The 227,340-nt window shown below is 71.4% G+C and carries 214 protein-coding genes, 2 tRNA genes, 4 pseudogenes and 1 riboswitch (2 of these 221 only partly in view); of the genes and pseudogenes, 114 read left to right on the top strand and 106 right to left on the bottom strand.

What is annotated here, in order from left to right; all coding sequences use genetic code 11:
• Positions 1-112, bottom strand: partial view of an SIS domain-containing protein gene (locus EDD30_RS25265; RefSeq protein WP_071808681.1) — the 5' end (the start) only. 923 nt of this gene lie to the left of the window's left edge; only the first 112 of its 1,035 coding nucleotides appear in the window; it begins with the start codon at positions 110-112; the stop codon falls past the left edge of the window.
• Between the two features lie 239 nt (positions 113-351).
• Here EDD30_RS25265 and EDD30_RS25260 point away from each other — a divergent pair, with 239 nt between their 5' ends.
• Positions 352-1,977 (top strand): tetratricopeptide repeat protein, encoded by a 1,626-nt coding sequence (locus EDD30_RS25260; protein WP_394328308.1) that lies wholly within the window; start codon positions 352-354, stop codon positions 1,975-1,977.
• A gap of 22 nt (positions 1,978-1,999) precedes the next feature.
• Here EDD30_RS25260 and EDD30_RS25255 read toward each other — a convergent pair whose 3' ends face one another.
• Positions 2,000-2,215 (bottom strand): biotin/lipoyl-binding carrier protein, encoded by a 216-nt coding sequence (locus EDD30_RS25255; RefSeq protein WP_071808679.1) that lies wholly within the window; start codon positions 2,213-2,215, stop codon positions 2,000-2,002.
• Between the two features lie 170 nt (positions 2,216-2,385).
• Here EDD30_RS25255 and EDD30_RS42075 point away from each other — a divergent pair, with 170 nt between their 5' ends.
• Complete coding sequence (locus EDD30_RS42075; RefSeq protein WP_369752275.1) at positions 2,386-2,460, top strand: 50S ribosomal protein bL37; 75 nt, start codon at positions 2,386-2,388, stop codon at positions 2,458-2,460.
• Positions 2,461-2,528: 68 nt separating this feature from the next.
• Here EDD30_RS42075 and rsrA read toward each other — a convergent pair whose 3' ends face one another.
• The 5 genes from rsrA to EDD30_RS25230 all read right to left on the bottom strand — a co-directional run bounded on the left by rsrA (position 2,529) and on the right by EDD30_RS25230 (position 5,623).
• Entirely contained in the window at positions 2,529-2,807 is a 279-nt protein-coding gene (rsrA, locus tag EDD30_RS25250) for a mycothiol system anti-sigma-R factor (RefSeq protein WP_071808701.1), read from the bottom strand.
• Between the two features lie 5 nt (positions 2,808-2,812).
• Positions 2,813-3,643, bottom strand: coding sequence for a sigma-70 family RNA polymerase sigma factor (locus tag EDD30_RS25245; protein WP_071808700.1), 831 nt, complete (start codon positions 3,641-3,643; stop codon positions 2,813-2,815).
• A 71-nt stretch (positions 3,644-3,714) separates the two neighbouring features.
• A complete protein-coding gene (locus tag EDD30_RS25240; RefSeq protein WP_071808678.1) occupies positions 3,715-4,326 on the bottom strand; it encodes an alpha/beta hydrolase family protein in 612 nt (203 codons plus the stop codon).
• Positions 4,327-4,328: 2 nt separating this feature from the next.
• The gene (locus EDD30_RS25235) at positions 4,329-4,724 is read right to left on the bottom strand and encodes a WhiB family transcriptional regulator (protein ID WP_071808677.1); all 396 of its coding nucleotides are present in this window, start codon (positions 4,722-4,724) and stop codon (positions 4,329-4,331) included.
• 212 nt (positions 4,725-4,936) lie between these two features.
• Complete coding sequence (locus tag EDD30_RS25230; protein WP_071808676.1) at positions 4,937-5,623, bottom strand: SOS response-associated peptidase; 687 nt, start codon at positions 5,621-5,623, stop codon at positions 4,937-4,939.
• A gap of 206 nt (positions 5,624-5,829) precedes the next feature.
• On the opposite strand from EDD30_RS25230, the gene aroA reads away from it, so the two are divergent.
• From aroA to EDD30_RS25200, 6 genes are all read left to right on the top strand, one after another.
• Positions 5,830-7,113 carry a 3-phosphoshikimate 1-carboxyvinyltransferase gene (aroA, locus tag EDD30_RS25225; RefSeq protein ID WP_123678509.1) on the top strand — a complete coding sequence of 428 codons (1,284 nt, stop codon included), beginning with the start codon at positions 5,830-5,832 and terminating at the stop codon, positions 7,111-7,113.
• Positions 7,086-8,168, top strand: a complete 1,083-nt coding sequence (rsgA, locus tag EDD30_RS25220) for a ribosome small subunit-dependent GTPase A (protein WP_071808699.1) — start codon at positions 7,086-7,088, stop codon at positions 8,166-8,168. The genes aroA and rsgA overlap by 28 nt, the downstream gene beginning before the upstream one ends.
• Before the next feature lie 38 nt (positions 8,169-8,206).
• Entirely contained in the window at positions 8,207-9,010 is an 804-nt protein-coding gene (hisN, locus tag EDD30_RS25215) for a histidinol-phosphatase (protein WP_071808674.1), read from the top strand.
• 49 nt (positions 9,011-9,059) lie between these two features.
• Positions 9,060-9,959 carry a hypothetical protein gene (locus EDD30_RS25210; RefSeq protein ID WP_123678508.1) on the top strand — a complete coding sequence of 300 codons (900 nt, stop codon included), beginning with the start codon at positions 9,060-9,062 and terminating at the stop codon, positions 9,957-9,959.
• A 140-nt stretch (positions 9,960-10,099) separates the two neighbouring features.
• Positions 10,100-10,891 carry an ATP-binding protein gene (locus tag EDD30_RS25205; RefSeq protein WP_071808673.1) on the top strand — a complete coding sequence of 264 codons (792 nt, stop codon included), beginning with the start codon at positions 10,100-10,102 and terminating at the stop codon, positions 10,889-10,891.
• 9 nt (positions 10,892-10,900) lie between these two features.
• Positions 10,901-11,452: a DUF5709 domain-containing protein gene (locus tag EDD30_RS25200; protein WP_071808672.1), complete on the top strand. Its 552-nt coding sequence runs from the start codon at positions 10,901-10,903 to the stop codon at positions 11,450-11,452.
• Between the two features lie 41 nt (positions 11,453-11,493).
• Here EDD30_RS25200 and EDD30_RS25195 read toward each other — a convergent pair whose 3' ends face one another.
• Positions 11,494-12,123: a response regulator gene (locus EDD30_RS25195; protein ID WP_211277990.1), complete on the bottom strand. Its 630-nt coding sequence runs from the start codon at positions 12,121-12,123 to the stop codon at positions 11,494-11,496.
• A 19-nt stretch (positions 12,124-12,142) separates the two neighbouring features.
• Positions 12,143-13,273 carry a MacS family sensor histidine kinase gene (gene macS / locus EDD30_RS25190; RefSeq protein WP_071808670.1) on the bottom strand — a complete coding sequence of 377 codons (1,131 nt, stop codon included), beginning with the start codon at positions 13,271-13,273 and terminating at the stop codon, positions 12,143-12,145.
• A 274-nt stretch (positions 13,274-13,547) separates the two neighbouring features.
• Here macS and EDD30_RS25185 point away from each other — a divergent pair, with 274 nt between their 5' ends.
• Positions 13,548-14,603 carry a carbohydrate-binding protein gene (locus tag EDD30_RS25185; protein WP_071808669.1) on the top strand — a complete coding sequence of 352 codons (1,056 nt, stop codon included), beginning with the start codon at positions 13,548-13,550 and terminating at the stop codon, positions 14,601-14,603.
• 114 nt (positions 14,604-14,717) lie between these two features.
• Entirely contained in the window at positions 14,718-15,932 is a 1,215-nt protein-coding gene (locus EDD30_RS25180) for a glycoside hydrolase family 16 protein (protein ID WP_071808668.1), read from the top strand.
• Between the two features lie 8 nt (positions 15,933-15,940).
• Here the strand turns inward: EDD30_RS25180 and EDD30_RS25175 are convergent, their stop codons facing one another.
• A complete protein-coding gene (locus tag EDD30_RS25175) occupies positions 15,941-17,170 on the bottom strand; it encodes a chitosanase (RefSeq protein WP_071808667.1) in 1,230 nt (409 codons plus the stop codon).
• A gap of 29 nt (positions 17,171-17,199) precedes the next feature.
• On the bottom strand, positions 17,200-17,451 hold the full coding sequence (locus EDD30_RS25170; protein ID WP_123678507.1) for a hypothetical protein: 252 nt from the start codon (positions 17,449-17,451) through the stop codon (positions 17,200-17,202).
• 97 nt (positions 17,452-17,548) lie between these two features.
• On the opposite strand from EDD30_RS25170, the gene malQ reads away from it, so the two are divergent.
• Together malQ and EDD30_RS25160 are read left to right on the top strand one after the other, a co-directional pair.
• Entirely contained in the window at positions 17,549-19,498 is a 1,950-nt protein-coding gene (malQ, locus tag EDD30_RS25165; protein ID WP_071808184.1) for a 4-alpha-glucanotransferase, read from the top strand.
• Positions 19,495-19,677, top strand: a complete 183-nt coding sequence (locus EDD30_RS25160; protein WP_071808185.1) for an antitoxin — start codon at positions 19,495-19,497, stop codon at positions 19,675-19,677. Before malQ ends, EDD30_RS25160 begins: the two co-directional genes overlap by 4 nt.
• Positions 19,678-19,709: 32 nt before the next feature.
• On the opposite strand, the gene EDD30_RS25155 is transcribed toward EDD30_RS25160, so the two are convergent.
• Positions 19,710-20,096 carry a hypothetical protein gene (locus tag EDD30_RS25155; RefSeq protein WP_071808186.1) on the bottom strand — a complete coding sequence of 129 codons (387 nt, stop codon included), beginning with the start codon at positions 20,094-20,096 and terminating at the stop codon, positions 19,710-19,712.
• Positions 20,097-20,276: 180 nt separating this feature from the next.
• Here EDD30_RS25155 and EDD30_RS25150 point away from each other — a divergent pair, with 180 nt between their 5' ends.
• Positions 20,277-21,191: a sensor histidine kinase gene (locus EDD30_RS25150; protein WP_071808187.1), complete on the top strand. Its 915-nt coding sequence runs from the start codon at positions 20,277-20,279 to the stop codon at positions 21,189-21,191.
• Between the two features lie 3 nt (positions 21,192-21,194).
• On the opposite strand, the gene EDD30_RS25145 is transcribed toward EDD30_RS25150, so the two are convergent.
• Together EDD30_RS25145 and EDD30_RS25140 are read right to left on the bottom strand one after the other, a co-directional pair.
• Positions 21,195-22,436, bottom strand: a complete 1,242-nt coding sequence (locus tag EDD30_RS25145; RefSeq protein ID WP_071808189.1) for a DUF1501 domain-containing protein — start codon at positions 22,434-22,436, stop codon at positions 21,195-21,197.
• 11 nt (positions 22,437-22,447) lie between these two features.
• Positions 22,448-23,890, bottom strand: coding sequence for a DUF1800 domain-containing protein (locus EDD30_RS25140; protein WP_244945395.1), 1,443 nt, complete (start codon positions 23,888-23,890; stop codon positions 22,448-22,450).
• A gap of 84 nt (positions 23,891-23,974) precedes the next feature.
• Between EDD30_RS25140 and EDD30_RS25135 the strand changes: the two genes are divergently transcribed.
• Both EDD30_RS25135 and EDD30_RS25130 read left to right on the top strand, forming a co-directional pair.
• Entirely contained in the window at positions 23,975-24,826 is an 852-nt protein-coding gene (locus tag EDD30_RS25135; protein ID WP_071808188.1) for a spermidine synthase, read from the top strand.
• 129 nt (positions 24,827-24,955) lie between these two features.
• Positions 24,956-26,161, top strand: coding sequence for a translation initiation factor 2 (locus tag EDD30_RS25130; protein WP_123678505.1), 1,206 nt, complete (start codon positions 24,956-24,958; stop codon positions 26,159-26,161).
• Positions 26,162-26,390: 229 nt separating this feature from the next.
• Here EDD30_RS25130 and EDD30_RS25125 read toward each other — a convergent pair.
• A pseudogene (locus EDD30_RS25125) lies at positions 26,391-27,365 on the bottom strand (TerC/Alx family metal homeostasis membrane protein); the annotation flags it as partial.
• A pseudogene (locus EDD30_RS25120) lies at positions 27,316-28,177 on the bottom strand (pentapeptide repeat-containing protein); the annotation flags it as partial. The pseudogenes EDD30_RS25125 and EDD30_RS25120, both read right to left, overlap by 50 nt.
• Before the next feature lie 191 nt (positions 28,178-28,368).
• On the opposite strand from EDD30_RS25120, the gene EDD30_RS25115 reads away from it, so the two are divergent.
• The 8 genes from EDD30_RS25115 to EDD30_RS25080 all read left to right on the top strand — a co-directional run bounded on the left by EDD30_RS25115 (position 28,369) and on the right by EDD30_RS25080 (position 35,685).
• Positions 28,369-29,490, top strand: coding sequence for a lamin tail domain-containing protein (locus EDD30_RS25115; RefSeq protein ID WP_244945394.1), 1,122 nt, complete (start codon positions 28,369-28,371; stop codon positions 29,488-29,490).
• A 90-nt stretch (positions 29,491-29,580) separates the two neighbouring features.
• Positions 29,581-30,333, top strand: a complete 753-nt coding sequence (locus EDD30_RS25110) for an enoyl-CoA hydratase (protein WP_071804128.1) — start codon at positions 29,581-29,583, stop codon at positions 30,331-30,333.
• A gap of 53 nt (positions 30,334-30,386) precedes the next feature.
• A tRNA-Met gene (locus EDD30_RS25105) sits at positions 30,387-30,463 on the top strand.
• Positions 30,464-30,566: 103 nt separating this feature from the next.
• Positions 30,567-30,851: an STAS domain-containing protein gene (locus EDD30_RS25100; RefSeq protein WP_084556219.1), complete on the top strand. Its 285-nt coding sequence runs from the start codon at positions 30,567-30,569 to the stop codon at positions 30,849-30,851.
• 295 nt (positions 30,852-31,146) lie between these two features.
• Positions 31,147-32,712 carry a methyl-accepting chemotaxis protein gene (locus tag EDD30_RS25095; protein ID WP_071804141.1) on the top strand — a complete coding sequence of 522 codons (1,566 nt, stop codon included), beginning with the start codon at positions 31,147-31,149 and terminating at the stop codon, positions 32,710-32,712.
• A gap of 164 nt (positions 32,713-32,876) precedes the next feature.
• Positions 32,877-33,440, top strand: coding sequence for an ATP-binding cassette domain-containing protein (locus tag EDD30_RS25090; RefSeq protein WP_244945393.1), 564 nt, complete (start codon positions 32,877-32,879; stop codon positions 33,438-33,440).
• Complete coding sequence (locus EDD30_RS25085) at positions 33,437-35,035, top strand: hypothetical protein (protein WP_143162600.1); 1,599 nt, start codon at positions 33,437-33,439, stop codon at positions 35,033-35,035. Before EDD30_RS25090 ends, EDD30_RS25085 begins: the two co-directional genes overlap by 4 nt.
• Positions 35,026-35,685 carry a hypothetical protein gene (locus EDD30_RS25080; RefSeq protein ID WP_143162599.1) on the top strand — a complete coding sequence of 220 codons (660 nt, stop codon included), beginning with the start codon at positions 35,026-35,028 and terminating at the stop codon, positions 35,683-35,685. Before EDD30_RS25085 ends, EDD30_RS25080 begins: the two co-directional genes overlap by 10 nt.
• A 704-nt stretch (positions 35,686-36,389) precedes the next feature.
• Here EDD30_RS25080 and EDD30_RS25070 read toward each other — a convergent pair.
• The 4 genes from EDD30_RS25070 to EDD30_RS25055 are packed head-to-tail and all read right to left on the bottom strand — an operon-like array spanning position 36,390 to position 40,414.
• Positions 36,390-37,037, bottom strand: coding sequence for a LuxR C-terminal-related transcriptional regulator (locus tag EDD30_RS25070; RefSeq protein ID WP_071804139.1), 648 nt, complete (start codon positions 37,035-37,037; stop codon positions 36,390-36,392).
• A gap of 5 nt (positions 37,038-37,042) precedes the next feature.
• On the bottom strand, positions 37,043-38,269 hold the full coding sequence (locus tag EDD30_RS25065; RefSeq protein WP_084556216.1) for a sensor histidine kinase: 1,227 nt from the start codon (positions 38,267-38,269) through the stop codon (positions 37,043-37,045).
• 13 nt (positions 38,270-38,282) lie between these two features.
• Positions 38,283-39,638 (bottom strand): ABC transporter permease, encoded by a 1,356-nt coding sequence (locus EDD30_RS25060; RefSeq protein ID WP_071804118.1) that lies wholly within the window; start codon positions 39,636-39,638, stop codon positions 38,283-38,285.
• Positions 39,635-40,414 carry an ABC transporter ATP-binding protein gene (locus tag EDD30_RS25055; RefSeq protein ID WP_071804116.1) on the bottom strand — a complete coding sequence of 260 codons (780 nt, stop codon included), beginning with the start codon at positions 40,412-40,414 and terminating at the stop codon, positions 39,635-39,637. Before EDD30_RS25055 ends, EDD30_RS25060 begins: the two co-directional genes overlap by 4 nt.
• Before the next feature lie 532 nt (positions 40,415-40,946).
• On the opposite strand from EDD30_RS25055, the gene EDD30_RS41555 reads away from it, so the two are divergent.
• Positions 40,947-41,078 carry a hypothetical protein gene (locus EDD30_RS41555; RefSeq protein WP_280526171.1) on the top strand — a complete coding sequence of 44 codons (132 nt, stop codon included), beginning with the start codon at positions 40,947-40,949 and terminating at the stop codon, positions 41,076-41,078.
• A 244-nt stretch (positions 41,079-41,322) separates the two neighbouring features.
• Here the strand turns inward: EDD30_RS41555 and EDD30_RS40890 are convergent, their stop codons facing one another.
• From EDD30_RS40890 to EDD30_RS40875, 5 genes and pseudogenes are all read right to left on the bottom strand, one after another.
• Positions 41,323-41,973, bottom strand: a complete 651-nt coding sequence (locus EDD30_RS40890) for an NAD(P)/FAD-dependent oxidoreductase (protein ID WP_071804111.1) — start codon at positions 41,971-41,973, stop codon at positions 41,323-41,325.
• A gap of 8 nt (positions 41,974-41,981) precedes the next feature.
• Positions 41,982-42,719, bottom strand: a complete 738-nt coding sequence (locus tag EDD30_RS40885) for a class I tRNA ligase family protein (RefSeq protein ID WP_244945392.1) — start codon at positions 42,717-42,719, stop codon at positions 41,982-41,984.
• Positions 42,626-42,958: pseudogene (locus EDD30_RS41550) on the bottom strand (hypothetical protein); the annotation flags it as partial. The pseudogene EDD30_RS41550 and the gene EDD30_RS40885, both read right to left, overlap by 94 nt.
• A gap of 190 nt (positions 42,959-43,148) precedes the next feature.
• Positions 43,149-43,397, bottom strand: a pseudogene (locus EDD30_RS41545) (class I tRNA ligase family protein); the annotation flags it as partial.
• Entirely contained in the window at positions 43,394-43,771 is a 378-nt protein-coding gene (locus tag EDD30_RS40875; RefSeq protein WP_244945391.1) for a cupin domain-containing protein, read from the bottom strand. The gene EDD30_RS40875 and the pseudogene EDD30_RS41545, both read right to left, overlap by 4 nt.
• Positions 43,772-44,124: 353 nt before the next feature.
• On the opposite strand from EDD30_RS40875, the gene EDD30_RS25040 reads away from it, so the two are divergent.
• Complete coding sequence (locus EDD30_RS25040; protein WP_071804109.1) at positions 44,125-44,595, top strand: GNAT family N-acetyltransferase; 471 nt, start codon at positions 44,125-44,127, stop codon at positions 44,593-44,595.
• Between the two features lie 13 nt (positions 44,596-44,608).
• Positions 44,609-44,806 (top strand): hypothetical protein, encoded by a 198-nt coding sequence (locus tag EDD30_RS38425; RefSeq protein WP_143162598.1) that lies wholly within the window; start codon positions 44,609-44,611, stop codon positions 44,804-44,806.
• An 80-nt stretch (positions 44,807-44,886) separates the two neighbouring features.
• Here EDD30_RS38425 and EDD30_RS25035 read toward each other — a convergent pair whose 3' ends face one another.
• The 3 genes from EDD30_RS25035 to EDD30_RS25025 are packed head-to-tail and all read right to left on the bottom strand — an operon-like array spanning position 44,887 to position 47,611.
• Complete coding sequence (locus EDD30_RS25035) at positions 44,887-45,597, bottom strand: SGNH/GDSL hydrolase family protein (protein ID WP_244945390.1); 711 nt, start codon at positions 45,595-45,597, stop codon at positions 44,887-44,889.
• Between the two features lie 5 nt (positions 45,598-45,602).
• Positions 45,603-46,658, bottom strand: a complete 1,056-nt coding sequence (locus EDD30_RS25030) for an alpha/beta hydrolase (protein ID WP_071804106.1) — start codon at positions 46,656-46,658, stop codon at positions 45,603-45,605.
• Complete coding sequence (locus EDD30_RS25025; protein ID WP_123678504.1) at positions 46,655-47,611, bottom strand: hypothetical protein; 957 nt, start codon at positions 47,609-47,611, stop codon at positions 46,655-46,657. The genes EDD30_RS25030 and EDD30_RS25025 overlap by 4 nt, the downstream gene beginning before the upstream one ends.
• Positions 47,612-47,751: 140 nt before the next feature.
• Between EDD30_RS25025 and lysX the strand changes: the two genes are divergently transcribed.
• Positions 47,752-51,177, top strand: a complete 3,426-nt coding sequence (gene lysX, locus EDD30_RS25020) for a bifunctional lysylphosphatidylglycerol synthetase/lysine--tRNA ligase LysX (protein ID WP_244945389.1) — start codon at positions 47,752-47,754, stop codon at positions 51,175-51,177.
• 52 nt (positions 51,178-51,229) lie between these two features.
• Here lysX and EDD30_RS25015 read toward each other — a convergent pair whose 3' ends face one another.
• Together EDD30_RS25015 and EDD30_RS25010 are read right to left on the bottom strand one after the other, a co-directional pair.
• Positions 51,230-51,709 carry a hypothetical protein gene (locus tag EDD30_RS25015; protein ID WP_071804099.1) on the bottom strand — a complete coding sequence of 160 codons (480 nt, stop codon included), beginning with the start codon at positions 51,707-51,709 and terminating at the stop codon, positions 51,230-51,232.
• Positions 51,710-51,809: 100 nt separating this feature from the next.
• Positions 51,810-52,196 (bottom strand): helix-turn-helix domain-containing protein, encoded by a 387-nt coding sequence (locus EDD30_RS25010; RefSeq protein WP_071804097.1) that lies wholly within the window; start codon positions 52,194-52,196, stop codon positions 51,810-51,812.
• A 125-nt stretch (positions 52,197-52,321) separates the two neighbouring features.
• On the opposite strand from EDD30_RS25010, the gene EDD30_RS25005 reads away from it, so the two are divergent.
• A complete protein-coding gene (locus EDD30_RS25005) occupies positions 52,322-52,675 on the top strand; it encodes a hypothetical protein (protein WP_123678503.1) in 354 nt (117 codons plus the stop codon).
• A gap of 119 nt (positions 52,676-52,794) precedes the next feature.
• Entirely contained in the window at positions 52,795-53,343 is a 549-nt protein-coding gene (locus EDD30_RS25000) for a hypothetical protein (protein WP_071804094.1), read from the top strand.
• A gap of 15 nt (positions 53,344-53,358) precedes the next feature.
• Here EDD30_RS25000 and EDD30_RS24995 read toward each other — a convergent pair whose 3' ends face one another.
• Positions 53,359-53,898, bottom strand: a complete 540-nt coding sequence (locus tag EDD30_RS24995) for a DUF3558 family protein (RefSeq protein WP_071804092.1) — start codon at positions 53,896-53,898, stop codon at positions 53,359-53,361.
• 214 nt (positions 53,899-54,112) lie between these two features.
• On the opposite strand from EDD30_RS24995, the gene EDD30_RS24990 reads away from it, so the two are divergent.
• The 3 genes from EDD30_RS24990 to EDD30_RS24980 all read left to right on the top strand — a co-directional run bounded on the left by EDD30_RS24990 (position 54,113) and on the right by EDD30_RS24980 (position 56,321).
• Positions 54,113-54,856, top strand: a complete 744-nt coding sequence (locus tag EDD30_RS24990; RefSeq protein ID WP_143162597.1) for a hypothetical protein — start codon at positions 54,113-54,115, stop codon at positions 54,854-54,856.
• Positions 54,857-55,044: 188 nt separating this feature from the next.
• Positions 55,045-55,902, top strand: a complete 858-nt coding sequence (locus EDD30_RS24985) for an SCO6745 family protein (RefSeq protein ID WP_071804088.1) — start codon at positions 55,045-55,047, stop codon at positions 55,900-55,902.
• 215 nt (positions 55,903-56,117) lie between these two features.
• On the top strand, positions 56,118-56,321 hold the full coding sequence (locus tag EDD30_RS24980) for a hypothetical protein (protein ID WP_071804086.1): 204 nt from the start codon (positions 56,118-56,120) through the stop codon (positions 56,319-56,321).
• Positions 56,322-56,644: 323 nt separating this feature from the next.
• On the opposite strand, the gene EDD30_RS24975 is transcribed toward EDD30_RS24980, so the two are convergent.
• From EDD30_RS24975 to EDD30_RS24945, 7 genes are all read right to left on the bottom strand, one after another.
• Positions 56,645-57,247 carry a DUF6346 domain-containing protein gene (locus tag EDD30_RS24975; RefSeq protein WP_071804084.1) on the bottom strand — a complete coding sequence of 201 codons (603 nt, stop codon included), beginning with the start codon at positions 57,245-57,247 and terminating at the stop codon, positions 56,645-56,647.
• Between the two features lie 16 nt (positions 57,248-57,263).
• Positions 57,264-58,298, bottom strand: coding sequence for a hypothetical protein (locus EDD30_RS24970; RefSeq protein ID WP_071804082.1), 1,035 nt, complete (start codon positions 58,296-58,298; stop codon positions 57,264-57,266).
• Positions 58,298-58,606, bottom strand: coding sequence for a type VII secretion target (locus EDD30_RS24965; protein WP_071804080.1), 309 nt, complete (start codon positions 58,604-58,606; stop codon positions 58,298-58,300). Before EDD30_RS24965 ends, EDD30_RS24970 begins: the two co-directional genes overlap by 1 nt.
• On the bottom strand, positions 58,603-58,986 hold the full coding sequence (locus tag EDD30_RS24960; protein ID WP_071804078.1) for a YbaB/EbfC family nucleoid-associated protein: 384 nt from the start codon (positions 58,984-58,986) through the stop codon (positions 58,603-58,605). The genes EDD30_RS24965 and EDD30_RS24960 overlap by 4 nt, the downstream gene beginning before the upstream one ends.
• A 401-nt stretch (positions 58,987-59,387) precedes the next feature.
• Positions 59,388-59,461, bottom strand: a tRNA-Met gene (locus tag EDD30_RS24955).
• A gap of 228 nt (positions 59,462-59,689) precedes the next feature.
• On the bottom strand, positions 59,690-62,662 hold the full coding sequence (locus tag EDD30_RS24950) for a UPF0182 family membrane protein (protein ID WP_071804076.1): 2,973 nt from the start codon (positions 62,660-62,662) through the stop codon (positions 59,690-59,692).
• 109 nt (positions 62,663-62,771) lie between these two features.
• Positions 62,772-63,800 (bottom strand): YlbL family protein, encoded by a 1,029-nt coding sequence (locus tag EDD30_RS24945; protein ID WP_071804074.1) that lies wholly within the window; start codon positions 63,798-63,800, stop codon positions 62,772-62,774.
• 90 nt (positions 63,801-63,890) lie between these two features.
• Between EDD30_RS24945 and EDD30_RS24940 the strand changes: the two genes are divergently transcribed.
• Positions 63,891-65,135, top strand: coding sequence for a zinc-dependent metalloprotease (locus EDD30_RS24940; protein ID WP_071804133.1), 1,245 nt, complete (start codon positions 63,891-63,893; stop codon positions 65,133-65,135).
• Between the two features lie 317 nt (positions 65,136-65,452).
• Here EDD30_RS24940 and EDD30_RS24935 read toward each other — a convergent pair whose 3' ends face one another.
• Positions 65,453-66,049, bottom strand: a complete 597-nt coding sequence (locus tag EDD30_RS24935; RefSeq protein WP_071804072.1) for a hypothetical protein — start codon at positions 66,047-66,049, stop codon at positions 65,453-65,455.
• Between the two features lie 80 nt (positions 66,050-66,129).
• Positions 66,130-66,663: a M48 metallopeptidase family protein gene (locus EDD30_RS24930; RefSeq protein WP_071804071.1), complete on the bottom strand. Its 534-nt coding sequence runs from the start codon at positions 66,661-66,663 to the stop codon at positions 66,130-66,132.
• Positions 66,664-67,535: 872 nt separating this feature from the next.
• On the opposite strand from EDD30_RS24930, the gene EDD30_RS39320 reads away from it, so the two are divergent.
• The 3 genes from EDD30_RS39320 (at position 67,536) to EDD30_RS24920 (ending at position 70,663) form a co-directional block, all read left to right on the top strand.
• The gene (locus EDD30_RS39320) at positions 67,536-67,697 is read left to right on the top strand and encodes a DUF5679 domain-containing protein (protein ID WP_015625326.1); all 162 of its coding nucleotides are present in this window, start codon (positions 67,536-67,538) and stop codon (positions 67,695-67,697) included.
• A gap of 235 nt (positions 67,698-67,932) precedes the next feature.
• Positions 67,933-69,312, top strand: a complete 1,380-nt coding sequence (locus EDD30_RS24925; RefSeq protein ID WP_071806903.1) for a hypothetical protein — start codon at positions 67,933-67,935, stop codon at positions 69,310-69,312.
• Between the two features lie 4 nt (positions 69,313-69,316).
• Positions 69,317-70,663, top strand: a complete 1,347-nt coding sequence (locus EDD30_RS24920; RefSeq protein ID WP_071806904.1) for an ABC1 kinase family protein — start codon at positions 69,317-69,319, stop codon at positions 70,661-70,663.
• 512 nt (positions 70,664-71,175) lie between these two features.
• On the opposite strand, the gene EDD30_RS24910 is transcribed toward EDD30_RS24920, so the two are convergent.
• From EDD30_RS24910 to EDD30_RS24900, 3 genes are all read right to left on the bottom strand, one after another.
• Positions 71,176-71,538, bottom strand: a complete 363-nt coding sequence (locus tag EDD30_RS24910; RefSeq protein WP_071806905.1) for a WhiB family transcriptional regulator — start codon at positions 71,536-71,538, stop codon at positions 71,176-71,178.
• A gap of 142 nt (positions 71,539-71,680) precedes the next feature.
• A complete protein-coding gene (locus tag EDD30_RS24905) occupies positions 71,681-72,004 on the bottom strand; it encodes a hypothetical protein (RefSeq protein ID WP_084556598.1) in 324 nt (107 codons plus the stop codon).
• 117 nt (positions 72,005-72,121) lie between these two features.
• A complete protein-coding gene (locus tag EDD30_RS24900; protein ID WP_071806906.1) occupies positions 72,122-74,263 on the bottom strand; it encodes an ATP-dependent DNA helicase UvrD2 in 2,142 nt (713 codons plus the stop codon).
• An 82-nt stretch (positions 74,264-74,345) separates the two neighbouring features.
• Between EDD30_RS24900 and EDD30_RS24895 the strand changes: the two genes are divergently transcribed.
• Entirely contained in the window at positions 74,346-74,594 is a 249-nt protein-coding gene (locus EDD30_RS24895; RefSeq protein ID WP_071806907.1) for a mycoredoxin, read from the top strand.
• Positions 74,595-74,602: 8 nt separating this feature from the next.
• Here the strand turns inward: EDD30_RS24895 and mptB are convergent, their stop codons facing one another.
• On the bottom strand, positions 74,603-76,036 hold the full coding sequence (mptB, locus tag EDD30_RS24890) for a polyprenol phosphomannose-dependent alpha 1,6 mannosyltransferase MptB (protein WP_084556601.1): 1,434 nt from the start codon (positions 76,034-76,036) through the stop codon (positions 74,603-74,605).
• Positions 76,037-76,138: 102 nt separating this feature from the next.
• On the opposite strand from mptB, the gene EDD30_RS24885 reads away from it, so the two are divergent.
• On the top strand, positions 76,139-76,924 hold the full coding sequence (locus EDD30_RS24885; protein ID WP_071806923.1) for a DUF2332 domain-containing protein: 786 nt from the start codon (positions 76,139-76,141) through the stop codon (positions 76,922-76,924).
• 3 nt (positions 76,925-76,927) lie between these two features.
• Here the strand turns inward: EDD30_RS24885 and nudC are convergent, their stop codons facing one another.
• From nudC to EDD30_RS24870, 3 genes are all read right to left on the bottom strand, one after another.
• The gene (gene nudC / locus EDD30_RS24880) at positions 76,928-77,842 is read right to left on the bottom strand and encodes an NAD(+) diphosphatase (protein WP_071806924.1); all 915 of its coding nucleotides are present in this window, start codon (positions 77,840-77,842) and stop codon (positions 76,928-76,930) included.
• A gap of 71 nt (positions 77,843-77,913) precedes the next feature.
• On the bottom strand, positions 77,914-79,263 hold the full coding sequence (locus EDD30_RS24875; RefSeq protein WP_071806909.1) for a M16 family metallopeptidase: 1,350 nt from the start codon (positions 79,261-79,263) through the stop codon (positions 77,914-77,916).
• Complete coding sequence (locus EDD30_RS24870) at positions 79,230-80,537, bottom strand: M16 family metallopeptidase (RefSeq protein ID WP_071806910.1); 1,308 nt, start codon at positions 80,535-80,537, stop codon at positions 79,230-79,232. Before EDD30_RS24870 ends, EDD30_RS24875 begins: the two co-directional genes overlap by 34 nt.
• 131 nt (positions 80,538-80,668) lie before the next feature.
• Between EDD30_RS24870 and EDD30_RS24865 the strand changes: the two genes are divergently transcribed.
• The 4 genes from EDD30_RS24865 to EDD30_RS24850 are packed head-to-tail and all read left to right on the top strand — an operon-like array spanning position 80,669 to position 84,809.
• Positions 80,669-81,022 carry an effector-associated constant component EACC1 gene (locus EDD30_RS24865; protein WP_071806911.1) on the top strand — a complete coding sequence of 118 codons (354 nt, stop codon included), beginning with the start codon at positions 80,669-80,671 and terminating at the stop codon, positions 81,020-81,022.
• Between the two features lie 3 nt (positions 81,023-81,025).
• Positions 81,026-82,297: a YqgE/AlgH family protein gene (locus EDD30_RS24860; RefSeq protein ID WP_071806912.1), complete on the top strand. Its 1,272-nt coding sequence runs from the start codon at positions 81,026-81,028 to the stop codon at positions 82,295-82,297.
• Positions 82,294-84,369: an SIR2 family protein gene (locus EDD30_RS24855; RefSeq protein ID WP_071806913.1), complete on the top strand. Its 2,076-nt coding sequence runs from the start codon at positions 82,294-82,296 to the stop codon at positions 84,367-84,369. Before EDD30_RS24860 ends, EDD30_RS24855 begins: the two co-directional genes overlap by 4 nt.
• 59 nt (positions 84,370-84,428) lie before the next feature.
• Positions 84,429-84,809: a hypothetical protein gene (locus EDD30_RS24850; protein ID WP_143162790.1), complete on the top strand. Its 381-nt coding sequence runs from the start codon at positions 84,429-84,431 to the stop codon at positions 84,807-84,809.
• Here the strand turns inward: EDD30_RS24850 and EDD30_RS24845 are convergent.
• The gene (locus EDD30_RS24845) at positions 84,790-86,022 is read right to left on the bottom strand and encodes a radical SAM protein (protein ID WP_071806915.1); all 1,233 of its coding nucleotides are present in this window, start codon (positions 86,020-86,022) and stop codon (positions 84,790-84,792) included. The two genes, EDD30_RS24850 and EDD30_RS24845, sit on opposite strands and share 20 nt — an antisense overlap.
• A 229-nt stretch (positions 86,023-86,251) precedes the next feature.
• On the opposite strand from EDD30_RS24845, the gene EDD30_RS24840 reads away from it, so the two are divergent.
• Genes EDD30_RS24840 through EDD30_RS24825 form a run of 4 tightly spaced genes read left to right on the top strand, consistent with a single transcriptional unit; the run spans position 86,252 to position 89,447 of the window.
• Positions 86,252-86,665 (top strand): RrF2 family transcriptional regulator, encoded by a 414-nt coding sequence (locus tag EDD30_RS24840; RefSeq protein ID WP_071806916.1) that lies wholly within the window; start codon positions 86,252-86,254, stop codon positions 86,663-86,665.
• 8 nt (positions 86,666-86,673) lie between these two features.
• Positions 86,674-87,729: an ABC transporter substrate-binding protein gene (locus EDD30_RS24835; RefSeq protein ID WP_071806925.1), complete on the top strand. Its 1,056-nt coding sequence runs from the start codon at positions 86,674-86,676 to the stop codon at positions 87,727-87,729.
• 24 nt (positions 87,730-87,753) lie between these two features.
• Complete coding sequence (locus EDD30_RS24830) at positions 87,754-88,527, top strand: ABC transporter ATP-binding protein (protein WP_071806917.1); 774 nt, start codon at positions 87,754-87,756, stop codon at positions 88,525-88,527.
• Positions 88,528-88,565: 38 nt separating this feature from the next.
• Positions 88,566-89,447 carry an ABC transporter permease gene (locus tag EDD30_RS24825; protein ID WP_211277867.1) on the top strand — a complete coding sequence of 294 codons (882 nt, stop codon included), beginning with the start codon at positions 88,566-88,568 and terminating at the stop codon, positions 89,445-89,447.
• A gap of 8 nt (positions 89,448-89,455) precedes the next feature.
• Here EDD30_RS24825 and EDD30_RS24820 read toward each other — a convergent pair whose 3' ends face one another.
• Positions 89,456-90,331, bottom strand: coding sequence for a hypothetical protein (locus EDD30_RS24820; protein WP_071806918.1), 876 nt, complete (start codon positions 90,329-90,331; stop codon positions 89,456-89,458).
• A gap of 133 nt (positions 90,332-90,464) precedes the next feature.
• A complete protein-coding gene (locus EDD30_RS24815) occupies positions 90,465-90,656 on the bottom strand; it encodes a hypothetical protein (RefSeq protein WP_071806919.1) in 192 nt (63 codons plus the stop codon).
• A 147-nt stretch (positions 90,657-90,803) separates the two neighbouring features.
• Here EDD30_RS24815 and EDD30_RS24810 point away from each other — a divergent pair, with 147 nt between their 5' ends.
• Positions 90,804-91,535 (top strand): lysophospholipid acyltransferase family protein, encoded by a 732-nt coding sequence (locus tag EDD30_RS24810; protein WP_071806920.1) that lies wholly within the window; start codon positions 90,804-90,806, stop codon positions 91,533-91,535.
• Positions 91,536-91,953: 418 nt separating this feature from the next.
• Here the strand turns inward: EDD30_RS24810 and cspE are convergent, their stop codons facing one another.
• The gene (cspE, locus tag EDD30_RS24805) at positions 91,954-92,157 is read right to left on the bottom strand and encodes a transcription antiterminator/RNA stability regulator CspE (RefSeq protein WP_015625344.1); all 204 of its coding nucleotides are present in this window, start codon (positions 92,155-92,157) and stop codon (positions 91,954-91,956) included.
• A gap of 224 nt (positions 92,158-92,381) precedes the next feature.
• Between cspE and EDD30_RS24800 the strand changes: the two genes are divergently transcribed.
• Positions 92,382-92,786 carry a pilus assembly protein CpaE gene (locus tag EDD30_RS24800; protein ID WP_071806921.1) on the top strand — a complete coding sequence of 135 codons (405 nt, stop codon included), beginning with the start codon at positions 92,382-92,384 and terminating at the stop codon, positions 92,784-92,786.
• An 18-nt stretch (positions 92,787-92,804) separates the two neighbouring features.
• Here EDD30_RS24800 and EDD30_RS24795 read toward each other — a convergent pair whose 3' ends face one another.
• The 3 genes from EDD30_RS24795 to EDD30_RS24785 form a co-directional block, all read right to left on the bottom strand.
• A complete protein-coding gene (locus tag EDD30_RS24795; RefSeq protein ID WP_123678499.1) occupies positions 92,805-96,389 on the bottom strand; it encodes an ATP-dependent helicase in 3,585 nt (1,194 codons plus the stop codon).
• 67 nt (positions 96,390-96,456) lie between these two features.
• Positions 96,457-100,053, bottom strand: coding sequence for an ATP-dependent helicase (locus tag EDD30_RS24790; protein WP_071804471.1), 3,597 nt, complete (start codon positions 100,051-100,053; stop codon positions 96,457-96,459).
• Positions 100,054-100,091: 38 nt separating this feature from the next.
• On the bottom strand, positions 100,092-101,105 hold the full coding sequence (locus EDD30_RS24785) for a LacI family DNA-binding transcriptional regulator (protein WP_071804473.1): 1,014 nt from the start codon (positions 101,103-101,105) through the stop codon (positions 100,092-100,094).
• Between the two features lie 326 nt (positions 101,106-101,431).
• Here EDD30_RS24785 and EDD30_RS24780 point away from each other — a divergent pair, with 326 nt between their 5' ends.
• Positions 101,432-101,839 carry a VOC family protein gene (locus EDD30_RS24780; RefSeq protein WP_071804475.1) on the top strand — a complete coding sequence of 136 codons (408 nt, stop codon included), beginning with the start codon at positions 101,432-101,434 and terminating at the stop codon, positions 101,837-101,839.
• A 3-nt stretch (positions 101,840-101,842) separates the two neighbouring features.
• Here the strand turns inward: EDD30_RS24780 and EDD30_RS24775 are convergent, their stop codons facing one another.
• Positions 101,843-104,554, bottom strand: a complete 2,712-nt coding sequence (locus EDD30_RS24775; protein WP_123678498.1) for a hypothetical protein — start codon at positions 104,552-104,554, stop codon at positions 101,843-101,845.
• 179 nt (positions 104,555-104,733) lie between these two features.
• Between EDD30_RS24775 and EDD30_RS24770 the strand changes: the two genes are divergently transcribed.
• Positions 104,734-106,518 (top strand): DUF1996 domain-containing protein, encoded by a 1,785-nt coding sequence (locus EDD30_RS24770; protein WP_071806016.1) that lies wholly within the window; start codon positions 104,734-104,736, stop codon positions 106,516-106,518.
• Between the two features lie 63 nt (positions 106,519-106,581).
• Here the strand turns inward: EDD30_RS24770 and EDD30_RS24765 are convergent, their stop codons facing one another.
• A complete protein-coding gene (locus EDD30_RS24765; RefSeq protein ID WP_071806015.1) occupies positions 106,582-107,004 on the bottom strand; it encodes a hypothetical protein in 423 nt (140 codons plus the stop codon).
• Between the two features lie 174 nt (positions 107,005-107,178).
• Between EDD30_RS24765 and EDD30_RS24760 the strand changes: the two genes are divergently transcribed.
• Positions 107,179-109,101 (top strand): ATP-binding protein, encoded by a 1,923-nt coding sequence (locus EDD30_RS24760; protein ID WP_071806014.1) that lies wholly within the window; start codon positions 107,179-107,181, stop codon positions 109,099-109,101.
• A gap of 11 nt (positions 109,102-109,112) precedes the next feature.
• Here the strand turns inward: EDD30_RS24760 and EDD30_RS24755 are convergent, their stop codons facing one another.
• Positions 109,113-109,658, bottom strand: coding sequence for an LOG family protein (locus EDD30_RS24755; RefSeq protein ID WP_071806013.1), 546 nt, complete (start codon positions 109,656-109,658; stop codon positions 109,113-109,115).
• A 1-nt stretch (position 109,659) separates the two neighbouring features.
• On the bottom strand, positions 109,660-110,436 hold the full coding sequence (locus EDD30_RS24750; RefSeq protein WP_071806012.1) for an LOG family protein: 777 nt from the start codon (positions 110,434-110,436) through the stop codon (positions 109,660-109,662).
• 211 nt (positions 110,437-110,647) lie between these two features.
• Here EDD30_RS24750 and EDD30_RS39315 point away from each other — a divergent pair, with 211 nt between their 5' ends.
• Complete coding sequence (locus EDD30_RS39315) at positions 110,648-110,809, top strand: hypothetical protein (protein WP_170047297.1); 162 nt, start codon at positions 110,648-110,650, stop codon at positions 110,807-110,809.
• A 3-nt stretch (positions 110,810-110,812) separates the two neighbouring features.
• Here the strand turns inward: EDD30_RS39315 and dapE are convergent, their stop codons facing one another.
• On the bottom strand, positions 110,813-111,886 hold the full coding sequence (dapE, locus tag EDD30_RS24745; protein WP_071806011.1) for a succinyl-diaminopimelate desuccinylase: 1,074 nt from the start codon (positions 111,884-111,886) through the stop codon (positions 110,813-110,815).
• Between the two features lie 54 nt (positions 111,887-111,940).
• Here dapE and dapD point away from each other — a divergent pair, with 54 nt between their 5' ends.
• Positions 111,941-112,888, top strand: coding sequence for a 2,3,4,5-tetrahydropyridine-2,6-dicarboxylate N-succinyltransferase (gene dapD / locus EDD30_RS24740; RefSeq protein WP_211277813.1), 948 nt, complete (start codon positions 111,941-111,943; stop codon positions 112,886-112,888).
• A 54-nt stretch (positions 112,889-112,942) separates the two neighbouring features.
• Positions 112,943-113,977: a DNA polymerase III subunit beta family protein gene (locus EDD30_RS24735; RefSeq protein WP_071806017.1), complete on the top strand. Its 1,035-nt coding sequence runs from the start codon at positions 112,943-112,945 to the stop codon at positions 113,975-113,977.
• 71 nt (positions 113,978-114,048) lie between these two features.
• On the opposite strand, the gene EDD30_RS24730 is transcribed toward EDD30_RS24735, so the two are convergent.
• Positions 114,049-115,647 carry a S8 family serine peptidase gene (locus tag EDD30_RS24730; RefSeq protein WP_084556448.1) on the bottom strand — a complete coding sequence of 533 codons (1,599 nt, stop codon included), beginning with the start codon at positions 115,645-115,647 and terminating at the stop codon, positions 114,049-114,051.
• Positions 115,648-115,869: 222 nt separating this feature from the next.
• On the opposite strand from EDD30_RS24730, the gene EDD30_RS24725 reads away from it, so the two are divergent.
• From EDD30_RS24725 to EDD30_RS24715, 3 genes are all read left to right on the top strand, one after another.
• Positions 115,870-118,425: a putative bifunctional diguanylate cyclase/phosphodiesterase gene (locus tag EDD30_RS24725; protein WP_071806009.1), complete on the top strand. Its 2,556-nt coding sequence runs from the start codon at positions 115,870-115,872 to the stop codon at positions 118,423-118,425.
• A gap of 132 nt (positions 118,426-118,557) precedes the next feature.
• Complete coding sequence (locus tag EDD30_RS24720) at positions 118,558-121,740, top strand: putative bifunctional diguanylate cyclase/phosphodiesterase (protein WP_084556447.1); 3,183 nt, start codon at positions 118,558-118,560, stop codon at positions 121,738-121,740.
• 18 nt (positions 121,741-121,758) lie between these two features.
• A complete protein-coding gene (locus EDD30_RS24715; protein ID WP_084556446.1) occupies positions 121,759-123,000 on the top strand; it encodes an aminotransferase class I/II-fold pyridoxal phosphate-dependent enzyme in 1,242 nt (413 codons plus the stop codon).
• Between the two features lie 73 nt (positions 123,001-123,073).
• On the opposite strand, the gene EDD30_RS24710 is transcribed toward EDD30_RS24715, so the two are convergent.
• On the bottom strand, positions 123,074-123,718 hold the full coding sequence (locus EDD30_RS24710; protein WP_071806008.1) for a DUF4360 domain-containing protein: 645 nt from the start codon (positions 123,716-123,718) through the stop codon (positions 123,074-123,076).
• 471 nt (positions 123,719-124,189) lie between these two features.
• Here EDD30_RS24710 and EDD30_RS24705 point away from each other — a divergent pair, with 471 nt between their 5' ends.
• The gene (locus EDD30_RS24705) at positions 124,190-124,840 is read left to right on the top strand and encodes a DUF4360 domain-containing protein (RefSeq protein ID WP_071806007.1); all 651 of its coding nucleotides are present in this window, start codon (positions 124,190-124,192) and stop codon (positions 124,838-124,840) included.
• A 16-nt stretch (positions 124,841-124,856) separates the two neighbouring features.
• Here EDD30_RS24705 and EDD30_RS24700 read toward each other — a convergent pair whose 3' ends face one another.
• Positions 124,857-125,378 carry a GNAT family N-acetyltransferase gene (locus tag EDD30_RS24700; RefSeq protein WP_170047294.1) on the bottom strand — a complete coding sequence of 174 codons (522 nt, stop codon included), beginning with the start codon at positions 125,376-125,378 and terminating at the stop codon, positions 124,857-124,859.
• A gap of 74 nt (positions 125,379-125,452) precedes the next feature.
• Here EDD30_RS24700 and EDD30_RS24695 point away from each other — a divergent pair, with 74 nt between their 5' ends.
• On the top strand, positions 125,453-126,517 hold the full coding sequence (locus tag EDD30_RS24695) for a threonine aldolase family protein (protein ID WP_071806005.1): 1,065 nt from the start codon (positions 125,453-125,455) through the stop codon (positions 126,515-126,517).
• A 37-nt stretch (positions 126,518-126,554) separates the two neighbouring features.
• On the opposite strand, the gene EDD30_RS24690 is transcribed toward EDD30_RS24695, so the two are convergent.
• From EDD30_RS24690 to EDD30_RS24680, 3 genes are all read right to left on the bottom strand, one after another.
• Positions 126,555-130,739: a HEAT repeat domain-containing protein gene (locus EDD30_RS24690; protein ID WP_123678497.1), complete on the bottom strand. Its 4,185-nt coding sequence runs from the start codon at positions 130,737-130,739 to the stop codon at positions 126,555-126,557.
• Positions 130,740-130,811: 72 nt separating this feature from the next.
• A complete protein-coding gene (locus tag EDD30_RS24685; RefSeq protein ID WP_071807186.1) occupies positions 130,812-131,195 on the bottom strand; it encodes a hypothetical protein in 384 nt (127 codons plus the stop codon).
• Positions 131,196-131,506: 311 nt separating this feature from the next.
• Entirely contained in the window at positions 131,507-132,073 is a 567-nt protein-coding gene (locus tag EDD30_RS24680) for a cysteine hydrolase family protein (protein WP_071807187.1), read from the bottom strand.
• 268 nt (positions 132,074-132,341) lie between these two features.
• Between EDD30_RS24680 and EDD30_RS24675 the strand changes: the two genes are divergently transcribed.
• Complete coding sequence (locus EDD30_RS24675; protein WP_071807188.1) at positions 132,342-133,082, top strand: class I SAM-dependent methyltransferase; 741 nt, start codon at positions 132,342-132,344, stop codon at positions 133,080-133,082.
• Between the two features lie 201 nt (positions 133,083-133,283).
• Here EDD30_RS24675 and EDD30_RS24670 read toward each other — a convergent pair whose 3' ends face one another.
• Positions 133,284-133,718, bottom strand: a complete 435-nt coding sequence (locus EDD30_RS24670) for a glycosyltransferase (protein WP_071807189.1) — start codon at positions 133,716-133,718, stop codon at positions 133,284-133,286.
• Between the two features lie 184 nt (positions 133,719-133,902).
• Between EDD30_RS24670 and EDD30_RS24665 the strand changes: the two genes are divergently transcribed.
• The 5 genes from EDD30_RS24665 to EDD30_RS24645 all read left to right on the top strand — a co-directional run bounded on the left by EDD30_RS24665 (position 133,903) and on the right by EDD30_RS24645 (position 138,568).
• Complete coding sequence (locus EDD30_RS24665; RefSeq protein WP_071807190.1) at positions 133,903-134,124, top strand: hypothetical protein; 222 nt, start codon at positions 133,903-133,905, stop codon at positions 134,122-134,124.
• Positions 134,125-134,180: 56 nt separating this feature from the next.
• Positions 134,181-134,627 (top strand): G5 domain-containing protein, encoded by a 447-nt coding sequence (locus EDD30_RS24660; RefSeq protein WP_071807191.1) that lies wholly within the window; start codon positions 134,181-134,183, stop codon positions 134,625-134,627.
• A gap of 116 nt (positions 134,628-134,743) precedes the next feature.
• Complete coding sequence (locus tag EDD30_RS24655; protein ID WP_123678495.1) at positions 134,744-136,396, top strand: DUF6345 domain-containing protein; 1,653 nt, start codon at positions 134,744-134,746, stop codon at positions 136,394-136,396.
• A 105-nt stretch (positions 136,397-136,501) separates the two neighbouring features.
• Positions 136,502-137,779: an EAL and HDOD domain-containing protein gene (locus EDD30_RS24650; RefSeq protein WP_071807193.1), complete on the top strand. Its 1,278-nt coding sequence runs from the start codon at positions 136,502-136,504 to the stop codon at positions 137,777-137,779.
• A 45-nt stretch (positions 137,780-137,824) separates the two neighbouring features.
• On the top strand, positions 137,825-138,568 hold the full coding sequence (locus EDD30_RS24645) for an EAL domain-containing protein (protein ID WP_071807194.1): 744 nt from the start codon (positions 137,825-137,827) through the stop codon (positions 138,566-138,568).
• Positions 138,569-138,572: 4 nt separating this feature from the next.
• On the opposite strand, the gene EDD30_RS24640 is transcribed toward EDD30_RS24645, so the two are convergent.
• Positions 138,573-141,098 carry a sensor histidine kinase gene (locus EDD30_RS24640; protein WP_170047436.1) on the bottom strand — a complete coding sequence of 842 codons (2,526 nt, stop codon included), beginning with the start codon at positions 141,096-141,098 and terminating at the stop codon, positions 138,573-138,575.
• Positions 141,099-141,159: 61 nt separating this feature from the next.
• Positions 141,160-141,582, bottom strand: coding sequence for a response regulator (locus EDD30_RS24635; protein WP_071807195.1), 423 nt, complete (start codon positions 141,580-141,582; stop codon positions 141,160-141,162).
• Between the two features lie 245 nt (positions 141,583-141,827).
• Between EDD30_RS24635 and EDD30_RS24630 the strand changes: the two genes are divergently transcribed.
• The 3 genes from EDD30_RS24630 to EDD30_RS24620 all read left to right on the top strand — a co-directional run bounded on the left by EDD30_RS24630 (position 141,828) and on the right by EDD30_RS24620 (position 144,313).
• Complete coding sequence (locus EDD30_RS24630; RefSeq protein ID WP_071807196.1) at positions 141,828-142,649, top strand: ATP-binding protein; 822 nt, start codon at positions 141,828-141,830, stop codon at positions 142,647-142,649.
• Positions 142,642-143,007, top strand: a complete 366-nt coding sequence (locus tag EDD30_RS24625) for an STAS domain-containing protein (protein ID WP_084556631.1) — start codon at positions 142,642-142,644, stop codon at positions 143,005-143,007. Before EDD30_RS24630 ends, EDD30_RS24625 begins: the two co-directional genes overlap by 8 nt.
• 259 nt (positions 143,008-143,266) lie before the next feature.
• On the top strand, positions 143,267-144,313 hold the full coding sequence (locus EDD30_RS24620) for a beta-galactosidase (protein WP_071807197.1): 1,047 nt from the start codon (positions 143,267-143,269) through the stop codon (positions 144,311-144,313).
• On the opposite strand, the gene EDD30_RS24615 is transcribed toward EDD30_RS24620, so the two are convergent.
• Genes EDD30_RS24615 through EDD30_RS24590 form a run of 6 tightly spaced genes read right to left on the bottom strand, consistent with a single transcriptional unit; the run spans position 144,289 to position 151,456 of the window.
• Positions 144,289-145,437, bottom strand: a complete 1,149-nt coding sequence (locus EDD30_RS24615; RefSeq protein ID WP_071807198.1) for a glycosyltransferase family 4 protein — start codon at positions 145,435-145,437, stop codon at positions 144,289-144,291. The two genes, EDD30_RS24620 and EDD30_RS24615, sit on opposite strands and share 25 nt — an antisense overlap.
• Positions 145,434-146,822: a lipopolysaccharide biosynthesis protein gene (locus EDD30_RS24610; protein ID WP_143162810.1), complete on the bottom strand. Its 1,389-nt coding sequence runs from the start codon at positions 146,820-146,822 to the stop codon at positions 145,434-145,436. Before EDD30_RS24610 ends, EDD30_RS24615 begins: the two co-directional genes overlap by 4 nt.
• Complete coding sequence (locus tag EDD30_RS24605) at positions 146,819-148,489, bottom strand: phospholipid carrier-dependent glycosyltransferase (RefSeq protein WP_071807200.1); 1,671 nt, start codon at positions 148,487-148,489, stop codon at positions 146,819-146,821. Before EDD30_RS24605 ends, EDD30_RS24610 begins: the two co-directional genes overlap by 4 nt.
• Before the next feature lie 14 nt (positions 148,490-148,503).
• On the bottom strand, positions 148,504-149,244 hold the full coding sequence (locus EDD30_RS24600) for an SGNH/GDSL hydrolase family protein (protein WP_071807201.1): 741 nt from the start codon (positions 149,242-149,244) through the stop codon (positions 148,504-148,506).
• A gap of 8 nt (positions 149,245-149,252) precedes the next feature.
• The gene (locus EDD30_RS24595) at positions 149,253-150,749 is read right to left on the bottom strand and encodes a glycosyltransferase family 4 protein (protein WP_071807202.1); all 1,497 of its coding nucleotides are present in this window, start codon (positions 150,747-150,749) and stop codon (positions 149,253-149,255) included.
• Positions 150,746-151,456, bottom strand: coding sequence for a glycosyltransferase (locus EDD30_RS24590; protein WP_143162811.1), 711 nt, complete (start codon positions 151,454-151,456; stop codon positions 150,746-150,748). Before EDD30_RS24590 ends, EDD30_RS24595 begins: the two co-directional genes overlap by 4 nt.
• Positions 151,457-151,713: 257 nt before the next feature.
• Here EDD30_RS24590 and EDD30_RS39310 point away from each other — a divergent pair, with 257 nt between their 5' ends.
• From EDD30_RS39310 to EDD30_RS24510, 17 genes are all read left to right on the top strand, one after another.
• Complete coding sequence (locus EDD30_RS39310) at positions 151,714-152,136, top strand: hypothetical protein (protein WP_071807204.1); 423 nt, start codon at positions 151,714-151,716, stop codon at positions 152,134-152,136.
• A 112-nt stretch (positions 152,137-152,248) separates the two neighbouring features.
• Entirely contained in the window at positions 152,249-152,986 is a 738-nt protein-coding gene (locus EDD30_RS24585; RefSeq protein WP_170047438.1) for an L-type lectin-domain containing protein, read from the top strand.
• Between the two features lie 166 nt (positions 152,987-153,152).
• Positions 153,153-154,619, top strand: coding sequence for a family 16 glycosylhydrolase (locus tag EDD30_RS24580; RefSeq protein ID WP_071807206.1), 1,467 nt, complete (start codon positions 153,153-153,155; stop codon positions 154,617-154,619).
• Between the two features lie 446 nt (positions 154,620-155,065).
• Positions 155,066-155,914, top strand: coding sequence for a glycosyltransferase family 2 protein (locus EDD30_RS24575; RefSeq protein WP_071807207.1), 849 nt, complete (start codon positions 155,066-155,068; stop codon positions 155,912-155,914).
• 42 nt (positions 155,915-155,956) lie between these two features.
• Complete coding sequence (locus EDD30_RS24570; protein WP_071807208.1) at positions 155,957-156,913, top strand: glycosyltransferase family 2 protein; 957 nt, start codon at positions 155,957-155,959, stop codon at positions 156,911-156,913.
• A complete protein-coding gene (locus tag EDD30_RS24565; RefSeq protein ID WP_071807209.1) occupies positions 156,910-158,235 on the top strand; it encodes a lipopolysaccharide biosynthesis protein in 1,326 nt (441 codons plus the stop codon). The genes EDD30_RS24570 and EDD30_RS24565 overlap by 4 nt, the downstream gene beginning before the upstream one ends.
• The gene (locus EDD30_RS24560; protein WP_071807210.1) at positions 158,232-159,500 is read left to right on the top strand and encodes a glycosyltransferase family 2 protein; all 1,269 of its coding nucleotides are present in this window, start codon (positions 158,232-158,234) and stop codon (positions 159,498-159,500) included. Before EDD30_RS24565 ends, EDD30_RS24560 begins: the two co-directional genes overlap by 4 nt.
• Positions 159,497-159,889 (top strand): hypothetical protein, encoded by a 393-nt coding sequence (locus tag EDD30_RS24555; protein ID WP_071807211.1) that lies wholly within the window; start codon positions 159,497-159,499, stop codon positions 159,887-159,889. Before EDD30_RS24560 ends, EDD30_RS24555 begins: the two co-directional genes overlap by 4 nt.
• Entirely contained in the window at positions 159,886-161,682 is a 1,797-nt protein-coding gene (locus tag EDD30_RS24550) for a hypothetical protein (protein ID WP_071807212.1), read from the top strand. The genes EDD30_RS24555 and EDD30_RS24550 overlap by 4 nt, the downstream gene beginning before the upstream one ends.
• Positions 161,679-162,956: a hypothetical protein gene (locus EDD30_RS24545; RefSeq protein WP_071807213.1), complete on the top strand. Its 1,278-nt coding sequence runs from the start codon at positions 161,679-161,681 to the stop codon at positions 162,954-162,956. Before EDD30_RS24550 ends, EDD30_RS24545 begins: the two co-directional genes overlap by 4 nt.
• 6 nt (positions 162,957-162,962) lie before the next feature.
• Positions 162,963-164,171, top strand: a complete 1,209-nt coding sequence (locus EDD30_RS24540) for a glycosyltransferase family 4 protein (protein ID WP_123678493.1) — start codon at positions 162,963-162,965, stop codon at positions 164,169-164,171.
• Positions 164,172-164,210: 39 nt separating this feature from the next.
• On the top strand, positions 164,211-164,453 hold the full coding sequence (locus EDD30_RS24535) for a hypothetical protein (RefSeq protein ID WP_071807215.1): 243 nt from the start codon (positions 164,211-164,213) through the stop codon (positions 164,451-164,453).
• 624 nt (positions 164,454-165,077) lie between these two features.
• On the top strand, positions 165,078-165,278 hold the full coding sequence (locus EDD30_RS24530; RefSeq protein ID WP_071807216.1) for a hypothetical protein: 201 nt from the start codon (positions 165,078-165,080) through the stop codon (positions 165,276-165,278).
• Positions 165,279-165,286: 8 nt separating this feature from the next.
• Positions 165,287-166,231, top strand: a complete 945-nt coding sequence (locus tag EDD30_RS24525; protein ID WP_211353757.1) for a hypothetical protein — start codon at positions 165,287-165,289, stop codon at positions 166,229-166,231.
• A gap of 91 nt (positions 166,232-166,322) precedes the next feature.
• Positions 166,323-166,676 carry a hypothetical protein gene (locus tag EDD30_RS24520; protein ID WP_071808275.1) on the top strand — a complete coding sequence of 118 codons (354 nt, stop codon included), beginning with the start codon at positions 166,323-166,325 and terminating at the stop codon, positions 166,674-166,676.
• A gap of 28 nt (positions 166,677-166,704) precedes the next feature.
• Complete coding sequence (locus EDD30_RS24515) at positions 166,705-167,007, top strand: hypothetical protein (RefSeq protein ID WP_123678491.1); 303 nt, start codon at positions 166,705-166,707, stop codon at positions 167,005-167,007.
• A 501-nt stretch (positions 167,008-167,508) separates the two neighbouring features.
• On the top strand, positions 167,509-168,123 hold the full coding sequence (locus EDD30_RS24510) for a hypothetical protein (protein WP_244945387.1): 615 nt from the start codon (positions 167,509-167,511) through the stop codon (positions 168,121-168,123).
• A gap of 13 nt (positions 168,124-168,136) precedes the next feature.
• Here EDD30_RS24510 and EDD30_RS24505 read toward each other — a convergent pair whose 3' ends face one another.
• The 6 genes from EDD30_RS24505 to EDD30_RS24480 all read right to left on the bottom strand — a co-directional run bounded on the left by EDD30_RS24505 (position 168,137) and on the right by EDD30_RS24480 (position 174,196).
• Entirely contained in the window at positions 168,137-168,496 is a 360-nt protein-coding gene (locus tag EDD30_RS24505) for a hypothetical protein (protein WP_071810316.1), read from the bottom strand.
• 48 nt (positions 168,497-168,544) lie between these two features.
• Positions 168,545-169,855, bottom strand: a complete 1,311-nt coding sequence (locus tag EDD30_RS24500; RefSeq protein WP_071810315.1) for an L-serine ammonia-lyase — start codon at positions 169,853-169,855, stop codon at positions 168,545-168,547.
• 124 nt (positions 169,856-169,979) lie between these two features.
• Positions 169,980-170,073: riboswitch (glycine riboswitch) on the bottom strand.
• 39 nt (positions 170,074-170,112) lie between these two features.
• Positions 170,113-170,718, bottom strand: coding sequence for a S26 family signal peptidase (locus EDD30_RS24495; protein ID WP_143163085.1), 606 nt, complete (start codon positions 170,716-170,718; stop codon positions 170,113-170,115).
• 2 nt (positions 170,719-170,720) lie between these two features.
• Positions 170,721-171,290 (bottom strand): hypothetical protein, encoded by a 570-nt coding sequence (locus tag EDD30_RS24490; RefSeq protein ID WP_071810313.1) that lies wholly within the window; start codon positions 171,288-171,290, stop codon positions 170,721-170,723.
• 196 nt (positions 171,291-171,486) lie between these two features.
• Positions 171,487-173,358: a S8 family serine peptidase gene (locus EDD30_RS24485; protein WP_071810312.1), complete on the bottom strand. Its 1,872-nt coding sequence runs from the start codon at positions 173,356-173,358 to the stop codon at positions 171,487-171,489.
• 253 nt (positions 173,359-173,611) lie between these two features.
• On the bottom strand, positions 173,612-174,196 hold the full coding sequence (locus EDD30_RS24480) for a hypothetical protein (protein WP_071810311.1): 585 nt from the start codon (positions 174,194-174,196) through the stop codon (positions 173,612-173,614).
• A 175-nt stretch (positions 174,197-174,371) separates the two neighbouring features.
• Here EDD30_RS24480 and EDD30_RS24475 point away from each other — a divergent pair, with 175 nt between their 5' ends.
• Together EDD30_RS24475 and EDD30_RS24470 are read left to right on the top strand one after the other, a co-directional pair.
• Entirely contained in the window at positions 174,372-174,752 is a 381-nt protein-coding gene (locus EDD30_RS24475) for a helix-turn-helix domain-containing protein (protein ID WP_244945386.1), read from the top strand.
• Between the two features lie 167 nt (positions 174,753-174,919).
• The gene (locus EDD30_RS24470; RefSeq protein WP_123678490.1) at positions 174,920-175,222 is read left to right on the top strand and encodes a hypothetical protein; all 303 of its coding nucleotides are present in this window, start codon (positions 174,920-174,922) and stop codon (positions 175,220-175,222) included.
• Positions 175,223-175,470: 248 nt separating this feature from the next.
• Here EDD30_RS24470 and EDD30_RS24465 read toward each other — a convergent pair whose 3' ends face one another.
• The 7 genes from EDD30_RS24465 to EDD30_RS38420 all read right to left on the bottom strand — a co-directional run bounded on the left by EDD30_RS24465 (position 175,471) and on the right by EDD30_RS38420 (position 182,674).
• Entirely contained in the window at positions 175,471-176,781 is a 1,311-nt protein-coding gene (locus EDD30_RS24465; protein ID WP_071804794.1) for a DUF4407 domain-containing protein, read from the bottom strand.
• Between the two features lie 61 nt (positions 176,782-176,842).
• A complete protein-coding gene (locus EDD30_RS24460; protein WP_071804788.1) occupies positions 176,843-178,771 on the bottom strand; it encodes a hybrid sensor histidine kinase/response regulator in 1,929 nt (642 codons plus the stop codon).
• Between the two features lie 7 nt (positions 178,772-178,778).
• Positions 178,779-179,216, bottom strand: coding sequence for a response regulator (locus tag EDD30_RS24455; RefSeq protein ID WP_071804787.1), 438 nt, complete (start codon positions 179,214-179,216; stop codon positions 178,779-178,781).
• A complete protein-coding gene (locus EDD30_RS24450) occupies positions 179,213-180,394 on the bottom strand; it encodes a sensor histidine kinase (protein ID WP_170208286.1) in 1,182 nt (393 codons plus the stop codon). The genes EDD30_RS24455 and EDD30_RS24450 overlap by 4 nt, the downstream gene beginning before the upstream one ends.
• Before the next feature lie 46 nt (positions 180,395-180,440).
• On the bottom strand, positions 180,441-181,760 hold the full coding sequence (locus EDD30_RS24445) for a hypothetical protein (protein ID WP_071804785.1): 1,320 nt from the start codon (positions 181,758-181,760) through the stop codon (positions 180,441-180,443).
• A gap of 68 nt (positions 181,761-181,828) precedes the next feature.
• On the bottom strand, positions 181,829-182,497 hold the full coding sequence (locus tag EDD30_RS24440) for an SIMPL domain-containing protein (RefSeq protein WP_071804784.1): 669 nt from the start codon (positions 182,495-182,497) through the stop codon (positions 181,829-181,831).
• Positions 182,498-182,506: 9 nt separating this feature from the next.
• The gene (locus tag EDD30_RS38420; RefSeq protein WP_143162635.1) at positions 182,507-182,674 is read right to left on the bottom strand and encodes a DUF4352 domain-containing protein; all 168 of its coding nucleotides are present in this window, start codon (positions 182,672-182,674) and stop codon (positions 182,507-182,509) included.
• Between the two features lie 305 nt (positions 182,675-182,979).
• On the opposite strand from EDD30_RS38420, the gene EDD30_RS24435 reads away from it, so the two are divergent.
• The 3 genes from EDD30_RS24435 (at position 182,980) to EDD30_RS24425 (ending at position 185,015) form a co-directional block, all read left to right on the top strand.
• Complete coding sequence (locus EDD30_RS24435; protein ID WP_211277746.1) at positions 182,980-183,669, top strand: hypothetical protein; 690 nt, start codon at positions 182,980-182,982, stop codon at positions 183,667-183,669.
• A gap of 103 nt (positions 183,670-183,772) precedes the next feature.
• On the top strand, positions 183,773-183,976 hold the full coding sequence (locus EDD30_RS24430) for a LamG domain-containing protein (protein ID WP_071804783.1): 204 nt from the start codon (positions 183,773-183,775) through the stop codon (positions 183,974-183,976).
• 109 nt (positions 183,977-184,085) lie between these two features.
• A complete protein-coding gene (locus EDD30_RS24425; RefSeq protein WP_071804782.1) occupies positions 184,086-185,015 on the top strand; it encodes a diacylglycerol/lipid kinase family protein in 930 nt (309 codons plus the stop codon).
• Between the two features lie 63 nt (positions 185,016-185,078).
• On the opposite strand, the gene EDD30_RS24420 is transcribed toward EDD30_RS24425, so the two are convergent.
• Both EDD30_RS24420 and EDD30_RS24415 read right to left on the bottom strand, forming a co-directional pair.
• Positions 185,079-185,885 carry an RNA polymerase sigma factor SigF gene (locus EDD30_RS24420; protein ID WP_071804781.1) on the bottom strand — a complete coding sequence of 269 codons (807 nt, stop codon included), beginning with the start codon at positions 185,883-185,885 and terminating at the stop codon, positions 185,079-185,081.
• A 224-nt stretch (positions 185,886-186,109) separates the two neighbouring features.
• Positions 186,110-188,365: a catalase gene (locus tag EDD30_RS24415; RefSeq protein WP_071804780.1), complete on the bottom strand. Its 2,256-nt coding sequence runs from the start codon at positions 188,363-188,365 to the stop codon at positions 186,110-186,112.
• Between the two features lie 156 nt (positions 188,366-188,521).
• Here EDD30_RS24415 and EDD30_RS24410 point away from each other — a divergent pair, with 156 nt between their 5' ends.
• A complete protein-coding gene (locus EDD30_RS24410) occupies positions 188,522-189,115 on the top strand; it encodes a hypothetical protein (protein WP_084556292.1) in 594 nt (197 codons plus the stop codon).
• 133 nt (positions 189,116-189,248) lie between these two features.
• On the opposite strand, the gene dapC is transcribed toward EDD30_RS24410, so the two are convergent.
• Entirely contained in the window at positions 189,249-190,334 is a 1,086-nt protein-coding gene (gene dapC, locus EDD30_RS24405) for a succinyldiaminopimelate transaminase (protein WP_280526169.1), read from the bottom strand.
• Positions 190,335-190,336: 2 nt separating this feature from the next.
• Positions 190,337-190,663: a ferredoxin gene (gene fdxA / locus EDD30_RS24400; RefSeq protein ID WP_071804777.1), complete on the bottom strand. Its 327-nt coding sequence runs from the start codon at positions 190,661-190,663 to the stop codon at positions 190,337-190,339.
• 80 nt (positions 190,664-190,743) lie between these two features.
• Between fdxA and EDD30_RS24395 the strand changes: the two genes are divergently transcribed.
• Entirely contained in the window at positions 190,744-191,706 is a 963-nt protein-coding gene (locus EDD30_RS24395; RefSeq protein WP_071804776.1) for a GNAT family N-acetyltransferase, read from the top strand.
• Between the two features lies 1 nt (position 191,707).
• On the opposite strand, the gene EDD30_RS38415 is transcribed toward EDD30_RS24395, so the two are convergent.
• The 9 genes from EDD30_RS38415 to mshB all read right to left on the bottom strand — a co-directional run bounded on the left by EDD30_RS38415 (position 191,708) and on the right by mshB (position 199,596).
• Positions 191,708-192,325: a hypothetical protein gene (locus tag EDD30_RS38415; protein WP_071804775.1), complete on the bottom strand. Its 618-nt coding sequence runs from the start codon at positions 192,323-192,325 to the stop codon at positions 191,708-191,710.
• Positions 192,322-193,671: a hypothetical protein gene (locus tag EDD30_RS24385; RefSeq protein ID WP_071804774.1), complete on the bottom strand. Its 1,350-nt coding sequence runs from the start codon at positions 193,669-193,671 to the stop codon at positions 192,322-192,324. Before EDD30_RS24385 ends, EDD30_RS38415 begins: the two co-directional genes overlap by 4 nt.
• A complete protein-coding gene (locus EDD30_RS24380; RefSeq protein ID WP_071804773.1) occupies positions 193,668-194,471 on the bottom strand; it encodes an ABC transporter ATP-binding protein in 804 nt (267 codons plus the stop codon). The genes EDD30_RS24385 and EDD30_RS24380 overlap by 4 nt, the downstream gene beginning before the upstream one ends.
• A gap of 70 nt (positions 194,472-194,541) precedes the next feature.
• Complete coding sequence (locus tag EDD30_RS24375) at positions 194,542-195,339, bottom strand: zf-HC2 domain-containing protein (RefSeq protein WP_071804772.1); 798 nt, start codon at positions 195,337-195,339, stop codon at positions 194,542-194,544.
• Positions 195,336-195,887, bottom strand: coding sequence for an RNA polymerase sigma factor (locus tag EDD30_RS24370; protein WP_071804771.1), 552 nt, complete (start codon positions 195,885-195,887; stop codon positions 195,336-195,338). Before EDD30_RS24370 ends, EDD30_RS24375 begins: the two co-directional genes overlap by 4 nt.
• Positions 195,888-195,958: 71 nt before the next feature.
• A complete protein-coding gene (locus tag EDD30_RS24365) occupies positions 195,959-196,423 on the bottom strand; it encodes a hypothetical protein (RefSeq protein ID WP_071804770.1) in 465 nt (154 codons plus the stop codon).
• 21 nt (positions 196,424-196,444) lie between these two features.
• On the bottom strand, positions 196,445-198,202 hold the full coding sequence (locus EDD30_RS24360; protein WP_394328235.1) for a VanW family protein: 1,758 nt from the start codon (positions 198,200-198,202) through the stop codon (positions 196,445-196,447).
• A gap of 75 nt (positions 198,203-198,277) precedes the next feature.
• The gene (locus tag EDD30_RS24355; protein ID WP_084556291.1) at positions 198,278-198,721 is read right to left on the bottom strand and encodes a hypothetical protein; all 444 of its coding nucleotides are present in this window, start codon (positions 198,719-198,721) and stop codon (positions 198,278-198,280) included.
• Positions 198,718-199,596: an N-acetyl-1-D-myo-inositol-2-amino-2-deoxy-alpha-D-glucopyranoside deacetylase gene (mshB, locus tag EDD30_RS24350; protein ID WP_071804769.1), complete on the bottom strand. Its 879-nt coding sequence runs from the start codon at positions 199,594-199,596 to the stop codon at positions 198,718-198,720. Before mshB ends, EDD30_RS24355 begins: the two co-directional genes overlap by 4 nt.
• Before the next feature lie 75 nt (positions 199,597-199,671).
• Here mshB and EDD30_RS24345 point away from each other — a divergent pair, with 75 nt between their 5' ends.
• From EDD30_RS24345 to EDD30_RS24325, 5 genes are read left to right on the top strand one after another with little or no spacing between them, the layout of a single operon-like run.
• A complete protein-coding gene (locus EDD30_RS24345) occupies positions 199,672-201,417 on the top strand; it encodes a prolyl oligopeptidase family serine peptidase (RefSeq protein WP_071804768.1) in 1,746 nt (581 codons plus the stop codon).
• Positions 201,414-201,932, top strand: coding sequence for a Uma2 family endonuclease (locus EDD30_RS24340; protein WP_071804767.1), 519 nt, complete (start codon positions 201,414-201,416; stop codon positions 201,930-201,932). Before EDD30_RS24345 ends, EDD30_RS24340 begins: the two co-directional genes overlap by 4 nt.
• 38 nt (positions 201,933-201,970) lie before the next feature.
• Positions 201,971-202,318, top strand: coding sequence for a PDDEXK family nuclease (locus EDD30_RS24335; protein ID WP_071804766.1), 348 nt, complete (start codon positions 201,971-201,973; stop codon positions 202,316-202,318).
• Positions 202,319-202,366: 48 nt separating this feature from the next.
• The gene (locus tag EDD30_RS24330; RefSeq protein ID WP_123678486.1) at positions 202,367-203,803 is read left to right on the top strand and encodes a TldD/PmbA family protein; all 1,437 of its coding nucleotides are present in this window, start codon (positions 202,367-202,369) and stop codon (positions 203,801-203,803) included.
• Complete coding sequence (locus EDD30_RS24325; protein WP_071804764.1) at positions 203,800-205,248, top strand: TldD/PmbA family protein; 1,449 nt, start codon at positions 203,800-203,802, stop codon at positions 205,246-205,248. The genes EDD30_RS24330 and EDD30_RS24325 overlap by 4 nt, the downstream gene beginning before the upstream one ends.
• 35 nt (positions 205,249-205,283) lie before the next feature.
• On the opposite strand, the gene EDD30_RS24320 is transcribed toward EDD30_RS24325, so the two are convergent.
• Positions 205,284-205,589, bottom strand: coding sequence for a MerR family transcriptional regulator (locus EDD30_RS24320; protein WP_071804763.1), 306 nt, complete (start codon positions 205,587-205,589; stop codon positions 205,284-205,286).
• A gap of 713 nt (positions 205,590-206,302) precedes the next feature.
• Here EDD30_RS24320 and EDD30_RS24315 point away from each other — a divergent pair.
• The 4 genes from EDD30_RS24315 (at position 206,303) to EDD30_RS24300 (ending at position 210,947) form a co-directional block, all read left to right on the top strand.
• Positions 206,303-207,037: a hypothetical protein gene (locus tag EDD30_RS24315; RefSeq protein ID WP_071804762.1), complete on the top strand. Its 735-nt coding sequence runs from the start codon at positions 206,303-206,305 to the stop codon at positions 207,035-207,037.
• A gap of 151 nt (positions 207,038-207,188) precedes the next feature.
• Positions 207,189-207,995, top strand: coding sequence for a hypothetical protein (locus EDD30_RS24310; protein WP_071804761.1), 807 nt, complete (start codon positions 207,189-207,191; stop codon positions 207,993-207,995).
• Positions 207,996-208,011: 16 nt separating this feature from the next.
• Entirely contained in the window at positions 208,012-209,922 is a 1,911-nt protein-coding gene (locus tag EDD30_RS24305) for a fumarate reductase/succinate dehydrogenase flavoprotein subunit (RefSeq protein WP_071804760.1), read from the top strand.
• Complete coding sequence (locus EDD30_RS24300) at positions 209,922-210,947, top strand: succinate dehydrogenase/fumarate reductase iron-sulfur subunit (protein ID WP_071804759.1); 1,026 nt, start codon at positions 209,922-209,924, stop codon at positions 210,945-210,947. Before EDD30_RS24305 ends, EDD30_RS24300 begins: the two co-directional genes overlap by 1 nt.
• A 99-nt stretch (positions 210,948-211,046) precedes the next feature.
• Here EDD30_RS24300 and EDD30_RS24295 read toward each other — a convergent pair whose 3' ends face one another.
• Positions 211,047-211,619, bottom strand: coding sequence for a hypothetical protein (locus EDD30_RS24295; protein WP_084556290.1), 573 nt, complete (start codon positions 211,617-211,619; stop codon positions 211,047-211,049).
• A 132-nt stretch (positions 211,620-211,751) separates the two neighbouring features.
• Here EDD30_RS24295 and EDD30_RS24290 point away from each other — a divergent pair, with 132 nt between their 5' ends.
• The 12 genes from EDD30_RS24290 (at position 211,752) to EDD30_RS24235 (ending at position 222,462) form a co-directional block, all read left to right on the top strand.
• On the top strand, positions 211,752-212,366 hold the full coding sequence (locus EDD30_RS24290; RefSeq protein WP_071804790.1) for an alpha-ketoglutarate-dependent dioxygenase AlkB: 615 nt from the start codon (positions 211,752-211,754) through the stop codon (positions 212,364-212,366).
• Between the two features lie 585 nt (positions 212,367-212,951).
• On the top strand, positions 212,952-213,656 hold the full coding sequence (locus EDD30_RS24285; protein ID WP_123678485.1) for an ABC transporter ATP-binding protein: 705 nt from the start codon (positions 212,952-212,954) through the stop codon (positions 213,654-213,656).
• Positions 213,653-214,357, top strand: coding sequence for an ABC transporter ATP-binding protein (locus EDD30_RS24280; RefSeq protein ID WP_071804757.1), 705 nt, complete (start codon positions 213,653-213,655; stop codon positions 214,355-214,357). The genes EDD30_RS24285 and EDD30_RS24280 overlap by 4 nt, the downstream gene beginning before the upstream one ends.
• Before the next feature lie 8 nt (positions 214,358-214,365).
• Positions 214,366-215,244, top strand: a complete 879-nt coding sequence (locus EDD30_RS24275) for a branched-chain amino acid ABC transporter permease (protein WP_071804756.1) — start codon at positions 214,366-214,368, stop codon at positions 215,242-215,244.
• On the top strand, positions 215,241-216,329 hold the full coding sequence (locus EDD30_RS24270) for a branched-chain amino acid ABC transporter permease (protein ID WP_071804755.1): 1,089 nt from the start codon (positions 215,241-215,243) through the stop codon (positions 216,327-216,329). The genes EDD30_RS24275 and EDD30_RS24270 overlap by 4 nt, the downstream gene beginning before the upstream one ends.
• A gap of 11 nt (positions 216,330-216,340) precedes the next feature.
• Positions 216,341-217,612, top strand: a complete 1,272-nt coding sequence (locus EDD30_RS24265; RefSeq protein ID WP_071804754.1) for an ABC transporter substrate-binding protein — start codon at positions 216,341-216,343, stop codon at positions 217,610-217,612.
• Between the two features lie 125 nt (positions 217,613-217,737).
• Positions 217,738-218,487, top strand: coding sequence for an SDR family oxidoreductase (locus EDD30_RS24260; RefSeq protein WP_071804753.1), 750 nt, complete (start codon positions 217,738-217,740; stop codon positions 218,485-218,487).
• Complete coding sequence (locus tag EDD30_RS24255; RefSeq protein ID WP_123678484.1) at positions 218,484-219,257, top strand: SDR family oxidoreductase; 774 nt, start codon at positions 218,484-218,486, stop codon at positions 219,255-219,257. Before EDD30_RS24260 ends, EDD30_RS24255 begins: the two co-directional genes overlap by 4 nt.
• Positions 219,254-220,264 (top strand): phosphotransferase family protein, encoded by a 1,011-nt coding sequence (locus EDD30_RS24250; RefSeq protein ID WP_071806464.1) that lies wholly within the window; start codon positions 219,254-219,256, stop codon positions 220,262-220,264. The genes EDD30_RS24255 and EDD30_RS24250 overlap by 4 nt, the downstream gene beginning before the upstream one ends.
• Entirely contained in the window at positions 220,264-221,469 is a 1,206-nt protein-coding gene (locus EDD30_RS24245) for an acyl-CoA dehydrogenase family protein (protein ID WP_071806463.1), read from the top strand. The genes EDD30_RS24250 and EDD30_RS24245 overlap by 1 nt, the downstream gene beginning before the upstream one ends.
• A 53-nt stretch (positions 221,470-221,522) precedes the next feature.
• A complete protein-coding gene (locus EDD30_RS24240; RefSeq protein WP_071806462.1) occupies positions 221,523-222,116 on the top strand; it encodes a TetR/AcrR family transcriptional regulator in 594 nt (197 codons plus the stop codon).
• Between the two features lie 70 nt (positions 222,117-222,186).
• A complete protein-coding gene (locus tag EDD30_RS24235; RefSeq protein ID WP_071806461.1) occupies positions 222,187-222,462 on the top strand; it encodes a hypothetical protein in 276 nt (91 codons plus the stop codon).
• 39 nt (positions 222,463-222,501) lie between these two features.
• On the opposite strand, the gene egtD is transcribed toward EDD30_RS24235, so the two are convergent.
• The 4 genes from egtD to egtA are packed head-to-tail and all read right to left on the bottom strand — an operon-like array spanning position 222,502 to position 226,800.
• Complete coding sequence (gene egtD, locus EDD30_RS24230) at positions 222,502-223,470, bottom strand: L-histidine N(alpha)-methyltransferase (RefSeq protein WP_071806460.1); 969 nt, start codon at positions 223,468-223,470, stop codon at positions 222,502-222,504.
• 2 nt (positions 223,471-223,472) lie between these two features.
• Entirely contained in the window at positions 223,473-224,222 is a 750-nt protein-coding gene (gene egtC / locus EDD30_RS24225) for an ergothioneine biosynthesis protein EgtC (RefSeq protein ID WP_071806459.1), read from the bottom strand.
• Positions 224,222-225,547, bottom strand: coding sequence for an ergothioneine biosynthesis protein EgtB (egtB, locus tag EDD30_RS24220; protein ID WP_071806458.1), 1,326 nt, complete (start codon positions 225,545-225,547; stop codon positions 224,222-224,224). The genes egtC and egtB overlap by 1 nt, the downstream gene beginning before the upstream one ends.
• The gene (egtA, locus tag EDD30_RS24215; RefSeq protein WP_244945385.1) at positions 225,544-226,800 is read right to left on the bottom strand and encodes an ergothioneine biosynthesis glutamate--cysteine ligase EgtA; all 1,257 of its coding nucleotides are present in this window, start codon (positions 226,798-226,800) and stop codon (positions 225,544-225,546) included. The genes egtB and egtA overlap by 4 nt, the downstream gene beginning before the upstream one ends.
• Positions 226,801-226,876: 76 nt before the next feature.
• On the opposite strand from egtA, the gene EDD30_RS24210 reads away from it, so the two are divergent.
• Positions 226,877-227,340, top strand: the beginning of a protein-coding gene (locus tag EDD30_RS24210) for an aminotransferase class V-fold PLP-dependent enzyme (protein WP_071806457.1). Its footprint extends 739 nt past the window's final position; the window shows 464 of its 1,203 coding nt (coding positions 1-464); it begins with the start codon at positions 226,877-226,879; its stop codon lies beyond the right edge, outside the window.

Below are 227,340 nucleotides of genomic sequence, written 5' to 3'. Positions count from 1 at the left end.
GCTTGGGACGCTGCTCGGCGATGCGGGCGGCCACCTCCGCTATCGCCGCGGCCGGTCCGCCCTCGAGCAGCCGGGAGTATCCGGCGGGCTGCTCGGCGATGTCGGCCGCCATCCCCTGACCTCGCTGCGTCACTGAACCTCCCGGAATTGCGCACTCTCGCTCGTACCGTGCGCAGTCTTGCACTTTTCGGCCGCTAAACGCAACGTATTGAGCACTACTACGCAGGCTTGCCGGACTGACATATCGAGCGTCGTCGCCTAGGCTTCGCGTCGGTGGCACACCACGTGCCACCTACGCGCGCGAGGCCCGGCATCGCCGGTGCCTCGGACCGCCCGCGCGATCAGGAAGGCGTGGCCATGGACGACTCAAGGCGCTCCGCCGACGGCGATCTCGAGCGCGCCCGCGCGGCGCTCGATCGCGGAGAGGTGCACCATGCCGCCGACCACCTGGCCGGCGCGATCGCGCACGCGCCGACCCTGCCGGAGATCCACGAGCTGCTCGGCCGCCTCGCGACCCGCGCGGACGGCGGCCTGGAGCTCTTCCCGCTGGAACAGCACGCCTTCGTGGGCACGGTCGTCGCCCGTGCCCACCTGCTCGCCGCGGCAGGCCGGCCCGAGGACGGGCTGCCCCTGCTCGCGGCGGCGAGCGGGCACACCCCCGGGGTCGACTGGGCGGGCGTGCCCTGGGTCAGCGACCCCGGCCTGGGCGAACGGATGGAACCCGGCCTGCTGGCCCGGATCGTCATGCAGTTGTGCACGACGATCGGCGACCCGGCGCCGGAGGCCGGGCGGGCGGCGCTGCGGCCGTACCTGACGCTGGTCGGGCATGCCGTGCGGGCCCACGCCGACCACGCGATGCTGCTCGGCGCCGGCTCGGCGCTGGCGCGCCGGCTCGGAGAGGCGGAGCAGGCGGTGCGGTGGGCGACCCGGGGAGCCCGGTTGCGGCCGTCGAAACTCGCGGAGATCTGGCTCGGGTACGCGTACCGCAGCGCGGGCCGCATCCCGGAGTCCCTGGCGGCCCTGCGCCGCGCGGTGATGTACGACCCGGACGACCTCTCCGTGTACGCCGACATCGCGGGCACCCTTGCCGACCACGGCCGCATGGACGACGCGCTGGACTGGATCGACCGCGCCCTGGCCAAGAACCCCGACGACGACTGCGCGGTGCACACCGGGCACCGCCTGCGCTACCGGGCCGACGGCGACCTGGCCCACCTGGTCCGCCTCGCCGACTTTCAGCGTGATCACTTCGACGACACCCACGAGCACACCGACCTTGCGGAGTGCTGCGCCGATCAGCCGTGGCTGAGCCGGGTGCCGTCGGGCCCCGACTCCCCGCCGGACCCGGCGCGGGAGCCCTTCGTGGCCGGCGCCCCGACGCCCGCCGCCGTGGAGCGGCTCCACCGCGCGGCCCATCCGCTGTGGCCGCATCCTCCGGCCGCCTACGACGCCGCCCTGGGCCTGGTCCTGGTCGAGCCCGAGGATCTGCTGGCGCTGATCGCCCATCCACCGGCGGCCCCGGACGACGAGGTGGGCCGGGCGCTCGCCGCTCACGATCCCGACCTGTGGCGCCGCTGCGCCCAGGTCTGGGCCTGTCTCGGGCTGCTGCACCACCGCACCGAGGAGCCGTGGCCGTTCTCCATCCGGCGCCGGCTGCTGGTGGACCTCGCCAAGGGCGGCGTCGACCGGATCACCGAGGCGGCGCTCTTCGCCCTGATCACCTATGCGTGGGTCGACCCGGCGGCGCGCTCGGACGTGGCGGCGCTGGTGGGCCGCCGCCTCGCCGCCGCGGCGGGCTCACCCACCCTGGCGTGGTCGATCGCCCACCTGGCGCTGGCGACCCCCGACCTGTCGCCGGAGAACCGGGAGCGGGCCGCGGCGATCATCAAGGCGGAGGAACACGCCGCCCTCTTGACGATCCCGCGGCAGCGGAACCGGCGCGCGGGACTCCTGCGGCGGTGGATCTCCGGCCGCTGAGCCCCGGGCGCCCGCCCGCGCACTACTCGATGACGGCGATCAGGTCGCCTTCCTGGACCACGTCGCCCTCGTTGACGGCGAGCTGAGCCACCACGCCGTCGGACTCGGCGAGCACCGGGATCTCCATCTTCATGGATTCGAGGATCACCAGCGTGTCGCCCTCCTCGACCTCGGCGCCGGCCGCGGCCACGACCTTCCACACATTGGCCACCATCTCGGCACGGATCTCGTCGGCCATGGTGCTTGTCCTCTCCTCGGCGCTGTCGCTCGAACGGTATCCAATCATGATTCGCTCGCGGGCACATATGGGGCGCGCGGTCTGGCGTTACGCAGGCGACTACGATCGGCGGGTTGGACGTACCCACGGCCGCCTCGCCGTCGGGAGCCGCACGACGACAGGAGAACGACATGGCCAAGAAGGCTCGCAAGAAGAAGGCCCGGAAGAAGAGCTCCGCCAACCACGGCAAGCGTCCCAACTCCTGAGCCGTGGAGTGACGAAAGGGCCCGTAGCGTTCGAACGCTACGGGCCCTTTTCTCGGGTCAGGACGGGCTCAGGGCAGATACTCGTGGCTCTCCACCTCGACCACGTACTCGCTGAGCTTGCTCTTGAGCCGCTCACGCAGCTCCCGGGGCGCGGTCTCGTCGCCGCAGCAGCGGGCGACCAGCGCCTTCACCTCGTGCTCGATGCCGTATTCGCGCAGGCAGTCGGAGCAGTCGTCCAGATGCTTCTGGATGAGTCGCCGACGTTCGTCGCTGCATTCGAGGTCGAGGTAGAGATAGACCTCGCTGATGACGACGCTGCAGTCGGTCTTCTGGTCCTCGTCGCTCACGTCGCTCACGCCTCCTGTGCGGCGGGCGTGCTGGAGCTGCGGGTGATTCCCCGATCCACGGCGTACCGCTCGAGCAACTTGCGCAGGTTGCGCCGGCCGCGGTGGAGACGGGACATGACCGTGCCGATCGGCGTACCCATGATGTCGGCGATCTCCTTGTACGAGAAACCCTCGACATCGGCGAGGTAGACGGCCAGGCGGAACTCCTCGGGCAACTGCTGCAGCGCGTCCTTGATGTCGCTGTCGGGCAGCCGGTCGAGCGCCTCGGTCTCGGCCGAGCGCAGACCGGCGGACGTGTGCGACTCGCTCGACGCGAGCTGCCAGTCCGAGATCTCCTCGGTCGGGGCCTGCACGGGCTGCCGCTGCTTGCGCCGGTACGAGTTGATGTAGGTGTTGGTCAGAATCCGGTACAGCCAGGCCTTGAGGTTGGTGCCCTCTTCGAACTGGTGGAACGCGGAGAAGGCCTTCAGGAACGTCTCCTGCACCAGATCCTCGGCGTCGGCGGGATTGCGCGTCATGCGCAGGCCCGCGGCATACAACTGGTCGACGAACGGCAGCGCGTCCCGCTCGAAGCGCGCGCGGCGCTCGTCGGTCCGCTCGCCGCGTCCGCTCCGTTCGACCCGCTCTGTGGGCGTCACCCGCATCTCTCCCCTCGACCGTGTCGAGGATACGGGGAGTGCCCCATTTGCAGATTCGAAAACCGCTGGTGTGCTCACGCTCACCGATGGGGGAACGGGCGGCGGCGACACCGCGGGCCACTCCGGCGAGCACAGCAGGTCACGCACCCGGCGGGACTGCTGACCTTCCCGCTCGGCGAACTCGGTTCCGCCTCGCACGTTGCACACCCCTTCCGACGGACAACCCTCGCAGGGGATGCAACGCCCGCGGCGGCTGTCCGCATTCCGACTTACTCGGCCCACCCGTGCCGGCGCAACCACGCCGCCACGATCTCGGCGGTGCCGGGAAGGTCCCGGCGCAGGTCGTGCACGGCTCCGGGGCGTACGGCGACCTCGACGGTGCCGGAGGCCTCGGGCAGGCCGAAGGGGTCACGGTCGCCGTTGACGACCAGCGTCGGCAGTCCGGTGGGCAGTTCATCGGCCCGGCTGCGCTCCGGCCTGCCCGGTGGGTGCAGCGGGAAGGCCAGCGCCAGCACGCCGGCGGCACCGAGCGATGGCGCCGTACGGCAGGCGACCCGCGCCCCGCTGGACCGGCCGCCGGTGATGAGCGGAAGAGCCGGGTCGGCGATCTCGGCCAGCACGGCGCTCCACGCCTCGTCGAGGTGACCTGCGGGCGCGGGCGCGCGGCGACCCGCCACCCGGTAGGGCTGGGTGACCAGGGCGACCCGGACGGCACCGGCGACCGCCGCGTCGTGCACCGCGGTCAGGTCGGGCGCGTCGACGTCCCCACCGGCGCCGTGGCCGAGGACGAGCATACTGAGGGGCGGGCCGGCGGGGTCCGTGAGCCGGACCCGCGCCGGTCCGCGCGGGGTGTCGATCTCGAAGCTGCGCACAGCTCCCATGGTTACCGGCTGACCGGCTCCAGGGTGAGCAGGCGGCGATCTTCCTCGTCCGGGTGGTCGTCGACCGGGTCACCGTTCGGCTGCACGCGTTCCCGCCAGGCGATGAGCATCGCGCGGCGTTCCCGGGCCGTGGTGCCACCCCAGACCCCGTGGCAGTCGCCCACCCGGAGCGCCCAGGCCAGGCAGGGGCCCTGGACGTCGCAGGTGCCGCAGAGCGCCACCGCGCTCTCGGTCGGCTCGTTCGGAGCCGGGAAGAAGGTTTCCGGATCGACCGTCCGGCAGGCGCCCCTGGTCCGCCAGGCCTCGTCGGCCCTGCGTTCCCGGATGGCTCCGAGCAGCCTCGGATCGCGTCGTGCGATGGCGACTTCGTGTGGACGCGGCATTCGAGCGCGTGTCATCAGCCCACCTCCCCCGTGGGTACCGGTAGAGCCGTGGCGACGCGGCCCGCACCATGCGCGCCGTCGCCACACCGGCGCTGGTTTCTATCGCACGGAGGAAGATCAGAACAAGGGTCCTATCAATCTCTGAACAAAACTTGCATTTCGATATGCGACTATTACCGGGCAAATAGGCGGTCACGATTTGCCCACGCCCGTCGAAGACGCCCGCCTCAGAACAGAGTCGACTCCGGGGCCGGAGCCGGCAGCGGCGTCGTCAGCGCCGGACCGTTGTTGCGGACGTTGCCGACGTCCGGGCGGACCGCCCGGACCTCGATCGCCTCCAGGGCCGCCTCGGACGGGGGCCGCAACAGCTCGCCGGGGTCCTCGCCGCCGGTCAGCCACGCCGCCCAGCGCTCGCGCGGCAGGATCAGCGGCATGCGGTCGTGCACCGCCGCGAGCCCGCCGAGCGCCGCGGTGGTGAGCACGCTGCAGGTCAGCGTCTCGGCGCGCCACATCGTCCAGATGCCCGCGAAGGCCAGCACCGAGGAGTCGCGCGGGGTCATGTAGTAGGCCTGGCGCTGCCTGCCGGTGCGCACCCACTCGTACCAGCCGTCGGCCGGCACCAGGCAGCGGCGGCGCTGGAAGGACGCTGCGAACGCCGGGGAGGTGGCCACCGTCTCGGACCGGGCGTTGATCATCCGGGCACCGGCGCGCGGGTCGGTGGCCCACGGCGGCACCAAACCCCAGCGGGCGGTGTCCACCACGCGGCCGCCGTGGCGCTGCGACATGCGGATCAGCGGCACCGGGTCGGTCGGCGCGACGTTCCAGCTCGCCGGGGGTGCCTCGGCCACCGCGACGGCATCGAAGAGCTGGCCGAGGTCGGCCTCGCTCTTCGTGGTCGCATACCGCCCGCACATGCGCCAGACCCTACGCCCGATGCCGCCACGCCCGCTGACCCGCCGAAGCCGCGCGCGACGGCAGCCCTCGTGTCCGGCAGGCCGGGCGAGTCAGCGGGCCGCGTGTCCGGCGGGCCGCGCGCGGCGGCGGGCGGTGACAAGCCGCCCGGCGGCGCAGCGGCGGGCCGCGCGCGGCGGCTGTCATACCCGACCGGCAGAATGGGTCCGTGACCGCAGAAGCCCGACCCTGGACCGCGCCCGTCGCCACGGGGCCCGTCTCCGCGACCGTGCGGCTGCCCGGCTCCAAGTCGATGACCGCGCGGGCCCTCGTGCTCAGCGCCCTCGCCGACGGCCCCGGCGAGATCCATCGCCCGCTGCGGGCCCGCGACACCACGCTGATGGCCGCCGGCCTGCGGGCACTGGGCACCGGGATCGACTCGTCCGGCGCGGAGGTCTGGCCGGTCGAGCCGGGACCGCTGCGCGGGCCCGCCACCATCGACGTCGGCCTGGCCGGCACCGTCATGCGGTTCGCACCGCCGGTGGCCGCGCTGGCCGAGGGCACGGTCACGTTCGACGGCGACCCCCACGCCCGCAACCGCCCGCTGCGGCCGATCGTGGAGGCGTTGCGGTCCCTCGGCGTCGTCATCGACTCGTCGCCCGAGGGCGGCCTGCCGCTCGTCGTGCGCGGCACCGGCGCGGTCGACGGCGGCTCGGCCGTCATCGACGCCTCGGCCTCCAGCCAGTTCGTGTCGGGCCTGCTGCTGTCGGCGCCGCGCTTCGCCAAGGGTCTCGTGCTGCGGCACGAGGGGCCGCCCGTGCCGTCCGCGCCGCATCTGCGGATGACCACCCACATGCTGCGGGCGGCCGGAGCCGTCGTGGACGAGAGCGAGGCGGACGTCTGGGCCGTCGAGCCGGGCGCCCTGAGCGGACGGACCTGGCGGATCGAGCCCGACCTTTCCGGCGCCGCGCCGTTCTTCGGCGCCGCCATGGTCACGGGCGGGTCGGTGACACTGGCCGGCTGGCCCCGCGAGAGCTGGCAGCCGGTCGGCGCCCTCGCGGAGCTGCTCACCGGGCTCGGCGCCGAGGTGAGCCAGGACGACGACGGGCTCACCGTGCGGGGCACGGGCACCCTGCACGGCATCGACGCCGACCTGTCCGAGGTCAGTGAGCTGACCCCGGTCGTCGCCGCCCTCGCCACGCTCGCCTCCTCGCCGTCCTCGCTGCGCGGGGTGGCCCACATCCGCGGCCACGAGACCGACCGCATCGCCGCGCTGGCCCGCGAGCTCACCAAGGCCGGCGCCGGGGTGGTGGAGCACCCCGACGGCCTGGACATCACGCCCCGGCCGCTGCGGGCGACGACCTTCGAGACCTACGCCGACCACCGGATGGCCCACGCCGCGGCCGTGATCGGCCTCGCCGTCGGGGGGATCGACCTCACCGACGTAGCGTGTACGTCCAAGACGCTGCCCGAGTTCCCCGAGCTCTGGGCCGGCCTGGTGACAGGGAGCTGAAGCTGCCGGCACGCAAGCGGGAGTACGACGAGGATGACGTCCGGGTCCGTCCGGGCCGGTCGTCGCGCCCGCGCACCCGGACCCGCCCCAAGCACGAGGACGCCGTCGGCGCGCTGGTGATCACCGTCGACCGGGGCCGCTACGGCTGTGTCCGCGAGGACTCGGACAGCGAGGACGAGATCGTCACCGCGATGCGCGCCCGCGAGCTGGGCCGCAAGTCCGTCGTGGTGGGCGACCGGGTGGCACTGGTCGGCGACGTCTCCGGCACGCCGGGGGCGCTGGCCCGCATCGTGCGCATCGCCGAACGCACCTCCGTGCTGCGCCGCACGGCCGACGACGACGACACCACGCCCGAGGGCCGGCTCGAGCGGGTCGTCGTGGCCAACGCCGACCAGCTCGTGATCGTCAGCGCGCTGGCCGATCCGCCGCCGCGCACGGGGTTCATCGACCGGTGCCTGGTGGCCGCGTACGACGCCGACGTCGAACCGCTGCTGTGCCTGACCAAGGCCGACCTCGCCGGGCCCGCGCCGGTGCTGGACTACTACGCCGAGCTGGATCTGCCGTACGTGCTGGTCGAGCCGGACAGCGACCTGAGCGAGCTGCGCGAGCACCTCGCCGACCGCATCTCGGTGCTGGTCGGTCACTCCGGCGTCGGGAAGTCGACGCTGGTGAACCGCCTGGTCCCGGACGCCCTGCGGGCGGTCGGCGTGGTCAGCGCGGTGGGCAAGGGGCGGCACACCTCGACCAGCGCCGTGGCGCTGCGCCTGCCCCGGGTCAAGAAGAAGGGCGACCCCGGCTGGATCATCGACACGCCCGGGATCCGCAGCTTCGGACTGGCGCACGTGAGCGCGGAGAGCCTGTTGCACGGCTTTCCCGACCTGGTCGAGGGGACGGTCGACTGCCCGCCCAACTGCGGGCACACGGCCGCGGACGTCGACTGCACGCTGGACGCCTGGGTGGCGACCGGCAAGGCGGACGCGCGCCGGCTCGCGTCGTACCGCCGGCTTCTCAGCAGCCGTGCCGGGGAACTGGACGTGCGCGACCAGCCCGAGTGACGCCGCGCCGGCAGCGCGTGATCCGCTAGCGTGCCCGCATGGCTTCGTACGCCGACGACCTCGCCCTGGCCCACCTCCTGGCCGACACCGCCGACTCGATCTCCATGGCCCGGTTTCGGGCCCTCGACCTGCATGTGGAGTCCAAGCCGGACCTTACCCCTGTCTCGGACGCCGACACCGCCGTCGAGCAGGCGATCCGGTCGACGCTGGCGCGGGCCCGGCCGCGCGACGGCGTGATCGGCGAGGAGTTCGGCAGCGGCACCGCGCCGGCCGGCGCGGGCAACCGGCACTGGGTCATCGACCCGATCGACGGCACCAAGAACTTCATCCGCGGCGTCCCGGTCTGGGGCACGCTCATCGCGCTCATGGAGGGCGAGCGGCCGGTCGCGGGGCTCGTGTCCGCGCCCGCGCTGGGCCGCCGCTGGTGGGGCGCGCTCGGCCACGGCGCCTACGCAGGCAAGCACCAGCACGCCGCCACCCGGCTGTCCGTCTCCGCGGTCGGCAAGCTCGGCGACGCCAGCTTCTGCTACTCCAGCCTGCCGAGCTGGGAGGAGGGCGGATACCTCGAGCCGATGCTCGGGCTGATGCGCGACTGCTGGCGCAGCCGGGCGTACGGGGACTTCTACGGCTACATGCTGCTCGCCGAGGGCGCCCTCGACGTCATGGTCGAGCCGGAGCTGTCGCTGTGGGACGTGGCCGCGCTGATACCCATCGTCACCGAGGCCGGGGGCAGCTTCACCGATCTGGCCGGGCACCGCGCGCCCGGCGACGGCAGCTCCATCGCGTCCAACGGCCACCTGCACGAGGAGATCCTCGAGCGGCTGGCTCGCGGCCGGGCCTGACGGACCGTTCGTCCTCCGGGCGCAGGCGTCGCTGGTCTATTCTCGCTCAGTGATGTCCGCCGGCTGGTTCTTCCTCGCAGCGATGATCGCCGCGTACGGCGTGGCGAACATGCTGCAGTCGGTGGCGGCGGCGCGCACGAGCGTGCATCACACTTTCGACCCGCAACTGCTCGTTCGGCTCGCGTGTCACCGTACCTATCTGCTGGGGCTGATCTGTCAGGTCCTGGGGTTCGTCCTCGCCTTCCTGGCGCGCCGCGACCTGCCGCTCTTCCTGGTGCAGGCCAGCGTGGCGGCGGGACTGGGGGTGACGGCGCTGCTCGGCGTCCTGGTGCTGAAGTGGACCCTGCCTGTGGCGGAGGTTGCGCTACTGGCGTTGCTGCTGGGCGGCATCACCGCGCTCGTGCTGTCGGCACAGCCGGCGCATTCGCGCCAGCTCGGCACGTCCGGGGTGATCGGCCTCGCCGTCGCGATCGCGGTGATCGCGGTGCTCGGCTTCTTCGCGGTACGCCTGCACGGCGCGCTCGGTTCCGTCGTGCTGGGCTCCCTCGCCGGCATCGCCTTCTCGGCGGCGGCGATCGCGGCCCGGCCGCTGGCGATGGCGGGTTCCGCCGGGGACTTCGTCTCCGACCCGCTGCTCTATCTGCTGATCGCCCACTCGATCGTGGGTCAGCTCCTGCTCGGCCTCGCCATGCAGCGGGGCTCGACCACCGCCGCGGTCGCCGCGATGGACGCCGCGGGCGCGGTGCCGGCGGCGATCGTCGGCCTGCTGCTGCTCGGCGACCGGATCCACCCGGGCCGGGAGTGGCTGGCCGGCGTCGGCTTCGTGGTGACGCTCGGCGCGGTGATCGCCCTGACCCGGTACGCCGAGCCGCAGCACCACCACGCGACCGTCCGGGCCTCGTCGAAACGTCGGGCCGAGCAAGCGCGTCTGCATCCCGCCGCCCGCTGAGGCGTGCATGAGCGGCGGCACAAGGGGTACAACCAGCGCATGACCATGCCTCGCTTATGCACCAATTCGGGCAAATCCCCCTAAAATTTCGTTCCCGCGGGAATGCGAGTGCCCTACTCGTTATGCACAATGGAGCGATCATGCCGAGCGAGGTCCGACACCTGGTGGACGGCGGGCAGACCTATCCGGTCGTCCGACTGTCCGGGGTGCTCGACGCCGACTCCGCCCCCGCCGTGGGCGAGGCACTGCTCGACGTGCTCGCCGGGCAACCCGAGGCGCTCGTCGTCGACGTGCGCGACCTGACCGTCGGCCAGCCCGAGGCGGTCACCGTGCTGCGCGACGTCGCCCGCATGACGGCCGACTGGCCCGGCGCCCACGTCGTGATCTGCGCGGCCGGCGACACCCGCGACTGGCACGGCTCGGGCCTGCCGATCTGGCCGGACCCCCAGGAGGCGTTCACGGCGCTCGGCCGCCCCGCCCCGGAGAACTTCCTCTCCATCGACCTGGAACCGGTCGTGGGCGCCGCCCGGCGGTCCCGGGAGCTGGTCACCGAGGCGTGCGCCCGCTGGGAGCTGCCCGACCTGGCCGGGGCGGCGTGCATCGTCGTCACCGAGATGGTCAACAACGTGGTGGCGCACGCGCGGACGGATATGACAGTCCTGCTGGCGCTGCAGGGCGACGCCATGAGCGTGGCGGTGCGCGACCGGTCCCCGGTCGTGCCCCGCTTCACCGGCGGCCCGGTCCCGGTGACCTCGTACGGCGGCCGCGGCCTGTTGCTGATCGACTCGATGGCGAGCCGCTGGGGCAGCCTCGCCCTGGCCGGCGGCAAGGTCGTGTGGGCGTCCCTCGACGAGGACGAGTCCCTGGAGTGCGAGGGCCCGCAGGGAGGCGATGTGCAGACCACAGGCATGGCTGGCCACACCCGGGGGTAATCACCGGGTATGCGAGACGACGACTTTCCCACCGCGGTCTCCGACCCGGAGGCTTCCGGCCTGCCCGAGACCGCGGATGACGATTCGAACGCGTACGACGCCGTGGACAGCCCCCGGTGGGCCGACGGACCCGACCCGGCCGCGCTGGCGGGTGTGGGACCGGGCGGCTCCAACCACTTCGGCGAGACGGCGCAGGAGCAGCGCGAGGGCGAGTCGCTCGACCGCCGCCTGCGACAGGAGGAGCCCGACTTCGGCGCGCAGGACCCGCCCCAGCCGGAGTCGTACGCCGAGACCGTCGACGACCCGGAGCAGCGGCGCCTGGCCGCGGACGTCTGGGGCGAGAGCCCGACGTCGGACCCGCACTCCGCGATCTCCCTGTACGACGACGGCCAGCTCGACGACGACGTACCGCGACCGGTGGGCCGCCTCGTGGAACCGGACGCGGGCTCCGGCTTCGACGACGAGCCGGACAGCATCGCCCAGGACGCGGGCATGGCCGGCGGCGGCCCCACGGCGGAGGAAGCCGCCATGCACGAGACGAACGCCCCGACCTACCACTGACGGCTTTTCCACGCCCCCGCGCCTATCCGCGGGGGCGTGCGTTAATCCAGGCCCTTTTCAATGGCATAGCGGGTCAATTCCACCCGATTATGGAGTTGCAGCTTTCCGAGCGTGTTCTGCACATGGTTCTGCACCGTGCGATGGCTGAGCACCAAACGCTCCGCGATCTGCCGATAGGACAGGCCCTTGGCCACCAGCCGCAGCACCTCGGTCTCCCGCTCGGTCAGCTTCGGCGCCATCGCGTCGTCTCCCGCGGGCTCCACCGCCAGCCGCCGGAACTCCCCCAGGACCAGGCCCGCCAGCCCCGGCGTGAAGACGGTGTCCCCGGCCGCCGTCCGCGCCACCGCGTCCAGGAACTCGGCCTGCGCCGCCGACTTCAGCAGATAGCCGGAGGCTCCCGCCTTCACCGCGTCGAGCACGCTCTGCTGCTCCCCGCTGGCCGACAGCATCAGCACCCGGACCCCCGGAACGGCCTCGAGCAGGCCGTTGATGACCTCCACCCCGGAGACGTCCGGGAGCTGAAGGTCGAGGACCACCACGTCCGGACGGGCCGCGCCCGCGATGCGCACGGCCTGGCGTCCCTCGCCGGTGGTCGCGACCACGTCGTAACCCGCCGCCGCGAGGTCGCGGGCCACGCCGTCGCGCCACATCGGGTGGTCGTCCACCACCATCACCCTGACTGCCACGGGGTCAGCCTAGCGATGGCCGGGGCACGGTCAGCTCGACCTCGGTGCCCTGACCCGGCGCGGAGACGATGCGTACGGTCCCGCCGAGGTCGCCGACGCGTCCCCGGATCGACTGGGCGACCCCGAGCCGCCCCTGGGACTCCGCCTCGTCGAGCCGCTCCGGCGCGATGCCGCACCCGTCGTCGCGGACGCTGACGGTCACCGACTCCGGCTCGTCCTCCACCAGGACCCACACCTTCGTCCCGGGCGCGCAGTGCGTCCTCACGTTGTCCAGCGCCGCCGACACGGCGGCCGCGACCTCGGTGGCGGTCCGGGACGGCAGGCGGACCGCGCCGGCGGGCGCGGCCACCGACACCGTGGCCGACGCGTACGGGTCGAGCAACGTCATCAGATCGACGTCGGCGTGGTCGTCGGCGAGGTCGGGGATCCGGCCGGTGACGAGGGTGCGCAGCGCGACCTCCTGCTCGCCGGCGAGCCGGGCCAGCTCGCCGGCCTCCCCGTCGAGGCCCGCGCCGCGCCGCTTGACGAGGGCGAGAACCTGCAGCACCGAGTCGTGGATGTCGCGGGCCAGGCGTTCCCGCTCCCGGGTGGCGGCTTCGAGCTGAATGGCGCGTTCGAGCCGCTGCTGGGAGATCTCGGCGATGCCGACCAGGTAGCCGACGGCGAGGGCGGCGAGCAGCATCAGCACCGTGCCGGTGAACGCTGCCTGGTCGTAGTGGTTGCGCACGACGAGGTCCGTGGCGCCCATCGCGAGCGCCGCGGCGATGCCCCAGCGCCGGCCGCCGGCGACGGCCCAGGCGATGACCGGGGCGACGTGCCAGGCGACCGCCAGGGTGGGGCGGCCGTCCTTGAGCGCCTCCGGTCCGACGATCACGGCGCTGGAGGCCATCACCCCCATGGTGACGACCAGGTCGGCCACGAGCAGCGGCGGCTTGCGGCGGGCCGGCACCGCGTACGCGTACGTGGTGAAGACCGTCCAGGCCGCGGTCAGGGCGAGCACCGGCCAGGCGAAGAGCGGCCGTTCGTACGCGCCGACGTTGCGCACGACGAGGATGCCGACGTAGACCAGGGCGGCGATCCGGTACACGGCGATCGCCCGCCACAGAGGCGTCTGCAGCCCACTGGTCTCCGTCATGGGCAGACCCTACTAATTTCGCAGTCGTGGTGAACGAATTGCCGGTAGGCGCCGTACGACCGGGCAGGAGAAGACCGAGCCGGGCGGCCGGGACCCGGCACCACATTCGAGATCAAATCAGGCACCGAAGGGACGACCTCACACATCTCGAACGCACAGGAATGAGAAAAGCCGAATGTTCTTGTGGATTCGCGGATGAGCACTTGACCTTTCCGCGGGAATCTTCTTAGGTCTCACTGACGCATAAGTACCCCCGCCCACCGGAGGTCCCCCCGTGCCGCGACACAGCGCGCCACTGAAGCATGCCTGGATACGCCCCCGGCTCCTGGTCACCCTGGCCGTGGCGAGCGCCGGCCTGGCCACCGCGATCTGGCTGCCCACCCGCAACGACAGTGCGGACGCGTCGGAGTGGCGCAACAACACCATCCGGACCATCGCCTCCCTCGAGGAGTTCTCGGACGAATTCCGCGGCCGCGAGGGCAGCACCGTCGACCCGCAGAAGTGGTTCCTGAACACCGCCAGCACCGGCAACGGCCTGACGTTCAGCCAGAGCACTCGCAACGCGCGGCTCGACGGCGACGGCAACCTGGTCATCGTGGCCCGCGACAGCGACCGCAACGGCCTCACCTCGGCCCAGCTCGTCAGCCGGAGCCTGTTCCGCCGCGCCTCCGGGCAGATCGAAGCCAAGATCAAGGTTCCGGACGGCGACGGCCTGCGCCCCGCGTTCGCGCTCTTCGGCGCCAATCGCACCAACCCCGCCGCGGTCAACCTGCTCACCGACCCGATCGAGGACGGCGAGTTCCACACCTACGCGCTCGCCTGGACGCCGGATTCGGTCACCCTGTCGCGCGACGGTGAGGTGCTCCAGCAGACGGCGGCGCCGCAGAACGGGACGGACCAGTTGTTCCGGCTGAGCCTGAGCCTGTTCGTCACCGACGCCCGCGAGGCGGACCTACCGGCGCGGATGACCGTGGACTTCGTGCGCCTGGGCGCCTTGCCCGCGACCCCGGAGCCCTCGGCCCCGCCCGCCACGCCGTCTTCTCCCGCTCCGGCGACCACCGCACCGGCGGAGAGCCCGACGACCGTCCCGCCGACCACTCCGCCGGTGGAGGAGTCGACGGCTCCTCCGGCCACGACGGAGCCGCCCGCGGCGCCGCCGACGACGTCCGCTCCCGCCGCCGCGGCCGCGCCGGCATGGAAGGCGTTCACCGACTACAAGGTGGGCGACGTCGTCAAGTTCAAGGGTGCGGACTACCGGGTGCTCGAGGCGCACACCTCGCTGCCGGGTTGGGAGCCGACCACTTTGGTGAGCCTCTTCAAAAAAGTCTGAGTAGAAGGGGGCCTCCGGGGGTTCCGGTACCGGTCTTTCATTGACTGACATGAGTCAATCTGTAAAGACTGCGTAATAAAGTTTTAACGACCTCTTCCCCGGAGGCTCATCCCCATGCGCACCCTGCTCGCCGCGGCCGTGGTCGCGGTCACCATCGCGGGCGGCCTGGCCGCCACCTCCCGCACCGACGCCGCCGATGCCGCCATCGGCGGCATCACCTTCTCCGACGAGTTCAACGGCGCAGCCGGCACCCCGGTCGACCCGGCGAAGTGGAAGTTCGACATCGGCGGCAGCGGCTGGGGCAACAACGAGCAGCAGTACTACACGAACTCGACCAGCAACGTGCGCCAGGACGGCCAGGGCCACCTGGCGATCACCGCCCGCCGCGAGAACCCGGCCGGCTATCTGTGCCACTACGGAGGCTGCCAGTACACCTCCGGCCGGATCCTGACGGCGGACAAGTTCAGCCAGGCGTACGGCCGCTTCGAAGCCTCCGTCAAGGTCCCCAAGGGCCAGGGCATCTGGCCGGCGTTCTGGATGCTCGGCGGCGGCAACTGGCCGGCCACCGGCGAGATCGACATCATGGAGAACGTCGGCAAGGAGCCCCACACGGTCTACGGCACGGTCCACGGCCCGGGCTACTCCGGCGCCGAAGGCATCGGCGCCGGCCGTACCCTGGGCACACCGCTCAGCGACGCCTTCCACAACTACCGCATCGACTGGTCGCCCAACCTGATCGTCTGGTACCTCGACGGCGCGGAGTACTTCCGGGTGACACCCGCCAACCTCGGCGGCGATCCCTGGGTCTTCGACCACGACTTCTTCATGATTCTGAACCTGGCGGTCGGCGGCCACTGGCCCGGCTATCCGGATGCCACCACCCAGTTCCCGCAGACGATGCTCGTCGACTATGTCCGCGTGTCGGCCTGGACCGACGACGGCGGCGGCGCCACCGCCCTGCGGTCGGCCTTCAACGGCCGCTGCATCGACATTCCCTCGGCCAACCCCGCCGACGGTGCCCGGCTGCAGCTCTGGGACTGCAACAACACCAACGCGCAGAAGTGGACGCCGCAGGGCGACGGCACGCTGCGCGCGATGGGCAAGTGCATGGACCCGGCGGGCGGCGCCCTGACCAACGGCACGCCGATCCAGTTGATGAGCTGCAACGGGAACCCGGGACAGAGGTTCACGCTCTCGGCCGCGGGCGACCTGGTGAACGTCTCGGCCGACCGGTGCGTCGACGTCAAGGACTGGAACGCCACCAACGGCGCCCAGCTCCAGCTCTGGGACTGCGCCGGCACCACCAACCAGAAATGGACCCGCGCCTGACGGGAGGACTAGGCGGCGAAGCGGTCGCCGTAGACGCGCCAGGTCAGCGGGGTGTTGAGGTCCAGGTTGCCCGCGCGGAGGAAGGTCCGCTGGGCGGTCTCGACGCGGCTGACGTCGCTGTGGGCTTCTTCCGTACGCATCTCGCGGACCCTGGCGTCGAGGAACCGCTCCAGGAAGACCGTCTCGTCGCCGCCGAGCTTCGGGGTCTTGGCGGCCTGCAGCGCCGCGGCGCGGATCTCCCGCAGGCCCGACATGCCGTGCATGACCGCCGCGTCGTAGTAGGCGAACTGACCCAGCGCCCGCAGCCCGTCCGCGGTGGCCAGCGTGACCGCGGGGTCGAAGTACATGCGGTCCCGCTCGTCCTCCTGGGTCTTGCGGAACACCGGATCGGCCGCGGCCGCCTTCCAGGCCGCGGTGAAGCCCGGGTCCAGGCCCCGGTGCGAGGCGGAGCCGTCGACCGCGCGCAGGGCCGGCAGATACCTCGCGAGCTTGTTCCGCGGTGAGCGCCGGGTGTACTCGGTGACCAGCGCCAGCATGTCCGAGGTGCCGGAGCAGAAGCCGACGATCCCGGCCGTGTAACCGCGGCCGTCGCCGATGTCCTCGATGTAGTCGAACTCCTCGCGCCAGTCGAGGGTGGAGTTCTCCGCACTCGAGACGAGTTGGAGCGCGAGCTCCTTCTTGCGGGAGGTCGCGAGGCCGGCGGCGGCCGCCGGGACCGAGGCCGACGTGGTCACGGGCGTGGCCGCGGTTGCGGGTCCGGGTCCGAACACCTGGAGCTCGCGCAGGGAGAAGCCGGACGCCTGTGCGCGCTGGGTGGCCAGCAGCCGCAGGTAGCGCCCCGATCCGCTGAGCCGTTTGACGTCGTCGATGCCGCCGTCGCCGCCGGTGCGCCGGTGCAGGTCGGTCCAGGTCACGCCGTTGGCCGAGAGCTGCAACCGGTACGTGCGCGCGTGCGGGGCGTCCCAGATCAGCCGGACCCGGGTGACGGCCTGCGCCCGACCGAGGTCGAGACGCAGCCACTGCGATCCGGGGTCGGCGCCGCTCGTCCACCGCGTGGTCGTGTCGCCGTCCACCGCCATGGCGCCGGCGCGTGCGGAGTCCTGCGCGCTCGAGGCGACGACCGCGTGACGGCGGGACAGCAGGACGTCCGCGGACGCGTCCGCAGTCACCGTGATGGCCAGGGGAACCGTGCAGACCGCCGCAACCCCCACGCCCAGCGCGACCATGTTCGCCCGCATCCTCACCCCTCGACGGTAGGGGTGGGGCCTCAGCGTCGCTTGCGGTTCCGCGAAATCAGGACCAGCGCCAGGATGATGCCACCGACGACGACCAGGCAGCAGACACCGCCCAGGATCGGCAGGAAGCCGAGGCCGCCACGCCGGCGGGGAGACTTCACCGCCTCGATGACCAGGCCGTCCACGCCCCTGCTCGCGGCCCAGGCGTGCGCGGGCACCACCAAGGTCAGGGCCACGCCCGTCACTGCCGCGCTCAGCCGGGCCCACCACTTCACCGAAGACATGGCCCCAGTCTGCCGGGTCTCCGCAAGACCCGCCTGTGGAGGGTCTAGAGGTATCAGGGAAGGGTATGGAGCAGGAACCGATGACGAGGGAGCGGTAGTGGACGCTGAGCTGAGCGCGCTGGCGGAGGCCCACGGGGTGGCCACCTGGTACGAGGACTGGCAGCGCAAGCGCCGCGACGTGTCACCCGAGTCGGTCGTCGGCGTGCTCGGGCTGCTCGGGGTGGACGCGAGATCCCCGGCGGCGATCCGGCGCGAGCTGACCGCGATCCGCACCGCGAAGGAGCAGCACCGGCTCCCCGGCACGGTCGTCGTCCGCCAGGGCGAGACGGGCCCGCCGGCCGGTGCCGGCACGATCCAGCTCGAGGACGGTACGACGCGCAAGGTCACCGGAATCCCCGCCGACCTACCGCTGGGATGGCACCGGTTGAGCATCGACGACCAGCACGTCACGCTGGTCGTGGTGCCGCGCCGGCTGAGCGAACCGCCCGAGACCTGGGGCTGGATGGTGCAGCTCTACGCCCTGCACTCGGACGCGTCCTGGGGCATGGGCGACCTCGGCGACCTGCGGAGTCTGGTCGAGGCGGGCCACGGCGCCGGGCTGATCCTGCTCAATCCCCTGCACGCGGTCACGCCGACCCTGCCCGTGCCCGCGTCGCCGTACTCGCCGTCCAGCCGGCGCTTCGCCAACCCGCTGTACCTGCGGGTGGCCGACACCGAGGCGTACCGCGCGGCCGATCCGGCGCTGCGGGCCCGGGTGGGCGCCCTGCGGCCGGACCCGCCCGCGGACGGGCTGATCGACTACAGCGCCGTCTGGGAAGCCAAGCGGGCCGCCCTGGAGCTGCTGTGGCCGCTCGCCGGCGAGGTGGACATCGACGCCGACCCCGGCCTCACCGACTTCGCCGTGTTCTGCGTGCTCGCGGAGGAGCACGGCGCCGACTGGCAGCGGTGGCCCGAGCCGCTGCGCCGGCCCGACACCGCCGAGGTGCGCGCCGCCCGCAAGGGCGACCGGGTCGCGTTCCACGTGTGGCTACAGCACCTTCTCGACGAGCAGCTCGCCGCGGCCAACGAGGCGGCCCGGGCCCGGGGCATGCCGATCGGCATCGTGCACGACCTGGCCGTGGGCATCGACCCGAGCGGTGCGGACGGCTGGCTGCTGCAGGACGTGCTCGCCGCGGGCGTGCACACGGGCGCGCCGCCGGACGCGTTCAACCAGCTCGGCCAGGACTGGGGCCTCGCCGCCTGGCGGCCCGACCGGCTCGTCGACACCGGGTACGCGGCCTATCGCGACATGCTGCGCCGCATCTTCCGGCACGCCGGCGGTCTGCGCGTGGACCACGTGGCCGGGCTGTGGCGGCTCTGGTGGGTGCCGCCGGGGATGGGCCCGGCCGAGGGCACGTACGTGCACTACGACCCGGAGGCGATGCTCGGCATCCTGGCCCTGGAGGCCCACCGGGCCGGAGCCGTGGTGGTCGGTGAGGACCTCGGCACGGTGCTGCCGGTGGTGACCCGGACGCTGGAAGACATGAACATGCTCGGCTCGGCGGTGCTGTGGTTCACCCGCGACTACAAGGACGATCCCGAGGAGGGCTACCTGCCCGCTTCCCGGTATCCGCGCAACGCACTGGCGACCGTGTCGACCCACGATCTGCCGACGGCCGCCGGCTTCCTCGCCGGGGAGCAGGTCAAGGTCCGCGCCGAGCTGGGCCAGCTCGCCGGGCCGGTCGAGCAGGAGCGCGCGTACGCCGACCGCGACCGCGCCCAGCTCCTCGCCCGCCTCGCCGAGGAGGGACTGATCACGGCGTCGAGCACTCCCGAGGAGATCGTCGTCGCGATGCACGAGTTCCTGGCGCGTACCCCGTGCCGGCTCGTCACCGCGTCCCTCTACGACGTGCTGGGCGAGCTCGACCAGCCCAACCTGCCGGGCACGACGGACCAGTATCCGAACTGGCGGCTGCCGTTGCGCACCGCTCTGGAACAGATCGTGGCGGATCCGCGGGTCGCGCGGATCGCCGAAGTGCTGAACGCGAAGAAGGGCGGAACACGATGAGTTTCCTGGACAAGGCGAAGGAGTTCGCCGACAAGCACGACAAGCAGGTGGACCAGGTCCTCGAGAAGATCGGCGACGAGGCCGACAAGCGCACGAACCAGAAGTACAGCTCGCAGATCGACCGGGGCGTCGACGAGGCCCAGAAGCGTACGGGCGAAGGCGACACCTACCAGCCGTGAGGCCCTGACCGCCGCCCGTGCCGCTCCGCCGATCAGACGGCGAGCGGCGGGGGCGGCGGATCGTCGTCCATGGCGAACAGCATCGGATGGACGGCGAGCCGGTGGTCGCGTTCCCGGCAGCGGGCCGGCGGAAGCAGCGACGACCCGTGCTCCGGGTGTTCCGCGCAGTGTCGCATCGCCCGGCTGACCGCGTCCGGGTGGTGCCGTCCGCCGCCGTATTCTCCGCAGCTCGCGCAGTCCCACCGCCAGTACGCCGGACCCTCGTCCGAGTCGTGCCGCCGGATCCTCAGCGGCGGCCCCGCACGGTGCCGGGCGGCGGCGAGAATCGTGGTCATGTCCCCGGCCGCCGGCGGCTCGGACGGCCGCCTCGGCACCTCGCCGATGATCTCGGCCAGCACGCTGGTCCCCGTACCCGACATTGTTCACCCCCGCGTTCGTTGGACCGGCCCAGTGTGGACCGCACGGAGACGGCCTCAGGGCGGAATTCCTGTTTCCGGGTCCTGCTTTCACCCGCAGCGGTGCACCGGGCGTCCTCGGCCGCCGGCTCCGGCGGGTACGGGTGTTACCGTGGTCGATCAGCGGTGCTCGGAGGAGGCGAGGTGGTGTTCACCCACTCGGCGTTCCTCTACGACACCGACGACGCCTACGTCTCCCTGCTGAGCGGCTTCGTCAACGAAGGATTGGAGCGCGGAGAGACGGTGGCGGTCGCCGCCGCACCCGACCGCGTGAGCCTGCTGCGCGACGCCCTCGACGGCGAATCCCGCTCGGTGTCGTTCCTGCCGGCCGACGAGTGGTACGTCCGTCCCGCCCGGACCATCGCGGGCTGGGCACAGATCCTGCGCACCGCGGCCGCCGACGGCAGCCCGTTCGTGCGGTTGGTCGGCCAGATCCCGTACGCCGGGCCGTACGCGCCGTGGCTGCGCTTCGAGGCGGCCCTCAACCGCAGTCTCGCCGAGCTGGACGGGCATCTGCTGTGCCCGTACGACCGCAAAGGCCTGCCCGACTCGCTGCTGCGCGCCGCCGTCCGCACCCATCCCCGGCTGCACGACGGCGACTGGTGCGACAACGCCGGATATGAGAAACCCGAGGAGTTCCTGGCCGCGACGCCGGAGGCGCCGTGGCCGGTCTCCGGCGAGCCGGTGGTCGTCGTGCCGGTCGAGAAGTCCGTGGCCGGCCTGCGCGCCCTGGTCCGGGACCGCGCGACGGCCGAGGCCTGGCTGCCCGCCGACCGGGTGGAGATCCTCGTGCTGGCCGTCAGCGAGATCGGCACGAACAGCATCCGGCACGGCGGCGCCGACCGGGAGCTGCGCGTCTGGTTGACCGCCGACGCCGTGGTGACCGAGGTGACCGACGACGGCACGACCGGCCCGAGCCCGCTGGCCGGCTATCTCCTGCCCCGGCAGGGCGAGATCGGCGGGATGGGGCTGTGGCTGGTCCAGCAGCTCTGCGACGCGCTGTCGATCCGGCAGCACGGCGGCCTGACCCGCGTCCGCTTCGCCGTCCGCCGCGGGTAGGAATCAGCGGGAGCGCACCAGACCCAGGGTGGACGCCGACACTCCCGGGAAGACCCCGGCCACGTTCGTCAGCCCGCAGCGGGCCCGGAGGATCTCGCCGATCACCGCCCGGTAGTCGGTGGTCACCGCCAGGTCACCGTCGACCAGCCTGGAGGCGGCCAGGCCGGGCCAGCGCCCGTACACCTTGCCGCCCTTGACCCCGCCGCCCAGCACGAACATCGCGTTGCCGTAGCCGTGGTCGAGCCCGCCGGAGCCGTTCTGGCCGACGCGGCGGCCGAACTCGCTGATGGTGATCAGCGTGACCCGGCCCAGGCCACCCGGGCCCAGGTCCCGGGCGAACGCGGCGAGAGCGGCGGCGAGGTCGGCGAGGTGGTCGTACATCCGCTTCCCGGGGGCGGCCGTGCCGAGGTTCTCGTGCATGTCCCAGTCGCCGGAGTCGACGCAGGCGGTCATCAGCCCGACGTTCGCCTTGATCAGCCGGGCCACGTCGCGCAGCGCCCGGCCCAGCTCGGTGTCCGGATAGGCGGCCCCGTTCGCGGGCGTGTACCCGGCCGCCTTCAGCGTCGCGGCCGTGGCCAGCGCGGACGTCGTCATCGCGGTGGTCCGGGCGAGGGCCTCGGGAGCGCCCGCGTACAGCGCCGCCATGGTGTCGGCCATCGGTCGGCCGTGGCCCTCGCCGGAGAGCTTGAACCGGTCGATGCCGGTGAGACCGAGGTCCGGCGCGGGCCCGGCGAGCACGCGGGCCGGCATCGCCCCGCCCACGGACACGGCGTCGAAGGCCCCGGCGGCGCCCAGGCCGCCCATCAACCGGTCCAGCCAGCCCGTACGGAGCGAGGTGCCCGGCGCAGCCCGCTCCAGCTCCTCCATCGCGGCGAAGTGAGAGCGGTTCGGCGCCGGCTGCCCGACGGCCTGGACCGCCGCCAGCGACCCGCCCTTCCAGTACGGCAGCAGCGGCGCCAGCGCGGGGTGCAGCCCGAAGTACGAGTCGCCGCCGATGAGCTGTTTCCTGGGCACGGCGATCCCGGGCCGGGCGGCATAGTAGGCGGGGTCGCCGGCGGGCACCACGGCAGACAGCCCGTCGAAGCCGCCCCGGAGCGACAGCAGGACGAAGACGTCCCCGCCGTAGCTCGGCGACGCGAACGCGAGCTGGGTGGCGAGCTGGTCGCCGACCAGGCCGGCGAAGGCGCCCGCGGCGCCGGCCCCGAGCAGCGTGCGCCGGCTGACCCGGCAGCCGCAGTCCGTCATCTCCGTCACGGTCACCTCAGCACGAAGTAGGGCGAGTTGAGCAGCAATGCCAGCAGATACGGGAATGCCCATCCCGCCGCCGCATCGCCGGACCTCAGCGGGCTGGCGAGCGTCTTGCCGTAGAAGGCGGCGAGCGCGGTGGCGTGCGCGGGGGCCACGGTGCGCCCGAGCAACCGGGTCGCCACGGCGTCGATCAGCGCACCGTACGTGGCCGGCAAGGTGCCGCCCGCGTATTCGGTGAGCGGTGACGGCCGCCGCAGCGTGGTCGGCCACCAGCCGGCGGCGATGTTGAGGTGGGCGTTCCAGCGGACGACCTGCCCGGACGGCGAGGCCCAGGCGGTGGCCACGTCCGGGTAGCCGTTCGGCGGCGCCCAGGCCATCGGCGCCTGCCCGGCCGCCTCGCTGGTCCAGTAGAGCGCCTTGATCGCCTCCGTCCCGGACTTCTCCGGCCCGTGATCGAGGATGCGCACGGTCGCGACGAGGTCCTCGTACGGCGTGCGCGTCTTAGCGCCCACCGAGGCGGCGAACTCGGCCGAGGTGAACAATGCCCGCAGCACCGGCACGATCGCGCTCTTGTTGTCGAGGTAGACCTTGGTCAGCCTGGTCACCAGCCTGGCCGGCGGCTCGTCGGCGACGAAGCGTACGCACAGCTTGGTGGCGATCCGCTTGGCCGTGGCCGGATGCAGCGCCAGGTGGTCGAGCAGCGCCATGGCCGCGGCCTCGCCGCCGGTGGCGCTCTTGTTGGCGTGGCGGAAGCCGAGGATCCGCACCGCCCCGGTGGCGTGCCGACCGGCGTCGTAGCGGTAACGGCCGGTTTCCCAGCTCACGGTCAGGCCGGTGAGCAGCCGGGCGGCGTCCTTGACGTCGGACTCGGTGTAGCCCAGCCCGACCGTGTGCAGTTCGAGCAGCTCCCGGCCGTAGTTCTCGTTCGGCGCGGCGCGGGTGGAGTAGCGGTTGTCCAGGTACGAAAGCATCGCCGGGTGCCGCGCGGAGGCCTTGAGCATGTCGGCGAAGCGGCCCAGCGCGTGCTTGCGGATCACGGTGCGGTCGTAGTCGGGCCGGCTGTCCCAGACATCGCTGGAGGGACAGGTGACGTTGAGGTGGTTGGACCAGAAGTCGACCATCACCTCGAAGAGCTGACGCTCACTCCAGACGGCCCTCGCGAGCGCGGCGCCGCCCACCTCGTACATGGGCGCCCAGCCGTAGCGCGGCAGCACGCCGGCGCGGACCTTGGCGTGTATGCCGTCGATCGTCAGGCCGCTCAGCGGGAAGCGGGCGACCAGGCCGTCGGCGACCCGGTCGCCGATCGAGGCCGGCTTGAGCTGCCGCTCCAGCCATGCCTTCGCACCGAGGCGGCGGATCTCGGCGATGGCGGCCGGGGTCGGACCGTACGTGGCGCGGCGCAGCAGGTGCAGCAACGGGTCGTCGGGGAGGAACTCCGCGGATGCCGTCACATCTCCCGTCGTCGGCGGGCGACGCGATCTTCGTCGGGTTCCCGGCCGGGCGCTCCCCAACCGCAACCGACATACTGTGCAGCCGTGGCACAGCGCAGGCGCGGCGAGCGGCGGGTGGAGCAGGTGGGCTCCGGCGTCGCCGAGCTCGTGCCGGATCCCGACCGGCCGGGCGGCTGGACGCTGCTGCTGGACGGCACGCCCCAGTCGCACGTGGATCTCAGCGACCCGGCCCACCTCGAGTTCGAGTACATCCGCCGGATGGCCGCGGCGATCGACCTGCTCGCGCCGGCGGGCGCACCGATGCGGGTGCTGCATCTGGGTGGCGGGGCGCTGACGCTGCCGCGCTACGTCGCGGCCACCCGGCCCGGGTCGCCGCAGCGCGTGGTGGAGATCGATGGACCGCTGGTCGAGCTGGTGCGTACGGCCCTGCCCTGGGACCCCCGCGCCAAGATCCGCGTACGCGTGGCCGACGCGCGCGAGGCGGTCACCGGCATGCGGGACGGCGGCTACGACCTCGTGATCGTCGACGTCTTCGCGGGCGCCCGCACCCCCGCCCACCTGGCGTCGGTGGAGTTCGTCCGGGAGGTGGCGCGGGTGCTCGGCCCGGCGGGACGACTCGTCGCCAACGTGGCCGACGGGCCGCCGCTGACCTACGCGCGTACGCAGGTCGCCACGATCCGCGCGGTGCTGCCGGAGGCCTGCCTGATCGCGGACGCCGCGGTGCTGCGCGGACGCCGCTTCGGCAACCTCGTCGTGGTCGCCGGCCGTACCCCGCTGCCCGTGGCGGCGCTGAGCCGGCGGGCGGCCGGCGATTGGTTTCCGGGCCGGGTCGAGACCGACCTGGCGCGGTTCGCGGGCGGCCGGGCGGCGGTCACGGACGCCGGCGCGGTGCCGTCGCCGTCCCCGCCGGACGGCCTGTTCAGCGCAAGATCGTAGACCCGGGTACCTCGCACTCCGTCCGAAAGGCGCCCGGCATCCGGCCGTGCGGATGATCAATGTGACTCGGCGGTAATTTGACAGCGGGACGACTTGTTTCGGCATTCCGCGGCCGGATCTAATCGAAGAATGCACGACCTGCCCGACGTCTTCGGTCCGTTGCAGGGCGGCGAACGCTCCCTGTGGCGGGGCCGCTGCGCTGTCGCCGAGTACGCGTTCGACCGCGCCGCCTCCCTGCCGCGGTGGACGCTGCCCGAGGCGACCGAGGTGCTCGTCACGGACCGCCGTATCGCCTATGCGCACACGTCCGCCGGCGGTCCCGACGACCTGGAGATCAAGTCCGGGGAGCTGCGCTGGCTGTATCCGCAGTACATCCGCGTCCAGCCGGGTTCCCTCAGGCCGGGGCGCACCGCGGCGGTGACCCAGATCCAGCTCGTCTGCGGTGGCGCCGACGGCTCGTACCCGGCGCTCGTCTTCGCGGGTGGCGACCTGACCGAGGTGCGCGAGGCCGATCGGCTTGCGAACGTCATCCGGCAAGCGATCGCCGGGTTCCGGGTGGACAACGCGAACAAGCTGGGCCTGCCGGAGTCTCAGGCACGGATGCTCTCGAAGATGCTGATCGGCCCGGAGTTCACCAACTTCCAGGGCGGCGAGGGGCAGACGGTGTCCATGCTCGGCGCCCTCCCGGTGCCCCGCCCGGCCCCGGCCGACCCCGAGCCGGAACCGGCGGCACCCGCCAGGCACGCCGGATCCGCAGCGGTTCCGGACGCGCGGCACGCGGCGGTCCCGGACGCCCGACACCCGACGGTTCCGGACGCCCGGCATGCGGCGATTCCGGGCGCCGGCCACGCGGCGATTCCGGGCGCCGGCCACGCGGCGAATTCGGACGCCGGCCAGGCAAGGCACGCGGAGCCTGTGGGCCGGCTGCCGGGCTACCGGCCCGGCCGGGCCGCCGACGAGGCACGGGCCCTGCAGGCCGCGGCCGCCGAGCAGGCCGCACACCAGGCCGAGCCCGACCTCGCCTCCCGCGCCGCGAGCCTCGCCGCCCGGGTGGCAGACCTCGTCTCCGGCATGACGGCGGAGACCGGCGCGGGCCACTCGACCGAGCATCCGCCACCGGCTCAGCAGGCGCACCAGCCGAGCCTGCACCCGCCTACGCCGCACCAGCCGGCCGCGGATCAGCCGGCCACGGATCAGCCGGCCACGGACCTCGCGGATCGGGCCGAGCGCGTCCGGCGGACCGCCGCCCGGTTCGCGGCCAACTCCGCCAAGCTCAAGGCCCCAGCCCACCGCGCCGAGCACGAGAGCGGCACGAGCCCCTGGGGCCAGCGTTGACCAGTGCCGCTCACGGCCGATAACAGGTGCCGGCCGCGACGCGCTCGTCGTGCACCCGGTGTGCTCTGCGCAGCAGCTCGGTCAACTCCTGCTCCTCGCGGATCCGCGCCCGATACTTCTCCGGCAGCTTCTTGAGGTGAGCTTCCTCGTCGAGCAGCTTGTGGTAGATCTCGTCGCAGTACTTCGGGTCCGTCTCGATGTCGAGGAACTGTGCCGCGTGCCGGCGCGCGGCGGCCACGTACGTCTGGGCCCGGCCCTTCGGGCTGAGCAGTGACGCGATCACCGTGACGATCAGCACGCCGACGATGAAGCTCAGCGACATGAGGGTGCTGATCTCGATCACGTACACGTGGTCGCCACCGTTGATGAACGGCACGTTGTTCTCGTGCAGCGCGTGCAGGACGAGCTTCACGCCGATGAAGGCGAGGACCACCGCCAGCCCGTACGACAGGAAGATCAGCCGGTCCAGCAACCCGTCGAGCAGGAAGTAGAGCTGCCGCAGGCCGAGCAGGGAGAACGCGGTGGCGGTGAAGACAAGGTAGACGCTCTGGGTCAGGCCGAAGATGGCCGGGATGGAGTCGAGGGCGAACAGGATGTCGGTGCCGCCGATGGCGACCATGACCAGCAGCATCGGGGTCATGACCCGCTTGCCGCCCTGGACCGTGAAGAGCTTGTCGCCGTCGTACGTGTCCGAGGTGCGCAGATAACGCCGGGCCACCCGGATGATGACGTTGTGCGCCGAGCGCTCGGCCTCGCTCTTGAGCAGGTTGCCGGCCGTGATCAGCAGGATCAGCCCGAAGAGATAGAAGACCCAGGCAAACGAGTTGATCAGCGCGGCGCCCAGGAAGATGAAGCCGGTCCGGGCCACGAGCGAGAAGACGATGCCGAACAGCAGGACCTTCTGCTGGTCGGCCCGTGGCACCTTGAAGCTGCCCAGCAGCACCAGGAAGACGAACAGGTTGTCGACCGAAAGCGCCTTCTCGGTGACCCACCCCGCGAAGTACTCGGCGCCCATGTCCTGACCGCCGAAGATCAGCACGCCGAAGCCGAAGACGATGGCGAGGCCGACGTAGACCCCGGACCAGATCCCGGCCTCCTTCAGCGACGGGATGTGCGCGCGGCGTACGTGGAAGAAGAAGTCGAACAGGACCAGTCCGATGATGCCGGCGACCGTCAGCGTCCAGACGAGGCCGGAAACCTGCATGGCGCCACGCTCCCGCTCTCGATCGATCGACCGGCTTCATCCTAGAGGCCGTCGGTCACCGCGGCCTTGAGTTGGGACTCGGTGAGGAACAGCGCGCCGCGCAGGTCAGCCCCGCGCAGATCCGCGCCGCGCAGGTCGGCGCCGGTGAAGTCGGCCAGCCGCAGATCGGCGTCGCGCAGATCGGCGCCGATCAGCAGCGCGCCGCGCAGGCTGGCGCCGCGCAGCTTGGCGCCCCGCATGCGACGGCCGATGAGGTTGGCGCCCCGATGGTCGGCCCGGCGCCCGCCGGCCTCGGCGCGGGCCAGCTCGCTCGCCTTCTGCAGCAGCGGGTTGACCCTTCTCCGGTGCGCGTCCAGGTCGAGCGCGAGTAGTTCGTCGGGCGTACCGGCGGTGAGGTCGACGGTCTCGTCCCGCGCCGCCTCGAGCCGGGGGTGCAGCCTTCGCGCCGCCGGCAGCTCCAGCGCCTGGGTCACGTACCAGAGCAGTTCGTGAAGCTGGCGCATCACCGGCAGAACCGCGAACATGCCGGCGGCAATGGCGGGCGTGGCCCGCCAGTCGCGGCCTCCGAAGGTCACCTGGGTGACCTGTTGACCGGCGCCGAAGCAGTCGAAGACCACGCAGCCGGGAAAGCCCCGCTGCGGCAGCCGGTCGTGGATTCCGCAACGGAAGTCGTCGCGCAGGTTGGGGCATGCCCGGCCGGCGGGCTTGTCGATCGCGAAGTCCGACGACTTGGCGAAGGCGGGCGCCACACAGCACAGTCCGGCACATCGGCCGCAGTCGGCGCGCAACACCAGGTCGGTCATGGCAGACACCCTAACGCCGTCCGATTCGGGGCATATTACCGTTACGCGGCGTCACCCCCTTCGCTGACCGAAAGTAACTCTGCGTCGTCTCCGCGCTCCACCAACCGGTCAACAACCAGGGCCAACTAGACGGGTGACTACGCTGAGTCATTGTCATTACGCTGCGGTGACCGCCCCACATCGCTCAAGGAGATTCGCTGATGCGTGCCCGCCAGACGGCCATGTTCGCCGCCCTCGGCTGCGTCGCCGCCCTCGGCTTCGCCGCCCCCGCGGCAGCCGCCGACGCGCCCACCATCTCGGCGCCGGCCAGCCGACAGGGCTTCGGACCGATCACCCTCACCGGCACCGCCCCCGCGGGCGCCACCGTGGAGCTGTACGAGTCCGCTTACAAGTTCAACGACTTCTACCCCTCCCCCGACTACGCGCGGGGAGCGGGCACCTACATCACCACCACGGCCAACAGCTCCGGCCGCTGGTCGCTGAGCCGCGACCTGGACTCCGGCTTCCGCTTCTACGTCAGGGCCGGCGGCGCCGAGTCGAACCGCATCTCGGTCGCCGTGGGCATCATCCCGTCGGTGACGATGACCGCCAGCAACGGCACGGTCAACGTCAACGTCGAACCCGACCCGGGCCAGCCCGGTCTGCGCGTGCACGTCCAGCGCAACAACGGCGGCACGTGGAGCGAGGTCGCCGACGGCTACACCGCCGAGTCGGGCTCGACGGCCGTCTACCGGACCACCCTGACCGGCCAGGGCTCGGGCGTCCAGTCCTACCGCGTGGTGGTCGACGCCGACGCGGACAACAACCTGCTCAGGGGCCAGAGCTCGACCATCTCGCTCAACGTCGGCAACGGCAGCGGCAGCGGCGGCGGCGGCACGACCCCCACCACCCCCACCACGCCCACCACGCCCACGGCGCCGAAGCCGACGACCCCGTCGGTCAAGGCGGGCGCCGTCCAGTTCACCAAGATCCAGTACAACTCCAAGGGTACGGACAACGGCAGCAACAGCAGCCTCAACGGCGAGTGGGTCCGCCTGACCAACAAGACCAAGGCGACCATCAACCTCAAGGGCTGGACCGTGCGCGACGCCTCCGGCAAGGTCTACACCTTCTCGAGCGACTTCCGGCTCGGCGCCGGCAAGCACGCGTACGTGCACACCGGCAAGGGCACCAACGGCCGCCCTGACTCGCAGCACCGCTACTGGAACCGGACCGGCTACGTCTGGAACAACTCCGGCGACTCCGCGTACCTGCGCACCAACACCGGCAAGTCGATCGACTCCTGCAGGTGGGGCAAGGGCTCCGGCGTCACGTACTGCTGATCCACCCCTCGAACGCGGCCCCCGGCATCCCCCGCCGGGGGCCGCGTTGTCTTATGGTGGCGCTGACACCAAGATCGTCAGGAGGCCAGCGTGAGCAAGGTACTGCGGGAACGCACCGACGACGGCCGCTGGACCCTGACCCTCAACGATCCCGACCGCCGCAACGCGATCGACGAGAAGCTTCGTGACGACCTGGCCGACGCGATCGCCGCCGTGGCCGCCGACCCTCAAGCCCGCACCCTGGTCGTCACCGGCAACGGTCCGGCCTTCTGCGCCGGCGCCGACCTCCCCGACCTCTTCGGCGACACCAGCAGGTCGGTGGCGGACATCCGTACCGACCTGCACCGCGTCTACGACAGCTTCCTGCGCGTCCTGGCCCTGCCCATCCCCACCATCGCCGCGGTCCACGGCCCCGCGGTCGGCGCGGGTCTCAACCTGGCCATGGCCTGCGACACCCGCATCGTCGGCCCCGACGCCCGCCTCATCGCCTCATTCACCAAGATCGGCCTCCACCCGGGCGGCGGCTGCACCTGGTTCCTGACCCGAGCCCTCGGCCCGGAACGCGCAATGCAGCTCCTCCTCGACGGAGGCAGCGTCGACGGTCCGGAAGCGGTCCGCCTCGGCCTGGCCGGCACCCTCGCCGACGACCCCCTGGCCGCGGCCCAGGAACGCGCCGCCCGCTGGGCGGCCCTGGACCCGGCCCTGGCCCGAGACATCAAGACATCGGTACGCACGGCGACGACGGCGGACTTCGCAGCCAGCCTGGAGTTCGAGTCCTGGGCCCAGGCAGCCTCGGCGACAGGTCCGGCAATCCAGGAGACGGTGGCCCGCTTCCGCCGCTGACGAAAGGCCGGCGCACAACGCCGGCGGAAGCCGTGCTAACGTTGCCAGGCCGACGCGGGGTGGAGCAGCTCGGTAGCTCGCTGGGCTCATAACCCAGAGGTCGCAGGTTCAAATCCTGTCCCCGCTACCAGGACAAACGGCCCTTCGGGATCTTTCCCGGAGGGCCGTTTGCAGTAAGACGTCCCCCTTACGCAGCGAGTGCGTGAGCTGGCCCGTCGTCGGTTTCGCGCCCCCTGGACGATGCCCGAGGTACCCATCCCCGCCGCGACGGAATCGACGACGCTGCCACCTACGCGCAGGTGCAGCAGGCGGTGCTCGACCTCCTACTGGACCAACGCCCCGACGTCGTCCTGCTGGACATGGGTGCGGTGACTTTCCTGGACGCGGCCGGCATCCGTGCCCTGCTCACGTGCCGCTGCGACGCCCAGCAACTCGGGAACCGGCTACAGATCCGCCGTGCGCACGAACGGGTCCGCCGGGTACTGGCCATCTGTGAAGTCGAGCACCTGTTCCATTGATCGGGCCGGCTTACCGGCCGTTGAGTTGCCAGCGCTCCCGCAGCGCGGCTGGAGCGTCTTCGCCACTCTCGACGACGCGGGAGCCTTCCCTCATCGTCCACGGACGTCCGATCGGTGATCCGTCCCCGTCAACGCCGCATCGGGCGTCGGCGGCATCGAGTCGGCCTGCTTCCCGGCCAGCCGGGCGCGTGGAAGAAATTAGAGCGAATCACCCGCAGAGGGCTCCGGCGTCACGCATCCTGAAGACGCGGCTCGCCATCGGACAAGCGGCGTTGATGCCTGATTGGGGATCTTCATGGCGGTGTTGGCTAATCTCGGCATCGCCCGGAAACTGGGCGCGCTCACGGTGGCAGGCGCGCTGTGCGTCGGCATAGTCGGCGGGATCGGGCTGTGGTCCGGGTTCAAGATCAGCGGTCAGGCCAGTTCCCTCCAAGCGCTGGAGGCGGGCAAGGCGGCCATCACGCACCTCGACACCCGCCACGCCGAACTGAAGGTCACCGCGTACCAGTCGATAACCCAGTCGGATCCCAGCGCCCTGGCGCAGGAGGTCAAGGAGGACGTCGCCACCGTCGATGAGGCGGTCGCGACGATCGAGAAGCTCGCGCTGCCGGCGGATCTACGCGCCGAGTTCGCGGCGCTCAAGCCGGACGTCGAGGCGTTCAAGGCCTTCATCCTCGAATTCGTCGGTGCGGCCCAGCAAAGCCAGGCCACCGCGCTGACGCGTGAGCCGGAGATCGACGGGCGCAACACGGCGGACGACAAGCTCGAGGTCCTTCAGGACAAGACGCAGGCCCGGATCGACGCCGCACGCGCCGAGATGACCCGGGTCATCACGACGACCCGCTGGCTCATCGTCGCGGTATTCACCGCCTCGATCGTGCTCTTCGTCGCCCTCGCCGTTCCGGTGAGCCGGTCGATCATCCATCCGGTTCGGCGCGTCCGCTCGGTCCTGGACGGTCTCGCGGCCGGCGACCTTACGCAGCGGACGGGAGCGTCCGGCCGCGACGAGATCGGCGCCATGGCCACATCGCTCGACGCCGCGATGGCCAGCATGCAGCAGTCCATCGAAGCCGTAGCCGAAAGCGCAGACAACCTGGCCACCGCCTCGCAGGATCTGTCCAAGGTCAGCGGCGAGATGGCCCACGCCACCGCAGCCACCGATGCTCAGATGGCCGACGCCTCCGGGGTGGCCGAGGAGGTGTCCCGGCACGTCGACGCGGTCGCGACAGGTGCCGAGCAGATGGGCGCATCGATCCGGGAAATCTCCCGCAGCGCCACCGAGGCCGCACAGGTCGCCTCGGATGCGGTGCGCGGAGCCACCGCCGCGAACGATCGGGTCGAGCAGCTCGCCACCTCGTCGGAGGAGATCGGCAAGGTCCTCAAGCTCATCACGTCGATCGCCGAGCAGACCAACCTCCTCGCGTTGAACGCGACGATCGAGGCGGCACGGGCCGGCGACGCCGGCAAGGGCTTCGCGGTGGTGGCCAGCGAGGTCAAGGACCTGGCACAGGAGACCGCCAAGGCTACCGACGACATCCGCCAGCGCATCGCCGCGATCCAGACCGACACGACCGCCGCCGCCGAGGCGATCCGGGGAATGAGCGCCACCATCGAGGAGATCAACCACCACCAGTCGACTATCGCGAGCGCGGTGGAGGAACAGGCCGCCACGACCACGGACATGGGACGCAACGTCTCCGAGGCTGCCGTCGGGGCACAGAAGATCGCCACCAACGTCAATGCGGTGGCCGACGCGACGAGCGCCACCACCCGCGGCGTGAACACCGCGGACAGCTCGGCGAACGCGCTGGCCACCATGTCGCAGGAGCTGCGTGCGCTGGTCTCGCGGTTCCGTCACTGACTTTCGCCTCAGGGTGAAACACCGGCCAGGGGCTGGGCAGGATGGACGCATTGCCGAAGGCTGCGCCACCGTCGCCACCGCTGCCTCGACCTTCGCAGCGTTGGTGAGCGAGCGGGAGCGGACGCGCTTCGCCCGGGCTGACGCCTTCGCGCTCTTGCCGGGCTTTGAAGGAAATTTCCGGCCGGTCTAATCGCCGGGCTGAGGTACACCGCGTGCTCGAGGCGGTGAGACTCGAGGACCGCATCGGCGACAAAGTCAAGTCGCTCTCCGGGGGGATGCGTCAGCGGCTTGCGCTGGCCTGCGCCATGCTGTCTGACCCGCCGGTACTCATCCTCGATGAACCCACCGTCGGCCTAGACCCTGAACAGCGACTCCGTTTCCGGGAGATCATCGCTGAACTGGGACGTACCCGGACGGTGCTGCTCTCTACTCATCAGACCGATGACGTCGCATCCCTCTGCTCTCGAGTCATAGTGCTAAACCACGGCACCGTGCGCTTGGACGACGCCCCGAGGACACTCGCAGCGTTGGCACAGGGTCGAGTGTGGGAGAGCGATCGGCGCGAGGCCGGCGTGCTCGCCGCATGGGCCACCGGCGAGGGAACGTACCGCAACATCGGCCACGCGCCCGTGGGTGCCTCGTTGGTGCAACCGACGCTGGACGACGGTTACATGCTGTTGATGAATGCTGGAGCGACAGCCACTGCGGGCAAGGACGGCCGCCGATGATCACGACCACATCGCATGAACCCAAGGAATCACGGCGATCCGTCGAACGGGCTGGGCACATCTGGCTCGCCTTAGTAATTCAGCAGACGTGGAGACTGGTCCGCCACCCGGCGAGCGCAATGACGTTCCTCCTGGTTCTGGCCGCCTGGCTTGTGCCGCTCATCACCAACGGGGCGAGTGCGGCCTATCCAGATCTGACCAGTTCTTCCCGAACCGTGCAGTACCCGATGCTCATCTTCGCCGCTGGGATCTTCGCCGCCGCGAATCTCATTGGCTTGCAACCGCACCGACACCACACCCTTGAGTTTGAGCAGGCGCTCAGCCTGCCTCAGTGGCAGCGGGCGGCGGCGCTGTGCCTCGCCACCATAGGGCCGGCGCTGCTCGGCCTGGCCCTGGCCGGCGCCCAAGTGGCCGTACAGACTCGGCAGCGGGGCGCCGCAGGCTCAGTGCAGATGGGGGAACTGCTCACCGTGCCGGCGGTGATCGTGTTGGCCGGCATCCTTGGTCAAACAGTGGCCGACCTTAGTCGCCGCGCAGCGACCGGCTTCGTCACTCTCTCTGTCCTGGCGATCATCAGCTACGTCGGCTTGAGTTCGTCCTCCTCGCTGCGCTGGCTTACGTTTGTAGCCGGCGAGGATCCGTTTGAGACTCCCCCGTTGCCAATCAGCCTGGTCGACCGCTCCGAGTGGTGGCACGGGGCGTGGTTGATCGGGCTCGCCGCCATGGCCGCCACGGTAACGCTTTGGCAGGCAGGCCTGCGGACGAAGCCAACCGCCATGGTGGCGACTGTGCTTCTCGTCGGCGTCGCCTCCATTGGCGTGATGCAGTTGCGAGGGCCGTCCGCCGATGCAACGGCGCGTTTACGTGCCGCCGCCACCGCTCCCGCACGAATGCAGGTGTGCGAGACACACGAAGCCGTCACCTACTGTGCGTTTCCGGAGTTCCGCAGCCGTATTCCGGCCTGGGCAGCCATGGTCGAAGCCCAAGTGCGCACTGTGCCAGCGGGCGTTGCCGTACCGCCTATGAACGTCCGGCAGCACCTGCCGATAAAACTAGGTGAACATGGCGTCACCCAGCCGCTTCCGCTGGCGCAATGGGCTGCCGACGACGCAGTCGCAGGTACTCCGGGCGCCCTGCCGGTGTCTACTCGCTGGGCCGCCGGCGGCGCCGACTCCTTCGACGAAACCGAGGTGCTTGGATTTTCCGTACAGGTGGCGGCCCGGCTCGTCACCGGTGAACCCCTGGCGGCTGGCAGCGTGCGGGTCTGTGGCGGCCGCGGGGCCCTCGTCCTGTGGCTGGCAGCGAGTACCACCTCCGACGCCAGACGAGCGTTGGAGACGGTCCTGTCTCATACCTCTGGCGGCGGCCTGGACTTCTCGATCCTGAATGCGGACTCCGGCGTGTTTCTGGGGCCTGAGGAAGCAGCACTCGGTCTGGCCATGCTCGACGGCGACCGGCCGCAGGTTCGGGCCAAGGTGGTCGAACTTTGGGCGCAGCTCGCCAATCCGAGAACCACGGTAGAGCAGGCGGCGAGTCTGCTGGGACTTTCACCGCGCGGGCCTGCGCTCGCGGAGGACAGCATCACATGCGAGTAAGTTCTGACCTGATCGTTACGGTGCTGCGCAGTACCCGGGTAGCGCCGATGTTCTGCAGTGGTGCCCTAGGTCTGTTGGTGCTATTGGTGCCCATTGCGCTAGGCGCCGGATTTAACTTCCTGGACGCCACCCTCGCTCTGCACCTGGCGATGGTTGTGCTGCTCAGTGGCACGGTCTTCGTCCTTGACGATCCTGCACGCTCACTGATCGAGGTGCTGCCTATCTCGGCTCGCACAACGGCAGCGCTACGGATGGCTCTCGCGCTTATCCCGATTAGCATTTTTTGGGCGTTGATTCTCGGGCTCGCACCCTACACGGTCGCGAGCGGCGCCGCCTATCCCCGCGCCGGGCTGATCATCGAGCTTTATGCCCTGCTGGCATGGTCATGGGCGGCCGGGGCAGTGGCGGCCGAGCGATGGACAGCGGGAGCGGGCGGCCCAGTGGCCGCGCCGTTTCTTCTAGTGCTCGCCGTCGCGTTGGCGCTGCTTCCCGGCCGCCTAGCATTCTTCGTTGCGCCCGGCGCGCCTGAATATTCGGCGTCCCGAACTCGGTGGCTCGTCCTGCTGCTGACCGGGCTGATCGCCTTGGCGGCCGCCAACGCAAGCCACATCTTGCCTCGCGCGTCCGGTCTACGATCTCGGTCGCATTGACTCAGTGCTGAGCGATGTCTCGTAACTCGTTGCGGGCATTGCTCATGAACGGTGCACGGGTCAGCCGGCGAGAGCCATGTTGTGCAGATGTGCGATGCCGGCTCACGCGCGACCCGCGTGGCGCACGGCAGCGGACACCGGCGCTCACGGGACGTCGCCGCGCAGAGATTGCGCGACGAGGACCGCCGACTGTACGGACTGCCCAGACAACGACACTCCGATGTCGCCGCGTACCTTCTGCGATCCAGGTACTGACGTCCGGCCTGAGGTAGAGCGGCTCGCCTGGTACGCGCTGCGCTGTGTCGTGCGAACGGCCGATCGCGACGTTCGAGGTCCAGCACGAGGGACCGTAGGGCGGAAGGCTGAGGACGACTTCGCGCAGATCCACGCCCGCGGCGCGGATGCCGCCGAGGATCTCGGTGCGGTGGTCGGCGTTGATCAGGCTCATCGGGACGACCCAGGTGTGAGCGTGCTCCGTGGCTCCGGGGACGCCCGTGGACGGCCGAGTGGCCTGGTCCTGTCGAGGGGTTCCGTCGAATCCGCCGTAACAGCAGGGCGTCGCACCCATGATCAATCATGCTTCGTGGGCCAGATCGACTAACGACACCAGCGGCTCGCGAGTCTTGGCTCCATTGATCGGTTCCCACCGCGAGCGCGCGACCCGCGGCTTCCCGACGAAGCCTCGAGATCATTTGGCCGGCGAGTCAGCCCTGTTGCAGCCACGCCAGTACGGCCAAGACCCGGCGGTTGTCATCGGCGGCCTGCGGAAGGTCGAGCTTCATGAAGATCGCGTGGGTGTGCTTGCTGATCGCCTTCTCCGAGACGAACAGCCGACCGGCGATGGCCGCGTTGGATCGCCCCTCGGCCATCAGCCCCAACACGTCTCGCTCCCGTTCGGTGAGCCTGGCCAGCGGGCGCCGGCTGGCGGAGCCGCTGACCAGCCCGGCCACCACCTCCGGGTCGAGCGCGGTACCGCCGCCGGCGACCCGTCGCACGGCCGCGACGAACTCGTCCACGTCGGCCACCCGGTCCTTCAGCAGATAACCGACCGATCCGGCCCCGCTGGCCAGCAGCTCACGGGCGGACACCGGTTCCACGTGCTGGCTGAGCACCAACACCGGCAGGCCAGGCCGGGCCTCGCGGGCGGCGATGGCGGCGGACAGCCCCTCGGTAGAGAACGTCGGCGGCAGCCGCACATCCACGATGGCGACGTCAAAGTCGTCGCGGGTGAGCGCGCGTTCCAGCAGCGGACCGTTGTCGACGGCGTCGACGACGGTGATGGCACTGGCCTCGAGGATTCGGGTTATCCCCACCCGCAGCAGCGCCTGGTCCTCGGCGAGGATCGCCCGCAGCGGTGTCACTGGCCGCTCCGGCACGGCAGCGTCATCGTCACCACCGTCGGCCCTCCGGCCGGGCTGTCCACGTCGAGGGCCCCGTCGAACGCCGCGAGCCGTCGGGCCACCCCGGTCAGGCCGGAGCCGTCCGGATCGGCGCCGCCCCGACCGTCGTCGCCGACGACGAGGCGCAGGGCCTGACCGTCATGGTCAACCCGGATCCACGCCCGCGCCGCCTGCGCATGCTTCACCGTGTTGGCGAGGCATTCGGCGACAGCGAAATACGCGGCCGACTCCACCGGCGGCGGCAGTGGCGGGGCGCTGACGCGGACCGCGACGGGCAGCGGGGTGGGTAGCGCCAGCGCCTCGATGCCACCGGCCAGGCCACGGTCGGCGAGCGCCGGCGGATGGATGCCGCGGACGACCGAGCGCAGATCCTCCAAGGCGGACACCGCGCCGTTTCGCGCCTCTCGCAGTAGCGCGGCGGCCGACTCCGGATCGGTCGCGATCAGTTTCTCGGCCAGTCCCACGCTCATTCCCACCGACGCGATCCGGGCTTGGGCGCCGTCGTGCAGGTCACGTTCGATCCGGCGCACCTCGGCGGCGCTGTGGTCGAGCATTTCCGCGCGAGAGGAGGTGACCTCGTCGACCCGCCGCGTCAGCGACTCCACCTGTGCGTCGCCAAAAATGCCGGCCTCCGCGCGGGCACGCGCGTACACGAGTGGCGGCGTTATCAGCCACCAGATGAGCGGGCAGGGCAGGCTCAGCGCGACGAGGAGCAACCAGACGCCGCTGGGGTCGATCGCCAACCCGACAAGGTGGGTGACGGGCGTCGCCAAGACCAGCGGCGGCAGCCCGGACAGCACGGCACCTCCGGTCGCGGAGAAGGCCAGGAACGCGAAGTCGCGCCACCGCCGCGGGTCGCGCAGCCACACCACGGGCTCGCCGACGAAGCCTCGGCCGGTCGTGGCGGCGTACCCGGGCGGCAGCCGCCGCCCCAGCAGGGCACCGCTGACCCGCCGGTGCAGGGCGGTGAGTCGCTCGGTGGCCGGCACCACGACCTGGGCTAGCGGAAAGCCGATCCCCAGGGGACCGAGTACGACCGCGAGCGCACTGAGAATGGCCAGCACCAGCGCCGGAACGAACAGCAGGAAGCTGGCGGCGGCCACAACGGTCAGCCGGAACCGGTCGACGAGGCCTCGCTCGTCGACCGGCATCGGACCCACCGAGCGAATCGGTCGCGTGATCATCGCCGACAGTCTCTCATCGAGAGCTCGGCGCCGGAGTCGCCACCGGCCCGCTCCAGCGCAAACCCAACCGGGCGGCGAGCAGCGTCAGGATGACCGCTCCCACCGCGACCAGCGGCGGCAGCCACAGCTGCCCGTTCGGAATCAGTCCCTCATGCCGGGCGATCCCGAACGGCACCGTGGTCGCGAGCGCCGCGAGCGTGCCGAGCACTACGCCGACCCCGGCGACCAGAGCGGCCTCGGCCACCACCGACGACCTGATCTCGCGTGGGGTGGCACCGATCAGCCAGAGCCGGCGCAGCTCCGCGGTTCGGTGGGCGAGCACGGCGGCGAACGAGTTCACGACGACCACGGCGGCGAACAGTACGATCATCGCGACGACGACGTTGTTGAGCAGGTTGATCTGGTCGGCGACGGCGGGGTCAAATCCGCTGGCGGGTAGGGTTCGGCCGTCGATACCGACCAGGGTGAGCGTCCCCATCGCGGCCGACGTGAGGACGATGACCGGGGCCAGCACACCGCTGAGCAGCGACGCGCGCCGGCGTGCGTTGTCGGCCGCGAGGCGCCCGGCCGGCCCGGCCAACAGCAGCAGCGGTCGGCCGAGTGGTGCCAGCAAGCGCAGCAACCAGGGCGCCAGCGCCGCCAATCCGAGCCCGACCACGATCGAGGCCGGTCCAGAAGTCCCCATGGCGTCGTACGGGTCGGCGGCGTCGGCGGTCACGGTGACGGTGATGACGCCCAGCGCCAGGCCGTACCCGACCAGGATCACGCCGGCGACGGCCCGCCACCAGCGCGGCCGCCGGCCGCCCGGTACGCTCTCGCGCGGCGCGACCGTGGCCGGACCGCGCGCCGCGCGACGCCCGGCGATTTCGGACGCGAGCAGGCTGAGCGTCACGACGATCACCGCTGTCAGGGCGTGCGTGACCAATTCACCGTCGACGCGCACAGAGTCGGCGACCAGACCGCCGGACCGCAGCGCCGCCAACAGCGCCCTGCCACCCAGCGCGGCGAGCAGCGCGCCCGCGCCGGAGGCCACCAGCGCGACCACCAGCGTCTCGGCCCGGATCAACCGCCGGGCCTGCCGAGGTGTGGCGCCGATGGTGCGCAGCACCCCGATCTCGACCTCGCGTTGCGTCGCGGTGATGCCGACGGTCGAGATGACGGCAAAGAGCACGATCAGGCTCCCCCAGCCACCGACCACGGAACCCATGGTGATGAGTGCCTCCCGGTCCGGCTCACTCACCGGACCGGCGGCGGCCGCGAACAACGAGGCGAACGAACCCATCAGCGCGGTGCCGAGCAGGATGGCGAGAAACGTCGCGGTGGAGGCGGTGGCGCGATGCCGCAGCGAGGCGAGCGCGAGCCCGGTCACGACGCCACGACCAGCTCGTCGAGGTGTGCCATCTGGCCGGCGACCGCGTCCGCGGTGGGCCGATCCATGGCACCGGCGACCTGGCCGTCGACCAGGAAGACAACCCGGTCCGCGGCCGCCGCGGCCACCGGGTCGTGGGTCACCATCACCGCGGTCCGGTCCAGTTCGTCGACACAGTCGCGCAGCAGCCGCAACACCTCATGGGCGTTGACCGAGTCCAACGCGCCGGTCGGTTCGTCGGCGAGGATCACGGCCGGCTCGGTGATCAGCGCGCGGGCGACGGCGACGCGCTGTCGCTGGCCGCCGGAGAGCACCGCCGGCAGTGCCCGTGCGCGATCGGCCAGGCCCACCCTGGTCAGCAAGGCGCGTACCTGGTCGTGGTCGACCCGCCGCCCGGCGAGCGTGAGTGGCAGACCGACGTTCTGCGTCGCTGTGAGGTAGGGCATCAGGTGAAATCCCTGGTAGATGAAGCCAATCCGCTCACGACGAAACCGCGCGCGCTGGTCCTCGCCCCAGTCCGTGATGTCCTCGCCAGCGATCAGGACGCGACCGCCGTCGGGACGCTCCAGCCCGGCGGCGCAGCTCAGCAACGTGGATTTGCCGGAGCCCGATGGCCCCATCACCGCGGTGAAGCTGCCGGGGGTGATGGCGAGGCTCACGTTCGCCAACGCCCGTACGGCGCCAGTGCCGAGGCCGTACGTTCGGGTCAGGGCGCGCACCTCGAGGGCGGGTCGCGCGAGTTCGGCGAGGGGCAGTGTTCCAGACGTCGAAATCATACCCTTGACGCTAGGAGCGGCCGGGGCAGCGATCGATGGGCTCAGGGCGCCGTTCGCCGGTGGAGTTTTCCCTACCCCGCGAAGCTATTCTGGCGGGACGGTGAGACCTTCGCGATCACCGGACTGGCCGTTCGAAAGGCCTCCGGTTGTGGAGTCTCGGCGGCGGCGGTAGCGCGCAACAGGCACTGAGCCATACCCGAGACCCTGGGCTCAACCGGTCCAACGAACGACCCCTGCGACCCGCCTCTGCAACGTAGGACAGGTACTGAGTAATGGTCACCGGGCGGCCCGCAGCCCGACGGCCAGGACGTCACGCTCGTACGGGGCGGATCGCCGAGTGGCCGCGCTGTCCCGCCCCGCCGGCCGAGCCGGCCACGCCGCCACGGCTGGCTGGTCCGCGACAGCGCCGACCCCGCCGCGGGAGTGGTGAGCCTGGCCACCGGCGCGGAGTTCGGCTGCGTCTTCCACGGCGGCTGACACGCCGTCTCGGTCTGATCGCACCGACACGTACACCGGGCACGGTGGTGACCCGGTGGTGGACCTCATCGGCGACGGCCCGCGCGATCGCCGGCGCGATGCGGACACCGCCTCCATTGAACGGACGGACGACGATGACGCGGCCGCTGTCATCGACTGCAGCAGCGGTGAGCCGTCGGCGCAATAGCCGTCGAACCCGCACACGACCCGGTCCACCGTCACCTCGGGCAACCAGGGCAGGAGTGGTGTCAGGCGGCTGATGATCAGTCGCTGATGTTCAGGGTCAGGTGGCGCGCCAATGGGTAGCTCCAGGTCCCAGACCGGGTGAGTCGCACCCAGGACGCTCGTGACGGCATCGATGGGACGCAGGTAGGCGCCGGTGCGCAGGTCGAGGATCGTCGGGAGTTGCCGGGCCTGGTGGCGTCCGGCGATCACCTGGATCGACCGCGCCCGCCGTCCCGCGACCAGCATCCGCCGGCCTTCGGCGACGACGGCGGTGGCTGCCACGCCCCGGTGGCCACGACGACGTTGCCTGCCTCGACGGACACCTGGTCGGTGCGTACCGTCGCTGCACCCGGACCGGTCAATAGTTCGGTAACGGTGAGCCCGTGGTGCACTTCGCCACCGTTCTCGCGAACCCGAGTTAGCCACTGCGCGGCCACATCGGCCGGCTCCACGTAACCCGCGCTCGGCTCCACGACGGCTCCCGCTCCGGCGAGCGCGACGCCCAGGGCGTTCGAGTCCCGGACGTGGGTGTCGCGGAAGCCCGCCGCTACCAGGTCCGCTGCCGCGGCCGCCGGATCAGGCTCGTCCCCGGTGGACGGCATCGTGACCGAACCGACGGCCCGAACCTCGGATTCTCCGGACGGCCAACGGCTCGGATCGAGGTACGTGTGCAGGCTCTCGGCCGCCCATGCCCGGATCTTCGGATCGGGGTCGTAGGCGCGGACCATGCCGCCGGACAAGGTGGTGGCTATTCGTGACGTCGGATGCCCGCGGTCGAGGACCACGACCCGCCGGCCTCCTCGCGCCAGTTCGGCGGCGGTGCCGGCGCCCACAATGCCGGCGCCGACGACCACCACGTCGGCTTTCAGTCCTGGTCGTGGTACTCGCACCGCGTCCCGCCGGGAAGGAACGACCAGGAGACCTCGCGGACCGGAACGCCGGACAAACCCAGCCAGCTCCAGATACCAGCCGCGGCGGCTGACATGATCGGCCAGACCAGTGCGGCGACCACCTTGGCGCAGAGGAACTGCAGGGCTTCGCTAGTCCGCGTCTCCTCCGCTTGGTCGGCGTCACCTCGCATCGCGGCATCCGCCGCGGCGAACTCACGCAGACGTTCGACCAGGGTGTCGAGTAGGCGGACATATGCCCGACCGTTGAAGGCGCCGGGAAGGAGAACGCCGTCCGCCTGCTCGGTGACCGAGTTCAGGAATCGGTACACCTCCCGGTGGGTCGGAGTCCACGCACCGGTTCCGGGAACCACGTTGCCGATCGACGCCGCCAGCTTCTCCAGCCCGGCCTGCCACTCCTCGACGGCCACGGCAAGTTGATCGGTGATGCGGCCACGGGCCCGCTCGTCGGAGATCGACGTGACGCGCCCCTCAGGTGCCTCCCGCAGAAGTGCGGCCCGGACCGTGTCCGCGCTGTTCAACGCCAAGGACTCGTCGGCCCAGACGGCGTGGCGGCGGCTGGTGGAAAACTTCGCGGCGTCGAGGTGGAGGAACTGGTTGGTCACCATCGTGTCCGGCAGGAGCTTGTCGTCGCCGAGGAGGATCGCCACGGCCGGAAGCACGACGGTGTAGTAGTACATGTTGTCCAGACCCATGAAAAGTACGGTCTCGGTGCCGGGAGCGTCGGCATCGCGACTGCGGGCGGCATCAAGGCGTGGTGATATTCCCGCAACCGCGGCAGGAGCGACGGAACGTCGAGTTCCAGCGCGGACTCGGTGCGGGCTCCCGCAGGACCACGACACACCGTGCAGAAGGGATCGCGCAGCTCGATCGTCCGGTTGGGGGTTCCGCACGCCTCGCAGATTTCGCCGTCCGCCTCGGCGCCGCATGCCCGGCAACCGCCACCGGCCCAGCCCTGGAAGAGCGAAGCCGAACAGTTCGCGCAGTATGCCGTCGGCCGGAGCCTGGCATATGACCCGCTCCGGTGACCAGCAGCGGTCCACTTCCGACACCTCCGCCATACCGGCCAGGCGACTCAGCAGCGTGTTCGCGCGCTGACCGTGGGCCGGGTCGTGATGAGGGACGGTGAAGAGATCCGGCGTGACGCCGGCGGCGGCGAGCGTCCGTCGTATCTCGGCGGTCCGCTCGTGGTTGACCTGCTCGGGCGTCACCCCGTTGCGTCGGACGGTGACCGCGACGTGGGACTGGTGGTCGTCCGTGCCGGTGATGAGCTCGGCCGGACGGCCAGCCGATCGCATGGCCCGGACGAAGGCGTCGGCACGGACGTACGGACCGGCCAGGTGCCCGAGGTGCAAGCCACCGTTCGGAGTCACCGGCGGGCAGAAGACAACGGCACGCTCGGCCAGCAGCGCCCGGGCGCCTGGTTCGCCAGCTCGGCCACCACCGTGCCGGGGTCTTCCCGGTAGAGCGACACCAGGTCGAACGGCTCGTCGGCCTCGTTGCGGATCCAGTGCATCCGGAAGGGCGTCAGGTAGCAGACGTCACCAACGGTGATCTCGTGCTCCTCGTCGCCGAGGCCGACGAAGGCGCGACCACGCAGGACGATGAAGACCTCACCGTCCTGATGGGTGTGCCGCTTCGACGTCTCGCCCGGGGGGACGCTTCCGAACACCGAACCGAACGGGATTCCGGGAATGTCGGACGAGGGCAGCAGCGACTGCAGCTTCATGTCGTATTCGGCTGACATTCGCGAGCGGTTCAGCGAACGAATAATCACACATACCTCCACGGGCATCAGTGGACGCGTTGATCGAAGAGTCGAATCGCAGCACTGGTGAAGGCCCCGGGCAACCTCGGGGAACGTCGAACAATGACGATATGATCACCGAGAGTCAACGCTTTGCGATACGACCCCTCGTAACGGCTCTGACGGCGTCCTGAATTGGCAATATGCCAAGCGCTGACGATCCATTGGGGAGGTACCGCGCGGTGCGCATGATCATGGTATTGTGCACGACCCGACAGGTGGCAGCGTCGAGTCGCAAACGGTAGGCGACGATGCCAATCTTGACGGGGAATTACCAGATTCAGGAGAGGTCAATGAATTTCACCGATATCGCTGAAGGCCTCACGGTCGTCCAAGTCGACGTCGAGGACATCGATGCGGCTGCCGACCTCTTCACCGGCTATCTCGACTTCTACGGTCGCCAGGCCACACTGGACGAAGCCCGGGAGTTTCTCCGACAGCGCCTGACCCGGAAAGAAAGCATCGTTCTGCTCGCCCGCCGCGCCGGCGAATGGGTCGGTTTCACCCAGGTCTATCCGACCTTCTCCTCCGTCTCGATGGCGCCGGTGTGGGTCCTCAACGACCTCTTCGTCCGTCCGGACGCTCGCCGTGGCGGCGTCGGCCGGACACTGCTCCGGGCGGTCGTGGACCAGGCAGCCGCCGCGGGCGCGGTCCGGGTCACCCTCGACACCGCGGCGGACAACACGTCCGCCCAGGCCCTGTACGAATCCGAGGGCTTCACGACCGACCACCCGGTGAAGTACTACCTCAAGCGCACACGCTAACGATCCTCCTGCCATGTCGTCTGTCGTCGTACTTCAATCCGCCGGTGCACCGGACTATCCCTACGCCGACTGGCTCGCAGATCATCCCGGGCGCACGACCATCGCCCATATGGCCGGCCACAAGACCGCGGGTCGGCCGGACCTGGCCGTCGCCGGCATCGTGGCGGAACATCTTCTTGCATTTGTCGGGCGATCCCCTGCAGGTGGGTGACTGGCTGCTGCCTATGGCTTACCCGAAAAGGGCTTGGGCCCTGGTCCGACGTGCGGGGATTCCGGGTCCCGCCAACGTGGCTAGGAGGTGGCGCCCATCGGCGGGATGAGCTGGGCGATCGCCGTGTGGCCGGCGGCGTCCGGGTGGTCGCCGTCGGCGATCAAGAGGGCGGTCGGGTCCTTCTCTCCGTCGGCCCCGTGAAAAGCCGGGTCCGTGGATACATAGGTGGCACCGCCCGCTTCGGCGGCCGCGGCCAGCTCGTCGTTGATGGCGTCCGTCGTTTCGGCGGAAGCCTTCACCCCGGTCGCGCCGTACTCGGAGACGCCCGCCTCGCCGTCGCGGACGACGTTCCAGTAGCCGAGCACGATCACGGTGGTGGGGTGGATCCTCTGGATGGCGTCGAGCGTCGCTCGGATGTTGGTGTGGAGCTCGGCCGCCGCCGCGGCGACGGCCTGCGGGTCGGTGAATGTGTCGGCCACGTCGTTGGCGCCCACCATGAGCAGCACTTCGCTGGTCTGCCGCAGGGAGTCGCGAACCTGTGGATCCTCGAGCTGGGCGCGGACGTCGGCCGAGGTCAGGCCGGCCTCGGCCAGGTTGACCGAGACGGCGTGCTCGTGCTGGGCGTACAGGTCCGGGAACGCGGTGCAGCCGCATCCGGTTCCGGCCGGCACCGAGTCGCCGAGGGTGACCACCGTCGGCGGCGCCGGCTCGGTGCCCGCCGGGTCCATGCCGATCCGCGCGGCGCGTAGCGGCCCGCATCCGCTCGCGAGCGTCAGCAGTAGGGCCGCCACCGCGGTCAGGACAGCGGCCGGCCGAGATGAGAGGAGAGCCAGTCGAACGCGGGACCCAGCATCTGACGCCAGACCGCGTGGCTGTGGCCGCCGCGTTCCAGCACGGCCGTGGTGACCGTGAGCGGGGGCCGGGCGGCGCGAGCGATCCGCTCCGAGTCGCGGCGGATGGTCGTCTCGTCGTTCGCCCACCCGACCCAGAGTGCCACAGGTGGCTGGGGAAGGTTTTGCAGCCGCCACACCACGTGGTGTTCGGTCTTCTCCAGGCCGTCGCCGACGGTGATTCCCGGTTCGGCCAGGCCGGAAAGGCTGGCGGCGGCCGCGTACTTGGTGGGGTGGCGCAGGGCCAGGCTGGTCGCGCAGTAGGCGCCGGCCGAGTAGCCGATGAGCCCCCATCCGGCGCGGTCGGTGCGGACGCGGAACTTGGACTTCACGTACGCCGGCACGTCGACGGTCAGGAACGTCTCGGTCTGCGGTCCGCCGACGAGGTTCGTGCATTCGGTGTCGAGCGTCGTCGGGTTCGGCGTCTGGAAGGGGAACAGCACCACCGTGGGCGCCATCCGGCCGGCGGCGATCTCGGTGTCCAGGGCCGACTGGACCTGGAGCTTCTTCAGCCACGTACGCGGGGTCCCGGCGAAGCCGTGCTGTGCCTGCACCACGGGGAACCGCTGCTTGCCGGTGCGGTAGGCGGCGGGCAGGTAGACGTACATCACCAGGTCAAGCTTGCTGACCTTGCCGGGGACGGTGACCTTGCGGATCTGACTGCCGGTCTTGGCCTTCCGTGCGTTGTCCGCGTCGGCCTCCACGTCCGGCTCCGCCGCGTCCGGGGAGGAGCCGGCCGGGGGCACGGGCTGCGACGCGGACTCCAGGGTGAACGCCTCGGTCATCCGGTTCACCTGCACCAGCGCCGCCGCGCTGACGCTGAGCAGCGCGGCCAGCACGCCGACACCTCGCAGCACCACGCGCAGCCGGCCACCGCGTTCCCACGACACGGCGATCAGTACGGCCGTCAGCAGCACCGCCACGAGCGTGCCGATCAGCAATGGCGTTCCGGTGAGACTCACTTGATGTTCCCCGTGGGTAGCTGGAGCGGCGGCGCGAGCGGCGGGCTCAGTTGGCGGGTGGTCCAACTGATGGCGGTCGACCAGGCCTTCGGCGCGGCGGCGGTCAGGAAGGTCACGCCGGTCGGCGGCTGCGCAGACCGGTCGGCCGGCGCCGGGAGCACCGCCGCCACGGTGGTCCCGGGTGGAGTAACGCCCAGCGCACCGGGAAATGCCGTCGCGGATGTCTGCACCAGGGCCAGCGCACGGAACTGTGCCGGCAGGGACCGGGCGAGGTCTCCGGCCAGCGCGGCGTCATCCATCCCGGCCGCGAGGGCCCAGCCGCCCGCCGTGACACGGACCGCCCGGCTCAGGTCCGGGACCAGGGAACGCAGGGCCTCGGCGGTCGTCGCCGGGGTGGGCGTCAGCCGCACCGTCACCACGCCCTTCACCGGTTTGGTGACGGACGTGGCCGGGCCGAGAACCACGAGGACCGGGTACGGCGCTTTGCTCGCGGCGGCATAGTCGGGCGGCACCGTCATCGTCGGCGCTCCGGCCAGCTTCCACTGCGGCAGGCTCGCGGGACGCCACGGCTGTGTGGACCTGGACGCGAGGGAGTCGTCAAGCTCGCCGGCCTGTGCCACAGCGGTCGTGGTCTGGGTGCCGGTGTCCCCGGCCAGCGCCGCCCAGGACGGGTAGAACTGCTCCGAGCGGTTCACCGCCAGCCCCACAGAGAGCACCACCGCGACCTCGATCAGGAGCACCCCCAGGGTGCGGACGACCAGGCGCCAGCGACCGCACCGCGACCAGAGCAGGACCGTCGCCGTGACGAACCCGACCAGCGTCAGCCCTGCCAGGGCGAGCAAGGGGATTCCGGTCAGGCTCATGTCGGTGCCGGCCCGTCGGGCGCCCACCTTGCGCCGCAGCTCCACGCCATCGTCTCTCGCCTCCCCGTTGACCCGGCCGCCGGACAGCATCGCCAACCGCGTGTGTGAATGCCGTGAGGTCGCGGACAGCATCACAGACGGATGTGGGGAAGGTACGAGGCGCTTTCCGCCGGAGTGGCGGTCGTCTCGTATCGTCGCGTCCCGTCGGAACCACACGGGCGGAGAAACTGGTGCAAGCGACAGCGGAAAAGGCGAGGGAGCTGGGCAATCGAGTGCCCGACGAGCCGGAGTCCCGGTGCCCGGACTGGCGTGCGGCGGTGCCCAAGGTGGCCTCTCGGGTCCTCTTCGCCGTCGCCGTTCTGTGCGCATTGGCGGCCGTCAGTGCCGCGTTCGGCGCCCGCCTGATGCCGCTGCGCCGGCTGGTCGACGCCCTGCTGATGCCCGCGCCGGCGAACCTCGGTTACGCGGTCTTCCTGGCCATGCTCGCGGTCGGTGTCAACAACCGCAAACGAGTGGCGTATTGGCTGCTCACCGGCTACTTCGGACTGCAGCTCGTCACCGATGCGGTGCTGTTGCTCCTCCGGATCGAGAACTCTCCGCCCGCGTGGGCACACGTACCCATCCGGCTGTGGTGGTTCCTCGCCGGGAACCTGGTGGTAACCGTGGCCGTGCTCGCCGTGCTCGCGTCCGCGCGCCAGCAGTTCTTCGCCCGGGTGCAGCGCGCCAGCCTGCCGAAGGCCCTCGCCACCGTCGTCGCGATGATCACCGCCTTCTCGCTGATCGGCTGGGGACTCGTGGCGATGTTCCCCGGGTCGCTGCGCCGCGACGGCCTCTATGAGCTCGGGTACGCGATCCGTCAGGTCACCGGTGGCGCGCTGGACCTCAACGTGCACCGCGCGGGCATGGCTCCCGGGTGGATCAACCTCCTGCTCGGCTTCTTCGGCGCAGTGACGCTGCTCACTGCTCTCGCGGTGCTGCTGCGGTCCCAGCGGGCCGCCGCGTCGCTGGACGCCGACGAGGAGCACCGGGTCCGGGACCTGCTCGACGCGTACGGTCAGGACGACTCACTCGGCTACTTCGCCACCCGCCGCGACAAGGAGGTCATCTTCGCCCCGTCGGGACGGGCCGCCGTGACGTACCGCGTGGTGGGCGGGGTGAGCCTGGCCAGCGGTGACCCGATCGGGGATCGGACGGCGTGGGGTGCGGCCATCGCCGCCTGGCTCCAGGAGGCCCGGGAGTACGCCTGGACGCCGGCCATCATGGGCGCCGGGGAAGCCGGCGCGACCGCGTACGCCCGGGCCGGGATGCGGGTGCTGAAGCTCGGTGACGAGGCGATCCTGCGAGCGGACGACTTCAGCCTCGAGGGCCGGGAGATGCGCCAGGTGCGCCAGGCGGTGGCCCGGGTCGAGCGGGCCGGCTACACCGTACGCATCCGCCGTCACCGGGACATTCCCGCCGAGGAGATGGACCGCATCGTCTGGCTGGCGGCCCGCTGGCGCGACACCGAGACCGAGCGGGGCTTCTCGATGGCCCTCGGGCGGCTGGGCGATCCTGCCGACGGCGCCTGCGTGCTGGTGGAGGCGATCGACCGCAACGGCGCCGAGGCGGCGCTGCTGTCGTTCGTACCGTGGGGCAACGACGGCCTGTCGCTCGATCTCATGCGCCGTGACCGGGCGCTCGACAACGGCCTCGTGGAGTGCATGGTGGCCACCCTGATGGCGGAGGCGCCGCGGCTCGGCGTGACCCGGGTGTCGCTGAACTTCGCCGTGTTCCGGGCCGTCTTCGAGGAGGGCGCCCGCATCGGTGCCGGACCCGTGCTGCTGGCGTGGCGGCGGCTGCTGCTGTTCCTGTCCCGCTGGTTCCAGCTCGAGTCCCTCTACCGGTCGAACATCAAGTACCAGCCGCAGTGGATTCCGCGCTTCCTCTGCTTCGAGGACGTCAGCGACCTGGCCAAGGTCGGTCTCGCCTCGGCCGTCGCGGAGGGTTTCGTGGAGGTACCCAGCGCGCTGACGCGGTTGCGGCGCGCCAAGGCCGACGCGGTGACGCCGGAGGCCGCCGGACCGCGGATCCCGCTCCCGCGGGTCTCCATCGACGCCGATGCCGAGACCGAGCCGACCAACGCTCCGGTCGTGGCGCAGAGTGAGCAGACTCAGGTCCGGATGGCGAAACTGGCGGTGCTGCGCGCGGAGGGCATCGATCCGTATCCGCCGGGCTTCGCGCGTACCCACGGGTGCGGCGCGGTCCGGGCCGCACACGCGGGCTTGGCGCCCGACACCGCCACGGGACAGAGGGTGTCCGTCGCCGGCCGCCTCGTTCTGCAGCGTGACCATGGCGGCGTGTGCTTCGCCGTGCTGCGCGACGCGAGCGGCGACCTGCAGGTCATGCTGACCGTCGACCAGCTCGGCCGGCAACCGCTGTGGCAGTGGCGCAAGAGTGTGGACCTCGGCGATCACGTCGGGGTCACCGGCGAGGTGGTCACCTCCCGCCTCGGCGAGATCTCCGTGCTGGCCGACGCGTGGACCATCACCGCGAAGTGCCTGCATCCGCTGCCCGACAAGCGTCGCGGGCTCGCGGACCTCGAGATGCTGAGCCGGCGACGCCATCTCGACCTCATCGTGCGCCCCGCCGCCCGCGACATGCTGCGGCTCCGGTCGGCCGCCGTGCACGCGCTGCGAACCACCCTGATCGGGCGGGACTTCCTCGAGGTGGAGACGCCGATCCTGCAACCGGTGCACGGCGGCGCCAACGCCCGCCCGTTCGTCACCCACAGCAATGCGTACGACATGCCGTTGTACCTGCGCATCGCGCCCGAGCTCTACCTCAAGAGGCTGGCCGTGGGCGGCATGGAGAAGGTTTTCGAGCTGGGCCGCGACTTCCGCAACGAGGGCGTGGACGCGACCCACAACCCCGAGTTCAGCATGCTGGAGGCCTACGAGGCGTACGGCGACTACACCTCCATGCGTACGCTCGCTCGCAATCTCATCCTCGCCGCGGCGACGGCCGCGCACGGCGCCCCGGTGGCCCGCCGCGACGGCGTGGAGTTCGACCTGGACACGCCGTGGCCGGTAGTGACCGTCCACGACGCGGTCTCGACCGCCGTCGGGGATGCGATCGGCCCGGACACGGACGTCGCCGAGCTGCGTCGCCTGGCCACGATGGCGGGTGTGGCACTGCAGCCGGGATGGAGCGCCGGTCAGATCGTCTTGGAGATGTACGAGAAGCTCGTGGAGAAGCAGACCCAGACGCCGACCTTCTACACCGACTTCCCGACCGAGGTCTCGCCGCTGACCCGGGCGCACCGCGACGAGCCGCGCCTCGCCGAGCGCTGGGATCTGGTCGCCTTCGGCATGGAGCTGGGGACGGCGTACACCGAGCTGGTCGATCCCGTGGAGCAGCGCCGCCGGCTCACCGCGCAGTCGCTGCGCGCGGCCGGCGGGGACCCGGAGGCCATGCAGCTCGACGAGGACTTCCTGCAGGCGCTGGAGTACGCCATGCCGCCCACCGGCGGTCTCGGGCTGGGCGTCGACCGGCTCATCATGCTGCTCACCGGGCACAGCATCCGCGACACCGTGCCGTTCCCGCTCAACCGCCCGGCGACCCGGAATGATCAGCGGGCACGAGCGAGGACGGCGTCGGTGGCCGCGCCGGAGAGCTGACGGGTGGTCTCGTGCGGCCGGCCCCGTCCGGTCGCCGGCTGACCGGCGTGACCTATCGCGGGGTGGGCGGGCGGCGCAGCGCGCGGACGTTCGCCTCGGTCTGCTGGTCGCCGGAGGCCGCACGCATGGCGTTGAGGTAGCCGTCGGTCTCGCGTTGTTCGCCGTACTCCGCGAGTCGCTCGAGGACGACCTGCCACTCGCGGTCGCGGTCGGCGGCGAGCTGGGCCCGTACCTCGATCAGCATCTCCTTGATCTGCTCCGGTCCGGCGGGAGCTCCGGCGTCGACGCCGAGGCGGCGCAGGATCTGGTCGCGGGTGCAGGCCACCAGGACCGCGAGCCAGGCGAGCACGAAGATGCCCGTGAGGACCACCAGCACGGCGATGCTCCGCACGTTCGGCGGCGGGCCGGGCGGCACCCCGGGGATGCCGGGCGGCGGACCGGGCCGATCGGGGAAGCCCACGATGGACGTGATGACCAGCGCCCCCGTGGAGGCGATCGCCACGATGAGGGACCCGATGAGCAACTTACTCATCTGGAAGTGAAGTCCACTCACGGCTGGTCCGCGATCGGCTCCGACCCTCGTAGTCATGCAGCCGAGATTACGGAGTATTTCGGCGTGACGCTAATTACAGTCACGCCGAGCGCCTGCGCCGGAGCACCTTCCGGTATGGATCGATCATCCGATCGAGGACGGTCTCCAGGGCCCGGCGGTCGGCCGCCGGGATCGGCGAGTCGTCGGCCAGCATCCGGGCCAGCTCGTGCACCAGCGGATGGGTGGGCGACGCCGGCTGGGATGCGGGTCCGGCGAGCCGATCCGGGTACGCCGCCAGCACCAGATCGTTGATGCTCTTGCCCAGCACCGGCGCGATCCGCTCGATAGACCGGATCGTGGGCCGCTGTTCCCCGCTCAGCCAGCGCAGCACGACGGAGGGATCCATGCCGACCGTACGGGCAAAGTGCGTAGGCGTCGGAAACCGGGCGGCGTGGATCGCTTCTTTGAGGTAGCCGCCGAAGCTCATTTGTGAAGCATAGGCCGGGGGAAGGACGACCCGACACATTGGTTGAAGGGCCACTTAATGCTAACGTCATTGGCTGGATAACCAATGGTCGGAAGGGTCGTGGCGCCGTGGAGCAGACAACGATCATGGCAATCCTCCTCGCCCTCGCCGGCGCCCTGGCGGGCCTGTTCCTGCTCTTGCTCCTGCTCGCACGCCTGTTCCGGCGCGCCGGAGCCGAGCCCGTGCGGCCCCACGGTCCCGGCGGCGCTCATCCTGCGGCGCCGCCGGCCCCGGTCCCACACCTGCCGGCGGTGGCGGCCGCCGCAGGTGTGGGACCGCGGTCGTCCCCGCCCGTCCGGCTGGCGCCGCGGCCCATGCGGCAGCCGGCACCGCTCGCAAGTTCACCCGAACGGGTGACCCCCGCCGCCCGGCGGGCGGCGGGAAACAGCGGCGCGTCCCGCTTCTCCCCGGCGAGCCGCCCCGCCCGCGTCCAGGCCTGACCCTGGCGGTGCGAACCTGACAGCTTTCACACATCGGCCCGCGATGCTGCCTGGCGAACACCGGCAGACGAGAGGGCGAGACGATGGCGTGGAGAGTCAGCACAAGGTGGGCGCTGGTCGTGTTGAGCACGGCCGCCGTGATGGCGGGCGGAACGGCATGTGGCGCAAGCGGGCCGGAGAGCGCGGCGGAGGGCGGTGCGCCGAAGGTCGCGACGCTGGCCAGCGGCGGGAGCACCCCGGCGGCGTCGGGCAAGCCGGCAGCGGACACCCGGCCCCGGGAACGGCTGGACACCACCCCGGAGGAGTTCGAGGCGATGCTGGCGCCGTACAACAAGTGCATGCAGGAGCAGGGCGCCGGGATCAAGGCCGGGGCGAGTGCGCGGAAGCCACCGTCGACGGCGGACCTCACCAAGTGGGAGAAGGCGGACAGGATCTGCAAGCCGAAGTTCTTCCCCCTGCCACCGTGGGAGAAGGACCCGGCGAACCCGGAATCCAAGGACTTCACCCGCGACGTCGTCAAGTGCCTCAGGGGCAAGGGCGTCAAGTACGTCGAGGCCGACGAGGACGGATACTCCCTCGGCGGGCCGGACAACGACAGCGAGTCCATCAGGAAGGGCATGGACCTGGCCCCCGAGTGCGAGCGCGAGATCGCCGCCACACGCAAGTGATCGGCCTCAGGCCGTTCAGATCCTGGGCATCAGCGCCTTCGCGATCTTCTTCGCCTTCGCCAGGTTCTCGTCGTCAGCGTCGCCCCGGCAGTAGACGTCGATCGAGACCGTGCCGTAGAGCACGTACAGGTGGCCGGCCAGGGCGAAGGCGTCCTCGCCGACGTCCTCCACCGGATCGGCCTCGGCGGTCTCGACGGCGAAGTCGGACTCGGTCGTCCGCGCCAAGAAGACCGCAAGCTGCCCGCCCGGCTGCTGCCACTGGCAGAACCGGGAGGCGTCCCCGGGCCCGGCGCCGTCCCGATCGATCTGGCCGATGCCGCGACCGGTGAGGCTCTTGACCTCCGCCTCGCTGAGCAGCGTGCACGGGTCGGGGATGTCGCCCGAGTCCTTCACCGAATCGCCCAGCCCGGAGTACGCGGACGGGGTCGGCGAGGGCTTTGCGGGCGTGACCGCGGGAACGGGCGCGGCCCCGGCGTCGGGGTCGGCGAGCGGCCCGCAGCCGGCGAGGGAGGCGGCGACAGCGACGACGACGAGTGCGGCAAGGCGATGCGTCATGGTTCTCCCCTGGATGCGCGGCGTTCGCCCAGGTTGCCGGGCGCCGGGGAGCGACAGGAAGAAACGTCATCCGTTCGAGGCGCCTCACCCACGGTCATGAAGTTCAATTACGTCAATACTTCGCATATATCGCAAGCGCACGCAAGAAGCTACGCTGAGCGCACGCCCGGGCAGGATAGATTTCCATATCTTTATCCCTAATCAGGAGGAATTCGTGAATCGTCGTATGCTCCGTACCGGCCTCCACACAGCGATGGCGCTGTGCGTCGTGGCCGGTGCCGTGGGAACGAGCACGGCTGCCGCCGCCGCTCCTCGGACCCACTCGGAGGCTGCGGCAGCGACCGCCGCCGCGGCCACGACGCTCACCGAGACGAGGCTGTGGAATCTCGCCTGGGCCACCCAGCCCACCTGGCCCAGCGGCACCGTGCGGGTGCTCAAACTCCAGTCGCCGGCCGACAGCGGGACCGGGGAGTATTTCCTGTTCGACCCGCAGACCGGTGAGGTCGTCGACTTCATCTACCAGGGCGACATGGTGATCCACAGCACGCCCGACTGGACCATGATGGAGTTCCCGCCCCGTACCAGCACCACCCAGGTGCGCTTCGGCAACGTCGACGAGCCGGCCACCGCCGGGGTGTACGCCGAGCAGACCGTCACCCGATATCGCGTGACCAACCTCGAGCTCGGCACCCAGCCGTCCATCGGCGGCGGCACCGTGTCCGTGCTCAAGGTGGCCAAGCGGCCCCAGGTCCCGAGCGGTGGCGTGTACTACCGCTACAACCCCGCCACCGGCCAGCAGGAAGGCGGCTTCCTCGTCGGCGGCGACATGCTGTTCGAGACGGTGACGAGCTGGACCCAGGCCCAGTTCCAGTTGAGCTCCGGCAGCACCGAGGTCCGCTACGGCGACCCCCGCCAGGCCCGCCGAGGAAAGGTCGTCGCGACGGCCACCGTCCTCTGACGTACCCCTCGACGGACCCCGGGTCGGTAGCACTCGCCGAGCGCTACGACCCGGGGTCCTGCGTGCCTCACCGTCGACAGTGGGATACGCCACCCGTCCGGCGGCCACCGGCGCCGATCATCTGGTGGCAGGCTTCGATGCGTGGACAGGCGATCAGGCGAGCCGGTCCCGACCCGGAAGGTGAGCTGATGTCGACCGAGCCCCTGGCGCGACGACTGTGGGAATTGTACGAGCCTTTGCACGCGGTCACCTACTTCGCGCCTCAGGCCCGCGCCGCCTTCGAAGGCGCCGGGCTGCGGGGCTTCTGGCGTGGGTACTTCGCCGGGCGAGCCGCTCCCCTCGGCGCGGCGGCGCCCGCGCCGGTCACCGCCCTGTTCTTCTCCTTCGCACCCGCCATGGTGGCGCGCGCCCTGCCCGACGTGTGGCAGCGGCTTTCGCCGGAACAAGCTCTGGCGGCCCGCCTCGACGGCGCCGTGGCAGCACTGCGGTCGGTTCTCCCCCATGAGCCCGCACGCTGGGCGGAGGCCGCCGACCTGCTGGAGATCGCGGCCGGGGCGGCCATGACCGACGGCCGGGCGCTGGGCGGGGCCAATGCCGCCCTGCCCCGCCCGGCCGACCCACTCGCCCGGCTGTGGCACGCCGCCACCGTGCTGCGGGAGCACCGGGGTGACGGACACATCGCCGCGTTGGTCGACGCCGAGCTGAGCGGTTGCCAGGCGCTTGCCCTCCGGGACGCCCTGTACGGCGGCAGAGAGCGGTTGCAGCCCAGCCGGGGCTGGACCGACAGCGAATGGGAGGTCGCGGCCCGGGCCCTGCACACGCGCGGATGGCTGGACGCGGACGGCCGGCCCACCGGCGCGGGCGAGGCCGCGCACCGGGCCGTCGAGGACCGCACCGATCGGCTCGCCGCACAGCCCTGGACCGCATTGAGCGCCGGCGATCAGGCCCGGCTGTCACACGTACTGGCACCGTTGGCCGGCGCTGCCGGCGCATTGCTCCCGTACCCCAACCCGATAGGCGTCCCCCGCGCGGTCGCCGGCGGTTGACCGCCCTCGGCCGTCTCAGCCTCGGGTCACGGACACGACCGGGCCGTCCGGGTGGGCGACGGCCCGGGCCGCGCCCTTCACGGTGCCCTCGTTGCCGCGGTCGTCGTGCGCGGTCACCTTGGTGACGCGCCAGACCGCCGGAGCCGTCGCACTGCGCGCTCATCGTTGCGACCATCGCCCTGCCGCTGGTGACGCGTTCCTGGCGATCCTTTGCGGTGACCAGCCTCATCGTCGCCGCGCTACAGGTCGCCGTGGGTACGGCGGGCATGTTCGGCGGACTCTGGGTTCTCTGGTGCAGCGCCGCGATCCTGGTGCTCGCCGTGACGCCCGTGGCCCGCTGGCGCCCGAGCCACCTGTCCACCGCGCTTGCCGCGCTGGTGGCCATCCCCTGGGCCGTCCTGCTCCGGATCTGGAGCTGAGGCGCCGATCTGCTGACGGCTGGTCGTAGCCGCTGCGGTCGCAGCGGACATCGCCGACCAGCAATCGGGTCACAGCGGCGAACCGATACCGCGGTGACCCGATCGTCGGCCCTCGTCGCACGATCAGGTCCGCACGCCCAGCGCGAGGGACGTGCGACACGGTGAGACGGGGTCGGCGCCGGTTGGCGCGGCTACCTTCGCCGGTCCTGGGCTTGAAGACGAGCCCGTCCACCGGCGTTTCCCTCAGGCGAACCTTGCCCAGCAGGCCGCCGAGAAGGCCGTCAAAGCGGCGCCCGGCACGGCATACGCCGCCAGGTGGCCGACTAGCTCCGGGCCCTCCGAATGCGATTCCGGACGGCGGAGAACGCGGCCGCGAGCAACAGCAGGGCCGGGACGGCGGCGACTATCGCCAGGGAGACGCCGAGGGCCGCAACGAGAGGGCGGTACGGAGCTTCGGGGCGGGAGTATCCGACGGAGGTGCTGCGGGCGCCGCCGTTCTCGCCGATGGTGATGGTGGTGCCGGCCTCGTCGGCGTGGATGAAGTTGCGCCGGTCGAAGGTGTACCGGCCGGAGAATCCGCCATCCCAGACGACGTCTGCGGTGCATCGGTGCCAGTAGCCGATGCCGCGGCCGATGGGGCCTTGCCGCTCGCACGAGACGATTGTTGCCCGGCCGATTCGCCCCGCCTCTCCGAAGTCCGGCGACGACCAGCCTTGGACCGTGAGCGCCAGCTCGGCGAAAACGACCGAGGCCAACAACAATGACGCGATGACCATCCAGCCTCGGCGTCGGCCCGGGCGGTGAACGGGTGCGACCGGAGAGACGGGCTCCGCGTGTGCGGCGTCCGCATCCGCGGCCTGGTTCTCCCGCTGGAGTTCGACGAGGCGTTCCTGGATCTCGCGCATACGGTCGCTGTCGTCGTTCACGGCTGGCGGCCTCTCGTCACAGCGGAAGGTCGATAGGTGTGTCGGAGCTCGCGTCGGGAAGCTTGTCGCCGGTCGCACCGGAGTTTTGGAGACTGTTGTTGACCGACGCCGACCTGAGCGTGTTGCCGACCACCGCGTCCGTGGTTCCGTGCACGGCAGTGTGCCCCTTGCCGATGGTCCGGTAGGCCTCCTTGGTGGCCGTCCACCCATCGCGGATGCCGGTGACCGGGCCCCGTTCCATCATGTCGCCCGCCGCCTGTGCTCGCCAGCCACCGTTGACGAGCGCTCCGTCTGTGCCGCTTTTCAGGGATGTGCCGATGCGGTCAAGCAGTCCGGAAAGTGCCTGGATGTCGCCGGTCAGCCTGGAGACGGCACCGACCAGTCGCTTGAGCAGATTCAGGATCTTGGCGGAACATTCGGCCACCAGCAGGGCCACCTCGGCCAGCACCTTCGGGATCGTGACGACAAGAAGCGCCTGGACCGCTTTCGAGATGGCGGCGCCGACGACCTCGGCGATGATGTCGCGCACGGTGTTGCGGATGACACCGACCATGGCCCCGGCGATCAGCGTCATCTTCGCGATACCTTCACCGATCCCGCTCAGGGCCTGGATGTCCTCGATGTGCCGTCCGGCCCTGCCTCGGTACGCGTCGGCCGCGAGAGTCGTCCAGTCGAGCGTGGAGGTCCGGACCTCGTCGGCGTACGAGGTCGCTGCGAAGTTCACCCGTTCGCCGATGTTGCGCCAGGTGGCGGCGTGACCCTCGATCTCCTTCGGGTCGCCGCACAGCCAGTCGAGCGGCTCGCGCAGCACCGACAGGTTCTCCATCAGCCAGCCTACGCCGGCGGCGAAGACGGCCTGGAACGGATCCATGATCGCGCCGACCAGCGAGAGTGCCCCGGCGGCCATGTTGCCGCCCATGCCCAGGTAGTCACCGTTGGAGTACCCGTCCACGGTGCCCATGACCGACTCGAGGATTCCCGTGCCCTCGTACCAGTTGGTCGAAGACTCCGGGGCGATGACACTGCCGCGCTCGAACGCGTAGTCACCCATCACTTGCCGCCGATCCGACGGGCTGCTTCGGCATCGGTCATGTCGAAGTCGTCGGCCATCGCCCGCAGCGCGTCCGCAAGCCCCTGGGTGGCGGACACCGCATTCTTCATCTCACCGATGGAGCGGTCCTGGAACGGGTTCAGGATGCCGGTGAAGAGACCGCCGACCATCTTTCCGTAGGACTCGGCGCTCGCCTGGACGTACGCGGCTCCGGCGAGCGCTTCGTTGAGCATGTCGGCGACCCCGTCCACGGCGCCGGCATGTTTGCGTACGGCACCGGACGAGAGCTCGATGTCGGGCTGGGTCATGACCGGTCGCCATCCTCGTCCGGCTCTGAAGGGAACCGATCGGCGTATGCGCTGGTGACGAAGCGCGCTGTGTCGGACCCTGCCCCGTACAGCTCGGCCACGACCTTATCCATCGACTTCGCCAACTCGGCCTGCGCGCGACGAGAGGTCGACAACACGAGCTCGGCCAGGCGGTCCTGCGGTAGATTGCGGGCGGACGCATGGAACCGAAGGCCGGCCAGCCCGCCGGTGGAGTCGACGGTCACGCGCACCTCGCCTCCCGCGGATTCGACGGTCATTGACGCCTGTTCGATCCGGTGGCTGAGGGACCGCGCTCGCTCGGCTTGCTCGGCGGCGGCCACCTCGAATGACCGCAGCAGGTCCTCCGGTGACTGACTCATCGGCACTCCTCCCTGGTCGGGGCATGATAGCCAGCGGATCTTCGCGACCGGAAACCCGGCGGATCTTGACTAGCGCGGCCGATTACGGTGCGAGCGGCCAGATGTTCGCACGGTGATCCACGGGATCTGCGGCGCCGGTGGCATCGAGGACGCCTCTCCCCGGACGCCGCCGGAGGGTCATTCCCTGTCTCCGGAGTTCGCGGGGCCGCGCTCTTGCACACCTGGCGTTAAGCGCAGGAAGCGATCACACTGCTCGCAGCGGCCGCCGACGACCTGGCCCACCGCCGTGCAGCGGATCCCGCCAGCCGGCCGCGATCCTGGACGGGGCGAAATGCTCAGGTGAAAATCAAAAACGCGGCTCCCTGAAGTGGGAACCGCGTCCTGACCTGCGATAACGCTAGTAGCGGGGACAGGATTTGAACCTGCGACCTCTGGGTTATGAGCCCAGCGAGCTACCGAGCTGCTCCACCCCGCGTCGGTTTCTCCAGCCTAGCGCGAGCTGCCCCGCACCCGCAAAGCGGCCCCCCGTAATGCTCACCACATCGCGGCCGCCGTCGACGGAGACCGGCACGGAGGCGAATCTCGCCGTCCCTCAGGGGCTCAGCAGGCCAGCAGCCCCTGAACAGCTCATCGCCGCCGGACAGACATACCGCGGCCCGCCCGGAATCCCGGGCGGGCCGCGGTATGTCGTGCGTGCTTGTCGTCAGCCGCCGCTGGGTGTCGGGGCGGGCGCCGAGGCCGGGGGCGCCGAGGCCGGGGCGGACGGCGGTGCCGAGGTGCCCGCCGGTGGGGCTGCCGGGGTGTTCGCCGCCTTCTGCGCGTTCTGGAAGTTGGTCATCGCCGTGTCGAGGGCCTGCAGCGCCTGCCCGTACTTGGCGAAGTCGCCGGACTGCTGGGCCGCCTTCACGTCCGCGATGGCCTTGTCCAGAGCCGCCGCCGCCTGGGCGAGCTGCCCGGTCAACGCCGGCGGCGGGGTGCCGCCGGGCGGCGGGGTGCCGGTGTTGCCCGGGGTGGTGGCCGGGGGCGGCTGGTTCTTGCCCTGAGCCACGAGCTGTTTGAGGCCGGCTTCGAGGTTGTCCGCCAGGACGACGTACGTGCCGCCGTCGCCGTACGACATCAGCACCTTCTGCAGCAGCGGTACGGCGTCCTGCTGCCCGCTCTTCACGTACACCGGTTCGACGTAGAGCATGCCGTCGCCGACCGGTAGCGAGATCAGGTTGCCGTACAGCACCTGGGACTGGTTGCTGTTGGACAACAGGGTGAGCTCGGATCTCACCGTGGCGTTGTTGGTCATGCGCTGGTGGACCTGCACCGGCCCCTGGATGGCCGTCTGGTCCGGCAGCTCGAGCACCTCGAGCTTCGGCTGGCCGTCCACGTACGAGCCCGAGATCAGGGCGGCAAGGTTGTCCCGGCCGTTCGGGGTGACCGCCGAGGTGAGCTGGAAGCGGGATCCCTCCTGCCCCGGTAGCTGCACGTTGAGGTAGTACGGCGGCTGCTTGACCTCGTCGTCCGGGTTGTCCGGCGCGTTCGGCACCTGCCAGAAGTCCTGGCCGGAGAAGTACGTCGCCGGGTCGGTCACGTGGAAGCGGGAGAGCAGGTTGCGCTGCACCTTGAACATGTCCGCGGGGTAGCGGAAGTGCGCCTGCAGCGACGCCGGCGTCTGCGCCTTCGGCGTGATCAGCTTGCCGCCGAACGCCTGGTTCCACGCCTTGAGGATCGGGTCCTTGTCGTCGAACTCGTAGAGCGTGACGGTGCCGTCGTACGCGTCGACGGTCGCCTTCACCGCATTGCGCATGTAGTTGATGTTGTCTCGGGCGAGCGCGAACGTGCCCTGGTTGGTGAGCTCGTCCTGCGTCTCCTCCTGCAGGTTGATCCGCTGGGCGTACGGATACGTCGCCGCGGTCGTGTACCCGTCCAGGATCCACTTGATCCGCCCGTCGACCACGGCCGGGTACGGGTCGCCGTCGATGGTCAGGAACGGCGCGACCTTCTCCACCCGCGAGCGGGGGTCCCGGACGTACATCAGCCGGGACGAGTCGTTCACCGCGTCCGAGAGCAGGAAGTTGCTCTCCGTGTTCTTGATCGCGAAGACGAGCCGGCGGAAGAAGGAGCCGATCGGCACACCGCCCTCACCGGCGTACGTGTACCGCTCCTCGGCGTTCTTGTCGTTCGGCTGCGGCCGGTCGAACTCGACCTTCCTGCTCTCGTCGGTCTGCCCGACGATCGCGTACTCGGTGGACTGCTCGCCGAAGTAGATCCGCGGCTGGTCGACCTTGATCTGCTCGCTGTCCGAGGCGCAGCCGGGCTGCTGGTCGTCGCCGAGGAAGCCGGAGACGAAGTAGGGCAGACCGCCGCAGACGACCCGGTTGGCGGGCGCCGCGACCATCCCGAAGCCGTGGGTGAAGACCGTGTGCCGGTTGAGCCAGTTCTGCTGCTGCTCGGTCAGCGCCTGGTCGTTGATCTCGCGGACGCCGACGACGTAGTCCTGGGTCTTGTCGGCGACGGTGTAGCGGTCGACGTCCAGCTTGGGCCCGAAGTCGTAGAAGCCGCGGACCTGCTGCTGCTGGGTGTACGCCTGGGACACGAGCTGCGGGTCGATGAGCCGCACCGCCTGGGCGCTCGGGTTGTCGGCCAGCGTGGCCGGCGGCACGGTGCTGGCCGCCGCATACGGCCGTACGTCCGTGGCGCTGAGCCCGAACGCGGCCCGGGTGGCCTCGATCGAGCGCTTGATGTACGGCGCTTCCTTGTCCGCCAGGCTCGGCTGGACCTGGAAATTCTGCACCGCCAGCGGATAGATGCCGCCGATCGCCACCGCGGAGATCGCCAGCAGCGCCAGCGAGACGCCGGGCCAGACCAGGTTCCGCATGACGGCGTTGGAGAACACGATGATCGCGATGGCCACCACGATCGAGATGTAGGCCAGGATCTCCTTGGCCGGCAGCAAGGCGTTCACATCGGTGTAGCCGGCGCCGTAGAGGCCGGGCGAAACGTGCTGCTCCAGCAGCAGCGCCCGCCGGTCGAGGATGTAGGCGACCGCCTTGAGCAGCACGAAGATCGCCACCAGGGTGGTCAGGTGGGCCCGCGCCGCCGAGGTCATCCGGTCACCGACGCCCTGCAGCCGCACACCGCCGAAGATGTAGTGCACGGCGAGCGCGCCGATCACCGACAGCACGACCGCGGTGAAGCCCACCCCCAGCAGGTAGCGCATCAGCGGGTAGTCGAAGACGTAGAAGCCCACGTCCACGTTGAACTGCGGATCCCGCACCCCGAACGACTGGGCGTTCTGGAAGAGCATCCAGTCCTTCCAGCGCCCCTGGCCGGAGAGGCCCGCGAAGAAGCCGATGACCACCGCGATCACGGCGATCCAGGTGCCGAGGCGCGGCTGGATCACCATGCGGTAACGCTCGAGCGTGGCCTGCTCGGCCGAGTGCGGGCGCAGCAGCGGACGCAGCCGGTAGGCGAGGTAGAGGTTCGCCGCGAGGATCAGCGCCATGGCGAGACCGATCGCGAGGAAGAGTAGGAGGCGGGTCAGCAGGACGCCGGAGTAGACACCCGTGAAGTCGACCTCGTCGAACCACAGGTAGTCGGTGTAGGCGTCGATGCCCCAGCCCAGCAACGTGAAAAGGAGGAAGACCCCTACGAGGACGCCGACGGTCACGCGACCGCGCCGGCTCATCCTCGGTAGAGGACTATTACGCATGACCAACGTGAACCCCACAAAGTCTCAAGACCGGTTCTTCACTCTAGGGTGTTGCGCCGTTCGGCTCCGGGTGCCTGTGGATATCTCATGACGCCGTGCACGGCCGCGGCGTACTTCCGGAGTTGTAAGCCTGGATCGCGGCCAGCGCGTCGTCGACCGTGGCGACCCGGGCCATCGGCAGGCCCGGCACGGCGTTGCGCAGCGCCTCGGCGCAGTTGTCGGCCGGCACCAGGAAGAGGTGGGCACCCGCGTCCTTGGCGCCGACGAGCTTCTGCGGGATGCCGCCGATCGGTCCCACGCCGCCCTCGTCGTCGATCGTGCCCGTACCCGCAATGATCTTGCCGCCGGTGAGGTCCTCGGGCTTCAGCTTGTCGATGATGCCGAGGGTGAACATCAGCCCGGCGCTGGGTCCGCCGATCTCGTCGAGGTCGATGGCGATCGTGAAGGGATGCGGCTGCTTCTTGTCGATCGACACGCCGATGCGTGGAGTGTCGTCGTCGGCGGCGGCCTTCGTCGTGATCCGGGCGGTGCCGGGCTCGCCCGCCCGGGTGTAGGCGATCGTCAGCGCGGTGCCCGCCGGCTTGGCCTGCACCAGCTCCGTGAGCTTGCCCGGGCTGGTCACCGGGGCACCGTCGACGGCGGTGATCACGTCGTCCTTGCGCAGCAGCCCGGCCGAGGCGCCATCCGCGACCACGTCGGCCACGAAGACCTGCACGGGATAGCCGAGCTTACGCAGCGCGACCGTCTCGGCGCTGCTCTGCGAGGACTTGAACTCCTCGGCGTTCTGCTGCTCGACCTGCTGTTCGCTGCGGTTCGGTGGATAGACGAGGTCACGGGGTACCACGGCCTGCTCGTCGCTGAACCAGCCGCGGATCGCCCAGACCAGCTCGACGCTCGGCTGCACCCCTACGGTGGTCAGCCGGAGCTGACCCGTACTGGCCGAGGTCTGTGCCTTCGTCACCTGGATGACCTCTTTGCCGTTGTCCGAGCCGAGCGTGTTGACGGTCGGGCCGGGCTTGAGCACCACGTATGGCAGGGGAAAGGCCATGACTCCGACTGCCAGCAGTGCGGTGATCAGGGCGCCGAGGATGACCGTGACACCGCGACGTCTCATGCGCGTGACCGTACCAACCGACCCTGAGTTCTCTCTGAGCTGACACCGGCAATGGTCACGACGGGGCCCGACGCGCGTACCGTTGGGGACGTGCCTGATATCCCGTTCGGCTTCAGCCTGCCGGGCGCCCAGCCGCCCGATCCCTCCGACCCGCAGCAGATGCAGCAGTTCATGAATCAACTGCAGCAGATGTTCGCCGCACCCGGGAGTGGCCCGGTCAACTGGGATCTGGCCCGCCAGGTGGCGGCCAGCCAGCTGAGCGCGACCGGCGACCCGTCGGTGAACATGTACGAGCACAACGCGGTCTCCGAGGCCCTGCGCCTCGCCGACCTGTGGCTCGACCCGACCTCGTCGCTGCCCTCGGGGGTGCGCGACGCGACCGCCTGGAACAGGAACGAGTGGGTTTACAACACCCTCGACGTCTGGAAGAAGCTGTGCGACCCGATCGCGGGCCGCATGGTGGGCGCGATGGGCGACCTCGTCCCGGAGGAGGCCCGCGCCCAGCTCGGCCCGATGCAGTCGATGGTGGCGACCCTCGGCGGCGCGCTCTTCGGCGGCCAGCTCGGCCAGGCGCTGGGCCAGCTCGCCGCGGAGGTGCTGTCGGCCGGCGACATCGGCCTGCCGCTCGGCCCGGCCGGCACGGCCGCCCTCGTCCCGTCCAACATCAAGACCTACGGCGACGGCCTGGAGATCCCCGAGGACCAGGTCAGGCTGTATGTGGCGCTGCGCGAGGCGGCGCACCAAAGGCTGTTCCAGCACGTCCCGTGGCTGCGCGCGCACGTGCTCAGCGCGGTGGAGACGTACGCGAACGGCATCACCGTCAACCGCGAGGCGATCGAGGAGGCGATGAGCCGGGTCGATCCCTCGGATCCCGAGTCGATGCAGGCCATGGCGCTCGAGGGCATCTTCACGCCCGAGGACACCCCGCAGCAGAAGGCGAGCCTGGCCCGCCTGGAGACGGCCCTCGCGCTGATCGAGGGCTGGGTCGGCCACGTCGTCGACAGCGCGGCCGGCGACCGGCTCCCGTCGGTGGCCGCGCTGAGCGAGGCGTTCCGCCGCCGCCGCGCCGCGGGCGGCCCGGCCGAGCAGACCTTCGCCGCCCTGGTCGGCCTCGAGCTGCGCCCGCGCCGCCTGCGCGAGGCCGGTGCCCTGTGGACGGCGGTCACGGAGGCCCGCGGCGTGCAGGGTCGCGACGCGTTGTGGGACCACCCCGATCTGCTGCCGACGGACGAGGACTTCGCCGACCCGGAGAAGTTCGCCCGCAGCCAGCTAGATTGGGACATTTCAGAGCTTGACAACCTGGGCAAGGGCGACGAACCGGGATCAAATTCTTGATGTCGTAGCTCGGTGGGCGGTGCGGACCGTCGCTCACGCCGAGGCCGGGCCCGGAGATCCAGTCGCCTGGCGGCTCCTGAACGGATCTCCGGACCCTTCATTCTGCGTGAGTGGCGGGCTCACCCACCCCAGGCGGTGGGTCACCCACCGGCCGCGCGCCCGCCGAGCCCACCGCAGGCAGCGGGTCAGTCACCGGCCGCGCGCCATGGTGCCCACCACCGACCGTGCCCTGCTGAGCCACCCACCCGGCTGACACTCGGCGGGTTACCCACGCGGCCGGCTGTCCGCGGGTCGGCCCCCGGCTGGCTCCCGGTGGGTCATCCGCCCAGGAGTGCGCGGGTGTTCTCCCAGCCTTCGAGGGCGGGGTCCAGCGAGGCGAGGTCGGCCGGCCCGCGCAGGCGCCGCCACTCCGGCGTCGATTCCACGAGGCTGGGCTGCGGCGCATGCCGGCGCAGGCTCATCGGAGTGGCCGAGTCGAGGTCCGTGTCCACCAGCCAGCCGGGAACGGGAAGCGTCGCGGCAACCCCCAGCACCCCGCCCCCGGACCCGGAGGGCGCCACGGCGACCGGCTTGCCACCCAGCGGCCGCAGCAACTTGCCCAGAATCATGCCCGGCACATCCGCGGCATCGGCGGCAAGCACGGCCGCCTGCTCGAACCCGTCCTTCTCCGCGGCGGCGAACACGGGCAGCACGGTAGCGGTGGCAACCTCGTAGATCGGCATGCCGGGCCACGCGATCTCCCGAGCCAGCGCCAGATCCCCGGCGGTCGCCGCGATGGCGGGCTCGGCCTGGGCCAGACGAGCCAGCAGGTCGACCACATCCTCGGCCAGCGCCGTACGCCACGCCACCCGATCGACGCCGGGCGGACTCCACACGACAGGGCTCAGCAGCGCCACCACGACACGTCTGGTCACGCCGTGAACGTTAGCGGCACCGCCCAGGACCCTCTCCCCGGCCGCCGGCCGCCGCGGGACCTCCGTGCCGGGCCGCCCGGTCAGTCGTCCGCGAGCACCAGGCCCGTGGCGGCGGAGATTCCCTCCAGATAGCCGCGGGCCCTTTCGGCCTTCGGGTAGCGGCTGACCAGCTCCCAGAACGCGGCGTTGTGGCTCGGCACGACCAGATGGGCCAGCTCATGCAGCAGCACATAGTCGATCACCCACTCCGGCATCTCCTGGATGCGATGCGAGATGCGGATCGTGCCGTCGTCCGGCGTACAGGATCCCCAGCGACCGTTCTGGTTCGTCACCCAGCGCACGCTCGCCGGATTCACATCGCGGACGTGGTCACTGAGGTAGCGAGCGATCAGCTTGTGCGCTCGGCCGAGCAGCTCGTTGTCCGTATGCCGGACGCGCTCCTCGCGGGCGGCCAGCCGGGCGAGCATCCGCGCGACCCACTCGGTCTCCTCGGCCCGGGAGAACCGGTCAGGGATGAGGACGACAACCCGCTCGCCCTCGCGATACGCGGACACCGTGCGACGACGGCGCTGGCTGCGCCGCACTTCGACGACAGGCTTGCGCGTCCTGGCCATTACCGGCTCGCGCGGCCCAGACTAGGGTTCACATTGCGACGTTAATCGGTCAGGCCCAGGTCGCCGCAAGGGTACGACAAACGACACGCACCCAAAATGTGAGCTTCGCCCCAGAAGATCCGAAAATATTTTGCATGCCCGCAACACACGAGCGCCGAACGGGCACGCTACACCCTCCCCAAGTCACCGTCACGACGCCCCTCAAACCTCGACCGCCGCCCCGAGGCCAGCCACCTCCGCCGCCACCCGTCGTCGGACCCGCGACCGGCATTCCGCTGGCGCTGACGCCCATGCGCCGGACCACCACTCCCGCTATGCCCGCCACCGCCCGTCGTCGGGCCCCGTGGCGGGGCACCCCGGTGCCGCGACCACCGATCCGGTAGACACCACCAGCCGCGGGACGTCACCTCTCCTCCCGCCCCCGGCCACCGACAGGGGCTGCCCTTCCCGGGACTCGCCATACCGAGCACGGCCCGGCCGCCGTCCGGCTCACCGGGCCGCACACGGCCCCTGCTCCTGGTCGCCGTCGGCCTGGCGCGTCCGGACCTTTCCGCGCCGGACGTCCCTTTTCTGCCGATGTGAAGTAATTCGTCGGCGTGTCCATACGCATCTGCCCAAAAAGGGTCATCTCGACCGGCACACTCACGACGTCGACGTCACCGCCGACGCTGCGCTGACATGGAAATGGCCGGACCTGGGTAGTGACCGCCCCGAGCGGGTGGCCACATCCACGTGGTCGCGGAGCGGTCCAGCGCCGAACACAGATCGCGGCCTGTCGCCGCGAGCAGGGCCTCGGGCAGGTCCAGGTCACCGACCTGACCGCTTCCCGGGGCATCGGGCCGACCCGGCCGACAACATGACGAGGAGGAACCGTGGCCGACAACACCTACAACGGCTACTGCGTGAAGTGCAAGGAGAAGCGCGACTTCCAGGGCACCGTCGAGGTCTCGAAGACCGGCATGAACATGGCCAAGGGCAAGTGCCCGGTCTGCGGCACGACGGTGAACCGCATCCTGGGCAAGGCCAAGGCCTGACCGGACGCTGCGGAAGGCGGGGGCGGCCGATGGCCGCCCCCGCCTTCGTCCCAGCCGTCGCGGTTCACCCGCACGAGTCGTAACCCGTGTTCAACCGGCAACGTTGAGTAGTTGTCCACCACCTCCGCGCCCCTGTGGATAACTCGCCCCAGCTTGTGGACAACCGAGGGCGGGCGTCCGGTCTGCCTGTGGATAACGACTCGCTGCGAATCGAGCTCGTGACACCCTGTCATGCATGAGCGGACCTGCCCTCTCCCGTCCCACCCTGCTCCCCGGTCTCCTGCGCACCTGGCGCGGCAGCTCCACGCTCCAACTCGGCGTCCGCACGGTCCGGGCCGTGCTCATCGATCTGCCCGATCCCGCCGCCGCCCGCCTGCTCACCCTGCTGGACGGCTCCCGGTCACAGCGAGAGGTCCTGCGCCGCGCGACCGCGCTGGGCGCTGCTCCCGCCGACGCCGAGGCCCTCCTCGACTCCCTGTCCCGCGCCGGGCTGGTGGTCTCGGCAAACGCCCTCTACCCCTCCGGCTCCGACGCCGAGCAACTGTCTGGCGAGGCTGCCGCCCTCGTCCTGGCCCCCGACCCCACCAGGGCGCCCGCGGGCCGGCTGTTCACACCGGACGCCGAGCCACCCGGCGGCCCGCCCCGAGTCCCAGATCAGCGCGGCACGTCCACAGACCCGCCCCACGTCCCAGACCAGTCCGGAACATCTTCGAGCCCGCCCCGAGTCACGAACCAGGGTGGAACGTCCGCGGCCTCGAGGGCGGTCGCGGATCCGAGCGGGACAGCCGGGGGACCGCTGCTGGCTGCGGATCTGGCCGGAACATCCGCGCGGGCGTTTCTCTCCGACCACCGGGATGGTCCCGCGGAGCGCACTCCGGACCGTGGAGCGCAGACCCTTGTCGCCGACGTTCTGCGTCGGCGGCGCGCGGCTCGGATTGTCGTCCGCGGCCGTGGCCGGCTCGGTGCGGGAATCGCGGTCGGTCTGGCCGAGTCCGGCATCGGGCACGTCCATGCCGATCTCTCCGGCGCCGTCACCCGGCAGGACCGGATCGCCGGCCCGCTGCGGGACACCCCTCCCGGGACGTCCAGGAGTGCGGCCGCTACCGCCGCCGTCCTGCTCGCCGTTCCCTCGACCGGGACCCGGGCCGTCCGTCGGGGCGGCGCCGACCTGGTCGTCCAGCTCGACCACGATCAGCCCGTCGCGCTGCTCGCCGCCGGGTACGCCCAGCGCCGCCAGCCGCACCTCGCTGTCGGGATCCGTGAGGCCGCGGCCGTGATCGGACCGTTGGTTCCGGGTGTCGGCGGACCCTGTCTGAACTGTCTGGACCTGCACCGCCACGATCGGAACCCGGACGCCGGCCGGCCCACGCCCGACCCTCGAGACGGCGAACCCTGTGCGGCGGCCACGGTGCTCGCTGCCACCGCGTACGCCGTCGCGCAGGTGCTCGAGTTCGTCGACGGGCTGGTGCCGGCGACGCTGGGAGCCGAGATCGAGATCGGTGCGCCGGGGCGGCTCCGGCGGCGGAGCTGGGCCACGCATCCGTGTTGTTTCTGTGTAGGAAGTCGCGGTCGGCCCTCGCGGGGCGGTCGAACGCCGCCGCGCCGGGCACAATGATCTGGTGACCGACATCCCGCGTCGTGCGGCATCCCGGACCGCGAAACTCGCCGCCCTCCCCCTCGGCTTCGCCGGGCGAACCGTGCTGGGGCTCGGCAAGCGGATGACCGGAATCGCCACCGACGTCATCTCCGCCGACATCCAGCAGCGCACCGCCGAGCAGCTTTTCAGCGTCCTGGGCCAGCTCAAGGGCGGGGCGATGAAGTTCGGGCAGGCGCTGTCGGTGTTCGAGGCGGCGATGCCGGAGGAGATGGCGGGGCCATATCGGCAGGCACTGACCAAGTTGCAGGAGGCGGCGCCGCCTATGCCGGTGGCCAGCGTGCACAAGGCGCTGGCCGAGCAGCTCGGGGCGGATTGGCGGGACAAGTTCGCCGAGTTCGACGACAGCCCGGCCGCCGCGGCCAGCATCGGGCAGGTGCACAAGGCGCTCTGGAAGCTGCCGCCCTCCCGCAAGGGCGCCAAGCCGAAGACGCTGCCGGTCGCCGTGAAGGTGCAGTATCCGGGCGCCGGGGAGGCCCTGCTCGCCGACCTCAAGCAACTGGGCCGGCTGGCCGGGATGTTCAAGATCATCCAGCCTGGCATGGACATGAAGCCGCTGCTCACGGAGTTGCGCGAGCGCATCACGGAGGAGCTCGACTACGCGATGGAGGCGGAGACGCAGAAGGCGTTCGCCGCCGCGTACGCCGACGACCCGGAGATCTTCGTTCCCCAGGTTGTCGCGTCGGCGCCCCGGGTGCTGGTGACAGAGTGGGTCGACGGCACGCCGCTGTCCAAGGTCATCAGTGACGGCACGGTGGCCGAGCGCGACGAGGCGGGCCGCCTGATGGCGACGCTGCACTTCTCGGCGCCTGCCCGGGCCGGACTCCTGCACGCCGACCCGCACCCAGGCAACTTCCGGATCCTGCCCGACGGCCGCCTTGGCGTGATCGACTTCGGCGCGGTCGCCCGCCTGCCGGACGGCCATCCCGAGCCGATCGGCCACCTGGTGCGCCTCGCCCTCGACGGCGACGCCGACGCGGTGGCCGACGGCCTGCGGGACGAGGGCTTCATCAAGCCGGACGACGAGCTCGACGCCCAGGCGGTCCTCGCCTTCCTGCGCCCGATGATCGAGCCGGTCGCGGTGCCGGAGTTCCGCTTCACCCGTAGCTGGATCCGCTCGGAGGCGACGCGTCTCTCGAGTCCCCGGTCGCCGGCCTTCCAGCTCAGCCGCAAGCTCAACCTTCCCCCGTCCTACCTGCTGATCCACCGGGTGACGCTGGGCTCGATCGGCGTGCTCTGCCAGCTAGAGGCTCAGGCGCCCTATCGCGCGATCCTCGAGGAGTGGCTCCCGGGCTTCGCCCCGGTGGAATGACGGACCGGCCCGAGACGGATCGGTACGGTCCGGTGACGTGAAACTCCGGACTTGGCTGAGCGCGGACAGCACCCCGGGCATTTCTCGGCGCGGAAAGCAGGACCCGACCACAGAGCTCGGCGCAAAAGGCACGACCCGGTCACAGAGCTCGGCGCAGGAAGCAGGACCCGGTCACAGAGCTCGGCGCAGAAAGCACGACTCCGGGGCACACCTCAGCGCGGAAAGCGGGAAAGAGCGGAAAGCGGGAAAGAAAGGGCCCCGCCCGCAGTGACTGCGGGCGGGGCCGTGGGATTCAGGTCGGTCAGAGGCGTCCACCCAGTTCCCGTGCGGCCCGGTGACGGGCCTCCATGGCGATCTGGCGTGCGGGACGGTGCGCCTCAGGGTGGTGGTCGGCCTGAGGCCGACGCATTCGTGCTCGCGAGAGCGCTTCTTGGATGAGTCTTACCTTGGGGCTTGCGTGCGAGGTCATGGCTACGTTTTCCGTCTTCCGGTAGGGGGTGGTGATGGTCATGTCATGCCGCCAGTCGGACCGAGCTGCGGGTCTCGAGGCCGTTGGCCGCGAGCCGCTCCTCGACCTCGACCGCGAGTTCGGCGTCGCGGGCGATGTCGACCTTGCGGGGACGGCCCCGGGGCCGCTTGCGCGGCACGACGGCACCGCGCTCGAAGATCTCGCCGCCCCAGACGCCCCAGGGCTCGCTCCGCTCGACCGCGCCGGCGAGGCACTCGACGCGCAGCGGGCAGTCCCCGCAGAGCGACTTGGCCAGTTCCAGCTGGGCCGGGGAGTCCGAGAACCACAGGTCCGGGTCGAACTTCCGACAGGGCAGGTTTGCCTCGATCTCGACGCTCACGTCGAGGGGGGCCAGCGCCAGACTCATAAAGCCCGGTCACCTCTCTCTTTCTCTCGATCTTCTGGATCGGTGGTGCTTGTCACTCCGGCCGGTGGGCCGGCAAAAAATTAAGGCCGCGGATCCCGGTTACGGGTTCCGCGGCCTCGAGGTGAGCCGGAGGTCTGATCGCTCAGACCGGCCTTCCTCGAGGCGGGACACCGCTGGCACCATCCGTCAGCTGACGCTTCATGGCGATGCCGTTGCTGCCCACGAACCCAGTGGTCCCGTTGCTTCCATCGACGGACACCAGCATCCGGACCAGCTCGGCCTGGATCTGGACCTGGTGCGCCTGCGAAGCCGGGGCCCGCTCGGCAACCAGGGTCGCCGCGGGGACATACGCCGTCGCGAGGACGGACGTCGCCACCGGGGCGGGAACTGGCAGGCACGAAGCGGACGGAGCGCAGACAGCAGCAAGCAGCGTCGACGGTCGCTCGATCGTGTAGTCGATCCTCATCGGTGCCACCTCCTCCAGTTCTTGCGCTCGGTTTCCAGACCCCGTCGAGCAGCCGCTCGCCAAGGTGTGACCTGAGGCTATGCCGTCCCTGCGAGGGAGGGCAAACGAATTAACGGACTAGTTTTCAAAGTTTTCTGCGACGAGCTCCGCGGGGCTCGCGCCGCCGACCAGAGCGAAGACCGCGGTGCCGTACTGGCCGAGCTTGCGGGGGCCGATTCCGGCGATGGCCAGCAGCTCCGCGGGCGTGGTCGGGCGGCGCTCCGCGATGGCCACGATCGTGGCATCGGTGAACACCACGTACGCAGGGACTTTCTGTTCGGCGGCGGTGTGCGCGCGCCACGACTGGAGCCGGGCGAACAGGTCTTCGTCCAGGTCGGACGGGCAGGTCGGGCAGCGGCCGAGCTTGCGGTCGGCGCCGGCCAGCAGCGTGGCGCCGCAGACCCGGCAGGAGACCACCTGCGTACGCCGAGTGACGGTTTTCCGACTCGCCGTCCCGGCCTTCTCGAAGGTGCGGTGCTGGGTGCTGCCCAACTGGGGCAGGAAGCGGCAGGGACGCCGGGTGCGTCCGCCCGAGGCCCGTGACTGCCCGTACGACAGCCAGAGCCACTGCCGGGCCCGGGTGACTCCGACGTAGAGCAGGCGGCGCTCCTCCTCGAGCTGGTCGGGCGTCTTCGCATACGTGGTGGGCAGCGTGCCGTCGGCGAGCCCGACGAGGAAGACCGCGTCCCACTCGAGGCCCTTGGCGGAGTGCAGCGAGGCGAGGGTGACCCCCTCGACGGTCGGGGCGTGCTGCTGCTCGGCGCGGCGGGCCAGTTCCTCGTTGAAGGCGGAGAGCGAGACGTCGCGTTGCACGGCGCCGGCCTGACCGATGGGTAGCAGCGCGGGGCTGCTCTCGTACTCCTCGGCGAGGGTGACGATCGCCGCGAGTGCCTCCCACTGCTCACGCTGCGCCCCACCCGGCGGGGGGCGGTCCCGGGCCCAGCCGGTCGCCGCGAGGGCGTCCACGACGGCCTCGACGAGCGGGGTCTCCCCCGGTGTGGAGCGCACGGCCGCGCGTAGCGCGATCATCGCCTGGCGGACCTCGGCGCGCTCGAAGAACCGCTCCGCGCCGCGGACCACGTACGGCACCTCGGCCTCGGCGAGCGTCTTCTCGTAGGTCTCCGACTGCGCGTTGGTCCGGAACAGCACGGCGATCTCGCTGGCCGGGGTGCCGGCGGCGATCAGCTCCCGGCAGCGGCGGGCGACGGCGACCGCCTCGGCGGGCTCGTCCGGGAAGATCTTGAGGTCGGGCTCGGCACCGGGCGGACGCTGGCCGACCAGTTCGAGCCGGAGCTTGGCCTCGGTGCCCCGGGCCTGCTTGATCACCGCGTTGGCGAGGCCGACCACCTGCGGGGTGGAGCGGTAGTCGCGGACCAGGCGCACGACCACGGCCTCGCGGCGCTGCCGCGGGAAGTCGACGAGGTAGGACGAGGTGGCGCCGGTGAACGAGTAGATGGTCTGGCTGGCGTCGCCGACCACGGTGAGGTCGTCGCGGCCGCCGAGCCAGGCCTCCAGCAGGCGTTGCTGCAGCGGGTTGACGTCCTGGTACTCGTCGACGACGAAGTGCCGGTACTGCGAGCGGACCTGCTCGGCGACGTCCGGGTGCTCCTCGATACCCCAGACCGCGGCGCGCAGCATGTCCTCGAAGTCGATCACGCCCTGGCGGCGCTTGAGCGACTCGTACGCGGCGAAGATCTCCGCGACCTTGGCGGCCTCGTACGGCGGCTCGCGCAGCGCCTTGGCCGCGGCGACCACGTACTCCCCCGGCTCGACCAGCGAGGACTTGGCCCATTCGATCTCGCTGGCCAGGTCGCGTGCGGCGGTGCGGTCGGCCCGCACGCCGGCCCGGCCGGCGGCCAGCGCGACCAGGCGCGCCTTGCTCTCGACGAGCTCGGGCATCGCCCGGCCCTCCAGCAGCCGCGGCGCGAAGTAGCGCACCTGGCGCAGGGCGGCGGCGTGGAAGGTGCGGGCCTGGACGCGGCCGGCGCCGAGGCCGGTGAGGCGGGCGCGCATCTCGGCCGCGGCGCGCGCGGTGAAGGTGACGGCAAGCACATGCCGCGGGCTGATGTCGCCGGACAGCGTCCGATAGGCGATGCGGTGGGTGATCGCCCTGGTCTTGCCCGTGCCTGCTCCGGCGAGGATGCAGACCGGCCCGGCGGGGGCGGTCACCGCCCGGCGCTGGTCGGGGTCGAGCCCGGCGAGAACCCGTTCCGCTGTCACAACCGGGAATCATGGCACCCGGGTCCGACGTTTGATCGGATGGCACAGTGCCAATGTGACCTCTGTCGAAGGGACCCACCCGATGTTGACCATGTACTCGACTCCCTGGTGCGGCTACTGCCACCGGCTGAAGTCGCAGCTCGACCGGGAGGGCATCTCGTACGTCGTCGTCGACATCGAGCAGGACCCCAAGGCCGCCGACTTCGTGATGAGCGTCAACGGCGGCAACCAGACGGTCCCGACCGTGCTCTTCGACGACGGCACGGCGCTGACCAACCCGTCGATCACCCAGGTCAAGGAGCGGCTGGCCGGCACCGGCGTGGCTGGTTGATCCGGCTTTCACCGACCCGCTGAGCGGTGCGGTGAGGCAACGGGCCCCGGCGACGAGCCGGGGCTTCCGCGTTCGCCCGAGCGCCTGACGACCGTCACCAGGAGGACGACGAGGAGCAGGGTGACGATCGGCGCGCCGGGGAATTTGACGAAACGGGTCAGGCCGCTGCCGTCGGGCAGGACCGAGAAGGCGGCGGCGACCGAGATCAGCATGACCGCTCGGACGCGGGTGGTGGTGGCCGCGAGCAGGGTCAGCGGCCACAACGCGTACCAGGGGTGGAAGACGGGGGCCAGGGCGACGAACGCGACGAGCGCGAGCGCGGCGCCGCGCAGGGCGGCACGGGCGGGGTCCGGGCTGCGGTACGCCCACCACCACAGCGCCACCAGTACGGCGGCGAGCAGCGCAAGAGCCAGGGTGCGGACCGCCGGGACGGCGTCGAAGCCGGGGTCGAACAGCCGCCCGATGTAGGTCAAGGTCATCCCGATCGCCGTGGGCGGTGAGGTGAACTGGATCAGGGAGCTACCGCCGCGCATCGCGGGAATCCAGCCGAAACCGAGCCCGCTGGTCACGGTCACCGCCGTGAGCACGGCCAGCGCCGAGCCGCCGACCGACGCGGCCGCCCGCCACAGCGGACGGGAAGCGGCCAGGACGGCGAACGGGACGATCACCACCGCCGTCGCCTTGACGGCAACGGCCAGTCCCAGCAGCGCCCCGGCCGCCAGCAGTGCGACCGGGTGCGAGCTCATCCGTACGATCAGAAGAAGCGCAACGACCGCCAGGCCCAGCATGATCGCATCGTTGTGGGGCGCGCCGAGAAGGTGTGCACCGATCAGCGGACCGGCCAGGCCCACCCAGAGCGCCAGCCGCGGCTCGACGCCGCAGCGGCGCGCCAGCGCCGGCAGGCCGGCCGCGATCGCCAGGATCGCGGCCAAGGTGATCAGGCGAAAGACGATCAGAGCGCCGGTCAGGCTGCCGCCCACCGAGATCGCCGCCGCGGCGATGACGATGAAGAGCGGACCGTAGGGGGTCGCGGTGTCGCGCCAGACCGGCGAGACGGTCTCCAGCCAGGTGCAGGGCAGGGCCCCCACTCCGTTCGTGTACGGGTCGACGCCGTGCAGATACATCTCGCCCTGGCACATGTAGGAGTAGATGTCCCGGCTGCCCACCGGCGGGACCAGCAGGAACGGGACCATCCACACCAGCGCCGTGGTCAACGCCCAGCGGGCCGAGGGAATGCAAGCGCGTCCGGCCCACCAGGCGTACGCCTGCAACGCGGTCCCGGCCAGCCAGAGACCGAGAATGGCCGGGCCGTAGGGACCGCGGGCGATGCTGACCGGCGTGGCGGCGAGGTCCGCCGCGGGTAGCGCACCACCGAGACACCCGGCGACGGCGAGCAGAACCGATCCGGCCAGTCCCAGGTAACGGAGGAATCTCGAGGTCACGACCACATGATCAGGATGGCCGGTGCTGACAAGATCAACCACCCTCGCCTCGTTGAGATCGGCGTCATAGCGCTCGGCATGCGGGGCGGGCACGGTGACGTGATCACGACAGCTCGGTGGTATCAGGCGTTCGCGGTTCGTGAGGCACGGGGTCAGTCCCCGACGTACGAGGCGCTGGCCATGGCGGTCGGTGCAGACCGGTGTGCCACCCTGCTGCCGGTTCTGGCGCGGCTGCCGCAGCCCCTCGCGCTGCTCGAAGTGGGCGCTTCCGCCGGGCTGTGCCTGTATCCCGATGCCTACCAGTACCGCTTCGGCGAGGACCCCCGGGTGCTCGGGCCGACGGACAGCCCAGTGCGGCTGACCTGTGCCGTCAGCGACGACGTTCCACGGCCGGCGTCGGTACCCACCGTGGTGTGGCGCGCCGGCCTGGACCTCAACCCGCTCGACGTCAACGACGACGACGATGTGCGTTGGCTCGACGCGCTGATCTGGCCGGAGCAGCAGCAGCGGCGCGAGCGGCTGCAAGCCGCCGTACGCATCGCCCGAGCGGATCCACCGCACCTGGTCAAAGGCGATCTACTCGCCGACCTACCGGCGCTGGCCGCCCAGGCGCCGACCGATGCCACTCTGATCATCTTTCACAGTGCTGTCCTGGCCTACGTGCCGCCGGACACCCGTCGCACCTTCATCGAACTCGTTCGTGGTCTGCGGGGACACTGGATCTCGAACGAAGGCGTGGGCGTCCTGCCTGAACTGGGAGCGACCGTCGAGATCGATTCCGCAGGTCCGGCGAGATTCCTGCTGGCGCTCGACGGCCGGGCCGTTGCTCGCACCGGGCCACACGGCCAAGAGATCCGATGGCTGGCCCCCCACGAGGCGTCCGTTTGATTCTCAGGGGCGGCCCATCCAGCGTTCTACGAGGTAGAACGCGATCGACGACCGCATGGGCAGGCTCAGCCGTACGCCGCTCGGCGGGTCGACGTAGTCCCCGGCGACCATCTGGGCGACCTCCCGCCGGGTGAACCACCGCGCCTCGTCGATTTCCTCGGGGTCGACGACGATCCGCTGGTCCTTGTCCGCCTCGGCGGTGAAGCCGAGCATCAGCGAACCCGGGTACGGCCACGACTGGCTGCCCTCGTACCGCAGCGACCGCAGCCTGACCCCGACCTCCTCGCGGACCTCGCGGACGACCGAGGCCTCGGCGGACTCGCCGGGTTCGACGTAGCCGGCCAGACACGAGAAGCGCCGGACGCCGTCCCGCGCCGGCCAGGCGACGTTGTGGCCGAGCAGGCAGGAGCCCTCCGGCCCGGCGACCCCGTCGTGCACCAGGACGATCATCGCCGGGTCGGTGCGCGGCCACATCTGCCCGCCCTCGGCGTCGAGCCGCGACCAGCCCGCCTCCGCGGCGGTGGTGCGCAGCCCGGAGCGCGGCGAATACGCGTGCGTGGCATGCCAGTTGCCCAGCGCGGCGGCCGTGGTGAGAATGCCGGCGTCGCGCGGGCCGAGCCGGTCGCCGATGTCCCGCAGGGTGTGCGCCTCGGCGTCGTCCACCTCGGGCAACGGCGCGTCGACGGCGAAGATCGGTACGCCGTCCGGGTCGACGCCCAGGAACAGGCGCTCGCCCTCCGGGGCCGCATCCGCGCCGACGAGCACGAGCGCGGGCTTGTCCGAGGTCGCGCCCGTCACCAGTGCGCGGCCGCCCTTGGCGATGTCGACGATCAGGACGAGACCGGTCTTCCACGCTTCGTTGAGCCAGTCCTCGTCGCGTCTGCGGTGCGAGGCGCGGTCGAGGGACGTACGGGCCAGCGGCGGGCCGCCGAGGCCCGGCTGCTGCTCACCGACGTCGGGCTGGTCCCCGGGCTGCTGGGATGAGAGGTTCACTGGGCGCCGCGCTCGACTGTCGTCAGGGTCGCGAGCCCGCTCTCGACCCGGTCCGCGTCGCCGAGGACGACGGTGACCGCCCGAGACGGCGCGAGGTAGCGCGCGGCCACCTCGGCCACCTGCTCGCGCGTCGCCGAGGCCAGCGCCGCCGAGTGCTCGGTGAGATAGCTCAGCCGCAGGCCGAAGCTGGCGTAGATGCTCGCCAGCCCGGCCAGGCCGGCCTGGGTCGACATGCCCAGCCGTAGCGTGCCCAGCGCGTACCGGCGGGCCTGCTCCAACTCGTCCGCGCCCGGCGGCAGGCTCGCGATCCGGCCCAGCTCGTACAGGGTCTCCAGCAGCGCCGGGCCGGTCACCTCGGTGGCCACCTCGGCCGCCACCACCAGCGCCGAGCCCGCGACGAAGTGTTCGATGGCGGTGTGCGGGCCGTACGTGTAGCCCTTGTCCTCGCGGATGTTCTCCACCCAGCGCGACGAGAAGTAGCCGCCGAAGACCATGTTGGCCAGTTGCAGCGCGGCATAGTCGGGGTCGGTGCGCGGCAGCGCCGGCAACGCCATGCGCATCGAGGACTGCACCGAGCCGGGGCGGTCGACCAGCAGCAGCGGGCCGGTCTCGAGCTCCGGCGTGGCGGGCACGTTGCCGTCGCGGCCGGCGCCGATCCAGCCGCCGAGGGCCTTCTCCGCCGCGTCGATCGCCTTCTCGACGTTGATGTCGCCGACCAGCACCAGCACCGCGCCGCCGGGCCGGACCCGGTCGGCGTGCAGGGCCCGCAACTGCCCCGGGCGTACGCCCTTGACCTGCTCCGGCTCCGGGGTCTGGATCGCGTACGGGTGCCGGCCGTACATCCGCTTGAGCAGCGCCGTACGGGCTAGATGCCCGGGCTGGCTCTGGGCGACCTGGATGTGGTCGACGAGCCGGTCGCGTTCGGTGGCGACCTCCTCGACCGGGTACGCCGCATCGGTCAGCACCCCGGCGAGGATCTCCAGCATCCGGTCCAGGCCCGAGGCGAGCGAGTTGCCGGTGACCAGCAGCCGGTCGGGATCCAGCCCGGCGGAGAGTCCGCCGCCGACCGCCTGCAGCTCGGCGGCGATGTCGACGCTCGACATCGTGGCCGTGCCGGTGAACAACGCCTGCGACAGCAGCGTCGCGCGGGCCAGCGGCGCCCGCCCGAACGGGATCCGCAGCCGCAGCTCGACCAGGGGCACGGCCGGCCGCCGGATGGCGATGACCGTGAGACCGCTGCTCAGGGTGCGCTCGGCCTGCTTCGGCAGCTTGATTTTGGAATCCGGCACGAGGTCCGGCAGGGTCCTGGCGCTCACTTGTCGACTCCCGGGACGATCTCGACGCATGCGCGGCCCTCGGGCCGCAGGGTGGCGGCGGCCGCGACGACCTGCGCCTCGGTGACCTCGCCGACCAGCTTCGGCAGCTCGTTGAGCAGCTCCGGCCGGCCGCGTTGCAGCTCGAGCACCGCCATCGGCAGCGCCCGGCCGAGCACTGCGTCGGTGTCGCGGAGCAGGTGCGTGGCCATGCGGGCCTGAGTACGGGCCAGCTCGCCCGGCGCGAGCCCGCCGGAGGCGAGCCGGTCGAGCTCCTCGTCGACGACCCGCAACACCTTGTCCGCGTCGCCACCGGGCGGAAGATGCGCCTGCAGCAGTAACGCCGTCGGGTTGCGGACCTGATATTCGTCGCCCATGAAGCCGAGGTAGCCGCCGACGCTGGTGACGATCCGGTCCCGCTGCACAAGCCGCTCGACCAGGCGGGAGGCGTCGCCGTCGGTGAGCACCTCGGCCAGCACCACGTACGGCAGGTAGGCGGTGAAGTCGGCGATGGGATCCGGCACCCGCCATCCCGCGGCGATCGCCGGGAGCGGGGCGAGCCGGTCCACGTAGCTCTCCCGGCGCTCGGCGCTCGGGCCGGGCTCGTCGAAGTCGGGCAGCTCCGGCTTCGGCCGGGCCGGGACGTCGCCGAAGTGGCGCTCGACGAGCTCGACGGTGGCGGCCAGGTCGAAGTCCCCGGCCACCGCCAACGTGGCGTTGCCCGAGGCGTAGTACTTGTGGAAGAACTCGGCCGCGTCGTCGACGGTCGCGCTCTCCAGATCGGTGAAGGAGCCGTATCCGTCGTGCGCGTTGGGGAAGGTCTCGAACATCACCGGGGGCAGCTTCAGCCATGGGAAGCCGCCGTACGGCCGGTTGAGGACGTTGACCCGGATCTCCTCCTTGACCACGTCCACCTGGTTGCGCAGGTTCTCTTCGGTCAGCCGGGGGCCGCGCATCCGGTCTGCCTCGAGGAAGAGCGCGCGCTCGAGGGCGCCGGCGGGCAGGATCTCGAAGTAGTCGGTGTAGTCGAGGTGGGTGGAGCCGTTGAAGCTGCCGCCCGCGCCCTGCACGTGCCGGAAGTGGGCGAGCTTCTCGAGGTTTTCCGAGCCCTGGAACATGAGATGTTCGAAGAGGTGGGCGAAGCCGGTGCGGCCCTCGGGTTCGGAGCGGATCCCGACGTCGTAGACCACGGCCACACCGACGACGGGCGCGCTGCGGTCGGGCGTGAGGACCACCCGCAAGCCGTTGTCGAGGGTGAACCGTTCGACCGGGTATTTCGTCGCGGGGATCTTCGTTCTGCGGGCCACCCCAAGAATCTAACCCCCCGCCACACCATCCGACGGGTACGCCCGGTCACCGGGTAGAGGCGGAGTGCTAGCTTTCGCGTATCGCAAGACCACGACATGAGCAAATGCATCGATATGAGCGAGGGACCTCAATGCCGGTTGAGCTGCGACTGGAATGCGCGTCGACCGAGGATGCGGAGTCGCTTCACCGCTGGCTCCGCGGCGAGCAGCGGGTACGCGTCGACGGACGGCTCGCGCGAGCCCGCAGCGACGACCCGGAGGCCATGGGCACCCTGCTGGACGTCCTGACCCTCATCATCGGCAGCGGGCTCTCCGCCGGTCAGCTCGCGCTCGCCGTGGCCTCCTGGCGGGAGGCGCGCCATCCCTCCCCCCACGTGACCATCGTGCACCACGCCGCGGACGGCACCACCACCCGGATCGAGGCGGAGGACCCCCAGGCCCTGGCCGACGCCCTGCAGCAACTGCAGGACCGCGAGCAGAAGTGACCCATGAGTGACGTGGCAGACCCGGCCGTCTCTCAGGTCGTGCTGATCGGCGTCGCGGCGTACCGCCGGCTCGCTCCGCTGCCCGCCGCCCGGCGCAACGTGACCGACCTGCGCGACCTGCTGCGCAGCGAGGATCTCTGGGGTGTGCCCGAGGAGAACGTCCACGTGCTGACCGACCCCGAGGATCCGGCCGAGGTGAGCCGGGCGATCCGGCGGGCGGCGGCCGCCACCGAGCGGGACGGGCTGCTGCTGGTGTACTTCGCCGGACACGGGCTCGTCGACGCGGACGACGACAACCTCATCCTCGGCCTGCCCGGCTGCGACGCCGAGGTGCCATACGAGCGGGGCGTCCCGTACGAATGGATCCGCCGCGCCGTCGCCGACACCCGGGCCCGGCGCCGGGTCGTCATCCTCGACTGCTGCTACTCCGGCCGCGCCGGGGCGGAGATGGGCGGGGACAGCACCGGCACCGACGCGGTCGCCGACAAAGCGGAGACCGACGGCACGTGCCTGCTGGTGTCCGCGCCCGCCAACCGGCCCGCCATGGCACCGCGGGACGAGGCGTACACCGCGTTCACCGGCGAGCTGATCCGGCTGCTGCGCGACGGCCTGCGACCGCCGCCGCCGGAGGCGATGCCGCCGGCCCTGACCGTGCACGCCATCTGGCGTACGGTACGCCGCGCCATGCTGCGCCGCGGGTACGAGCGCCCCGAGCTGCGCGCCCGGGACGCCGGCGGGGAGATCTCGCTGGTGCACAACGCGGCCGCGCCCCGGCACAACCTGGCCGGCAGCGTGCTCTACGCGGCGCCCTGGTTCGTCGACGACGACCTCGGCCAGCGGGTGGTCCTCGTGCTGCGGCACAACCAGACGGGCGCCCTCGGCGTGTGCATCACCCGGCCGGAAGGCGACCTCCCGGCCGACTTCCCCGCCTCATGGCGTCCGCTGCTGCGCAACCCGGTGATGCTGTTCCACGGCGGACCGGTGGCCCAGGACGGCTACATCGTGGTGACCCTGTTGCGCGCGGGCGTCCCGAAGCCCCTGCGGTTCACGCCGGTGCGCGACCGGTTGGGCACGATGCACCTCTCCGGTACGCCGGAGGACGTCTCGGAAAGCGTCGACGCGATGCGGGTCTTCATCGGCTACCTCGGCTGGCGGTCCGGGGAACTCGAGGAGTACCTCGACCGCGGCGCGCTGATCGCCAGCCGGCACACCTCCCGGCAGGTCTTCACCGAGCGCCCCGGCGAGCTCTGGCAGTCGCTGCAGGCGGGCCGATGACGACGACACCGGAGACGGAGGGCGGCGGGCTCAGCGCGGGCGAGCTGCTCCTGCTCGAACGGCTGACGGCGGCGCTGCGCGACGCCGACCAGATCACCCTGCTCGTCGGCTCGGGCCTCACGGCCAGCGCCATCCCCCGGGTGCACGGCGTCCTGGAGATCGCCGAGGGGTACGCCGCGGGCCGCAACGACGACGGGGCGCTGGAGCGAGCCCTGGCACAGGCCCGGGCCGAGCTCGTGGGAGCCCGGCCGATCGACGTGTACCGCGCGTACCGGCGGGTCTTCACCGACTGGGTCTCCGGCGACGCGTTCGACGTGATCGCGCAGCAGGCCGTGCTCAAGGCGTACGCGGCACCGGACCCGATGGAGTCGCCGCTGGCCACACACGGACTGGGCCAGCGCCTCGAGCGCGGCATCGGCGAGGGCGTGGAGAACGACCGCTTCTCGTGGCAGCTCCCCCGCGGCGTCCAGGCCCTGGGACACCTGCTCGCCCGCATTCCGGAGGCGTTCGACCACCGGGTCCTGACCACCAACTTCGACCCGCTGCTGGAGATCGCGATCCGCGACGCCGGCGGGCGGGCGGTGAGCCTGCCGCTGGACAGCCGGGGCAGCTTCGGACACACGGGCGGCTCCGACGGCGCCGTACGCGTCTTCCACCTGCACGGCTTCTGGCGGCCGACCCTGCACGTCCGCGGCCCGCAGTTGCTGCACGACCCAGCCCGCCTCGCCGACAACGCGCCGCTGGTGGCCACCACCGCCGACCTGATCCGCGGCGACACGGTGTGCGTGATCGGCAGCAGCGACTGGGCCGGCACGATCGCCGCGGCGCTGGCCCGTACCCGGCCGATGCGGGTGCTGTGGGCGCTCGGCGACGTGGACGCGGCCACCGCGCTGGACACGGCCGAGCGGCTGCACGACCGCACCGGCATCGCCGTGGAGTGCTTCCCGGCCGTGGACTCGGATCGGCTGTTCCCGGCGCTGGCCGAGCGCTCCCAGGTGCCCGTGCCCCCGCGCGCGACCGGCCTGCAGAACCGCGTGCGCCACCACATCTGGGAACGCCAGCTCGTCTCCCAGCCCGGCAGGCTGCCGCCGCGCGACGTTGCCGGCCTCCTGCTGCAGCTCGAACGCCGGTTCGGCTGGGTGACCCAGCTCAGCGGCACGGTCCAGCCCATCCGGATGCTCTGGCCGGTGCGGCTGCGCGCCCGCGCCTCGGTGATCCACATGGTGCAGGCGTTCGTGGCCGGCGCGCTGGCCCGCCTCGGCGTGGAGGTCCGGGTCTGCGTGGACGACGTCGGCTCCCGCAACCACGACGCGCAGGTGGAGTTCCGCGCCGACCTGGACCGGTGGATCGATCACACCGGCCACGGCGCGGTACGCGACTTCGTCAGCCTGTCGGAGTTCCTCGACCAGAGCACGCGGCTCCCGGCCGTGGACAGTCCCGAGGCCCTGCTGCGCCCGACGGATCCCTGGTCGGTGGCCCGCACCTTCTACGGCGACCACAACCCGTCGCTCTACAGCCTGCTGGCGGCGGTGAAGGCGGTGCCCAACCTGACGTCGTGGGACGAGCTCGAGAAGAACGCCTGGCCCATCCTGCAGTCGTTGCTGCGTACGGACGCGAAGAACCTGCTGACGCCGCTGACGCTGTGGCCGTACCTGAACAGCATGCTCTTGGAGAGCGCCACCAACGACGTCATGACGCTGGGCGGGCGCGACGAGGCGATCCTGTGGGCACAGTGGCGGCAGACGTTCGGGCTGGGGCCGGGGCATCTCTACAACCCGTACATCAAAAGTCTGCGCCACGACGCCCACATGCTGCGCTGGTCGTCGCAGGAGGAGCTGGGCCGCCACCTGCACCGCACCCGGGAGCTGCCCGGCTGGGACATCGAGGGCAGCTACATTCCCTGGCTGTTCCAGAACGCGCTCCTGCTGCCGGGATATCTCAACAACGAGCCGGTGCCGGAGACCGACGACTTCCCGCTGGACTCGTGGGCGGCGTTCGTCGCGGCGATCGAGGACGGCAAGCCCGTCCTCGACGATCTCGCCGCCCGGGTGACAGACCTTTTTCTCCGATGAAGCATGAAGTGTCCGTCCGGCGGTCGCGCTCCGGGGAGTACGGAGCTACCTTCGAACTCATGACTGCCACCGTGCTGGAGCGCGTCGGCCACCACCCCGCGACTGTCGACGACCACGCGGAGGTGTGCGTCACCGCACTCGGAAACGAATTGACCGCCTACCTGGCCGGCGCGACCACCGTCGCCGAGTTCCGGTCCTGGTTCGCCGCGCCGACCCGGCCCGGCTATGCGGTGCGCCGGCGCCTCGCCGCGGCCGCCGAGATCGTCAGCGTCTTCGAGTCCGCCAACCACACCGACCTGGCCGCCGCCTGGCTGCGGGAGGTTGACGCCGAGGGCTATGTCCCGGCACGGGTGCTGAGACTGTCCGAGGGCGACGAGACGAGCGTGAAGGCGCTGCTGGAGACCGCCGCGGCGTGGACGTTCAACTCCTCGGCGCGGTGACGCCTGCGCCGATCGCCCGGTCGTAGGCGGCCAGCGACCCGTTGAGGTAGCGGCTCGCGTGTCCCTCCAGGTCCACATGGGTGCGGAAGTGCCGCAGCACCGCACCGCGCAGGCCGATCCGGGGCAGCGCAAGAATCTTCTTGCCGCCCCGCGCCACGTCCTCCACGGCAAGCTCGCCCCGCGCGCTGATCAGCAGCGTCGAGTTGGGCGCCAGATGGGTGCCGGTGAGCCGGATGTCGATCGCCAGCGCCTCGGCCGCGGTCCGCCGGACCACCTCGTCGAGCACGTCCTGCACGTTCGGCGGCGCGAGTAGCGACGCCTGCCGCGGGCCCGCGGCCTTGCCCACCGGCACGACAATGTGCAGGACCCAGGTCGTCACGCCGAGTTCGATGAGTAGGTCGCGCAGGGCGAGCAGCCCGACGACCGAGGTGGTGCGCGCGGTGACCACGGTCTGCACGCTGCACGGGACGCCCGCCCGCACGGCCTGCCGGATCGCCTCCTGGGCATAGCCCGCCGCGCTCGTCCCGAGCGGCACGAACCGGCGGTTCGCCGGGCGCAGGGCGTCGTTCACGGCGGCGTCGGCGCTGTCCAGCGAGATGCGTACGTGCACCCGGTGACGCAGCAGCAGCGGCACGATCCGGCCGAAGTCGCCGACGCCGGAGGTGTCGAGCACGACCGCCTTGCCGGTCGCGGCGAGCCGCTCGACCAGCCGCGCGGTGCGGTCGATGCGGGCCAGCGGCTCGCCGCCGGTGACCACGCCGACCATCGCCGGGGTCGCGCCGGCGACCTGCAGCACCCGCTCGAGCCAGCGGGCGTCCTCCTGCTCGCGGTATCCGGTCATGAGGTCGTCGGCGTGGCAGTAGGTGCAGCGCAGCGGGCAGTGTGCGGTGGCGAAGCAGTTGACCACCAGCGGCTCGGTGACCTGCGGAAACGCGTCCATACGCCCGACCACGGAACGCCCGAAGAACGCGCAGCGCGGCGTCCGCGGCTCGGTGTCGCAGATGCCGAGCCCGGCCAGCGTGCGCACCTCGTCCTCGTGGCCCTCGAACCGGCAGGTGCGGCCGCTCAACCGGCGGACGACGGCCTCGTGCGCCGGGTCCAGGGCGAAGAAGTGGTCGCGCTGCGGGACGTAGGCGATCGGCCCGCGTACCCGCACTCCGGGTGCCAGGCGTACCGCCTGTGACGTGCGACGGCGTTCGGACAGGGCGAACACGGGCTGATAGTGCCACAGCCGGTGGCTTCCGCTGCCGCCTTCCCGACAGCGCGTGCGCGTTGTGTTCGTCACGGCGGCTTTCGCGCTGATTTTTCGGGTCCCCGATTCGGGTGACGAGCTTCCCATGATGCGGTCGGGGCTTGACGCCCTATTCCTGTCTGATCCACTATTCCCATCCAACAGATAGAGAAAGCAGACTTTCGCATCGCCGGACCGAGAGGACATTCACGTGTACGTCTCGGCACGCACCGACTACGCCGTCCGGGCCATGCTGGCGATCGCCGCCGATCACCCACATCTCGTCAAGGCCGCGGACCTGGCCGCGGCCCAGGACATCCCGCTCAGCTTCCTGCAGGGCATCCTGCTCGACCTGCGCCGCGCCGGCCTGCTGCACAGCCACCGCGGCGTCGACGGCGGGTACGCCCTGGCCCGGCCGGCCGATGAGGTCACCGTCGGCGACGTGGTCCGGGCCTCCGGCGGAGCGCTCACCACCGTTCGTGGCCTGCCCACCACGACCACGACGTACCACGGGGTCGCGACCGGCCTCAAGGACGTCTGGCTCGCGGTGGAGGAGGCCATCGAGGGAGTCGTGGACCACCGCACCCTCGCTGAACTCGCCGTTCCCGCGATACGAACCATTTAGGAGTGAGCATGAGCTCCCGCACCCTCCGCGCGCTTGCCCTGGCCGCCGCCGCCCTGGTCTCCGCTACCGCCCTCACCGCCTGCGGCGACGACGCCTCGGGCGACGCCGGCGGCGAGGCCACCGCCCTGCGGCTGGGTTTCTTCCCGAACATCACTCACGCGCCCGCGCTGATCGGCGTGAAGAACGGCCTCTACCAGCAGGCGCTGGGCAGCACCAAACTCGAGGCGAAGACCTTCAACGCCGGCCCGGCCGCGATCGAGGCGCTGTTCTCCGGTGCCATCGACGCCACGTACATCGGGCCGAACCCCGCCATCAACGGCTGGGCCACCTCCAAGGGCACCGCGCTGAAGATCATCGCGGGCAGCACCTCGGGCGGCGCCGGCCTGGTCGTCAGGGAGGGCATCAACTCCCCCGCCGACCTCAAGGGCAAGAAGATCGCCACGCCGCAACTCGGCAACACCCAGGACGTCGCGCTGCGCGCCTGGCTGAAGCAGAACGGCCTCAACGCCGACCAGCAGGGCGGCGGCGACCTCTCGGTGCTGCCGCAGGACAACGCGACCGCCGTCCAGGCATTCGCCCAGGGTGCCATCGACGGCGCCTGGGTGCCCGAGCCCAACCTGAGCCGCATGGTGCTCGAGTCCAAGGGCAAGATCCTGGTCAACGAGAAGGACCTCTGGCCAAACGGGCTGTTCGTGACCACCCACCTGATCGTCAAGCAGGAGTTCCTCAAGAAGCACCCGGACACGGTCAAGAAGCTGCTGCAGGGTCACATCGCCGCGGAGAAGTACATCGCCGGCGACGACGCCGGAGCCCAGAAGGCCGCCAACGAGCAGCTCGCCGCCCTGTCCGGCAAGCCGCTCAAGGATGAGATCCTCGCCGCCGCGTTCAAGAACCTGACCTTCACCAACGACCCGATCGCGTCCTCGCTCTACACCAGCGCGAAGCACGCCGAAGAGGTCGGCCTGCTCAAGCCCGTCGACCTCAAGGGCATCTACGACCTCGGCCCGCTCAACGAGCTGCTCAAGGCCGACGGTCAGCCCGAGGTCACCGACGCGGCCGCCTGACCGCCACTCACCCGCGGAGAGATCATGAGCATCGCGGAAGTCACCGATCTGAGAACCGAGGTCGTCCGCCTCGACCACGTGTCCAAGCAGTACGGCACCGGCGGCAACGCCCTGCTGGCACTGGACAAGGTCTCACTGACCGTACGCAAAGGCGAATTCGTGTGCCTGCTGGGCGCCTCCGGTTGCGGCAAGAGCACCCTGCTCTCGCTCGTGGCCGGCCTCGACCGGATCAGCGGCGGCACCCTCGACATCGGCGGCCGGCACGTCTCCCTGATGTTCCAGGAGGCGGCCCTGTTCCCGTGGTTGTCGGTCGCCGGCAACGTGGAGCTGGCCATGCGGCTGCGCGGCATCGGCAAGGCCGAACGCCGGCGGCGCGCCGCGGAACTGCTCGACATCGTGCGACTGAGCGGTTTCGGCGACAAGCGGCCGCACGAGCTCTCCGGCGGCATGCGCCAGAGGGTCGCCCTCGCCCGCGCGCTCGCCCAGGACGCGGACATCCTGCTCATGGACGAGCCGTTCGGGGCGCTCGACGCGATGACCCGCGACATCCTGCACGACGAGTTGGAGCGGATCTGGCGCGAGCAGCAGCTCACCGTCCTGTTCGTCACGCACAACGTCCGCGAGGCGGTGCGCCTGGGCGACCGGGTCATCCTGTTGAGCAGCCGCCCCGGCCGGGTCATCGAGGACTTCCCCGTGACCCACGAGCGGCCCCGGCGCATCGACTCCCCCGAGGTGGCCGGCCAGGCCGCCGAGATCACCGACCGGCTCCGCGCGGAGGTCGCCCGCCATGCAGGCTGAGATTCCCACCGCCGGCCCCGTCCGCGAGGAGGCCGGCCATGCAAGCTGAGATCCCCACCGCCCGGCAGGACTCCGATGCCGCCGACCGGGTCACCGGGCTCGACGCCCTCGAGTTGAGTGGCAGGAGCGACCGGCCCGCCCCCGGCATCCGGATCTGGAACAGCGCCTGGCCCAAGCTGCTGGCGATCGCCATCGTGCTCATCGCCTGGCAGCTCGTGGTCTGGGCGGAGTGGAAGCCGATCTACGTCCTGCCGGGGCCGCTCACGGTCTTCGAGGACCTCGCCGACGTGGTCACCACCGCGGCGTTCTGGGACGGCGTACGCCTGACCATGATCCGGGCACTGACGGGCTTCGCCCTGGCCGTCGCCATCGGCACGGTCCTCGGCGCGGCGGTCTCCCGGTTCGCTCCCCTGCGCGCGGCGATCGGCTCGCTCATCACGGGCCTGCAGACCATGCCGTCGATCATGTGGTTCCCGCTGGCCATCCTGCTCTTCCAGATCAGCGAGAGCGCCATCATGTTCGTGGTCGTGATCGGCGCGGCCCCTTCGGTGGCCAACGGGCTGATCAGCGGCATCGACTACGTACCCCGCACCTGGCTGCGGGTGGGACAGGTGCTGGGCATGAAAGGCTTCGCCAAGTACCGCCACCTGATCCTGCCGGCGTCGCTACCGTCGTTCATCTCCGGCCTGAAACAGGGCTGGGCCTTCTCCTGGCGCAGCCTGATGGCGGGCGAACTGCTGGTCATCGTGCCGGGTGCGCTGTCGATCGGCGTACGGATGCAGCAGGCCAGGGATCTCAACGAGTCGAGCCTGGTCATCTGCTTCATCATCGTGGTGCTGGTGATCGGCATCCTGATCGACGTGCTCTTCAACGCGGCGGACAACGCCCTGCGCAAGCGGTGGGGCCTGACCGGATCCTGATCGCCTTTTCACAGTGGGCGAACGGACTTCAGGACCTCGTCGATCACGTGGTCGAACTGCTTGTGCGTGCCGGGAATCGACACGTAGAGCACGGCCGCCGTCGGCTTGCCCACGTCGATGATCGCCACCGCCGAGCGCTCGTTCGTCACGGTGAGTCCCGGCTGCTGGAAGTGCAGCCGGAACTCGCTGAGCCACGCCGGCCGCCCGCCCAGCATGGTCATCTCATCCCGCAGTTGCTCCAACCGGTTCGGCTGCGGGTAGTACTCCGCGCGGACATCGGCGGCGACCTGGCGGCCGACGCACTCCAGGTTGAGGGTCACGGCATCGTTGTCCGCCGCCGGCACCGCCGCCGACAGGATCGAGGCATGGTACGTCCCGAGGCTGTACTGCTCGGTGATGAAGTGCTGGCCGACCTTGTACGGCACCTCCAGGGTGCCCGCGCGCCAGGTGGTGTTCCACGGTTGCCACGGGGCGCCGTATCTGCGGTAGGAGATTCCCGCCTCGGAGTCGGTGGTCCGCTCGCCGGTCAGGGGCGGTAGCCGGCCCGGCGGGACGACCGGAGCCTGGCTCGGGGGGACGGTCGGCGCCGGGCACATCCGGGCGAGCGGCGGGCGGACCTCGCTGGGGGCGGCGGCCTTGCTGCCGAACGGGTCGCCCTCCGAGCTCAGTCCGACAATCAGGATGACGGTCAGACCGATCGCCAGGATCGCTCCGGCGATTCCCGCGAAGATCTTCATCTGTGGCTTGCGACGTTGCGGCCCGTCGCCCCGGGGTTTTTCCGGTGGGGGCACCACCGGGGGCGCGCCGTGAACGGTGACCATGCCGGAGGCCCACGGACCGCCCTGCCACGACGGGGCGATGGGAGTCTGCGTGCTCTCGGACATCACTCCAGTGAACACCACCGCGGGTGTCGATGGGGCGCCGTGAGTTCTCCAGCTCCGTGGGAGGCCCGGGCTCGATGACTCGGCGCGACACCGTGGGAGAGCTCTGGGCGGCGTCGCGGGCTTCACAACGATGTCAGCCGCTGGATACCGCTTCCACCACGATCGTTGAGACCGGTGGGGTGGTCTCGACGATCGCCGGGCGGGCGTCGCCGTAGCTCACCGATCCGTACCAGGGCGCGAAGGCGACGAGGACCACCAGACCCACGCCGAGGACCGCCAACGCGAACACCAATGCCAGTTCGCGGCGTGCGGACAGGGTGTGCATGCAGGGCCTCCCAGGCGGCGCCTCACCCATCGCTTCCTCAGCGTGACCTCGGCAACGTTCAGCGCAGTCACCCATAAGACGTTCTGGACGACGTGATCGGTTGCGTCCTCCCAGGAAGAATTCATCGAACGCCGGTACCGTGACCGGATGGAAATCGTGTATCCCCCGGTCGTCGGTATCGCCAAGACGATGTTCCGAGTGCTCGACCTGAAGATCCAGGTCGATGGCGCACACCACATTCCGGCGGCCGGCGGGGCGGTGCTGGCAAGCAACCACGTCAGCTACCTGGATTTCATCTTCTGCGGCCTCGGCGCCCAGCCGGCGAAACGCCTCGTCCGCTTCATGGCGAAGAAGTCGGTCTTCGACCACAAAGTGAGCGGCCCCCTGATGCGCGGCATGCGGCATATTCCGGTCGACCGCAAAGCCGGCAATGCGGCATTTCACGAGGCCGAAACCGCACTGAAGAAGGGCGAAGTGATCGGCGTCTTCCCCGAGGCGACGATCAGCGAGTCGTTCACGGTGAAGGCTCTGAAATCGGGCGCGGCCCGGCTGGCCCGCGCGGCGGCGGTCCCGCTGATCCCGATGGCGGTGTGGGGCCCGCACCGGCTCTGGACCAAGGGTCACAAGAAGGACCTGACCCGGCGCCACATCCCGGTCATCATCAAGATCGGCGACCCGATCCCGGAGCGCGAGGGCAGCACGACGGAGTCCATGACGACGGAGCTGCACGAGCGGCTGACCACGCTGCTGGACGAGGCGCAGCAGGCCTACCCGGAGCAGCCGGGCGGGCCGGACGATCGGTGGTGGCTGCCGGCTCACCTGGGCGGCACGGCACCGCGGCCGGAAGACATCGGCGACCCGGCACGCCGACCGGCCTAACGGCAGCGCGGCGCGGCGTCGCTGCCTGACGGCAGCGCGACGCGGCGACGCGGCCCGACGGGAGCACGGCCCGACGGGAGCGGCGTAGCGGCGGCCTTCACCCACCGCAGCCCGCAACGCGCGGCGCCACTCGAGCACGGCGCCCCCTCAGGTAGGGGCGCCCGCTCCGAGTAGACGCCGCGCAAGCGCAGCGCTCCCTCAGCGCGGTGCCCGCCCGCCGGCTAGGGGCGCCCGTTCATGCGGGGCTGCACGCCCGAGCAGGGCTGCACGCCAGCGTGGGCCGCTCGGCCCCCTCTGGGCGCTGCCCCCTTGTGGCTGCTCGCCCCGTGCGGGCGCCCGCCAGCGCGGGGCACTTGTTCAAAGCAGGTAGGCGCCGGCCCCCTGGGGGGACCGGCGCCCACTCAGCGTGAGGCTGTGATCAGAGCGGGCGGATGTTGGCCGCCTGCGGGCCCTTCTGGCCCTGGGTGACCTCGAACTCCACCCGCTGGTTCTCGTCCAGGCTCCGGTAACCCGAGGTCTGGATCGCGGAGAAGTGGGCGAAGACGTCGGCGCCGCCGTCGTCCGGGGTGATGAACCCGAAGCCCTTGTCCGCGTTGAACCACTTCACAACGCCGGTAACCATGCTCGTCTCCTCGACGGTCGATCGCTCCTGGCCATTATGGACGGGAGCGAGGTGGTAAGACCCGTTTTTTGCGGGACTCGTGTCGCCGTACTGATCGCCCGTACCGGAGAAACCCGGGTTACGACAAAGAGCGCCTGGGGCAGACTTCCCCACAGGCGCTCCTGAGTACTTGGGAACCAAACTGACAACGCCAAGGAGCCTAGCACGGAGGAGACGTCCGGGCCGTGATCGGCGTAGAAGTGGCGCAGCTCCTTCACCAGGCCGGCCTGGTGTGGAAACCGGCGCCGGGTGACCGGTTCGCCATCCCCGACAGGGACCTCGACGACGAGGTGTTCGTGCTGAGCACCATGACGATCGAGGTGTACGCGATGCCCGAGGGACAGGTGATCGGCTTCAACGGCACCACGGAGTGGGCACTCGACGACGTGGGGTTCGATGAGGCTCTGTGGGTTCCCCGCGAGGATCAGCTCCGGGACCTGCTGGGCGGCACCTTCCGGTCGCTGCGCAGAACGGACACCGGCTACGACGTCGAAGTCACCCTCCTGGGTGAGTCCCGTAAATACAGCGCCGCAACACCGGAGGAGGCGTACGCGGCCGCCCTGTTACACCTGCTCGCCGCCTGCCGATGAACCGGGTAGGCGCCGGAGTCAGAGTCGGTCCGCAGTCGCAGTCGGCTCGGGGATATCGGTGATCAGCGCGGCCAGGCCGTCGGCGTCCAGCAGGTCGGCCGGGCGTACGGTCACCCCGTCGCGCACGTAGTGGAAGCCGGCCCGTACGCGCGTCACCGGCACCCCGGCCAGCGCCGCCCAGGCGATCCGGTATGCCGCGAGCTGCACCGTCGCCGCGGCGGCGTCGGCGGTCGTGGGACGCCGGCCGGTCTTCCAGTCGATCACGTCGTAGCGGCCTCCGGGCTCGGCGAAGACCGCGTCCATCCGGCCCCGGATCACGACTCCGGCCACCGTCGTGGCGAACGGGACCTCGACCTCCACCGGCGTCCGGCCTGACCATTCGCCGGCCAGGAACGCCTCCTGCAGGGCCGCCAACTCCTCGTCGGCCGCCGCGTCGTCGTCGGCGGCGCCGGGCAGGTCGTCGACGTCGAGCAACCGGACCGAGCCGAAGCGCCGCTCCAGCCAGGCGTGGAACGCCGTGCCGCGCCGGGCGTACGGGGCGGGGCGCTGTGGCAGCGGGCGGCGTAGGGAGCGGGCCAGCAGTTGCGGGTCGCGGCGCAGCACGACGAGCTGGGAGACCGACAGGTGCGGCGGGAGGGACACCTCCAGCGGGCCGTCGCGCCGAGCCCGCTCCTCGCGCTCGGCGAGCAGGAGCGCCGCTTCCCTCCGCCAACGCGAAATATCCGAATCATCCCCCGCATCCCTCGACACAGCCCCGCCCGCGGAGGCCGAAGGCCCAGCCGAGGGCGAAGCCGCGCCAGCCGACGATGGAGGCAAGCCGGCCGATGACGGAGGCAAGCCGGCCGAGGATGGAGGCAAGCCCGGGCCGGCGAGTCCGGCCAGGTCAGCCGCCAGCCCCGCCTGGGAGCCGACCTCCGCATCGCCCTCCGCCAGCTCGGCGAACGCCGCGGCCTCCTCCGGCGTCGGCGCCGCGATCATGCGCCGGATCAGGTCCGCCGCGGCCGCCATCGCCGGGCGGCGGGCGCCCAGCGGATCGGATGGCCACTCCGCCGTCGCCACGAGTTCGGCCGAGGGGTTGGTGGCGTCGCCGGGTGGTTCCGGGGTCCAGTGGTCGACCGTGCCCGCGCCGGCGAGGCAGGTTGCCCGGATCTCCTCCAGGAAGACCGACGGGCCGCGGGGGCGTTTCACCCCGTCGCCCCACCAGTAGCCCGAGGCGAGCAGGAGCCGCCGGGGACGGGTCACCGCCACGTACGCCAGCCGCCGCTCCTCCCGTTCGTCGTGCTCCCGCCAGGCCCTGCCGAACGCCGCCAGGGCTCCCGCCACGTCCTTCTGGTCCACCGCTTCGGACAGGTCCAGCGCGGGCAGGCCTGCGGCGTCACCGCGCAGCGGGAACGGCAGCACGCCGATCCCGCCGAGGTAGTTGTCGGAGCCGCGGGTGACGCCGGGCCAGACGTTCCTGGTGAGGCCCGCCACCGAGACCACGTCCCACTCCAGGCCCTTGGCCGCGTGCGCGGTCAGCACCTGCACGGCGCCCTCGATCACGTCGACCTGGCCGGGGGCGAGGCCGCGTTCCTCCTCCTCGGCCGCGGCCAGGAAGGCGAGGAAGCCCGCGATGGTGCCGCCGTCGGTGTCGCCCGCATAGCGCGCCGCGACGTCGCCGAGCGCGTCGAGGTGACCGCGGGCCAGGCCGGCGTCGCCGGCACCCCAGCCGCGGACGGCCACCTCGACGTCCAGGCCGATGGTGCGTTCGATGTCGGCGACCAGGTCGGGCAGCGGTTGGTCCAGGCGGTGCCGCAACTCGGCCAGCTCCCTGCTGTACGCCCGCAGCCGCGCATACCCCTCCTGCGAGAACTGCTGGGGCGCACCGAGGTCGGCCATCGCCTCGACAAGCGTGGCGTCGTCGAGCCTGTCCCCCACCACCTGCTGAGGATCGTCGGCGGCGGCACCCTGCCGGGGACCGTCCCCCGAAGAGCCGGAGACGACAGGAGAGCCGGAGACGTTCGTGGCAGGGACCCGGGCGGCGGCGATGGACCGGGCCCGGCGGTGCAGCGCCACGAGGTCGCGGGGGCCGATGCGCCAGCGGGCACCGGTCAGCAGCCGCAGCAGCGCCGCGCCGTCGGTCGGGTCGGCCAGCACGCGCAGGGTGCAGACGACGTCACGTACCTCCGGGGTGTCGAGCAGGCCGCCGAGGCCGACCACCTCGACCGGCAGGCCGACCGAGCGCAGCGCCTCCTCGATCGCCGGAATCTGGCTGCGGACGCGGACCAACACCGCGCTGGTCGGCCGCCGGTCGAGCGGGATATCGGCGGGAAGCGCGTCCGGCAGCCGGGCGGCCGCGCGCCACGCGGCCAGCATCGAGTCGGCGATCCACCGCGCTTCGTCCGCGTACGTGGTCAGCAGAGCACACGCGACCGTACGCCCGCCGACGCGATCGGCCACCCGCTGGGCCGGGATGAGCTCGGCGACGCGGGCGCCGGCGGCGCGCAGCGGCCGCGACAGAGCGTTGGCGACCTGGAGGATCTCCGGGCGGTTGCGCCAGCTCCGGGTCAGGTTGAGCACCCACGCCTCGCGAGCGCCGGGGCCGGTGAACTCGGCCGGGAAGCGGTCGAGGGTGCCCGCGGACGCGCCGCGCCAGCCGTAGATGGACTGGCACGGGTCGCCGACCGCGGTGACCGGGTGGCCGCCGCCGAAGAGCGCGTTGAGCAGCACGACCTGGGCGTGGCTGGTGTCCTGGTACTCGTCGAGCAGGACGATCTTGTAGCGGCCGCGCTCGATCTCGCCGACCTCGGGATGATCGCGGGCGACCCGCGCGGCGCGGGCCAACTGGTCGCCGAAGTCCATTGCCTCGATGTCGAGTTTGCGCTGGTCGTAGAGGCGGACCAGGGGCAGCAGGGTGAGCCGGTGGCGCTGGCGGTGCAGCGCGTCGGTGACGTCCTTGTAGACCCGGCCGGGCAGGGACTGCACCTCGGCGAAGAAGCGACCGGTCCAGGCAGCGAGATCGTCCGGCGTCACGAGATGCTCGGCGAGCTCGCCGGCGAGCGCGAGCACGTCGTCGGTCACCGTGCCGGGGGCGCGGTTGAGGCCGGTCATCTCCCCGGTGTACGAACGGACGAGCGAGTCCACGATCTGCCACCGGGCGGCCTCGGTGAGCAGCCGGGCGGAGGGCTCGTAGCCGGCACGCAGGCCGTGCTCGGTGACGATGCGGGCCGCGTACGAATGGTAGGTGGCGACCGTCGGCTCCCCGGCGAGCGCGTCCTGCTGTCCCAGGCGGCGCACGAGCTGGCCGAGCCGGGTGCGGACGCGGTGGGCGAGCTCGCCGGCGGCCTTACGGGTGAAGGTGAGGCCGAGGATCTCGTCGGGGTGGGCGTACCCGTTGGCGACGAGCCAGACCACCCGTGACGCCATCGTCTCCGTCTTCCCGGAGCCGGCGCCCGCGACGACCAGCAGGGGCTCGACCGGCGCCGCGATGATCGCGGCCTGTTCCGGGGTGGGAGCGTGCAGCCGGAGCAGCTTGGCGATCTCGACCGGGGTGTAGCGGGGACCGGAGTCGGCACGCCGCCGCGGCCGCGGCGTCGTATCGGCGAAGAGGCTCGGCTGCGTCATCGGCTGTCCTCGGCGGCGAGCGGGCTCGACGTTGTCGCCGGCCGACCGAGACGGTGACGAGAGCGGGTCATCGGCTGTCCGCCGGGGGTGGGCCGGGCTCGACTACCTGACGGCCGTGGCCGCTGATCGGGCAGCTCGTCCGGACGGGGCAGACCCGGCATTTCGCGTTGGCGACCGCCGAGAAGGTGGCGGCGGCCATGGTGTCGGCGGTGCGGCGGACCATCGCGTACGCCCAGTTGGGGTCCTCGGCCTCGGCGAGCGGCACCTGCATCTGCTCGCGCGCCTCCTTGCTGGGCCCGAGCTGCACCAGGGCCGCGCCGCCGCTCTCGGCGCCCTCGCCGAGCGCGTCGAACGCGCCCGCGTCCACGGCGGCCTGGTAGCCGGCGAGCTGGGCGTGCTCCTCGACCTCGCCGGCCGAGACGGCGGTGCTCTTGCCGGTCTTGAGGTCGATGACGACCAGGCGGCCCTGCTCGTCGATCTCCAGGCGGTCGACCCGGCCGGTGAGCTGGATGGGCCGGGACTCGTCGCCGAGGCGCACGGTGAACTCGTGCTCGATGGCGAGCAGCCGGCGCGGGTTGCGGGCGAGCCAGCGCAGCAACTTGTCGACCATACCCTGGGCGCGTTCCTGCTCCGGCCCGGCGAGCCAGCGCGCGGCCAGCTCGATCGCGTCGAAGCGCGCGGAGACGTACTCGACGAGCCGTTCGCGGTCGGCGTTCGCGTCCTCGGCGAGCATGGCGGCGGCGTGCACGAGGTTGCCGACTCCTTGGGCGGGCCCGGCGGGCGCCGCGCCGCCGTGGCGTTCGAGCAGCCAGCGCAGGCTGCAGCGCAACGCGCTCTCCATCGCGGACGGGGTCACCTTGACCGGCTCGCCGTCCTCGGCCAGCGGGCGGTCGTCGGAGAGCGGCTTGAGCCCCCACCATTCGTCGGGATGGGCGCCCGGGACGCCGGCCTTCGCCAGCCGGGCCAGCTCGGCGGCCGCGGCATGCCGCCGGGCGGGCGTCGCATCCGGCGCGATGACGACGGTACGCAGCTCGGCGACCAGCGCGGCCAGGGTGAGCGCCCGCGGCGGCCGCCCCACCGGCACCTCGAGGTCAGCGTCGGGCGACTCACGAGGAACGTCAGCGTCGCGCGAACCAAGGTCGGTGTCGGGATCGGGATCGGGGTCGGGCGGATTGGGGTCGGAGTCCGGAGGGCCAGCATCCCCGAGACCAGCGTCGGGCGGGCCGGTGTCGGGCGGGCCGGTGTCGGGCGGGCCGGGGTGCGGGGCGCGCGGGCTCGGCGGTGGCGGGGGATCGTCGCCGCGACGGTCGGGAAGGGCCAGTTCGGCGAGGAAGCGGCTTGGTTGCTCCTCGCCGTCGGAGCCGCCCACGCTTGCCGAGGCGACGGCCGTCACGACGAGTTGCTGCCGGGCCCGGGTCGCCGCCACGTAGAACAGGCGGCGCTCCTCGTCGAGCAGCGCCGAGGTCTGCCCGACGACCGCGGCCGCTCCCGAGGCGGCCCGGCCGGCGATGACGTCGACCAGGCGTTCGGAGCCCAGCAGGCTGCCGCGTAGCCGCAGGTCGGGCCAGATGCCTTCCTGCACGCCGGCCAGCACCACCACGTCCCACTCCAGGCCCTTGGCGGCATGGGCGGTGAGCAGGCGGACGGCCTCACCGCGGTCGGCCGAGGGGGCGATGGAGTCGGCCGGAAGGTCCTGGCCCAGGACGTGGTCCAGGAAGACCTCCGTGCGGGCGCCGGGCAGCCGGTCGACGAACCGGGCCGCCGCGTCGAAGAGGACCACCATCGCGTCGAGGTCACGGTCGGCGGCCTCCGCGCGCCACTGGCGTGCCCGGCCGCCCTCACCGCCGGGCTCGACGGGGGCGCCGCGGGTGCTCAGCGCATACCACCGCTCGGCGAGGCCGCTGGCGTGCCAGACGGACCAGAGCACCTGCTCCGCGGTCGCGCCCGCCGCGGCCGCCGACTCGCGGGCGATGGCGATGAGGCGGGCGACGTTCTGCGCGGGCGTCGCCCAGCGCCGCTCGACCATGTCGAGGCCGGCCGGGTCGCGGACGGCGTCGACGAGCAGCTCGCCGGAGGGACGCCGGTCGCCGGCCGCCAGGGCCAGGGCGCGCAGCCCCTGCCGGAGCCGCCGTTCGGCCAGCGGGTCGGCGCCACCGAGCGGCGAGTGGAGCAGGGCGACCGCGGCCTCCTCGTCGAGGGCCTGCGGATCGAGGGCGCAGCGCAACAGCAGCAGGAACGGCGCGACGGCCGGTTGCAGGTGCAGCGGCAGGTCCTCGGCGTGGGTCACGGTGGGCACACCCGCGGCGGCGAGGCCGCGCTGCAGGGACGGCAGTTGCAGGCTGGTCGAGCGCAACAGCACGGCCATCCGGGACCACGGCACCCCGTGCAGCAAGTGCGCCTCGCGCAACGTATGCGCGACGAAAGCGGTCTCACTGGTCGCCGACCGAAATGTCCGAACGATCGCACCCGTTACGGGCGCGCCGGAGCCCGCCGGACCGCCGGACGACGCCGGACCGCCAGATGACGCCGGACCGCCAGATGACGCCGCACCGCCGGGGGAAGCCGGGCCGCCGGGCGGCGAATCGGGACTGTGGAGCCATCGATGGCCGGCCCGGCCGCGCATCCGGCGCGCGACCCGGCTCGTCGCGGCGAGCAGCGCGGGCGTGCTGCGGTAGCTCGTGTGCAGCGTGACCGTCTCGGCGAGCGCACCCGACGCCGTCCGGAAGCGGGCCGGGAACGCGCTGACCGCCTCCGGGTCCGCGCCGCGGAAGCCGTAGATCGAGGAATCCGGGTCGCCGAACGCCACCAGCGCCTTGCCGCCGCCGACCAGCGACAGCAGCTCCATCTGGGCGGGGTCGGTGTCGGCCAGCTCGTCGACGTAGACGTGCTCGAGCCGCCGGCGTTCCGCCTCGAGCAGCGCCGGATCGTCGCGAAGCAGTCCGGAGGCGGCCCGCACCAGCTCGGCCGGGTCGTACGCGGTGGAGCCCCGGGTGGTGACGTCGCGCAGGGCGAGTACGGCGACGTACTCCCGGAGGAAGCGGGCGGCGGCCGGCCAGTCGTCGCGGCCGAGCTTCTCGCCGAGCCGGGCGAGCTCGACCGGGCCGATGCCCCGCTCGGCGGCGCGCTGCATCAGGTCGCGGAGCTGTTGGGCGAAGGCCCGGGTCGGCAGGGCCGGGCGCAGCGCGTCGGGCCAGCGCACGCTGTCGGGCACCGTCTCGTCACCGACCGCCTCGAGCAGTTCCCGGATGACGAGGTCCTGCTCCGGGCCGGTGAGCAGGCGGGGCGACGGCTCGCCGCGCTCCGCGGCGGAGCGCCGCAGCAAACCGAAGGCGTACGCATGGAAGGTGCGCACCAGCGGCTCGTGGAACGTCGGGCCGGCGATCCGCGCCTCGATGCGGTCCCGCAGCGCCGTGGCGCCCCGGCGGCCGAAGGTCAGCACCAGGATCTTCTCCGGGTCGGCACCGGCGGCGATGCGGGCGGCGACCGCCTCGACCAGCACCGTGGTCTTGCCCGTGCCGGGCCCGCCGACGACCAGCAACGGGCCGTCGGTGTGCGCCACGACGTGCTCCTGCAGCGGGTCTGCGCGCAGAGCTGCCACGACGGGTGCGGGGCGGCGCACCAGCCGGTAGGCAGGCCGGCGCACCGCCGCGGGAGTCGAGGTCACGGCACCAATGAGACCACGCAGCTATGACAGAAATAGTGTCAGGGCTTGCCGAGCGAGGCCCGCAGGCGTACGGGCATGGGCACCCGGTGCACCGCCGGATCCTGGGCCGCGCCGAGCAGCAGTTCGACCGCCGTCCAGCCGAGCTGGTAGTGCGGCAGCGCGATGCTGGTCAGTTGCGGGCGCAGCCAGGCGGCGAGGTCGGAGTCGTCGAAGGACACCACCGACACGTCGTCGGGGATGGCCCGGCCCGCCTCCCGCAAAGCCTGGTAGGCGCCCATGGCGACCCGGTCGTTGATGCAGACCAGCGCCTTCGGGACGAGCCCGCCGGCCAGGGCGCGTCGCATCGCCTCGTACGCCGGTTCCGGCCACCAGTCGCACTCGATGGTCCCGGCGAGCCGGACGCCGGCGGCGCCGAAGCCGTCCCGCATGCCGGCGAGGCGTTCGCGGCTGGCGAAGACGTGGGCGGCCGGCTTGCCGACGAGGTGGATGCCCTCGCGGTGGCCGGCCCCGACCAGCGTCCGGGCGGCGTTCCTTCCGGCGGCGGCCTCGTCCGGGATGACCGAGTGGTACACCGGCCGCACCGCCCGGGTCAGGCAGTTGAGCAGGACGACGGGCCGGCCCTTGAGCTGTTTCGGCACCCGGACGTATCGGGTGAACATGCTGGCGTACACGAAGGCGTCGACCTGGCGGTCCAGGAGGTCCGCGATGAGTTTGCCCTCGACGACCGAGTCGCCCTCGGTCTCGCCGATGAAGAGCAGGTGGTCGTGCGCCACCGCCGCGGCGAGGCTGCCGTGGATCGCGCGTCCGGCGTACGGATCGGACGCGATGGTGTCGGAGACCAGCGCGATCGTCTTGGTGACCTTCGTCCGCAGGCTTCTGGCCATGAGGTTGGGCCGGTAGTCCAGCTCCTGGGCGGCCCGGAGCACCCGCTGTCGGGCGTTTTCGGAGATCCGCATGTCCAGGTGGCGTCCGGCGAGGACGAAGGACGCCGTGCTGCGCGACACGCCGGCCCGCTGTGCGACCTGTAGCAGGGTCGCCCGTTGCGGGGGCATGGCGCCGAGTCTTTCATGTGCCGCCCGACGGCCCGACGGCGATACGCGCCTTTCGCCAAACGTCGCCGCGCCCGGCGATCGACAAATCTTGACGTCGTCCGGTCACGGGAGCAGGGTCGAGCTAAACCCATCTAGCGCCATTCGTGCCTCGGCGCGCCCCCGTGTCGCCCGGCGGGCCGCCGAGGTCCCTGGTCACGCCGAGGGCGGGCGCGCTGCCGAGGTTCCCGGTCACGCCGGGGGCGGGCGGACTCCCGTCCCCGGCGTGACACCCCACCGATCAGTATCGGAGAAGCCGAGAGGCGGCGACGCGTCCTAGCGTGAACCGCATGACGATTTCGCTGTCTCACTGCTTCCTCATCGTCCACGAGTACGACGCCGCGCCCGCCTTCTACCGGGATGTGCTGGGGCTCGAGGTTCGCAACGACGTCGAGTTCGAGGAGAATCGCTGGCTGACGCTGAGCGCCCCGGGCCATCCGGAGGTGGAGATCGGCCTGGAGATCCCCGGCTACTTCCCGCACACCTCGGCCGACGACCGGCAGGCCACCGCCGACCTGCTCGCCAAGGGTCTGTTGCCGGGGGTCATCTTCCGCACCGACGACTGCGACAAGACCTTCGAGAAGGTACGCGCCGCCGGGGCCGACGTGCTCCAGGAACCGATCGACCAGCCGTACGGTGTGCGGGACTGCGCCTTCCGGGACCCCTCCGGGAACATGGTGCGGTTCTCGCAGGGGTGACCTTCAGCCGGTGACCGTGCCGGTGACCGGCGCGACGCCGCTGCCCTCCTCGAAGTGCAGCTCCACGACCTCGTCGGACTCGTCCGCGCCGTCGACGATCGTCGGCACGGTCAGCTCCCCGGTGGTCTCGCCTTGCGGGAGCATCGCGTACGCCCCGAGCGGGGTCTGTGACAACGGCCGCGACGGCTCCGGCTCCTCGAAGCCGTACTCGCGGAACCAGTCCGGCTCGACGTCGGTGCTGGACAGCTCCGCGGTGCCGGTGGGCTGCCGCGGGTACGCCCAGAGGGAGAAGGGCATCTCGGTCGGCGCCGACAGCGTGATCCTCCAGGCGAGCTTGCGGCCCTCCGCCACCCGGTCCGTGACGGGCGCGAGGGAGACCTTCGGGGCGGGATCGTCGTCGCGCACCTCGAGGCCGCCGGCGTAGTCGCCCACGACCAGGCCGCGCTCCGCCTTGGCGGTCAGCATCGTGGTCTCGTCCTGACCGTGCAGCTTGTCGCCCCGCACCTCCACCGGTACGCGGATCGTCCGGTCGCCGGGGCGTACGGTGGCCAGCCGCGAGGTGGACTCGAAGGTCGCGGGATCGGTCAGGAAGAGCCGGACCTGGCCGTGGCCGCGCCCGGTGACCTTGACCGGGACGCTGTACGTCCGCGTGCCGGAGTCGCCCTCGTCGACGCTGAGGGTGCCGAGGTCGACGCGCGGCAGGGAGGTTTGCCGCGGCGCGGGCGTTCCCGGCCGCCAGCCCCACGCGTCGATCAGCCACGCCCGCCCGGCCGCTCCGCGCGGGACGAGTTCCAGCTTCGCCACCTTGCCGCGCAGGCCCTGGAGCGGCACCCGCACCTCACGGGCCCAGTACGAGGTCGTGTTGGCGGTGCCCGGCAGGCCGTCGACCACCACGTCGCCGAGGGCCGTACGCCGCCCGCCCGGGTCGACGACGGCGACGCCGAAGCGCGTGCCGGCGGTGTTCGGCGGGACCATCAGCCGCAGCGCCAGCTCCCGGGCGCCGGCGAGGGAGACCGGGCGCCGGGGCGCCAGGGTCAGCGGGGTGCCCGCCGACGTCCAGTCGAGACGGGCGGCGTACCGGCCCGGCTCCGGCACGGCGGCGAAGGGTACGAAGTGCGCCGAGCGCGCGCCGCCGTCCGGCGGCAGGCAGGCGTCGTTCGCGTCGTCGCTGACCTGGGTGCAGATGCGGACGCCGCCCCCGGTCGCCACGGTCTCGTCCGGGATCAGCGCCGGGGTGCGCTGCGCGCCGAGCGCGTGGCTGAGCACTCGCGCCGGGTCGGCCGAGGGGGCGCGGACGCCGCCGCCGTCGAGCAGCGGCCGCACCCGGTCGTCACCGGCCACGAACAGCCGCGCCGCGGCGGCGATGTACGTGGCGCCTGCGGTCTGCTGCTGCGGTGCGGTGAGCCGCGTCGGCGTGCCGGGCGAGCACACGGGGTCGGTGCCGTCGCTGAAGAAGTCGTCGAACGACGGTGCCACCGACTGCCCCGGCGTCCACTCGGTGTTGAAGAAGTTGTGGTTGGCGCCGACCACGTACAGGGAGCTGTGCAGGGCCGTGCCCCGGCTGACGCCGCGGGTCTCGTCGACGAAGATCTGGCCCTGCAGGTCGGCGACGTCGCCGTCGCAGCCGGGCAAAATCGTCGCGGACGGCACATCCGGCACCGGGTTCTGCCCGAAGATCGTCGGGCCGATGAGCAGCAGGCCGCGGATGGTCCAGCGCGCCTTGCCGCGGTATCCGTCCTGCGCGGGCGGCGGCGGGGTGAGGGTGTCCATCGCGGCGCGGCTGACGCCCTCGCCGCCGCGGGAGTGTCCCATCAGGAACACCTGGGACATGTCGGCGCGGGGCGCGGAGCGGACGATCGCCGGTGCGCCCGCGCGGGCGGCGCCGGCCCAGCCGGCCCACTTCGCGAGGTGCCGGCGTACCAGCGAGGAGCGGGCCTGCGCGCCGCCGTCCTCGGCGGCGTGGTCCTGGCCGTTGATGCCGTTGGCCGAGATCGACACCGTGACGTAGCCCTGCGAGGCGAGCAGCTCCTGGGCCTGGAGATAGCCGCGGTGGCTCGGGATCGGCGTGGTGCCGGCCGGGCACGGCCAGGCCTGCGCCGCGTTCTCGTCGGCGCCCTGGTAGCAGATCGAGTGGCGGCCGTGCAGGAAGAGCGCGAGCGGGCGCTTGCCGGGCGCGTTCTCCGGCGCGACCACGACGGCCTCCATCTCGACCTTCTCCGGGAAGTCGGGCAGCTTGACGCCGTCGAGCGCGTACTCGCCGCGGACCGTCCGGTAGGGGCCCTTGACTCCCGGGTCGACGGGGCCGGCGGCCTGCGTGGCCGGGATCGCGACCTCGGCCGCGGCGTGGCGGCGGGCGCGCGGCGCACCCCGGTCCCCGTCCAGGCGCTTTCCTGCGGCCCGCACGGACAGGCCGTCGAGGCTGCCGGCCCGGTCCCGGTCCCGCGTGCGGTCTTGGTCCAGCGTGAAGGTGCGCTGGTCAGGTTGGGGGTGTGGACGGCCGAGCAGCCGGTCGCCCGACCAGAACTCGACGGCCGCGTCACCCATCGGCACCCGCTTGTCCGAGCGCCAGGTCAGTTGCCCGCCGGTCACCGACCAGCCGTCCGGCGGAGCGGCGGGCGGGGCGGCGGGCGGGGCCGGGGGCGCGGCCCAGGCCGGTCCACCGGCTCCCACTACCAGTGCCGCGGCGAGCGCGGCTGACACGAGAAGTCTGCGCATACGCCCGTGTCTAGTCGATAAGTGCAAATCAGTCGATGTCCATCGAACCGTCCCTTCGGACCGCGAGATTCTTACCGTCTCCTGACCATCGTCCGCAGGCCCGTCCGTCGTTCCTGTAGCCCACGTACACCCGCCCGTCGAGCCGCGCACGACGCGGAACGCGAAGCGAGGAGACAGCAATGACAGGCAGAAGCAGAAGGGCCGGCACAGCGTCCGGGAGAACCGTACGCATCGCGATGGCGGTGGCGGTGCTCGCCGCGACCGGGGTCCTGACCGCCACGTTCGTTTCCAGCGGCGGCAAGGGAACCGCCGATGCGGCCACGGAGCTGAGCCAGTACGTGCCGATCCAGCAGGTGACGCCCGGCGTCCGTACCCCGGCACCCCGGCGGGGCGCCTCCACCGGCCGGTTCGTCGTCGACTGCGGCACCAACGGCAACGGCAAGTTCAGCCCGGACAACCCGGTCGCCCAGCCGGGAATCAGGAACGGCGCCGAGCACGTCCACGACTTCGTCGGCAACATCGCCATCACCGCGAACTCGTCCGACGCCGAGCTGGCCGCCTCGGGCACCACCTGCCGCAACGGCGACAGATCTTCCTACTTCTGGCCGGTGCTGCGGATCGATCCCGCGGTCCGGCCCGGCAGCAGCGACACCCGGCAGGCGCTGTCCCGGGCCACGCCGACGGTCTCCTGCCCGCGCGTGAGCGATCGGCTGCCCGCCGTGCCTACCGGCACGAAGGCGGCCGTGGACCGCTGGCTGGCCGAACTGGACCGGCTGACCGCCGAGGCCAACGCCAGGATGAGCGGCAGCCGCGGCCGCGTCGACGCCGTCTTCAACGCCTCGGTCATCGATCCTCTGCGGGCCCGACGCGCCCAGCTCATCAGAACGATCAGCGAGAGTGTCAACGGCTCCCGCGGGTCGGCGCGGCTGGTGTCGCTCGTCGACTGCGACGTCAGCTACGACTCCATGCACGCCTTCATGGGTACGGGCCACGCGAACTCCGTCAGCGCCGCTGCCGCCGCGACGCCGCAGATCCAGTGTCCCGCCGTACGCGGGCGGCTGCCCGGCGTGCCGGCATCCGCGCTCGGCGAGGTCAACCGGGCGCTGGCCGAACTCGACCGGCAGATCTCCGAAGCCGACGAGCGCCTCGTGACCACTCGCGGGCAGGGCGGCGCCGCGTTCGTGGACAACGCGATCCTGGGTCCGCTGAAGGCCCGGCGTACCGCCGTCCTCGACCGCATCGCCGACGCCATCGACCGTCAGGGCGCGCGGCCGCAGGGCCTGGAGGCGCTGGCACGGTGCACGCTCACCAAGCCTGCCCGGCCTTCCGCGCCTGCCGGGCAGAACGGTGCCACCCCCGCACCGCAGCCGAGCGAGTCCGCCCTGCCCGAACCCCAGGGCAAGAATTTGGAGCTGCCGAACAACACCGGGCCGATCCAGCGGCCGAGCTCCGTGCTGATCGAGTACCGCGGCAACGCCACCGGCAAGGTCGTCGCGATGCCGCGCTTCCTGCGGGCGCTGACCGGCGACGCGAAGCCCACCAGCCGCGGCCCGGCCAATGCGCGCCCGAGCTGGACCTGCTCCGGATTCGCCGATCGGCTCTCCGACAAGTACCCGATCTGCCCGCCCGGGTCCCAGGTCCAGCGGGTGCACGACTTCCCCGGCTGCTGGGACGGCAAGAACGTCGACAGCGACAACCACCGCAGCCACGTGGCGTTCGCCGCCGCGGGCACCGGCGCCTGCCCGCAAGGTTTCCGGGCCATCCCGCAACTGCGGATCACCCTGTCCTACGACATTCCGAGGGACGCGCAGTTGCGCGGACAGTTCGCTCTGGACTCGTTTCCCGAGGAGGACCACAACCCGTTCTCGGACCACGACGACTTCGTCAACGTCAACTCGGAGCGGCAGATGCGGAAGATCGTCGCCTGCATCAACTACGGACGTCAGTGCGGCGCCGTACGGTGATCGGCCGACGGTGAAAGTCGGGTACCGCCCGGGGGATGGGCGGTACCCGACGCGCGGTGTGGATCAGTAGGGCAGGTCGGCGTCGGTGAAGACGTGGATGTTGACCAGGGTGTTGGTGGCGTTGTTGTTGGTCGCGCAGACGGTGTAGCTGCCCGCACCGGCGAAGGTGCCGAGTGAGGTGCGGCCCTCGTAGGCGAACCCGGAGATCGTGCCGGACGGCGTGCCGTACACCAGGCCGCCGTTGCGGGTGACCTTGAACCTGGCGCCGGCCCCGGTCGCCTGCCCGTCGGCACGGACCTGATAGTTGGCGGTGGCGCGGGCGGTGAGGCAGTGCTGTTCTCCGGGGCGCAGCGTGCCGCCCCAGCCGTCGGCGGAGGCGTAGGCCGCCTGGGGAACGGCGGCCAGGGCCAGGCCGGCGATGCCGGCGGCGAACGCCACGCGTGCGGTGTGGCGGGCGAGGACGCTGCGGTTCGTGGTGCGGATCATGACGGGCTCCTTCGGATCGTGGCCTGCGGTGGCCTCTCTGACGCCGCTGACGCTATGGCCGCCGGACAGCCACAAAGAAGACCGTTCCGCGCCCGGTCCACGTCCACTTTCCGCTCACCCCGCCCGGTCGGGATTTCGACAGACGCCCGGGCGGGAAGGGACGAGACTTGGGCCATGAGCACGCGGTTCGCCGACCGGGTGGCCAGCGCGCGCCGCCGCGACTTCGTCGGCCGCGCGGCCGAGCTCGCCGGGTTCGGCGACCTGCTGGCCGGCGACGGCGGTGCGCTGGTGTGGGTCTCGGGTCCCGGTGGAGTGGGCAAGACCTCGCTGCTGCACCAGTTCGCGGACCTCGCCGAACGCTCCGGCCGGCGGGTGGTGTGGCTGGACGGGCAGGTGCCCGACGGCGACCGGCTCGTGGTGCTGGCCGACGAGGCGATCGAGACGGAGCTGCTGGCGGCGCTGCCGGGCGACGCCGTGGTCGCCGTGGCGAGCCGGGCCGGGCCGCCGCTGCAGTACCGCACCGACCCCGGCTGGTCGAGCGTGCTGCACCCGATGCCCCTGCTCAACCTGGATCCGGTGGAGAGTGCACTGCTGCTCAGCCGTCGTGGCGTACCCGCGACGGCCCATGCCGACGCGATGGCCTTCACCCACGGCCATCCCCTGGCGCTGGCGCTGATCGCCGACGTACGCGCCCAGCGCCGCCAGCCGGCCGCACCGGCCGGAGGTCCGGAGGTGGTGGCCACGCTGCTCGCCGCGCTTCTGGACGCGGTGCCGAGCGCCGCGCACCGGCTGGCCCTCGACGCGGTGTCGCAGGTCGCCGTGACGACGGAGCCGCTGCTCGCCGAGTTGCTGGAGCTGCCCGACGCGCACCAGTTGTTCGAGTGGCTCCGCGGACTGTCGGTGATGTCGGCGAGCGCGCACGGCCTGGTCCTGCATGATCTCGCCCGCGAGGTGCTCGCCCGGGATCTGCGCTGGCGGCACCCGGAGCTGCACGCCACGATCCACCAGCGGGCCGGCGCCTCCTACCGGCGCCGGTTCGCCGGCGCCGCCCCCGACGAGCAGCGCCGGATCCTGTTGGACTTCGCGTTCCTGCACCGCGGCAACCCGGTGATCGGCGCGTTCCTGCAACAGTGCCCGGGCGGTGACCTGCGGGTCGTGACCGCGGGCCCGCACCGGTGGCCGGCGCTGCGCGAGATGGTACGGCGCCACGAAGGCACCGCCTCGGCGGCGCTGTTCGACCACTGGTGCCGGCACCAGCCGGAAGCGGTGCACGCGGTGGTCGACGCGGACGACAGCGCGGTGGGCATGGTTGTGCTCCTGACCCTGTACGCGGCGGCTCCGGAGGACCCGGCGGCGACGGCCGCGTGGAAGCGCGCCGCGCCCGCCGCGGGCGAAGCGGTCTCGCTGCTGCGGTTCTGGCTCGACGCCGAGGCCTACCAGCAGCCCTCCCCCACGCAGGCGCTCATCTCGTTGCACGCGGTGCGCCACTACCTGATCACCCCGGGCCTCGGCTACTCGCTGATCTACCACGCCGATCCGGAGCTGTACGCCCAGATGTGCGAGTACGTCGGCTTCACCCGCGTCGACGGCGCGGATTTCACCGTCGGCGGTCGCCGGTACGCCGGATTCGGCCACGACTGGCGCCGCATGCCGCGGCTGGCCTGGCTGAGCGTGCTCGCCACCCGCGAGACGTCCGGCAAGCCGGTCGAGGTGGAGGCGGCGACGGCGTCCGGCCCGCTGGACCGGGCCGCCTTCACCGCCGCGGTCCGCTCGGCCCTGCGCGAGTGGGGCCGGGCCGACCGGCTGGCGACGAGCCCGCTGCTGTCCGGCCGGTTCCTCGCGCGCTCGTCCGGCGGGCGTACGGCCGAAGCGCTGCGCGAGCTGGTCGAGGAGGCCGCGGCGACGCTGGCGGATTCGCCCCGGGACCGGTCGGCGTACCGGGCGTTGCACCACACCTACCTGCGGCCGGCCGGGACGCAGCAGGCGGCGGCCGACCTGTTGCGCCTGCCGATGAGCACCTACCGCCGGCATCTGGCCGCGGGAGTGGACCGGTTGACCGAGATCCTCTGGCAGTGGGAGTCCACGACCGAGCCGTGACCGGCCCCGGCTCAGGCCAGCGCCTGCTCGATCGCGTCGAGGGCCATGTCGATCGAGGTGACCAGCGAGACCTGGGCCAGGGCCGGGCGGCGAACGAACGTCGTCTCGGTGATCTCGCCGAGCCAGGTCCACAGTCCGGTGTAGAAGCCGTCCGGGTCCAGGACCACGATCGGCTTGCGGTGCAGGCCGAGGGTCGCCGTGGTCCAGACCTCGAACAGTTCGTCGAGGGTGCCGAGCCCGCCGGGCAGGGTCACGAACGCGTCCGAGCGCTCGATCATGATGTTCTTGCGCTCGCCCATGTCGGTGGTGACGACCAGCTCGTCCGACGAGGTGTCCGCGATCTCCAGGTCCACCAGGGACTGCGGGATCACACCCAGGGTGTGCGCCCCGCCTGCGCGGGCCCCCGCGGCGACGGCGCCCATCATGCCGACGCGGCCGCCGCCGGAGACCAGCGAGTGGCCCCGGGACGCGAGCGCCTTGCCGAGTGCGGTGGCGAGGTCGAGATGCTGGGGATCCAGGCTGTTGGAGGATGCGCAGAAGACGCAGATCGCCGCCACGTCACCGCTTTCCGGTTCCGGACGCCGCCGCGTCCGCCTTCACGATCATCTGTACGGCCTCCGCCACGTCGTCGGTCAGCAGGATGAGGTCCAGGTCCTCCGGACTCACCTTGCCGTCCGTGAGCAACCGCTGCTTGATCCAGTCGAGCAACCCGCTCCAGTATTCCGAGCCCATGAGGATCACCGGAAAGCGGGTGACCTTGCGGGTCTGCACGAGCGTGATCGCCTCGAAGAGCTCGTCGAGGGTGCCGAAGCCGCCGGGCAGGACGACGAACGCCTGCGCGTACTTGACGAACATGGTCTTGCGGACGAAGAAGTAGCGGAAGTCGATGCCGATGTCGACCCAGTCGTTGAGGCCCTGCTCGAACGGCAGCTCGATGCCGAGCCCGACCGACATGCCACCGGCCTCGGTGGCGCCCCGGTTGGCCGCCTCCATCACGCCCGGCCCGCCGCCGGTGATCACCGCGAAGCCGGCCTCGGCGAGGGCCGCGCCGAGGTCCGCCGCCATCTCGCATTCGGGGCTGTCCGGGGCGCTGCGCGCGGAGCCGAAGACGCTCACGGCCGGGGGCAGGTCGGCGAGGGTGTCGAAGCCCTCGACGAACTCGGAGAGGATGCGCAGGGCGCGCCAGGCGTCCTTGGTCTTCCACTCGCTGCGATGATGGGAATCGAGCAGTTTCTCGTCGGCCGTGCTCGGCGGAATCGACTCACGCCGCAGCGTGACGGCGCCGCGATGACGCTCCTGGGGTACGCGCCTACGGCCGCCTGCGCTGTCCGTCATGGCACCCACGGTAGTGCGGACGGTCCGTAACCGGTGAATAACCGGTTGGGTTTCGCCAAGAGGATTGCGGCATCGCGGCCTTTTTGCCAGATTGAAGCCACGGACGGTAGCTCCGCGACCTCTGTACAGTGACAGACCCGCACGCTATCGACCCGCACGGCAGGCACGGCGTCCGGCTGCGGCCGGGCATCTCGGCGAAGGAGCCACCGTGATGACCCGTTACGAGCGAATGAAGATGCAGCGTCGCATGCAGAGGCGCATCCGACTGGTGGTCGAGGAGCGTCGCATCGCCCTCGCCCTGCCGCCCCCGGCGGCCGATCCGGGCTTCGACCCGGAGACCACCGTGGAGATTCCGCGCACCACCCAAGACTAAGCGTCAGTACGTCGCCAACCAGCGGTGCAGGGTCGCGGCGCCGTCCCTGATCTTGCCGATCTCCACGTGCTCGTCCGGCGCGTGGGCGAGCTGAGGATCGCCGGGACCGTAGTTCAACGCCGGGACGCCGAGCGCCGCGAACCGGGACACGTCCGTCCATCCGAGCTTTGCGGCCGGCTCCGCGCCGACCGCCACGAGGAATTCCCGCGCGGGTGCCGCGTCGAGCCCGGGAAGCGCTCCCGGGGCCGAGTCGGTGACCTCCACCTCGAAGCCGTCGAAGACCTCACACAGGTGCTCGAAGGCCAGTTCTTCCGTCCGGTCCGGAGCGAATCGCAGGTTGACCTCGACCGCGCACTCGTCCGGCACCACGTTGCCGGCCACGCCGCCGGAGATGTGCACCGCGTTGAGGCCCTCACGGTATGTGCACCCGTCGATGGTCACCGTCCGCGCACGATAGTCCTCGAGCCGGCGCAGCACCGCACCAGCGGCGTGGATGGCGTTCACCCCGCGCCAGGCTCGTGCGGTGTGCGCCCGACGTCCGCGCGTACGGACGATCGCCCGCATGGTGCCCTGGCAGCCGGCCTCGACCACGCCGTACGTGGGCTCGAGCAGGACCGCGAAGTCGGCGGCGAGCCACTCCGGACGGTGCTGCGCCACCAGGTTGAGCCCGTTGAACCGGCTCTCGATCTCCTCGGCCTCGTAGAAGAGGAAGGTCAGGTCGTAGCGCGGGTCGGGCAGGGTGGCGGCGAGGTGCAGGGCCAGGGCGACGCCCGACTTCATGTCCGCCGTACCGCAGCCGTGGATCAGGTCGTCGACGACGGTCGACGGGAAGTTGTCGTTCAGCGGGACGGTGTCGAGATGACCGGCGAGCACGACGCGCTGGTCGCGGCCGAGGCTCGTCCGCGCCATCACGGTGTTCCGGTGACGCTCGACGCTCAGATGGGGAATCTGCCGCAGCACCTCCTCGACGCAGTCCGCGATGACCTTCTCATGGAGCGAGACGGACTCGATGTCGACCAGGGCGCGGGTCAGCACCACCGGGTCGACGAGGACGTCGCTGGTGAGCGGGTTGGCCATGAGCCGCACAGTACCGTCCGAACGTGAAGCACCCGCCCTAGTAGGGTTCCCGGTGTGAGTAGCGCGATCTCTACCTCGGCCGCCTGGGGCATCGGCCTCGCCACCGTCGCCGCCGACGGGACGGTTCTCGACACCTGGTATCCGGCCGGATACCTCGGCCTCGGCGAGCCGCCGGCCGAGCCGCCCACCCTGCCGGCCGGCCTCGTCGGCCCGCGGGCGCTGGCCGGGCTCTCGACCGCCGAGGTGCGCGTCGAGGTGTCCTCGCTCGCCGAGCCGATCAAGGATTCGTCGGACGCATACCTGCGGCTCCACCTGCTGTCGCACCGGCTGGTCAAGCCCAACGAGCAGAACCTCGACGGCATCTTCGGCATGCTCGCCAACGTCGCGTGGACCTCCGCCGGACCCTGCCCGCCGGACCGGGTCGACGAGCTGCGCCTCATCGAGCGGGCCGCCGGCCGGCACCTCAGCGTGTACAGCGTCGACAAGTTCCCCCGGATGACCGACTACGTGGTGCCCTCGGGAGTGCGCATCGCCGACGCCGATCGAGTCCGGCTCGGCGCCCACCTCGCCGCGGGCACGACCGTCATGCACGAGGGTTTCTGCAACTTCAACGCCGGCACTCTCGGCGCGTCCATGGTCGAGGGCCGCATCGTGCAGGGCGTCGTCGTCGGCGACAGCTCCGACGTGGGCGCCGGCGCGTCGATCATGGGTACGCTCTCCGGCGGCGGCAAGGACAAGGTCTCCATCGGCGAACGCAGCCTGCTCGGGGCGAACGCCGGGATCGGCATCTCGCTCGGCGACGACTGCGTGGTCGAGGCGGGCTGCTACATCACAGCCGGCTCGAAGCTCACCCTGCCGGACGGACGCGTGGTCAAGGCCCGCGACCTCTCGGGGGTCGACGGCCTGCTGTTCTGGCGCAACTCGGTCACCGGGGCCCTCGAGGCCCGCCCCCGCAAGGGCACCGGCATCGAGCTCAACGCCGCTCTGCACGCCAACGACTGACGCTTGACCCTCGACCTTGTCGAGGCCGCAGAGTCTCGAGGTGTGGAGAGCGAGATGTACGGCATCGGCGAGGTCGCCCGGGCCAGTGGCCTGGGCGTCAGCGCCCTGCGGTTCTACGACCGGGCCGCGGTGCTGGTCCCGGCGGAGGTCGACCCGGTCACCGGCTACCGGCGCTACAGCGGCGAGCAGATCCGTGCCGCGCGTCTGATCGCCGGCCTGCGCCGCGTGGACCTGCCGGTCGTGGACATCGGCCGCGCGGTCGCGGAGCTGCGCGATGGCCCGGCCGTGCGCAAGCTGCTCGACGAGCACCTGCGCCGGCTGGAGGACGGCCTCGCCGACGCCCGACGTGAGCTCTCCCGAATCCATCGCCTGCTGGATCTCGAGGAGAACACCTTGACCCGCATCAGCCTGCCCGCCGCCGCCCTCGCCGCCGCGCTCGACGCGGTGCGTTTCGCCGCCGGCACCGACCCGCGACTACCCATGATCAACGGGGTCCTGTTCGAGGCCGGACCCGAAGGCCTCACCGTCGTCGCGACCGACCGTTACCGGCTCGCCGTCGCCGAGGCCGCCGGCACCGCGGTAGGACCACCGGTCCGGGTCGTCGCCCCCCTGACCTTCGTCGACGAGCTGCGGGCGGCGCCGGCCGGCACGGTCACCCTCGACCTGAGCTCATCCGCCATCACCGCCGGGACGCCCACCCGTGAACTGGCGGCCGAGCCGCTCGACGTGGACTTCCCCGACCACCGCCGCCTCACCCGGGCGGCGGCACCGGCGAAGCGGATCACCGTCGACGTCCCGGCCCTGCGCACCACCCTCGGCGGCGCCGCCACCGTGACCCGCGAGCACGAGGGGATCGAATACGACGTCGCGATCCTGACCCTCGATCCTTCCGGCGCCGTACGGGTCGCGGACGAGGACGCCTGGGCCGCCGACGAGCAGGCACACGTGGCGGTCAACCGAGAATTCCTGCTCCAGGCGCTCGACGCGGGCGGTGGCGGCCAGCTCGTTCTGGAGCTCGACGGGCCGATCGGCCCGCTGGCGGTCCGCGGCACCGGGACCTACTCGATCCTGATGCCGGTTCGCCTCTGATCCGTCGCCGGACATGCCGACGCCCCGGCACGCCATCGAGGGCGTGCCGGGGCGGGCGGGGGTTCGGTGGGTCAGTCGGTGGTCGGCCAGTTCTTTCCGGCCCAGACGCCACCGGTCCAGGAGCGGCCGGTCCAGCTACGCCCGGTCCAGCTACCGCCCGTCCAGCTTCGGCCGGTCCAGCTACGGCCGGTGAAGGCGGCCTGGTGAGCCGTCCAGTCGACGCCCGACCACGCCGTGCCCGTCCAGGTGGTGGAGGCCCAGGAGGTGCCGTCGAACTCCGTACCGGTCCAGGCGGTGCCGTTCCAGATGCCGCCGTTCCAGGAGGTGCCGTCCAGCGCCGCCTGGCTCCAGACCGTCGGGTTCCACGGCTGGCCCATGATGTCCTGCTCGCCGGTCAGGTCGACGCCGGTGATCGGGTCGGTGAGATGCGAGGTGCCGCGGGCCTGCTCGAGCGAGCCGGTGCCCAGGGACGCCTCGTGGTTCTGCTGGTACTGCGGGGTCGCCGCCTCGACGGCCGCCTTGACGTCGAGCTGACCGGCGCCGCTGCCGACCGTGTCGGCCGCCGGCATGGCCTGCGCGGTGCTGACCAGCAGCTCCTTGACCTGGTCCGGGGTCAGGTCCGGGCGCTGCTGCAGCAGCAGCGCGGCGGCGCCGGAGGTCACGGCCGCGGCCTGCGAGGTGCCGCTGCCGCGGAAGAAGCGCTGGGCCGAGTCGGTGGGCAGGAGACCCTCGGGGAACTCGGTGTCGATGAACGAGCCGGGGTCGCGCAGCGAGACCACCGACTTGCCCGGGGCGACCAGGTCGGGCGCGCGGCCCTCGCTGCCGCGGCTGCTGAAGTCGCCGACGACGTCGTCGGTGCGGGAGTCCGTGCCGTTGGGGTCGGCACCACCGACGGCGATCACGTTCGGGTTCATCGCCGGCATCGCCAGCCGGCTGGCGGACGCGCCGTCGTTGCCGGCGGCCACCACCACGACGATGCCCTTGCGCCAGGCCGCCTCGACCGCGTGCGACAGCGGGTCGAACCGCGGGTCCTGCAGCGAGTCCGTGCCGTACGACAGGTTGATCACCCGGATGTTCATGCCCGGGTCGTCGCGGTGCGCGACGACCCAGTCGATCGCCGCGATGACCTGGGAGACGTCGACCGCGCCGTCGGCGGCGGCGACCTTCATGTTGACGAGGTGGGCACCGGGAGCGACGCCGACGAAGTACCTCGAGTCCTTCTCGCTGCCGTCAAGCACCTCGGGGTCACGCCCGGCGATGATGCCGGCCATGTGCGTGCCGTGTCCGTAGGTGTCCAGGTATCGCAGATCGTCGGTCTGCGACTCCAGCGACAGGTCCGGACCGTTGATCACCTTGTCGTCGCCCGACAGGCCCTTGACCGGGCTGATGCCGCTGTCGATCAACGCGACACCGACTCCCTCACCGGTGATCTTGCGGCCCAACGCGTCGGTCTTGCTCCAGACGTCGTGGACGCCGGCCCACTTGTTGATGCTGTACAGCGAGTGCGAGTCCGCCTCGGCGAGCCACTCCTCGGTGAGGAAGTTGGACTTCACCGGCTGCGCAGGTGCGGCCGACGCCGCCGATGCCGGCACGGCACCCACGGCGACGGCGCCGAGCGCCCCCGACAGGATACCGACTAGCCAGCGACGTGGCCCACGACTGCTCACCATCTATGCTCCCGAAAAGTAACCGGATCGACAGGTGGACTGATCGGCCGCCAGCCCTCGCCACGCGAGGCCTCTTTCCGGTCGCGGTGGCCCCCGAACGGTCAGCCAAGCTCTCCGAACGGACACCCGGCATCGTTCTTTCCGGCAACCCTTCACAAAACGCGCAGACGGCCGACAAGGAGTACGAGGAAGTCACACGATGTGACGCATGGGAAGGAGCGTGGGGTGACGTCGAACGGTGCCGACGCGCCGCGCGGAGGGCTGTCCTGGCGTGACCCGGATGCCCGCGTGCTGGCGATCGCCACCGTCCTGGCCACGCTCGTCGCCACGGTGCAGGCGCTGTGGGCCCGCGACCAGGCGCTGTTCTCCCCGCGCGAGTCTCTGATCCTGCTGATCCTGGCCGCGCTGTTCGCCTGCGCGGAGCGGTTCGTCGTCGTCTTCCCGGTGCGCCGTGGCGCGCACACCATCAGCCTGAGCGAGATTCCGCTGGTCCTGGGCCTGATCTGGTGCGCGCCCGCGGCGATCGTCCTGGCCCGCATCCTCGGCGGCGTCGTCGGCCTGATCGCCTTCCGTCGCCAGCGCGGGGTCAAGCTGCTCTTCAACGTCACGCTGTACGCCACAGAGGCCACGGTGGCCACGGCCGTGTTCCGGCTCATCGCCGAGCCGGCGCAGGTGCTGCACCCGCGCGGCTGGCTGGCGGCGTACGCCGCCATGATGGTCGTGGACGTGGTGTCGATCGTGCTGGTCACCGCGGTCATCGCCCTGCATGACGACAGCCAGGAGTGGCGGCGCCTCGTCACCGCCGACATCAAGGAGCTCGTGCAACTCCCGATGGTGACCGTCACCACGACGCTCGCCCTGATCGCGGCCATCGTCATCCGCGACCAGTTGCTGGCCTCGATCCTGCTGGCGGTCCTGTCGTACGCGATCTACCAGGTCTTCCGCCGGTACGCCCAGCAGACCCAGGGTCACGCGCAGGTCGAGCAGCTCTACGACTTCACCCGCTCCCTCAACGGCTCCCGCGACCTGGACACGGTGATCGACACCGTGCTGAGCCGGGTCCGCGACGTGACCCGGGCGGACACCGCGGAACTGGTCGTGACGACCGGCGGCGGCGCGCCCCTGCGCTTCCGGCTCTCGGACCAGCACCGCCTCCCGACCAGGCAGCACAACGGATGCGATCCGTCGGCCTGGTGGTATCCGGCGCTGCGCGGCGAACCCGTGCTCCTGCCCCCGGGCGCGCCGGGCGAAAGACCTCCGGGCACGCCGGGCGGCAGAGACCGGCCGGCCGACGGCATGGCCGTCCCGGTGGCGATGGACCGTGGCACCGGCGTGCTCATGGTCTACGACAGCCTTGCCGACATCCCCACGTTCTCCGGCGAACACCTGCGGCTGTTGCAGGCGCTCGCGGCCCACGCCGCGGTGGCCCTGACCAACATCGGCCTGGTCGACCGGCTGCGCCACAGCAGCCTCCACGACGCGCTCACCGGCCTGCCCAACCGCCGCATGCTGCTCACCGACCTCAAGGACGCCATCGAGTCCGGCATCTCGTCCGGCACCGTGGGCGTCCTGCTGCTCGACATCGACCGCTTCAAGGAGATCAACGACGCGCTGGGCCACGACGTGGGCGACGACCTGCTGCGTCAGATCGCGCAGCGGTTGCAGTCCTCCTTCGCGGACCGGGGCACCGTCGCGCGCCTCGGCGGGGACGAGTTCGCGGTCATCGTCGATCGCTGCGACTCCCCGCAGGAGGCGCTCGACGCCGCCGAGGAACTGCGCCGCATCGTGGAGCAGCCGGTGCCCGTCGGCGACATGACCATCACCACCCAGGCCAGCGTCGGCGTCAGCTTCGCCCCGGACCACGGCATCGAACCGGACCGGCTGCTGCAGCGCGCGGACGTCGCCATGTACGCCGCCAAGCACGCGCGGACCGGGGTCCGGGCGTACCAGGCGCAGGACGACCTCAACACGCCGCGCCGGCTCACGCTCATGGCCGAACTGCGCTCGGCCATCGAGGCCGGGGCGCTGACCGTCGCCTACCAGCCCAAGATCGATCCGGAGGACGGCCGGGTTCTCGGCGCCGAGGCGCTCGCGCGGTGGCTGCGGCCGGACGGGCCGGTGCCGCCGGACGAGTTCATCCCGCTGGCCGAGCGGGCGGGGCTCATTCCGGCGCTGACCCGGTTCATCCTCGACACCGCGCTTGCCGCGTGCGCGGACTGGCGCAGCGGCGGGCGGGACCTCTCCGTCGCCGTCAACCTGTCACCGCAGATCCTCACCGAGCCCGGCCTCGCCGACGACGTGTCCGACGCGCTGCGCCGCTACGGGCTCCCGCCGACCGCGTTGACCCTCGAGATCACCGAGAACGGCGTCATGGAGGACCCGGCGCGCAGCGTGCGTACCCTCGAGCTGCTGCACGCCCTCGGGGTCAAGCTCTCCATCGACGACTTCGGCACCGGGCACTCGTCGCTGGGCCGCCTGGCCGAGCTGCCCATCCACGAGATGAAGATCGACAAGAGCTTCGTCCGCGGCCTCACCAGCGACCAGACCCGGCGTGCCGTGACGGACGCGGCGCTGCAACTCGGCCGTACGCTCGGGCTGATCGTGGTCGCCGAGGGCGTCGAGGACGAGAGCGAGCTCGAGTATCTGAGGCGGCACGGGTGCAGCGCCATCCAGGGCTACTACATCTCCCGCCCGCTTCCCACCGAGCAGTTCGCCGAGTGGCTGTCCGGCCGCCCCACAGCGCACCTGCCGGAGCTGGAAGTCCGGACCGCCGATGCGTAGTAAGATCCTGCACTGATCTTCATCAGTCCCATCGATAGAGCCGGCTCTCAGTCCTGAAGCCCAGATGCCGATCAAGAGGTAGTGACGCCAGCCCATACCGGCAGGCGCAGAAGCGGCCCCGGGCAGGTTGCCTTGAGTTCAGACGAGCGCTTCCCCACCGGAAGCGGTACGGGTGACGCATCCGCCACCCGCGTCGCCACTCGGCACGAAGCAAACGGACATTCGGCTCCATCGGGCACTTTCGTCGATCCGGCGCCGGAACCACCCGGGCGCGCGAGCGTCGCCATCCGTACGGCCACCGCGTCTGCCGGTCGCGCACGGTCACCGCTGCGCCGGGCCGTACCCATCTATCTCACCGCGACCTCGTGCCTGGCGGCGGTCTACCTGTTCGTCCCGGCGCTGTTCGTCGTCGCCTGGGCGTTGATCGTCCTGTCCTCCCTGACCGCCTTCGCCGTCGGCATCGCCCGCCACAATCCGCGGCGCCGTCAGCCCTGGCTGCTGCTCGGTGCCGGCTATATGACCCTCGCCGCCGGGACGGTCGTCGCACTGGTCGTGGTGCCGGGCCAGTTCCCCTCGCTGGCCGATCTCGTCTTCCTCGGCGGCTCGTTACCCCTGCTCCTGGGCGGCCTGATCGGGCTGACCAGATCGGGTGCGCGATTTCCGGATCGCGCCAGCATGCTCGACGCGGTCATCCTCACCATCGGCGCCGGCTTCCTCGCGTGGACGTTCCTGATCAACCCGTTCCTGCAGGACCCCACGCTCGGCGCGCTGGAGAAGGCGGTCTCGATCGCCTATCCCCTGAGCGACGTGCTCACCCTGGCCATCCTGGCCCGGCTGGGGCTGGCCGCGGCGCGCAACACCAGCCTGGCGTTCCTGCTGGCCTCGGGCGCGGGCCTGCTCACCGCCGACGTCCTGTACGGCCTGAGCCGCCTCGAAGGCATCTGGCAGTTGGGCGGCCCGATCGACCTCGGCTGGCTCGTCTTCTACATCGCCGGTGGCGCGGCCGCGCTGCATCCGTCGATGATCCGGCTGACCGAGCCGCACGTGCTGACCCGTACCCAGGTCTCCCTGCGTCGCGGCGTCCTGACCTTCGCCTCGCTGCTGGCACCGGCCGCGCTGCTCGTGCAGGCGCTGCGCGGCCCGGTCCTCGACGGCGTCCTCATCGCGGTGGTGTCGGCGGCGCTCATCCTGCTCTCCCTGGCGCGCATGTCCGCCGTCACGGACAACCTGCGGCAGGCCCTCGCCCGCGAGCGCGAGCTGCGCGAGGCCTGCGAGGCCCTGCTGGCCTCGACCAGTGCCGACGAGACCGATGCCGTCCTGCGGCGGGCGGTCGGCCGGATGCTTCCTCCGGGTACGGAGCACCGCGTCGTCCTGGAGCTGCACAGCGAACCCGAGGTGGTCGCCGCCGCGCTGGGCAATCTCACCGGCGGGCTGGAGCTGCGTTACGTGGTGACGCTCCCGCCCGAGGTCGCCGAGCCGCTGGCCCGTTTCGAGCTGGCCCTGCACTGCCGCCTGGCCGTCGGCGACGCGCGGGTCGGCGACCTGTTCGTCGGCGCGGACGAGCCGGCGCTGATCGGGCTGCAGGAGGCCGTGCCGGTGCTGGCCGGCCAGGCCGCCACCATGCTCGACCGGATCCGGCTCAACCGGGAGATCAGCCGCCGGGACAGCCAGGCCTACTTCCGCACGCTGGTGCTCAACGCCACCGAGGTCATCGCGATCGTCGGCGAGGACAACCGGATCACCTATGTGAGCCCCGCGGCCGAGCAGGTGATCGGGACGGCGGACCTGGTGGGGAGCGACCTCCTCGACCTCATCGACGAGGAGGATCGCGACGAGGTCCGCGACCTGCTCGACGCCACCCGCCGCGGGATGGCGGGCGAGGGACTCAACCAGTGGCAGGTACGCCGGACCGACGGCACGCTCGTCTGCACCGAGGCGGTCATCGGCGACATGCGCCGCGAGCCCGGGGTCAACGGGCTCGTCGTGACCCTGCGCGACGTCACCGAGCGCCAGCGCCTGGAGCAGGAGCTGATCGCCCGCGCGTATGTGGATCCGCTGACCGGCCTGGGCAACCGCCTGCGGTTCCAGGACGACGTCGCGGCGGCGGCCGGACGGCGCAGCGGGCTCTGCGGTGTCATGATCATCAACATCGACGGCTTCCGGGTCGTCAACGACACGATGGGCCACGAGGTCGGCGACGAGCTGCTGATCGCCGTCGGGAAGCGGCTCTCCTCGGTGCTCGCCGGCCGCGGCACACTGGCCCGGCTCGGCGCCGACGAGTTCGGCGCGGTCGTCGAGGACGCGTCCGACGTGGCCCACATCGAGCGGCTCGCCGAGCAGGTCGTGCACCTGTCCACCGAGACGTTCCACGTCGGCGGCAGCCTCGCCGCCGCGCATCTGCGGGCGGGTGTCGCCACCACCGCCGACGCGCGAACAGCGAAGGAGCTGCTCAGCCAGGCCGACGTCGCGCTGGACACGGTGCCGTCGAGCGGTGGCCGCCGCTGGCGGCGCTACGAGGCGTCGCTGCACGCCGAGGTGCTCGACCGGATGCAACTACGCACCGATCTGGACCGGGCCTTCGCCGAGGACGCCTTCGTCCTCAACTACCAGCCCATCGTCGAGCTGGGCGAGGCACGTACGGTCGGCTTCGAGGCGCTGCTGCGGTGGCCGCACCCGGAGCGCGGCATGGTGTCACCGGCCACGTTCATCCCGCTGGCCGAGGAGTCCGGGCTGATCGTGGAGCTGGGTGCCTGGGTACTGCGGACGGCGGTCGCCACCGCCGCGGAGTGGCACCGGAAGCACCCGCACGACACGCCGTACGTCAGCGTGAACGTCTCCGTGCGACAGTTCCGGTCACCGGATTTCGTGGATCAGGTGTTCGCCGAGCTGAGCCGGTCGGGGCTGCCCGCGCGCCTGCTCACCCTGGAGATCACCGAGAGCCTGCTGCTGGGCGAGCACGACCGGATCCACGCCGACATCGCCCGGCTGCGCGCGGCCGGGATCAAGATGTCGATCGACGACTTCGGTACGGGCTACTCGTCGCTGAGCTACCTGCACCGCGTCCCGGTCGACACGCTCAAGCTGGACAAGTCCTTCGTCGACACCATCACCGGCTCGGGTCAGCAGCTCGACCTGGTCCGGGGCATCATCCAGCTCGCCGCCACGCTCAACCTGGACGTCGTCGCCGAGGGCATCGAGACGCCGGAGGAGCACCACCTGCTCAAGGAGGCCGGCTGCCGCCTGGGCCAGGGCTTCCTCTTCAACCGGCCGATGACCGAGGCGGACGCCGCCCGGCTGATCAACGGCTTCCGATAAGGATCTAGCATTCGCCACATGGTGCCTGTTACCCCCGCCGCGACGTCGCCCGCCGCCGATGCCGCCTACCGCAGCGTCGCCGAGCTCACCGGGGCTGGTCTCTGGGATCAGGTGATCGACGAGGTGGACGGGCGCCGCATCCGCATCGGCGACCACTGGCACGTGGACTGGGCGTCCTGCAACTACCTCGGCCTGGACCTCGACCCCGAGATCATGGACGCCATCGACGTCCAGGTCCGGCGCTGGGGCACCCATCCGAGCTGGTCGCGGATGCTCGGCAGCCCGCGCCTCTACCCGATGATCGAGGAGCGGCTCACCGCCCTGCTCGGCGCCGAGGACACCCTGCTGCTGCCGACGATCAGCCAGATCCACCTGGCGGTCATCCCGGTCCTGGCCGGCAAGGGCCACATCCTGCTCGACGCCCGCGCCCACCGCACCATCTACGACGGCTGCGTCCACGCCCGGGGCCTCGGCGCCACCGTGCGCCGGTTCCGCTCCGAGGACGCCGACCACCTCGCCGAGCTGCTCCGCGAGGTGCCGGCCGGCACTCCCACGCTGGTCTGCATGGACGGCGTCAACAGCATGACGGGCAACACTCCGGATCTGGCCCGCTTCGCGGCCGTCTGCCGCGAGCACGACGCCATCCTCTACGTCGACGACGCCCACGGCTTCGGCATCATCGGCGACCGCGGTGCCGGCGATCCGACCCCGTACGGCCGCCGCGGCAACGCCGTCGTGCGCCACCACGGGCTCGGTTACGACAACATCGTCCTGGTCGGCGGGTTCTCCAAGGCGTACTCGTCGTTGCTCGCCTTCATCGCCTGCCCGACGCCGGTGAAGGAACACCTGAAGATCACCGCGCCGCCCTATCTGTACTCCGGCCCGGTACCGACCGCGGCCCTCGCGACCGTGTTGGCCGGCCTGGCGGTCAACGACGTCCGCGGCGACGACCTGCGCGACGACCTGCACCGCAAGACGCGCCGGGTGCTCGACCACCTCGACGCACTCGACGTGCAGACGCCGAACAACTCGGACTATCCGCTGATCCAGGTTCCGCTGACGAACGCGGACGACCTGCCCGAGGTCGCGCACACGCTGCTCGACCACGGCGCGTACGTGACGCTGGCGCCGTATCCGGGAGTGCCGAAGGATGAGGTGGGCTTCCGCATCCAGGTGACCGCGGCGCACACGGAGGAGCAGATCGACGAGCTGCTCAAGACGCTGACCGCCCTGGGCACGCCGCTCCTGCGCCGCCGCTGAGGGCGCAACGGCCGACGAAGGCGAACGAGGGCCGCCGGGCGAGCCGGCGGCCCTCGTCACGTAGCGCAAGACGTCAGCAACGCTTCCATGCGAAGTGGTACGTGGTCTCGATGCTGCCGTCGGTGGAGTCCATGGTCAGGAAGCTCGTGCCCGACGATGTTCCCCTGGCGACCCGCAGCTCGGTGTTGATGTTGAGGTTGCGCATCTCACCGCACGGGTGCCAGACCATCGCGGCCACCGCCACCTCGTCGCTGGCCATCCAGTTGTCGTCCAGCGGCGCGCTGATCGGGTGGTTCGAGTACGCGCTCTGGCTCATGCCCTGGAAGTAGTAGTTGGCCCGCTGCGAGGCGGTGGACCCGTGGAGCAGGGATCCGTATCCGCGGTAATCCACCTTGGCGATGGCGAACGTGAAGCCCTGCGGCACGTGCACCAGCACGTTGAGCTGGCAGTTCTTCCGGCCCTCCGTGCTGGGGACACCCGGACCGGCCTGGGCGAGGTACTCACTGTAGATGGCGGTGAAGGCCTTGTTGTCGGGCGACACCGCGACGTCGGCCGTGCCGGGACGGCAGCCCGAGCCGGCCATGGCGACCAGGTCGATGACGATGTGGTCGTTCGGCGGGTCGTCAAGAATGCTTCCGGCGTGGGCGGCCGGGCTCTGCAACAATGACGAGGCGAGTAATGCGAGTACCACACCCCCACGCACCAACAATTTACGCATTGGACTCCCTTCAAGCTGATACGACGAGGCACACGCGGGCCAATGCTAAGGTTCTGCATAGATCCGGGTCAATGAAATCTTGTATGGCTTCCGGTCGGTAAAATGCATTTCACCGGTCTTTCGCAGCAGGCTGCGAAAAGCAGCACTTCCCACCTTCGGGCTATAACGGACGCGAACGGCGCCGAGTAAGCCCGAATTATCCCCGTTATCCGGCACTCCGCGACCGTGAACCCTGCGTTGAGCTGCGGCTACTCGCCGCGCTTCGCGCCAAGCCTGATTGATCTGAGTCGATGCTTGTGTGTCCGGCGTCACGTGGCTAACATTCCCTCGCGGGACAACCAGGAGAGTCCCAGCGCATTAGTCAGTCAATTAACGGAATGTCGTTGAGGCACCGGCGCCTGCCGACCGTCCGGCGATGACGCACGCGCGCTACAAAAGTCGATATTGAGTACGCAATCCGAGAGGAATGCAATGAAGGAAAGACTCGTCGGCGGGAGGCGTGCGGTTCTCGCCGTACTCGGCACGGTTCTCGCGCTGTCCTTATCCGCCCCCGCCCAAGCCGCGGACACGGCCGTCCAGGGCGTGCCGGAGGGCAACGTCACCGTCGAGGTGATTGCGGCCAACGGCTCCGGCTGCGCACCCGGCACGGCCGCGGTGTACGGCAACCACGACAAGACCGGTTTCCGGGTCAGGTACTACGACTTCGAGGCCGCGGCCGGCGGCGACGCCTCCGCGACCGACCGCCGCAAGAACTGCCAGGTCGGCGTGCTCGTGACCGTCCCTGCGGGCTGGACGTTCGCGATCGCCCAGGCGGAGTACCGGGGCAAGCTGAAGCTCAACTCCGGCGCCACCGGCCTGCAGAAGACGAACTACTACTGGCAGGGGTCCTCGGCCAACAACCGCACCGAGGAATCCTTCTACGGACCGCTGAGCGGCTACTGGGACACCCAGGACGTGGCGGGCGCACTGGTCTACCTCCCGTGCCAGGACCAGAAGGTTCTCAACATCAACACTGAGCTCCGGGTCGACGCCGGCTCGTCCTCCGGCAAGAGCACCATGTCGATGAGGTCCAGCGAGGGCGACGTCGACACCTTGTTCAACTTCAGCTGGATCCGTTGCTGATACGCCCCCGCCCACATCAGGAAGGGCTCTCCGGAGCCCTTCCTGCCGTGTCCGGCACCAGCTCGCGCACCCAGTGGGCGCAGCGCAGCGGGCGGCCCTCGTAGTCCAGGTCGCATTCCTCGCCGCGGGTGAAGCCGAGCTTGTCCAGGATCGCGTTGGACGGCTTGTTCGACACGGCCGGGAACGCATGCAACATCCGGACGCCACGGTCGAGGACGTACGGCAGCAGCAGCGCGAACGCCCGCCCGGCGACGCCGCGCGCCTGATGATCCGGGAGCAGCATGGCCCCGAGCTCATGGACCTGCTCGCCGGCGAACTCCGCACGCCAGACGGCGATGATCCCGGCCGGCTCCTCGGGGTCACCGATCAGGATCGTGAAGAACAGGTCGCCGTCGGCCACCGCGGCGATCCGCCGCCGGTGCACCCGGTCCGCATGCGCGCCGTCGCCGGCACCGCCGAGGTGCCCGACGACCCGGGGGTCGGATTCCAGCCGCTGCGTGAGACGGAGGTCCTCTTCGGCGTACGGGCGCAATCGCATGAACACCTGCATATCAGGGCCCCGCATCCCCCATCCCGACTGACACGGGCCGGTGGACACGGAAGACTGGCACGGTGGATGAGGAGATCCGGGCCCGGCGGGCCGCCTGCACCGACACGTTCCTCGGCAACGGCCTGATCCGGCCCCGCGAGCTGCTCGCGTCGATCGATCCCGAGACCGACCCCGACACGTACGGCGAGGGCGGCGTCGTCACCGAGCTCGAGCGGCACGTCGCGGCGCTGCTCGGCAAGCCTGCGGCCGTGTTCCTGCCCAGCGGCACCATGGCACAGGCGGCCACCCTGCGGGTGCACGCCGACCGGCGACTCTCGCGAACCGTCGTCTGGCATCCGTACTGCCACCTCGACCAGCACGAGGGCCAGGCCCATCAGCGGTTGCACCAGCTCATCGGTCGCCGCACCGGCGATCCGGAGCATCTGATCGCGCTCGGCGACCTGGAGGAGGTGGCCGAGCCGGTGGCCGCCCTGCTCCTGGAGCTGCCCCAGCGGGACCTCGGCGGCGCGCTGCCGGCCTGGGACGACCTCGTGGGCCAGACCCAGTGGGCGCGCGAGCGGGGCGCGGCGGTCCACCTCGACGGCGCCCGGCTCTGGGAGGCGAGCGCCGGGTACGAGCGCTCCCCCGCCGAGATCGCCGCCCTCTTCGACACCGTCTACGTGTCGTTCTACAAGGGCATCGGAGCGCTGCCGGGATGCTGCGTCGCCGGCTCGGCGGCCGACGTCGCCGCGGTCCGGGAGTGGCGCGCCCGGCTGGGCGGCACGCTGTTCGCCCTGTGGCCGGCCGCCGCGTCGGCGTTGCGGCTGCTGGACGAGGGGCTCGCCGAGATGCCGGCCCGGATGCGGCACGCCCGGGCGATCTGGGACGCGCTCGCCGGCGTACCCGAGGTGCGGGTCGTGCCGGACCCGCCGCACACGCCGATGATGCACCTGCTGTTCGCGGCGTCCGCCGAGACGTTCCGGGAGAACGCGCGGCGGCTTGCCGAGGAGACCGGGCTGTGGGTGTGGCCCAGCGGCTTCGCCACCGGCGATCCCGACGTGGTGCGGGCCGAGCTGTCGGTCGGGCGGGCCACCCTGCGGCACAAGCCCGAGGCGATCGCGGAGATCCTCAGCGGGCTGTGCATGTGAGCTCCGGCTAGGAGAATCCACCCTGGCTGTACTCCGGCTAGGAGAACCCGCCCTGGCGCAGTACGGCGCACAGTGCCTCCGCCGAGCGGGTGGCGGCGACGGTCTGCCGGTGGGCCTTGTCCTCGGCCTTGTTCTCGGCGAAGTCGCAGACCCCCTTGACCACGATCCAGTCCACCCGCTCGCGGTCGCAGACGGATTGGATGCCGACGCCTTCCATTTCGCCGCCGACCGCGTCCGGGAACATCTCGATCAACTCGCGCTTGAAGGCCGGGTCGTCGATGAGCTTCTCGCCGGACAGCAGCGGGCCTTCGACGATGGTCACGCCGGTCCCGTCGTAGTCGGTCACCAGGAAGCGGTTCATCAGGCGCGGGCTCGCCTCCGCCTTGGCGCCCCGGGCGATGATCACGCGCTCGCCGGCCGGGCCCGTGCCGACCCGCTGCCGCTCGAAGTCGATCACCTGCGTGCTGAGCAGTACCGTGCTCAGCGGCGTCGCCTCGGGGTCCGCGCCCCAGGCGACGCCGAGCGCCACGACCGACTCCGGCCGGAGCTCCCGCACCGCCTCGCCGACCTGGACGTATGCGCCGCGGACCCCGCTTCCACCCATGCCACACCGCAGGTGCGCGACGGAGGGGTGGTTCTCCGCGGCGTACCCCCAATAGCTGTTGATCTTCGCGTAGTAGGGCGCCGGCGGCCCGTAGACCTCGCTCAGCGCCTTCTTCACGACCTCGGTCTCCGTGGCGTTGACCGTGATGACGAGCAGGTCGCAGCGCCGGTCGCTCACCCGATCTCCCTCGTGCCGCGTCGGACCGCTCTCGGTGGTCGCCTGGAACTTCGTGGTGAGCAGGCCGGCGTCGGCGCGCAGGCCCGCCAGCGTGTCCGCGAACCCGATCTGCCGGCGGTGGAACTCGATGGCGCTCGCGACGGTCGCCCGGCTCAGCTCGTCCCGGGACGCCGCCGCGAGCCGCTCGCTGATGTATTCGAGCACCCGCAGCATGGCGCGCGAATCCGAGCTGCGGTTGCTTTTGATGGCCCCGGAGATGACCTCCTCGCATTCCTTGCCGGCGGACAGCACGATGTCGAGCAGGCGCGCGAGCATCGCCGGGTCCTTCGTCCGTGACTCCGCGCAGGACCGCACGATCTCGGTGGCGGCGATCCTCAGGATCGCCGCACCCGGCTTGCGGCCCGCCGCGACGGCCTGCTCGGCGTCGGAGAGCACCGCGGTGAGGAACCGCTCGGAGGCTCGTCCATTGCGGACCAGCGCCGACGTCGCGGAGGTCCGGTTCATGAACTCCGGATCGGACCGTGCCACCGATTCGAGCCAGCCGATCAACTCGAGGTTGCAGTGCCGTCCGACGCAGTAGATGATCGCGCCGCGGAGCTTCTGCGCCTCCGTGTCACCATTCTGGATCGCCGCGTTCAGGTCGTCGGCCGTCGCCGCGAGCCACATCGGCGTCTCCGAGGTGAGCGCGCCGTACGCCATGACGGCCACCGCGCGCGCCCACGGAAACTCCGCGGAGTCGCGGATGACCCGCTCGAGCAGCGGCAGATCGCGGGGCCCGCCGACGCGGCCCAGCGAACTGATCGCCGAGGAGCGCACCGCGGAATTCGGATCGCGCCGCGCGACCTCGTTGAGACGGGCGGCGATGCGGCGGTCCGGCAACCGGCCCAGCGCGGCGGCCGCGGCACCGCGGACGAACGGGTTCTCGTCGTCCAGGGCGCCCGTCAGCGGATCCACGCCGCGCGGATCGCCGATCTTGCCGAGGGCGGTCGACGCCACCGCGCGGGTCTGCGCCTCCGGGTGGGACAGTGCCTCGATGAGATGCGGGGTGGCGCTCGCGTCCCCGATCTCGCCGAGCGCCTTCAGCGCCTCGCCCCGGACCGCGCCGACGTGGTCGGCCAGCCGGCGGGCCAGCGCCGGGATCGCGGCCGGGTCCCGGATCTCGCCGAGCGCGCGGCACGCGTCCATCCGTACGTTCAGCGAGGTCTCCGTCAGCGCCATGACCAGGCCGGGCACCGCCTCGGCGTTGCGGAGCCGGCCCAGGGCCGAGGCGATCGCGGCGAGCGCGTCGTAGTCGTGCTCCACCTCCAGCGCCCGGATCAGAGGGGCCACCGTACGGGAGTCGGCCAGCGCACCGAGCGCGCGCGCCGCACCGGCCCGGACCGGACCCGCCGGATCGGACAGCGCCCCGGCGAGCACGCCGACCGCCTGCCGGGCGCGCAGCCGGCCCAGCGTGGCCGCACAGGCGAGCCGAACCACCGCTGACTCGTCCTTGACCAGCGCCTCCATGACCTGGTCAATGGCGTCGCGGTGCCCGACGGAGGCGAGCGCGGCGGCCGCGGCGGCGCGGGTCTGCTCCGCGGGATTCGACGCGAGCGTCGCCACCAGCACGGGCAGCTCGCCGAGCCCGCCGAGGCGCATGATGCCCTGCACGATCCTCGCCGCGAGATCGCCGTCCGCCGCGGGAAGCCGCGCCTTGAGAATCTCGAGGCCGGCCAGGCGCTCCGTGCCGGTCGCGCCGAGCTCCTGAGCGAGGGCCAGCGCCTCCCGGCGTTCGAGGGCGTTGCTGGCGAACCGCTCGTCCCGCGTCCGTCGTTGGGCCTGGCGCAGCTTGCGGACGTCGAGGGTGCGCTGCGACATCTGCTCCACGATCTCGGCGTGCAGCGGGCCGGAGAACTTGTCGAGCACACCCAGCCGGATCCCCTCGGCGATGGTCCACTCGGGAAGCTGGTTGAGCGCCTGGATCAGCGACTGCTGCTGCCAGCGCCGGCCCCGCAACGCCGAACCGAGGGCGCCGCCGATCGCGCGCCACAGCAGCACGAGCGTCTCGGTCGTGAGCACGCCCCGGTTGGCGAAGACCACGTCGACGAGGCAGGAACGGTCGAACTCGTACTCCTCGTCCGTGATCCGCTGCAGCACCCGGCGCGCGCTCTCGTCCGGGTCGGCCGTGAGACCCACCCAGTCGCCGAGGCAGTGCACCAGCTCCTCGGAGGCCATCAGCGCGGACGGCAGCTCCTCGTTCCGGTAGGCCAGCGCGATGCCGAAGTCGACGAAGGAGGGATGGGCGAAGCGGAACCGGTCCATGGAATCCTCGACCCGGACCACCATCTGGGTGTCCAGGAAGGCGTCGACGATCGCGGCAGACTGTGGCTCGCCGGGACGGCTCTGCGCCAGCAGCCGCTCCACGTCCCGCCGGGAGAAGTGCCCTTCGCTTCCGGGGTTCCCGAAGGCACACGACGCCGCCGCGACCATGACCGACTCGAGCTGCAGGCCGCCGCGCTCGATCTCCAGCTCGCCGGCGGAGAGCCGCCGGTGCCGCCGCGCCCGCTGGACGGTCTGGAGCAGCAGTCTGCCGCGGGACGGTGGCGTGCCACCCGCCGTGGGTGGCGTGCCACCCGCCGCGCCCTGGCCGCCTTGGCGGTGACCGTCGCGACGGAAACGGTCCGAGCTGCCGTTCGACTGCGGACCGAGGAGGTTGGCCAGCAGGGAAAGCAGAAGCGGATTCGAGTAAAGATCCTCGAAGTCGTCCTGGCTGCGCAGGCGCAACAGGTCGCCGGCGTCCAGCCCCACGGCGGCGAGATACCGGGTGACCTCGGCATCCGTCAGCGGCGCCAGGTCGAGGAGGTTCACCGGCCGGGTCAGCGACTCCTGCGGCTCGTCCGTGAAGTGCCGCATCGTGGCGAGCACCGGAAAGGGGTGGCCGCCCTCGACGATGGACTTCACGAACCGCCAGGCGGGTGTGTCACCCCACTGCCGGGCGATCTCGTTCAGGCCGTCGATGATCACGACGCACCGCTTGTGCTTGATCCGCGACTTCCACAGCGGCGCCGGTATCTCGTCCGGGCGCAGCGCCAGCAGCACGTCGCGTAGCTCGGCGCAAGCGTCCACGGTGGGCCAGACCCGGGCGTCCAGCACGACCGGCACGGTGTCACGATCGAGTAGATCGGCCGCCACCGCCGCGGCGATGGACGTCTTGCCGCTGCCCGGACCGCCGGTGATGATCCAGGTCTTCGGCCGGTGCTGGGTGAGCTCCTCGACCAGGGCATCGATGTCGGCCGGCAGAGTGTGAGAGCCGTCGTCGTCGCCGCTGTGCAAGAAGTGCGGCCGGCAATAGTTGCGGGGCACGCCTTTGTGGAGCTGGCGGCGGAATTCGGTGTCTCCCCAGACGTCGGCCGTCGCGCCCGGTCCGTTGTCGTCCGCGGTTAGGTCGGCAAGGACGGGCATCCCGCCATGGTATCCGCCACACGCCGGGCCGCCCGGTCGCGAAGAACGCCGCAGGCGCTGCCCCGGTAGGGGTCAGAGGAGGGCGGCGAGGGCGAGGAAGAAGGTCGAGATACCCGCGGCGAGCCACCCGATCCGGATCACCGCGGGATCGGTCAGGATGGCCACCACCTGACCGGATCCGGCCGACGCCGCACCCCCGGCCGCAGCGGCCCCGGCCAGCGGAGGCGCCGCAGCCGCCCCGGCCAGCGGAGGCGCCGCAGCCGCCCCGGCCAGCGGAGACGCCACAGCCGGCGGGGTCGAGGCGGAGGGAGGGGACGGCCGGGCGGACGACAGGTCCGCGATGGCCTCGGCGAGCACGTCACGGGGCCCGGCCACCCACCGGGCGGGACCGGCGACGGCGAGCAGCGTCCGGTCGAGATCGTCGGTGACGTCCATGACGCCCACGTTGTTCCTCATCGGCTCTCTCCTCGTCTCCGCGGCGACCATCCCCGCGATGAGACGACTATCCCGTCCGGCCGGCCCCGGCCGCATCGCCGCGGAGCGGGGTTTGCCCGCCCCCGCGATCGGACGAAAGTCGTACCGAAACCGTGGCCGACCTGCCTCGGAGGTAGACCTGTGCGCCCGCGCCCAGCCCCCGGGGCCGCTCGGACCCCAGCCCGCACCCGGATCCAGGCCCGCACCGGGCCCCTCTCGGGTCCCGGCCCGCTCCCGGCCGCGGGCAGCCGGCTCCGCGGGCGCCTGCTCGATCGAGCGGGCGCGACCCCGGGTCAGGCCGGGGATGCCGCGGCGAAGTCCATCTCCGCGGTGTCCACCGTGCCCGCCGTCCGGCCGGGGGCCTTGTGGTACTTCCAGTAGAGGTTGGTGTGGGCGATGACCTTGTCCGGCGTCGGGGCGCCGTACTCGGAGAGGTCCTCGGTCGTGTGGGCGTCGGCGACCAGCGTCACGTCGTAGCCGCGGGTGAGCGCGCCGTGCAGCGTCGACCGGATGCACTCGTCGGTCTGGGCGCCCGCCACGATCAGGCGGCCGATGCCGCGGTCGGCGAGCACCGACTCCAGGTCGGTCTCCTCGAAAGAGTCACCGTAGGTCTTGTGCACGACCGGCTCGGGATCACGGCGCACCAGCTCCGGCACATATTGCCAGTTGTCGCTGTCGCGGGGGAGTTGGTCGCTGTTGTGCTGGACCCAGACGATCTCGGTGCCGGCGGCACGGGCCTTCTCCACGAGGGCGGCGATGTTGGCGACGACCTTGTCGCGGTCGTGGGCCTGGCCGACGACGCCCTTCTGCACGTCGATGACGACGAGGGCGGTGTTCGGACGGTCGGGAAGCGTGGTCATGGGGCCTCCATGCGCTGGTCGATCGCTATCCCCGCGAGACTATGCCGGGGGTACGACAACTCCGACGCGATTCGCGCGGTACTCGGCGTGGTCCGGCGACGCCGCCCGAGGAGGAATGAGCGGTGATCGCGCGGGCATCGCAGCCGTGATCGCCCGGGCACTACAGGCGTGATCGCCCGGGCAGCGCAGGCGTGATCCTGCTGACAGCGGCCGCAGTGGGGGGTGCGATCGGATCGCGCGGAACCCCGCACCCCGATACGGTCGCGGCATGCGTTCCGGAGGGCTCTATGACCAGCTCGTGGGTGAGGCCGCCGCCGTGCCCGTCACGGGCTGGGAGTTCGCCTGGCTCGACGGGCGCGCGGTCGGCTCCGACCCGTCGTGGTCGTACCCGGCGCTGGCCCGGCCGCCGGTGCGCCGGGCCGGCAGCATGCTGGACCTCGACACGGGCGGTGGGGAGCTGCTCGCGGAGCTGGCGCCGTTGCCGGCGCACACCGTCGCGGTGGAGAGCTGGACGCCGAACGTTCCCGTGGCTCGCGACCGGCTCGCGCCGTTCGGCGTCTCGGTGGTCACCGAGCTGCCCGGCGGCGAGGAGGAGTTCGACGTCGTGCTGAGCCGGCACGGGCGGCTGCCGGCCGAGGACATCGCCCGGCTGCTGAGGCCGGGTGGCACTGTGCTGACGCAGCAGGTGGGCAGCGACGACCTGGCGGATCTGAACGCGGAGCTGGGCGCGCCCCCGCCGTACCTGCAGACGTGGACGGCGGCGACGGCGGTCGCGGCCCTCGAGGGGGCTGGGCTCGAGGTGACCGACGTCCGCGAGGAGCGCCCGCCGCTGACCTTCCACGACGTCGGCGCGATCGTGTGGCACTTGCGCGTGGTGCCGTGGCAGGTGCGCGACTTCAGCCCGGAGCGGTACGACCGGGCGCTGCGCCGGATCGACGCGAGGATCCGTGCGGACGGGCACTACACGGTGACCGCCCACCGCTTCTTCGTCCAGGCCTCGCGTTCCTGATCTCCGCGGTGCGGCTCAGGCGCTGTCGGCGAGGATCCGTCGGTCCGCCTCCGCCGCGGGCCGTCGCCGGCGTCGTCGGGATCGCGCCGCAGGGTGGCGTTCAGGTACAGCAACACCGCCAGGGCCGCGAAGGGAAGGGTCAGTACGTCAGGTCCTGCTGGCACGGGGCTCAGCCTTTCGTGGAACGTCCGGTCCGCCGGGTCAGAGGTTCTTCTCGCGGGCCCGGTGGAAGTGCTCGATCAGCTCGTATCCGTCGATCTCGGCGTCCTCGTCGATGTCGACGAAGCAGATCCAGGCGCCGCGGGCCATGGCGAAGCCGAGGTGCAGGGCCGCGCCCTTGTCCTCGATCGAGCCCGAGGTGACGACGCGGGTGTGGGGCATACGGTCCAGCTCCGGGGAGGATCCGGCGCCGGGACGGGCGGACAGGGCGATCATCTCGAAGGCGATTCCCTGGGAGTTGAGGGCGTCGCTGATCCGCTTCAGGGCTTCCTGGAGCCGGGGGCCCGTGCGGTGGAAGGGAACGACGACGCTGAGCTCGACGGCGGCCACGCGGTACGGCCACGGCATCGGGGAGAGGTCACGGGCGGGTCCGGCGACGACCACGGGCGGAACGGCGAGGAGGTTCGAGTAGGTCATGCCCCATAGTTCGGCCGGCAACCTCAATGCAACCTCAGCCGTCGCTCAACACCCGCGCAAAGCCTGGAAAGGGCTCGGACATGGACAACGAGCCGAAGGGCCGGCACGTCGTCGAGAAAGAGGCTAAATATTTTTGCTTCTTTCGCCGATCACGCCGGCCAAGGCTCGGGCGAAGACTGGTGCGGTGAGCGAACACGAACCCCGGTGGTACGACGAGATCCCGTCCCGCGGAATGTGGCGTATCCGCCGGCGGGACAAGCTCGAGTTTGCCATCGCCGCCCTGCTCCTGACCGGACTGCTGGGCCTGCTCGTCTTCGGCGTGTCGCGCGAGTCGCCGCAGCCGCCCCGGCCGAACCCTGCCTCGTCCTCCGGCGTCACCCTGCCGGTAGATTCGCCGGCGAGCTGAGGATCACCCGAACGGAGGATCTGGCGCCGGAAGAGGACGTCCAGACTGTGCGGGTGATGAACCCGACGGGCGCGTGGTCGCGCTTGAAGCCCCTGCAGAAAGGCGGCCTGATCGCAGCCGCGCTGGTCGTGCCCCTCGGTGGCGCCTTCGCCGTCGGCGGCGCCTCCTCCGGCGATGACGCGGCGAATCCGGCCTGGCAGAACGGCGAACGCGTGCCCGCGTCGTCGGCGCCGAGCAGCCCGCCGGCGCCGACCGGGGACGGGAAGCGCACGGTCACCGAGACCAAGCCGGTCAAGTTCAAGACCCGCACGATCAAGGACAACTGGCTGGCCGAGGGCGAGAAGGAGCTGCGCTCCGAGGGCATCGACGGCGAGCAGACCCTGACGTACGAGGTCGTCTACGCCGACGGGCGGGAGAAGTCCCGCAAGCTGGTCAAGTCCGAGGTGACCCGCAAGCCGGTCGACCAGGTGACCGCGGTGGGGACGTCCCAGCCCGAGCAGTGAGCGGCGCGGCTGTCGCCTATCCGTCTCGCCCGTGATAACCACATTTTCCCCGAATTCCCGCTCCCATACTGGGCGCGGCACCGACCGGTGCCGGAGCACAGACACGGGGGTCAGTGATGGGGAGCAAGACGCAGACACCGAGACGCCGGCGACGGGCGACCGCCGCCCTGCTCACGGCGGCGGTCGTCGCGCCGCTGGGCGTGAGCGCGATCGCCGCCCCGGCGGGAGCGGCCGCGGCGACGGGAGCGGACACGGCGGCGACGCTGCCGGTCTTCGCCGTACGCTCGAGCGGCCTGACCGCGGCGCAGGCCTCAGGGCTGGGCAAGGCCCTGGGGATCCGCCTCGCGCGCGGCGAGGACGGCAGTGTCCGTTACGCCGCCGAGCAGTCGTTCCTGGCCGTGCCGACCAAGACGGCGGGCCGGCCCGGCAAGGACGAGGACGGGCAGCCGACCACCACCACGGTGCTCGACGTCGCCGCACTCAGGCGCCTGCGCACCATCGGCTCGAGTGACGCGCTGCGGCGGGCGGCCCAGGCCCTGGCGACGGCGAAACTCACGCCGCGAGGCGCGAAGGCGAGCGCACGAAACACCACGATCACCGCGGTCGACCGCCGGGGACAGACGACCGTGTCGGCCGCGCTGGACACCAGCGTCTCCTATTCCTTCACCCTCGCCGGGCTGCCGTACGAGGGACCCGGTGCCAAGATCCGGATCGCGTTCGACGGCAAGGGTAAGGCCACGGCCCTGTCCTACAGCACCCGTACGGTGGCGCAGACGGGCTCGGTCGCGGTCGTCGACGCCGCCGGGGCACAGTCCCGCTGCGCCGAGGCGATGGCCGGCAGGGTACGGATCGCCTCTGCCACCCCGGTCTACTGGGCGCCGGCGCTGTCGGCGGGCGTGCGCACCATCGAGCCGAGCCTGCGCTGCTCCGGCTTCCACGCCGACGGCAGCCGCGCCCAGATCGTCGTCGTGCCGGCCGCGCTGGACGCGCAGCTCCCGGAGATGCCCCCGCCGCCCGCACCGCGCCCCGGTCCCGACCGGGTGACCGCCCGCGCGTACGGCCGGGCCGACGTCGGCAGCGAGGGCACCGGGCCGTGCTCCGGGCTGCCGCACACCGGCACCAACCTCGCCTCGTTCAACGGCCAGTTCTCCTCCCGCGGCATTCCGGTCGAGTTCAGTTGGACCGATCAGAACGCCTGGGAGCAGGACTTCAAGGATCCGGCGTTCGGCGGTGACGACAGCGACTGGACCGACCACGTCGACATGACCTACTGGCAGGGCCACGGGTCGCCCACCGGGTTCAGCTTCTCGGGGTGCAGCAGCAACGACGACACGTTCCTGTCGAACACCGACGCGCGCTGGGGCAACGGCGACGTCGAGTGGATGAGCCTGTTCACCTGTCTGGTGCTCGCCAGTGACTCGGGCGGCCAGCGGTGGTGGCAGCGCTGGGGTCCCGCGTTCGCCGGCCTGCACCAGATCAACAGCTTCCACACGGTGTCGTACCACAGCGCCTCGCACGGCGGCACGTACGCGAACTACATGCTGCGGACGCCGTTCCTGTGGTGGAACAAGCCGATGCCGGTGCGCAGCGCCTGGGCGCAGGCGTCGATCGACGACCAGCCCGCCTCGGTGGTCTGGGCCAGCATGGGCCCGATCGGGCCCGGCGGCGCGGTCAGCATGAACGACTACTTCTGGGGCAAGGGCGCGGTCAGCCCGGACGTGCCCGCCGCGGCGGTGACCGGCTACTGGTACATCTCCGGCGGTTCCTGATCGACGATCGGCCCGTGGGGCCGCGCCCACCGCGGGCGTGGCCCCACGGTCAGGTTTCCCGCAGAGAACGCTCAAGAGAAGATCAAGGCGGCCGATCGTCACGCCATGGACAAGCGGCAGGAGTTCACTCAGCCGGGCACCCGCCAGGTGCACATCGGGCGGCAGCCGATCTTCGACGCGCACGGTGACATCGCGGGCTACGAGCTGCTGTTCCGCGGCAACACCAGCGCCGTCGAGGCCGACCGGCGGGACGCGTACGCGACGAGCCACGTCCTCGTCAACGCGTTCACCGAGTTCGGGCTCGACGAGATCGTCGGCGACCGCATGTGCTTCATCAACATGACGCGCGAGTTCCTCACCGGCGAGCTCATCCTCCCGTTCGGCCCGGAGAGCGTCGTCCTCGAGGTGCTCGAGACGATCGAGGTCGACGATGCCGTGGTGGCGGGTGTGTCGAACCTCGTCGCCGCCGGCTACCCCATCGCGCTGGACGACTTCGTCTGGGGATCTGGGCACGAGCGGCTGCTGCCGCTGGCCTCGTACGTGAAGCTGGACCTGCCGAGCTGCGACCCGGAGCGCCTGGAGGAGCAGCTCGCCTTCTTCCGCGGCTTCCCCGGCATCGAGATCGTCGCCGAGGGTCTGGAGACGCTGGACCACCTGGCCCTGTGCGACCGGTACGGCATCGAGCTGCGCCAGGGCTACGTGCTCAGCCGCCCTCAGGTGATGACCGCCGCCTGCATCCCTCCGTTCAAGTCGCGCCGGGTGGAGCTGCTCGCCGCGCTGGACGCGGCCGACGTCGACATCGACCGGATCGTGGAGATCGTCTCGAGCGACCCGGCGCTGACCATGCGGGTGCTGCGGGCCAGCAACAGCGCCGCCGTGGGCTCGATCCGCCGGGTGTCGTCGATCCGCCAGGCCGTGATGCTGCTGGGCCTGGGCCACATCCGCCGCTGGGCGATGCTCATGACGGTCGACGACGTGGCCGAGGAGACCGAGGTCCAACTGACCAACGCGCTGACCCGGGCCCGGCTGTGCCACAACCTGGCGGCGCGGTTCGACACCGACCCGGACGCGGCGTTCGTGGCCGGGCTCATCACCGCGGTCGCCCAGCTCCTCGGCATCACCCCGGCATCGCTGGTGAGCCACCTGCCCTTGACCGCGGACATCGGCGCGGCCCTGACCCGCGGCACCGGCCCGCTCGGCCGGATGCTGCGGGTGGTCGACGCGTACGAGCGCGGCGACATGGTCATGATGGGCTTCAACCGCGGCGGCAACGACCTCACCGGCGCCGTCATGGACGCGATGCGCTGGTCGGCCCAGACCGTCGCCGCCACGCACGACGACACCCGCCACGAGGAACTCACCCGAAGCTTTGCCTTTCGCTGACGGCGGCTTGAGATTGCGTTGAGGGCCGCTGCCGACTGATGCGGCATGACCGTCGCGCAGCTCCCCTCGCCCGCCAACCGGGCCGTTCGCGAAGTGCTCTACCGCAGCGCGGTCGAGACCGCCTTCCAGCCGATCGTGCAGCTGGAAGACGGGATGGTCAACGGCTACGAGGCGCTGGCCCGGTTCGACCGCCGGCACTTCGCGAACCCGGCGGAGGCGTTCGCCGCCGCGGACGCGGCCGGTCTGGGGGTGGAGCTGGAGATCCTGGCGATCGAGCGGTCCCTGCTGCGCCTCGGCGACGTGCCGGACGGCGTGTGGCTCAGCCTGAACGCGTCGGTGGAGGCGCTGCTGACGCCGCGGACCATCACCATGCTGCTGGCGCACGCGCACCGCCGCATCGCGGTGGAGCTGACCGAGCACACCCAGGTCACCGACTACACGGCGCTGCGCGAGGTCATGGACCTGCTCCGGGCGGCCGGGATTTTGATCGCGGTGGACGACGCCGGCGCCGGCTTCGCCAACCTGAGCCAGATCCTGCAGATCCAGCCCGACGTCATCAAGCTCGACATCTCGCTGACCCGCGGCATCGACCAGGACCCGGTCCGGATCGCCCTCGCCCGCGCGCTGGTCACCTTCGCCGAGAGCATCGGCGCCATGCTGGTCGCCGAGGGCATCGAGACGTACGCGGAGCACGCCCAGTTGCTGGAACTGGGCGTACGCCACGGCCAGGGCTACTACATCGCCAAGCCGGGCCCGCTGCCCCGACGCCACATCGAGCCCCTGCTGTAACGCCTCAGAGGCGGCGTACGGTGAGCGCGGCGTCCTGCTCGTGGGGCAGCCGGACGACGGCGACGGTGCCGGTGGGCTCGTTGTCGAGGAGCTGGATGGTGCCGCCGTGCAGGTGGACGATGGTGCGGGCGCGGCTCAGCCCGAGCCCGCTGCCGTTCGTCCCGTGGTGGCGGACGTTGCTCCCACGGTAGAAGCGGTCGAAGACGCGTTCGCGTTCGTCGCGCGGGGTGCCGATGCCCTCGTCGCTGACGCACAGCTCCGCCATCTGCCCGTCGGTCTCGAGGCTGACGTGGACGTCACTGCCGCCGGGGCTGTACTTCGCGGCGTTGTCCAGCAGGTCCTGCACCACCTGCCGCAGCCGGTCGGGATCGCCGTCGATCGTGACGGCGTCCGGCATGTCGGTGTGGAACCGCACGTCGTGGTGGTGGGAAGCCGCCTCGCACTCGGCGATGATCGTGGTGAGGTCGACGCGCCGGATGTTCAGATTGAGATGCCCGGAGTCCAGGCCGGCGAGGTCGAGCAGGGTGGCGACGATCGTCTGCAGCTCGGCGGCGTTGCGCTCGATGCTCTGCACCATGGCGCGGCCTTCGTCGTCCTCGCTGTAGTCGTCGGCGAGCATGCCGGCGTACGCGGTGATCGCGGTCAGCGGCGTGCGCAGCTCGTGGCCGACGAGCGAGATGAAGTCGTCCTGCATCCGGCCGAGCTGCCGGCTCAGCTCCTCGGCCCGGCGGAGCGCGACGAAGATGCCGATCTGCGCGGCGACGCCGTCGAGCAGGACGGTCAGCATGTCCTCGTGGTGTTCGGCGGCCCCGGCATAGCAGGTCAGCACGCCCAGCAGTGACCGGCCGTCACTGACCGGGACGGCGAGGACGCTGTGGATGCCGCTGCGCAGGCAGATCTCGACGCGTTCCCGCTCGAACGGCGAGCGCAGCATGGTGGCCTCGCCGATCTCCCGGATCCAGAAGGGCTGGCCGGTCTTCCAGACCCGGCCGGTGGCACCCGCGCCCTTGACCGGGGTGTGGCCGAAGAAGTCCTCGATGTCCATCGCCGTGCCGTTCCAGTGCCCGACCGTGTGGAGCTGACCGGTGATCTCGTCGACGAGGTAGAGCTCCGCCGCCGACCAGCCGAGGGTGGTCACCACCGCCTGCAGGACGCTCGGGGTGGCGTCGGCGATCGACGCGGCGGACTTCAGCGCGAGCTCGACGGCCTCGTGACAGGCCCGGAAGCGCTCGACCCGGCGCACCGCCGTGACCTCATGGCTCACCGCGACCGCGCCGGTACGCCGGCCGTCGGGAGTGACGATCGGCTGGGCGGTGACGGAGAACGTCCGATTCCGGTGGCCGGGGACGGCGATGAAGATGTCGGTGTCGCGCACGTACTCCCCGGCGCAGGCCCGCATGAGCGGCGCGCTTCGCCAAGGCAGCGGCTTGTTGTCGCTGTCGTAGAGGAAGCGCCCGATCGCGGTGGCGTAGTCGGTGGGCAGGTCGCTCGTGGCCGGCAGGCCGTAGACCTCGCGCAGCGCGCGGTTCATCACCACGAGCCCGCCTGCGGCGTCACAGGCGACCACGCCGACGGAGAGGCTGTCCAGCAGCGCGTTGAGGAAGCTGGCGTTGTGGTCGGCTCGTTCCTCGACGGCCTTGGAACCGGTCAGGTCGGTGATGAGCACGCACGCCAGCGCACCGGCCGAGCCGCGGACGACGGTGAGCGCGACCTCGGTGAGCAGCCGGCGCCCGTCGCGGTGCCGCAGACGTACCTGGCGGCGCACCGGCCGGGTGGGGGCGGCCGCGAACAGCCGGTCGAGCGCGGCGCCGATGGGCTGGTGGTCGTAGTCCGGGTGGATGCAGTCGTCGAGCGAACAGCCGCGGACCTCGGCCGCGGTGAAGCCCAGAAGATCTTCCGCGGCGCGGTTGAAGCCGACGATGATGCCGTTCGCGTCGACGGCCAGCAGCGCCTGGGGGACGCTGTCGAGCAGCGCCGCGCTGTCGAGGCCGTCGACCGCGGCCGGGAGCGCCGTCCAGCCGGCCGGCGGGCGCAGCAGGTGTTCGATCTCCAGCAGCGTGGCGCTGTGCTCGTCGGTCCACCCGCGCACCTCGGTGTCGAGCACCGTCAGCGACCCCACGGGCCGGTCCTCCGTGTCGCGCACCGGCACGCTCAGGAAGGCGCGTACGCCGTACTCCCTGGTCAGCAGGTGCTCGCATAGCTCCGGATCGTCGGAAGCGCGCATGTCCTCGACGCCGAGCAGATGGTCGGAGGAGACGACGTACTTGCACAGCGAGTATTCCAGCGGGAGCCGCTTCCCCCGGCTACCCAGCGTTTCGGGCAGGGCGTAGGTGCCCGCGAAGAACTCCTCCTCGCTGCCGACGAGCGTCACGACCGCCATCGGTGCGCCGGTCAGCCGGGCCGCCAGCCGGGCGATCTCGTCCACCGGCATCGGCAGAACCGGTAACAACCGTTTCGACAGCTCGACCGCCTTCAGCCGGACGGGATCCGCCAGGACTGCCTGATCGACCTTGACCATCACAATTCTCACCGACCGATCGAGAATGCGAAATAATCGGACCGATGGCGACGGCGCGGGTCCGCGTTCATCGTCAAAGACTCGACGTCGCGTGGCTGAGGCATCCTGCGGCCGAGAACGTGTGGCCATGCGGCCCGTTCTCCACGAGCCGCCGAATGGTGGAACGAAGTTCGTCGTTCGGACACGGCTTCAGCAGCAGTGAGCATGCCCCCGACTCCGTCACCCGGGCGTCGCCGGGCTGGAGCTGGCCGGTGAGGATGGCGACCGGCGTGTCGCGCAGGTCAGCGTTGCCTCGGACGGCCCGGATCAGCTCCCAGCCGTCCATGCGCGGCATGCCGAGGTCGGTGAGAATCACGTCGGGACGGTGCTCGACGGCCAGGTCGTACGCCTCCGCCCCGTCCGCGCCGCGCAGTACCGTCATTCCGTCCCGCCGGAACAGTCTGACGAGAATCATCGCGATGTCATCGACATCTTCGGCGATGAGCAACACGCTCATGTGGGCTCCGGCGCATGAAAGAAGGAAGGACCGCCGGACGCCATTATTGTCCCGGGGCAAAGAAATCGGGACCGATGCCGTGTTTCGCTCCCGTAAATCGTCCGGTCGGGTGATGCCGTTAACAAAAAGTCATGCCTTTTCGGCCCGGACCGGCGTCCCACAGGATGGTGAGGCGTGGTGCTTTACATAGATCTAGGTGATTATGGGGGGAGTGGACCGGAGCTGCACGGATCGTGAGGCCTGCGATGGATCAAGACGAGCTTCCCTTTCTCCTGGGCCACCCCACCCCGTCCGGCGAGGGGACGGTGACGGCGATCGCCGACCTGGACTCCACGATCGTCGAGATGACCGTGCGGGGCCGCTGGGACTGCGAGCTGCATCTGGCGGTCGCCACCGCGCTGCGCCAGACCCTGGCCGAACAGCCCGGCGGCTTGATCGTGGACCTGCACGACGTGGGGGACCCGACCGGCGCCAGCGCCCAGCTCTGGCCGACCGCGCACCGCTGGGGCGCCACGATGCAACCACCGGTGCCGATGGTGATGTGCCTGCCGACGCAGGCGCCGCTGGCCGCGATCCTGCGCCGGCGCTGGGCCGGTTACCGCCAGCCGATGTACGCCACGGTGCCGGAGGCACGGGCGGCGCTGCTGCGCCGCCGGACGCGCACCGATCGGCTCACGGCTCATCTGGGCCCCGACCGCTCGGCGGCGGCCGTGGCCCGAGGCCTCGTCACGGAGGGATGCACCGCCTGGAAGCTCCCGAGCGTGCTGCACGCCGCCCGGCAAGTGGTCACCGAGTTCGTGGTCAACGCGGTGCAGCACGCGGGCACCGACATCGACGTCGCCGTCACCCGGCAGCGGACCGGCGTGCATCTGGCCGTCGGCGACGGCGACCCCCGGCTGCCCCGGATGCGCAGCCCCGACCGCCGGACGCGCATCGAGGATCCCGGACTCGGCCTGGAGCTCGTGCACATGCTCGCCGCGGCCTGGGGAGCCCTACCGACCCGCACCGGGAAGGTGGTGTGGGCGACCGTCAAGCCTCGGAGCTGCCGGTGGCTGGCCGATGCGTGACATCGCCGCCGACCGGTCGGACCACTGCAACGGGGATCTTCCCGCCGGCACCTCGATGACGTGGAGCCGCGACGGCGGGCTGCTCACGGTCTTCCTGGCGGGCGACCTCGACGGAGGTGTCTCGACGGCACTGCACGCCCGCCTGTACGACCTGCTGACCGCCGACCCCGCTGACAAGATCGTCCTCGACCTCGCCGGCGTGCCCTTCTGCGACGCCTCCGGCGCCCGGGTGCTGACCGCCGCGCACCACCTCGCCACCTCCCGCGGCGCCGACTGCCGGGCCCGCCGGGCGCAGCCGTCCGTCGCCTGGCTGCTGCGCCTGACCCACGCCGCCCATCTACTGGCGCTCGACGACTGACGCCGTCTCTCGCACCGCAGGGGTGCGCGGTGGTTGCCCGGCCGGAGCGTCTCGGTTGCGCCACCCGGATCATTGCAGCTCGGGTGCTACGTCGGAGCGCTCGGTTGCGAGTCCGACGGGCCGCCGGCGCCGGGCCGAAAGGCACGGTGTGAAGCTCATCTCGACTAAAATCGCCGCTGCGGCAGCCGCCGCCCTTGCTCTGTCCACCCTGACCCCTGCCGAGGCCCAGGCCAGTGCAACCCGCACCGCGACAGCCGTCGTGAGCACCACCGTCGCTCCCACGCTCGGCATCATCGGCAACTACTCCGACGCCGACATGACGAGCCTGCACAACATCGGTGGGGCGACCGACGTCCTGGTCGAGATGTCGTGGGCGCAGGCCGAGCCGGCCAGGGGCGCCTACAACGAGGCATACCTCACCAACATCGCCAAGCGCATCGCCACGCTGAAGTCGCTCGGATACACCATCTCGTTCAACACCGGTGTCCACGAGGCCCCGGCCTGGGTGCTCAGCCGCGCCGGTGCCCGCTACGTCGACCAGTACGGCGACACCTACACCGACTCCCCCGAGCCCAACCTCGTCTTCGGCGTCGCTCACCGCTACCTGGCCGAGCGCTACCTCAAGAAGGTCTTCACCCGCCTCGGCGGTGACTTCTCGATCGTGCGTGTCGGCGGCGGCCACTGGGGCGAGCTCACCTACCCGTCCAAAGTGAACCCGGCGACGGGCAAGCTGCGCAACCTCTACTACGCCTTCGACGTGCAGGCCAAGCGGTCGAACCCCGTGCCGAACTGGAAGCCGGGCCAGCCGAGCCCGAGCGGCCAGGCCGGCAGGTTCCTGCGGTGGTACCTCAACGCCCTGGCGGAGTACCAGAACTGGCAGATCGCCGCACTGCGGGCGGCCGGTTACCGAGGCAACGCCGCCGTGCTGTACCCCTCGTACGGCATGCGCGCCGGCGACTTCGAGAAGGCCGTGGCCACCAACCTCGGCGGCACCTCGAGCCCGGAGATCAACGGCGAGGTGCAGCGCGGCTACGACGCGACCCGTCAGATCGCGGCGCTCACCGACCCGAAGGTGGTCGTCTACGGCACCTGGGCCGAGAACTACAACACGGTGTCCTACCTGGCCGGGCTGGCCAAAGCGAAGCATCTGCGCACGATGGCGGAGACCAGCCACGTCATGACCGCCGCCCAGATGCCGCTCGTGATGGCGCAGGCGCAGCAGGCCAACCTGGCCGCGCTCTACATCGTCCGGCAGAACGCGACCGACATCGTCAACGCGACTTACCTCGCCGCGTCGGCCAGGTAGGTGCCGGTGAGGGAATGACACGCTGAGACCAGCCGCGCGGCAGCGGCATCCCACGTGAAGTGCGAGGCGTGGGCGGCACCGGCGGCCACCAGGCCGTCGCGCAGATCATCGTCGGCGAGCAGCCGGGTGATCGCGGCCGCCCACGCCTCGGCGCATCTCGGCGCCACGTACAGCGCCGCCGAGCCGCCGACCTCGCGCAGGACCGGCACGTCGCTCGCGATCACCGGCGTGCGAGCGACCATGGCCTCCAGCACAGGCAACCCGAAACCCTCGACCAGCGACGGGTACGCGAGCAGCCGCGCTCGCGCGTACAACGTCCCGAGCAGCTCCTCCGGCACGAACGGCAGCCGGGTGACGCGGCCGGCCACCCCGTACCGGTCGATCGCCGGCCCGACCTCGTCGGCGAAGCGTTCGTCGGCCGAGCCGACCAGCACGAGCCGCGCGTCCGGCACCCGCGCGATCGCCTCGACGAGGACGGCGGCGTTCTTGTGCGGGCGCTGGGCGCCGACGTGCAGCACGTACCCGGGCTCCAGGCCGAACTCGAGTTCCAGGCGCCGGGCCGCGAACGGGTCGTCCCGCAGCCGCTGGTCGACCCCGTTGCCGATGACGTGGCCGGGATGGACCCGGCGGCCGTAGAACCGCTCCACCTCCCGCGCGGATGCATGGCTGACCGTCGCGATCGTCGAGGTGCGGGCGACGAGCGCGGTCATCATCCGGTAGGCGAGCCCGACCCGCGACGAGGGGGCGAACGTCGGGTCGGTCTCGAGGATGCAGTCATGCACCAGCGCGACCGCCGGCCGGCCGAGCAGCGGCGCGGCTCCGAGGTGGTACGGGAAGACCATCACGTCGACCATCGCGCCGCGCAGCAGCGGGCGCCAACGCCAGAGCTGCCGCACGTCCACCGCCTTCAGCCGCACCGGCACGACCTCGACGCCCGGCAGCATCGCCAGCAGGTCCAGGTCGAAACGACGGCAGGCACCTTCCCCGCCGGTATCGCCGGTGAAGACGACCAGCTCCACGCCGGAGGTCGCCGACATCGCGAGGATCAGCTCGTGGGTGACCCGCCCGATCCCGTGATAGCGGTCGGTGAGCACCCGTCCGTCGATGCCGATGCGTACCGTCACGTGCGCCTCCGGGGCATGAACTCGGGGAAACTGGCGGCCAGCACGAGCAGCCCGGCCCCGGCGGCGATCGCCGTCCAGAGCAGCGGGTGTCCCGCGACGGCGAGGGCGCCGAAGACCACGACGATCCCGGCGAGGTCATGCAGGCTCCGGCGCGAGCGGAGCAGGATCCTCCACCCCGGGCGTACGGGAGCGAGCAGCGCGAGGGCCGCCACCGCGAGCACCCCCGCGACCGCCGCCCCGACGGCGAGGCCCGCCACGCCGAAGACCGCGCCCGCGACGGTGACCAGCGCGAGGTATCCGGCGGTGACCAGGGTGAGGTGCGCTCCGGTGCCCCGCGAGTCGTCGGCCTGCAGGAACGTCACGCTGAGGTTGACCGCCCCGATGGCCAGGCCCAGCACGGCCGCGTACGGCAGCCACTGTCCGATGGTCGCGAACTCGTCGGGGAACAGCGCCGAGCGGATCTCGCCGGGCAGGGTGACCAGCACCCCGGTCATCAACAGCGCGACCAGCAGGTACGAGCGCAGCGCCCCGGCCTTGCGCTCGGCGCAGGAGTCCCGGCTCAACTGCGGAAACACGGCGGTGGAGACGGCGTTCGAGGCGAACAGCGGCACCCGGCCCAGCGCCGACGCCGCCTGATAGGGCCCGCCACCCGCGCCGCCGAGTCCCAGCGCGGCGACCAGGACGGTGTCCCCGGCGGAGGCGACCGCGACGTTGGCCTGCATGCGGGTCTGCCGGATCGCGGCCCGCAGCAGCGCGGACTCGCCTGCGCGCCACACCGGCGGCCCCAGCAGGCGCTGGAACCGCGGCAGCGGCAGGAGCAGGACCAGGCTGCCCGCGACGAACCCGGCCAACGCGCCGGTGGGTCCGAGGTCGGTCCAGAAGACCAGCCCGATGCCGACCACCGCCTTCACCACCACCTCGGTGGTGAACAGCACCGCGATCGCGTCCATCCGGCCGACGCCCTGCAGGTATCCCATGCCGGTGGAGCCGACGGACATGCACAGCGACGCGCAGGCGACCACGACGGCGTCCCGGGCGGTACCGAAGAGCAGGACGCCACCGGCCACGACCGCGGTGAGGACCAGGCCGATGACCAGGTTGGTCCAGAAGGCGAACGTCGTGACGGCGGCCTGCCGCGCCCGGTCCCCGGGCGCCTTGGCGAGCTCCCGGGCGAGGATCCAGGGGATGCCCGCCGCGGAGATCGCCGCACGGACCATGAGCAGCGCCTGAGCCGCGGCGAAGGCGGCGTACTCGGCCGGGGTGAGGCCGTGGGTGAGCACGAGCGCGTACCCGTAGTTGATGACGCCCGCGGAGGTGGTCGCGATCATCAGCCAGCCCGCGCCGGTGCTGTGCCGCGCCGGGGGCTTCTCCAGGACGGCGGTCACCGCTTCGCCCACTCTCGGACCCACGCGCGGCGGCGGGCAACGGCATGCCACCCGTACGCGCCCGCGCCGATTACCGCCACCGCCGCACCGAGCAGGGCCAGGAAGCGCAACGCCGACGCGTTCGGGGCCACGGGCGGCCGGGCGTTGCCGCACTCCCGGCCCGCGAGCTGGGCACCGGGCACCGACCACAGCTCGATCCGCTCGTAGCGGCGGCTCGGATACTGCTGCACGAGCGTCCCGTACGTGCGCACGAAGGTGTCCAGCTCCGGTGAGCTGTTGCCGTACCGCATCCGGCTGTCCTTGGGCGAGAGGAGGAACAGGCGGAGGCCGGCCTCGACGGCGGCCCCACCGTCGCGGAAGGACTCGACATGGTTGCGCGGCAGCACCGGCGCCCAGCGCAGCGCGTTCCCGGTCGCGTTGACCGGGGCGCACGCGAAGGAGTCGGTCAGGAGGTCCCCCATCCGCGTGGTCGCGTCGTCGCGGGCGAGCGCCACGTTCACCGCCCAGGCCACCCCGCCGACCAGCAGGATCGCGGCGACGCCCGCGACGATCGCCTTCGGCATCCGGTCGCCCCAGGCGAGGACGCTCAGCAGCACCGCGGGTACGGCCGAGTACGCGGTCAACTGCTCGTTGGCCTGCCCGAGCACCACGCAGTACGCCAGGAACCCGTAGCTGAGCACGCCGAACGCGAGCAGGCTCGCCGCTCGGACCCGCAACCGCCTCCGGTGGAACAACCCGCCCCGGTACGCGAGGACGAGCAGCCCGGCGGCACCGAGTCCGAAGGTCAGGTAGCCGCTCACGTACGTGGTGAAGGTGTCGCCGAACACGCCGGTCGACGAGACCCCGGGCCGGTTGAGCCCGCTGACCTGCAGCAGACCGGTGATCCGCTGGAGGCTGGTGTCGTGCTCCGACCACCACCACGCCCCGGCGCCGCCCCACGCGGCCCACAGCGGGAAGGTGCCCCAGACGGCCATCGCGAGAAGCACCGCCGTCGCCGTACGCCGCAGGTAGGCCCCGTCGCGCTCCAGCGCGGCGGCGAGCACCGGCACGAGGACCGTGAAGATCAGCGGTTCCTTGATCAGCAGGGCGAGACCGGAGACCAGCCCGACGACGCCGACGTAGACGGGGCCGGGCGAGCGCCGCAGCCGCAGCGCGAGCAGCACCACCACCAGCCCGGCCAGGATCGCCGTCGGCTCGATCAGCGCCGTACGCCCGAAGCGCACCAGGAAGCCGTTGCCGACGGCCAGGAGCATCGCCGCCGCGACCAGCCATCCGTTGCGCGTGTACCGCCGGGCGAGCAGGCCCACCACGGCGACGACGAGGACGCTGCACAGTGCGCCCAGGTAGCGGGCGCCGAACAGCGCGTCCACCACGCTGCCGTGCGCGGTGCCGGTGATCAGCGTCCAGGCGCCGACCAGCAGGAAGTGCACCGGCGGGTGGACGCTCGTCGGCCGGTCGCCCCAGGAGACCGAGTCGGCGCCGGCCACGTTCTGCCCGGCGATCGTGTACATGACCTCGTCGAGGTCGAAGTCGAGCGCACCGCGCAGATTGACCAGGTAAGCGGCGGCGGCGACCGACAGCACGCCGGCGAAGAGCCACCACGGGGCCGGCCGCGGCCGGCGCGGACCTTGCCGTGGCGACGCTTCCAGTTCCAGTACGGCGGTCACGTCTCTTCTCTCTGCTACCTCGCGGCAGCGGCTGGGGTCCGGCTGGTGGCCTGCAGGATCAGATCGGCGACCCGGTCGTGCCCCGCGTCGTTCAGGTGGGCGTGGTCGTCGAGGAAGTCGTCCCAGTAGCGGACGGCGTCGGCGGTGTCGACGAAGCGCACATCGGCGCGCTCGGCGGCGATCGCCCGCAGCAGGCCGTCGTTGTGTCGCAGCACCGGGTTGGAGCGGGGGAACTTGTAGGCGTCGACCCGCCACAGCCCGATCAGCACCTTCGTGGCCGGCCCCAACTCGTCGAGGACCTCCCGCAGCCGCGCCTCGAAGACGTCCGACGGCAGCCGGTGGTAACCGCCGGTGGCCCCGATGATCACGCGTTTCATGAGGACCTTCGTCCCGGAAATCAAGATCTGCCGGGCCCGCTTGGTGCGCGTCCGCGAGAAGTAGGGCCGCGGTTCCATCCCGGCCGGCCCCCGCCAGCTCCGCGGGGCGAACCGGTCGAGCACGGCCTGCAGGAACCGGCTCGGGTGCACGTGTCCCTCGGCAGCGCCGAAGGAGAGGAGCACGACGTCGGGCCGGAAGGCACGGATCCGCTCGAGGGTTTCCGGCGTCACGTCGGCCACGGTCTGCGCCGAGCGGGAAAGCTGGAGAGTCTCCACGTCGGCGCCGAGCTTCTCCGCGTAGCGCACGGCGTACGAGCGGCCCTGCACGCCGAGTCCCAGCGTGCTGCTGCCGCCGAGAAATACGACTTTGATCGTCATGTGATCCCCTATCCGCTGTGCGCCGGCACGGCGCGGTGGTCGGCGAAGAACGGGCGCAGATCGCCCGCGCGGGGCCCAGCGGCGCGCTTCCAACCGAGCAGGTCGGCCGGGCGGGCCAGTCGCACCCAGGTGACGGCCGGGTCGGTGTCGACGCCGAGCCGGTGCAGCAGCGCGGTCGCGTCGGTCTCGTCGAAGCCGGCCAGCAGGATCCGGACCCGGCCGGATTCGGGATCACCCGGGTCGCCGGTCTCCCAGTCGACCTGGTCCACGCCGCGCAGCCCGGTGAAGTCGATCCGGGCGGCGAGGCGTACCGGCAGGTCCACCACGGTGGAGAGGTCGCAGACGGCCCGCCGGTCGGCGTCGACCCGCCGGGCGTCCTCGGCGGCGAGCAGCGCGGTGATCCGGTCGGCGGTGGCGTCCCAGGTGAACCGGCCGGCCCAGGCCCGGCAGCGGCGGGCCCAGAGCGCGGCGGCCGCCGGGTCCTCCAGCTCGATCAGCGCGGAGGTCAACTGCCCGACGAGGTGGGCGGGGCGGGCGACGATCCAGCCGGTGCTGCGGTTGCGCACCGAGTCGCGCAGCCCGGGCGAGGCCAGCACGACCGCGGGGACGCCCAGGCTCATCGCCTCGGTCACGGCCAGCCCCCACCCCTCGACCTCGGAGGTGCAGACGGTCAGCCAGCCGGAGGCCAGGAGGCGGTTCCGCTCGTCGTCGCCGACCCGGCCGTGCAACGTCACCCTCCGCCGCAGGCCGAGCTCGCCGACCAGCGCGGTCAGCTCGGCGCGGCACGGGCCGTCACCGAGCAGGTGCAGCTCGACGTCCGGGATCAGCTCGGCGACCCGCGGCATCGCGCGCAGCAACAGGTCCCAGCGCTTGTGCGCGGCGAGCCGGCCCACGCAGACGATGCGCGGCGCCTCCGCGCGCCGGGCTCCCGGCACGCTCAGCGGCGCCTGGCCGTTGGCGGAGACGAAGACCGGGCCGCGCAGGCCGAGCACCCTGCGGACCTCCGTACGCGACGAGGGCGAGACGACGGCGATGGTGCGCTCGCCGTACACGACACGGTTGCCGACCCGCTCGATCCACCGTCCGATCTGCGCCAGCGGGAAGCGGAAGTGCTGGGCGAACATCGTCTGGTGCACGTGGTGGATGAGCACGACGACGGGCACCCGCCGACCCACGGCCAGCGGGGAGAAGAAGGGGATGCCGTTGCAGGTGTCGACGATCGCGTCGATGCTCCGGCGGTGGCGGAGCAGCCAGAGCAGCGCTCGCAGGTAGACGGTGTAGGCGTTGCCCATCCGCCGTACGGTCGCGCCCCCGATGTTCGCGGTCCTCGCCGCGCCTTTCGGCCGGGAGGTGACGACGGTGACCCGCTGGCCGGCCGCCGCCATCCGCGCGGTGACCTGGTGCATGTATTCCTCGGCGCCGCCGGCGAGCGGGTGCTCACCGTCCTTGAAGTTCAGCCAGACGACGTGCTCGCCGGACCCGCCGCGGAAGCGCCGTCCGCTCACGTCGTCATCCGGGGCAGGATCAGGGTGCTGTCCCATGCGGCGTCGGTGGCGGTACGCCCGTGCGCTGCCATCCGCAGTCCGGCGTGCCGCGGGGTGTCCGGCAGCGCGGGCACGAATCCCGGGCCGTCGGGCAGTTCGTCGCCGAACAGCAGCTCGGCGACGGTCTTGTCCATCACGGTGAGCCGCTGACCCTCGGCGGCGAGGCAGACGATGTGCTTGCCGCCGCGGAGGAGATGCGCGGCGCGGCGCAGGGCGTCGACCGTGCCGCGCCCGAACGGGGTCGGCTCCCCGAAGCCGACCCACCGGGCCCGGCTGGTGCGGGCTCCCCGCAGCGCGCCGGCGCCCCACCCCGGGGTGGAGCAGCCGAGTACCCGGATCGGGATCAGCGAGCCGGCGGCGACCTCGTCGACCGCCTCGACGGTCCGGTCGCTGGATCCGCCGTCGACCACGGCAAGGGACACGGTGAGGCCGAGGCCGAGCAGTGCGCGCGCGGCCTCCGCGAGCCGGGACGGCACGTCGTCCTCGCGGTTGACGACCGGGAAGATCAGTTCCAGGTCGGTGTGCTGCATCAGCCGTCCCGGCGGTCGTGCCGTGCGATCCATCAGCAGGGGCCGGGTCGGCGCCGCCTTCGGCGCGGCGATCCGAGGCGTCCTGCTCCCGGCCGCGGTCTCTTCGTCGATCGTGTCCCTGGTGAGAGCATGTCGCATCTCGTCGGCTCCGCCCCCGTTGCCCGGTTTGTCCACCCATTCTTTCCGCAACCGTGGGGGTGAAGACCCCGAAAACAGGCTCGTAACCACCTATCTGGATAGTCCTAGTCGGAAATGGTGCGATTGGTGACCCCGAACGACCTACCTCCGTTGGGTGCACTTCGGGAGAACGGCTGCGAAAACCGGCCCAACGTGATTAACCCGCAGCGGTTAATCCCCCGATGCGGCCCTTCCCCCCCGTGGTTACCGTCGATGCCGTGGACCTCCCCCTGGCGACAATCCTCTTCACTGCCTGGTCGACCTTCGCCACGACGGCCATCGTGATGGCGGCCCTCTACTGGCACGGCCGCACCCGGCGGCCGGCGACGGACCGGGACGGCCCCCTCGGCCGGGTGTCGCGTTACTGGCACGCCCGCACCTATCGGGTGACCCTCTCGTGGCGGGGCCGGCCCCGCCGGGTGGCGCCGCCGGTGCGGCTCTCCCCGCGCCGGAAGCGCCCCGATGCGGCGGCCCTCGAGCACGCCCACCGGCTCTGGCTCGACGGCCTGGCGGGCAAGAGCAATGGGGAGAACCTGTCGGATACCGGTCGGCACCACCTGCCGCCGGAATTGCTCAAGATGCCGACGTACCGACTGGGGCCGGATCGGGTGGCGCGGGCCAAGCTGCCGGACCAGAACTAAACGCACAGGACTTTTCGGCCAAAAGTATGAGGCTTCACCGGTTCCCGGCGTTTCGCTTTTTCGTGCGGTTCAAGGTGGTTTCGACCGTTCAACCGTACGAGGGGAACAAGCGATGCGAAAACGCTTGGCGATGTGCGCGGCTACGATCCTGGCCGCCGCACTGGCCGGCACGGTCACGTCGACGGCCGCGTCGGCCGCACCGACCGGCTCAAAGGTCATCAGCTACACCGACTTCAGCGCCGGACCTGGCCTGCGCATGGCGGGCAGCGCCGCCGTCGACGGCACCGCGCTCCGCCTGACCGGCGGCAGCAAGCGCGAGGCCGGCGCGGCCTGGTCTCGCGTGAAGATCAACCCCAGGATGTCCTTCGACACGGCGTTCGAGGTCTCGATGACCGGCGCGGTCGGCCACGCCGACGGCATCGCGTTCGTCCTGCAGAACGACGGGCCGACGGCCATCGGCGGGCACGGCGGCAGCATCGGGTACGGCGGGATGACGCACAGCGTCGCCGTCGAGCTCGACACCTTCCGCAACCCGAACGACGTGGACAACAACCACGTCGCCGTGGTGACCGCGGGCGCCGCAGGCGAGGTGCAGCCCGTGGTGGCGCCCTCGCCGATCCAGATGTTCGGCCAGACCGTCCGGGTCCGGACCACCTGGCTCGCGGGGAGCAAGACGCTCAAGGTGCGAGTCAAGGCACTGGGCGGGCAGGAGATGAAGATCCTGGAAAAGAAGATCGACCTGCGGAAGGCGCTGGGCTACAAGAAGGCGTTCGTGGGCTTCACCGGCGGCACGGGTGAGGACGTGTCGGTGCAGAAGATCAATAGCTGGACTTTGAAGGTCATGGACTGACGGTCACCGCCGTTCGCCGTGGGGCCGCCGCGTTCCGCGGGCGGCCCCACGCCGATCGCTTGATCGTTGTCATCTCGGTGGCGGGCTGAGTCCTCCTACCATTCGATCCGATTCTGTGGTTGCTCACGTCCTCGTTCCGAGGAGGTCCTGCACACCTGGAGGAGCCTTGGCCCGAAACAAGCGTGCCGCATATCCGGCGCTCGGCATCCCCGCGACCCGTACGGCCCGGCTCACCGCGCTCGCGAACGTGCTCGTCCTCGGCGCGACCGCGGCGTTCACCATGCCGGACGGCACACGCGCGATCGCGGCCTCGAAGTCGGTGGCCCGGACGGTCAAGAGCGCGCAGGCCACCACCGCCCGCCTGGTGGAGATCGCCACCAACGGCTCGGCGGCCAGGTCCCTGACCGGATGGACTTCCCGGTCCCACTCGGGCGGCGTGGCCGTCAAGCGGGTGACCGGCCTCACAGGCCCGTTCCCGGTCACGACCGGCGTGCGGATCAGCCGCTCGGGCGGCACGGGCACCTGGGCCTACGCCCTCACCGCGCTGAAGAGCCCGCAGACCGCCTTCACGGTGGGCAAGACCTACACGATGAGCGGATGGGTCCGGGACCTGGCCGCCTCCGGCCGGCCGATCGGACTGCTCCTGGGCAATGCCAACTATCAGCACCGGCCCACCACGACCGCGGAGTACCCCAGGTTCATCGACACCGGCTGGCACTACGTCAGCCGTTCCTTCATCTGCACCGCGCCCGGTTTCGCGGACACCGCCTTCTACCTAGGACTGCCGGCCAGCGGCTCGTTCGACTTTCAGCTCACCGGCCTCAGCGTGCGCGCGGCGCCGATGCCCGCACCGGCTCGCATGGCGGTGCCGCCGTCGACCGTGGTCTCCTTCGCCGGAGCGGCCGGGACGGCTCCGGACGCCCGCACCTGGAACTACGAGCTCGGCGGGCACGGCTGGGGCAACGGAGAGGCGCAGACGTACACCTCGCGGGCCACGAACGTGCGGCTCGACGGCACCGGCAAGCTGAGGATCACGGCGCGCCGCGAGACGTTCACCGGTCCGGACGACATCACCCGCACGTTCACCAGCGCCCGGATCACCACCAAGGGCAAGCTCGCCGTCGCACCGGGCTCCTACGTGGAGGCGCCCATCACCGCACCGACCGGCGCCGGCCTGTGGCCCGCGTTCTGGCTGCTCGGCACCGACATCGACAAGGTGGGCTGGCCGGCCTCGGGCGAGCTCGACATCTTCGAGGGTGTCGGCGCCCGGCCGACCATGGCCCACTCGGCGGCACACATGGCCGCCAGCGACAATCCCAAGACCGATTTTCCGTACGGCTGGGGGGAGGCGGGCGGCACCACCGATCTCGGCGAGCCCGTCGACGCACGCGCCCACAAGTACGGCGTCTATTTCGATGCCGGAACGGTGCGCTTCTACATCGACCGGAGGCCGACGATGAGCCTGTGGGCCGCGGACGCACTCGCGACCGGCCGGACGTGGCCGTTCGGCGGCCCGCAGTACATGATCCTCAATGTGGCCGTATCCGGGGAGGTCGACACCACCGCGACCGCTTTCCCCAGGGAGATGGCGGTGGGTCCGATCTCGATCTGGAACACCGGGTTGCCCTTCTGACCGACCGTCCGCGAAGACCTCGACTGCCCGCGTGCGTACGGACGCGGGCGGTTTCGTGTGTGGACATGAATGTCGTTCGACCATTCCGGCGATAAATGCGAGACGGCACAGAACGGTTCTTCGCGGATAATTGTGCGTCGTCACCGAACAGGGTCGTCTGATCGGACCGCCGGAAACTACGGATGTTCGCCGGCATCCGGCGATAATCCGAAACCGGTAGCGGCGGCTTGACGCGCTCCGCGGGGATCCGCGAAGCTTCAGCGGCAAGGAACCGGGCAAAACTGACATTGATTCAGGTACTCAATAGACCGTTCCTTGACCGAATCAATTTCCCCGATTCGCACGCCCTATTCCCGGGAGAAAACCGCATGCCCAAGCCCAGTAAGAGGGACGTTGCAACGCCTGCATCCGTCACCGTTCTGCCGGCCGACTGCCCCCGGGTCTCCGTGGTCATTCCGACGAAGAACGAAGCCCGGAACATTCCGTGGGTGCTCGAGCGTCTTCCCCTCGGCGTCTTCGAGGTGATCGTCGTCGACGGCGCCTCCGTGGACGGCACCGTCGAGGTCGCCCGCAGCATCCGCGACGACATCGTCGTCGTCGACCAGACGCGGTCCGGCAAGGGGAACGCGCTCGCCTGCGGCTTCGCCGCCGCCCGGGGAGAGATCATCGTCATGATCGACGCCGACGGCTCCATGGACCCCGCCGAGATCGTGTCCTTCGTGGACGAGCTGCTCACCGGCGCGGACTACGTCAAGGGCACGCGCTTCTCGCTGGGCGGCGGCTCGTCCGACATCACGCGGATCCGCCGTGCCGGCAACGCGGCCCTGAACGGCCTGGTCAACATGCTCTACAAGGCGTCGTTCACCGACCTCTGCTACGGCTACAACGCCTTCTGGGCACACGCCGTCAAGCACCTCGAACTGCCCACGCCATCAGGGCACGAGCCGCAGACCGGCGACGGCTTCGAGGTCGAGACGATGATGAACATCCGGGCCGCGGTCGCGCCGCTCGTGGTGCAAGAGGTTGCGAGCTACGAATCCGATCGGCTGCACGGCGCGTCGAACCTCCACGCCGTCCGGGACGGCCTGCGCGTACTACGGGTGATCGCCAAGGAGTACCGGACCCCGGCGGCGCGGGCCGTCCGAGCCACGCCCCGGTCGGCCCGACCGGCCACCCGCCCGGCCGCCCGCCACCTGCCCGCGATGCGGCAGGCACCGGCATTCCCGCCCCGGCAGCACGCCGCCGAACCTGGCGACTCCACCATTCTGCCCACCCGCGTCGGCGGTGCCTGGTGACCCTTGCCCACTCACCCCTCACCCCCCGGACGTGCTGCCGCGATGTCTGAATCCGTTGCGGTGACGGTGGCGCTGGCCTGCCACAGCGAGGAACGCCTGCCGGGCATCCGGGCCGCGATCGATTCCGTCCAGCGGCAGAGTCACCGCCCGGCCGGAATCGTCGTGGCGGTCGACCACAACGCCGCCCTCGGCGCCGTGCTGCGCGCGGAGTTCCCCTCGGTCGTGGTGGTCGGCAACGACGGCCCGAACCGTGGGGCGTCGGCCACCCGGAATGTCGCCGCCGCACGGGCCCGTACCCCCTTGATCGCCTTTCTGGACGATGACGAGGTCGCCGCGCCCACGTGGCTGGCAGGACTCGTCGCCCCGTTCGAGGACGCGTACGTGGTGGGCACCGGAGGCCGTTACCGGCCCGTCTGGAATCACCGCCGGCCCTTCTGGTTCCCCGACGAGTTCGGCTGGGTGGTGGGCGCCCACTACAAGGGAATGCCGACCACCACCGCACGAGTACGCAACGTCTGGGCCGGAAGCATGGCGGTTCGTGCCGACGTCTTCCGCGCGGTGGGCGGCTTCCGGACCGGCTTCGGAAAGGTCGGTGACGTCAGCCGGCCCGAGGACACCGACCTGTGCATCCGCATGGCCGCCGAACGGCAGGGTCACTGGGTCTATGTGCCCCGGGCGATCGTGGATCACGAGGTGCCGGCCTACCGAGCTTCCCTGCGCTTCTTCGCCGGCCGGTGCTACGCCGAGGGCGTGGGCAAGATCGAGATGCGTGCCGCGCTGCGCGACCTTCCGGACGCCCTGGGCGACGAGCAGACGTACGTCACGCGGACGGTTCCGCTCGGGCTGGCCCGCAACGTCGCGACGGGTCGCCTCGACCGGGCCGCCGCCATGGCGCTGGGGATCGCCTGCGCCGCCGCGGGGGCCGCGTCGGCCTCCTGGGCGGCCCGGCGAACGGGAGCGCCGCGGCCACGGATAACCGCCGGGAGTGGATCCGCATGACCGACACGGCCGCCGGACCGCTGCCACGGACCGCCGCAACCGCCGCAACCCCGCCTCCGACCGGCAACCGTCGCATGTACGGCGACGCGATGGCGCTCGCCGGCTCCTCGTCGCTGTCGGCCGGCCTGGGCATGCTGTTCTGGCTCGTCGCAGCCCGCGCCGTGGACCCGTCCGAGCTGGGCATCCAGACCGCCCTGCTCTCCGCGATCATCGCACCCGCGATCGTCATCGGCACCGGCGTGGGCGACGCCTTCGTCAGCCTGCTGCCCCGGGCCGGCGCGTCGCGGCTGAAGATCCTTCGGGCCGGTTACCGGCAGCTCGGCCTGACCGCGGCGGCGACCGGTCTCGTCTCCGGCCTCGCCTCGGCCACGTTCCTGCCCGGCCTGCGCGGCTCGGTGAGCACGGTGCTCCTGGTTCTCGCCGGGACCACGTTGTGGAGCTACTTCGTCGTCCAGGACTGCGCGCTCGCCGCGATGGGCCGCGCCCGCTGGCTGCCGATCGAGAACGGCCTGGTCAGTGTCTGCAAGATCGGTTTCCTGCCGGTGCTGGCCCTGTCGAGCGCGTTCGGCCCGGTCGTGGTGACCGCGACCCTCCTGCCGGCCCTGATCGGGGTGCTGGTCATGACGCCCCGCGTCTTCCGGCTGGCGGCCGCCGCAGACGAGACCGCACCGGCTCCCGAACTGGCCGCGGAGGCCAAGGCGCTCGCCTGGCGCCTGATGACCGCCGGAGCCATGACGATCGGCGCGACGACGCTGCTGCCGTTCGTGGTGACCGCCGTCGCCGGCCCGGCCGAGGGAGCGATCTTCGCGCTCTGCCTGGCCATCGTCCAGGGGCTCGACTTCGTCCCCGCCGCGCTCGGCGTCTCGCTGGTCGTCCACCACGCCGGGCTCGACGACGCACCCTTCCCCCGCGTGGCCAGAGTCGTCCTGGCCCGCACGGCGCTCCTGGTCACCGCGGGTGCCGTCGTGCTCAGCCTGACCGCGCCCTTCGCCCTGCCGCTGCTGGGCGAGACGTACGCCGGGCTCGACGGTGTCACGACCCTCGCCATCCTGGCCGGCGCGGCCATACCCCGGACGCTGTTCATCATCTGGGCGGCCCTGCAACGGGCGCGCCGCAACGTCCGTCCGCTGCTGCGCGTGAACGCGATGACCGTGATCGTCCTGTACGTGTCCGTCGGGCTGCTGGCGAATCGCTTCGGAGGCGTCGGCGCCGCCGCGGGCCTCCTGATCGCGCAGGTGTGGATGACCGCCTGCGCAGCACTGCACATCGTCTGGACGCAACGGCAAGGGAACACCGGATCCTCTCGCAGGGAGACCGCATGAGAACAGCGCACATCGACCGGCTGGAACCGGTGTTGCCGGTGGCGGCACCCCTCTGGCCCGGCTCCGTCTGGGTAGGTGAGATCTCCGATGACGTGGTGCCTGCCGCCACCCTCACCCTGGCCGGAGCTACCGGCTTCGGCCGCGCCCGCCTCCTGGTCCGCCACGGCCGGGCACCCCGCGGCTTCGTCGAGCTGCCCGTCGAGGCGGGCCGCGTGGACGGCGCCGAGTTGTGGCGCCGCATCTCCGCCCTGCCGACGGCGACGGCCGCGCAGCCGAACGACGGCCCCGGCATCAGCGTCGTGCTCTGCACCCGGAACCGCCCCGAGCACCTCCGCACCGCCCTCGCCTCGCTGCAACGGCTCGAGTACGGGAGGTTCGAGGTGGTGGTCGTCGACAACGGGTCGGACACCGACGCGACGCACCGGATCGTCGCGGAGCTCGGCGACCCGCGCATCCGCTCCGTGGACGCGCCGGTCGCCGGCCTGTCCCGTGCCCGCAACGTCGGCCTCCGGCACGCCCGGCACGACGTCGTCGCATACACCGACGACGACGTGGTCGTCGATCCGGGCTGGCTGGCGGGGATCGCCGCCGGCTTCCGCTCGGAGCCCGGCGTCGGTTGCGTCTCCGGCATGGTGCCCTCGGTCGAGCTGACGTCGCCGTGCCAGGCGTACTTCGACAAGCGGGTGACCTGGGCGCGCAACTGCGTCCGGGAGTCGTTCTCCCTGCGGCACCCACGGCCGGCCGAGCCGATGTTCCCCTTCGAGGTGGGCCGGTTCGGCACCGGAGCCAATTTCGCCATCCGCCGGGAGACCGTCCTCGCATTGGGCGGCTTCGACGAGGGCTTCGGCGTCGGCTCGCCGACCGGTGGCGGCGAGGACATCGACATGTTCGTCCGGGTGCTGCTGAACGGCCACATTCTGGTCTACGAGCCGTCCGCCATCATCTGGCACCGGCACCGGCCGGACCTGGCGAGCCTGACGAAGCAGATCCGCGACTACGGCACCGGCCTGGGCGCGTGGATCACCCAGCTCGCGCTCCAGCCCCGGACGGCGATGATGATCACCCGGCGGTCGGTGCACGCGCTGGCCCACCTCGGCAGGATCACCCGAGTCGCCCGCGACCAGGACCTCGACCTCGCGGAGATCGGCGGTCTCGGACGTGCCGAGCGTCTGGCCGTCCTACGCGGCCCGCTCGCCCTCCTGCGGGCCCGGCTGCACGGTGCTCGCCGCCGTCCCCTCGCCCACGCCGTCCGGCGCGCCTCATGACCCCCCGGCACTCCCGCGCCGTACGGGTCTTCGACTTCGTGACCGGCTACCCGCTCCTCGTCGTCGCCTGGATCGCCGGCCTCTCCGGCTTCCTCGCCGCCGTCCCGGCGCTGCCCCCGGCGCTGCGGGCCGTGCTCATGCTGCTGTTCATTCTCGGCGGGCCCGGGTCGGCGGTGCTGGCCTGGAGCCGGCGCCCCCTGCCGCCGTCGTTCGTCCTCGCCGCCGTCCCCGTCACGGGCCTTGCACTGTGGATCGTCCTCGTCACGGCGTCCGTCTCCATCCCGTGGTGGCAGCCACGCCCACTGCTGTCGACCGTGGCTTTCCTGACCATCTCGATCGCCCAGTTCGCCGCGCGGCACCGGGTGCCGGGCACCGAGGGAGTCTCGTGACCGACACGCTCGTCCGTACCGGCACCGTGTACGTCGCGCGCTCGGCCGCGGTCACCGGTGCACCCCCTCGGCCCGCTCCCCGTCCCCATCGCCGGGGGCGGCACCACATCTCTCCCGTACGGGTCGCGGCGCCGTGGATCGCCCTCGCCGTCGCGCTGGTCCTGTGGCTCGTCTCCCTGCCCGGCCTGCGTGATGCGCCGGTCTCGCAGTACGGGCTGATCGCGGCCGGCCCGGCGACCTACCCGGCCGCCCTGCTGGCCGTCCTGATCGCCTTCGTGCTCGCGGTGCGGTTCCGCAGCACCGGCGCCGCGGTCACCGCGACCGTCGGCCTGGTCGGCGTGGAGCGGCTCACGACGTCGCTGGTCACCGAGGTCCCGCCGTACTCGTGGACGTACAAGCACATCGGTGTCGCGGACTACATCCAGGACCACGGCAGCCTGGCTCGCGGCGTCGACATCTACAGCGGCTGGCCCGGCCTGTTCGCCGTCACGGCGCACTTCAGCGAGATCACCGGGCTCTCGCCGATCACCGTCGCGCACTGGTTCACCACGGGCGTCCATCTCGCGATCGTCGGCCTGGTGATCGTGGCCGCCCGCTCGTGGGGGCTGGAGCGGCTGCCGGCCGTGACCGCCGCTTTCCTCGTGGAGGCCACCAACTGGGTCGCGCAGGACTACTTCGCACCGCAGGCGGTGGCCTTCATCCTGATGCTCGGCTTCTTCGCCGTCGCGGGGCGCTTCCGGAGCCGGCCGTCGCCGCTGAGCGTCGGCGTCGCCATGGCGCTGTTCGCCGGGATCGTGGTGACGCATCAGCTGACCCCGTACTGGGTCATGCTGGCCACCGGTCTGCTGATCGTGACGCGCCGGCTGCGGCCGTGGTGGATCCTGTTCCCGATGTCGGCCCTCGCCGGGATCTGGCTGCTGCTCAACTGGGAGATGGCCAGCCACTTCCTCTTCTTCTCGGCGGACCCGATCAGCAACGCGAAGTCGAACATCCCGACCCTCGGCGTTCTCGGGCAGCAGGTGACGAGCCTGGTGATTCGGTCGCTGTCGGTCTCGTACCTCATGCTCGCGGGAGTGTGCGCCGTCGTCGGGCGCAGGAGGGGCACGCCGATCCTGGCGCCGTGCATCCTGGCCTTCAGCCCGATCCTCATCCTCGGCGGCCAGAACTACGGTGGCGAGGCGATCTTCCGCGTCTTCCTCTACTCGCTGCTCGGTTGCGCGCTGTTGGTGGCCACTCCCCTGACGGAAGCGCTGCAGGCACGCCTGGTCCGGGCCGGCGCGATGGTGATCGTCTTGGCCTGGCTGGCGGGAGCCTCCGCGCAGGGCTACTACGGTGGCTGGTCGGCGAATCTGATGACCCGGCAGCAGGTGGAATTCGCCGACAAGCTGCTCACCACCGTGCCGCTCCCGTCCTATGTGACCGTGGCGGCACCGGTGTGGCCCGAACGGGTGAACGGCCGGTACGCCGAGTTCGCCCGGTTCAAGCGCGACTACGACTCACCGATGATCTATTCGGCGAACCTCGTCGGTTCGAACTTCGACACCGAGGCCTCGTACGCGACGTTCATGAAGCTGATCGCCGGCCGCACCGGCGGCCACAACTACCTGATCATCAGCGATCAGATGCGCGTGTACGACTGGTACTTCGGCATCCTTCCTCCGCGCGCGCTGGACAACCTGGAAAGGCGGATGCGGCGCGATCCCCGGTGGACGGTCGTGCACGAGGACCAGAAGGTCGTCGTCTTCCGCGCCCGAGAATTCACCCCGCGACGGAATCTGGTGCATTGGCCATGAGCCCTGCGATACCGAACGCTACGCGGCCGATCAGCCGGCTCGACCGGCCCTGGACGTCAGCCTCCACGGCCACCGTGGTCGGTCCGTTGCACGCGCCGACCAGGCAGGCCCTGGTCGAGGCCATCGCCCGGACCGCCGAGCGCTGGCCGGAGAGCCGGCTGGGCTGGTCCATCGACGAGTCCGGGCGCCGGTGGCGCCGGCCCGCGCCGGCGCATCTTGACGCCGTCGCCGACGGCATGGTCACCGACCTGGACGCCGATCCGAGTCTTGACTACGGGCGCTTCCTGACCGGCCTGGTGCACGACAAGCGCGAGGACCGGCCGCTGGCGTTCTCGGTGGGTCACGACCACGTGGCCCTGCGCATGTCGCACGCCATCGGCGACGGCCGGGCGCTGGTGGCGCTGCTCTCGCGCCTCCTGGAGACGGCGGCCACCGGCGAACCGGTGCCATTCCCGCCGCGGCCGGTCATGCCCCCGTTCGTCTCCGCGCTCGGAGACTTCTTCGGCCGCTCGCCGAAACGCGTGCTGGCCGCCGCCCGGGCGATCCGGCACGCGCCGTCTGCGGCGGAGGTCGCCACGCGGCCGTGGTCCCCGCAACGGGTAACCCTCTATCAACGGATCCCCGGCGAGCTCGCCGCCGAGGTCCGGCGCTGGCGCAAGACTAGCGCCTCCGGAGCAACCAGCGCGGCCGTCGGCCTCTCCCTGGTCATGCGGGCCCTCGACCTCAGCGGAGTGCCGATCAGTCCGGAGGTCCGGGTCCTGTACGACGTCCGCCGCTACTTGCCGGCGCAATACCCGGAGCTGCACGGCAACTTCTCGGTGGGCCTGCTGATGGCGATGTCCGCCGCGATGCCGGCGGCGCGGATCGCCGAGCTGATCGCCAGGGCCGGCGCGGTGGGCCGGCCGCTGACCGCGCTCGGCGCCGGGCTGATGTTCGGCCGGCGTCCCCCGGCTTCCCCCGTCACGGCACCGCTGCGTCCGCAGGCGGAACTCGCCTTCACCTATCTGGGGCGTCCTCTGCCCATCGAACGTCTCCCCTGGCGAGCCGGAAGGGTTCCGGTGTGGAGTGGCAGCGTGCAGCCCGCCGGTCCGCAGGGACTGACCTTCGCGGTGACCGAGACCGGCCGAGCCGTACATCTATCCGCGAGCTTCCACGCGGGCGTCCTGGACACCGGACGGATCGGGCACGCGCTGACGCTCATGGCGGCGGATCCCATCGCCGTGCTGAACGGCCGCGACTCGCCCCGCCCCGCGATCGAGAACCTTGGAGTGTGATTCACGGTGCCCCTGCGACTGTTGGTGCTCGACCAGGCGGTGGGTGTATGGGGTGCCCAGGCCTATCTGCTGCGGATGGCACCCCGACTGGCGCGCCACGGTGTCGAGATGACCCTGGCCGGGCCGCCGGAGTTGGACCTTGCGCAGGCGTGGAAGGCCGCGGGACTGCCGCACATCGCGCTGCCGCTGCCGATCGTCCGGTCGGTACGCAGCGACGGCCACCGGGGCAGACTCAGCGCGCGGGCGATGCTGCGTGAGGGCGCGCAGCTCTGGCGTACCCGCGCCCTGATCCGGGACGCGATCACCTCGTCGGGCTGCGACGCGGTGCACGCCAACGGGCACGCGATCCACCTCGACGCGGCGCTGGCCGCTCGGGCCGCCGGCAGGCCCGCCGTATTGCACCTGCACGAGGAGATGCCCCACCGGTTCGGAGCCGTGCTGCGCGCCGCGGCGGTGCGGACGGCGGACGCGAGCGTCGCCGTGAGCAGGGCCGTCGCCGCGGGGCTGTCGCTGCGCACCCGGTCGAGAGTGACGGTCATCGCCAACGGTGTCGACACCGCGATCTTCCGGCCCGGTGCCGCCGACGCCGGCGTCCGCGCAGGCCTGGGAGCCGCACCGGACGACGTCCTCGTCGTGGCGGTCACGCGCATCGACCCGGACAAGCGCATCGAGGACATCATCACCGCGATGACGCCGCATCGTGGCCGGCCCGGCTGGCATCTGGCGATCGTGGGGGTCACCTCGAGCTACCCCGAGTACGCCCGGCAGATGCGCGAGCTCGCCCGGGAGACGCTCGGCTCCCAGGTCACCTTCGCCGGCAGGCGGTCCGACGTGGCGGACATCTTCCGCGCCGCGGACGTGCTCGTGCACGCCGGGTTGGTGGAGGGGATGCCGCTGGGCATGCTCGAGGCGCAGGCCTGCGGAGTCCCGGTGGTCGGATACCGGGTGGCCGGGGTGCCGGAGGCCGTTGTGGACGGTGGGACGGGCCTGCTCGCCCCCGCCGGCGACGTCGCGGCGCTGCGCCGGCACCTCAGCGCCCTGCTTGCCGACTGCGAGCTGCGTACCCGACTGGGTGCAGGGGGAATCGCGCATGTCCAGCGACGCCACACGTTGGACGGGCAGATCGTTTCCTATGTGCGGCTCCTCGACGAGCTACTGGGCCGCACGTCCGGAAGGACGGCGACAGCCCGGCGCCTCGCCGGGCGCCCGAGCTGAACCGATCTCCTGAGCCAAGCGCGAGAGCAAGGCGTGATATTGCGCGGCAATCTCACGCGCAAGACCGAAGGCGTGATGGCCGGCGTCGGCCAGCCGGACGCCTGGTGTGAGTACGGCGCCTTCTCCGCCGCCGGCGCGGCGCCGGTCATCGAGCGACTGCTGCACCCGGACACCCGGCGCGACCTGATCCACCGCTCGCACCGGTATCAGGGAGACCTGGCCGAGATCTCGCAGCGATGGTCCGCACGCCAGGGCCGTCGGTCCGCCACGGTCGGCGTCTGAGCGCCGTGGCCGGGTCCCCGGCATCACTCTCCCGGGCTCATCCGACCGGACGCAGGGTAATGATCAAAACCCGGAATTCACCGCACGAAGGCCCGATCTCCGGCCGCGTCTCCGTAGCGTTTTCTTTACGAGACGCCGTCCTACCTGCGAAGAGGCGGCGTCTCCCCAACGGAGACGCCGCGCCGGGCGATCGGGAGACATCATGCACCGCCGATTCACCGCCGGTCGACCGGCATCGTGCGACTGCCGTCTACGAACCCGGCAGGCAGCGACGGAGCGTGATCGACACCGATTTGAAGATCGACCGAGGAAGGTGGTAGCCGCATGTCGTCGCTGGTGACGGGATTGTGCAGTGTGGAACGCCGGCGGCCGCGCATCGACGGCCGATGCCGCACGTGCGGCGCCGTACCTCGAACGGGGCAAACCGGTGAGCGCAGAAGCGGGATTTCATCCGGCGGGAATGCCGCACGGACATCCGATCACGTTTCTGCCCTTCGTCCGGGAATGTTGTGCCGCGCCCGTTCCGCCTCCACCGGAGGGCGCCCGGCAATTCATTCCCCGTGGCTCCGGCCGTGTCCCGGCGGCCGGAGCCACATCTTCCCGTTCGCACGAGGACAAGCGCGCATGCGTGTGTTCAACAGGCGGTCCACCACCGTTGTCGTCACCACCGTCGTCGCGCTCGGTGCGGCCGGCGCGGCCTGGGCCGCTTGGAGGCTCGGCGGAGCGGGCACTGGCGTCGACGTCGCCGGCTCCGCCGTGGAGCTCGAACTGCAGGGCCGCTCAGACACCAGCGAGCCGCTGTATCCGGGTGCGTCGGCCGGCTGACCGTGACGGTGACCAACCGCAACGACTTCCCGGTGCGGATCACCTCCATCAGCCCCGGCGGTGGGAGAGTGACGGCCGACCCGGCGCACCGCGACGCCGGTTGCCTGCAGACCGGGGTGCTCGTCAGCGCCGACGTGCTGGCCGTGTCGTGGAAGGTGCCGAAGAACTCCATCGGCGTCCGCCCGCGGCCCTGCGACGTCGGCGTGAGCATGTCAGGAGTCAGGGCTGTGTATCGCTTCCTGCGGTACCGGCTGCCGATCGCCGGTGCGGCGCTCGTGGAGGCGCCGGCCGCGACGCTGCCCGGGGGCGAGCCGCGGAGCACCGCGGACGGTCTGCTCGTGCGGGGACCACGGATCGAGTGGGACCGGGTCGAGATCGCCGCGGATACGCCGGTGCAGCGGTATCTCGTGAGTCGCCACCTCGGACCGGTCACGCAGCTCGCCTGCGACATACCGGTCGATCGCCATAGCTGTGTCGACGAGCATCCGCGGGCCGGCTGTCTCGTGACGTACTCCGTCGTGGCGGCCCACGGTGCTTTCTGGACCGGACCGGCCGGCCGGCACAGCCCGCCGATCCCGCTTCCGGGCGAGCCCGCGCCGGTGGTGGTCGACGGCGTGGTCGTCCTGCCGGGTGCCGGGGATGGCCGGGTGCCGCCCCCGCTCGGTTCCGGCGCGGCCGCGCCGGCGGGTGCCGGTGCGGCCGACGACGCCGGGGCGGTGGCCGGGCCGGCGACTCCGGCGCCGGTGCCGGTGCCGACGGATTCGGAGCCGGCCCCCGCGATCGTGCCGCCGGCACCGCCGGAGCCCGAGCAGGGTACGACGGCGGCGCCGGTGGAGCCGCCGACGGATCACCAGCCGTCCCCTTCGGAGATGCCGGTGGCCGAGGAGGAGACGGCTGACCAGAAGTCCGTCGAAGTTCATAAAAGCCTGGTCGTGTCACGCGAAACACCGTGAACAAACAGTCAATTCGCGGCGCCTGGGCGTATGCCCGTACTGCCGTTACAGACGGCTTACTTTCCCTGCAGCAACTAATAACATCTGAAACATGACACCAGCCGGTTCCATCGCCCTCCAGCTCGCCCTCTCGGTTGCCACGGTCATCTTCACCGCGTACGTGGCCCGGCGGGTGCACCAGTGGTACCGGCATGGCTTCAACCGCGATCTGGCGTACCGGAAGGGCTGCAACCAGGCGTCGCGCACGCTGTTCCAACTCGCCGTCCGCAACCACCCGGTGGGGTCCGCGCCTGCCGCGGCCTCGGCCGCGCCGACCGCAGCGGCGAGCCCAGCGCCCGCTCAGGTCCGCGCCGTCGTCCCGCGGCACCACCTGCCCGCCCGCACCGCCACCGACGTCCACGCCGAGCGCCGCGAGACCGCCCGCCTGCTGCACCACCAGGTCTGACACCACGGAAGGAAGCAGAGTCACGACAGTGCCTGGCAACAGCATCATCCAAGCGCTGTTCGCGCTCGCCTTCGTCGTCGCCAGCAGGTACGCGACCGGACGCATCCACCAGTGGTACAAGCAGGGACTGGACCGGGAGGAGGACTACCGCACCGGCTACGACCAAGCGTCCAACTCCATGTTCGACCTGGCCATCCGCAGGCGCCAGCACACCCCCGGCGGGTGCGACCTGGACCGGCAGCACGTCGTCGGCCACGCGCGCCGCCGTATCCAGACCGAGCCGGCGCCTCTGCCGGGCGGCCGGCGCCGGCGCCGCTCCGGCAGCCGCTGAGCGGGCCGGCGCCGACGTCGCTCCGGGAGCCGCTGAGCGGGCCGGCGCCGACGTCGCTCCGGGAGCCGCTGAGCGGGCCGGCCCGGTCGCGGGAGGGTCGCCGCGAGACGAGCCACGTTCGCCACCGGGGCTCACGTTTGCCCGCCCCGATTCTTGGTGTTAACAGCCATGTAACCGCTGGTCAATCGTCATCGCCGGGCATAGCGGCGCACCTTGCGAAGATCGGCGCGACGACCGCCGCTCCCCCGGAGGAATTAGCCCGTACCGGCTGTCCTGACTGAGTCATGCGCGGGCAACGCGAGACGGAACGCCGATCTCGGCGAGCCCCCGAATCGGGCACTGTAGGTGTCACCACGCGGCGTCCCGGACGCCGCGAGGCGACCGGCTGGAACACCCGCAACCTCGCAGAAGGAAGCCCCGTATGCGTACGTCCCGCAGACGGCTCGCCCCGACCGCGACGCCCCGCTCCGTGAGCACCGCCCCCGAGGCCGGTGTGGACTCGTGAGGCGAGCCGTGCTGAGCAGCGAGAAGCCCGGGGACACCCGGGCGGAGGACACCACCGCACCCCCGGCCGCGAGCGAACCCGAGCTCGACGAGCCCGCCTTCCGGGCGATACCGCGCCGGCGGGGACTGGACCCGCGGACCCGGGGCATCCTGGTGGCCGCCGCGGTGGCGGCCGTCATCGTCAACGCCGGGGCCATGTGGGCGTACTGGAAGATCACCGGCTCGGGAAGCGACTCGACCGGGGCGGGTGCCTCGGTGGAGATGGGACTGAGGGGACGCTCCAGCCTCGACGTGCCGCTGGCGCCCGGCTCCACCGGCGACCTGACCGTGACGGTCTTGAACGACAACGACTTCGCCATCCGGGTCTCCTCGGTCGCGGCGGGCACCGGAAACGTCATCGCCGACGACGAACACCGCGAGAACGGCTGCGAGCGGCACGGCGTCAGCATCGCGCGGCCGGACCTGGCGGTGCGCTGGGAGGTCGCCCGCAACGACGTGGCCGTCTTCACCGTGCCCGGCGCGCTCCGGATGGCGGCCGACGCCGACGAGGCCTGCCGCGGCGCCGTCTTCACCGTGCCGGTCCGCATCACCGGCGAGGCCCGCCGCCCCTGACCGGGGTCGCCGGTCAGCCCGTCGAGCTCCAACCGGCGTCCCGGCAGGCCTGGGTGAAGGCGGTGGCGTCCGCCTTCCACGCGGTGGCGGTCTCGTTCGCGCTGCGGCCCAGCGCGGTGGCCCGCTCCGCGATCCGCGCGTTCCCGCTGTCGGCCGCCCGCTTGCCGACCTCGTCGGCGAGGGACAGGCGGGCCGTCTTGGTGCCGGCATCTGCGTAGCCTGCGGCAAAGGCGGTGCAGGCCCTCTCCGCGCCGTCGTCGAGCCGGCCCGGGCCCGCGTCCTGAGCGGAGCGGCCGATGGCGAGTCCGACGAGAACCACGACGGCCACCGCGACGCCGATGACGATCCGGCGGTCCTTCAGATCTACCTTCACCGTCTCCGCTCCAGGTCGGCGAGTGCAAATTGCACCCTATCCGACGAATCAGCACTCGACGACGGTGACCGCCAGTCCGCCGCGGGACGTCTCCTTGTACTTGCTCGACATGTCGCGCCCGGTGTCGCGCATCGTGCGGATCGCGGTGTCGAGGCTGACCCGGTGATCGCCGTCGCCGTTGAGGGCGAGCCGCGCCGCGTTGATCGCCTTGACGCTGGCGATCGCGTTGCGCTCGATGCACGGGATCTGCACCAGCCCGCCGACCGGGTCGCAGGTGAGCCCGAGGTTGTGCTCCAGAGCGATCTCGGCCGCGTTCTCCACCTGCTCCGGGGTGCCGCCGAGCACCTCGCACAGCGCGCCGGCCGCCATCGCCGCGGCGGAGCCGACCTCGCCCTGGCAGCCGACCTCGGCCCCGGAGAGCGACGCGTTGCCCTTGATGAGGATGCCGATCGCGGCGGCGGTGAGCAGGAAGCGGACCACACCCTCGTCGTCGGCGCCGGCCACGAACCGGGTGAAGTAGTGCAGCACCGCCGGGACGATGCCGGCCGCGCCGTTGGTCGGCGCGGTGACCACCCGCCCGCCGGCCGCGTTCTCCTCGTTGACGGCGAGGGCGAAGAGGTTCACCCAGTCCATGACGTGCAGAGGGTCGGAGTCCTGGCGCCGGATCAGCTCGGCGTGCAGGGCCGGGGCGCGCCGGCGTACCCGCAGGCCACCCGGCAGGACGCCGTCCGTCCGCAGGCCGCGCGCGACGCAGCCGCGCATGACCTCCCAGATGTGCAGCAGGCCGTCGTGGATCTCGTCGGTGGTGCGCCAGGCGCGCTCGTTGGCGAGCATCACGCCGGAGACCGAGGTGCCCTCCCGCCGGCAGATCTCCAGCAGCTCGTCGCCGGTGGCGAAGGGATGCGGCAGCACGGTCGCGTCCGGATCGGTGCTCGCCCCCTCCTCGACCACGAACCCACCGCCGACCGAGTAGTAGGTCACCTCGGGGCCGTCGTCGGCGCTGAACCGCAGGGCGTTGGGGTGGTAGGGCAGGCTGCGCCGGTGCCGGACGAACTCGACGGAGACCGGCCGGGCGCCGTTGAGCAGCAGCTTGCCGTCGGTACGGATCTCCTCGACGCGCACAGCGGCCCGGTCGGGGTCGACGACGGCGGGATCCTCACCCTCGAGGCCCAACAGGATCGCGCCGTCGGTGCCGTGACCGCGGCCGGTCGCGGTGAGCGAGCCGAACAGTTCGACCCGCACGAGGGACGCGCCGGGGTGTGCGGCCGCGAAGAGTCGCGCAGCCCGCATCGGGCCGACCGTGTGTGAGGACGACGGACCGATCCCGATGGAATAGAGGTCGAAGGCGCTGACCGCCATGAAGGCTCCCTGGTCGCAGATGACCCTCCCCGCTCTGTCATCTATACCTGAGAGCTTCACCGCCGCGAGGCGGTTTGCACCGTGGGTGCGGGTCCTAGGGTGGTCCCGGCTTTCCAGAGTCGCCTCGCCGTTGGCGGTATCTGTGCCTGAGAGATTCTCGGGGAGGGGTTGCTCCTTCGGCGTCCCGACCGGGTCGGGTGCTCTCCCGCCAGGGCTCGAGCAGCGCGATCTTCAGTTGTGGGCCGACCGTAGAAGCCTTACCGCGAGCCGTCAAGTCCGTCGGGCGTCGCCCGGCGGGCCGGTCGCAGAACGAGGGCGACCGCGCCGAGCACGGCGACCGTCTGGGCCACGAACATCGCGGGGTCGCCCTCCCGCATGTCCAGCGTCGCCAGGGCGACCCCGGGGATCAGCAGGCGACCGATGCCTTTGACCTGGTCGGGTGCCGTACGGAAGCTGTCGTCGCTGCCGTTGGCGTCGCCGCGGGTGATCAGCAGGCCGTTCTCGTCGATGCCGGAGATGCGGTGGATGCGGGTCTGGCCCGGGTGCTGGGGGTCGGGAACGACCACGACCTGGCCGACGATCGGCGTCCAGTTCTCCGGCGGGGCCGAGGTGACGGCGACGTCACCGCGGTGCAGGGACGGGCTCATCGACTCGCTGACGACCGCGACCGGGGTCCAGCCCCAGATCGCCGGCACCGAGCTCCACGCCACGAGCGCGCCCACGGCCGCCAGGATGGCGATGGCGACGAACCGGAGCAGCAGCGACGGCAGGCCCGGCGGGACGGTGCGGCGTCCGCTCGACCGGCGGCGTCCGGCCGGCTGGTGGGTTCCGGCCCATCCGGCCGGTGCGGACAGGGTGGTCATGGTCAGCTCGCCGCTTCCCACGTGAAGGTCGCCGCCGCGGAGGTACCCTGCTTGATGTCCGGCGTGGACGCGTTCAACGTGTACGTGATGTGGTAGGTCTTGTTGTCGGCCGATGCCGGGGCGAACGTGCCGACGCCGTTCGCGAAGTTGTTCTTGGTGGCGCCGAAGTTTTCCAGCGTGCCGGTGTAGGCGGTGCCCGACGGGGTGAAGCCGGTGCAGGTGCCGTAGCCGCCGCCGCTGCCCTCCTCGATCACCAGGTCGATGTGCGGGGCGAGATCGCCGGAGACGGCGGTGCCGTACAGCTTCACCGTGGCCGCGAGGCTGCCGGTGTACGAGACGTTGATGCACTTCTCGCCGGTCGAACCGGGCCGCAGGTTGGTGGGCGAGAACATCGCCGAGCCGTTGTCGTCGTCGCTGAGTTCGACCGTACCCGCATTCCAGGTGTTCGCGCTGTTGCCGGTGTTCGCCGTGAAAGCCGCGCTGGAGGCCTGCCACATGACGCCGGAGCTGATCGCGATTCCGCCGGTCACCGTGAGCGCCACCGCCAGCATCTTCGTTCCGCGGAACTGCATCTTGTGTTCCTCTCACCGACCGGCGCACCGGCCATCTCTCGCTGTCAGAGGAGTAGTTCGGCCCGCTCCCTCAACCGGGACTCAAGCCGCCGTCAAATCCGCGGCAAGGCTGGAGGAACTTCTGCGAGCGGTGAGACGGCGAGGCCGCCGGGCGGACTCGCGTCCACCCGGCGGCCTCCGGTCGCACTGTCAGCCGTCACTCATCGGGGTCGGGCAGCAGGTAGCCGGCCGCCCGTATGGCCGCCACGAGCGTCATCGCGGCCGGTGGGGATGCCGTGGCTGCCGAGGCGGCTGCGTCGAACGGGACGCCCGGGGCCTCCGACATGCCGTACGGCGCCCACTGCGGGACCAGCCCGACCGCGACGGCCGCGTCCGGAAGCCCGGCGCCGCAGCGGTACGGGTCCGCACCCGGCAGCGGCCGGCAGCTCGACTTGATCAACTGCGTGAGGCGGTGCACCCGGGCCGGTCCGCGCATGCCGAAGCCGTACCGGAAGTCCGGGTGGTGGGCGAGGACCAGCCCCGCCAGCGCGGCGACGTGGGTCGCCGCGATCGGAGTGCCGTCGAAGGCCGCCCGGCCCTCGGGGCCGACCGCGGAGATCACCGCGACGCCCGGCGCGCACACGTCCACCTCACGGCCCGTGCAGCTAGACCGGGCGACGAAGAAGCCCTCCCGGGTCGGCATCCCGCTCTGCTGGGTGGCATGGTGGCTCTCCGGCGGGTACGTGCCCAACTGCCCGACGGCCCCCACGGTGAAGATCGGGGCGAGCGTGCCGGGGAACGTGACCGGTCCGCCGGTGTCACCGGCCGCCGCCACGCAGAGGATGCCGGCCTGCCGGGCCTCCTCCAGCTTGTACGCCACCAGCCCGGCCGCGCCCTCGGTGTAGACGCCGAGGTCGATGACGTCGACCTCCTGGGCGATGCAGTAGTCAAGCGCCTCGATGAGGTCGCTGAGCCGGCCGGGCAGGACCCGGCAGACGTGCACCTCCGCCTCGGGGGCCAGGCCTCCGGCCTGGTCACCGTCGGATCCGGTGATCAGCGCGACGGCGTGCGTGGCGCGTCCGATCGCGTCCTGGTCCCAGGCCTTCTCATCCTGGCCCACGACGTTGATCCCGGACATGACGCCCTCGGCGGCGCCGAGGCGTCCGGCGTCGACGCCCGAACCGATCACCGCGATGCGTACGCCGTGGCCGCGATAGGTCGGTGGGAGCCGGTCGAAGTTCATCGCGCGCCGGGCCCAGCCGTCGGCGGTGAGCTCGCGGGGTGCGGTGTCGAGCCGCCGGCAGACCACGGGGTTCGCCTCGGTGGCCGACAGGGACGGCGACTTCAGCATCGTGCTCCAGCAGTCGGACCGCGGGCGTACGAAGACGCCGCGTACGGCCTCGAGGGACTCGGCCGGCACGGTCAGCTCGACGGCGCCGTCGGCGTCGGTGCGGCCCACGACGGGGTAGAGGCCGCCGTGCACGTAGACCACCGCGTCGCGCAGCGGCTCGTCGCGCTCGTCGCGGACGCGGAACCGCACCGACAGCGACTGGTCCAGAGTGCCCGTGCCCGGGACCGTGGGGGGCACTGGCAGTTGCTCGCCGTGCCGCAGCGGGTGGTCGATGTCGACGTGGAACTCGGGGCGCGCGGCCAGGATCGCCGCCTGCTCCGGGGTGGCCTCGACCACGGCGACCGTCGGGAACCGGATGCCGGTGACGAGGGGGGCCTGGTCGCCGGGGCTCGACTCGCTCGCGGCACTGCGGATGACCCGCAACACGTGCAGGGCGGGGTCGCGCTGCAGCGCCTCGATGAGCTGTTGCCCGGCCGCGGCCGGGTCGGCGGTGCCGGGGAGTCCCGGCATGGTCGCCCAGCCGGTCGGCGCGACCAGATACCGCTCGGGGCGGCGTCGCACGGACTCGGGGCGTCCGCCCGTCTCGTCGCCGGAGTCGCGCGGCCCCTGCCCGCGCGGGGTGTCGTCGGTCCCACCCGGTCGGGTGGCGGCGACGCGGGGCTCGGCCGGCCGATCCGTGGGTTTGTCGGGCCGTCCCTTCGGCCGGCCGGTGCCGGGTGCCTGGCCCTGCTCGGGCATGGCGTGCTCCTTCCACTGAGGTGACGCCGCCGGATCGTCCCGGACCGGCGCGGGAACGCATGACATGGCGCCGCCGGATCGTCCCGGATCGGCGCGGGAACGCATGTGCGTCGGCGGCGACCGGACTGGGTCCGGCCACCGCCGAGGGCTGCCGCGCCGGCCGCGCGGCGATCGGGAGGCCTGCCACCGCGTCACGGCGGCGGTGGCCGCCGGCGGCGCAGGTAGGCGATCGCGGTTGTCCGGCTCGGACCGGTCAGCGGCCGAACTGCCCGGGAGTGAAACTCCCGTACGGGCTCTGCTGCTGGCCGAACTGCGGCTGGCCGAACTGCTGCTGGCCGTACTGCTGCTGCGGCCCGAAGCTCGGGGTCCCGAAGCCCTGCTGGCCGAACTGCTGGCCCATGCCCTGCTGCCCGTAGCCCTGCTGCGGCACCGTCTGCTGGATCAGCTGCTGCTGCACGAGTTGCTGGGCCACCTGGTGCGCGACCTGCAGCATGCCCGACTGCGTGAGCTGCTGGATGGTCTGCTGCGCGATCTGCTGCACGAGCGGCTGCTGGGCGAGGACCTGCACCAGCGGGTGCGACTGCGTCTGCACCTGGATGAGCTGCATGTGCTCGAGCTGCTGGATGATTCCCGGCTGCTGCGCCAGCACCTGGGTGACCTGCTGCCGGATGAGCTGCTGAGCGATGCGGAGTGCGAGCTGCTGCTGCGCGAAGTGCTGCTGCAGCGGCTGCTGACCCATCGTCTGGCCGCTCTGCTGCTGCGGACCGTACGCGCTGTCGCCCCAGCCGCCGAACATCTGGCCCTGGCTCGTCCCCGACATGGTGGGTGCGTACGTCATGGCTGACATCGTGCCTCCCAACGTCCAACCTCGATGGACAGGTTGTCCATCGACATCGGACGCTACGCTCGACGATGGTGCCGGACAAGGGGTTGAACTGGTTCGATATATTTGCGCGGTAAATTATGAACTTCTCTGAACTAGAGCACCCGAGACAACCCACAGCGAACGACACATGACGACGACCGGGATGCCGATGAACCCTCTCCAGCAGCTCATCCGGGACCGGATGGCGGAGCAGGGCTGGTCGTATGCCGACGTCGCGCGGCGTGGCGGCATCCCGCGTTCCACCGTCCACCACCTCGCCACGGCCGAGCATCTGCGGCGCCCGCCGCATCCCGCAACCCTGGAGGGACTGGCCGAGGGACTCGCCGTGCCCCTCGACGCCGTCCGCGCCGCGGCCGCATCGGCCGCCGGGCTCGCCACCTGGCAGGAGCCGGTCACCGACCCCGAGATCACCATCCTGGTCGCGGCACTGTCCCGGCTCAGCCCCGACGACCGGCGGCACGTCCTCGCGCTGGTCCAGTCCCTGCTGAGCGCCGATCGATCGGCGTGATCCGGGCCGCGGCCGTTTCGTCCCGTTTTCGGATCGCAAGAAATCTGCGCTGCACGCATCGATCATGCCGAATGCTTCATAGAGTGTGGGCGGATACACATTCAGTAGCCGTGGCCGCACCGCGCCTCGATCGCGACCGCCGCAATCAGCGAATCCCAGGAGGAACCATGCGCGTCTGCATGACCGAACTGCCGATCGCGGTCCGTGTGAAGACGCCGCACGGAGTCGTCGTGGCTCTTCCGCGGTGCAGATCCCGGCGGGAGGCGCTGGACATGGCGAGCGTCATCCTGTCCAGCGACGAGTTCGAACAGCTCCGGCTCGCGCTGGGAACCTCGTCGACCCGCGCGCGCTACGCCGCGCGGCTTGCGGCGCCGGTGATGCGGCCGGTCCCGCATCGGGCGATCCGCGTCGTGGGCTGCGAACCCCGGCCCCGGACCAGCGCCACCGGCGGGCCGACCCCGCCGCGGTGACCGCGGCGCCCGCCGCGCCTTCCCGCCGCCGCCCTCCGGCCGCTGCAATCTCCAGCCGCTGCAGCCCCGCGGCCGTGGCAATCTCCGGCAGCGCCGCAAATCTCCAGCCGCCGCCTGGACGGGCCACGGCGGCGACGGCGATCGCTCGCCGCCTCCGCCGCTCCTCGAACCCGGCGCCACCGCCGAAAACAGAGCGTGGGCTGGCGGTGTACCGGAGTGAAATCGTAGCCCCCCTCCTGCAATTTGCACTACGCCCTGATGCTGTCCACATCAATGCTGTCCACATCGTGGAGCGTCGGAGGCGGGCCGTGCGGTGGGCTCGGCGCCGGGTGATGGTCGATCAGCGGCACGGACGACACCGGCGGGATCGGCATGCCCGCCACGCTGTCGTACAGGTGTGCCCGGGCCCGTTCCATCGCCATGTCGGCCAGCTCCTCGTCGTGCGAGGCCTTGCCTATGCTCTCCGCCATCACCCGGGAGGCCGCCTCGGCATACCGGCGGGCGTCCTTCAGGCCCTGCTCGTAGCCGATCGCCGCCTCGTGCTCGCGGCCGCGGGCCAGCCGCGCCTCGGTGCGCTCGTACGCGTTGCCGTGGGAGACGATCTTGAGTCCCACCGCGGCGCAGTCCAGCGCGACCAGCAGGAGCGCGATGCCGACGTAGAAGAGGCCGATGCCCCAGAAGTCGGTGCTCACCAGGAACCACATGGCCTTGGTGCGGGCGCCGAAGCCGGCGTCGGCCGCGATCGCCTCGGCGTTCTTCGTCCGCTGCGCCTTGATCTTGTTGGTCAGGTCCGTCTCCTCGGCGGCGCGCGACTCCCGGGCCGCCTTCTGGCTCTCCTGCAGCCGCGCGGCCTGCGCGTCGAGCTGGGCCGCCTCGGCGTCGAGGCCCCGCGACCGCTTGACCAGCGTGTCGCAGAAGCCACCGGGCGGGCAGCCGGCCTTGCGGGACGCACCCTCGCCTTCGGAGTCGGCCACCGCCTGGGCGTAGAGCTGGCGGGCATCGCGGCGCTTCTCGGCCGCCCGCGTGTTCAGCGCCTGCACCGCCTTGTTCTCGGCGGCGGTCACCTTCTTGAGCTCCGCCAGGCGGGCATCGTACGCGGCGATCGCCCCGCCCTTCTCGATCTCGCTGATCTCCGCGTTGTGCACGTCGTTGAGGTGGGCGTCGATCTCGCCCTTGTAGCGCTCCAGCATCAGCGGCTCGGTGATGATCACCGCGAAGAGCAGGGCGAGGCAGACCCGGCCGAAGTAGAGGCCCAGCGTGGGCTTGCGCAGCAGCTCGTTAGGGTCGGGCGAGTCCAGGTTCTCGAAGTTGATCGCCACCCGGCCGACCACCGCCCGGTCGTACGCGACCACGCCCGTCGCCACCAGCGGGCCGACCAGCCACTGATACCAGGGGTTGGTGTAGTTGGCGCTGGCATCGACGAAAGCGGCGCCGCCCACCGTCGCGTACCCGAAATAGAGCACGATGAAGACGCCGATGGAGCAGTAGAGGACGCGGTCCGAGTGCGTGGTCACGCTCTCCGGGTTCACGTTGGCGATCCGGAGCAACAATCGACGCATGGTGCGAGTCTCGCCGATCGCGGCGGCTCGCGCGGTCGAAACGGGTGGATCGGCCGGACCGCTACGAGCCGGCGCCATGGCGGAGAAGCCGGTGCAGTTCGGCGAGGAGCATGTCCTTACCGAACGGCTTGCGCAGCAGCGGGGCGTCCGGCGGAAGCTCCTGCCCGCCGGGCGCAATGCCGTTGGTGTAGCCGGACATGAAGAGCACCGGCAGGTCCGGCCGGTTGCGCCGCAATTCCGCCGCGAGCTGGGTGCCCGACATGCCGGGCATGATGACATCGGTGAGCAGGACGTCGATTTTTACCCGGTCCTCGAGGCACAGCTTGAGCGCCTCGTGCGGCGTCGCGGTTCGGTGGATCCGGTATCCGGCCTTTGTCAGGATCCGGCAGACGATGTCGCGGACGGCGTCCTCGTCCTCGACGACCAGCACGATCTGGCCGGTGTCGCCGGAGGGCGGGGGTGGGGCGTCGTCGGCGGCGCCGGAGGCGGGAGCGGTGGTCGCGGGCAGGCAGACCCGCAAAGTGGTGCCCTGGCCCGGCCGGGACTCCAGCTCGATGGTGCCGGCCGCCTCGGTCACCGCCCCGTACGCGGTGGCCAGGCCGAGACCGGTGCCCTGACCGCGCCCCTTGGTGGTGAAGAAGGGCTCGAAGGCACGCGCGGCGACCTCCGGGGACATTCCGCAGCCCGTGTCGGTGATGGTCAGCGTCACGGCCGACCCTCCGCCGACCGGGGTGTCGCCCGCGTCGCCGGTGGCGATGGTCAGCCGGCCGCCCGTGGGCATCGCGGCGCGCGCGTTGACGACGGCGTTCATCAGCACCTGTTCGAGCTTGCTGCGGTCCATCGTCACCGGCGGCAGGCCGGGCTGCAGCATCGTGGTCATCTCGATGTCCTCGCCGAGCGTACGGCCGAACAGCTTCTGCATCTCCTGCACGACGGCGTTGAGGTCGAGGACCTCCGGCTGGGACGGCTCCAGGCGGCTGAAGATGAGCAACTGGCGGATCAGGGCCGTACCCCGCGCGGCGGCCTGCTGGATGCCGTTGACGTCGGACTGGACGGGATCGTCCGGCGCAAGATCCTCGGCGATCATGGCCGCGTAGCCCGAGATCACCGCCAGCAGGTTGTTGAAGTCGTGTGCGACCCCGCCGGCGAGCTGGCCGAGGGAGTCGAGGCGCTCGGCCTGGCGCAACTGCCGTTCCAACTCGGCGCGTTGCTGCTCGGCGAGCACCTGTTCCGTGGTGTCGCGCAGAATGCCCTCGACCGCGACGACCCGGCCGGCGTCGTCGGCGATCGCGACCGCCCGCTGTTCGGTCCAGACGGTCTCGCCGCTGGGCCCGCGCCACCGGACGGTGACCGTGCCCGGCCGCGGCGACCGCCAGGACCGCTCCAGGGCCGACCGGTCCTCCGGCTCGACCAGGCGGAAGATGAGGTCCGGGTCGCCGTAGAAGTCGTCGGGCGCCCGCCCGATGATCGAGGCGATGGCCGGGCTCAGGTATTCGACGGCGGGCTCCGGGAGCAGGCGGTACCGGAAGATGATGTCCTGGGCGTGCTCGGCGAGCAGCCGGAAGCGTTCCTCGCTGTCGCGCAGGGCCGACTCGGCCCGGCGGCGCTGCCGGCGCTCCGCGGCCTCGCGGAGCTCGCGCTGCACGGCGGGCGCCAGGCGGGCCAGCTTGCTCTTGAGCACGAAGTCCTGCGCGCCGGCGCGCATCACCGCCGCCGCGGTCTCCTCGCCGACCTCGCCGGAGACGAGGATGAACGGGATGTCCGGGTCCTGCCGGCGGATCTGCTCGAGGGCTTCCTCGGCCCGCAGCGCCGGCATGTTGTAGTCGCAGATGACCACGTCGGGCGATCGCTCGCGCAGGGCCGCCGACACGTCCGCGGCCGTGTCCACGCGGGTGTGCTCGACCGTCAGCCCGGCGCGGACGAGGTGCCGCGCGATCAGGAAGGCGTCGTCGTCGTTGTCGTCGATGACGAGCAGGTGACACGGGTCCACGCCGTCCTCACCGGCCCAGCCCGGGCGGGAGCGGTTCGTTGACGAGCAGCCAGTACACGCCCAGCACCTTGGCCGCGGCCAGGAACTCGTCGAAGACCACCGGCTTGCGGACATAACTGTTCGCGCCGAGTCGGTAGCTCTGCACGATGTCGCGTTCCTCGTTGGAGGTGGTCAGCACCACGACGGGCAGGCCCATGGTGCGTTCGTCGTCGCGGATGTGGCGCAGCACCTCCAGCCCGTTGACCTTCGGCAGGTTGACGTCGAGCAGGATCAGCGCCGGTTTCAGCGGCGGGCTGCCGTCCTCGGGCAGCAGCAGCCGCAGCGCCTCCTCGCCGTCGCTCGCGACGATGACCTCGTTCTTGATGTGGTTCTTGGCGAACGCGCGCACCGTGAACATCACGTCGTCGGGGTTGTCCTCGACCAGCAGGATGGGTCCGTCGGTCATCGGATCTCCCAGTCGCCGGGTGCGGGGGTGAGACTGAACCGGAACGTCGCGCCGTTGCCGGGCGAGCTGTCGGCGACGATCTGCCCGCCGTGCCGGGTGATGATCCGCTGCACGATCGCCAGACCGATGCCGGTGCCCTCGTACTCGGCGGCCGAGTGCAGCCGCTGGAACGGGTCGAAGAGCTTGTGCGAATAGCGCATGTCGAAGCCCGCCCCGTTGTCGGTCACGGCGAACACCTCGATGCCGTGGCAGGGCGCGGAGTCCATCGTGATGGTGGCGTCGGCCCGGTTCGCGGTGAACTTCCAGGCGTTGCCCAGCAGGTTCTGCAGCACCAGGCGGATGAGGTGCGGGTCCGCCTGTGCCACCAGCCCCTCGGCCACGCCGACCTCCACCTCACGGCCGGGGTCGGCGTTGCGTAGCTCGGCGATCACCTCGCGGGCCAGCGCCGAGAGGTCGGTGTGCTCACGGTGCAGCTCGGTGCGGGTCGCGCGGGACAGGCCCAGCAGGTCGTCGATCATCTGCGCCATGCGGCCGACGTTGGCCTGGATCCGGCGCAGGTACTGCTGTCCCTGCTCGTCCAGGACGTCGGCGTAGTCCTCCTGCAGGACCTGGCTGAAGCCCTCCAGGCTGCGCAGCGGCGCGCGCAGGTCGTGGGAGACCGAGTAGGCGAACGCGTCGAGCTCACGGGTGGACGCTTCGAGTTCGGCGGTGCGCTCGCGGACGCGCAGTTCCAGGTTCGCGTTGAGCTGGCGTACCTGTTCCTCGGCACGCTTGCGGTCGGTGATGTCGGTGGAGATGCCGCACACGGCGTACGGGTGCCCGGTCGCGTCGATGAGCGGGAACTTGACGGTGATGTAGGTGCGTACCTCGCCGTCGCCGGGGACTTCCTCCTCCATCTGCACGGGTACGCCCCGGGCGAAGGCCTGCAAGTCGTTGGCGCGGAAGGCGTCGGCCGTGTCCTTGGGAAACAGGTCGTGGTCGGTCAGGCCCACGATGTTCTCCCGGCGCAACTGGAACAGCCGCTCGTACTCGCGGTTGACCAGCATGTAACGGCCGTCGGCGTCACGCATGTAGATAACGGCCGACGTGTGGTCGAGCAGCGCCATCAACTGCTCGTGGCCGACCTGCGCCGGTGGCCGCACTTCGGCCGCCGGGTTGCCGTTCACCTTCGTGCCCACCATCCGCTCCCGGCTACCGCCTAGCCCGCGGCGGGCGCGGCTGTCCCTAGGACACCAACCGCACCTCGACCGGTGCAATCTCCATCAAACCCGACCGTACCGCACTTATCGGCGCGCCTTCCCGGACTTCCGGATCGAGGGCCGGGCGCAGCTCCGCCAGCACGTGCTGACGGCGGGCCCGGGTCAGCCGCTCCAGGTAGGTCTCGGTCATGCCGGTCGTGCCGGACCGGTTCGACACCAGGGGCCGGTCGCCGAGACCCTCGGCGTCGCGCTTGCGCTGCGGCTTGAACAGGAACTTCTTGCTCAGCATGAGATGCGAACCGGCGGCGCGGGCGTGCGCGGTCAGCAGGTCGTACCAGTCGTTCAGCACCGGGTGGTGGTGGCCGATCAGTCCCCGGAGCTCGCCGAGGCCGGCGGCCGGCAGCCGGTCGAGGTCGATGCCGAGGTCGGCGGCCATCCGCCGGGGCAGGGTGGGCCGCGCCATCAGGTTCTCCAGCGCCTGCCGTTCCTCGGTCAGCAGTCCCGGGAACAACCGGCGCACGTGCTTGTCGTAGTCGGGGATCGCGATGCCGAGCAGGAAGTCGCGCTTGAGTCCCTCGATGTCCAGGGCACCGCTCGGCGGGATGTCGCCCGGCGTCCAGTGCACGGCGAACTGGCGGAACACGTCCATGAAGTGCTCGGGAGGCATGCTGTGCTCCGGCGGCAGCGCCGCGAACTCCAGGAAGAGCTGGCGCAGGGCGTCCACCAGCACCGTCGCGGTACGCACCCGCGACGCCGTCTCCGGGCAGTCCCACCGGGTCTCCGGGCCGGTCAGCGGCTCGAGCAGGTCGTTCACCGCGCGCTCGACCGCCTCGCCCTTCTTGACCAGCGCGAAGAAGTTCTCCTCACCGCTGGTGCCGGTGTACGTCCGCGTACGACCGTCGTCGAACACCCCCGGCAGCACCGCCACGGTCCGTTCGCCCAGGCGGACCTCGACCGTGCCCACGTTCCACCGCACCAGCGAGGCATAGCTGTCGCGATGGTCGTGACCGGTGCCCGTCCGGTCGGCGAGTCCGGCGAAGTACCGCTGAAAGGGAATCCGCTCGGCACCGGCCTCGAGCCCCTCGAACGCCCGCTCCGGCGTTTCCTTACCGCCGGGCGTGCGCTCCTGGTAGTGCCTCGCCACGGAGGCACCCACGAAGCCGAGGTTGACCACCAGTTGCTGCGCCTCCGCCGCGGACAATCGCTCGGGGAGGGGCAGCTCGGGCAGGACCATCTCGTCCAGCGCCTCGGTCAGCGCCCGCGGGGCCAGGACGTCGCGCAGGATTGCCAGGTTGAGCTTCGGCAGCTCTTCCAACACCCAGGCGCCGAGCTGCGGCAAAGCCATCGCACTCACACCCTTCAGGACCGGGAAATACACCCATCGGCGTGGAGAGCCCGATCTGAAGAGTTCCCTTATATCTTTTTGTCACACATTTCCGACAAAGCCGAAGGCTCAGTAATAGACACCCGTACCACCACTGCGGCGTGCACGGTCTGCGGCTGAGGATCGACTTCGAGCTCCAGCTCGGCGGATTCCAGACCGAAGGCGGCCGCGCGCATCATGCCGCCGCCACCGCCACCGCCGGCGCCCTCGTCGGAGATCTCGATCAGCCGGTCCACCTCCGCGCCGACGGCTTGCGCGTATTCCCGGGCGCGGCCCAGCGCGTCGGCGATCGCCTCCCGCCGTACGTCGGCGCCCGCCCGGCTGCCGGAGCGCAAGTGCCACCAGGGACCGGAGATGGCCGTCTGCTCGGCGTCGGCCAGCCGCAGCAGCATCTCGCCGAGCGTGCCGAAGTCGGTCACCGTGACCGTGGTGCTGACGCTGCCCACGTACGCCGAGACGCGCTCGCCGCCGCGCTTGAGCTCGGGACGCACCTGGATCCCGCCGGTGTCGCGCCGCTCGATCGCGTCGGCGTAGCCGTCGAGCGTGGCACGCAGGGCGGCGGCCCGCTCGGCCAGCCGGGAGAGGGCGACCTGCCGATCCTTGTCGCGCGCGGACACGGTGACGGAGAACTGCGCGATCTCCGGTGGCACCTCGCGGACGGCCTCGCCGCGGACCACGATCATGGGTTGCTCAGCCATCCGAGAAACCTACGCCCGCACGAGCGAAATGCGCACTCCCCGGGTACGGGCCGAGTCCCGCAGCACGATCGACGTCAGCCGCGTGCGGCGCGGGATATCGAACACCAGCGTGCCGCGCACCCGCGCACCCGCGTCGATGCGCTCGAGGATGCCCGGGGACCGGCCGCCCACGGCCACGGCGACCGGGCAAGGCGCCGGAGGTTCGGCATGGGCTCTCCCATGGCACCGGTCCGGACGTGCAGCGTGGCCGGATCAACCACCCGAGGACCCGGCCACGCTCCCTGAGAAACCGGCGCCCGAGCGTCCGGGAAGTGGCCCGAACAGCCAACCTCCGCCATCCGGTCGGCTCACCGGCCATCGCGGCCCGGCGGAGCGAGAACCCGACACGGCGAGTCATGTCTCACTGCCGCGCCGAAGGGTGGCCCTCACCCGTTATCAGTCCTGCGACGAGAAGTCCGCCCACGACCCCAGGGGAGATCGCCGTGACCGTGACCGAGCACCAGATCAAGGACCGCATCAAGGCCGTCCTCGCCGGATCCTCTCCGGACACCGCGACCTCGGAGCATCCGTTGATCGTGCCGGGCACCATGCATCCGAACCAGGCCCTCCAGGTGCTCACGCTGGCCCAGCGGACGGCCGAGGAACACATCGCCATCGCCAACCGCCAGGCGGAGAAGATCCGTACGGACGCCCAGGCGGCGGCCGACAAGATCGCGGCGGATGCGGAGGCCCACTCGCAGAACATCCGGCGGGAGGCCGACAAGGTCCTGGCCGAGGCGAGGGCGACCGCCGAGAAGGCGGCCCGCGAGACGCGCGCCCAGGCCGAGGAGGCGCGGCGTAGCGCGGACCAGATCGTCTCGGAGGCGCGGGCACAGGCGCAGGCCGTCGCCAAGAAGGCCGAAGAGCAGGCGGATCAGCTCAAGCTCCAGGCGCACCAGCGGTACGAGGACACGGTCGGCAGCCTCGGCGCCAAGCGGGAGGCGTTGCAGCGGCAGATCGAGTCGCTGGAGCACTTCGACCGGGAGTACCGGGCACGGCTGACGGCGTTCATGCAGAACCAGCTCCGCGCCCTCTGGGTCGACGCACCGGTGGTCGGCGACGAGCTGGAGGACGCGGACCCCGAGGGTTCCGACGAATCCGTCGAGGACGACTCACAGGAAGACGACGAGTAGCCCGCCGTTCGGCCATCAGCTCCCGGCGGGCAAGCCGAGCTGCGCCATGGTGGACGCCGGGGCCGCGTCCACATCGCCCGGAGCAGCATCACGGTCGCGGACAATGCCTGGCACACCCTGGAGTGCCGCCGCCGGGGCACCTGGCTCTCCATCCGGGGTCGACGGCCGCTGCCGGGGCAGCACCACCGTTCCGGCCACCCTGTCGGTCTCCAACACCATCCCGCTCAGCATCGGCGGCAAGGGCGCCTACCGCGACAACGACCAGTTCCCGGGCGCCCTCGACGACGTCTGGGTCGCTATCGGGTAGCTCAGTCCTATTCGCTGGATCATGGGGGCATGTCACGGTGACAGTCCTCGCCATCCGCATCGTGCGACGGCGCATCCGCTGCACCGCCTGACCGGTAGGGTCATCGCCGATGCGGACGAAGCAGCAGCTCAGTGCGGACATCCACGGCGAGCGACGGGCGGCCCTGGTGGTCAACGCCCATTCCCGGCGCGGCGGGAGGCTCTATGCCGACGCCCGGTCCCGGCTCCTCGCCGCCGGGTTCAGGCTGCTCGGCGACTTTCCCGTCCACCGGCCCGGCGAGCTGGAGGCGAGCCTCACGGCCGCCGCCGCGCTGAGTCCGGACCTGCTGGCCGTGGGCGGCGGCGACGGGACGATCAGCACGGCGGCCCGGGTGCTCGCCCATCGCGACATCGCACTCGGACTGTTGCCGTTGGGCACGACCAACAACTTCGCCCGTACGGTGGGCGTGCCGCTCGATCTCGGCGAGGCCGTCGACACGCTGACGCACGGCACGGTGGTCGACGTCGACCTGGGCCTCGTCGGGGACCTGCTGTTCACCAACCACGTCGGCGTCGGACTCTCCGCGGACGTCATGATCAAGGCGCCCCGGCGGCTGAAGCGGGTCGTGGGGCGGCTCGCGTACCCGATGACCGCCCTGGCCCTGCTGGCCCGGCACCGGCCGCTGCGGGCCCGGGTCCGGGCCGGGGGCCGGCAGCACGAGTTCCGCACCCATCAGTTGTACGTGGCCAACGGCGGCTTCCACGCCGGACGGCCGATCACCGAGGACGCGGACGCCGACGACCGGCTGCTGGTGGCCTACCCGGTGGGCGGCGCTAGCCGGCGGGGGCTGCTGCGCGAGACCGCCCGCAACGCCGCCACCGGGCACCGCCGCACGCTGCGCGAGGAACCGTTCCTGGCGGTGGGTGAGCTGTGGCTGGAGACCGACCGGCCGACCCGGGTGGAGGTCGACGGCGAACCGTGCGGGCGGACCCCCGTCCGGATCGGCGTCGACCCCAACGCCCTGCGGATCATGGCGCCACCGGGCACTGTGGACCGCTGACGTCCTGCACGCACGGCGGGCTCGGACGACCCGGACCCATGACGGCCCCCGGCTCGGACCGGCTCAGACGGCGAGCTCCAGGTGGCCGCGCAGCTTGGCGAGGGCCTTGGTGAGCAGCCGGGAGACGTGCATCTGCGAGATGCCCACCTGCTCGGCGATCTGCGACTGGGTCAGGTTGCCGTAGAACCGCAGCGCGATGATCTTCTGCTCGCGCTCGTCCAGCCGGGCCAGCGCCGGGCCGAGGGCGAGACGCGTCTCGGCAAGCTCGAAGGCGACGTCCTCGCCGCCGAGGGTGTCGCCGAGCTCCGCGCTGCCGTCGGCGTTGATCGGGGTGGACAGGCTGGTCGCGCTGTAGGCGCGCGCGCCTTCCAGGCCCTCGAGCACGTCCTCCTCGGTGACACCGAGGTGGTCGGCCACGTCCGCGACCGTCGGCGACCGGCCCAGCGTGTGGCTGAGCGTGTTGTTCGCCGCGGTGATCGCCAGACGGAGCTCCTGCAGGCGCCGCGGGACCCGGATGGACCAGGTGCGGTCGCGGAAGTGACGCTTCAGCTCGCCGACGATGGTCGGGATCGCGAATCCGGCGAACTCGACACCGCGGTCCGCCTCGAACCTGTCGACCGCCTTGATCAGGCCCATCACGGCCACCTGGATGAGGTCGTCGAGCGGCTCGCCGCGGCCCGTGTACCGGTTGGCCAGGTGCCGCGCCAGGGGCATCCACGCCTCGATCGCGCGGTCCCGCACCGCGGCCCGGGACGGATGTCCGACGGGCAGGGCGGCGACCGCGGCGATCAGCTCGCTCGCGCGGTCCGTCGTCGCCGAGGCATCAGCAGCGAGGTCGGCGCTGTCGACAGGGGCGGCGATAACGGTCATGGAGACTCCTTCGAATCCAGCCACCGAGTGTCGGCGGCCCTGTTCCCACACCGACGGGCGACGACCGGAAATGCCGGAATCGATCGCACGTCGCCCGAACGTTTGCCCCACAGCAAGGGACGGCCAAACTCATCCGAACAGCCAGAAGAACCACACCGAAAGGTTGATGTAGAAGCCGTAGCCCCCAAGGCCCACCCGGCAGGGGGGCCTCGTGGGTGCACGGGTCAGGCGACCGTGGCCGGGAACCGCTCCCACACCCGGTGGGCGGCCAGCAGTCGCTGCACGGCGGCGAGGGCCTCCGTACCCGATTCGGCGGTCACGACGCCGGGCGTGCCGGCCACGCCCGACTGGCCCAGCACGGTGACGCCGGCGCCCCAGGCCCCGATGGCCTTGGCGTGCCGCCAGGCCTCCTCGACCAGCAGCGCCACCCGCGGGTCCACGGTGACCGTGTCCGCGGCGCCGGCCTTGGCGTCGCGGGCCGGCAGCGCATCCGGCGCCGGCGCGGGCGCCGCGGCGAGCAGGAGGGCGTCGAACTCGATCGACCGGGCGGTGGCGAAGGTGCGCTGCACGCTCATGTGACCCACCATGCCGCCGTGCGCGGCGATCAGCAGCGGCACCATGCCCGCGCCGAACACCGCCCGGCGCACCGCGTCCACGCCGTCCAGGTCGCCGTCGTCGACGACGATGCCGATGATCCGGCCGTCGGCCGGCCATTCCCGGCCGATCTGCGACAGCGCCGGGCTCGCGGTGACGTCGGCCGGTGGGACGGTCGGCTCGGGTACGGGCAGACCCAGCCCCACGGCGACCTGCTCGCACAACACCGGGTCGACGTTGGCCAGGCACCGCAACTGCCGTTCCTTGATCGCCTGCTCGTAGCACTTGCCCAGCTCGAAGGTGTACGCGCGAATGATGTGCTCCTTCTCCACCGGCGACATGCTCAGCCAGAACAGGCGGACCTGGCTGTAGTGGTCGTCGAAGGAGACCGGGTTCGCCCGTACCTTCGGAGCCTCGGCGACCCGCACCGGCACGTCGACGAACGCGTTCTCCTCGGCCCCGGCGGGGAACGGGTTGCCGCCGTCGAGCGAGTTCGGCCGGTACGGCGCCACCCCGGCATGCACGGCATGCTGGTGGAAACCGTCCCGCAGCATGTCGTTGACCGGAGCGTGCGGGCGATTGATCGGGATCTGCGGGTAGTTCGGGCCGCCCAGCCGGGTGAGCTGCGTGTCGACGTACGAGAAGAGCCGGCCCTGCAGCAGCGGGTCGTTGGTGACGTCGATGCCCGGGGGCAGGTGACCGAGGTGGAAGGCGACCTGTTCGGTCTCGGCGAAGAAGTTGCGGGGCGTGCGGTTGAGGACCAGCTTGCCGATCGGCTGTACGGCGGCGAGTTCCTCCGGCACGATCTTCGTCGGGTCGAGCAGGTCGATGCCGGCGAAGGTCTCCTCGGGCGTGTCCGGGAAGACCTGGATGCCCAGCTCCCACTCGGGGAAGGCACCGGACTCGATCGCGTCGTACAGGTCGCGGCGGTGGTAGTCGGGGTCCACGCCGGCCGCGATCTGCGCCTCCTCCCAGTCCAGGGAGTGCACGCCCAGCTTGGGCTTCCAGTGGAACTTGACCAGCGACGTCTCCCCCGCCGCGTTCACCAGCCGGAAGGTGTGGACGCCGAAGCCCTCCATCGTCCGGTACGAACGCGGGATGCCCCGGTCGGACATGTTCCAGATGGTGTGGTGCTGGGCCTCGGTGTGCAGGGAGACGAAGTCCCAGAACGTGTCGTGCGCGCTCTGCGCCTGCGGGATCTCCCGGTCGGGGTGCGGCTTGCCCGCGTGGATGATGTCCGGGAACTTGATGGCGTCCTGGATGAAGAACACCGGGATGTTGTTGGCGACGAGGTCGAACGTGCCCTCATCGGTGTAGAACTTCGTGGCGAAGCCGCGGGTGTCCCGCACCGTGTCGGCCGAGCCGCGCGACCCGAGGACCGTGGAGAACCGGACGAAGACCGGGGTCTCCTTGCCCTTGGCGAGGAAGCCGGCCCGGGTGACACCCTCGGCCGTGCCGTATCCGGTGAACACGCCGTGCGCCCCGGCGCCGCGCGCGTGCACGACCCGTTCCGGGATCCGCTCGTGGTCGAAGTGTGTGATTTTCTCCCTGAAATGGTGGTCCTGCATCAGGATCGGGCCCCGGGGCCCGGCCTTCAGCGAGTGGTCGGTGTCGGTGAGCCGGGCACCCTGGGAGGTGGTGAGGAACGCTCCCTGCTGCCCCATGGCCTCGGCCGGGGCACCGGTTTCGGCGCCGGTGGGCGTCCGGGTCTCCGGAGCGCCCTGCTCGGCCTTGGCCGGCAGCGGATCGTGCGGCGTGGTGGGTTCCTCGAGGGGCGCGGGGGCGCTGCCGGGCGAGCCGGGCACGTCGGGCGTCAGCGCGTCGGTCACCTTCGCGGTGGCGGCCTCGACGGCATCCTTGACCACCTCGGTGGGCTTGCGTGTCATCGGGTCGGTCCTCCAAGGACGAGTAGCGGGGCTTTCCAGCGGCTACCCGACGATTCCGCCGTCAAACGATCGTGCTTGATCACCCGATAGAGGCGACTCGCGAACTTCAGAGGCTCCTGGGGTCTTCAGTCCCTTTTGGGCGGTACTTTGTCGACCATGATCCGGATTACTCACCTCCTTCGCAAGGCGACTGTGGCCGGCCTCGCCGCCGCAACCGTCATCCTGCCCATCCACGGCGGCGCCGCCTCGGCGGCACCGGCGGCCCCGACCACGGTTCCGGCCACGGTCCAGGCTCCGGCGCTGAGCAGCGCGGCCAAGGCCTACACGGCCAAGTTCAAGGGTGCCGTCTGCGTCAACGCGCACGTGCAGAACATCGGCTGGCAGGGCTGGCGCTGCAACCGCTCCGGCCACCCGGTGATGGCCGGCACCACCGGCCAGTCGCTGCGCATGGAGGCGATCTCCATCCTGACCACCAAGACCGGCGGCATCTGCGCCAAGGCGCACGTGCAGAACATCGGCTGGATGCGCACCCGCTGCGCCGGCAAGAACCGGATCGTCACGGTGGGCACCACGGGTCAGTCGCTGCGCCTGGAGGCCCTGCGCCTCAGCACCGCCAAGCGCGTCTGCGCGGAGGCACACGTCCAGAACATCGGCTGGCAGGGCTGGGACTGCGCCAAGCACTGGAACTGGGTAGAGGTCGGCACCGTCGGCCAGAGCCTGCGCCTGGAGGCGCTGAAGGTGCTGGCCTAGCCGATCCCGGCCGCGGTACCGGCGCGGGCGGAGGCTTCGGCTTCCGCCCGCGATCTCGTCGGGTAGAGGCTTCGGCTTCCGCCCGCGTTCTCGTCGGGTAGAGGCTTCGGCTTCCGCCCGCGATCTCGTCGGATCAGGCGAGGCGGGCGACCGCCGCCGCGACCCGTTCGTCCGTGGCCGTCAGGGCGACGCGCACGTGCTGCGCCGCCGCCGGGCCGTAGAAGGCGCCGGGCGCCGCCAGAATGCCCCGCTCGGCGAGCCAGTCGACCGTCTTCCAGCAGTCCTCGCCGCGGGTCGACCACAGGTAGAGCCCCGCGCCGCTGTGCTCGATCGTGAAACCCGCGCCGGTCAGCGCCGCCCGCAGTGCCGCGCGGCGGGCCGCGTACCGGTCTCGCTGGGCGGCGACGTGCGACTCGTCGCCGAGGGCCGCGATCATCGCCGCCTGTACCGGCGCCGGAACGATCATGCCCGCGTGCTTGCGGACCGCGAGCAACTCCGCCACGACGGCCGGGTCACCGGCGACGAAACCCGCCCGGAACCCCGCCAGGTTGGACCGCTTGGACAGTGAGTGGACGGCCAGCACGCCGGTGTGGTCGCCGCCGCAGACCTCGTCGGACAGGACCGACACCGGGGTCTCTTCCCAGCCCAGCGAGAGGTAGCACTCGTCGGCGGCCACGACCGCGCCGCGCTCCCGGGCCCAGTCGACGACCTTGCGCAGGTGCGCCGGGGGCAGGACCTTGCCAGTCGGGTTCGACGGCGAGTTGATCCAGATCAGCTTGACCCGCGGGTCGGGACCGAGTGCGGTCAGCGAGTCGCTGCGGACCACCTCGGCACCGGCGAGCCGCACCCCCGCCTCGTACGTCGGGTAGCACACCCGGGGAATGACGACGACATCGCCGGGACCGACGCCGAGCAGGGTGGGCAGCCACGCCACCAGCTCCTTGGAACCGATGGTGGGCAGCACCGCGGGGCTACCCGTAGTGCCGCATTCCCGGGCCAGCCAGGCTGTGATCGCCGCGCGCAGCGCCGGGGTCCCCGCGGTCTGCGGGTAGCCCGGCGCATCCGCGGCGGCTGCCAGCGCGTTCTGGACCGGCGCCGGCACCGGGTCGACCGGGGTGCCGACCGACAGGTCGACGATGCCGTCCGGATGGGCGGCCGCCACGGCCTTGGCCGGCTCCAACTGGTCCCAGGGAAAATCGGGCAGCGACGCCGAAAGCACGGTCAGTGCGCGTCCCCGCGCGGCGCCTGCGCCGCCACGAACGTCGCGTCCTTCTCGATCTTGCCCACCTTCGACGCGCCGCCGGGGGAGCCGAGATCCTCGAAGAACTCGTAGTTGGCGTTCGTGTAGTCCTTCCACTGCTCCGGGACGTCGTCCTCGTAGAAGATCGCCTCGACCGGACAGACCGGCTCGCACGCCCCGCAGTCGACGCACTCATCGGGGTGGATGTAGAGCATCCGGTTGCCCTCGTAGATGCAGTCGACCGGGCACTCCTCGATGCATGCCTTGTCCAGCACATCGACGCAGGGCTCAGCGATGATGTAGGTCACGGTCTTTCCCTTCCAGAGCCACGCCGCTCACGTGCGACGGTACGGGCAGAGCCTAGTATCTCGCCGGGAGGAGGTGGGACGTGCTCCGACGGCAGGATGTGGGACACCGGGTGGTAGTTCGTCGAATTGTAGGTGTTTCCCAGGATCGCCCCCTTTTCACGGATGCGCTCGGGGAACTCGTCGAGCTGACGGAGACGGATCTCACTCTCGCGACGGCCAAGGGGACGCTGCGGGTCCCGCTCAAGGACGTGCACCGGGCGAAACGGGTGCCGGCCGCGCGCCGGCCGCCGGCCGCCGAGGTGGCCGCCCTGGAGTTGGCGGCCAACGACGGCTGGCCGGCCCCGGTGCAGGCCCGGCTCGGCGCCTGGATCCTGCGGTCGGCCGGCGGCTGGACCGGCCGGGCCAACTCGGCCCTGGCGGTAGGCGACCCGGACCGCACCCTCGACGCCGCGATCGACGCGGTCGAACGGTGGTACGCGGCCCGCGGCCAGCGCCCCCTCGTCAACGCCCCGATGCCTTTGGCGGCACCGGTCAACGCCGCCCTCGACGCGCGGGGCTGGACGTCCCGCCCGCTGACCCTGGTGCAGACCGCGCGGGTGCCGGGCCTGCTCGAATCCCTGCCGGTCCGCGACGATCTGCCCCCGGTCGAACTCGCCGATTCGCCCACCGACGACTGGTACGCGATGGTCGCCGAGCACAAGGGCACCCTGCCGGCGATGGCGAAACAGGTGCTCACCGGCGTACCCGTGGCGGTCTTCGCTCATGTCCGCGACGAGGACGGCGACCTGCTCGCCGTGGCCCGCGGCGCGGTGAGCGGGCCGGACCGCTGGCTGGGGATGGCGCTGGTGCAGACCGCTCCGGCGGCGCGGCGGCGCGGGCTGGCGGCCCATGTCATGCGTGCCGTGGCGGGGTGGGCGATGCAGCAGGGGTCGGCGCGGGCCTATCTGCAGGTCGAGGAGCGCAATACGGCCGCGGTCGCCCTCTACCGGAAGCTGGGCTTCCGCACCCACCACACCTATCTGACCCGCGAGGCGCCGGTCTGACTCAGGCCGGTGCCGGATCGGAGGCGGGCCGCAGCGGGGTGCCGCGCAGCGCATAGGCGACCAGTCCGGCGACGGCCAGCGCCGCCGCCATGATCGCGGCCGGCCGGTCGCCGATCGGCTGCACCATCCAGGTGAGGGCCCGGGTCGCCGCCCTCTCGGAGGAGCCGCCGCTGGCGCTGAAGTAGAGCGCGGGCAGGGTCCACAACAGCGGCGGGAGCCATGCCCGGTGCGCACCGATCAGCACCGCGCCCAGGGCGGTCAGCCCAAGCAGGCCGCCGGCGTCGCGGGCGACCTCGGCGACGGGCCCGAACCGCCCGGCCGTCACCCGGGTCAGCAGCAGGGGCGCCATCATGACCGCGTAGGCGCTCAGCAGGTGGACCAGCCGCAGCGGTTTCCAGGGCTTCGCCGCGGTGCGGTCCAGCGCGTCGTCGGGCCCGGCCAGGGTTGCGCAGACCGCGGAGACCAGCAGGACCACGACGAGCAGGACCAGGGGGAAGTCCACGTCCCGCGGCCTGGCGAACGCCGACCAGAGCGCGCACACCGTGACGACGAGTCCCACGCCCGTGCCGGCGGAGGCCGGGACACCACGGGAGCGCAGGTAGAGCCACGTCCACCTCATCGCGCGGGCCCCTCGAGGATGCCGGCCAGGCTGCTGCCGGAGCAGCCGGTGGACGCGGTGCGTACCGCCGCGATTCGCTGCAACGCCTGCTCCCGGGGCAACGCCTGCAGCACGTCCCAGAGCTGGCGCTTGCGCTTCAGCTCGCCGTCGTCGAACGACTCGTTCGGATCGAGTGCCTGCCCGGCCAGCCAGAAGCCGATGACCTCGGCGGCCGCCGCGTCCTCGGCGAACCGCTCGTCGGACGCTTCGGCGCAGTCGCGGAAGACGAGCTGCTCGAGTGTCATCGGGACGAAGCTTCGCGGGCGCGATAATTCGCCCCTGCCGTCGACGTGGACGGTGAACTCCAGCGTGTCCGGGCCGGCGGCCTTGACCGGCGCGTCCCGGTCGTCGCGGTAGTTCAGCGTCCAGTCCTCCACGGCGGTGTGCGGCGCCCCGGGGAGATCCTTGACCTTGGACAGCGCCTCCCGGGCCAGCGGGGCCACCTCCGGCAGCAGCTCGGTGTGCACCCGGGTGACGCAGACCCGAGGGGCGTCGTCGGTGCAGACCAGCTCGGCGGCGACGAGGTCACGGACCCACGGGGTGCTGTGATTGTCCACCCGGGGGGCGAGCGCCACGGCCACGCCCAGGCCGAGCACCACCGGCAGCACCGCCGCCGTCCGGGACAGCCGGGTGGCGGCGCCGAGCAGGAGCAGCCCGGACCCGGCGAGGCCGGTAAGCCAGACCGCCTGGCCCAGGTTGAACCGGGCCGGCAGGGTGAAGTAGGCGTCCCAGGGCCGGGTCATGAACGGCGACAGCAGGTTGGCGAGCCAGTCGCTGTCGCGGAAGATGACCGGCAGGGAGAGCTGCAGCGCGAAGCCGACCACGGCCAGCGCGGGTGCGGTCACCAGATGTGGCAACAGGCGTCCGACACCCATGCCGGCGCATACGGCCGCCACCATCGACAGCGCACCGACCGCCACCATCGCGGGCACCGCGCCGGGCAGGTGGGTCGCGGAGCCGGCCATCCATCCGGCGGCCACCGCGAATGTCAGCGCGTAGGCCACCGTCACGGCGACGGCCAGGGCCGCCGCCGTGACGGTGACCCGCTGCCACCGGGGTTTCGCCGTGCCGGCGAAGAGCTCGTCCACCCCGGCGCGGTGCTCCTGACGCATCTGCCAGGCGCCCAGCGCCAGGGCGAGCGGCCACAGGAAGACGAGATAGGTCCGCTGGCCGGTGCCGAGGAACAGCCATCCTTCGATCCACACCCCGGGGGAGGCGAAGAGGGAGGTCAGACCCAGGACGAGCAGTAACAGCAGGCAGAAGGGCGCCGCCGAGCGGCGCAACTGGATGCCGAACGCCCGGGTCATCGGCCCTTCTCCTGCCGGTACGCGCGCAGCAGCGCCGAATACCCGCGCTCGGCGGGACTGTCGCCGGCGTCGCCCGCACCGCCTCGCGCGGCGAGATCCTCCGGCGTCCCCTGATAGACCAGGCGCCCCGCGTCGACGAGCACGACGTCGGAGCAGGCGGCCACGACGTCCTCGACGAGGTGGGTCGAGACCAGCACACAGCAGTCCACGCCGATGTCCCGCAGCAGCTCCCGGAAGTCGAGGCGCTGTTCCGGGTCCAGCCCCACGGTCGGCTCGTCGAGCAGCAGGATCTCCGGGTCGTTGACGATCGCCTGGGCGATGCCCGCGCGCCGCAGCATGCCACCGGACAGGGTCTTGAGCTTCGAGTCGGCGCGGCTGGTCAGCCCGACCCGGTCGATGGCCCGCTGGACCGCCGCGGCGATGTTCGCCTTGGGCATCTCCTTGAGCCAGGCCATGTACTCGACGAACTCCCGCACGGTGAAGCGCGGATAGAAGCCGAAGTGCTGCGGCAGATAGCCGAGGGCGCGGCGGACCCGGCGCAGGTCGGCCCGGGCGGAGACGTCCTGGCCGAGCAGGGCCAGCGCCCCACCGGCCGGATCGATCACCGTGGCCAGGGCGCGCATCAGCGTGGTCTTGCCGGCGCCGTTGGGGCCGAGCAGGCCGTGCACGCCGGTGCCGAGCGCCAGGTCGAGCCCGTCGACGGCGAGGTGCCGCCCGGCGCGGACCTTGAGGCCCGAGGCGTGCACCGCCCAGGCATAGGTGGTCGGTGCCGTCTCGGCCGCGCTGACGACGCGCATCATCGTCTCTCCGTTCGTCGTGCGATGTGTCGTTGAGTCGTGCGAGGTGGGAGGTGCCGGCGGCCCGGCCGGCTCAGCTCCCGCCGGCGCCGAACCGGCGATGGTCGGAGGCCCGGACCAGCACCAGGGCCGCGAGGAGCACGGTGGCCGCCGTCCAGGCCGGCCAGTTGCCGCCGGCCAGCACGACCGGCAGCCGGTCGGTGACCATGCTCGGCACCACGACCGCGCCGGACCAGGCGACGGCGAGCGCGAGGGCCGCCCGGTCGATGCCGATCAGTCCGCCGAGGGCCAGACTCCCGGCGGTGAAGGCCAGGCATGGCAGCAGCCAGAGCGCGGGCGAGTGGCCGGTCCCCCACGCCGCCGCCGCCAGCACGGGGATGACCGCCGCGAGCACGGCCAGCGTGCGGCGCAGCAGGAGGGCCAGCCCGGTGCGGGGCATGGTGGCTATCAGTTCCCAGGCCGGATCGGTACGCCGGCTCCAGGCGGCGGCGATCGGCAACAGCGGCGCCACCGGCGCGAGCAGCAGCACCAGGGAGGGCGCGTCCGGGAAGGCCTGCTCGAAGAGGGCCGCGGCCAGCATCAGGAAGACCGCCGTGGCCAGCCACGGCAGCACCCGGGCGGCCACGCCGGTACGCCGCAGCCGACGCCGGCGCCGCACCGGCGGGGGCCCGGCGGCGATGCCGGCGGAGATGCCCTCGGACACCCGAGCCAGCAGATCGCTGGTGCCGGGGTCGACGGCGTCCGTCAGCAGTCCCCGGCAGACCGCGCAGGACTCCAAGTGGGCCTCCACCGCCCAGACCGTCGCGTCGTCGACGCCGGCGTCGTCCGAGGCGTACCGGGAGATCAGCTCGGGGGTCGGGTGAGTGGTCATGACAGCGCCTCCCGCAGCGCGATCCGGGCCCGCCGCGCGCGGGTCTTCACGGTTCCTTCCGGCATGCCGAGCAGCAGCGAGGTCTCCCGTACGGTCAGACCGTCGAGCACCATCGCCCGCAGCACCTGGCGCAGCTCCGGCGGCAGGGCCAGCAGGGCGCGCTCGAGGTCGGCGTCGATCCGGCCGGCCATCACCTCTTCCTCGGCCGCCGGCGCCACGGACTCGACGGTCTCCACCACCGGGACGCGGGACCGGCGCGCCCTGCTGCGGAACGCGTCGACGAGCCGGTGCGCCGCGATGGTCCACAGCCAGCCCAGGGCGCTGCCCTGCGCGGAGCTGTGCGCCTGGCCGCCCGCGGAGCGCCAGACCGCCAGATAGGTCTCCTGGAGCACATCGGCGACGACGTCCTCGTCGGCGCAGCGCCGGCGCAACCGCACCGCGAGCCACGGCGCGGTTCGCCGGTACAGCTCGTCGAAGGCACGCCGGTCGCCACGCGCGGTCAGGCGCAGCAACTCCCCCTCGTCGAGTGACTCCAAGGTTCGTCTCACACCCGGACAGACGACGGGTGACCTGGAGGCGGTTCTCCCTGACGAGTGGCCTGCGTCACATCTTTATTGTGTCACCGCCGTACGACGCGCCGAGGCTTGGTCGTCTTCGCCACGGTGAACGCCCGCAACGACTTCGAGCGGTAGTCGCGGCCGAGCATCGTGGCGATCCAGTAGCCGAGCAGGGTGCCGACGATCGCGAAGCCGCCGTAGAGCCAGACCTGGGAGAAGAAATTGCCGGCGCCGCCGGAGAACGGGTAGTCGCCGCTGACGAACGGGCCCACGAGGATGGTGAGCAGCATGCCGCCGATCGCCGCCGCGGCCAGGTCGGGCAGCCAGATGCCGGGCGGAACCCGCTGCGCGCGCACGAACGTCACGGTCGCCAGCACCAGGCCGATGGCCGCGAACATGGCGATGGAGATGCGGTTCTCGGCGGCGTCATCGCCGGAGAAGCCGAAATGCGCCACCAGCCGCGCCACCACGTTGATCCCGAACAGCGCCGCGGCCAGCACCGCGATCCTCACCCCACGCTGCTTCATGACGTTCCTCCAGAACCGGCCTCACGGCTCCTCGCCGCACACGAATCGTGGCTCGGGATCGTAGCGCCAGGTGAACCTCTCGCGCGCGACCTCCTCGCCATCCTTGCGGATGACGCGCCAAGCATCCTGGGTGAAACCTGGAAGTCCGCTGGAGGCGACGCACCTCGGGCCCGGCTCGCGGTACACCGTCGTGGGAGACGTGAAGTTGCGCCGCGGGCTGCGTACGGTCTTGACGCTGTCGTAGACCTTCGTGCTCCACATCGCGACGGTCACCGAGCTGCGCGTGTACGAGGTGTCGATGAAGATCCCGTACGGCGTGGTGTTGCGGAACTTGAGATCGAGGGTCGGATAGAAGATCGTCGACTCGATCACCGAGGGATAGCGGGAGAAGTAGAACGAGTGCGGTTTGTGCTCGACGTCCTCCAGCCCCGCGTAATAGGCGGCGTTGAACAGCGTCGTGGTGAACTGCGACGCCCCGCCGCCGACGCCGAGCTCCAGCTTGCCGCCGACGATGACCGGTGCGTCCCGGTAGCCGGCCGCGTAGTCGCGCTCGCCGGTGTGCCCGTTGAGCGAGAAGGTCTCGCCGGGCGCGACGATCGCACCGTCGACCGCCCGGGCGATGGTCATGATGTTCTGGCTGCGGGGCGAGCCGGAGCCACCGGTGAAGTGGGTGGTGAAGGTGGAGACCTTCTCCTTGATGCCGAACCTCTTCACGCCGGCCGCGGTCAGATCGGGCTCCCGCTCGGTGAGGACGGCCTCGACCGCGCGCGGCGCCGGATCACGCAGGACGTCGAGCAGGGCCGGACCCAACGCGTCGAGGTCGACCATGTCGCCGGGCGTACCCGCGACGATCCGCGGCTTGCCCCGGGAGATGGTGACCCGTGCGTCCTTGGGCGCCTTCTCCACCTTGGCGAACCCCTTGGCCGCGGCGGCATGCAGCTTCCGGCCGTCGATCGCCGGGGTGAGCTGGCCGTCGTCGGCTGCGCGGAAGACCAGGCCGCGGGCGATCGCGGCCGGCGACAGCGTGAACGACCGGCTGCCGACGCGGACGGTCACCGGCGCCGCGACCGCGGGAACGGCCAGCTCGCGGATCAACGCGTCGACCTGCTCCCCGCTGGTCGCCGGGTCCCGGTGGACCAGCGGCACCCGGGCCGTCCCGCCGGTCAGCCAGGCCCTGCGGACCTCCCTCGCGGCCAGCGCCGGGTCCAGATTGCGGCCCGCCGCCGGATACGTCGGCCGCGGGGTCCGTCCCGCGTACGCGATCGCGGGCTTCTTGAGCGTGATCCGCCTCGGGTCGAGCTCTTTGCGCAGCACCGCCTCGAGCCTCGCCTCGTCCAGCTCGATGACGGGCGCAACGGTGCGCTCACCGAAGGGCGCCGGCCCGCCCTTCATGGCCCGGCCGACGCTGAGGTCGACGTGGAGGGTCATCGCGATGTCCGCCGGTGCGACGGTGACGAGCTCGCCGTCCAGGTCGACCCGGACCGGATCGCCGGTGCGCGGCCCGACGGCCTCGGCCAGGGCGCGCTCCGCCTCGGTGCGCGATCGGCCACCGAGGTCCACACCGAGGACGCGGGTGCCGCGCGGGACGTCACCGCCGTACGCCCACGCGACCACGCCGGCACCGGCGATCAGGACGGTGGCGACCGTTCCCACCACCACGATCCGCTTGCGGCTGACCGGACCGGGCGCGGGATCAGGCGCGGGATCCGGTCCGCCGGGCTCCGGGAAGGAGGCGGCCGGCGGGGCGGTGTCTTCGGATAGGGAGGTCAACGATGTCACCTTCGGCGGCGGCGGCGGAGTTCGCGCCAGTCTGCCGCCCGTCGATCGCGGCGGACGAAACGCCACGTCCGTTTGTCATAGCTTTGTGACGATTGGTCCTCGCAGAATGGCCCGGTAGGTGAACACCGCGAAGGCCAGGCTGCCCACCAGGATCGTCACGAGGGCGACCAAGTCCTCGGCACCGATGAGATAGTCCCCCTCGGGCGTACGGACACCCGCGGCGAAGAACATGACCGCGGTCCACAGCCCCCACGGCGGCGCGACGGCCCAGCGCCGCCCGACGGTCGTCACGGCGAACCAGGCGATGCCGTAGTTGGCGGCCGCCGCCAGCAGGACGGCCACGAAGATCGGCACACCGCCGATGTGCAGCGGCGTCAAGAAGAGCTCCAGCAGCGCCGTGACGACGGCGGCGAGCAGGGAGACCACGACGCCGCCGACCCTGATCAGCAGATCGAGACCCGGGCGCGGCGGGGACGGGAGGTCGGCCGGGGGCGCGGATGCCGGGGCCTCCAGCGTCATCGCCCCACCACGTTGCTGAACAGGTCGCTCTCCCACTTGTGCGGGCCCGAGACCTCGCCGCGCTCGCCCCTGGCGAGGGTGAAGTACTCCACGCCCATGAACTCGCCGCCGAAGTCGCCGGCGATGCCGTACAGCCAGGAGTTGTCCGGGATCTGGGTCGCGTGCGCGCGCATCGCGGCGACCTTGCGCTCGTAGAAGTCGGTGCCGTCGATGCGGGCGGCGATCTCGTCGTCGGGGTGGCCGAACGGCAGGTCGTCGACGTTCTCCACCTCGGCGAACGGGTTGTCGTCCAGCGCCTTGAACGCCTCCATGCCGCCCTCGAGCACGCTGCGCGGCATCGCCGTGAAGTAGATCTTCTCGGGGCCGAAGCCCTCCGCCTCGGCGAGCTCCGCGGCGCGCATCGCGACCCGGTGCGCCTGGATGTGGTCCGGGTGGCCGTAGAAGCCGTTCTCGTCGTACGTGATCAGCACCTGCGGGCGTACCTCCCGCATGATCTCCAGGCAGTGGGCCGCTGCCTCGTCCAGATCGGCCCGCCAGAAAGCCCGCGGATGGTTGTTGGTCTCCAGACCCATCATCCCGGAGTCGCGGTAGCGACCCGCGCCGCCGAGGAAACGGTGGTCGGTGACGCCGAGCGCGGCGCAGGCGCGCTGCAGCTCACCGATGCGCCATCCGCCGAGCTGGTCGGCCTGCCGCGCCTCGAGCCCGGCCAGCTCCGGCACATGGATCTCGCCCTCCTCGCCCAGCGTGCAGGTCACCAGAGTCACGTGGGCGCCCTCGGAGGCGTAGCGAGCCATGGTGGCGCCGGTGCCGGTGACCTCGTCGTCCGGGTGGGCGTGCACGAGCATGAGGCGGCGGGCGGGCAGGGTGTCGGTCACCCGCGCCACTTTACGCGCGCCCCGCCCCAGCGCCGCGTCTGCTGTTTGCGCCCCATGAGGGGTGTCCGATCAGCGATGCTGGTCGGCGTGGAGTATCCCGAGCTCGCCGAGCGCACCGGCCGGTTCCGCTTCGGCGCGCCGCACGCCGTGACGGTCGGCGACGACGGCGCCCGGGTGGCGTTCCTGCGCTCCGAGGGACCCTACGACCCCGCGGCGGCGCTGTGGGTTCTCACCGTTTCCTCCGGCACGATCACCAAGATCGCCGACGGGCCCGTCGACTCGTACGCCGGATCGGCCGACCTGTCCGTGCTGGCCTGGGCCCGCGACGGGCGGCTGTTCCGCTCCGGCGGCGAACCCTCCACTGCGGCACCCGTCGTCGAGCCGCGCCCCGATCCGACCGGCCGCGCCATCGGATACACCACCCCCGACGGCACGCTGCGGGTCATCGGCCCCGACGGCGACGACGAACTCCTCGCCGGCGAGCCCGGCAGCGGCGTGTCCTGGGGGATCGCCGAGCCGGCCGCCGCCGAGTTCGGGCGTGCCCGCGGCTGGTGGTGGTCCCCGGACGGAAGCCGGATCCTCGCCGTCCGCAGCGCCGCCGCGGTCAGCCTCCACCTGCTCGACCTGCACGGCGGCTGGGTCGACGTGCACTGGGACCGGGAGACGTACCCGTACCTTGTCGACGTCCGCTGGACCGCCGGAAACCCCCTGATCACGGTCCTGCGCCGCAGCCAGCAGCACGGGCTGGTGCTGTCCGTGGACCCGCGCACCGGCGAGACGCAGGTCCACGCCGAGCTCGCCGACCCGCGCTGGGTCGAACCCGTGCCCGGGACCCCGCTGCTGCTCGGCGACGGCCGCGTCCTCGTCGGCGGCGAGCTGGCCCACGACGGGTTCGACGCCCGCTGCCTGTTCGCCGACGGCAGCCTTCTCACCCCGCCCGACCTCTACGTTCGCCGGGTCGTCGGGCTGCTCGCCGGCACCAGCGAGCTGATCGTCGAGGCCACCGAGGGCGAGCCGGCCGAGCAGCACGTGTTCGCCGTTCGCACCGCCCTGGGCGGAGCGGGCACCAAGGCCCGCCGCCTCACCACCGAACCCGGTTGGCACCGCGCCCACCTCGGCGGCGACGTCCTGGTGATCGACGACACCGTGCGGCGCGGCGCGGCCGTCCTGGCGCTGCCCTCGGACGCGCATCCGCTGCCGTACCGGCCGCAGCCGGCCCTGACCAAAGTCACCGACCGCCGCCTGCCCACCGGCGTGCTCTACCCGGCCGGGCACGTCACCGGCACCCGCCTGCCGGTGCTGCTCGACCTCGGCGACGGCCCCGGCCACCAGCACGTCGTCGCCGACCCGGTGCGGTGGCAGGAACGGCAATGGTGGGCCGACGCCGGCTTCGTCGTGGTCAGCGTCGACTCCCGGGGTACGCCCGGAGTGGCGCCCAGCTACGAGAAGGTGGTCCACCGGCGCCTGGCCGACGTGGCCCTCACCGACCAGATCGACGCCCTGCACGGGCTCACCGGCAAACACCCCGACCTGGATCTGGGCCGCGTCGCCGTCCGCGGCACCGGCCTCGGCGGCTGGCTCGCGGCATGCGCGGTACAGCGCCGCCCCGACGTCTTCCGCTGCGGCGTGGCGATCGACCCGATCACCGACTGGACCCGGCTCTCCGCCGCGTACGCCGAGCGCTACCTCGGCCGGCAAGCCGACAACCCCGAGATCTACACCCACCACGCGCTCGCACCCGTCGACCGGGCGTCGCTGTTGATCTCCCCCGCCGGGGGTCTGTCCGAAGAACGTGAATTCGTCATCCGGGAGTGTGCATGACGTCAGCCCTGATCGGCCGCAGCCTGCCCATGGAAGCCCTGCCGACGACCGAGGTCGACTACCTCCAGCTCGGCGAGACCTCGGCGATCTCGGAGCTCTGGGACGGCAACGTCCTCACCTGTCCCAGAGACACGCCCCGGCACCAGATGATCCTGAACGCCCTGGGAAATGCGCTCCGCGCCGGCCGCACCGACCTGAACGTCATCACCGGCATCCCGGTACGCCTCGGCCCGGGCCGCATCGCCGTACCGGACCTGATCATCACGGGCGCGATCGACCCGGACGTGCCCCTGGTGGAGGCGGGCTCGGTCCGCCTGGTCTGCGAGATCACCTCGGCGGCGAGCGCCACCGTGGACTGGACGCTGAAGATGCACGCGTACGCCCAAGCCCGCATCCCCTGCTACCTCGTGGCGGAACCGGAGCGAGGCCTCCTGCACAGCCACATGCTCACGGCACAGGGCTACGTCGAGCAGTCGGTGATGCAACTCGTCCGCGTCACCGGCCTCAACCTCTGACCTGTCGGACAGGCTCTAGTCACAGGACAATCGCCGCCATGACGTCCGCCATCTTCGGCCGGGGTTCGCCCATCACGGAGGAGGACTACCTCGCGCTCGCCGGAGACGCCCGAGCGCGTCGAGCTCTTCGACGGAGCCTGCACGTGACCCCTGCCCCGACCCCCCGCTGCCAGCACATATCCAGCGAGCTCGAGTTCGCTCTGCGGCAGGCTGCAGGGATTCCCTGGTATCTGCTCGTCGAGCAGCAGACCGGGGCGCTGCATCTCTACGAGTTGGTCGCCGGCAGGTACAAGGAGCGGTCCGTCACCAAGGCCGGCGAGGTGTCGCACCTGACGGAGCCCGTCGTCGCCGCCATTTCGCCGGAGGATCTGCTGCCGCCGGGCTGAGGTAGGCGCGTATTTGTCGTACCGGTCCCATAGGGTCGGTGCATGAGTGTGGATCACTTCGATGAGGCCGGCGCGGCGGTCGAGGCCGCCCTGGATGCCGGGGCGCGCTATGCCGATGCCCGGGTCATGCTGCGCCGCACCGAGATCATGAGCGCCCGTGACGGCGAGATCGAGGATCTGAGCTCGGACGAGAGTGCGGGCATCGGGGTGCGGGCGCTGGTCGGTTCGAGCTGGGGCTTCTACGCCGTGCCGGACCTCTCCGCCGCCGCGGCACGGGCCGCCGGGCGCCGGGCTGCCGAGATCGCCGCCGCCAGCGCGCGGGTGCCCGGGCCCGCCATCGACCTGGTGCCGGCCCGCGCGCAGACGGCGAGCTGGGCGAGTCCCTGCGAGGTGGACCCGCTCTCCGTGCCGCTGTCCACGAAGGGCGACCTGCTGGTCGCCGCCACGGCCGCGGCCCGCGACGCCGGCGCCGACCTGGCCGAGGGCCTCTACCAGATCTGGGACACCCGTAAGTGGTTCGTCTCCAGCGAGGGCCACCGCATCGACCAGCACGTCCGCGAATGCGGGGCAGGCATCACCGCCAGCGCCTACGGCGACAGCGAGATCCAGCGCCGGTCCTGGCCCTCCCACCGCGGGCAGTACGCCAGCCGCGGCTGGGAGCTCGTCGACGAGCTGGCGCTGACCGACCACGCGGCCCGCATGGCCGACGAGGCCCGCGCGCTGCTCACCGCGCCGCTGTGCCCCTCGGAGGAGACCACGCTCATCCTCGGAGGCGAGCAGTTGGCCCTGCAGATCCACGAGTCCGTCGGGCACGCCATCGAGCTCGACCGCATCCTCGGCTGGGAGGCCGCGTTCGCCGGCACGTCGTGGCTCGACCTCGGCCGGCTCGGCAGCCTGCGCTACGGCTCCGAGCTGATGAACATCACGATCGACCCGACGATCCCCGGCGCGCTCGGCAGCTTCGGCTATGACGACGAGGGTTCCCCGGCCGTCAAGCGCGACGCCGTCCGCGACGGCATCTGGGTCGGCGTGCTCGCCGGGCGCGACTCGGCGGCGGTGGCCGGGCTCGACTACGCCGGCAGCGTCCGCTCCGACGGCTGGGCCCGGCTGCCGATGGTCCGCATGACCAACGTCGGCCTGGAGCCGGGCCCGCACACGCTCGACGAGATGATCGCCGCCACCGACGACGGCGTTTTCATGGACATCAACCGCTCCTGGTCGATCGACGACCGCCGGCTCAACTTCCAGTTCGGCTGCGAGATCGGCTACGAGATCAAGAATGGCAAGCGCGGGCGGATGCTGCGCAACCCCACCTACACGGGCATCGGGCCGAAGTTCTGGCAGTCGATGGACATGCTGTCCTCCGAGACCGTGGCGTGGGGCACGCCCAACTGCGGCAAGGGCCAGCCCGGCCAGGTCGGCCATACCGGCCATCCCGCCGCACCGGCCCGCTTCACCGGCGTACGGGTAGGAGTCCGCGGATGAGCGCCGAGCTGGACCTGGCGGCACGTGTCGTCGAACTGACCCGGCGGCTCGCCGGTGCCGCGGCCGAGGCCGAGGTGGTCGCCGCGCACTCGGCCGAGGCGCTGACCCGGTTCGCCAACTCGGCGATCCACCAGAACGTCGCCGAGGCCACCACGACCGTACGGTTGCGGCTGCACCTCGACGGGCGTACGGCCGGCGGTTCCACCACGGTGACGGATGCCGACGGCCTGCGCTCGCTGGTGGAGCGCACCATCGCCGCCGCCCGGCTGTCACCGCCCGACACCGCCTGGCCGGGGCTCACCCCGCCCACACCGCTGCTTGCGGCCCCCGGCTTCGACGAGGCGACCGCGGCCGCCGGGCCCGAGGAACGCGCCACGCGGGTCCGCGAGTTCGTCCGGGCCGCGGGCGGGCTGGAGACGGCCGGATACTGCCGCACCGCGTACGCGTCGGGCGGATTCGCCAACACGCTCGGTCAGGCGGTGAAGGGCCGGTCCGCCGACGCGGCGATGGACGGCATCGCCCGGCTCGCCGGCGCCGACGGCGTGGCACGCCGCGCCGGCGGGCGCCTCACCGACCTCGACGGCGCCGAGCTCGGCGCCATCGCCGCGGCCAAGGCCCGGGCCGGCGCGCAGCCGATCGAGCTGCCGCCGGGCCGCTACGAGGTCGTCCTCGAACCGACCGCGGTGGCCGACCTGCTCGACAACCTGGCCGGCTTCGGCTTCAACGGCAAGGCGTTCGCCCAGCACCAGTCGTTCGCCGAGCTGGGCGCACAGCAGTTCGACGAGAGCATCACCATCGCCGACGAGCCGCTGGGCGCCACCCTGCCCTTCGACGCGGAGGGCACCCCCCGCGACACCCTCATCCTGGTCGAGGCCGGCGTGACCCGAGCGGTGAGCCACGACCGCACCTCGGCGGCCGAGGCGGGCACGGTCTCCACCGGTCACGCCTCCCCGGCGTCCCGCTCCTGGGGCCCGATCGCCGCCGACCTCCGCCTCGCTCCCGCACCGGCACCCGCGGGCGCCTCGGGCCGTCCCCCTGGCTCGGCGCCCGGAGGCGTGCCGGATCGCTCTTCCGGCTCGGCGCCGGGAGGCGGTGGGCAGACGGGCACGGGACCCGTCGCGGCAACGGCGCGCGCCCTGATGGCGGGCATGCACCGTGGGCTGCTCGTCACGGATCTCTGGTACACCCGGGTGCTCGACCAGAAGAGCCTCGTGGTCACGGGTCTCACCCGCAACGGCGTCTGGCTGGTCGAGAACGGCGAAGTGACGGCGGCAGTGGGCAACCTGCGGTTCACCCAGTCCTACCCCCAGGCCCTGGGCCCGGGCTCGGTTCTGGGCATCGGAACCGAGACGGTCGCCCTCCCGGATCGCTGGTCCGGCGTCCGCTACACGGCACCGGCCCTCCACCTGGCCTCCTGGAACTTCACCGGCAATGCCTCCGGCTGACCGGGTCTCCAGGCGAGGGATTCAAGCGCGCCTGTCTATGGCGAGCGCTCGCGGTTCTCGTTCTGCCGGAGGGCTTCCTCGAGCTGGTCTTCCAGGATGATGATCCGGCAGGCCGCTTCCAGGGCGGTGCCCTGGTCGACCATCTCCCGGGCTCGCGCGGCAAGGCGCAGCTGGTAGCGGGAGTAGCGGCGGTGCCCGCCGGCCGATCGGAACGGGGTGATCAATTTCGCCTCATCGAGCCGGCGCAGGAAGTCCTGCGAGGCGCCGACGATTTCCGCGGCGCGACCCATCGTGTAGGCGGGGTAGTCATCGTCGCCGAACATGTCGTCGGGTTGGGCCATTTACACCTCCATGACGAGGGCCCCGGCGCGGGAGCGCCGGGGCCCAGGGTTACGGGTTGGAAACACCATCTACCGACAGGTTCGTCGGGTTGTCGTATCCGCACCGGCCGCCGTCGGCGGATTCGGGTGCGAGGATCGCATAAGCGTGACCGGAGACCACCTCTCGCTCGATGGAAACTGCGGTGTCCGCCCCCGGCACAGGAACTACGCCTGGCGGCGGGCGATCCAGAACGGTGTTCAGCCCTCCCTTTCCTCTGCTTCCCATATCTGCGGTGCTGTCCACCGGTGCCGAAGCCCACGCAACTTCATGGCCTCACGCACGTGCGGCGGACGTCTTGCCAGGCCGGGACCCGATCAGCGTCGGGCCCCGGCCTGTTCGCCCTGACCTGGAATTTCGCCAGGGACTTCACCTTCCACATACTTTGCCTTGCCACGTGCGGTGATGTGTTCCTCCACCGCTGTGCCGAGCGAGCCACGGAACGTGTCCGGGCCCTGCGTGACGCTCGGCCTCACTCGTCTGCGTCTTTGGCAGATCTCTGTCGTCAACGAGAAGAACGTTAGCCGGGTCCGGCCAGAAAATCTAGCTTCCAGGGCAGAGAATTTCTCGACCGTCACCCGAGTTCGGGCAACGCGCCACAGACGCCGACGTGCCGGCCCGCCCGGGAGCGCTGCGCTCCCGGGAGCCGGATTGACCGGCGTGCTTCACTGAGGCGGTGAGCGACAGCCCGCGCGACCGGGATCCGGACCCGCCCCGAGCCACGACCGCGGCCACCGGTGTCGAACGCGCCGACGCCACGACGATCGGCCCGCCCGCCGTGGGCGCCGGCGAGGCCGGTGCTCACGGCGAGACACCCCGCCCGGACTCCGCGGGTGGCAACGCATCCGGCGAGGGTTCGGGGCGGACCAGAACCGCTCGCCTCGCACCCGCCGGACCCGAGGACGACCCGCGCCGACGACGCCGGCGCCGGTGGTTCATCGGGGGTATCGCCGCGGGCGCGGCCCTGGTCGTCGTCGCGCTCTGCGCCGGTGGGCTCGCCGTCGTCTCCGCCGTCGCCGACTTCCGAGGCGACACCGGCGAGGCGCGGGTGGAGCGTCACGTGCGGGACACCGCGTGCCTCGAGCTGGAGCAGCGGCTCAACCGGCTCGTTCCGCCCGGCGCGACCGCGACCCCGGCGGCCCGGGCCGTCGCGGTGCGCGACGAGAACGCCGCCGTGCGGCTCTACGTGGCCCAGTTGCAGGGCGAGCGGACCGAGGACATGTGGCGTCAGTTGCTCGACGCCCGTACCTCGTTCAGCGAGGCTCTCGACGCTCAGACCAAGTCCCGTACCCCGGCATTTTTCGTCGCTCCCCGGACCGGCGGCGGCGGTGCCGTGGCCGACGAGCTGGTGCGCCTCTCTCCGGCGGCATGTTCCGGACTTATCCGCCGACTTGCCGCTCCGGAGCTGTAGCGTGCAGTAAGCCCTCCCTTACGCAGCATTCCGCTGACCTTCGCTGTAACGTGTGCCACACATTGCGGACGCACACCCCCGTCTGGCAGACAGGTTCAGGCGCGCCCGCCGGCAGAGCACGTCATCGCAGCACTGTCAGGGAGAGACGTCAATGACGACGACGGCAACGAGGTCGGATGCGGGGCGTTCGCGCGCCGCCATCGCGGCGAAGACGTTGCGTACGGATCGGTGGTGGCTTCCGCCGCTGATCACCTTCGTGGGACTGAGCGCGTGGGTGATCTACGCCACTGTCCGGGTGTTCATGCACAAGTGGTTCTTCGTCGAGCAGTATCACTATCTGACGCCGTTCTATTCGCCGTGTCTCACCGACCGGTGCATCGACGGGTCGGCCATGTTCGGCACGCCGTTGCCCAACTTCTGGCTGATCCCGGAGGCGGCGCTCACGTTGCCGTTCCTCCTACTGTTCCGGATGACCTGCTACTACTACCGCAAGGCGTACTACCGGGCGTTCTGGTTGTCGCCACCGGCCTGCGCCGTGCCGGACGCGCACGAGAAATACACGGGTGAGACGCGCTTCCCGCTGGTCTTCCAGAACCTGCACCGGTACGCGTTCTACGCCGCCGGGATCATCTCGGTGATCAACACGTGGGACGCGGTCGTCGCGTTCCGCTCCGGTGACGAGTTCGGGTTCGGGCTGGGGAACGTGATCCTGGTGGTCAACGTGGTGATGCTGTGGGCGTACACGTTGTCGTGCCACTCGTGCCGGCACATCGCGGGCGGGCGGCTGAAGCACTTCTCGAAGCACCCGGTGCGGTACCGGTTCTGGACGTTCGTGTCGAAGCTCAACGCCCGGCACATGATGCTCGCCTGGGTCACCCTCGGCACCCTCGCGCTGACCGACTTCTACATCATGGCGCTCGCGGCCGGCTGGTGGCCCGACCTGCGCTTCATCAACTAGAGGGCCCCCACACACAATGACTACGCGAATCGAACGACACCACTACGACGTCGTCGTCATCGGCGCGGGCGGGGCCGGTCTGCGCGCCGCCATCGAGGCCCGGCTCGCCGGCAAGAAGACCGCCATCATCTCGAAGTCGCTGTTCGGCAAGGCCCACACGGTCATGGCCGAGGGCGGCGCCGCCGCGGCGATGGGGAACGTGAACAGCCGCGACAACTGGATGGTGCACTTCGGTGACACCATGCGCGGCGGCAAGTTCCTCAACAACTTCCGGATGGCGGAGCTGCACGCGAAGGAGGCCCCGGAGCGGATCTGGGAGCTGGAGACGTACGGCGCACTCTTCGACCGTACGAAGGACGGCAAGATCTCCCAGCGGAACTTCGGCGGCCACGAGTATCCCCGCCTCGCGCACGTCGGCGACCGCACCGGCCTGGAGCTCATCCGTACGCTGCAGCAGAAGATCGTCTCGCTGCAGCAGGAGGACTTCGCGGAGACCGGCAACTACGACTCCAGGATCCGGGTCTTCGCCGAGACGACCATCACCGAGCTGCTGCTCGACGGCGACCGCATCGCCGGGGCGTTCGGCTACTACCGCGAGTCCGGCGAGTTCATCCTGCTGGAGGCGCCCGCGGTCGTGCTGGCCACGGGCGGCGTCGGCCGCTCGTACAAGGTGACCTCGAACTCCTGGGAGTACACGGGCGACGGCCACGCGCTCGCTCTGCGGGCCGGCGCGACGCTGATCAACATGGAGTTCCTGCAATTCCACCCGACCGGCATGGTCTGGCCGCCCAGCGTCAAGGGCATCCTGGTCACCGAGTCGGTCCGCGGCGACGGCGGCGTGTTGCGCAACTCCGACGGCAAGCGGTTCATGTTCGACTACGTCCCCGACGTGTTCCGCCACCAGTACGCGGACACCGAGGAGGAGGCCGACCGCTGGTACACCGACCCGGACAACAACCGGCGCCCGCCGGAGCTGCTGCCCCGTGACGAGGTGGCCCGCGCCATCAACAGCGAGGTCAAGGCGGGCCGGGGCACCAAGTCGGGCGGCGTCTTCCTCGACGTCTCCACCCGGATGCCCGCCGAGACGATCATCCGGCGGCTGCCGTCGATGCACCACCAGTTCAAGGAGCTGGCGGACGTCGACATCACCAAGGAGCCGATGGAGGTCGGGCCGACCTGTCACTACGTGATGGGCGGCGTCGAGGTCGACCCCGACTCCGGCGCGGCGCACGGCCATGTCGAGGGGCTGTTCGCGGCGGGTGAGGTGTCCGGCGGCATGCACGGCTCCAACCGGCTCGGCGGCAACTCGCTCTCCGACCTGCTGGTGTTCGGCAAGCGGGCGGGCGAGCACGCGGCCGCGTACGCGGATGCCCTCGGCAAGCGGCCGAAGGTGTCGACCGCGGACGTGGAACGGGCGGTGGACACCGCGCTCGCCCCGCTGAACCGCAGCGGCGGCGAGAATCCGTACACCTTGCAGCAGGATCTTCAGGCCGTCATGGGCGACCTGGTCGGCATCATCCGGCGCGAGGGTGAGCTGTCCGACGCCCTCAAGCGGCTGCAGGAGCTGAAGGTGCGGGTGGCGAACGTCGGCGCGACGGGCGGCCGCCGGTACAACCCGGGCTGGCACCTCGCCCTGGACCTGCGCAACATGCTGGTCGTCTCGGAGTGCACGGCGAAGGCGGCGCTGGAGCGGGAGGAGTCGCGCGGAGGGCACACCCGGGAGGACTTCCCGAAGATGAGTCCGGAATGGCGCAAGGTCAACCTGGTCTGCTCGCTCGACGACGCCGGCGACGTGCACCTGGAACGCAAGCCGCTGCCGAAGATGCGCGAGGAACTGCTGCGGCTCTTCAAGCGCACGGAGCTCAGCAAGTACCTGACGGACCAGGAGCTCGCCGAATTCGACGCAATCGCGACGGAGGCCAACTGATGAAGCGCCATTTCCGGGTCTGGCGAGGCGACGAGTCCGGCGGCGAGATCCAGGACTTCCAGGTCGAGGTCAACGACGGCGAGGTCGTCCTCGACATCATTCACCGGCTCCAGGCGACTGAGACCCCCGACCTGGCCTGCCGCTGGAACTGCAAGGCGGGCAAGTGCGGCTCCTGCTCGATGGAGATCAACGGCAAGCCGCGACTGGGCTGCATGACGCGGATGTCCACGTTCGAGGAGAACGAGACCGTCACCATCACGCCGCTGCGCACCTTCCCGGTGATCCGCGACCTGGTGACGGACGTGTCCTTCAACTACGAGAAGGCCCGTGAGACACCCGCGTTCGCCCCGCCGCCCGGGGTCAGGCCGGGCGACTACCGGATGAAGCAGATCGACGTCGAACGCTCGCAAGAGTTCCGCAAGTGCATCGAATGCTTCCTGTGCCAGAACACCTGCCACGTCGTGCGCGACCACGAGGAGAACAAGAAGGCGTTCAGCGGGCCGCGCTACTTCATCCGGGCGGCCGAGCTGGACATGCACCCGCTCGACGACCGTACGGACCGCAAGGAGTACGCGCAGGCGAGCCAGGGCCTCGGCTACTGCAACATCACCAAGTGCTGCACCGAGGTCTGCCCCGAACACATCAAGATCACTGACAACGCCATCATCCCGATGAAGGAACGGGTGGTGGACCGCCGCTACGACCCCCTGGTCTGGCTGGGCCGCAAGATCTTCCGCCGCGACCAGCTCGAGGACGCCTCGATCGGCCACGGCGGCATCCCGACCCGCAGCCGCAGCGGCGAGAGCATGGCCCCGAGCACCTCCGAGGGCGTCACCGGCGTGGCGGCGGGCCTGTCCGGGGCCGGCGCCCGCTTGCCGCAAGGCCCGCCGGTGGGTCCGGACGGCAAGATGGACGTCGCCGAGCTGCTGTCGCAGAACGCGGGCGGCCCGTCACCGTTCGGCGACGATCAGGAATTCCCCCTCCGCAAGATCACCTACAACCACCCCGAGCCGAACAAGGACTGACGGAAAGGACCCGCTCTCGGGCGGGTCCTTCGCCCTTTTCCGTACGGGTCCACCCGCAGCCGACCGCAACACCCACTCCCGGCTACACGGGGACACTCGTCACTTCCGCTTGGCGGCCACCTCGCGCTCACATTCGGGGGCCAGTTCCATGCCCTTGCTGATGGACTGGCTGTCGTTGTTCGGCCCGCCCAACGCGTACCCGCTCTCGTCGGCTTCGACGTACTTGACGCCCTTGCCCTTGAGGCACTTGACCACATCGCGGGCGAAGTCCCTGGACTCCGGGTTCGCCGGATCCTTCTCCCACGGCGGCAACGGATAGAACTTCGGATTGCACACCTTGTCGGCCTTGATGAGCTTCTCGAGCTCGGCCGCCGGAGCCCGGTCCCCGAACTTGTCGCCCATGTCCTTCTTGGGTGTGGCGCCCTGCTCCCGGATGCACTTGTAGTACGGCTCGAGCATCACCTCCAGCTCCGCCTCGGTGGTGTCGAGGCGCTCCCGGGGCCGAGCGTCCGCCGGCTTCGCCGACGCGGCCGGGGTGCTTCCCGCACTCTCCAGCGTCGCCACCTGCGCCCTACCGTCCTCCGCGCCGCCCTCCGAGGACGAACACGCCGACGCACCCGCCACCGCCGCGGCCGCCACCAGCACGACCAGCACCCGCTTGTGTCCGCGCACCCTAGCCATCGTCCCGCCCTTCGATCGATTCGTCTGCGAGGGGAGAGCATCGCGGCCCGATGTGTGAAACCTGTCAGGATTGCCGTGATCGAACAGGCGTACTATTGCGCGGTGAGTTCCTACCAGCCGTCGATGCTCGACCTGATGGGCGACGCCGGGCCCGCGATCGAGCCCCTTCCCGGCCGCCTGACCCGTCACCACCTCACCGCGGGCGCGTGGGTCGACGTGCTGCCGGGCTGGGTCAGCGGCTCCGACGACATCTTCGAAACCCTCCTCACCGAGGTCCCCTGGCGCGCCGAACGCCGCCCGATGTATGACGGCGTCGTCGACGTCCCCCGCCTCCTGCGCTGGTATGGGCGCGATGAGCAACTCCCGCACCCGGCCCTGACCGAGGCCCGCGACCGCCTGTCGGCGCACTACCGCGCCGAGCTGGGCGAGCCCTTCGCCACCGCGGGCATGTGCCTCTACCGCGACGGCCGCGACAGCGTCGCCTGGCACGGCGACACCCTCGGCCGCTCCTCCCGGGCGGACACCATGGTCGCGATCGTGTCATTCGGCTCGCCCCGCAACCTGATGCTGCGCCCCCGAGCCGGCGGCGCGGAGACGCTGCGTTTCCCCCAGGGCCATGGAGACCTCATCGTGATGGGCGGCTCATGCCAGCGCACTTGGGAGCACGCGATCCCCAAGACCGCCAGGCCGGTGGGCCCCCGCGTCAGCGTCCAGTTCCGCCCGATCAATGTGGCCTGACGTGGTCGCCGAACGGGCTAGACCGGCCGCACTCCGAGCCGGCAAGCACTGATCCGACCAGTCCCGCCCCGCCGGGCCAGCACCACCGGGCCAGCCCCGCCGGGCCAGCCCCGCCGGGCCCACCCTCAACCTGCCGGGCCGCTCCAAGCCACCGCCCTTGTGCCTTGTGCCGGGCCCGCCCCACCTGCCACCGCCGCGTCAGACCCCGCCGGGCTCCGCCCCGTCCGGTCCGCCCCGCCGGACCCGCCTCGCCAAGCCGGTCTCACCGGACCCGCCAGGTCAGCGATCCCCCAAGCCGGCATGCAACTCCACCCGGCCGGCCTCGTCCGACCGCCTCACCCGCCGGAATCCTGTGTGGACGAACGGAATTGCCGCAGCGGCCCAGCGGAGACCCCCCGGAAACGGCGCTCTGCGGGCGGCCGACTGCCGCGATCCGCCGGAAGGGGCGCGACGTGCCGGAATTCATGGTCGGCGATGTTTCTGGACATTGACACCCACCACCGGGAAATTACACTCCTAGTGTATTTAGTTGATCTCCGAACTACCTCCATTCAGGACCGCCACGCCCTTGATGCCGAGGTGACAATGACCATTTCCCCATCCGAGAGCGCCGGACTCACCCTCGACCGGATCAGCGTCCGTTTCGGTGGGCTCGTCGCCCTCGACGGCGTCTCCCTGCGCGTCCCTCCCGGCCGCACCGTCGGGGTCATCGGCCCCAACGGCGCCGGGAAGACGACCCTTTTCAACGTTGTCTGCGGCTTCGTCGCGCCGACGGGCGGCTCGCTGGCTCTGGACGGACGCCCGCTGCGACCCCGGCCGCACCGGCTCGCCCGGCTCGGCATCTCCCGCACCTTGCAAGGCGTCGGCCTCTTCGGCGGCCTGACGGTCCTGGAGAACGTGCTGGTCGCCGTCCCGGGAAGGCCGGCGCGGGCGCTGGCGGCGCTCGATCGGTGCAAAGTCGGGCATTGCGCCGGGGATCTGCCCGGGCTCCTGCCGTACGCGCTGCGCAAGCGGGTCGCCCTGGCCCGGGCTCTGGTCAGCGAGCCGAGGCTCCTTCTGCTGGACGAGCCGGCGGGCGGGCTCGGCGCCGGGGAGATCGACGAGCTGCGCGAGTTGATCGAGGGCCTGTCCTGCGCGGTGCTGCTCGTCGAGCATCACATGGACTTGGTCATGGCGGTCTGCGACGAGATCCTCGTGCTGGACTTCGGCAGGCCGGTCGCGCACGGCACCCCGGCCGAGATCCGGACCGACGAGGCCGTCGCGGACGCCTACCTGGGTGCCGCCGCGTGAGCGCGCTGCTGCAGATCGAGCGGCTAACCGCCGGGTACGGCGCCGCCCCGGTGCTGCACGACGTCGACCTGACCGTCGCGACCGGTTCGATCACCGCCGTCCTCGGGGCCAACGGGGCGGGAAAGACGACGCTGCTGCGTGCCCTGTCGGGATTGTTGCCGGCCGCCCGCGGACGGGTCCTTCTCGACGGCCGCGACCTGCGCGGGGTCCGGGTGGAGGAGATGGTGCGCCGCGGCGTGGCGCACGTGCCGGAGGGCCGCGGGGTGGTCACCGAGCTGACCGTGGACGAGAACCTGCGGCTGGGCGGCCTGTGGCGCAAGGACCGCGCGGACGCCAAGCGCGCCCTGGACGAGGTGTACGAGCTCTTCGAACCGTTGGCCCGCCGCCGCGGGTCTCCCGGGCATCAGCTTTCCGGCGGCGAGCGGCAACTGCTCGCACTGGGTCGCGCGCTGGTCGGGCGGCCGCGGCTCCTGCTGCTCGACGAGCCGTCGCTGGGGCTGGCGCCGAAGATCACCGCTCAGATTCTGCGGCTGCTGCGGACGTTGCGGGATCGCAGCGGGTTGACCGTGCTGCTGGTGGAGCAGAACGTGCGCGGCGCACTGGCCATCGCGGACGAGGCCGTCGTGCTGGCGCTGGGCCGCGTCGTCAGCCGCGGTACGTCCGTCGACGACGAACTACGGCACGCCTATCTCGGCTTCTAGGAGGACCGTTGGACCGGTTCGTGTTCCTCACGTTCGACGGCCTGAGCCGGGGCGCGGTGTACGCCGCGTTCGCCCTCGCCCTGGTCCTGATCTGGCGGTCGACCCGGATCGTCAACTTCGCCCAGGGCGCGATGGCGGTGGCCACCGCGTACGCGGGCTACTCCGTCTCGGCCGCGACCGGCTCCTACTGGCTGGGCTTCGCCACGGCGATCCTCGGCGGCCTCGTCCTGGGCGCGGTGACCGAGCGGGTGGTGATGCGCTTCGTCGACCATGCCTCGCCGCTCAACGGGGTGGTGGTCGCGCTGGGCCTGGTGCTCGTCATCCAGGGCGTGCTCGGCATGATCTACGGCAACGAGTTCCGGCCGGCCGGCGCGCCGTTCGGGCGCGACGCCTTCACGGTGGGCGGGGTCGCCCTGCTGTCCCGCTTCGACCTCTTCGTCTTTGCGGCGGTGGCCACGGTGGTCGGTCTGCTCGCGCTGCTGTTCCGGCGTACGGCGACCGGCCTGCGGATGCGCGCCTCGGCGTTCGCCCCGGACGTCTCCCGGCTGCTCGGCGTCAACGTCGGCGGCATGCTGACGCTGGGCTGGGCACTGGCCGCGGCGGTCGGCTCGCTCGCCGGCATGCTGGTCATCCCCACCGAGCTGGGGCTGCATCCGAACGCGATGGACGTCGTCTTCGTCTCCTCGTTCACCGCGGCGGTGGTCGGGGGCCTGGACAGCGCGATCGGCGCGGTGCTCGGCGGGCTGATCGTGGGGCTGCTGCTGTCGTATGTGAGCGGCTACCTCGGCGCCACGGTGGCGCCGATCGCCGTCTTGCTGCTGCTCGTCACGGTGCTGCTGGGCCGCCCCGGTGGGCTGTTCTCCCGAGCGGCGGCGAGGACGGCATGAGCGCCGGCGGTGGTGAGGATGCCAGGAGCGCCCTGCGCGAGCGGGTCCCGCCCGAAACCCCCGTCACCGCGCCGCCGCGGCGGCCGGGGAACGCGTGGTATCTGAGCGGCATTGCCGGCGCCGCCCTGCTGATCGTCGCACTCACCTACCTGCTGCCGCCGTTCCGCACCTATCAGCTCGCCACCGTGGGGGCGTACCTCTGCGTCACCGCCGGGCTGACGGTCCTCACCGGACTCAACGGGCAGCTTTCGCTGGGGCACGGGGCACTGATGGCGACCGGCGCCTACACGGTCGCCCTGCTCCAGCAGGCGACGGCCGGGCGGGGTCCGTGGACGTTGCCGGTGTCGGTCGCCGCAGCGATCGTGGTGACCACCGCGGTCGGCGCCGTGGTCGGTCTGGCCGCCGCACGGTTGCGCGGCCCCTATCTGGCCGGGTTGACGCTCGCCGTCGCGGTGGTGGTTCCGGCGACCACCAGCACCTTCGACGGGACGTTCAACAGCGACCAGGGCCTGTCCGTGGTCCTCGACCCGCCGCCCGGCACCATCGCGGTCGAGCGGTGGCAGGCATGGCTGGCCTGGACCGGCGCCCTGGTGACCATGCTCGCACTGGCGGTGCTCGTGCGGGGCTCATTCGGCCTGCGGATGCGGGCCGTCCGGGACGACGAGACCGCCGCGCGGCTCGCCGGGGTCAGCGTCGCCCGTACCCAGGTCCTGGCCTTCGTGGTGAGCGCGGCGTGCGCCGGTCTAGGCGGCGCGCTCTTCGCCGTGCTGGCCCAGAGCGTCTCGCCGGGTGCGTTCCCGCTGTCGCTGTCGCTCTTTCTGGTCATGGCCATCGTCATCGGCGGGCTGGGCAGCCTCGCCGGCGCCGTCTGGGGTGCGGTCCTGCTCGTCGCGCTGCCGGCTCTGGCGCACACCGTCACCGAGGACATCGAGGTGCAGCGGCTGGAGGGCAACCTGCCGCTGGCGCTGTTCGGCATCACTTTGATCGCCGTCATGCTCGCCGCCCCCGGCGGCATCGCTTCCCTGAGGCCCTTGCGACACCTCCGGCGCGCGGAACGAGAGAGACGCGCGATGCGAAAGACCTGAGAGGAGAAGAAATGAGGCGATTCGGCACCGCTCTCGCCGTCCTTGCCCTGGCCGCCGCGACGACCGCCTGCGACGGCGGCGGGGGCGAGGGCGGGGGCGGGGGCGGAAACACCCCCGGCGTGACCGACACCGAGATTCTCGTCGGCACGCACATGCCCCTCACCGGCCCCGCGGCCGCCGGCTATTCGAAGATCGCACCAGCGACCAAGGCCTACTTCGCCTACGTCAACGCCAACGGCGGCGTGCACGGCCGGTCCATCACCTACAAGATCATGGACGACACCTACAACCCGGCGACCACCCAGCAGGTGGTGCGCGAGCTGGTGCTGCAGGACCGGGTCTTCGCGATCCTCAATGGCCTGGGCACGCCCACCCACACCGGCGTCCTGGATTTCCTCAAGACCAACAGGGTCCCGGACCTCTTCGTGGCCTCAGGCAGCCGTAGTTGGGACCAGCCGGACAAGTACCCCGGGACGTTCGGGTTCAATGTGGACTATACTGTGGAGGGCAAGATCCTCGCCACCCACGTGAAGCAGTCCCAGTCCGGCCGGAAGGTCTGCTTCCTCGGCCAGGACGACGACTTCGGCCGCGACAGCCTCGCCGGCATCGAGAAGGTCCTCGGCCCGGTCGCGGCGAAGCAGTCGTACGTCACCAGCAACCCCAACGTCGGCCCGCAGTTGGGCGCGCTGAAGCAGGCCGGTTGCCAGGTCGTCATGCTCGCGACGGTGCCCGGCTTCACCGCACTGACCCTCGGCACCGCCGCGAAGATCGGCTTCAAGCCGCAGTTCGTGGCCTCGCAGGTCGGCGCCGACCTGACCACCCTGTCGAAGCAGCTCGGCCCGGCCGCCCGACTGACCGAGGGCATGATCTCGGCCAACTACCTGCCGTTGAGCACCGATGACGCCGACCCGTGGATCCAGCTCTTCAAACGGGTCAACGCACAGCACAACAACAACGCGGAATTCGACAACAACATCGTCTACGGCATGTCGGTGGGGTACCTGTTCACGCAGACGCTGCAGGCCGCCGGCAGGAACCTCACCCGCGAGGGGCTGATCGCCGCGGTGGAGAAGGGTGGCTTCCAGGGGCCGGGATTCGCCCCGCTGCGGTTCTCCGCCGAGGACCATTCCGGGTACGGCGGGCAGCGGCTGAGCCGGGTCCAGGGCGGCAAGCAGGCCTATTTCGGCACCGTCCAGGAAACCGACGACGGCGACGGCCCGGTGCGGGCGTACGCGGCCGCCCCGGCGGTCCCGCCGCAGAACGGCATCCCGGCGGCACCCTAAATAGCACATCGGCAAGGAAAGCGAAACGGTTGCGGCCCGCCGCCGGCCGATGCAGGGTTGGCGGCGGGACGGTTACTCACTAGTATTCAGCACTAAACGTGCAAGATCTTTGGGGGTTCTGCCGGATGTCGAAGCTCTCAGGCGCCGTCGCGATCGTGACGGGCGCCAGCCGGGGAATCGGGTTCGCGATAGCGCAGCGCTTCGTCGCCGAGGGCGCCCGGGTATGCATCACCGGGCGCGACGGGGAGGCCCTGGAGACCGCGGTCAAGGAGCTGGGCGGTCCCGACGTCGCCATCGGCGTGCCCGGTAGGGCCGACGACGCCGACCACCGCGCCGCCGCTGTCGACACCGTGTCGGCCGCCTTCGGGCCCGTCTCGGTCCTGGTCAACAACGTGGGCATCAACCCCGCGTACGGCCCGCTCGGCGGCCTCGACCTCAGCGCCGCGCGCAAAATGCTCGACGTCAACCTGCTCGGCACACTCGGATGGGTGCAGGAGGCACTGCGCGGCGGCCTGCAGGGCGGCTCGATCGTCAACATCTCGTCGGTCTCCGGCGTACGTCCGGCGCCCGGCATCGCGTTCTACGGCGTCACCAAGGCCGCGCTCATCCACCTCACCGAGGAGCTGGCCGTCGAGCTGGCCCCGGCGGTCCGGGTCAACGCCGTCGCGCCGGCCGTGGTCAAGACCAGGTTCGCGACCGCTCTCTACGAGGGCCGCGAGGAGAAAGTCGCCGCCACCTATCCCCTGAAGCGCCTCGGTGTGCCGGAGGACATCGCCGGCGCGGTCGCCTTCCTCTGCTCGCCGGACGCCGCCTGGATCACCGGCCAGACCCTCGTCGTCGACGGCGGCCTCACCCTGACCGGAGCGGTCGAATGATCCGGCGGGTGATCGTCACCGGGGCGGGCGGCGGCATCGGTGCGGCCATGGCGCGGCGGTTCGCGGCCGACGGCGCCCAGGTCATCGTCAACGACCTCGACGAGGCGGCCGCGGCGGTCGTCGCCGCCGAGATCGGGGGTATCGCCGTCCCGGGTGACGCCGGCGACGAGGCCGACGTGCGGCGGCTCGTCGACACCGCCTGGCAGGAGCTCGGCGGCTGCGACCTGTTCTGCGCCAACGCCGGCATCCTCACCGGCGGATCGGCCGACGCACCCGACGCCGAGTGGGCGAAGGCGTGGCAGGTCAACGTCATGTCCCACGTGTACGTGGCCCGCGCGCTGCTTCCCCGCTGGCTGGATTCGGACGGCGGGCGGCTGCTGTTCACGGTCTCCGCCGCCGGGCTGCTCACGCTGCTCGGTTCGGCGCCGTACTCGGTGACCAAGCATGCCGCTCTCGGCTTCGCGGAATGGCTGCGGGCGACGTACGCCCACCGCGGCATCACCGTGCAGGCGCTGTGCCCGCAGGGCGTCAACACCGCCATGATGACCGACGGCGGGGAGAGCGCCAGTCGGGCGATCCTCGCCGCCGGTGCGCTGGAGCCCGAGCAGGTGGCGGCGGTGGTGGCCGAGGCGGTGCGCGGCGACAGCTTCCTGATCCTGCCGCACGCGGAGGTGGCCGACTTCTACCAGCTCCGGGCCACCGACACCGACCGCTGGCTGGGCGGCATGAACAAGGTCCAGCGCGGCTTCGACGCGGCGGCGCACCCGTGAGCGGGCCGCCCGGACTCGACCTGGAGCGCCTGCGGGAGTACCTGGGCTCGCCGCCGCTGAGCGCGACGATGTTCGCGGGTGGCCGGTCCAACCTCACCTATGCGGTGACCGACGGCACTCACCGCTGGGTGCTGCGCAGGCCACCGCTCGGGCACGTGCTGCCGACCGCGCATGACATGACGCGCGAGCACCGGGTGCTGGACGCGCTTTCCCGTGCCGGGTTCCCCGCGCCGCGGCCGGTCCGGCTCTGCACCGACCCCGACGTCATCGGCGCTCCGTTCTACCTGATGGACCATGCCGACGGCACGATCTACCGTGACGCCGGCGCCCTGGAGAAGATGGGCCCGGAGGCGACGCGACGGCTCGTTCTGTCTCTCGTGGACACCCTGGCCGACCTGCACGCCCTCGACCCTGCCGCCATCGGGCTCGGCGACTTCGGCCGGCCCGAGGGCTTCAACGAGCGCCAGGTCCGCCGCTGGAAGAAGCAGCTCGACGCCTCCCGCAGCCGCGACGTGCCGGGCATCGAGGAGCTGCACGCCCGGCTCGCCGTGGACATTCCGGCGGGTGGTCCGGGCGCGGTCGTGCACGGCGACTACCGCCTCGACAACGTGCTGATCGGCGAGAAACTCCAGGTCAACGCGGTCCTCGACTGGGAGATGTCCACTCTGGGCGATCCGCTCGGCGACGTGGCCCTGATGCTGGTCTACGCCGGCCGGCCGCTGCTCATCGGCGACGGCGAGGCCCGTACCCCGCTCTCGCTGCCGGGTCACCCCGGGCTGACGGAGCTGGCCGACCACTATGCCGGGCGCTCCGGGCGCGACGTCTCGGACCTCCATTGGTACGTGGCGTTCGCCGCATTCAAGCTCGCCGTGATCCTCGAGGGGGTCCACTACCGATACGTTCAAGGGCAGACGGTCGGTGAGGGCTTCGACACTGTCGGCGCGATGGTGGCACCGCTCGTCGCGCAGGGACACTGGTCGCTGGATGGAACGCTGGAGGCAAGCTGATGGACTTCGCGTTCGACGAGAAGACCGAGGACTACCGCAAGCGGCTGCTCGCCTTCATGGACGAGTGGGTCTACCCCGCCGAGGAGGACTTCCACGCCTCGTACGCGGGCGACTGGGCCCCGCCGCCGGCCGTCGCGCGCCTGCAGGAGAAGGCGAAGCTCGCGGGCCTGTGGAATCTGTTCCTGCCCGGCGAGCACGGCGCCGGCCTGACCAACCTGCAGTACGCGCCGCTGGCCGAGCTGACCGGCCGCAGCCCCTCCATCGCCCCGGCCGCGCTGAACTGCTCGGCGCCGGACACCGGCAACATGGAGGTCCTCGCGCAGTTCGGCAGCCCGGAGCAGCAGGAGCGCTGGCTGCGGCCGCTGCTCGACGGCACCATCCGCTCGGCGTTCGCGATGACCGAGCCGCAGGTCGCCTCCTCGGACGCCACCAACATCGGCACCCGCATCGCCCGCGAGGGCGACGAGTACGTCATCACCGGGCGCAAGTTCTACATCTCCGGCGCGATGAACCCGAACTGCCAGATCTTCATCGTCATGGGCAAGACCGACCCCGGCGCCGCCCGTCACGTGCAGCAGAGCATGATCCTCGTGCCCCGGGACACACCCGGCCTGACGATCGAGCGGGGCATGGAAGTCTTCGGCTACGACGACGGCGACCACGGCGGCCACGCCGAGATGATCTTCGACGGGGTACGGGTGCCGGCGGGCAATCTCATCGGCGAGGAGGGCTCGGGCTTCGCGATCTCCCAGGCCCGCCTCGGCCCGGGCCGGATCCACCACTGCATGCGGCTCATCGGCATGGCCGAGCGGGCGCTCGAGCTGATGTGCACGCGGTCGCTGAGCCGTACGCCGTTCGGCAAGCCCCTCGCCGACCAGGGCGTGGTGCAGGAGTGGATCGCCGAATCCCGGGTCCGGATCGAACAGGCCCGGCTGCTGGTGCTCAAGGCGGCCTGGCTGATGGACACCGTCGGCAACAAGGGCGCGCACACCGAGATCCAGGCCATCAAGATCGCCGTACCGGCCACCACCGAGTGGGTGGTCGACAAGGCCATCCAGACGTACGGCGCGGCGGGCGTCGGCCAGGACACCCCGCTCGCCCGCCTCTGGGCCGCCGCCCGCACCCTGCGCCTCGCCGACGGCCCGGACGAGGTGCACAAGCGCTCCCTGGCCCGCCGTGAGCTCGCCGCCTACCGAACCCCCTGAACTCCCAGCACCGCGCCACCCCACCCCTGTCCGTCAGATCACCGGAGCGTTTGATGCCGGCCGCCTCACCCCAACCACCGCAGCGCATCGACGGGCGCACCGCCCGCGCGGAGCGCACCCGGGCCGCGATCGTCGAAGCCCACTTGATGCTGCTCCGCGAGGGCGAACTGCGCCCGACCGCGGACCGCATCGCCAAACGGGCGGGCGTCTCTCTGCGCGCCCTCTGGAGCCACTTCGCCGACATGGAGGCGCTCTTCGCCGCCAGCGGCCAGCTCACCCTGGATCAGCGCGACGACATCCACGAGCCGATCCCGAGGGATCTGCCGCTCGAGCGCCGCATCGAGCTGTGGTGCCACCAGCGCGCCCGCCAACTGGAGCAGATCGCCCCGGTCGCCCGGGCGTCGTCGCTCAAGGAGCCGTTCTCCCCGGCCCTGCAGAGCTACCGCCGCATCCACATCCAGCGCGTCCGCGACGAGCTGAAGTCCCTCTTCGCCGGTGAGATCGGCGGCGACGAGGACACGCTCAACGCCCTGACGGCCGCCGCCATGTGGCCGACCTGGGGCACCCTGCGCGACGCGATGGGCCTCGACCCGGCCGCGGCCCGCACCGCCCTCGCCCGGATCGTGCGGTCGCAGTTGAGCCGCTGAGAGACAGATCACTGGAGGCGGATGCGGCGCCTTTCCTGAAGACCCGTGCGCGCCCGCCGATAGCAGGGCGATGCGCGACTTCGAGCGGAATCCGGCAGGCGGCGTCGGCGAGCCCGATCCCGCAGACCTGGCGCGCCTGGTCGCCGCCGGGCAGAAGCTGGTGCACGCCCAGTTCAGGACGCTGCGCGACCTGGGCATCGCCCGGCCGGAGCCGGACCTGGCGGCCGGGGTCCTGCTGCGGCAGCTCGACCAGGTCGAGACCCATCTCGACCGCCTGCGCCACACCCTGGGAGCCTCCGACGCCGATCCGGGCAACCCGCCGGCGGCGGCCCGTCCCGGCAGATGACCGGCGAGACGGGCCGGCCAGACGCCGGGGCGAGGATGGTCAGGCGGCGGTGACGGCCTGGGCCAGGGAGACGCCGAACAGGCCCTCGGGGTCGGTCCACCAGTGCCGCAGCGCGAACCCGGTCCGCGCCAGCTCCGCCTCCAGCCCCGCGCGCCGGAACTTCGCCGAGATCTCCGTACGCATCTCCTCACCCGCGGCGAACTCCACCGTCAGTCCGAGCTCGCCGACCCGCACCCGCTGCGCCGACGTCGCCCGCAGCCGCATCTCGATCCACTCCCGGTCGGCGTCCCAGAGCGCCACGTGCGCGAAGGCCGAGACGTCGAAGTCCGCGGCCAGCCGGCGGTTGATGACGTGCAGCACGTTGCGGTTGAACTCGGCCGTCACTCCCGCCGCGTCGTCGTACGCCGGCACCACCACAGCCGGGTCCTTGACCAGGTCGGTGCCGAGCAGCAGCCACTCGCCCTCGTGCAGCACCCCGCGCAGCGTGGTCAGGAACTTCGCGCGCTCCGCCGGATCCAGATTGCCGATGGTGCCGCCGAGGAAGGCCACGACCCGGTTGTCGCCGTCCGGGATGTGGTGCAGGTGGCGGGTCATGTCGCCGACCACCCCGCGTACGGCCAGACCGGGATAGTCGGCCGACAGCCCTTCGACCGCGTCGGCGAGGGCGGAGTCCGAGACGTCCAGCGGCACGAAGGCACCCAGGGTGCCGCGCCGCAGCAGCGCGTCCAGCAGCAGCCGGGTCTTCTCCGAGGAGCCGGAGCCGAGCTCGACCAGCGTCTTCGCCTCGGTGAGGCGGGCGAACTCGGGCGCGCGGGCCGCCAGGATGGACCGCTCGGTCCGCGTCGGGTAGTACTCCGGAAGGCGGGTGATCTGCTCGAAGAGCTCGCTGCCGCGGGCGTCGTAGAACCACTTGGGCGGCAGCCACTTCGGTGCGGCGGTCAGTCCGGTGGTCACGTCGGCGCGCAGCTCGCGGTCGATGTCGCTCTCGTCGAGGTGGATCTCGAGCATGGTCACGATCTCCCTAGCGGAGTGAGGTTCACGGTGGACGGGGTGGCGACGAGGAGCCGACCCTCCGGCACGGGCTCCCACTCCGGGCCGGGATCGAGCGGTTCGGAGCTGACGAGGACGGCGCCCGCGCCCGCGCGCACGGACAGCGCGTGCCCGGCGGTGGTGGCGACGATCTGCCGGCCGTCGGTGAGCAGCAGGTTGAGCCGGGATCCGGGCGCGGCCGCCGAGACCTCGGCGACCACGTCGGCGACGGCCTCCGCCGCCGGCTTCCCGGCCCTCAGCAGGTTCCGGACCAGCGCCCACAACAACGCGGCATCGGTCGGGGCGTCGAGCGTGAGAAGGTCGGCCACGGGCAGCGTGCCGGCCAGCCGGGAGACGGTGTGCGGCCAGCCGCGGACGACACCGTTGTGGCTGAACGCCCACGGGCCCTCGGTGAACGGGGCTGCCGCGGTCTCGACGACGGGCATGCCCTCGGTCGCAGAACGGACCGCGGCGAGGAACGCCGACGCCACGGTCGTGACAGCGAGCGCCGGGAGTGCTGTGTCCGACCACAAAGGATGCGCGCCCCGATAACGAACGGGATCGCCTCCGCCCGATGGGTACCACGCGACGCCGAACCCGTCGGCGTTGATGGTGCCGCCGCCGCGCATGTCCCGCGGCGCCCAGGCCTGCCGAGCCAGCGCGTGCGGCGCGTCGAACAACGGAGGGGCCAGCGGCTGCGGCGGGCCCACGTACGCGACGTGACGGCACATCAGACGGCCTCCAGGCCGTCGGTCGCGGCGAGAGGGCCGGCGTCGCGGGCGCAGCGGAAGCCGCTGAAGATCTGCCGCCGGATCGGATGGTCCCAGTTGCGGAAGGTGCCGCGGCACGCCGCCGCATCGGTGCCGAAGGAGCCGCCACGCAGCACCTTGTAGTCCCCGCCGAAGAACACCTGCGAGTACTCCGCGTACGGGAACACCTCGAAGCCGGGGTAGCCGTGGAAGCCGGAGTCGGTCCACTCCCAGACGTCGCCGATGAGCTGGTGCACACCCAGCGGCGAGGCACCCTCGGGGTATGCGCCCACCCGGGCGGGCGCCAGATGCCGCTGGCCGAGGTTGGCGTGCTCCGGCCCGGGCGCGTCGTCGCCCCACGGATAGCGGCGCGAGCGGCCGGTGGCGGGATCGTGCCGCGCGGCCTTCTCCCACTCGGCCTCGGTCGGCAGCCGCCGCCCGGCCCAGGACGCGTACGCCTCGGCCTCGAAGAAGCAGACGTGCACCACCGGCTCGTCGGCGACGACCCGCTCGGTACGCCCGAACCGCGTGTACGCCCACCCGTCGCCGTCCCGCCGCCAGTGCATCGGCGCGCTCAGCCCCGCCTCCTGCCGGTGCGCCCAGCCCCGCCGGCTCCACCACCGCGGATCGTCATAGCCGCCGTCGGCGATGAAGGCCGCGTACTCGGCGTTGGTGACCGGGGCGACGTCGATGAAGAACGCCGGGACGTCGACCGGGTGCGCGGGGCGCTCGTTGTCCAGCGCCCACGGCTCGGTGTCGGTGCCCATCGTGAACGGCCCGCCGGGGATCAGCACCTCGCCGGAGGCGCTCACCCGGGCCGGCGGCGGTGCCGGCGCCTGCAGCACGGGTGCGCCGGCGCGGAGCTGGTGCGTGGCCAGCATCGTCTCGGCGTGCTGCTGCTCGTGCTGGACGATCATCCCGAACGCGAATCCGCCGGCGACCAGTTTCCGGTCGGTCAGCCGTACCCGGTCGAGGACGTCGAGGGCCTTGTCACGCACCTGGCCGACGTACGCGCGGGCCTCGGCCGGGTCGAGCAGCGGCAGCGCCGGGCGGTTCGGCCGGGGGTGTTTGAAGGCGTCGTAAAGCTCGTCGATGTCGCGGCGCACCGGCTCGCGCCCGCCGACGTCACGCACCAGCCACAGCTCCTCCTGGTTGCCGACGTGGGCGAGGTCCCAGACGAGCGGCGACATCAGGGGCGAGTGCTGGCGGACGAGGTCGCCGTCGTCGACGGCGTCGGTGAGCAGGGTGGTCCGCGCTCGCGCGCGCTCCAGCTCGGCGGCGACGGTGAGCCGCAGGTCCTGGGTCATCGGAACTGGTCCTTCCTGGGTGAACCGGCGTGGACGGCGTCGCCGCCGTGCAGGCGCCGGTCGACGATGCCGGCCACCAGGTCGCGGGCCGGGCCGGGCAGGCCGGTCCGGTCGAGACCGCGGCAGGCGAGGTCGAGGAGGTCGGCCGCGCACGCCCCGACCACGGGGTCGGCGAGGCCGTCGCGGGCCGCCTCCCGCCAGCGTCCGGCGGCGGGCCCGGCGAGGTCGCGGGCCGTGTCGGTGACGGCGTCGTCGGCGAGCAAGGCGCACAGCACGGCGACCGGGGCGATCCACTCGGGGCCGGGTTGCGCGTCGAGGTACCGGACCTCCAGGTAGCCGCGCGGGCGTACCGGGGGGAAGAGCGTGCTGATGTGGTAGTCGAGATCGTCCACGGTGGGCTGCCGGTGCAGCGCCCCGGCGATCCAGTCGGCGAAGGTGATCCCGTCCGGGGTGTCCCAGCGACCGTGGGCGCGCCGTACGCACAGCACCGGAGCGGCGAGGACGTAGCGGACCCAGCCGTCGGTGGGATCGGCGGACGCAGGCACCGGGCCGCTGCGGCGGCGGTCGATGCCGTACCAGGCCGCCATCCGGCCGCTGGCCCAGCCGGTGTCGCGGCCGGCGTGCATCCGGGAGGTGGCGAAGGCGGCCAGCAGGGGTGGGCCGAGGTCGTGCACGGCACCCCACCGGGCCGGCATCCGGGCCTCGGTCCCGGCGTCCAGGCAGACCTGCAACCCGGCGGTGCTGCACATCATCGTGCGCCCGTACGGGGTGCCGACGCGGTCGAAGGCGTGCTGCATGGCCGCGTAGCGGGGGGTGTCGAGAATACGTACCGGCGGCCGGTGGGGGTCGAGACCCCGCTCGCCGAGGACGATGCCGGAGCCGGCGAGGAGGTCGGCCAGCGCTTGCCGGTCGGCGGCGACGGCGGAATGCAGGGCGGCGAGGGAACCGGCCGGCGCGGAGGAGATCTCGAGCTGGCCACCGGGTTCGACGGTGACGGTGCCGCCGGCGGGAAGCGGCAGGGGCTCGGTATTGCCGAGGGCTGCGGGTGCGTGGGGTCCGAGTGCCCCGTTCAGGTCGGCGGCCCGCAGGTGCGCCGCGGGAAGGGCGGCGCGGTGGGTGGTCCATTCCAGTTCGACGCCGACGCGACGGGGTGGACCGGTCTTGAAGCAGATGCCGGAGACGTGTTCTGCGGCGTCGGAGAGACGCCGCAGAATGTTCTCCGCCGGATCGTCGTCACTACTTTCGGTAGTCACAGCTCTCCTTTGAGTGGTAATTCCTTCGAGACCATACACATATGTTTCGATGGGACGCAGCGCGTGACGGTAGGTTTTGTGCCATACCGCGGACCAGGGAGTTGCCATCGCCACCGTCGACGTCGACCGCGCCCGCCGGGAAACCCCGGGCTGCGCCACGGTCACCCACCTCAACAACGCCGGCGCCGCCCTGCCGCCGGCCGTGGTCACCGACACCGTCATCGCCCACCTGCAGCGGGAGAGCCGGATCGGCGGCTACGAGGCCGCGGCGGAGGCCGCCGAGCGGGTCGAGGACGTCTACCGCTCGCTCGCCCGCCTGATCGGCGCCGACCCGGACGAGATCGCCGTGGTGGAGAACGCGACCCGCGCCTGGGACATGGCGTTCTACGGGTTCGGTTTTCGGCCGGGCGACCGCATCCTGACCACCCGGGCCGAGTACGCGAGCAACGTCATCGCCCTGCTCCAGGTGGCCCGCCGCACCGGCGCGGTCGTCGAGCTGGTCGACGACGACGAGCACGGCCAGATCGACGTGTCCGACCT

It is taken from the genome of Couchioplanes caeruleus (assembly GCF_003751945.1).
GTDB lineage: Bacteria > Actinomycetota > Actinomycetes > Mycobacteriales > Micromonosporaceae > Actinoplanes > Actinoplanes caeruleus.
The sequence above is the reverse complement of the archived record's forward strand: the minus strand, read 5'-3'. Positions and strand labels throughout refer to the sequence as shown.

What these genes read in the sequence shown, in the direction of transcription:
- EDD30_RS24245 (WP_071806463.1), top strand. Translation starts at nt 220,264, where the DNA reads ATGGACTTCGCGTTCGACGAGAAGACCGAGGACTACCGCAAGCGGCTG.
- egtC (WP_071806459.1), bottom strand. Translation starts at nt 224,222, where the DNA reads ATGTGCCGTCACGTCGCGTACGTGGGCCCGCCGCAGCCGCTGGCCCCT.
- EDD30_RS38415 (WP_071804775.1), bottom strand. Translation starts at nt 192,325, where the DNA reads ATGAGGTGGACGTGGCTCTACCTGCGCTCCCGTGGTGTCCCGGCCTCC.
- dapE (WP_071806011.1), bottom strand. Translation starts at nt 111,886, where the DNA reads ATGGCCAACCCGCTCACCAGCGACGTCCTCGTCGACCCGGTGGTGCTG.
- EDD30_RS25040 (WP_071804109.1), top strand. Translation starts at nt 44,125, where the DNA reads ATGAATTTCACCGATATCGCTGAAGGCCTCACGGTCGTCCAAGTCGAC.
- EDD30_RS24285 (WP_123678485.1), top strand. Translation starts at nt 212,952, where the DNA reads ATGACCATTTCCCCATCCGAGAGCGCCGGACTCACCCTCGACCGGATC.
- EDD30_RS24735 (WP_071806017.1), top strand. Translation starts at nt 112,943, where the DNA reads ATGTACGGCATCGGCGAGGTCGCCCGGGCCAGTGGCCTGGGCGTCAGC.
- EDD30_RS24770 (WP_071806016.1), top strand. Translation starts at nt 104,734, where the DNA reads ATGACAGGCAGAAGCAGAAGGGCCGGCACAGCGTCCGGGAGAACCGTA.
- EDD30_RS24455 (WP_071804787.1), bottom strand. Translation starts at nt 179,216, where the DNA reads ATGACCGACGGACCCATCCTGCTGGTCGAGGACAACCCCGACGACGTG.
- EDD30_RS24910 (WP_071806905.1), bottom strand. Translation starts at nt 71,538, where the DNA reads ATGAGTCTGGCGCTGGCCCCCCTCGACGTGAGCGTCGAGATCGAGGCA.
- egtB (WP_071806458.1), bottom strand. Translation starts at nt 225,547, where the DNA reads ATGACCCAGGACCTGCGGCTCACCGTCGCCGCCGAGCTGGAGCGCGCG.
- EDD30_RS25235 (WP_071808677.1), bottom strand. Translation starts at nt 4,724, where the DNA reads ATGACACGCGCTCGAATGCCGCGTCCACACGAAGTCGCCATCGCACGA.
- EDD30_RS25130 (WP_123678505.1), top strand. Translation starts at nt 24,956, where the DNA reads ATGCACGACCTGCCCGACGTCTTCGGTCCGTTGCAGGGCGGCGAACGC.
- EDD30_RS24905 (WP_084556598.1), bottom strand. Translation starts at nt 72,004, where the DNA reads ATGAGGATCGACTACACGATCGAGCGACCGTCGACGCTGCTTGCTGCT.
- EDD30_RS24570 (WP_071807208.1), top strand. Translation starts at nt 155,957, where the DNA reads ATGTCTGAATCCGTTGCGGTGACGGTGGCGCTGGCCTGCCACAGCGAG.
- EDD30_RS24785 (WP_071804473.1), bottom strand. Translation starts at nt 101,105, where the DNA reads ATGCCCCCGCAACGGGCGACCCTGCTACAGGTCGCACAGCGGGCCGGC.
- EDD30_RS24545 (WP_071807213.1), top strand. Translation starts at nt 161,679, where the DNA reads ATGAGCCCTGCGATACCGAACGCTACGCGGCCGATCAGCCGGCTCGAC.
- EDD30_RS24965 (WP_071804080.1), bottom strand. Translation starts at nt 58,606, where the DNA reads ATGACCCAGCCCGACATCGAGCTCTCGTCCGGTGCCGTACGCAAACAT.
- EDD30_RS24945 (WP_071804074.1), bottom strand. Translation starts at nt 63,800, where the DNA reads ATGAGACGTCGCGGTGTCACGGTCATCCTCGGCGCCCTGATCACCGCA.
- EDD30_RS24520 (WP_071808275.1), top strand. Translation starts at nt 166,323, where the DNA reads ATGACACCAGCCGGTTCCATCGCCCTCCAGCTCGCCCTCTCGGTTGCC.
- EDD30_RS24475 (WP_244945386.1), top strand. Translation starts at nt 174,372, where the DNA reads ATGACGACGACCGGGATGCCGATGAACCCTCTCCAGCAGCTCATCCGG.
- macS (WP_071808670.1), bottom strand. Translation starts at nt 13,273, where the DNA reads ATGACGGAGACCAGTGGGCTGCAGACGCCTCTGTGGCGGGCGATCGCC.
- EDD30_RS24875 (WP_071806909.1), bottom strand. Translation starts at nt 79,263, where the DNA reads ATGCGTCGAGATCGTCCCGGGAGTCGACAAGTGAGCGCCAGGACCCTG.
- EDD30_RS24480 (WP_071810311.1), bottom strand. Translation starts at nt 174,196, where the DNA reads ATGACGTACGCACCCACCATGTCGGGGACGAGCCAGGGCCAGATGTTC.
- EDD30_RS24560 (WP_071807210.1), top strand. Translation starts at nt 158,232, where the DNA reads ATGAGAACAGCGCACATCGACCGGCTGGAACCGGTGTTGCCGGTGGCG.
- EDD30_RS24385 (WP_071804774.1), bottom strand. Translation starts at nt 193,671, where the DNA reads ATGACCCGGGCGTTCGGCATCCAGTTGCGCCGCTCGGCGGCGCCCTTC.
- EDD30_RS25095 (WP_071804141.1), top strand. Translation starts at nt 31,147, where the DNA reads ATGGCGGTGTTGGCTAATCTCGGCATCGCCCGGAAACTGGGCGCGCTC.
- EDD30_RS39315 (WP_170047297.1), top strand. Translation starts at nt 110,648, where the DNA reads ATGACCCGTTACGAGCGAATGAAGATGCAGCGTCGCATGCAGAGGCGC.
- EDD30_RS24715 (WP_084556446.1), top strand. Translation starts at nt 121,759, where the DNA reads ATGGTGCCTGTTACCCCCGCCGCGACGTCGCCCGCCGCCGATGCCGCC.
- EDD30_RS24600 (WP_071807201.1), bottom strand. Translation starts at nt 149,244, where the DNA reads ATGACGATCAAAGTCGTATTTCTCGGCGGCAGCAGCACGCTGGGACTC.
- EDD30_RS24690 (WP_123678497.1), bottom strand. Translation starts at nt 130,739, where the DNA reads ATGCCCGTCCTTGCCGACCTAACCGCGGACGACAACGGACCGGGCGCG.
- EDD30_RS24635 (WP_071807195.1), bottom strand. Translation starts at nt 141,582, where the DNA reads ATGAGCGTGTTGCTCATCGCCGAAGATGTCGATGACATCGCGATGATT.
- EDD30_RS25025 (WP_123678504.1), bottom strand. Translation starts at nt 47,611, where the DNA reads ATGCTGTCCGGCGGCCGGGTCAACGGGGAGGCGAGAGACGATGGCGTG.
- EDD30_RS24495 (WP_143163085.1), bottom strand. Translation starts at nt 170,718, where the DNA reads ATGACCACCCTGTCCGCACCGGCCGGATGGGCCGGAACCCACCAGCCG.
- hisN (WP_071808674.1), top strand. Translation starts at nt 8,207, where the DNA reads ATGGCTTCGTACGCCGACGACCTCGCCCTGGCCCACCTCCTGGCCGAC.
- EDD30_RS24380 (WP_071804773.1), bottom strand. Translation starts at nt 194,471, where the DNA reads ATGATGCGCGTCGTCAGCGCGGCCGAGACGGCACCGACCACCTATGCC.
- EDD30_RS25230 (WP_071808676.1), bottom strand. Translation starts at nt 5,623, where the DNA reads ATGTGCGGGCGGTATGCGACCACGAAGAGCGAGGCCGACCTCGGCCAG.
- EDD30_RS24290 (WP_071804790.1), top strand. Translation starts at nt 211,752, where the DNA reads ATGCTCGACCTGATGGGCGACGCCGGGCCCGCGATCGAGCCCCTTCCC.
- EDD30_RS24810 (WP_071806920.1), top strand. Translation starts at nt 90,804, where the DNA reads ATGGAAATCGTGTATCCCCCGGTCGTCGGTATCGCCAAGACGATGTTC.
- EDD30_RS24465 (WP_071804794.1), bottom strand. Translation starts at nt 176,781, where the DNA reads ATGCGTCGATTGTTGCTCCGGATCGCCAACGTGAACCCGGAGAGCGTG.
- EDD30_RS25010 (WP_071804097.1), bottom strand. Translation starts at nt 52,196, where the DNA reads ATGAGCTTCGGCGGCTACCTCAAAGAAGCGATCCACGCCGCCCGGTTT.
- EDD30_RS24680 (WP_071807187.1), bottom strand. Translation starts at nt 132,073, where the DNA reads ATGACCACGCTTCCCGACCGTCCGAACACCGCCCTCGTCGTCATCGAC.
- EDD30_RS25205 (WP_071808673.1), top strand. Translation starts at nt 10,100, where the DNA reads ATGCCGAGCGAGGTCCGACACCTGGTGGACGGCGGGCAGACCTATCCG.
- EDD30_RS24675 (WP_071807188.1), top strand. Translation starts at nt 132,342, where the DNA reads ATGCGTTCCGGAGGGCTCTATGACCAGCTCGTGGGTGAGGCCGCCGCC.
- EDD30_RS24835 (WP_071806925.1), top strand. Translation starts at nt 86,674, where the DNA reads ATGAGCTCCCGCACCCTCCGCGCGCTTGCCCTGGCCGCCGCCGCCCTG.
- EDD30_RS25080 (WP_143162599.1), top strand. Translation starts at nt 35,026, where the DNA reads ATGCGAGTAAGTTCTGACCTGATCGTTACGGTGCTGCGCAGTACCCGG.
- EDD30_RS24950 (WP_071804076.1), bottom strand. Translation starts at nt 62,662, where the DNA reads ATGAGCCGGCGCGGTCGCGTGACCGTCGGCGTCCTCGTAGGGGTCTTC.
- EDD30_RS24730 (WP_084556448.1), bottom strand. Translation starts at nt 115,647, where the DNA reads ATGGTGAGCAGTCGTGGGCCACGTCGCTGGCTAGTCGGTATCCTGTCG.
- EDD30_RS24860 (WP_071806912.1), top strand. Translation starts at nt 81,026, where the DNA reads ATGAGTGACGTGGCAGACCCGGCCGTCTCTCAGGTCGTGCTGATCGGC.
- EDD30_RS24960 (WP_071804078.1), bottom strand. Translation starts at nt 58,986, where the DNA reads ATGAGTCAGTCACCGGAGGACCTGCTGCGGTCATTCGAGGTGGCCGCC.
- EDD30_RS25175 (WP_071808667.1), bottom strand. Translation starts at nt 17,170, where the DNA reads ATGCGGGCGAACATGGTCGCGCTGGGCGTGGGGGTTGCGGCGGTCTGC.
- EDD30_RS24415 (WP_071804780.1), bottom strand. Translation starts at nt 188,365, where the DNA reads ATGACACGCAAGCCCACCGAGGTGGTCAAGGATGCCGTCGAGGCCGCC.
- EDD30_RS24485 (WP_071810312.1), bottom strand. Translation starts at nt 173,358, where the DNA reads ATGCCCGAGCAGGGCCAGGCACCCGGCACCGGCCGGCCGAAGGGACGG.
- EDD30_RS24430 (WP_071804783.1), top strand. Translation starts at nt 183,773, where the DNA reads ATGCCTGGCACACCCTGGAGTGCCGCCGCCGGGGCACCTGGCTCTCCA.
- EDD30_RS40875 (WP_244945391.1), bottom strand. Translation starts at nt 43,771, where the DNA reads ATGTCAGCCGAATACGACATGAAGCTGCAGTCGCTGCTGCCCTCGTCC.
- EDD30_RS24235 (WP_071806461.1), top strand. Translation starts at nt 222,187, where the DNA reads ATGCGCGACTTCGAGCGGAATCCGGCAGGCGGCGTCGGCGAGCCCGAT.
- EDD30_RS24565 (WP_071807209.1), top strand. Translation starts at nt 156,910, where the DNA reads ATGACCGACACGGCCGCCGGACCGCTGCCACGGACCGCCGCAACCGCC.
- EDD30_RS25195 (WP_211277990.1), bottom strand. Translation starts at nt 12,123, where the DNA reads ATGGTGGTGGACGACCACCCGATGTGGCGCGACGGCGTGGCCCGCGAC.
- EDD30_RS24555 (WP_071807211.1), top strand. Translation starts at nt 159,497, where the DNA reads ATGACCCCCCGGCACTCCCGCGCCGTACGGGTCTTCGACTTCGTGACC.
- EDD30_RS24795 (WP_123678499.1), bottom strand. Translation starts at nt 96,389, where the DNA reads ATGACGCAGCCGAGCCTCTTCGCCGATACGACGCCGCGGCCGCGGCGG.
- EDD30_RS24265 (WP_071804754.1), top strand. Translation starts at nt 216,341, where the DNA reads ATGAGGCGATTCGGCACCGCTCTCGCCGTCCTTGCCCTGGCCGCCGCG.
- EDD30_RS25255 (WP_071808679.1), bottom strand. Translation starts at nt 2,215, where the DNA reads ATGGCCGACGAGATCCGTGCCGAGATGGTGGCCAATGTGTGGAAGGTC.
- EDD30_RS24930 (WP_071804071.1), bottom strand. Translation starts at nt 66,663, where the DNA reads ATGGCCAGGACGCGCAAGCCTGTCGTCGAAGTGCGGCGCAGCCAGCGC.
- EDD30_RS24530 (WP_071807216.1), top strand. Translation starts at nt 165,078, where the DNA reads ATGCGTGTGTTCAACAGGCGGTCCACCACCGTTGTCGTCACCACCGTC.
- EDD30_RS24340 (WP_071804767.1), top strand. Translation starts at nt 201,414, where the DNA reads ATGACGTCAGCCCTGATCGGCCGCAGCCTGCCCATGGAAGCCCTGCCG.
- EDD30_RS24255 (WP_123678484.1), top strand. Translation starts at nt 218,484, where the DNA reads ATGATCCGGCGGGTGATCGTCACCGGGGCGGGCGGCGGCATCGGTGCG.
- EDD30_RS25005 (WP_123678503.1), top strand. Translation starts at nt 52,322, where the DNA reads ATGGCAATCCTCCTCGCCCTCGCCGGCGCCCTGGCGGGCCTGTTCCTG.
- EDD30_RS24670 (WP_071807189.1), bottom strand. Translation starts at nt 133,718, where the DNA reads ATGACCTACTCGAACCTCCTCGCCGTTCCGCCCGTGGTCGTCGCCGGA.
- EDD30_RS24240 (WP_071806462.1), top strand. Translation starts at nt 221,523, where the DNA reads ATGCCGGCCGCCTCACCCCAACCACCGCAGCGCATCGACGGGCGCACC.
- EDD30_RS24625 (WP_084556631.1), top strand. Translation starts at nt 142,642, where the DNA reads ATGCGTGACATCGCCGCCGACCGGTCGGACCACTGCAACGGGGATCTT.
- EDD30_RS25180 (WP_071808668.1), top strand. Translation starts at nt 14,718, where the DNA reads ATGCGCACCCTGCTCGCCGCGGCCGTGGTCGCGGTCACCATCGCGGGC.
- EDD30_RS24470 (WP_123678490.1), top strand. Translation starts at nt 174,920, where the DNA reads ATGCGCGTCTGCATGACCGAACTGCCGATCGCGGTCCGTGTGAAGACG.
- EDD30_RS24630 (WP_071807196.1), top strand. Translation starts at nt 141,828, where the DNA reads ATGGATCAAGACGAGCTTCCCTTTCTCCTGGGCCACCCCACCCCGTCC.
- EDD30_RS24410 (WP_084556292.1), top strand. Translation starts at nt 188,522, where the DNA reads ATGATCCGGATTACTCACCTCCTTCGCAAGGCGACTGTGGCCGGCCTC.
- EDD30_RS38425 (WP_143162598.1), top strand. Translation starts at nt 44,609, where the DNA reads ATGTCGTCTGTCGTCGTACTTCAATCCGCCGGTGCACCGGACTATCCC.
- EDD30_RS25200 (WP_071808672.1), top strand. Translation starts at nt 10,901, where the DNA reads ATGCGAGACGACGACTTTCCCACCGCGGTCTCCGACCCGGAGGCTTCC.
- EDD30_RS25240 (WP_071808678.1), bottom strand. Translation starts at nt 4,326, where the DNA reads ATGGGAGCTGTGCGCAGCTTCGAGATCGACACCCCGCGCGGACCGGCG.
- EDD30_RS24660 (WP_071807191.1), top strand. Translation starts at nt 134,181, where the DNA reads ATGAACCCGACGGGCGCGTGGTCGCGCTTGAAGCCCCTGCAGAAAGGC.
- EDD30_RS25065 (WP_084556216.1), bottom strand. Translation starts at nt 38,269, where the DNA reads ATGATCACGCGACCGATTCGCTCGGTGGGTCCGATGCCGGTCGACGAG.
- EDD30_RS24750 (WP_071806012.1), bottom strand. Translation starts at nt 110,436, where the DNA reads ATGACGGACAGCGCAGGCGGCCGTAGGCGCGTACCCCAGGAGCGTCAT.
- EDD30_RS40885 (WP_244945392.1), bottom strand. Translation starts at nt 42,719, where the DNA reads ATGGGTCTGGACAACATGTACTACTACACCGTCGTGCTTCCGGCCGTG.
- EDD30_RS24815 (WP_071806919.1), bottom strand. Translation starts at nt 90,656, where the DNA reads ATGCACACCCTGTCCGCACGCCGCGAACTGGCATTGGTGTTCGCGTTG.
- EDD30_RS24925 (WP_071806903.1), top strand. Translation starts at nt 67,933, where the DNA reads ATGAGCGGACCTGCCCTCTCCCGTCCCACCCTGCTCCCCGGTCTCCTG.
- EDD30_RS24425 (WP_071804782.1), top strand. Translation starts at nt 184,086, where the DNA reads ATGCGGACGAAGCAGCAGCTCAGTGCGGACATCCACGGCGAGCGACGG.
- EDD30_RS24375 (WP_071804772.1), bottom strand. Translation starts at nt 195,339, where the DNA reads ATGACCACTCACCCGACCCCCGAGCTGATCTCCCGGTACGCCTCGGAC.
- EDD30_RS24700 (WP_170047294.1), bottom strand. Translation starts at nt 125,378, where the DNA reads ATGCGATTGCGCCCGTACGCCGAAGAGGACCTCCGTCTCACGCAGCGG.
- EDD30_RS24985 (WP_071804088.1), top strand. Translation starts at nt 55,045, where the DNA reads ATGTCGACCGAGCCCCTGGCGCGACGACTGTGGGAATTGTACGAGCCT.
- EDD30_RS25015 (WP_071804099.1), bottom strand. Translation starts at nt 51,709, where the DNA reads ATGAGTAAGTTGCTCATCGGGTCCCTCATCGTGGCGATCGCCTCCACG.
- EDD30_RS24760 (WP_071806014.1), top strand. Translation starts at nt 107,179, where the DNA reads ATGAGCACGCGGTTCGCCGACCGGGTGGCCAGCGCGCGCCGCCGCGAC.
- EDD30_RS24855 (WP_071806913.1), top strand. Translation starts at nt 82,294, where the DNA reads ATGACGACGACACCGGAGACGGAGGGCGGCGGGCTCAGCGCGGGCGAG.
- EDD30_RS24820 (WP_071806918.1), bottom strand. Translation starts at nt 90,331, where the DNA reads ATGTCCGAGAGCACGCAGACTCCCATCGCCCCGTCGTGGCAGGGCGGT.
- EDD30_RS24825 (WP_211277867.1), top strand. Translation starts at nt 88,566, where the DNA reads ATGCAAGCTGAGATCCCCACCGCCCGGCAGGACTCCGATGCCGCCGAC.
- EDD30_RS25115 (WP_244945394.1), top strand. Translation starts at nt 28,369, where the DNA reads ATGCGTGCCCGCCAGACGGCCATGTTCGCCGCCCTCGGCTGCGTCGCC.
- EDD30_RS24585 (WP_170047438.1), top strand. Translation starts at nt 152,249, where the DNA reads ATGCGAAAACGCTTGGCGATGTGCGCGGCTACGATCCTGGCCGCCGCA.
- EDD30_RS24440 (WP_071804784.1), bottom strand. Translation starts at nt 182,497, where the DNA reads ATGGCTGAGCAACCCATGATCGTGGTCCGCGGCGAGGCCGTCCGCGAG.
- EDD30_RS24310 (WP_071804761.1), top strand. Translation starts at nt 207,189, where the DNA reads ATGACGACGACGGCAACGAGGTCGGATGCGGGGCGTTCGCGCGCCGCC.
- EDD30_RS25085 (WP_143162600.1), top strand. Translation starts at nt 33,437, where the DNA reads ATGATCACGACCACATCGCATGAACCCAAGGAATCACGGCGATCCGTC.
- EDD30_RS25160 (WP_071808185.1), top strand. Translation starts at nt 19,495, where the DNA reads ATGAGTTTCCTGGACAAGGCGAAGGAGTTCGCCGACAAGCACGACAAG.
- EDD30_RS24645 (WP_071807194.1), top strand. Translation starts at nt 137,825, where the DNA reads ATGACCGTCGCGCAGCTCCCCTCGCCCGCCAACCGGGCCGTTCGCGAA.
- EDD30_RS24970 (WP_071804082.1), bottom strand. Translation starts at nt 58,298, where the DNA reads ATGGGTGACTACGCGTTCGAGCGCGGCAGTGTCATCGCCCCGGAGTCT.
- EDD30_RS24420 (WP_071804781.1), bottom strand. Translation starts at nt 185,885, where the DNA reads ATGACCGTTATCGCCGCCCCTGTCGACAGCGCCGACCTCGCTGCTGAT.
- EDD30_RS24850 (WP_143162790.1), top strand. Translation starts at nt 84,429, where the DNA reads ATGACTGCCACCGTGCTGGAGCGCGTCGGCCACCACCCCGCGACTGTC.
- EDD30_RS25145 (WP_071808189.1), bottom strand. Translation starts at nt 22,436, where the DNA reads ATGACGGACTGCGGCTGCCGGGTCAGCCGGCGCACGCTGCTCGGGGCC.
- EDD30_RS24655 (WP_123678495.1), top strand. Translation starts at nt 134,744, where the DNA reads ATGGGGAGCAAGACGCAGACACCGAGACGCCGGCGACGGGCGACCGCC.
- EDD30_RS24445 (WP_071804785.1), bottom strand. Translation starts at nt 181,760, where the DNA reads ATGGCTTTGCCGCAGCTCGGCGCCTGGGTGTTGGAAGAGCTGCCGAAG.
- EDD30_RS24590 (WP_143162811.1), bottom strand. Translation starts at nt 151,456, where the DNA reads ATGCGACATGCTCTCACCAGGGACACGATCGACGAAGAGACCGCGGCC.
- EDD30_RS25170 (WP_123678507.1), bottom strand. Translation starts at nt 17,451, where the DNA reads ATGTCTTCGGTGAAGTGGTGGGCCCGGCTGAGCGCGGCAGTGACGGGC.
- cspE (WP_015625344.1), bottom strand. Translation starts at nt 92,157, where the DNA reads ATGGTTACCGGCGTTGTGAAGTGGTTCAACGCGGACAAGGGCTTCGGG.
- EDD30_RS24335 (WP_071804766.1), top strand. Translation starts at nt 201,971, where the DNA reads ATGACGTCCGCCATCTTCGGCCGGGGTTCGCCCATCACGGAGGAGGAC.
- EDD30_RS24345 (WP_071804768.1), top strand. Translation starts at nt 199,672, where the DNA reads ATGCTGGTCGGCGTGGAGTATCCCGAGCTCGCCGAGCGCACCGGCCGG.
- EDD30_RS24305 (WP_071804760.1), top strand. Translation starts at nt 208,012, where the DNA reads ATGACTACGCGAATCGAACGACACCACTACGACGTCGTCGTCATCGGC.
- EDD30_RS24685 (WP_071807186.1), bottom strand. Translation starts at nt 131,195, where the DNA reads ATGAGGAACAACGTGGGCGTCATGGACGTCACCGACGATCTCGACCGG.
- EDD30_RS24780 (WP_071804475.1), top strand. Translation starts at nt 101,432, where the DNA reads ATGACGATTTCGCTGTCTCACTGCTTCCTCATCGTCCACGAGTACGAC.
- EDD30_RS24355 (WP_084556291.1), bottom strand. Translation starts at nt 198,721, where the DNA reads ATGACGCTGGAGGCCCCGGCATCCGCGCCCCCGGCCGACCTCCCGTCC.
- EDD30_RS24300 (WP_071804759.1), top strand. Translation starts at nt 209,922, where the DNA reads ATGAAGCGCCATTTCCGGGTCTGGCGAGGCGACGAGTCCGGCGGCGAG.
- EDD30_RS24995 (WP_071804092.1), bottom strand. Translation starts at nt 53,898, where the DNA reads ATGACGCATCGCCTTGCCGCACTCGTCGTCGTCGCTGTCGCCGCCTCC.
- EDD30_RS24260 (WP_071804753.1), top strand. Translation starts at nt 217,738, where the DNA reads ATGTCGAAGCTCTCAGGCGCCGTCGCGATCGTGACGGGCGCCAGCCGG.
- EDD30_RS24325 (WP_071804764.1), top strand. Translation starts at nt 203,800, where the DNA reads ATGAGCGCCGAGCTGGACCTGGCGGCACGTGTCGTCGAACTGACCCGG.
- EDD30_RS25155 (WP_071808186.1), bottom strand. Translation starts at nt 20,096, where the DNA reads ATGTCGGGTACGGGGACCAGCGTGCTGGCCGAGATCATCGGCGAGGTG.
- EDD30_RS24895 (WP_071806907.1), top strand. Translation starts at nt 74,346, where the DNA reads ATGTTGACCATGTACTCGACTCCCTGGTGCGGCTACTGCCACCGGCTG.
- egtD (WP_071806460.1), bottom strand. Translation starts at nt 223,470, where the DNA reads ATGCTCGAGATCCACCTCGACGAGAGCGACATCGACCGCGAGCTGCGC.
- EDD30_RS24500 (WP_071810315.1), bottom strand. Translation starts at nt 169,855, where the DNA reads ATGGCGGTCAGCGCCTTCGACCTCTATTCCATCGGGATCGGTCCGTCG.
- EDD30_RS24775 (WP_123678498.1), bottom strand. Translation starts at nt 104,554, where the DNA reads ATGCGCAGACTTCTCGTGTCAGCCGCGCTCGCCGCGGCACTGGTAGTG.
- EDD30_RS24865 (WP_071806911.1), top strand. Translation starts at nt 80,669, where the DNA reads ATGCCGGTTGAGCTGCGACTGGAATGCGCGTCGACCGAGGATGCGGAG.
- EDD30_RS24650 (WP_071807193.1), top strand. Translation starts at nt 136,502, where the DNA reads ATGGACAAGCGGCAGGAGTTCACTCAGCCGGGCACCCGCCAGGTGCAC.
- EDD30_RS24765 (WP_071806015.1), bottom strand. Translation starts at nt 107,004, where the DNA reads ATGATCCGCACCACGAACCGCAGCGTCCTCGCCCGCCACACCGCACGC.
- EDD30_RS25055 (WP_071804116.1), bottom strand. Translation starts at nt 40,414, where the DNA reads ATGATTTCGACGTCTGGAACACTGCCCCTCGCCGAACTCGCGCGACCC.
- EDD30_RS24710 (WP_071806008.1), bottom strand. Translation starts at nt 123,718, where the DNA reads ATGCGTAAATTGTTGGTGCGTGGGGGTGTGGTACTCGCATTACTCGCC.
- EDD30_RS24270 (WP_071804755.1), top strand. Translation starts at nt 215,241, where the DNA reads ATGAGCGCCGGCGGTGGTGAGGATGCCAGGAGCGCCCTGCGCGAGCGG.
- EDD30_RS24365 (WP_071804770.1), bottom strand. Translation starts at nt 196,423, where the DNA reads ATGAAGCAGCGTGGGGTGAGGATCGCGGTGCTGGCCGCGGCGCTGTTC.
- EDD30_RS24830 (WP_071806917.1), top strand. Translation starts at nt 87,754, where the DNA reads ATGAGCATCGCGGAAGTCACCGATCTGAGAACCGAGGTCGTCCGCCTC.
- EDD30_RS24320 (WP_071804763.1), bottom strand. Translation starts at nt 205,589, where the DNA reads ATGGCCCAACCCGACGACATGTTCGGCGACGATGACTACCCCGCCTAC.
- EDD30_RS24705 (WP_071806007.1), top strand. Translation starts at nt 124,190, where the DNA reads ATGAAGGAAAGACTCGTCGGCGGGAGGCGTGCGGTTCTCGCCGTACTC.
- EDD30_RS24490 (WP_071810313.1), bottom strand. Translation starts at nt 171,290, where the DNA reads ATGCAGTTCCGCGGAACGAAGATGCTGGCGGTGGCGCTCACGGTGACC.